This is a genomic window from Bradyrhizobium vignae (genome assembly GCF_900324035.1).
Lineage (GTDB): Bacteria > Pseudomonadota > Alphaproteobacteria > Rhizobiales > Xanthobacteraceae > Bradyrhizobium > Bradyrhizobium vignae.
In genome coordinates this window covers 7855318-8084091 of sequence record NZ_LS398110.1, presented here as the reverse complement: position 1 = coordinate 8084091, position 228774 = coordinate 7855318, and the positions used below count along the sequence as shown (strand labels likewise).

The 228774-nt window shown below is 64.5% G+C and carries 201 protein-coding genes, 1 tRNA gene, 1 pseudogene and 1 riboswitch (2 of these 204 cut by a window edge); of the genes and pseudogenes, 110 read left to right on the top strand and 93 right to left on the bottom strand.

Annotated elements, in window-relative coordinates; genetic code table 11:
• The 3 genes from BRAD3257_RS38850 to BRAD3257_RS38840 form a co-directional block, all read right to left on the bottom strand.
• On the bottom strand, nucleotides 1-7 hold the 5' portion of the coding sequence (locus BRAD3257_RS38850; protein ID WP_162500525.1) for an ABC transporter substrate-binding protein. 1220 nt of this gene lie to the left of the window's left edge; only the first 7 of its 1227 coding nucleotides appear in the window; it begins with the start codon at nucleotides 5-7; the stop codon falls past the left edge of the window.
• Nucleotides 8-207: 200 nt separating this feature from the next.
• Nucleotides 208-1434, bottom strand: coding sequence for an ABC transporter substrate-binding protein (locus tag BRAD3257_RS38845; protein WP_122406238.1), 1227 nt, complete (start codon nucleotides 1432-1434; stop codon nucleotides 208-210).
• A 134-nt stretch (nucleotides 1435-1568) separates the two neighbouring features.
• Complete coding sequence (locus tag BRAD3257_RS38840; protein WP_244608060.1) at nucleotides 1569-1925, bottom strand: DUF1304 domain-containing protein; 357 nt, start codon at nucleotides 1923-1925, stop codon at nucleotides 1569-1571.
• Between the two features lie 99 nt (nucleotides 1926-2024).
• Here BRAD3257_RS38840 and BRAD3257_RS38835 point away from each other — a divergent pair, with 99 nt between their 5' ends.
• Entirely contained in the window at nucleotides 2025-2555 is a 531-nt protein-coding gene (locus tag BRAD3257_RS38835) for a methylated-DNA--[protein]-cysteine S-methyltransferase (RefSeq protein ID WP_122406997.1), read from the top strand.
• Nucleotides 2556-2668: 113 nt separating this feature from the next.
• Here BRAD3257_RS38835 and BRAD3257_RS38830 read toward each other — a convergent pair whose 3' ends face one another.
• A complete protein-coding gene (locus BRAD3257_RS38830) occupies nucleotides 2669-5458 on the bottom strand; it encodes a [protein-PII] uridylyltransferase (RefSeq protein WP_122406237.1) in 2790 nt (929 codons plus the stop codon).
• 186 nt (nucleotides 5459-5644) lie between these two features.
• Between BRAD3257_RS38830 and BRAD3257_RS38825 the strand changes: the two genes are divergently transcribed.
• The 5 genes from BRAD3257_RS38825 to BRAD3257_RS38805 all read left to right on the top strand — a co-directional run bounded on the left by BRAD3257_RS38825 (nucleotide 5645) and on the right by BRAD3257_RS38805 (nucleotide 10052).
• On the top strand, nucleotides 5645-6616 hold the full coding sequence (locus BRAD3257_RS38825; protein WP_162500524.1) for an aliphatic sulfonate ABC transporter substrate-binding protein: 972 nt from the start codon (nucleotides 5645-5647) through the stop codon (nucleotides 6614-6616).
• A 225-nt stretch (nucleotides 6617-6841) separates the two neighbouring features.
• Entirely contained in the window at nucleotides 6842-7687 is an 846-nt protein-coding gene (locus BRAD3257_RS38820) for an ABC transporter permease (protein WP_122406235.1), read from the top strand.
• A gap of 4 nt (nucleotides 7688-7691) precedes the next feature.
• On the top strand, nucleotides 7692-8477 hold the full coding sequence (locus BRAD3257_RS38815) for an ABC transporter ATP-binding protein (RefSeq protein ID WP_122406234.1): 786 nt from the start codon (nucleotides 7692-7694) through the stop codon (nucleotides 8475-8477).
• Between the two features lie 54 nt (nucleotides 8478-8531).
• On the top strand, nucleotides 8532-9041 hold the full coding sequence (locus tag BRAD3257_RS38810; RefSeq protein WP_122406233.1) for an OsmC family protein: 510 nt from the start codon (nucleotides 8532-8534) through the stop codon (nucleotides 9039-9041).
• A gap of 204 nt (nucleotides 9042-9245) precedes the next feature.
• On the top strand, nucleotides 9246-10052 hold the full coding sequence (locus BRAD3257_RS38805) for a hypothetical protein (protein WP_122406232.1): 807 nt from the start codon (nucleotides 9246-9248) through the stop codon (nucleotides 10050-10052).
• A gap of 84 nt (nucleotides 10053-10136) precedes the next feature.
• Here the strand turns inward: BRAD3257_RS38805 and mutS are convergent, their stop codons facing one another.
• Nucleotides 10137-12875 (bottom strand): DNA mismatch repair protein MutS, encoded by a 2739-nt coding sequence (gene mutS / locus BRAD3257_RS38800; RefSeq protein WP_122406231.1) that lies wholly within the window; start codon nucleotides 12873-12875, stop codon nucleotides 10137-10139.
• Nucleotides 12876-13090: 215 nt separating this feature from the next.
• Between mutS and pcaF the strand changes: the two genes are divergently transcribed.
• From pcaF to BRAD3257_RS38770, 6 genes and pseudogenes are all read left to right on the top strand, one after another.
• The gene (pcaF, locus tag BRAD3257_RS38795; protein ID WP_122406230.1) at nucleotides 13091-14299 is read left to right on the top strand and encodes a 3-oxoadipyl-CoA thiolase; all 1209 of its coding nucleotides are present in this window, start codon (nucleotides 13091-13093) and stop codon (nucleotides 14297-14299) included.
• Nucleotides 14300-14428: 129 nt separating this feature from the next.
• Nucleotides 14429-15322, top strand: coding sequence for a dioxygenase family protein (locus tag BRAD3257_RS38790; RefSeq protein WP_122406229.1), 894 nt, complete (start codon nucleotides 14429-14431; stop codon nucleotides 15320-15322).
• A 122-nt stretch (nucleotides 15323-15444) separates the two neighbouring features.
• A complete protein-coding gene (gene pcaH, locus BRAD3257_RS38785; RefSeq protein WP_122406228.1) occupies nucleotides 15445-16146 on the top strand; it encodes a protocatechuate 3,4-dioxygenase subunit beta in 702 nt (233 codons plus the stop codon).
• Nucleotides 16147-16749, top strand: a complete 603-nt coding sequence (gene pcaG, locus BRAD3257_RS38780) for a protocatechuate 3,4-dioxygenase subunit alpha (RefSeq protein WP_122406227.1) — start codon at nucleotides 16147-16149, stop codon at nucleotides 16747-16749.
• 276 nt (nucleotides 16750-17025) lie between these two features.
• Nucleotides 17026-17199, top strand: a pseudogene (locus BRAD3257_RS38775) (methyl-accepting chemotaxis protein); the annotation flags it as partial.
• A gap of 139 nt (nucleotides 17200-17338) precedes the next feature.
• Entirely contained in the window at nucleotides 17339-18403 is a 1065-nt protein-coding gene (locus BRAD3257_RS38770) for a phosphotransferase (protein ID WP_122406226.1), read from the top strand.
• A 127-nt stretch (nucleotides 18404-18530) separates the two neighbouring features.
• Here BRAD3257_RS38770 and BRAD3257_RS38760 read toward each other — a convergent pair whose 3' ends face one another.
• The 3 genes from BRAD3257_RS38760 to BRAD3257_RS38750 are packed head-to-tail and all read right to left on the bottom strand — an operon-like array spanning nucleotide 18531 to nucleotide 21738.
• The gene (locus BRAD3257_RS38760; RefSeq protein WP_122406224.1) at nucleotides 18531-20087 is read right to left on the bottom strand and encodes an MDR family MFS transporter; all 1557 of its coding nucleotides are present in this window, start codon (nucleotides 20085-20087) and stop codon (nucleotides 18531-18533) included.
• 12 nt (nucleotides 20088-20099) lie between these two features.
• Entirely contained in the window at nucleotides 20100-21263 is a 1164-nt protein-coding gene (locus BRAD3257_RS38755; RefSeq protein WP_122406223.1) for an HlyD family secretion protein, read from the bottom strand.
• Nucleotides 21256-21738, bottom strand: a complete 483-nt coding sequence (locus tag BRAD3257_RS38750; RefSeq protein ID WP_122406222.1) for a MarR family winged helix-turn-helix transcriptional regulator — start codon at nucleotides 21736-21738, stop codon at nucleotides 21256-21258. Before BRAD3257_RS38750 ends, BRAD3257_RS38755 begins: the two co-directional genes overlap by 8 nt.
• Before the next feature lie 156 nt (nucleotides 21739-21894).
• Between BRAD3257_RS38750 and BRAD3257_RS38745 the strand changes: the two genes are divergently transcribed.
• The 7 genes from BRAD3257_RS38745 to BRAD3257_RS38715 all read left to right on the top strand — a co-directional run bounded on the left by BRAD3257_RS38745 (nucleotide 21895) and on the right by BRAD3257_RS38715 (nucleotide 28790).
• Nucleotides 21895-22389 carry a Fur family transcriptional regulator gene (locus tag BRAD3257_RS38745; RefSeq protein WP_122406221.1) on the top strand — a complete coding sequence of 165 codons (495 nt, stop codon included), beginning with the start codon at nucleotides 21895-21897 and terminating at the stop codon, nucleotides 22387-22389.
• A gap of 199 nt (nucleotides 22390-22588) precedes the next feature.
• A complete protein-coding gene (locus tag BRAD3257_RS38740) occupies nucleotides 22589-23542 on the top strand; it encodes a DMT family transporter (protein WP_122406220.1) in 954 nt (317 codons plus the stop codon).
• 12 nt (nucleotides 23543-23554) lie between these two features.
• Nucleotides 23555-24838, top strand: coding sequence for a flavodoxin-dependent (E)-4-hydroxy-3-methylbut-2-enyl-diphosphate synthase (gene ispG, locus BRAD3257_RS38735; RefSeq protein ID WP_122406219.1), 1284 nt, complete (start codon nucleotides 23555-23557; stop codon nucleotides 24836-24838).
• A 146-nt stretch (nucleotides 24839-24984) separates the two neighbouring features.
• A complete protein-coding gene (locus tag BRAD3257_RS38730) occupies nucleotides 24985-25881 on the top strand; it encodes a TauD/TfdA dioxygenase family protein (protein ID WP_122406218.1) in 897 nt (298 codons plus the stop codon).
• A gap of 205 nt (nucleotides 25882-26086) precedes the next feature.
• Nucleotides 26087-27688 (top strand): toll/interleukin-1 receptor domain-containing protein, encoded by a 1602-nt coding sequence (locus BRAD3257_RS38725; RefSeq protein ID WP_122406217.1) that lies wholly within the window; start codon nucleotides 26087-26089, stop codon nucleotides 27686-27688.
• A 112-nt stretch (nucleotides 27689-27800) separates the two neighbouring features.
• Nucleotides 27801-27974, top strand: coding sequence for a Rieske (2Fe-2S) protein (locus BRAD3257_RS38720; protein WP_244607842.1), 174 nt, complete (start codon nucleotides 27801-27803; stop codon nucleotides 27972-27974).
• Between the two features lie 3 nt (nucleotides 27975-27977).
• Nucleotides 27978-28790, top strand: a complete 813-nt coding sequence (locus BRAD3257_RS38715) for an N-acetylmuramoyl-L-alanine amidase (RefSeq protein ID WP_162500523.1) — start codon at nucleotides 27978-27980, stop codon at nucleotides 28788-28790.
• A gap of 38 nt (nucleotides 28791-28828) precedes the next feature.
• Here the strand turns inward: BRAD3257_RS38715 and BRAD3257_RS38710 are convergent, their stop codons facing one another.
• From BRAD3257_RS38710 to BRAD3257_RS38700, 3 genes are all read right to left on the bottom strand, one after another.
• Nucleotides 28829-30436, bottom strand: a complete 1608-nt coding sequence (locus tag BRAD3257_RS38710; RefSeq protein WP_162500522.1) for a Na+/H+ antiporter — start codon at nucleotides 30434-30436, stop codon at nucleotides 28829-28831.
• A 34-nt stretch (nucleotides 30437-30470) separates the two neighbouring features.
• Nucleotides 30471-31340, bottom strand: coding sequence for a class A beta-lactamase (gene bla / locus BRAD3257_RS38705; protein ID WP_122406215.1), 870 nt, complete (start codon nucleotides 31338-31340; stop codon nucleotides 30471-30473).
• A gap of 130 nt (nucleotides 31341-31470) precedes the next feature.
• Nucleotides 31471-31845, bottom strand: coding sequence for a nuclear transport factor 2 family protein (locus BRAD3257_RS38700; RefSeq protein WP_122406214.1), 375 nt, complete (start codon nucleotides 31843-31845; stop codon nucleotides 31471-31473).
• 95 nt (nucleotides 31846-31940) lie between these two features.
• On the opposite strand from BRAD3257_RS38700, the gene BRAD3257_RS38695 reads away from it, so the two are divergent.
• Nucleotides 31941-32369: a GFA family protein gene (locus BRAD3257_RS38695; RefSeq protein ID WP_122406213.1), complete on the top strand. Its 429-nt coding sequence runs from the start codon at nucleotides 31941-31943 to the stop codon at nucleotides 32367-32369.
• Nucleotides 32370-32552: 183 nt separating this feature from the next.
• On the top strand, nucleotides 32553-34379 hold the full coding sequence (locus BRAD3257_RS38690) for a caspase family protein (RefSeq protein ID WP_122406212.1): 1827 nt from the start codon (nucleotides 32553-32555) through the stop codon (nucleotides 34377-34379).
• Between the two features lie 45 nt (nucleotides 34380-34424).
• Here BRAD3257_RS38690 and BRAD3257_RS38685 read toward each other — a convergent pair whose 3' ends face one another.
• Both BRAD3257_RS38685 and BRAD3257_RS38680 read right to left on the bottom strand, forming a co-directional pair.
• Nucleotides 34425-35114, bottom strand: a complete 690-nt coding sequence (locus tag BRAD3257_RS38685; protein ID WP_122406211.1) for a DUF1345 domain-containing protein — start codon at nucleotides 35112-35114, stop codon at nucleotides 34425-34427.
• A gap of 131 nt (nucleotides 35115-35245) precedes the next feature.
• Nucleotides 35246-36169, bottom strand: coding sequence for a polyprenyl synthetase family protein (locus BRAD3257_RS38680; protein WP_122406210.1), 924 nt, complete (start codon nucleotides 36167-36169; stop codon nucleotides 35246-35248).
• A 161-nt stretch (nucleotides 36170-36330) separates the two neighbouring features.
• Between BRAD3257_RS38680 and mtgA the strand changes: the two genes are divergently transcribed.
• The 3 genes from mtgA (at nucleotide 36331) to BRAD3257_RS38665 (ending at nucleotide 38141) form a co-directional block, all read left to right on the top strand.
• Nucleotides 36331-37005 (top strand): monofunctional biosynthetic peptidoglycan transglycosylase, encoded by a 675-nt coding sequence (gene mtgA / locus BRAD3257_RS38675; protein WP_122406209.1) that lies wholly within the window; start codon nucleotides 36331-36333, stop codon nucleotides 37003-37005.
• A 169-nt stretch (nucleotides 37006-37174) separates the two neighbouring features.
• Nucleotides 37175-37357 (top strand): 50S ribosomal protein L32, encoded by a 183-nt coding sequence (rpmF, locus tag BRAD3257_RS38670; protein WP_007598106.1) that lies wholly within the window; start codon nucleotides 37175-37177, stop codon nucleotides 37355-37357.
• A gap of 139 nt (nucleotides 37358-37496) precedes the next feature.
• Nucleotides 37497-38141 (top strand): hypothetical protein, encoded by a 645-nt coding sequence (locus tag BRAD3257_RS38665; protein ID WP_162500521.1) that lies wholly within the window; start codon nucleotides 37497-37499, stop codon nucleotides 38139-38141.
• On the opposite strand, the gene BRAD3257_RS38660 is transcribed toward BRAD3257_RS38665, so the two are convergent.
• Complete coding sequence (locus tag BRAD3257_RS38660; RefSeq protein WP_162500520.1) at nucleotides 38142-38402, bottom strand: hypothetical protein; 261 nt, start codon at nucleotides 38400-38402, stop codon at nucleotides 38142-38144.
• 221 nt (nucleotides 38403-38623) lie between these two features.
• Here BRAD3257_RS38660 and BRAD3257_RS38655 point away from each other — a divergent pair, with 221 nt between their 5' ends.
• Nucleotides 38624-40318, top strand: coding sequence for a bifunctional diguanylate cyclase/phosphodiesterase (locus BRAD3257_RS38655; protein WP_122406206.1), 1695 nt, complete (start codon nucleotides 38624-38626; stop codon nucleotides 40316-40318).
• 108 nt (nucleotides 40319-40426) lie between these two features.
• On the opposite strand, the gene BRAD3257_RS38650 is transcribed toward BRAD3257_RS38655, so the two are convergent.
• The 7 genes from BRAD3257_RS38650 to BRAD3257_RS38620 form a co-directional block, all read right to left on the bottom strand.
• Nucleotides 40427-41935 (bottom strand): tripartite tricarboxylate transporter permease, encoded by a 1509-nt coding sequence (locus BRAD3257_RS38650; protein ID WP_122406205.1) that lies wholly within the window; start codon nucleotides 41933-41935, stop codon nucleotides 40427-40429.
• Between the two features lie 4 nt (nucleotides 41936-41939).
• Entirely contained in the window at nucleotides 41940-42425 is a 486-nt protein-coding gene (locus tag BRAD3257_RS38645) for a tripartite tricarboxylate transporter TctB family protein (protein WP_122406204.1), read from the bottom strand.
• A gap of 154 nt (nucleotides 42426-42579) precedes the next feature.
• Entirely contained in the window at nucleotides 42580-43557 is a 978-nt protein-coding gene (locus BRAD3257_RS38640) for a tripartite tricarboxylate transporter substrate binding protein (protein ID WP_122406203.1), read from the bottom strand.
• Nucleotides 43558-43761: 204 nt separating this feature from the next.
• Nucleotides 43762-46629, bottom strand: a complete 2868-nt coding sequence (locus BRAD3257_RS38635) for a PAS-domain containing protein (RefSeq protein ID WP_122406202.1) — start codon at nucleotides 46627-46629, stop codon at nucleotides 43762-43764.
• 210 nt (nucleotides 46630-46839) lie between these two features.
• Nucleotides 46840-47715: an acyl-CoA acyltransferase gene (locus BRAD3257_RS38630; RefSeq protein WP_122406201.1), complete on the bottom strand. Its 876-nt coding sequence runs from the start codon at nucleotides 47713-47715 to the stop codon at nucleotides 46840-46842.
• A 41-nt stretch (nucleotides 47716-47756) separates the two neighbouring features.
• Nucleotides 47757-48737 (bottom strand): amino acid--[acyl-carrier-protein] ligase, encoded by a 981-nt coding sequence (locus BRAD3257_RS38625; protein WP_122406200.1) that lies wholly within the window; start codon nucleotides 48735-48737, stop codon nucleotides 47757-47759.
• Between the two features lie 57 nt (nucleotides 48738-48794).
• Complete coding sequence (locus BRAD3257_RS38620) at nucleotides 48795-50012, bottom strand: acyl-CoA dehydrogenase family protein (protein WP_122406199.1); 1218 nt, start codon at nucleotides 50010-50012, stop codon at nucleotides 48795-48797.
• A 359-nt stretch (nucleotides 50013-50371) separates the two neighbouring features.
• Here BRAD3257_RS38620 and BRAD3257_RS38615 point away from each other — a divergent pair, with 359 nt between their 5' ends.
• From BRAD3257_RS38615 to mtnA, 3 genes are all read left to right on the top strand, one after another.
• The gene (locus BRAD3257_RS38615) at nucleotides 50372-50644 is read left to right on the top strand and encodes a phosphopantetheine-binding protein (protein ID WP_122406198.1); all 273 of its coding nucleotides are present in this window, start codon (nucleotides 50372-50374) and stop codon (nucleotides 50642-50644) included.
• Nucleotides 50645-50782: 138 nt separating this feature from the next.
• On the top strand, nucleotides 50783-51658 hold the full coding sequence (locus tag BRAD3257_RS38610) for an S-methyl-5'-thioadenosine phosphorylase (protein ID WP_122406197.1): 876 nt from the start codon (nucleotides 50783-50785) through the stop codon (nucleotides 51656-51658).
• 18 nt (nucleotides 51659-51676) lie between these two features.
• On the top strand, nucleotides 51677-52783 hold the full coding sequence (gene mtnA, locus BRAD3257_RS38605) for an S-methyl-5-thioribose-1-phosphate isomerase (RefSeq protein ID WP_122406196.1): 1107 nt from the start codon (nucleotides 51677-51679) through the stop codon (nucleotides 52781-52783).
• A gap of 120 nt (nucleotides 52784-52903) precedes the next feature.
• On the opposite strand, the gene BRAD3257_RS38600 is transcribed toward mtnA, so the two are convergent.
• Nucleotides 52904-53539, bottom strand: coding sequence for an HAD-IA family hydrolase (locus BRAD3257_RS38600; RefSeq protein ID WP_162500519.1), 636 nt, complete (start codon nucleotides 53537-53539; stop codon nucleotides 52904-52906).
• A 110-nt stretch (nucleotides 53540-53649) separates the two neighbouring features.
• Here BRAD3257_RS38600 and BRAD3257_RS38595 point away from each other — a divergent pair, with 110 nt between their 5' ends.
• On the top strand, nucleotides 53650-54408 hold the full coding sequence (locus BRAD3257_RS38595; protein ID WP_162500518.1) for a S1 family peptidase: 759 nt from the start codon (nucleotides 53650-53652) through the stop codon (nucleotides 54406-54408).
• A 125-nt stretch (nucleotides 54409-54533) separates the two neighbouring features.
• The gene (locus tag BRAD3257_RS38590) at nucleotides 54534-56036 is read left to right on the top strand and encodes a flavin-containing monooxygenase (protein ID WP_162500517.1); all 1503 of its coding nucleotides are present in this window, start codon (nucleotides 54534-54536) and stop codon (nucleotides 56034-56036) included.
• 129 nt (nucleotides 56037-56165) lie between these two features.
• Here the strand turns inward: BRAD3257_RS38590 and BRAD3257_RS38585 are convergent, their stop codons facing one another.
• Nucleotides 56166-57092: a response regulator transcription factor gene (locus BRAD3257_RS38585; protein ID WP_162500516.1), complete on the bottom strand. Its 927-nt coding sequence runs from the start codon at nucleotides 57090-57092 to the stop codon at nucleotides 56166-56168.
• Nucleotides 57076-60447, bottom strand: coding sequence for a hybrid sensor histidine kinase/response regulator (locus tag BRAD3257_RS38580; protein WP_122406192.1), 3372 nt, complete (start codon nucleotides 60445-60447; stop codon nucleotides 57076-57078). The genes BRAD3257_RS38585 and BRAD3257_RS38580 overlap by 17 nt, the downstream gene beginning before the upstream one ends.
• Before the next feature lie 169 nt (nucleotides 60448-60616).
• Between BRAD3257_RS38580 and urtA the strand changes: the two genes are divergently transcribed.
• From urtA to BRAD3257_RS38540, 8 genes are all read left to right on the top strand, one after another.
• Nucleotides 60617-61876: an urea ABC transporter substrate-binding protein gene (gene urtA, locus BRAD3257_RS38575; protein WP_122406191.1), complete on the top strand. Its 1260-nt coding sequence runs from the start codon at nucleotides 60617-60619 to the stop codon at nucleotides 61874-61876.
• A gap of 131 nt (nucleotides 61877-62007) precedes the next feature.
• Nucleotides 62008-62934 carry an urea ABC transporter permease subunit UrtB gene (gene urtB / locus BRAD3257_RS38570; protein ID WP_122406190.1) on the top strand — a complete coding sequence of 309 codons (927 nt, stop codon included), beginning with the start codon at nucleotides 62008-62010 and terminating at the stop codon, nucleotides 62932-62934.
• A 13-nt stretch (nucleotides 62935-62947) separates the two neighbouring features.
• A complete protein-coding gene (gene urtC / locus BRAD3257_RS38565; protein ID WP_162500515.1) occupies nucleotides 62948-64090 on the top strand; it encodes an urea ABC transporter permease subunit UrtC in 1143 nt (380 codons plus the stop codon).
• Nucleotides 64091-64101: 11 nt separating this feature from the next.
• Entirely contained in the window at nucleotides 64102-64857 is a 756-nt protein-coding gene (gene urtD / locus BRAD3257_RS38560) for an urea ABC transporter ATP-binding protein UrtD (protein ID WP_027575221.1), read from the top strand.
• Between the two features lie 233 nt (nucleotides 64858-65090).
• Complete coding sequence (gene urtE, locus BRAD3257_RS38555; protein ID WP_122406189.1) at nucleotides 65091-65780, top strand: urea ABC transporter ATP-binding subunit UrtE; 690 nt, start codon at nucleotides 65091-65093, stop codon at nucleotides 65778-65780.
• 29 nt (nucleotides 65781-65809) lie between these two features.
• Nucleotides 65810-67039 carry a formamidase gene (fmdA, locus tag BRAD3257_RS38550; RefSeq protein ID WP_024336981.1) on the top strand — a complete coding sequence of 410 codons (1230 nt, stop codon included), beginning with the start codon at nucleotides 65810-65812 and terminating at the stop codon, nucleotides 67037-67039.
• A gap of 104 nt (nucleotides 67040-67143) precedes the next feature.
• The gene (locus tag BRAD3257_RS38545; protein WP_122406188.1) at nucleotides 67144-67521 is read left to right on the top strand and encodes an FmdB family zinc ribbon protein; all 378 of its coding nucleotides are present in this window, start codon (nucleotides 67144-67146) and stop codon (nucleotides 67519-67521) included.
• 39 nt (nucleotides 67522-67560) lie between these two features.
• On the top strand, nucleotides 67561-68601 hold the full coding sequence (locus BRAD3257_RS38540; RefSeq protein WP_122406187.1) for an aliphatic amidase: 1041 nt from the start codon (nucleotides 67561-67563) through the stop codon (nucleotides 68599-68601).
• Between the two features lie 66 nt (nucleotides 68602-68667).
• Here BRAD3257_RS38540 and BRAD3257_RS38535 read toward each other — a convergent pair whose 3' ends face one another.
• The 4 genes from BRAD3257_RS38535 to BRAD3257_RS38520 form a co-directional block, all read right to left on the bottom strand.
• A complete protein-coding gene (locus BRAD3257_RS38535; protein WP_122406186.1) occupies nucleotides 68668-69498 on the bottom strand; it encodes an MlaD family protein in 831 nt (276 codons plus the stop codon).
• Between the two features lie 181 nt (nucleotides 69499-69679).
• Entirely contained in the window at nucleotides 69680-71896 is a 2217-nt protein-coding gene (locus BRAD3257_RS38530; RefSeq protein ID WP_122406185.1) for an acetate--CoA ligase family protein, read from the bottom strand.
• Nucleotides 71897-72036: 140 nt separating this feature from the next.
• Nucleotides 72037-72606: a class GN sortase gene (locus BRAD3257_RS38525; RefSeq protein ID WP_122406184.1), complete on the bottom strand. Its 570-nt coding sequence runs from the start codon at nucleotides 72604-72606 to the stop codon at nucleotides 72037-72039.
• Nucleotides 72607-72735: 129 nt separating this feature from the next.
• The gene (locus BRAD3257_RS38520) at nucleotides 72736-75000 is read right to left on the bottom strand and encodes a marine proteobacterial sortase target protein (RefSeq protein WP_122406183.1); all 2265 of its coding nucleotides are present in this window, start codon (nucleotides 74998-75000) and stop codon (nucleotides 72736-72738) included.
• Between the two features lie 187 nt (nucleotides 75001-75187).
• Between BRAD3257_RS38520 and BRAD3257_RS38515 the strand changes: the two genes are divergently transcribed.
• Nucleotides 75188-75949, top strand: a complete 762-nt coding sequence (locus tag BRAD3257_RS38515) for a helix-turn-helix transcriptional regulator (RefSeq protein WP_162500514.1) — start codon at nucleotides 75188-75190, stop codon at nucleotides 75947-75949.
• Nucleotides 75950-76133: 184 nt separating this feature from the next.
• Here the strand turns inward: BRAD3257_RS38515 and BRAD3257_RS38510 are convergent, their stop codons facing one another.
• Nucleotides 76134-77357, bottom strand: a complete 1224-nt coding sequence (locus BRAD3257_RS38510; protein WP_122406181.1) for an ABC transporter substrate-binding protein — start codon at nucleotides 77355-77357, stop codon at nucleotides 76134-76136.
• A 72-nt stretch (nucleotides 77358-77429) separates the two neighbouring features.
• Nucleotides 77430-78980: an acyl-CoA synthetase gene (locus tag BRAD3257_RS38505; RefSeq protein ID WP_162500513.1), complete on the bottom strand. Its 1551-nt coding sequence runs from the start codon at nucleotides 78978-78980 to the stop codon at nucleotides 77430-77432.
• A gap of 268 nt (nucleotides 78981-79248) precedes the next feature.
• On the opposite strand from BRAD3257_RS38505, the gene BRAD3257_RS38500 reads away from it, so the two are divergent.
• The 7 genes from BRAD3257_RS38500 (at nucleotide 79249) to BRAD3257_RS38470 (ending at nucleotide 88121) form a co-directional block, all read left to right on the top strand.
• Complete coding sequence (locus BRAD3257_RS38500) at nucleotides 79249-80385, top strand: acyl-CoA dehydrogenase family protein (protein WP_122406179.1); 1137 nt, start codon at nucleotides 79249-79251, stop codon at nucleotides 80383-80385.
• 140 nt (nucleotides 80386-80525) lie between these two features.
• Nucleotides 80526-81689, top strand: a complete 1164-nt coding sequence (locus tag BRAD3257_RS38495; RefSeq protein WP_122406178.1) for an acyl-CoA dehydrogenase family protein — start codon at nucleotides 80526-80528, stop codon at nucleotides 81687-81689.
• Complete coding sequence (locus BRAD3257_RS38490; protein WP_122406177.1) at nucleotides 81689-82342, top strand: glutathione S-transferase family protein; 654 nt, start codon at nucleotides 81689-81691, stop codon at nucleotides 82340-82342. Before BRAD3257_RS38495 ends, BRAD3257_RS38490 begins: the two co-directional genes overlap by 1 nt.
• Nucleotides 82343-82550: 208 nt before the next feature.
• Nucleotides 82551-83351 carry an AraC family transcriptional regulator gene (locus tag BRAD3257_RS38485; RefSeq protein ID WP_122406176.1) on the top strand — a complete coding sequence of 267 codons (801 nt, stop codon included), beginning with the start codon at nucleotides 82551-82553 and terminating at the stop codon, nucleotides 83349-83351.
• 199 nt (nucleotides 83352-83550) lie between these two features.
• On the top strand, nucleotides 83551-84417 hold the full coding sequence (locus tag BRAD3257_RS38480) for a beta-keto acid cleavage family enzyme (RefSeq protein ID WP_122406175.1): 867 nt from the start codon (nucleotides 83551-83553) through the stop codon (nucleotides 84415-84417).
• Nucleotides 84418-84531: 114 nt separating this feature from the next.
• Nucleotides 84532-86148: an acyl-CoA carboxylase subunit beta gene (locus tag BRAD3257_RS38475; RefSeq protein WP_122406174.1), complete on the top strand. Its 1617-nt coding sequence runs from the start codon at nucleotides 84532-84534 to the stop codon at nucleotides 86146-86148.
• Nucleotides 86145-88121: an acetyl-CoA carboxylase biotin carboxylase subunit gene (locus tag BRAD3257_RS38470; RefSeq protein WP_122406173.1), complete on the top strand. Its 1977-nt coding sequence runs from the start codon at nucleotides 86145-86147 to the stop codon at nucleotides 88119-88121. Before BRAD3257_RS38475 ends, BRAD3257_RS38470 begins: the two co-directional genes overlap by 4 nt.
• 149 nt (nucleotides 88122-88270) lie before the next feature.
• Here BRAD3257_RS38470 and BRAD3257_RS38465 read toward each other — a convergent pair whose 3' ends face one another.
• From BRAD3257_RS38465 to BRAD3257_RS38435, 7 genes are all read right to left on the bottom strand, one after another.
• Nucleotides 88271-89257: an ABC transporter ATP-binding protein gene (locus BRAD3257_RS38465; protein WP_122406172.1), complete on the bottom strand. Its 987-nt coding sequence runs from the start codon at nucleotides 89255-89257 to the stop codon at nucleotides 88271-88273.
• Nucleotides 89254-90261 carry an ABC transporter ATP-binding protein gene (locus BRAD3257_RS38460; RefSeq protein WP_122406171.1) on the bottom strand — a complete coding sequence of 336 codons (1008 nt, stop codon included), beginning with the start codon at nucleotides 90259-90261 and terminating at the stop codon, nucleotides 89254-89256. The genes BRAD3257_RS38465 and BRAD3257_RS38460 overlap by 4 nt, the downstream gene beginning before the upstream one ends.
• Nucleotides 90261-91154, bottom strand: a complete 894-nt coding sequence (locus tag BRAD3257_RS38455; protein WP_122406170.1) for an ABC transporter permease — start codon at nucleotides 91152-91154, stop codon at nucleotides 90261-90263. The genes BRAD3257_RS38460 and BRAD3257_RS38455 overlap by 1 nt, the downstream gene beginning before the upstream one ends.
• A gap of 9 nt (nucleotides 91155-91163) precedes the next feature.
• The gene (locus tag BRAD3257_RS38450) at nucleotides 91164-92111 is read right to left on the bottom strand and encodes an ABC transporter permease (protein WP_122406169.1); all 948 of its coding nucleotides are present in this window, start codon (nucleotides 92109-92111) and stop codon (nucleotides 91164-91166) included.
• Between the two features lie 38 nt (nucleotides 92112-92149).
• Nucleotides 92150-93748 carry an ABC transporter substrate-binding protein gene (locus BRAD3257_RS38445; RefSeq protein WP_122406993.1) on the bottom strand — a complete coding sequence of 533 codons (1599 nt, stop codon included), beginning with the start codon at nucleotides 93746-93748 and terminating at the stop codon, nucleotides 92150-92152.
• 196 nt (nucleotides 93749-93944) lie between these two features.
• Nucleotides 93945-95579 (bottom strand): AMP-binding protein, encoded by a 1635-nt coding sequence (locus tag BRAD3257_RS38440; RefSeq protein WP_162500512.1) that lies wholly within the window; start codon nucleotides 95577-95579, stop codon nucleotides 93945-93947.
• Nucleotides 95580-95596: 17 nt separating this feature from the next.
• Nucleotides 95597-96751, bottom strand: a complete 1155-nt coding sequence (locus BRAD3257_RS38435) for an iron-containing alcohol dehydrogenase (protein ID WP_122406168.1) — start codon at nucleotides 96749-96751, stop codon at nucleotides 95597-95599.
• Nucleotides 96752-97063: 312 nt separating this feature from the next.
• On the opposite strand from BRAD3257_RS38435, the gene BRAD3257_RS38430 reads away from it, so the two are divergent.
• From BRAD3257_RS38430 to BRAD3257_RS38420, 3 genes are all read left to right on the top strand, one after another.
• Complete coding sequence (locus BRAD3257_RS38430; protein ID WP_162500511.1) at nucleotides 97064-98263, top strand: efflux RND transporter periplasmic adaptor subunit; 1200 nt, start codon at nucleotides 97064-97066, stop codon at nucleotides 98261-98263.
• Entirely contained in the window at nucleotides 98260-101418 is a 3159-nt protein-coding gene (locus tag BRAD3257_RS38425; RefSeq protein WP_122406166.1) for an efflux RND transporter permease subunit, read from the top strand. The genes BRAD3257_RS38430 and BRAD3257_RS38425 overlap by 4 nt, the downstream gene beginning before the upstream one ends.
• Nucleotides 101419-101728: 310 nt before the next feature.
• Nucleotides 101729-102919 (top strand): ABC transporter substrate-binding protein, encoded by a 1191-nt coding sequence (locus BRAD3257_RS38420; protein WP_122406165.1) that lies wholly within the window; start codon nucleotides 101729-101731, stop codon nucleotides 102917-102919.
• Nucleotides 102920-103071: 152 nt separating this feature from the next.
• On the opposite strand, the gene BRAD3257_RS38415 is transcribed toward BRAD3257_RS38420, so the two are convergent.
• The 4 genes from BRAD3257_RS38415 to BRAD3257_RS38400 are packed head-to-tail and all read right to left on the bottom strand — an operon-like array spanning nucleotide 103072 to nucleotide 107673.
• Nucleotides 103072-103461 (bottom strand): MAPEG family protein, encoded by a 390-nt coding sequence (locus BRAD3257_RS38415; RefSeq protein ID WP_122406164.1) that lies wholly within the window; start codon nucleotides 103459-103461, stop codon nucleotides 103072-103074.
• A 27-nt stretch (nucleotides 103462-103488) separates the two neighbouring features.
• Nucleotides 103489-104571: a lipocalin-like domain-containing protein gene (locus tag BRAD3257_RS38410; RefSeq protein ID WP_122406163.1), complete on the bottom strand. Its 1083-nt coding sequence runs from the start codon at nucleotides 104569-104571 to the stop codon at nucleotides 103489-103491.
• A complete protein-coding gene (locus BRAD3257_RS38405) occupies nucleotides 104561-107023 on the bottom strand; it encodes an ABC transporter permease (protein WP_122406162.1) in 2463 nt (820 codons plus the stop codon). The genes BRAD3257_RS38410 and BRAD3257_RS38405 overlap by 11 nt, the downstream gene beginning before the upstream one ends.
• A complete protein-coding gene (locus tag BRAD3257_RS38400; RefSeq protein ID WP_122406161.1) occupies nucleotides 107020-107673 on the bottom strand; it encodes an ABC transporter ATP-binding protein in 654 nt (217 codons plus the stop codon). Before BRAD3257_RS38400 ends, BRAD3257_RS38405 begins: the two co-directional genes overlap by 4 nt.
• A 144-nt stretch (nucleotides 107674-107817) precedes the next feature.
• On the opposite strand from BRAD3257_RS38400, the gene BRAD3257_RS38395 reads away from it, so the two are divergent.
• Entirely contained in the window at nucleotides 107818-109143 is a 1326-nt protein-coding gene (locus tag BRAD3257_RS38395; RefSeq protein ID WP_122406160.1) for an MFS transporter, read from the top strand.
• A 55-nt stretch (nucleotides 109144-109198) separates the two neighbouring features.
• Here the strand turns inward: BRAD3257_RS38395 and BRAD3257_RS38390 are convergent, their stop codons facing one another.
• The 11 genes from BRAD3257_RS38390 to soxX all read right to left on the bottom strand — a co-directional run bounded on the left by BRAD3257_RS38390 (nucleotide 109199) and on the right by soxX (nucleotide 118497).
• Complete coding sequence (locus BRAD3257_RS38390; RefSeq protein WP_122406159.1) at nucleotides 109199-110914, bottom strand: N-acyl-D-amino-acid deacylase family protein; 1716 nt, start codon at nucleotides 110912-110914, stop codon at nucleotides 109199-109201.
• A gap of 108 nt (nucleotides 110915-111022) precedes the next feature.
• On the bottom strand, nucleotides 111023-112237 hold the full coding sequence (locus tag BRAD3257_RS38385) for an MFS transporter (RefSeq protein WP_122406158.1): 1215 nt from the start codon (nucleotides 112235-112237) through the stop codon (nucleotides 111023-111025).
• Between the two features lie 131 nt (nucleotides 112238-112368).
• Nucleotides 112369-112539, bottom strand: coding sequence for a hypothetical protein (locus tag BRAD3257_RS40505; protein ID WP_174221617.1), 171 nt, complete (start codon nucleotides 112537-112539; stop codon nucleotides 112369-112371).
• Between the two features lie 88 nt (nucleotides 112540-112627).
• The gene (locus tag BRAD3257_RS38375; RefSeq protein ID WP_122406156.1) at nucleotides 112628-113665 is read right to left on the bottom strand and encodes an MBL fold metallo-hydrolase; all 1038 of its coding nucleotides are present in this window, start codon (nucleotides 113663-113665) and stop codon (nucleotides 112628-112630) included.
• A gap of 210 nt (nucleotides 113666-113875) precedes the next feature.
• A complete protein-coding gene (locus BRAD3257_RS38370) occupies nucleotides 113876-114328 on the bottom strand; it encodes a DsrE family protein (RefSeq protein WP_122406155.1) in 453 nt (150 codons plus the stop codon).
• The gene (gene soxB, locus BRAD3257_RS38365; RefSeq protein ID WP_122406154.1) at nucleotides 114325-116076 is read right to left on the bottom strand and encodes a thiosulfohydrolase SoxB; all 1752 of its coding nucleotides are present in this window, start codon (nucleotides 116074-116076) and stop codon (nucleotides 114325-114327) included. Before soxB ends, BRAD3257_RS38370 begins: the two co-directional genes overlap by 4 nt.
• Nucleotides 116077-116130: 54 nt before the next feature.
• A complete protein-coding gene (locus BRAD3257_RS38360; RefSeq protein ID WP_122406153.1) occupies nucleotides 116131-116436 on the bottom strand; it encodes a hypothetical protein in 306 nt (101 codons plus the stop codon).
• Complete coding sequence (gene soxA, locus BRAD3257_RS38355) at nucleotides 116433-117296, bottom strand: sulfur oxidation c-type cytochrome SoxA (RefSeq protein ID WP_162500510.1); 864 nt, start codon at nucleotides 117294-117296, stop codon at nucleotides 116433-116435. The genes BRAD3257_RS38360 and soxA overlap by 4 nt, the downstream gene beginning before the upstream one ends.
• Nucleotides 117296-117607 (bottom strand): thiosulfate oxidation carrier complex protein SoxZ, encoded by a 312-nt coding sequence (soxZ, locus tag BRAD3257_RS38350; RefSeq protein WP_122406151.1) that lies wholly within the window; start codon nucleotides 117605-117607, stop codon nucleotides 117296-117298. Before soxZ ends, soxA begins: the two co-directional genes overlap by 1 nt.
• A gap of 15 nt (nucleotides 117608-117622) precedes the next feature.
• Entirely contained in the window at nucleotides 117623-118114 is a 492-nt protein-coding gene (gene soxY / locus BRAD3257_RS38345) for a thiosulfate oxidation carrier protein SoxY (protein WP_122406150.1), read from the bottom strand.
• Nucleotides 118115-118140: 26 nt separating this feature from the next.
• Nucleotides 118141-118497 carry a sulfur oxidation c-type cytochrome SoxX gene (soxX, locus tag BRAD3257_RS38340; RefSeq protein ID WP_122406149.1) on the bottom strand — a complete coding sequence of 119 codons (357 nt, stop codon included), beginning with the start codon at nucleotides 118495-118497 and terminating at the stop codon, nucleotides 118141-118143.
• A gap of 227 nt (nucleotides 118498-118724) precedes the next feature.
• Between soxX and BRAD3257_RS38335 the strand changes: the two genes are divergently transcribed.
• On the top strand, nucleotides 118725-119396 hold the full coding sequence (locus BRAD3257_RS38335; RefSeq protein ID WP_122406148.1) for a DUF938 domain-containing protein: 672 nt from the start codon (nucleotides 118725-118727) through the stop codon (nucleotides 119394-119396).
• A 213-nt stretch (nucleotides 119397-119609) separates the two neighbouring features.
• Here the strand turns inward: BRAD3257_RS38335 and BRAD3257_RS38330 are convergent, their stop codons facing one another.
• Complete coding sequence (locus BRAD3257_RS38330) at nucleotides 119610-121679, bottom strand: prolyl oligopeptidase family serine peptidase (RefSeq protein ID WP_162500509.1); 2070 nt, start codon at nucleotides 121677-121679, stop codon at nucleotides 119610-119612.
• 185 nt (nucleotides 121680-121864) lie between these two features.
• On the opposite strand from BRAD3257_RS38330, the gene BRAD3257_RS38325 reads away from it, so the two are divergent.
• Nucleotides 121865-123112: an MFS transporter gene (locus tag BRAD3257_RS38325; RefSeq protein ID WP_162500508.1), complete on the top strand. Its 1248-nt coding sequence runs from the start codon at nucleotides 121865-121867 to the stop codon at nucleotides 123110-123112.
• Nucleotides 123113-123236: 124 nt separating this feature from the next.
• A complete protein-coding gene (locus tag BRAD3257_RS38320; protein ID WP_122406145.1) occupies nucleotides 123237-124472 on the top strand; it encodes an MFS transporter in 1236 nt (411 codons plus the stop codon).
• A gap of 129 nt (nucleotides 124473-124601) precedes the next feature.
• Here the strand turns inward: BRAD3257_RS38320 and BRAD3257_RS38315 are convergent, their stop codons facing one another.
• Both BRAD3257_RS38315 and BRAD3257_RS38310 read right to left on the bottom strand, forming a co-directional pair.
• Nucleotides 124602-125096: a VOC family protein gene (locus tag BRAD3257_RS38315; RefSeq protein ID WP_122406144.1), complete on the bottom strand. Its 495-nt coding sequence runs from the start codon at nucleotides 125094-125096 to the stop codon at nucleotides 124602-124604.
• Nucleotides 125097-125184: 88 nt separating this feature from the next.
• Entirely contained in the window at nucleotides 125185-125730 is a 546-nt protein-coding gene (locus BRAD3257_RS38310) for a carboxymuconolactone decarboxylase family protein (protein WP_122406143.1), read from the bottom strand.
• Nucleotides 125731-125867: 137 nt separating this feature from the next.
• On the opposite strand from BRAD3257_RS38310, the gene BRAD3257_RS38305 reads away from it, so the two are divergent.
• Nucleotides 125868-127067 (top strand): acyl-CoA dehydrogenase family protein, encoded by a 1200-nt coding sequence (locus BRAD3257_RS38305; protein WP_162500507.1) that lies wholly within the window; start codon nucleotides 125868-125870, stop codon nucleotides 127065-127067.
• Between the two features lie 151 nt (nucleotides 127068-127218).
• On the top strand, nucleotides 127219-128358 hold the full coding sequence (locus BRAD3257_RS38300; RefSeq protein WP_122406141.1) for an acyl-CoA dehydrogenase family protein: 1140 nt from the start codon (nucleotides 127219-127221) through the stop codon (nucleotides 128356-128358).
• A gap of 200 nt (nucleotides 128359-128558) precedes the next feature.
• Here BRAD3257_RS38300 and BRAD3257_RS38295 read toward each other — a convergent pair whose 3' ends face one another.
• The 10 genes from BRAD3257_RS38295 to BRAD3257_RS38240 form a co-directional block, all read right to left on the bottom strand.
• Nucleotides 128559-129596: an amino acid ABC transporter substrate-binding protein gene (locus tag BRAD3257_RS38295; protein ID WP_122406992.1), complete on the bottom strand. Its 1038-nt coding sequence runs from the start codon at nucleotides 129594-129596 to the stop codon at nucleotides 128559-128561.
• 85 nt (nucleotides 129597-129681) lie between these two features.
• The gene (locus tag BRAD3257_RS38290) at nucleotides 129682-130275 is read right to left on the bottom strand and encodes a L,D-transpeptidase (RefSeq protein WP_122406140.1); all 594 of its coding nucleotides are present in this window, start codon (nucleotides 130273-130275) and stop codon (nucleotides 129682-129684) included.
• A gap of 409 nt (nucleotides 130276-130684) precedes the next feature.
• Nucleotides 130685-131659 carry a hypothetical protein gene (locus BRAD3257_RS38280; RefSeq protein WP_162500506.1) on the bottom strand — a complete coding sequence of 325 codons (975 nt, stop codon included), beginning with the start codon at nucleotides 131657-131659 and terminating at the stop codon, nucleotides 130685-130687.
• A 103-nt stretch (nucleotides 131660-131762) separates the two neighbouring features.
• Nucleotides 131763-132326, bottom strand: a complete 564-nt coding sequence (locus tag BRAD3257_RS38275) for a thioredoxin family protein (RefSeq protein ID WP_122406138.1) — start codon at nucleotides 132324-132326, stop codon at nucleotides 131763-131765.
• A gap of 30 nt (nucleotides 132327-132356) precedes the next feature.
• The gene (locus BRAD3257_RS38270) at nucleotides 132357-133055 is read right to left on the bottom strand and encodes a cytochrome c biogenesis CcdA family protein (protein ID WP_122406137.1); all 699 of its coding nucleotides are present in this window, start codon (nucleotides 133053-133055) and stop codon (nucleotides 132357-132359) included.
• Nucleotides 133056-133461: 406 nt separating this feature from the next.
• The gene (locus tag BRAD3257_RS38260; protein WP_122406135.1) at nucleotides 133462-134073 is read right to left on the bottom strand and encodes a sigma-70 family RNA polymerase sigma factor; all 612 of its coding nucleotides are present in this window, start codon (nucleotides 134071-134073) and stop codon (nucleotides 133462-133464) included.
• A gap of 491 nt (nucleotides 134074-134564) precedes the next feature.
• Nucleotides 134565-135302 (bottom strand): response regulator, encoded by a 738-nt coding sequence (locus BRAD3257_RS38255; RefSeq protein ID WP_122406134.1) that lies wholly within the window; start codon nucleotides 135300-135302, stop codon nucleotides 134565-134567.
• Between the two features lie 24 nt (nucleotides 135303-135326).
• Nucleotides 135327-137072: an ATP-binding response regulator gene (locus tag BRAD3257_RS38250; protein WP_122406133.1), complete on the bottom strand. Its 1746-nt coding sequence runs from the start codon at nucleotides 137070-137072 to the stop codon at nucleotides 135327-135329.
• Entirely contained in the window at nucleotides 137042-139120 is a 2079-nt protein-coding gene (locus BRAD3257_RS38245) for a sensor histidine kinase (RefSeq protein WP_244607841.1), read from the bottom strand. The genes BRAD3257_RS38250 and BRAD3257_RS38245 overlap by 31 nt, the downstream gene beginning before the upstream one ends.
• Before the next feature lie 6 nt (nucleotides 139121-139126).
• Complete coding sequence (locus BRAD3257_RS38240) at nucleotides 139127-140122, bottom strand: TRAP transporter substrate-binding protein (RefSeq protein WP_122406132.1); 996 nt, start codon at nucleotides 140120-140122, stop codon at nucleotides 139127-139129.
• Nucleotides 140123-140323: 201 nt separating this feature from the next.
• Here BRAD3257_RS38240 and ugpB point away from each other — a divergent pair, with 201 nt between their 5' ends.
• The 10 genes from ugpB (at nucleotide 140324) to BRAD3257_RS38190 (ending at nucleotide 151311) form a co-directional block, all read left to right on the top strand.
• Nucleotides 140324-141649: a sn-glycerol-3-phosphate ABC transporter substrate-binding protein UgpB gene (gene ugpB, locus BRAD3257_RS38235; protein ID WP_162500505.1), complete on the top strand. Its 1326-nt coding sequence runs from the start codon at nucleotides 140324-140326 to the stop codon at nucleotides 141647-141649.
• 97 nt (nucleotides 141650-141746) lie between these two features.
• The gene (locus BRAD3257_RS38230) at nucleotides 141747-142694 is read left to right on the top strand and encodes an aminoglycoside phosphotransferase family protein (protein WP_122406131.1); all 948 of its coding nucleotides are present in this window, start codon (nucleotides 141747-141749) and stop codon (nucleotides 142692-142694) included.
• 378 nt (nucleotides 142695-143072) lie between these two features.
• The gene (locus BRAD3257_RS38225) at nucleotides 143073-144695 is read left to right on the top strand and encodes an ABC transporter substrate-binding protein (RefSeq protein ID WP_122406130.1); all 1623 of its coding nucleotides are present in this window, start codon (nucleotides 143073-143075) and stop codon (nucleotides 144693-144695) included.
• A gap of 98 nt (nucleotides 144696-144793) precedes the next feature.
• On the top strand, nucleotides 144794-145807 hold the full coding sequence (locus BRAD3257_RS38220; protein ID WP_122406129.1) for an ABC transporter permease: 1014 nt from the start codon (nucleotides 144794-144796) through the stop codon (nucleotides 145805-145807).
• Between the two features lie 3 nt (nucleotides 145808-145810).
• Nucleotides 145811-146710, top strand: coding sequence for an ABC transporter permease (locus tag BRAD3257_RS38215; protein WP_122406128.1), 900 nt, complete (start codon nucleotides 145811-145813; stop codon nucleotides 146708-146710).
• 106 nt (nucleotides 146711-146816) lie between these two features.
• A complete protein-coding gene (locus BRAD3257_RS38210) occupies nucleotides 146817-148583 on the top strand; it encodes a dipeptide ABC transporter ATP-binding protein (RefSeq protein ID WP_122406127.1) in 1767 nt (588 codons plus the stop codon).
• Between the two features lie 19 nt (nucleotides 148584-148602).
• Complete coding sequence (locus BRAD3257_RS38205) at nucleotides 148603-148782, top strand: DUF4089 domain-containing protein (RefSeq protein WP_162500504.1); 180 nt, start codon at nucleotides 148603-148605, stop codon at nucleotides 148780-148782.
• Nucleotides 148783-148789: 7 nt separating this feature from the next.
• On the top strand, nucleotides 148790-150184 hold the full coding sequence (locus BRAD3257_RS38200; RefSeq protein WP_174221616.1) for an AtzE family amidohydrolase: 1395 nt from the start codon (nucleotides 148790-148792) through the stop codon (nucleotides 150182-150184).
• Between the two features lie 12 nt (nucleotides 150185-150196).
• Entirely contained in the window at nucleotides 150197-150592 is a 396-nt protein-coding gene (gene hpxZ / locus BRAD3257_RS38195) for an oxalurate catabolism protein HpxZ (protein WP_122406125.1), read from the top strand.
• Nucleotides 150589-151311 carry a GntR family transcriptional regulator gene (locus BRAD3257_RS38190; RefSeq protein ID WP_122406124.1) on the top strand — a complete coding sequence of 241 codons (723 nt, stop codon included), beginning with the start codon at nucleotides 150589-150591 and terminating at the stop codon, nucleotides 151309-151311. The genes hpxZ and BRAD3257_RS38190 overlap by 4 nt, the downstream gene beginning before the upstream one ends.
• Nucleotides 151312-151541: 230 nt before the next feature.
• On the opposite strand, the gene BRAD3257_RS38185 is transcribed toward BRAD3257_RS38190, so the two are convergent.
• From BRAD3257_RS38185 to BRAD3257_RS38175, 3 genes are all read right to left on the bottom strand, one after another.
• The gene (locus BRAD3257_RS38185; RefSeq protein ID WP_122400484.1) at nucleotides 151542-152513 is read right to left on the bottom strand and encodes an IS110 family RNA-guided transposase; all 972 of its coding nucleotides are present in this window, start codon (nucleotides 152511-152513) and stop codon (nucleotides 151542-151544) included.
• Between the two features lie 304 nt (nucleotides 152514-152817).
• Nucleotides 152818-154623, bottom strand: coding sequence for an allophanate hydrolase (atzF, locus tag BRAD3257_RS38180; protein WP_122406123.1), 1806 nt, complete (start codon nucleotides 154621-154623; stop codon nucleotides 152818-152820).
• A 189-nt stretch (nucleotides 154624-154812) separates the two neighbouring features.
• Nucleotides 154813-155319 (bottom strand): MarR family winged helix-turn-helix transcriptional regulator, encoded by a 507-nt coding sequence (locus BRAD3257_RS38175; protein ID WP_122406122.1) that lies wholly within the window; start codon nucleotides 155317-155319, stop codon nucleotides 154813-154815.
• Nucleotides 155320-155457: 138 nt separating this feature from the next.
• On the opposite strand from BRAD3257_RS38175, the gene BRAD3257_RS38170 reads away from it, so the two are divergent.
• Nucleotides 155458-157314 carry a feruloyl-CoA synthase gene (locus tag BRAD3257_RS38170; protein WP_122406121.1) on the top strand — a complete coding sequence of 619 codons (1857 nt, stop codon included), beginning with the start codon at nucleotides 155458-155460 and terminating at the stop codon, nucleotides 157312-157314.
• A 367-nt stretch (nucleotides 157315-157681) separates the two neighbouring features.
• On the opposite strand, the gene BRAD3257_RS38165 is transcribed toward BRAD3257_RS38170, so the two are convergent.
• Nucleotides 157682-158188, bottom strand: coding sequence for a MarR family winged helix-turn-helix transcriptional regulator (locus BRAD3257_RS38165; RefSeq protein ID WP_122406120.1), 507 nt, complete (start codon nucleotides 158186-158188; stop codon nucleotides 157682-157684).
• Nucleotides 158189-158271: 83 nt separating this feature from the next.
• Between BRAD3257_RS38165 and BRAD3257_RS38160 the strand changes: the two genes are divergently transcribed.
• Genes BRAD3257_RS38160 through BRAD3257_RS38150 form a run of 3 tightly spaced genes read left to right on the top strand, consistent with a single transcriptional unit; the run spans nucleotide 158272 to nucleotide 161086 of the window.
• Nucleotides 158272-159480, top strand: a complete 1209-nt coding sequence (locus BRAD3257_RS38160; protein WP_122406119.1) for a cytochrome P450 — start codon at nucleotides 158272-158274, stop codon at nucleotides 159478-159480.
• 12 nt (nucleotides 159481-159492) lie between these two features.
• Nucleotides 159493-159816, top strand: a complete 324-nt coding sequence (locus BRAD3257_RS38155) for a 2Fe-2S iron-sulfur cluster-binding protein (protein WP_122406118.1) — start codon at nucleotides 159493-159495, stop codon at nucleotides 159814-159816.
• A 58-nt stretch (nucleotides 159817-159874) separates the two neighbouring features.
• A complete protein-coding gene (locus BRAD3257_RS38150; protein ID WP_122406987.1) occupies nucleotides 159875-161086 on the top strand; it encodes an ABC transporter substrate-binding protein in 1212 nt (403 codons plus the stop codon).
• A gap of 63 nt (nucleotides 161087-161149) precedes the next feature.
• Here the strand turns inward: BRAD3257_RS38150 and BRAD3257_RS38145 are convergent, their stop codons facing one another.
• The gene (locus tag BRAD3257_RS38145) at nucleotides 161150-162412 is read right to left on the bottom strand and encodes an NAD(P)/FAD-dependent oxidoreductase (RefSeq protein ID WP_122406117.1); all 1263 of its coding nucleotides are present in this window, start codon (nucleotides 162410-162412) and stop codon (nucleotides 161150-161152) included.
• A gap of 320 nt (nucleotides 162413-162732) precedes the next feature.
• Here BRAD3257_RS38145 and BRAD3257_RS38140 point away from each other — a divergent pair, with 320 nt between their 5' ends.
• On the top strand, nucleotides 162733-163905 hold the full coding sequence (locus BRAD3257_RS38140; RefSeq protein WP_122406116.1) for an ABC transporter substrate-binding protein: 1173 nt from the start codon (nucleotides 162733-162735) through the stop codon (nucleotides 163903-163905).
• 197 nt (nucleotides 163906-164102) lie between these two features.
• Entirely contained in the window at nucleotides 164103-165266 is a 1164-nt protein-coding gene (locus tag BRAD3257_RS38135) for an IS110 family RNA-guided transposase (RefSeq protein ID WP_122406986.1), read from the top strand.
• A gap of 647 nt (nucleotides 165267-165913) precedes the next feature.
• Here BRAD3257_RS38135 and BRAD3257_RS38130 read toward each other — a convergent pair.
• The 8 genes from BRAD3257_RS38130 to BRAD3257_RS38095 all read right to left on the bottom strand — a co-directional run bounded on the left by BRAD3257_RS38130 (nucleotide 165914) and on the right by BRAD3257_RS38095 (nucleotide 174513).
• Nucleotides 165914-167785: a bifunctional sugar phosphate isomerase/epimerase/4-hydroxyphenylpyruvate dioxygenase family protein gene (locus tag BRAD3257_RS38130; protein WP_122406115.1), complete on the bottom strand. Its 1872-nt coding sequence runs from the start codon at nucleotides 167783-167785 to the stop codon at nucleotides 165914-165916.
• The gene (locus BRAD3257_RS38125) at nucleotides 167782-168519 is read right to left on the bottom strand and encodes an ABC transporter ATP-binding protein (RefSeq protein ID WP_122406114.1); all 738 of its coding nucleotides are present in this window, start codon (nucleotides 168517-168519) and stop codon (nucleotides 167782-167784) included. The genes BRAD3257_RS38130 and BRAD3257_RS38125 overlap by 4 nt, the downstream gene beginning before the upstream one ends.
• Before the next feature lie 9 nt (nucleotides 168520-168528).
• Nucleotides 168529-169272 (bottom strand): ABC transporter ATP-binding protein, encoded by a 744-nt coding sequence (locus BRAD3257_RS38120; protein ID WP_122406113.1) that lies wholly within the window; start codon nucleotides 169270-169272, stop codon nucleotides 168529-168531.
• The gene (locus BRAD3257_RS38115; RefSeq protein ID WP_122406112.1) at nucleotides 169269-170267 is read right to left on the bottom strand and encodes a branched-chain amino acid ABC transporter permease; all 999 of its coding nucleotides are present in this window, start codon (nucleotides 170265-170267) and stop codon (nucleotides 169269-169271) included. The genes BRAD3257_RS38120 and BRAD3257_RS38115 overlap by 4 nt, the downstream gene beginning before the upstream one ends.
• Nucleotides 170264-171139: a branched-chain amino acid ABC transporter permease gene (locus BRAD3257_RS38110; protein ID WP_122406111.1), complete on the bottom strand. Its 876-nt coding sequence runs from the start codon at nucleotides 171137-171139 to the stop codon at nucleotides 170264-170266. Before BRAD3257_RS38110 ends, BRAD3257_RS38115 begins: the two co-directional genes overlap by 4 nt.
• A 238-nt stretch (nucleotides 171140-171377) precedes the next feature.
• The gene (locus BRAD3257_RS38105) at nucleotides 171378-172508 is read right to left on the bottom strand and encodes an ABC transporter substrate-binding protein (RefSeq protein ID WP_122406110.1); all 1131 of its coding nucleotides are present in this window, start codon (nucleotides 172506-172508) and stop codon (nucleotides 171378-171380) included.
• Between the two features lie 55 nt (nucleotides 172509-172563).
• On the bottom strand, nucleotides 172564-173442 hold the full coding sequence (locus BRAD3257_RS38100) for a shikimate dehydrogenase (RefSeq protein ID WP_122406109.1): 879 nt from the start codon (nucleotides 173440-173442) through the stop codon (nucleotides 172564-172566).
• Nucleotides 173443-173574: 132 nt separating this feature from the next.
• Nucleotides 173575-174513: a LysR family transcriptional regulator gene (locus BRAD3257_RS38095; RefSeq protein WP_122406985.1), complete on the bottom strand. Its 939-nt coding sequence runs from the start codon at nucleotides 174511-174513 to the stop codon at nucleotides 173575-173577.
• Between the two features lie 223 nt (nucleotides 174514-174736).
• Here BRAD3257_RS38095 and BRAD3257_RS38090 point away from each other — a divergent pair, with 223 nt between their 5' ends.
• Entirely contained in the window at nucleotides 174737-175819 is a 1083-nt protein-coding gene (locus BRAD3257_RS38090) for an ISAs1 family transposase (RefSeq protein WP_122406031.1), read from the top strand.
• Between the two features lie 303 nt (nucleotides 175820-176122).
• On the opposite strand, the gene BRAD3257_RS40500 is transcribed toward BRAD3257_RS38090, so the two are convergent.
• The gene (locus tag BRAD3257_RS40500; RefSeq protein ID WP_122406108.1) at nucleotides 176123-176299 is read right to left on the bottom strand and encodes a hypothetical protein; all 177 of its coding nucleotides are present in this window, start codon (nucleotides 176297-176299) and stop codon (nucleotides 176123-176125) included.
• Between the two features lie 173 nt (nucleotides 176300-176472).
• On the opposite strand from BRAD3257_RS40500, the gene BRAD3257_RS38080 reads away from it, so the two are divergent.
• The 7 genes from BRAD3257_RS38080 to BRAD3257_RS38050 all read left to right on the top strand — a co-directional run bounded on the left by BRAD3257_RS38080 (nucleotide 176473) and on the right by BRAD3257_RS38050 (nucleotide 181907).
• Entirely contained in the window at nucleotides 176473-177210 is a 738-nt protein-coding gene (locus BRAD3257_RS38080; RefSeq protein ID WP_122406107.1) for a helix-turn-helix transcriptional regulator, read from the top strand.
• Nucleotides 177211-177295: 85 nt separating this feature from the next.
• A complete protein-coding gene (locus BRAD3257_RS38075; RefSeq protein ID WP_162500502.1) occupies nucleotides 177296-177952 on the top strand; it encodes an acyl-homoserine-lactone synthase in 657 nt (218 codons plus the stop codon).
• Between the two features lies 1 nt (nucleotide 177953).
• The gene (locus BRAD3257_RS38070) at nucleotides 177954-178172 is read left to right on the top strand and encodes a hypothetical protein (protein WP_122406105.1); all 219 of its coding nucleotides are present in this window, start codon (nucleotides 177954-177956) and stop codon (nucleotides 178170-178172) included.
• 393 nt (nucleotides 178173-178565) lie between these two features.
• The gene (locus BRAD3257_RS38065; RefSeq protein ID WP_122406104.1) at nucleotides 178566-179483 is read left to right on the top strand and encodes a branched-chain amino acid ABC transporter permease; all 918 of its coding nucleotides are present in this window, start codon (nucleotides 178566-178568) and stop codon (nucleotides 179481-179483) included.
• Between the two features lie 13 nt (nucleotides 179484-179496).
• On the top strand, nucleotides 179497-180441 hold the full coding sequence (locus BRAD3257_RS38060) for a branched-chain amino acid ABC transporter permease (RefSeq protein WP_122406103.1): 945 nt from the start codon (nucleotides 179497-179499) through the stop codon (nucleotides 180439-180441).
• Nucleotides 180434-181201: an ABC transporter ATP-binding protein gene (locus BRAD3257_RS38055; RefSeq protein WP_122406102.1), complete on the top strand. Its 768-nt coding sequence runs from the start codon at nucleotides 180434-180436 to the stop codon at nucleotides 181199-181201. Before BRAD3257_RS38060 ends, BRAD3257_RS38055 begins: the two co-directional genes overlap by 8 nt.
• Nucleotides 181194-181907 (top strand): ABC transporter ATP-binding protein, encoded by a 714-nt coding sequence (locus BRAD3257_RS38050; protein WP_122406101.1) that lies wholly within the window; start codon nucleotides 181194-181196, stop codon nucleotides 181905-181907. Before BRAD3257_RS38055 ends, BRAD3257_RS38050 begins: the two co-directional genes overlap by 8 nt.
• Nucleotides 181908-182337: 430 nt before the next feature.
• Here BRAD3257_RS38050 and BRAD3257_RS38045 read toward each other — a convergent pair whose 3' ends face one another.
• Nucleotides 182338-183774, bottom strand: a complete 1437-nt coding sequence (locus BRAD3257_RS38045) for a glutamine synthetase family protein (RefSeq protein WP_122406100.1) — start codon at nucleotides 183772-183774, stop codon at nucleotides 182338-182340.
• 145 nt (nucleotides 183775-183919) lie between these two features.
• On the bottom strand, nucleotides 183920-185278 hold the full coding sequence (locus BRAD3257_RS38040; protein ID WP_122406099.1) for an aromatic ring-hydroxylating dioxygenase subunit alpha: 1359 nt from the start codon (nucleotides 185276-185278) through the stop codon (nucleotides 183920-183922).
• 109 nt (nucleotides 185279-185387) lie between these two features.
• Between BRAD3257_RS38040 and BRAD3257_RS38035 the strand changes: the two genes are divergently transcribed.
• Together BRAD3257_RS38035 and BRAD3257_RS38030 are read left to right on the top strand one after the other, a co-directional pair.
• Nucleotides 185388-186173, top strand: a complete 786-nt coding sequence (locus tag BRAD3257_RS38035) for an IclR family transcriptional regulator domain-containing protein (RefSeq protein ID WP_122406098.1) — start codon at nucleotides 185388-185390, stop codon at nucleotides 186171-186173.
• Nucleotides 186174-186237: 64 nt separating this feature from the next.
• Complete coding sequence (locus BRAD3257_RS38030) at nucleotides 186238-186570, top strand: PRC-barrel domain-containing protein (protein ID WP_122406097.1); 333 nt, start codon at nucleotides 186238-186240, stop codon at nucleotides 186568-186570.
• Nucleotides 186571-186736: 166 nt separating this feature from the next.
• Here the strand turns inward: BRAD3257_RS38030 and BRAD3257_RS38025 are convergent, their stop codons facing one another.
• A complete protein-coding gene (locus BRAD3257_RS38025; RefSeq protein ID WP_122406096.1) occupies nucleotides 186737-187132 on the bottom strand; it encodes a group II truncated hemoglobin in 396 nt (131 codons plus the stop codon).
• 2 nt (nucleotides 187133-187134) lie between these two features.
• On the bottom strand, nucleotides 187135-188043 hold the full coding sequence (locus tag BRAD3257_RS38020; RefSeq protein ID WP_122406984.1) for a helix-turn-helix transcriptional regulator: 909 nt from the start codon (nucleotides 188041-188043) through the stop codon (nucleotides 187135-187137).
• A gap of 213 nt (nucleotides 188044-188256) precedes the next feature.
• Between BRAD3257_RS38020 and BRAD3257_RS38015 the strand changes: the two genes are divergently transcribed.
• From BRAD3257_RS38015 to boxB, 4 genes are all read left to right on the top strand, one after another.
• On the top strand, nucleotides 188257-189798 hold the full coding sequence (locus BRAD3257_RS38015) for a benzoate-CoA ligase family protein (protein ID WP_122406983.1): 1542 nt from the start codon (nucleotides 188257-188259) through the stop codon (nucleotides 189796-189798).
• A 256-nt stretch (nucleotides 189799-190054) separates the two neighbouring features.
• Nucleotides 190055-190867, top strand: a complete 813-nt coding sequence (locus tag BRAD3257_RS38010) for an alpha/beta fold hydrolase (RefSeq protein ID WP_122406095.1) — start codon at nucleotides 190055-190057, stop codon at nucleotides 190865-190867.
• A gap of 137 nt (nucleotides 190868-191004) precedes the next feature.
• Entirely contained in the window at nucleotides 191005-192693 is a 1689-nt protein-coding gene (boxC, locus tag BRAD3257_RS38005) for a 2,3-epoxybenzoyl-CoA dihydrolase (RefSeq protein ID WP_122406094.1), read from the top strand.
• A gap of 151 nt (nucleotides 192694-192844) precedes the next feature.
• The gene (gene boxB, locus BRAD3257_RS38000; protein ID WP_122406093.1) at nucleotides 192845-194296 is read left to right on the top strand and encodes a benzoyl-CoA 2,3-epoxidase subunit BoxB; all 1452 of its coding nucleotides are present in this window, start codon (nucleotides 192845-192847) and stop codon (nucleotides 194294-194296) included.
• A gap of 181 nt (nucleotides 194297-194477) precedes the next feature.
• Here the strand turns inward: boxB and BRAD3257_RS37990 are convergent, their stop codons facing one another.
• Both BRAD3257_RS37990 and BRAD3257_RS37985 read right to left on the bottom strand, forming a co-directional pair.
• Nucleotides 194478-195278, bottom strand: a complete 801-nt coding sequence (locus BRAD3257_RS37990; protein WP_122406092.1) for an SDR family NAD(P)-dependent oxidoreductase — start codon at nucleotides 195276-195278, stop codon at nucleotides 194478-194480.
• A gap of 182 nt (nucleotides 195279-195460) precedes the next feature.
• A complete protein-coding gene (locus BRAD3257_RS37985; RefSeq protein ID WP_122406091.1) occupies nucleotides 195461-196519 on the bottom strand; it encodes a polysaccharide deacetylase family protein in 1059 nt (352 codons plus the stop codon).
• A 165-nt stretch (nucleotides 196520-196684) separates the two neighbouring features.
• Between BRAD3257_RS37985 and BRAD3257_RS37980 the strand changes: the two genes are divergently transcribed.
• From BRAD3257_RS37980 to BRAD3257_RS37930, 11 genes are all read left to right on the top strand, one after another.
• Nucleotides 196685-198079: an OmpA family protein gene (locus tag BRAD3257_RS37980; protein WP_122406090.1), complete on the top strand. Its 1395-nt coding sequence runs from the start codon at nucleotides 196685-196687 to the stop codon at nucleotides 198077-198079.
• Nucleotides 198080-198081: 2 nt separating this feature from the next.
• Nucleotides 198082-198384 carry a hypothetical protein gene (locus tag BRAD3257_RS37975; RefSeq protein ID WP_162500501.1) on the top strand — a complete coding sequence of 101 codons (303 nt, stop codon included), beginning with the start codon at nucleotides 198082-198084 and terminating at the stop codon, nucleotides 198382-198384.
• A 399-nt stretch (nucleotides 198385-198783) separates the two neighbouring features.
• Complete coding sequence (locus BRAD3257_RS37970; protein ID WP_122406088.1) at nucleotides 198784-199839, top strand: lysylphosphatidylglycerol synthase domain-containing protein; 1056 nt, start codon at nucleotides 198784-198786, stop codon at nucleotides 199837-199839.
• Between the two features lie 46 nt (nucleotides 199840-199885).
• Complete coding sequence (locus tag BRAD3257_RS37965; RefSeq protein ID WP_122406087.1) at nucleotides 199886-201184, top strand: ATP-binding protein; 1299 nt, start codon at nucleotides 199886-199888, stop codon at nucleotides 201182-201184.
• 144 nt (nucleotides 201185-201328) lie between these two features.
• Entirely contained in the window at nucleotides 201329-202342 is a 1014-nt protein-coding gene (gene pstS, locus BRAD3257_RS37960) for a phosphate ABC transporter substrate-binding protein PstS (protein WP_122406982.1), read from the top strand.
• Nucleotides 202343-202510: 168 nt separating this feature from the next.
• The gene (gene pstC, locus BRAD3257_RS37955; RefSeq protein ID WP_162500662.1) at nucleotides 202511-203500 is read left to right on the top strand and encodes a phosphate ABC transporter permease subunit PstC; all 990 of its coding nucleotides are present in this window, start codon (nucleotides 202511-202513) and stop codon (nucleotides 203498-203500) included.
• Nucleotide 203501: 1 nt separating this feature from the next.
• Nucleotides 203502-204347, top strand: coding sequence for a phosphate ABC transporter permease PstA (gene pstA, locus BRAD3257_RS37950; protein ID WP_122406085.1), 846 nt, complete (start codon nucleotides 203502-203504; stop codon nucleotides 204345-204347).
• Nucleotides 204344-205165 carry a phosphate ABC transporter ATP-binding protein PstB gene (pstB, locus tag BRAD3257_RS37945; protein ID WP_122406084.1) on the top strand — a complete coding sequence of 274 codons (822 nt, stop codon included), beginning with the start codon at nucleotides 204344-204346 and terminating at the stop codon, nucleotides 205163-205165. The genes pstA and pstB overlap by 4 nt, the downstream gene beginning before the upstream one ends.
• Nucleotides 205166-205176: 11 nt before the next feature.
• Nucleotides 205177-205893 carry a phosphate signaling complex protein PhoU gene (phoU, locus tag BRAD3257_RS37940; RefSeq protein WP_122406083.1) on the top strand — a complete coding sequence of 239 codons (717 nt, stop codon included), beginning with the start codon at nucleotides 205177-205179 and terminating at the stop codon, nucleotides 205891-205893.
• A 15-nt stretch (nucleotides 205894-205908) separates the two neighbouring features.
• The gene (phoB, locus tag BRAD3257_RS37935; protein ID WP_008143479.1) at nucleotides 205909-206616 is read left to right on the top strand and encodes a phosphate regulon transcriptional regulator PhoB; all 708 of its coding nucleotides are present in this window, start codon (nucleotides 205909-205911) and stop codon (nucleotides 206614-206616) included.
• Nucleotides 206617-206953: 337 nt separating this feature from the next.
• Nucleotides 206954-207896 (top strand): IS630 family transposase gene (locus tag BRAD3257_RS37930; RefSeq protein ID WP_122400712.1). Its coding sequence is split into 2 segments (ribosomal slippage): nucleotides 206954-207289 and nucleotides 207291-207896, totalling 942 coding nucleotides; the frame shifts between segments, so codons are not numbered across the junction.
• A 26-nt stretch (nucleotides 207897-207922) separates the two neighbouring features.
• Here BRAD3257_RS37930 and BRAD3257_RS37925 read toward each other — a convergent pair.
• Nucleotides 207923-208435 (bottom strand): GcrA family cell cycle regulator, encoded by a 513-nt coding sequence (locus tag BRAD3257_RS37925; RefSeq protein WP_122406082.1) that lies wholly within the window; start codon nucleotides 208433-208435, stop codon nucleotides 207923-207925.
• A 461-nt stretch (nucleotides 208436-208896) separates the two neighbouring features.
• Here BRAD3257_RS37925 and BRAD3257_RS37920 point away from each other — a divergent pair, with 461 nt between their 5' ends.
• The 3 genes from BRAD3257_RS37920 (at nucleotide 208897) to BRAD3257_RS37910 (ending at nucleotide 212284) form a co-directional block, all read left to right on the top strand.
• The gene (locus tag BRAD3257_RS37920; protein ID WP_122406081.1) at nucleotides 208897-210105 is read left to right on the top strand and encodes an aspartate aminotransferase family protein; all 1209 of its coding nucleotides are present in this window, start codon (nucleotides 208897-208899) and stop codon (nucleotides 210103-210105) included.
• A complete protein-coding gene (gene argF / locus BRAD3257_RS37915) occupies nucleotides 210105-211028 on the top strand; it encodes an ornithine carbamoyltransferase (protein WP_122406080.1) in 924 nt (307 codons plus the stop codon). The genes BRAD3257_RS37920 and argF overlap by 1 nt, the downstream gene beginning before the upstream one ends.
• Nucleotides 211029-211276: 248 nt before the next feature.
• Nucleotides 211277-212284: an Hsp33 family molecular chaperone gene (locus tag BRAD3257_RS37910; RefSeq protein WP_122406079.1), complete on the top strand. Its 1008-nt coding sequence runs from the start codon at nucleotides 211277-211279 to the stop codon at nucleotides 212282-212284.
• Between the two features lie 773 nt (nucleotides 212285-213057).
• Here the strand turns inward: BRAD3257_RS37910 and BRAD3257_RS37900 are convergent.
• Nucleotides 213058-214158, bottom strand: coding sequence for an IS4 family transposase (locus tag BRAD3257_RS37900; protein WP_122402675.1), 1101 nt, complete (start codon nucleotides 214156-214158; stop codon nucleotides 213058-213060).
• A gap of 260 nt (nucleotides 214159-214418) precedes the next feature.
• On the opposite strand from BRAD3257_RS37900, the gene BRAD3257_RS37895 reads away from it, so the two are divergent.
• Nucleotides 214419-215381 (top strand): IS110 family RNA-guided transposase, encoded by a 963-nt coding sequence (locus BRAD3257_RS37895; protein ID WP_244607735.1) that lies wholly within the window; start codon nucleotides 214419-214421, stop codon nucleotides 215379-215381.
• 553 nt (nucleotides 215382-215934) lie between these two features.
• Here the strand turns inward: BRAD3257_RS37895 and apaG are convergent.
• Complete coding sequence (apaG, locus tag BRAD3257_RS37885; RefSeq protein WP_025033430.1) at nucleotides 215935-216327, bottom strand: Co2+/Mg2+ efflux protein ApaG; 393 nt, start codon at nucleotides 216325-216327, stop codon at nucleotides 215935-215937.
• Between the two features lie 196 nt (nucleotides 216328-216523).
• Here apaG and BRAD3257_RS37880 point away from each other — a divergent pair, with 196 nt between their 5' ends.
• The 3 genes from BRAD3257_RS37880 to BRAD3257_RS37870 are packed head-to-tail and all read left to right on the top strand — an operon-like array spanning nucleotide 216524 to nucleotide 219564.
• Entirely contained in the window at nucleotides 216524-217780 is a 1257-nt protein-coding gene (locus BRAD3257_RS37880; protein ID WP_122406076.1) for an OpgC domain-containing protein, read from the top strand.
• Nucleotides 217780-218559, top strand: a complete 780-nt coding sequence (locus tag BRAD3257_RS37875) for an SGNH/GDSL hydrolase family protein (protein ID WP_122406075.1) — start codon at nucleotides 217780-217782, stop codon at nucleotides 218557-218559. The genes BRAD3257_RS37880 and BRAD3257_RS37875 overlap by 1 nt, the downstream gene beginning before the upstream one ends.
• 12 nt (nucleotides 218560-218571) lie before the next feature.
• Complete coding sequence (locus BRAD3257_RS37870; protein ID WP_122406074.1) at nucleotides 218572-219564, top strand: SGNH/GDSL hydrolase family protein; 993 nt, start codon at nucleotides 218572-218574, stop codon at nucleotides 219562-219564.
• 115 nt (nucleotides 219565-219679) lie between these two features.
• Here BRAD3257_RS37870 and BRAD3257_RS37865 read toward each other — a convergent pair whose 3' ends face one another.
• Nucleotides 219680-220867, bottom strand: coding sequence for an O-succinylhomoserine sulfhydrylase (locus BRAD3257_RS37865; RefSeq protein ID WP_162500500.1), 1188 nt, complete (start codon nucleotides 220865-220867; stop codon nucleotides 219680-219682).
• Between the two features lie 73 nt (nucleotides 220868-220940).
• Nucleotides 220941-221020: riboswitch (SAM riboswitch) on the bottom strand.
• An 80-nt stretch (nucleotides 221021-221100) separates the two neighbouring features.
• On the opposite strand from BRAD3257_RS37865, the gene BRAD3257_RS37860 reads away from it, so the two are divergent.
• The 3 genes from BRAD3257_RS37860 (at nucleotide 221101) to BRAD3257_RS37850 (ending at nucleotide 224491) form a co-directional block, all read left to right on the top strand.
• Complete coding sequence (locus BRAD3257_RS37860) at nucleotides 221101-222237, top strand: 2'-deoxycytidine 5'-triphosphate deaminase (RefSeq protein WP_122406072.1); 1137 nt, start codon at nucleotides 221101-221103, stop codon at nucleotides 222235-222237.
• Nucleotides 222238-222340: 103 nt separating this feature from the next.
• The gene (locus BRAD3257_RS37855) at nucleotides 222341-222754 is read left to right on the top strand and encodes a PAS domain-containing protein (RefSeq protein ID WP_122406071.1); all 414 of its coding nucleotides are present in this window, start codon (nucleotides 222341-222343) and stop codon (nucleotides 222752-222754) included.
• Nucleotides 222755-223048: 294 nt separating this feature from the next.
• Nucleotides 223049-224491, top strand: coding sequence for an MATE family efflux transporter (locus tag BRAD3257_RS37850; protein WP_122406981.1), 1443 nt, complete (start codon nucleotides 223049-223051; stop codon nucleotides 224489-224491).
• Between the two features lie 21 nt (nucleotides 224492-224512).
• On the opposite strand, the gene BRAD3257_RS37845 is transcribed toward BRAD3257_RS37850, so the two are convergent.
• Entirely contained in the window at nucleotides 224513-224914 is a 402-nt protein-coding gene (locus tag BRAD3257_RS37845; RefSeq protein ID WP_122406070.1) for an SRPBCC family protein, read from the bottom strand.
• A 102-nt stretch (nucleotides 224915-225016) separates the two neighbouring features.
• Here BRAD3257_RS37845 and BRAD3257_RS37840 point away from each other — a divergent pair, with 102 nt between their 5' ends.
• Nucleotides 225017-225628 carry a helix-turn-helix domain-containing protein gene (locus BRAD3257_RS37840; protein ID WP_145987102.1) on the top strand — a complete coding sequence of 204 codons (612 nt, stop codon included), beginning with the start codon at nucleotides 225017-225019 and terminating at the stop codon, nucleotides 225626-225628.
• 2 nt (nucleotides 225629-225630) lie between these two features.
• The gene (locus BRAD3257_RS37835) at nucleotides 225631-226005 is read left to right on the top strand and encodes an integrase core domain-containing protein (RefSeq protein ID WP_122406068.1); all 375 of its coding nucleotides are present in this window, start codon (nucleotides 225631-225633) and stop codon (nucleotides 226003-226005) included.
• Between the two features lie 112 nt (nucleotides 226006-226117).
• Here BRAD3257_RS37835 and BRAD3257_RS37830 read toward each other — a convergent pair whose 3' ends face one another.
• Genes BRAD3257_RS37830 through BRAD3257_RS37820 form a run of 3 tightly spaced genes read right to left on the bottom strand, consistent with a single transcriptional unit; the run spans nucleotide 226118 to nucleotide 227961 of the window.
• Nucleotides 226118-226477, bottom strand: a complete 360-nt coding sequence (locus BRAD3257_RS37830) for a VOC family protein (protein ID WP_162500498.1) — start codon at nucleotides 226475-226477, stop codon at nucleotides 226118-226120.
• Between the two features lie 56 nt (nucleotides 226478-226533).
• Entirely contained in the window at nucleotides 226534-227373 is an 840-nt protein-coding gene (locus tag BRAD3257_RS37825) for a helix-turn-helix transcriptional regulator (protein ID WP_122406066.1), read from the bottom strand.
• Between the two features lie 9 nt (nucleotides 227374-227382).
• Complete coding sequence (locus BRAD3257_RS37820) at nucleotides 227383-227961, bottom strand: methylated-DNA--[protein]-cysteine S-methyltransferase (RefSeq protein WP_122406065.1); 579 nt, start codon at nucleotides 227959-227961, stop codon at nucleotides 227383-227385.
• 176 nt (nucleotides 227962-228137) lie between these two features.
• Here BRAD3257_RS37820 and BRAD3257_RS37815 point away from each other — a divergent pair.
• Nucleotides 228138-228211: transfer RNA gene (locus BRAD3257_RS37815), tRNA-Gly, on the top strand.
• 174 nt (nucleotides 228212-228385) lie between these two features.
• A protein-coding gene (locus BRAD3257_RS37810) for a helix-turn-helix domain-containing protein (protein WP_122406064.1) crosses the window boundary here: on the top strand, nucleotides 228386-228774 show its 5' portion. The gene runs 193 nt beyond the window's last position; the window shows 389 of its 582 coding nt (coding positions 1-389); it begins with the start codon at nucleotides 228386-228388; its stop codon lies beyond the right edge, outside the window.

The window sequence follows — 228774 nt, the reverse complement described above, 5'->3', positions numbered from 1 at the left end:
TCCTCATTCGCAATTTCCTCCGTTTGTTATTGCAGATGGTCTGGCGGGCGCACTGCGCCTTCGATGCCATCGCTGAGCGCGAGTGTGGCGGAGGAGCTGTTGCGACGCAAGGCGGGGTGCGCTCGTCCTTTGTAGGGTGAGTCGGACGGGCGGATGCGCGGAGCGCATCTGCTCGGGCTAACTCACCCTACGAGATCGGTTCTCGGCCTAACCCGACGGGCCCGTGTCCTCGATGATCGGCCCGAACAGCTCCCAGCGTTCGCCGTTGAACTTCATCATCTGCATCTGCTTGTTGACGCGATAGTCGTTCGCCCCGGTTGTGATCTTGATGCCCGGCAGCGCCAGGCTCGGTACGAAGCCCTTGATGTTGGCGGCCTGCTTCATGACGTTCTCGCGCGTCAAATCGTCGCCGCATTGCTTCAAGACCTGCACCAATAGCTCCGCGACCGAATAGGCGTAGGTGTTGACGGTGTTGAGCTTGTCACCCTCCGGGAAATACTTGTCCATGAAGGCGAAGAAAGCCCTGACGCCCGGATCGTCCTTCCACTGGGGATCGCCGGGATCCTTGCCGTAGTTCGTCGAGATGATGCCCTTGGAAATGTCGAGGCCGGCCGGCTTCAGCGTCGCCGACACCGGGCTCGCGTTGATGTCGAGGATGTGCACGGGTGTCCAGCCGAGATCGGCGAGTTTCTTGATCGCCTGCGCCGCGAATTTCGGCGTCGAGGCATCATAGAACAGGTCGACGCCCATCGACCTCAGCTTGACCACCTGCGAGTCGACGGTCGGGTCGGTGACCTCGTAGGAGACCTCGCCGACGATCATGCTGGCGGCCTTGTCGCCGAGGCCGCTCTTGAGACCGGCCAGATAGTCGCGGCCCATGTCGTCGTTCTGGTAGAGCACGCCGATCTTGGCGTTGGGATGATTGGCGAGAATGTATTTTGCGTAGATGCGTCCCTCGGACACGTAGTTCGGATTGTAAGCGATGGTCCATGGATAATTCTGCGGATCGTTGAAGCGCGCCGCGCCGGTCGAGGCCAGGAGCTGCGGCACCTTCTTGCCGTTGAGATATTTCTGCACGGCCGCGTTCGCGGCAGTGCCGATCAGCTGGAACGTGAACAGCACCTCGTCGCCTTCGACCAGCTTGCGCACCTGCTCCACCGTCTTCGGCGGCGAATAGGCGTCGTCATACTGGATCAAATTGATCTTGCGGCCGTTGATGCCGCCCTGATCATTGATCATCTTGAAGTAAGCGGCCTGGGTCTTGCCGATATTGGCATAGACGGAATAGGGGCCGGAGAACGGCACGGTCTGGCCGATCCTGATCTCGGTGTCGCTTGCGCCGGTGTCGTATTTCTTCTGGGCGAGGGCGTGGCTGGTCGAGACCGCGAAGGCGAGCGCCGCTGTGGCAGCTATGAAGGCTCTGCGATTGTTCATGTTGGGTTGTTCCTCCTGACGGAATTTTCGGCCGACGGTCTTTCTCCGTTGATCGCAACGGTCGCCATCGCTGCCGAAGATTGTGGAGGAAGGTTCGCCGCCGCGCAAGGATCGCGCCGCTGCGCCGTAGCGTCTCAGGCGAGAAACAGTGCAATCAGCGCGATCGCCGCCGGCAGCGCCTGAACGATCAGTATCCGCGTGCTGACGGTCGCCGCGCCATAGGCGCCGGCCACGATCACGCAGAGCAGGAAGAATACCTTGATCTGGAACGCGAAGACCGGGTTGCCATGGAGCAGACCCCAGACCAGGCCGGCAGTGAGGAAGCCGTTATAGAGACCCTGATTGGCGGCCAGCACCTTCGTGATCGCGGCCTTGTCAGGCGTATTGCGAAACACTTTCAGGCCCAGCGGCTTGTCCCAGAGAAACATCTCCAGGACCAGGAAGAAGACGTGCAGCGCCGCGACCAGCGCCACCAGGACATTGGCGATCAGGATCAAGGTGAGCTTCCCCAAAGCATCAGCTTTCGGGTGGACGTCAGCACGGCCGGCATGGCAAGTGCGATGGAAGTGTTTCGACGCAATGGTGTGGCAATGGCCGCTCGACCAACCAAGACATCTGCAAGCTTCGGTCTCGACCGCTTGACGACGCCGATCGGGATCGCGCTGCTCGTCACCGATGCTGCTGGTGTCTTGCGCGCGCTCGACTGGGAGGATTACGAGCACCGCATGCGCGGGCTGTTGCGCCTGCATTACGGCGCGGTGGATCTGAGTGATCACGCTGCGCCTGCGGGTATGCGGACGGCGTTGTCTGGATATTTCGAAGGCGAACTCGGTCAGCTCTCGAAGATCGCGTGGCGCACCGCCGGCACGCCATTCCAGCAAAAGGTCTGGACCGCGCTCGCGCAAATCCCCGCTGGCACAACGCTGAGCTACGGTGCACTCGCCGCAAAGATCGGCACGCCCAAAGCGATTCGTGCCGTCGGCCATGCCAACGGCTCCAATCCGATCAGCGTGGTGCTGCCCTGCCATCGCCTGATCGGTGCAGATGGCTCGCTGGTGAAGTATGGCGGCGGGCTGGCGCGCAAGCGCTGGCTGCTGCGGCATGAGGGGGTGGAGGCTTAGGACCCTGTCGTTCCGGGGGGCCCAGCGGGGCGAATCCGGAACCTCGAGATTCTCAGGTGCGCAATTGCGCACCATAGTTCGATGCTCGGCATCGCCCCGGAATGACGAGCGCTTCACGCCGCCGGCTGCACCGCCTTGTCGCCGGCCATCACATGGGTCAGCGCGCTCTTGATCGCAGCCTGCCGCGTCGGCGCGTTGATCTGCGCGCCCAGGAGGTCCGTGACGTAGAACACGTCGCGGGCGCGCTCGCCGAAGGTCGCGACATGCGCCGAGGCGATGTTGAGATTGAGCTTGGAGATCGCGGTGGTCAGCTCGTAGAGCAGGCCGGGCCGGTCGAGGCCGGAGACCTCGATCACGGTGTAGCGATCGGACCATTGGTTGTTGATCGTCACTTCCGGCTCGATCACGAAGGGCCTTGCCTTGCTGCGCACGGTGCGCCGCGCCACGGCTTCGGGCAGGCGCAGCTTGCCTTCCAGCACGTCCTCGATCATCTCGCCGATGCGCGTGGCGCGCCGTCCCTCGTCCTCGTCGCGGTCGTATTCCCTGGAGATCGAGATCGTGTCGAGCGCGCGGCCGTCGGTCGTGGTGTAGATCTGGGCGTCCACGATGTTGGCGCCGGCCGAGGCACAGGCGCCCGCGATGATCGACAGCAGCCAGGGATGGTCGGCTGCGAAGATCGTCAGTTCGGTGACGCCGCGCACCTCGTCGAAGCCGACGTTGATCGCGAGCTTGTGGCCGGCCTGCTCGCTGGAGCGGACGAACCGGGCATGGCGTATCTTGCGCGGCAGTTCGACCTTGAGCCAGTAGGCCGGATAGTGCCGGCTGATATAGGCATCGAGCTCGTCGGCGGGCCATTCGGCGAAGGCCATGCGGAACTCGGCGTAGGCGGCAGCGAGACGCTTTCCGCGATCGACCTCCGAGAAGCCGCCGGTGAGCACCGGCTCGGTTTCATAATAGAGCGAGCGCAGCAGCTGCGCCTTCCAGCCGTTCCAGACGCCGGGACCGACGCCGCGGATGTCGGCCGTGGTCAGGATGGTCAGCAGCTTCATCTGTTCGACCGACTGCACCACGGCGGCGAAATTCTCGATCGTCTTGCGGTCGGAGAGGTCGCGCGACTGCGCGACCGTGGACATCGTCAAATGCTCTTCGATCAGCCATGCCACGAGCTCGGTATCGGCTTGGCTGAAGCCGAGCCGCGGGCAGAGCCGCCGCGCCACCTTGGCGCCGGCGATGGAGTGATCCTCCGGCCGGCCCTTGGCGACGTCGTGCAGCAGCGTTGCGATGTAGATCACGGGCCGGTGCTCGGGCCGGGTCTTGCGCATGAGGTCGCTGGCGAGCGCGAACTCCTCGATGCCGCCGCGCTCGATGTCCTGCAGGAAGCCGATGCAGCGGATCAGGTGCTCGTCGACGGTGTAGTGATGATACATGTTGAACTGCATCATCGAGACGATCTTGCCGAAGGCGCGGATGAAATGCCCGAGCACGCCGGTCTCGTTCATCCGCCGCAGCACGATCTCCGCATTCTCGGAGGTCAGGATCTCCATGAACAGCCGGTTGGCCTCGGGATTTTCGCGCAAGCCCGCGTTGATCAGGCCGAGCGAGCGCGTCACGTCGCGCATCGCATCCGGGTGGAAGGCGAGGTTGTTCTTCTGCGCGAGGCGGAAGATGCGGATCAGATTGACCGGATCGTGCTTGAAGACGTCGGGTGCGGCGACGTTGATGCGGTTGTTGTCGACGATGAAGTCGTCGCTGTCAGGGACACGCCGCTTCACCGCGGTCGGTCGCAACCGCGCCATCATCCGGCTCAGCACGGGGGCGGGCTTGGCCTGCTGGTCCTCGAGCTTGGCGCAAAGGATGGCGGTGAGATTGCCGACTTCCTTGGCGACCAGGAAGTAGTGCTTCATGAATCGCTCGACGTCCTGCATGCCGGGATGCGAGGTGTAGCCGAGCCGCACCGCGATCTCTCGCTGGAGGTCGAAGGAGAGGCGCTCTTCGGCGCGGTTGCAGTAGAAATGCAGATTGCAGCGGACCGACCAGAGGAAATCGGCGCAGCGGCGGAAGCTGCGATATTCCTGCGCGTCGAACACGCCGCGCCCGACCAGCTCGTGGGTATCGCGCACGCGATAGACGTATTTGGCGATCCAGAACAGCGTGTGCAGGTCGCGCAAGGCCCCCTTGCCGTCCTTGACGTTGGGCTCGACCAGGTAGCGCGACTGGCCGCCGCGGCGGTGCCGCTCCTCGCGCTCGGCAAGCTTTGCGGTGACGAATTCCGACGCGGTGCCCTGCACCACTTCCTTGTCGAAGCGCTCGACCAGCTCGTCATAGAGCGGCTTGTCGCCGGTGAGGAAGCGCGTCTCCAGGATCGCAGTGCGGATCGTCATGTCGCCGCGCGCCTGCCGGATCGATTCGTCGACCGAACGGGTGGCGTGACCGACCTTCAAACCCATGTCCCAGAGGCAATAGAGAATGGCTTCGGCGACCTGCTCGCCCCAGGCGGTCTGCTTGTAGGGCAGGATGAAGAGCAGATCGATGTCCGATTCCGGCGCCATCAGGCCGCGGCCATAGCCGCCGGTCGCCACCACCGCCATGCGCTCGGCGCCGCTCGGGATCGGCGAGCGGTAGAGATGACGGGTCGCAGCCGAATACAGGATGCGGATGATCTCGTCCTGCACGTGGCACAGCCGTTCGGCGCAGCGGCGACCGTGACGGTCCTTCAAGAGGATCGCCTGGGCTGCGGCGCGCGCCGCAATCAGCTCGGCCTTGAGCAATTGCGCCATCGCCGTGCGGAACGCGTCCTCGCGGCCCTCATGTTTTTCGGCGAGCGCATCGACCGCGGCGGTGATCCGCGCGGTGTCGAAGCGGTCATCCGTCTCTGGCTTCTTTTCAATCGCGACGCTGTCCATGTCTCACCCGATATAAGAGGCGAGAGGCGCTGTCACCCGCCATTCTCTGGCATAGGCGTTCCATGCTGGAAAGCCGCGGGTTTGCGCAAACCTGTTCTCGGGCCGCGCGCTTGCAGGGGCGGATTTTCTCGTTGACCTCTAGCTATAACTCATTGAAAAACAATGAAGTTTCTCAGGAGGCCGAGCATGGCTGGGATTGCACGACGTATTCTTCTGGCGGGAGCTGTGGCGCTCGCATTGACTCCCGCGGCCAAGGCGGCGGACCCGACCAAGGAGATCCGCATCGACTGGGCGACCTACAATCCGGTGTCGCTGGTCCTGAAGCAGAAGGGGCTCCTGGAGAAAGAGTTCGCCAAGGACGGTATCACGGTCACCTGGGTGCAGTCGGCCGGCTCCAACAAGGCGCTTGAGTTCCTCAACGCCGGCTCGATCGACTTCGGCTCGACCGCCGGCTCGGCGGCGCTGGTCGCCCGCATCAACGGCAACCCGATCAAGTCGATCTATGTCTACTCGCGCCCTGAGTGGACCGCGTTGGTGACCGGCAAGGACTCCAAGATCGCCGGCGTCGCCGACCTCAAGGGCAAGCGCGTCGCCGTGACCCGCGGCACCGATCCGCACATCTTCCTGGTGCGCGCGCTGTTAGGAGCGGGCCTCACTGAGAAGGAGATTACCCCGGTGCTGCTCCAGCATGCCGACGGCAAGACCGCGCTGATCCGTGGCGACGTCGATGCCTGGGCCGGGCTCGATCCCATGATGGCGCAGGCGGAGGTCGAGGAAGGCGCAAAACTGTTCTATCGCAAGGCCGACGCCAACACCTGGGGCATCCTCAATGTGCGCGAGCAGTTCTTGAAGGACTATCCCGACATTGCGCGCCGCGTCCTCGCGGTCTACGAGGAGGCGCGCAAATATTCGCTGGCGAATTACGACGAGCTGAAGAAGATCTTCATCGCGGTCACGAAACTGCCCGAGGCTGTCGTCGACAAGCAGCTCAAGGAGCGCACCGAGCTGACCCACAGCCGCATCGGTGCGCCGCAACGCGAATCGATTCTCGCCGCCGGCCTCGCTCTCCAGCAAGCCGGTGTCGTCGATGCCAAGCTCGACGTGAAGGCGACGCTGGACGCCCTGATCGACGACCAGGTCCCGCTGCCGACGAATTGATGTCGTAACCCTCCCCCTTGTGGGCCCCTTGGGGGGAGGGTGGCTTCGCAAAGCGAAGCCGGGTGAGGGGTATCTATCCTCACGATCAGTGTTGCGAGTGGAGAGAACCCCTCATCCGGCGCGTCGCGCCACCTTCCCCACAAGGGGCCACAGAAGGAAGAGAGCAGCAGTAGCCGCGGCAATAGTAGTGTTGCATTCCCCGACCAGACGCGGTTCCTACCGGCCATGATCTCCGACGCGCCAGTTCTGCAACAAACTTCTGATAGAGCCGCGAGTGCTGCCGCGCCGTCGCTTCTGTCGCGTTGTGCGCGGCCGATGCTGGGCGTGCTGCTGCCGCTGACGCTCGCGCTCGGCTGGGAGCTCGTGGTCTGGTCCGGCTGGTCGAACGGGCGCCTGGTGCCGCCGCCCTCTCGCATCTTCACCACCATCACCGAGCTTGCCCGCTCCGGCGAGCTGGTTCACCACATCGCCGCGACGCTGTGGCGCGTCTCGCGCGGCTTCGCCTTCGGCGTGGTCGCGGGCACGCTGCTGGGCGCCATCTCCGGCTATTGGTCGCTGGCGCGGCGGCTGCTCGATCCGACCGTGCAGGCGCTGCGCGCGATCCCGTCGCTGGCCTGGGTGCCGCTGTTCATCCTCTGGCTCGGTATCTTCGAGACCTCGAAGGTCGCGCTGATCGCGATCGGCGTGTTCTTCCCGGTCTATCTCGGCGTGATGGGCGCCATCCTCTCGGTCGATCGCAAGATCGTCGAGGTCGGACGCGTCTTTCGCCTCTCCGGGTTCGCCATGATCCGCCGCATCCTGTTGCCCGCGGTGCTGCCAGCCTATGTCGTCTCGCTGCGCATCGGTCTTGGCCTCGGCTGGATGTTCGTGGTCGCGGCCGAATTGATCGGCGCCTCCGAAGGCCTCGGCTATCTCCTGCTCGACGGCCAGCAGCTCGGCAAGCCCGCGCAGATCCTGGCCGCGATCGTGATCTTCGCCATCCTCGGCAAGCTCACCGACTGGCTGATCGAGCTTGCCGCCGCGCCGTTCCTGCGCTGGCAGGACGCCTTCGGGCGGGCAAAGGGAGCTTGAGACGATGCTCGTGCTCGACCGGGTCAGCAAGACCTATCCCAACGGTGTTGAGGCGCTGGCGCGCTTCTCGGCCGAGATCAGGCTAGGCGAGATCATCGCCATCATCGGCGGCTCCGGCTGCGGCAAGTCGACATTGCTGCGCGCCATCGCCGGTCTCGATCGTGCCAGCTCGGGCGGGGTGACGCTCGATGACGAAGCGATCAGTTCGCCCCATGCCAAGATCGGCATCATCTTCCAGGAGCCGCGTCTGCTGCCTTGGCTCAGCGTCGGCGACAATATCGGCTTCGGCCTTGCCGATCTGCCTGCGATCGAGCGGCGCGAGAAGGTGGCGCGCGCCCTCGAGCGCGTCGGGCTCACCGAGAAGGCGCAGGCCTGGCCGCGCGAGCTCTCCGGCGGTCAGGCGCAGCGGGTTGCGATCGCGCGGGCGCTCGTGCCGCAGCCGGAGGTGCTGCTGCTCGACGAGCCGTTCTCCGCACTCGATGCCTTCACCCGCAGGGATCTCCAGGATCATTTGCTCGACCTCTGGGCGGATACGCGGCCGACGCTCATCCTCGTCACCCATGACGTAGACGAGGCCGTGGTGCTGGCCGATCGCGTGCTGGTGATGCGGCCGCGGCCGGGCCGGCTGTTCGATCAGATCGAGATCAGTCTCGGCCGGCCACGCGATCGCAATTCTCCGCTATTCGAGAATTTCAAGCGCAGCGTCCTGACATCACTCGACCGTTCGCTGGACCGCAACGTGCCCGACCGGGACGCAACCCAGGGTCCCGGTCAGGCCATGTGGTGGTGACAATCTCGCCCCGAGCCGGTACATCGAAAGGCGATTTTCCGGGAGAGAACAACAATGGACGCCGCCGAACTGCGCCAGATGCAGGCTCCGCTCAAGGAGCGCTACAAGGCCGATCCGAAGGCCGCGCTGATCACGTTGAAGGCCAAGGGTTCCACCGATGGCGAAGGCATCGCCTGCAAGGTCGAGACCGGCCGCGCCATCGCGATGGCTGGCCTGCACCCCGCCACCGGCGGCTCCGGCCTCGAGCTCTGCTCCGGCGACATGCTGCTGGAGGCGCTGGTTGCCTGCGCCGGCGTCACGCTGAAGTCGGTCGCGACGGCTGTCGAGGTGCCGCTCAAAACAGGTAACGTCTATGCCGAGGGCGATCTCGATTTCCGCGGCACGCTCGGCGTCGACAAGGAGACCCCGGTCGGCTTCGCCGAGATCCGCCTCCGCTTCGAGGTCGACACATCAGCGCCGCAGGACAAGCTCGATCTCCTGCTCAAGCTCACCGAGCGCTATTGCGTGGTCTACCAGACCATCAAGAACGGCCCGAAGGTCTCGGTCTCGATGCAGCGGATGTGACTGCCCACCTCTCCCATAGGGAGAGGTCGCGCCCACCGGGTCGCGCCGAAGGCGCCCGATGGCAGGCTCCGGCGCGGGTGAGGGGCTGCGCTCCCTCGTGGGACCAGAGGCCCTCACCCGATTTGCTGCGCAAATCGACCTCTCCCTCCGGGAGAGGTGAACCGAGCCCGCGGAAAATTCCTCAACAATAATATCCCGCGCTAAATGTCCTTCGACCTCCATTTCATCCTCTTCCTGCTCCTGCGCATGGCGATTGCGGCGGCGTTCGTCGTGACGGCGTCGATTATCACGGAGCGCTCGGGACCGGTGATCGGTGCGCTGATCGCGACCCTGCCGGTTTCGGCGGGTCCCTCCTACGTATTTCTTGCGATCGACCATGACGCCGCCTTCATCGCGCAGGGTGCACTGGCGAGCCTGCCGGTCAACGCGGCGACGATCTTCATGTGCCTCACCTATGTCGTGTTGTCACAGCGGCACAATCTCGTGGTGAGTTGTGGAAGCGCCATCGCAGTGTGGATCGTGCTTGCCTCGATCATTCGCCAGTTCGACTGGTCGCTCACTGCGGGCCTCGCCGCCAATCTGATCGCATTCGGCCTCTGCATTCCGCTGCTCGCAGGCTATCGCCATGCGAAGATGCCGCTGGTGACGCGCCGCTGGTACGATATCCCGATGCGGGCTGCGCTGGTCGCGATCCTGGTCGCGATCGTGGTCTCGACCTCCGGCTGGGTCGGTCCACGCATCAGCGGCATCATCGCGCTGTATCCGGTAGTGTTCTCCAGCATCATGCTGATCCTGCATCCGCGCATCGGCGGTCCGCCGACCGCCGCAGTGCTTGCCAACTCCGCCTGGGGTCTGCTCGGCTTCGGCATGGCGGTTGCGGTGCTGCATCTCGGCGCGGCCAATTTCGGCTCCGCGATCGGCCTCAGCCTGGGGCTTGCCACCTGCATCGTTTGGAATTTGACGCTGTGGTGGAATGGGCGAAGGAAGCGGATGGCGGCGACGACTTCGTAGGTTGGGCAAAGGCGCGCTCTTGGCGCGTCGTGCCCACCATCTCTTGCGTGGGCACGCTTCGCTTTTGCCCACCCTATGGCACCGTCACTGCTTCGGCAGTTTCGCCTTCAGCGCATAAAGCGCGTCGAGCGCCTCGCGCGGGGACATCTCGTCGGGGTGCAGCGCCTTCACGGCTTCCATCAGCAGCTCGGTTTCGCTCGGCGGCGCGGCCTCGGTGGCGGCGCGCGAGGGCACCGCGAACAGCGGCAGGTCGTCCACGAGGGCTCGCGCGGTCTGGCCGCGGTCCTGCGCCTCCAACTTGGACAGAACGGATTTGGCGCGCGTGATCACCGCGGGTGGCAGGCCGGCGAGTTTCGCCACCTGGATGCCGTAGGAGCGATCGGCCGAGCCCGGCAGCACCTCGTGCAGAAACACCACATTGCCCTGCCACTCCTTCACGCGCACCGTCGCATTGAACATGCGCGGCAGCTTGGCCGAGAGCGCGGTGAGCTCGTGATAGTGCGTTGCGAACAACGTGCGGCAGCGGTTGCTTTCATGCAGATGCTCGATCGCGGCCCAGGCGATCGAAAGGCCGTCGAAGGTCGCGGTGCCGCGGCCGATCTCGTCCAGGATGACGAGTGAGCGCTCGCCGGCCTGATTGAGGATCGCCGCGGTCTCGACCATCTCCACCATGAAGGTGGAGCGGCCACGGGCAAGATCGTCGGCGGCGCCGACGCGCGAGAACAGGCGGTCGACGATGCCGATCCGCGCACGCGTGGCCGGCACGAAGCTGCCGATCTGAGCCATCAAGGCGATCAGCGCGTTCTGGCGCAGGAAAGTCGATTTACCCGCCATGTTGGGACCGGTGAGCAGCCAGAGCTGGCCGGATTGTTGTGCGGGCGCCGGCGACAGGTCGCAGGCATTGGCGATGAACGGCTCGCCGTTGCGCTTCAGGGCCTGCTCGACCACGGGATGGCGGCCGGCCTCGATCGCGAAGGCGAGGGAGCCGTCGACTTCGGGCCGGACGTAGTTCTCGTCGACCGCCAGCTTGGCCAGCGACGTCGCGACGTCGAGCAGCGCAAAACCTTGCGCCGCCGCGCGCAGATCGTCGCTGATCGCGAGGGCCTTCGCGCAGAGCCTTTCGAAGATCTCGAGCTCGAGGTTGAGCGCGCGATCGCCGGCATTGGCGATCTTGGCTTCGATCTCGCCGAGCTCGGAGGTGGTGAAGCGCACCTGTCCTGCCAGCGTCTGGCGGTGGATGAAGGTCGCATTCAGCGGCGCTGACATCAGCTTGTCGCCGTGCTGTGCGGTGACCTCGACGAAATAGCCGAGCACGTTGTTGTGACGGATCTTGAGACCCTTCACGCCGGTATCGTCGGCGTAGCGGGCCTGCATCGAGGCGACGACGAGGCGCGAGGCGTCGCGCAGATTTCGCGCCTCGTCGAGCGCGGGCTCATAGCCCTGGCGCACGAAGCCGCCGTCGCGCTTGATCAGCGGCAACTGCTCATCGAGCGCTGCCGCGAACTCGGCTGCCAGCGCGCGCGATGGTCGCTTCAGCGCCGCCATCACCGCTGCGACCTCCTGCGGTGGCTGATCCAGTTCGGCGAGCCGCGCCAGCGCCTGGTCGGCGGCCAAGATGCCGTCGCGGATGCCGGCGAGGTCGCGCGGTCCGCCGCGGCCGACCGAGAGTCGGGCAAGCGCGCGCGACATGTCGGGCGCGCCCCGCAAAATGCTGCGGATGTCCTCGCGCGCCGCAGAATCGGCAACGAAGACGCTGACCGCATCGAGCCGGCGAGCGATCGCCGGTGCATCCGTCAGCGGTGCCGCGAGCCGCTGCGCGAGCAGGCGCGAACCCGCAGAGGTGACAGTGCAGTCGATGGCGTCGAGCAGTGACCCGCGGCGTTCGCCGGCGAGCGTCCGCGTCAGCTCGAGATTGGCGCGGGTGGCCGGATCGATCGCCATGGTCGCGTCCGAGGCCTCGCGCGCGGGCGGCGACAGCGGCGGATGCTTGCCGACCTGGGTGCGGTCGACATAGGTGACGGCGGCGGCCGCGGCGGTGGCCTCCAAGCGGGTGAGCTGCGCCAGCCCATCCATGGTCGCGACCGCAAAGTAGTCGCAGAGCCGCTTTTCGGCGGTGGCGCCGTCGAAGACGTCGCGGGTCAGCGGCGTCACCGCCGGCAGCTCGCGCAAGGTCTGGCCGAGCTCGCTGTCATTATAGAGTGCGTCAGTGACGATCGCCTCGTTGGGGTTGATGCGCGCCAGCGTCGCCGCGAGCTCTCCGCCTGAAACCTCGGTCACCATGAATTCGGCGGTCGAGATGTCGATCCAGGCGAGGCCGAAGCGGTCGCCACCGGCGGACGAACGCGCGCGCGCGATCGCGAGCAGGTAATTGTTGGCGCGCGCATCCAGCAGCGTGTCCTCGGTCAGCGTGCCCGGCGTGACCAGCCGCACCACGCCGCGGCGCACCACGCTCTTGTTGCCGCGTGCTTTTGCTGCGGCGGGATCCTCGGTCTGCTCGCACACCGCGACGCGGTGGCCGGCGCTGATGAGACGATGCAGATAATCCTCGGAGCGCTCCACCGGGACGCCACACATCGGGATGTCAGCGCCCTGGTGCTTGCCGCGCTTGGTCAGCACGATGCCGAGCGTCCTGGAGGCGATCTCGGCGTCCTCGAAGAACAGCTCGTAAAAGTCGCCCATCCGGTAGAACAGCAGGAGGCCCTGATGCGCCGCCTTGATCTCGAGATACTGTTCCATCATCGGCGTCACGCGCGCGGCGGCTTCCGCCTGGGGCGCTGGCGTGGGTTCGGGTTCTGGGGCGGAGATGGGCTGTTGCAACGTCATGGGCGGCGCAACCTACAAAATTTCGCCTCCTGCTCCTATCGCTTTGGCCGGGCAGGGGAGGTTTTCCACGTTGTCCGCACCGCGGCATGCGTTGCGGACCGCAGCCCCCTGCAAATCGCACGCGAAACCGTCAATTGACCTGCCGCGGGCGCCCTCCTAAAACTCCGTCGACATTGAAGAATTTGGCCGGACCGCGGCAGCCAGGGAGAACAACGATGCGTGACGTCTTTATCTGCGATGCGGTGCGGACCCCGATCGGCCGCTTCGGCGGCTCGCTCGCCAAGGTGCGCGCCGATGATCTCGCCGCAGCCCCGATCAAGGCGCTGATGGCCAAGCATCCGAATCTCGATTGGGCGCAGGTGGATGAAGTCTTCTTCGGCTGCGCCAATCAGGCCGGCGAGGACAACCGCAACGTCGCGCGTATGGCGCTGCTGCTGGCAGGTCTTCCGGACTCGGTTCCCGGTCAGACCCTGAACCGGCTCTGCGCCTCCGGCCTCGATGCCGTCGGTGCCGCGGGCCGCGCCATTCGCGCCGGCGAGATCGAACTTGCGATTGCCGGCGGCGTCGAGTCGATGACCCGCGCGCCTTTCGTGATGGGCAAGGCGCAGGAGGCCTTCTCGCGCTCGGCCGAGATCTTCGATACCACGATCGGCTGGCGCTTCATCAATCCGCTGCTCAAGGCGCAGTACGGCGTCGACGCGATGCCGGAGACCGGCGAGAACGTCGCCGAGGAATTCCAGGTTTCGCGCGCCGACCAGGATGCCTTCGCCATCCGCTCGCAGCAGCGTGCCGGCGCCGCGATTGCGGCGGGTTATTTCGCGGAAGAGATCACGCCCATCACGATTCCTGGCGGCAAAGCCGGTCCGATCACGGTCGACAAGGACGAACATCCTCGCCCAGAGACCACGCTTGAAGGTCTCGCCAAGTTGAAGCCGATCGTTCGCAATCCCGGCACAGTCACCGCCGGCAACGCCTCCGGCGTCAATGACGGCGCCGCTGCGATGATCCTGGCTTCGGAAGCTGCGGTGAAGAAGCACGGCCTCACGCCGCGGGCGCGCATCCTCGGCCTGGCCTCTGCCGGCGTGCCGCCGCGCATCATGGGCATTGGTCCCGTGCCGGCGACCCGGAAGTTGATGGAGCGTCTCGGCAAGAAGATCGGCGATTTCGACCTGATCGAGCTAAACGAAGCTTTCGCCTCGCAGGGCATCGCGTGCCTGCGCCAGCTTGGCGTCAAGGAGGATGCCGATTTCGTCAATCCGCATGGCGGCGCCATCGCGCTCGGCCATCCGCTCGGCATGAGCGGCGCCCGGCTCGCGCTCACCGCCGTGCACGGCATGGAGAAGCGCGGCGGCAAGCTCGCGCTCGCAACCATGTGCGTCGGCGTCGGCCAGGGTGTGGCCGTTGCGATCGAAAAGCTGAATTGACGGTCCACGCAGTGGACCGTCATCCCGGGGCGGTGCACTTGCACCGAACCCGGGATCTCGAGATTCCGGGTTCGATGCTCCGCATCGCCCCGGAATGACGGCGTTTTTTGTCGCTTCAAGGACCGTCCCATGATCATCGAGCGCGAGCAGGACGTCACGGCCGCAGCCTTGGCGGTGATGGAGCGGACATCCGATCCGCGGCTGCGCCAGATCATGGTCTCTCTGGTCAAGCATTTGCACGCCTTCGTACGCGACGTGCGCCTGACCGAGAAGGAATTCCGCGATGCCACGGCGATCGTGGCCGAGCTCGGCAAGCTGACCACCGACACGCACAACGAAGTCGTGCTGATGGCGGGGTCGCTCGGCGTCTCCTCGCTGGTGTGCCTGCTCAACAATGGCGATCAGGGCAATACGGAGACCGATCAATCATTGCTCGGGCCGTTCTGGCGGTTGAATTCGCCCCGGGTCGAGAATGGCGGATCGATCGTGCGCTCGGAGACACCGGGGGCCACGCTGTTCGTCAGCGGGCGCGTCGTCGACAGGGACGGCGAGCCCGTCGCCGGGGCCGAGGTCGATGTCTGGCATGCTTCGCCGGTCGGCCTTTACGAGAACCAGGACCCCGAGCAGGCCGACATGAACCTGCGCGGCAAGTTCACGACTGATTCCGACGGGTGCTTCGCCTTCCGCTCGGTGATGATGGTCGGCTATCCCATCCCGACTGATGGCGTGGTCGGCCGTCTGCTCGAGGCGCAGGGCCGCCACCCCTATCGTCCCGCCCATCTGCACGCCCTGATCTTCAAGCCAGGATTCAAGGTGCTGGTCTCGCAGGTCTACGACCCTGCCGATCCCCATATCGACAGCGACGTGCAATTCGGCGTGACACAGGCGCTGATCGGCAAATTCGTGCGCCACGCGACGCCGCATCCGACTGCGAAGGACGTCTCCGTGCCCTGGTATTCGCTCGACCATACCTACCGGCTCGAGGCCGGGGAGGCCGTGCTTCCGCGCGCGCCGATCAGGTAAGAGCCGCCGGCTGCAGGCGCGGGAACGCCGCCAAACCGGCTTCCCCAAATTAGTTATATCCTATAATGATTGGCGGAAGCGTTGACCGGCCAGACGTAAAATGGCCGGGGAGGAGTTCGCCAATGACATTCGTCTATCCCACGGACAGCAACAAGGCGCATCCGCTGCCGCTGTCGCCCGACTACAAGAGCTCGATCAAGCGGGCGCCGAACAAGCCCTTGATCCCGATGCGCCACACGTTGTCGGAGCTGACCGGCCCGGTCTACGGCCACGAGACCGTGCGCGAGGGCGACAACGATCTTACCACCCAACACAGTGGCGAGCCGATCGGCGAGCGCATCATCGTGCATGGCCACGTGCGAGATGAGGACGGCCGCGGCGTGCCGAACTCGTTGATCGAGATCTGGCAAGCCAATTCCTGCGGCCGCTATATTCATGTTCGCGATCAGCATCCCGCGCCGCTCGATCCGAATTTCACCGGCGCGGGCCGCACCGTGAGCGATGCTTCCGGCTATTATCGCTTCGTCACCATCAAGCCCGGCGCCTATCCCTGGGGCAATCACCACAATGCGTGGCGGCCCGCGCATATCCATCTCTCGGTGTTCGGCTATTCCTTCGTCACGCGCCTCGTGACGCAGATGTATTTCCCGAACGATCCCTTGTTCCCGTTCGACCCGATCTTCAATTCGGTGCCGGACGAGAAGGCGCGGGCGCGGATGGTCTCGTCTTTCGATCTCGAGAACACGAAGCCCGAATGGGCGCTGTGCTACCGCTTTGACATCGTGCTGCGCGGCAAGAACGCCACCCCCATGGAGAACCACTAAGTGCAACAGTCTGTGAAATCCGACGGGATCACCCCATCGCAGACGGTCGGTCCGTTCTTCAAATACGGCCTGACGCCGAACGGCGAGTACGCCTGGAACGACGCATTCACCAACTCGACGCTGACCCCGGACGTCTCAGGCGACCGCATCCGCATCGAGGGTCGGGTATTCGATGGCGATGGCGTTGCCGTGCCGGATGCCATGCTGGAAATCTGGCAGGCGGACGCGCAAGGCCGCTTCTCCGACCCGCAGGACAAGCGTGCGCTGCCGAACGCGAGCTTCCGCGGCTTTGCCCGCTGCGGCACCGACAAGGACGGCAACTATTCCTTCGAGACCATCAAGCCCGGCGCGGTGCCGGACCCCGACGGCAAACCGCAGGCGCCGCACATTCTGCTTGCGGTGTTCGGTCGCGGCATGCTGCGGCATCTCTACACCCGCATCTATTTCAGCGACGAGGCCGGCAACGCCGCCGATCCCGTGCTGGCGCTGGTTCCGGCCGACCGTCGCGCGACGCTGACCGCGGTGCGTGAGCCCGGCAAGCCGGTCTACCGGCTCGACCTGCACCTTCAGGGCGACGACGAAACGGTGTTCTTCGACGTGTAAAGAATGCGTGCCGGCTGTATCCGCAGCCGGCATGCTCTCCTCATCCAGCGCAATTGAGCTGCTTGCTGCCTTTGCATCAGGCCGAAACGCCCTTCTTCGTGCTGTGTGTCAACTCTCACTGACTCAAATCCGGTCGTCTCGCCACATAGCTCTCTGGATTTCCGGCACGCAATTTCCGCGTGCAGCGTCCTGTGTTTACCGCAGTCGTTTAGGGTCTGCTGTACTCGACCTGCGTCACCGGATTGTTCCATGAAAATTCGTCTTTCGCTTTCTTCGGCGATTATTGCATTCGGCGAACCAGACCAGCTGGCGGCCCACGGTGAACGCCTGGCCCAGCTCCGCAAGGATTACGACGAGCGCAAGGCGTTCTGGGTCTCCTCCAGCCTCTCGGCCGATCTCAAGACCGCGCTGGTGTCGAAGTCCGATGCGGAGGTGCAGAAATTCTGGAAGGCGACCGAACAGCTGCGATCGGTCGTCGTGCGGACCGTGCGCGACTCGGCCGCGGCAGCCTGAGCCCGGCGGCAAATCGGCCGCTGGTGCCCGGGAGCGTGATCGTGCAGTATGGCGCGGGACAAGGGCATCGTGGTTCATGACATCTCCACAATTGCCGGCGGTCGTTGAGCCCGCCCGACTGACGGCCGCGCTGCGCAGGGCCGGCGTGCTGGACGCCGGCGCGGTCCGCGAAGTGAAGGTGTTGCATCAGCACGACACCGTCGTGTCGCATATCATCCGTCTCGGCTTGCGCTATGTCGGCGAATCCGCCGGCGCCCCGCAGTCGCTGATTCTGAAGACCGCAAATGCAGCGTTCGCCGAGAAGCTTGCCAATGGCGGCCGGCGGGAGGTGGAATACTACACGCAACTGACGCCAAGCATGCCGCCGGGACTGGTGCCCCGCTGCTTCGACGGACATTTCGACGAAGACAGTCTCACTTGGCATCTTCTGCTCGAGGACCTCACCGACAGCCATGCCATCGCAATGGCTTGGCCGGTGCCGCCATCGCGCGAGCAGACGTTCGCCATCGTCACCACGCTCGCGCGCTGGCATGCAGCCTGGTGGGACCATCCGAGCCTCGGCGGTGCGGTCGGTACCTGGGCGAGCACGGAGGACAGCGCGCAACGCATGGAGACGTTTGCGGGCCATTATGACCGTTTTGCCGATCTTCTTGGTGATCGCCTCAGCGAGGAGCGGCGGATCCTCTACCGTCGCCTGATCGATCAGTCGGACCGGCTGTCCCAGCGTTACCATTCACGCCGACACGTCAGCATCACGCATGGCGACGCCCACACCTGGAATTTCCTGCTGCCGCGCGCGGGCGTCGCCGATACCGTGCGCATCTTCGATTTCGATCTTTGGAGCATCAACGTTCCGACCCACGACCTCGCCCATATGATGGCCGTGCATTGGTATCCGGAACGCCGGCAGGCGCTCGAACGCCCGCTGCTCAATCTCTACCACGACACGTTGATGGAAAGCGGCATCAGCGGCTACACGCGCGGCGCGCTCGATCGCGACTACCGCTGGGCGGTGCTCTGGCAAATCACGAAGCCAATCTGGCAGTGGAGCATCAACATCCCGCCGGTGATCTGGTGGAACAATCTGGAGCGGGTGATGATGGCGGTGGAGGATTTGGGGTGTGAGGAGTTGTTGGGGTAGGCGGCGCCACAAGCTCGACGTCGTCGCCCGGCTTGACGGGGCGACCCAGTATTCCAGAGACGTTCCTGTGATACGGAGAAGCCGCGGCGTACTGGATGCCCCGATCGCCGGGGCATGACACCTGTCGCTACTCCATTACCGCGTGTTCCGGCCCCGCCGCCTGCTTGCGCAGCGTGGCCTTGGTGGAGCCGATCAGTAGAGCGAGCGGGATGGTGCAGAGGATGAAGACCATCACGAGCTGGTAGTCGTGCGAGAAGGCGATGATCTGCGCCTGCACGCTGACCATCCGGTCCGCCAGGGCGCGGCCGGCGTCGGTGGACAGATTGATCAGGCCGCTGACGCTGGGCATCTGCAGCGCGTGGTTGAACGGGTTGACGTGCTCGGAGAGGATCGCATAGCTCCGCCGCGTCCCCTGCGTCAGCTCGGCGATGACGACGGAAATGCCGACCGAACTTGCGACGTTGCGCATCAGGGTCAGCATGGCGGTGCCGTCGGTGCGCAGCTCGTTCGACAAGGTCAGGAACGCTACGGTCGAGAGCGGCACGAAGACGAGGCCGAAGCCAAAACCCTGGATGACGCTGACCGTGACGATCTCCGGCACCTGGGTCAGATCGGTCCAGCCGGTCATCTGGTACAGCGAGCCCGCGGTCAGCGTCAGGCCGGTGATGATCAATGTGCGCGCTTCGAAATAGCGCATCATCCGGCCGACCAGCATCATGGCGAAGAAGGTGCCGAAACCGCGGCTCGCCAGCAGCAGGCCGGCGGTGATGATGGGATAGCCGATCACGTTCTGCATGTAGGGCGAGGCCAGCGCCATGGTCGAGAACAGCACGAGGCCCATCACGATCATGAACACGCAGCCGGTGACGAAGTTGCGATCCCGAAACAGCGCAAAGCGGATGAACGGCGTCGAGGTCGTGAAGGAGTGGGCGAGGAAGAAATAGAAGGCGACGGCCGCGACGATGAATTCCGCGACGATCTCGTTCGATTCGAGCCACCCCAGCTGCTCGCCGCGATCCAGCGCGAGCTGCAGCGCGCCGATCGCGATCGCCAATGCGGCGAAGCCGAACCAGTCGAATTTGAGGCTGAGATCTTTCCGGGTCTCGTCCATGAAGACGATCAGACCAAGCACGGTGATGGCGCCGAACGGCAGGTTGACGAAGAACACCCAGTGCCAGGAATAGGTCTCGGTGAGCCAGGCGCCGAGGGAGGGGCCCATGATCGGGCCCATCATCACGCCCATGCCCCAGATCGACATCGCCTTGGCACGTTCCTGGAGCGTGTAATAATCAAGCATGACCGACTGCGACAGCGGCACCAGGGCGGCGCCGAACACGCCTTGCAGCAGGCGGAACAGCACCATCTGGTTGATGTCTTGCGCCAGACCGCACAGCACCGATGCCATGGTGAAGCCGGCCGAGCAGATGATGAAGATGCGCTTGCGGCCGAAGCGGTTGGCGATCCAGCCCACCGGCGCCGTCATGATCGCCGCGGCGACGATGTAGGAGGTCAGCACCCAATTGATCTGATCCTGCGAGGCCGAGAGGGTGCCCTGCATGTAGGGCAGCGCGACGTTGGCGATGGTGGTGTCCAGCGCCTGCATGATGGTCGCGGTCATGGCGCAGATCGTCACCATGTTCCGGCGCAGGCCGGGGACCATCAGGTTGGCGTTGGGGCCGGACATCGTGGCGGATCCTTAGTCTTTGTCCTGGCCCGCTGTCGCCGACAGGCCGAGCAGGCCGGCGAGCGAGCGCCGATGGCCGGTGTCGATGGTGGCGTAGACGCTCATGCCGGCTTTGAGCTTCCGCACATATTTGTCGGTCTCGTCGAAATAGATGCGGATCGGGACGCGCTGCACCACCTTGACGAAATTGCCGGTGGCATTTTGCGGCGGCAGGATCGCGAATTGCGCGCCGGTGCCGGGCGAGAGCGAGCCGATCTTGCCCTTGAAGACGTGGTTCGGGAACGCATCGACCTCGAGCGTGACGGGCTGGCCTTCGGTGACATAGGTAAGGTCACTCTCCTTCGGATTGGCGTCGACCCAGGGATGGGCGACGTCGATGATGGAGAACACCGGCGTGCCGGCGGCGACGAAACGGCCGAGCTGGATCTGTTCCACCTGCGTCGCCACGCCATCCATCGCCGCGCGCAGCACGGTGTGTTCGAGATTGCGCTGGGCATCTTCGAGCTTGGCCTTGGCCTGGACGTAAGGCGGGAATTGCTCCAGGGGCAGCTTGGGATCGCCGAGCAATTGCGTCTTGGCGTTGGAGAGCTGCTGCTTGATGAACTGCGCCTGCGCGCCCGCGGTGACCAGCGCGTTGGATGCGTTGTCGAGGTCGAGCTGCGAGCCGTAATTGTTCTTCACCAGCGCCTGCTTGCGCTCGACGTCGCGCTGCTTCAGGTCGACGCCCTGCTGGGCGAGGTCGAGCATGTCACCGTAGATCTTGATGTTGGCGACGAGGTTGTCATAGGTCGTGCGGGCCTGGGCGAGCTGCGCCTTGGCCTCGTCCACCGCGAGGCGGAACGGCACGGGATCGATCTCGAACAGCTCGTCGCCCTGCTTGACGGCCTGACCTTCCTTCACGACGACTTTCAGGATCTTGCCGGAAATATCGGGAGTTACCAGCACCTTCTGGGCGCCGACATAGGCATCGTCAGTCCCGACATAGCGGCCGCCATGCAGATAGAAAGTGAGGCCGCCGATGGCGGCGATGAGAGGCAGCACGACCAGAAGCAGGAAACGGCGATAGCGGCGCAGGCCCGCCACCAAGCGGCGGCGCGGATCGGTGCCGGCCTTCTTGGTCGGCTTGCCGCTGTCAGCCTTCTGCTCGGGCTGGAATTTGAGGACCTGATCAGCCATAGCGCTGCTCCTTACGCGCTTGTTCCGCCCCAGAGGCCTGGATCGCGTTTCGCACGTTTTCCTTGATCGTTTCGAGTTGGACGAGAAGGCGGTGAGCGTCCGCCGGGTTGATGCCGTCAAGCGCGTTCGCGGTCAGCTCCGATTTCAGGCCGCTCATCCTGCCGAGCAGCTGCCGCCCGGCCTTCTTCAGGTAGAGACGTTTGACGCGGCGGTCCGAGGCGTCGCTGCGGCGCTCGATCCAGTCGCTGTCGCAGAGCTTGTCGATCAGGCGTGTCAGCGTGATCGGCTGCACCTCGAGCAGCTCGGCGAGTTCCGATTGCTTCATGCCCTCGCTGCGCTCGACCTTGGCCAGCACCGCCCATTGCGCGCGGGTGATGCCGAAGCGCGAGGCCTCCTTATCGGCATAGACGCGCAGCAGGCGGTAAAGCTCGGCGAGCGTAAACAGGAAGTTCTGGTCCACGGACCCGCGGCTCATAAGCTTGGCCTCCAATAAGCTTGTATATAATAAGCAAGCTTATGATTATTTCATGGCGGGTCAGCGAGACGCTGTCCCGCGGGATAAGCATGGCTGACAGCCGATGGGTCGGTCGCGCTTTGGGTTCCACCGCCGAAATGCTAGAAGGTAGGCCAGATGACCCTCGCGAAGCCGGCCTTTCCCGCGCCCGACCACGATCACGGCCGCTGCACGGCGGACGCGTTGGCGCATGCCGAGGAGGTTTGCGCGCAGCGTGCGCAGAAATTCACGCCAATCCGCCGCCAAGTGCTGAGGGCGCTGCTCTCCAGCCACCGTCCGCTCGGCGCCTATGAGGTGATCGACGAACTCGCCAAGTCGATGCCGCGGCCGGCGCCGATCACGGTCTATCGTGCACTCGATTTCCTGATGGCCAACGGCCTCGTGCACCGCATCGAGAGTCGCAATGCCTATCTGGCCTGTGCCGCCCATGATCATGACGCGACCTCGGCGGTGGCGTTCCTGATCTGTGAGCGCTGCGGCCTGGTCGGCGAGATCCCCTCGGCGTCCTTCGCCAAGGACCTCAATGCGGCCGCGCGCAGCTCGGGTTTCGTACCAAAGCTGTCTGTGGTGGAGATCACGGGCGTCTGCACGCATTGTCAGAAAGTCTCTTAGAACGATGGAATTAGGTCGAGCCATCCCAAAGGGAGAGGTCGCGCCGAAGGCGCGGGTGAGGGGCTTCGCTCTCTCACGGGGCCCGCGCCCCCTCACCCGATTTGCTTCGCAAATCGACCTCTCCCCGACGGGGAGAGGTAAAGAGCCCGCGGCCTATCGAATTTAGCAACAACGGCGCAAAGCCGGATCTCAGGAAGAAATGTCCGCACCTCAAGCCATACCGCCTGCCGGCCGTCCTCTCAGTGCCGGCGCCATCGCCCTGATGCTCATGCTGTGCCTGACCTGGGGGTTCAACCAGATCGCGGTGAAGCTGGTGCTGCCCGACATTCCGCCGATGCTCCAGGCCACCATCCGCTCGATGGGCGCGCTGCCGGTGCTGTTCATCATCGGCACGCTGCGCGGCGTGAAATTCTTCGAGCGTGACGGGACGTGGAGGGCCGGCCTGATCGCCGGGCTGATGTTCGGCATCGAATTCGTGCTGATCTTCCAGGGACTGCGTCTCACCTCTGCTTCGCGTGCAGTGGTGTTCCTCTACACCGCCCCGTTCTTCGTCGCGCTCGGCTCGTACCAGGTGCTGGGAGAGCGGCTCGGCGGCTCGCAATGGCTGGGCTTGGCCATCAGCTTTGCCGGCGTGGCGCTGGCGATCGGCGTGCCGCAGCCCAATGTCGATTCGCATGTTCTGCTCGGCGATCTCATGGTCGTCGGCGGCGCCGCGCTGTGGGCGGCGACGACGCTGGTTGCCAAGGGCACGCGGTTGCGCTTCGCCGCGCCCGAGAAGGCGCTGGGCTATCAGGTCGCCACCTCGATCCCGATTCTGGGGATGGCGGCCTGGCTGTTCGGCGAATCCATCACGCACATGCCGGCGCCGTTGTCGCTCGGCCTGATGGCGTTCCAGGCAATCTGGGTGGTGGGAACCACGTTCACGCTTTGGTTCGCGCTGGTGAAGGCCTATTCGGCCAGCAAATTGTCCGCTTTTACCTTCATCACCCCTTTGTTTGGCGTGGTGGGTAGCTATTTCATCATGCACGACACCCTGAGCCTGACATTCGGGGCCGCCGCGGTCCTTGTAATTGCAGGGCTTTTTCTGGTTAACCGTCCGAGCCAAACGGCTGCGGCGCCGCGTGATGCATTGCTGAACGTCACCAAAACCTGATATTTGGACCTCATGAACAAGCTCGAAAACTCTCTCGATTCCGACATCGCGGGCCCCGCGCCCCGGCACAAGACCACCCAGGTGAAGGTGGGTAACGTCGCCGTGGGCGGCGGCGCGCCGATCGTCGTGCAGTCGATGACCAACACCGACACCGCCGATGTCGACAGCACCATCGCCCAGGTCGCAGCGCTCGCGCGCGCCGGCTCCGAAATGGTCCGCATCACCGTGGACCGCGAGGAAGCCGCGGCCGCCGTTCCGCACATCCGTGACGGCCTCGCCAAGCGCGGCATCACGACGCCGCTGATCGGCGACTTCCATTATATCGGCCACAAGCTGCTTGCGGCCTATCCGGCCTGCGCCGAGGCGCTGGCCAAATACCGCATCAATCCCGGCAATGTCGGCTTCAAGGACAAGCGCGACACCCAGTTCGCCGACATCATCGAGATCGCGAACAAGAACAACAAGCCGGTGCGGATCGGCGCCAATTGGGGCTCGCTCGACCAGGAGCTTTTGACCAAGCTGATGGACGAGAACGCAGCATCACCCAATCCGCGCGACGTCCGCGCGGTGACGCGCGAGGCCATGGTTCAGTCGGCGCTGCTGTCGGCCGCGCGCGCCGAAGAGCTCGGCATGCCCAAGGACCGCATCATCCTCTCGGCAAAAGTCTCGGCGGTGCAGGATCTGATCGCGGTCTACCAGGATCTTGCGGCGCGTTCGGACTACGCCATCCATCTCGGTCTCACCGAAGCCGGCATGGGCTCGAAGGGCATCGTGGCGTCTTCGGCCGCGCTCGGCATCCTCTTGCAGCAGGGCATCGGCGACACCATCCGCATCTCGCTGACGCCCGAGCCCGGCGGCGACCGTACCCGCGAGGTGCAGGTCGCCCAGGAGCTGTTGCAGACCATGGGCTTCCGCACCTTCGTGCCGCTGGTTGCAGCCTGCCCCGGCTGCGGCCGCACCACCTCGACCACGTTCCAGGAGCTGGCGCGCTCGATCCAGGATTTCATCCGCGACGAGATGCCGACCTGGAAGACGAAATATCCTGGCGTGGAAGAGCTCAACGTCGCGGTGATGGGCTGCATCGTCAACGGCCCCGGCGAATCCAAGCATGCCAATATCGGCATCTCGCTGCCCGGCACCGGCGAAGCCCCGGCCGCGCCCGTCTTCGTCGACGGCAAGAAGTTCCGCACGCTGCGCGGGCCGACCATCTCCGCCGACTTCAAGGCGCTGGTGATCGACTATATCGACCAGCGCTACGGCCAGGGCGCCAAGGTGCCGGTGACGGCGGCGGAGTAGGTGTGTTTCGATATCGAAGCGTAGGGCGGGTTAGCGTAGCGTAACCCGCCTTATTTTTTGCGCGCGCGAAGTGGCGGGTTACGCTTCGCTAACCCGCCCTACATTGTTACGATGCCTCCCAATCAACAACGATCGGGAGACACGCCATGAGCTCACTCGCCGGCAAGCAGGGCCCGCGCTATCGCCACACCGCAGAAGACGGCGCCCCATACGAGACGATCCAGGTCGAAAAGCTCACCCCCATCATCGGCGCGGAAATCTCCGGCGTCGATATCGGCAAGCTCGTCGATGCTGACACCCGCTCCAACCGGCAGATGGACGAGATCCACCGTGCGCTCGCCGAAAACCTCGTGATCTTCTTCCGCGACCAGCACATCACGCCGCAGCAGCACCTTGCCTTCGGCCGCAAGTTCGGCGAGTTGCATTTCCATCCCGCCGCGCCGCACGAGGACGAAGATCCGGCGCTCATGAGGATCTACGCCGACAAGGACTCGCCGCGCGCCAATGGCGAGGGCTGGCACTCCGACGTGTCCTGCGATCTCGAGCCGCCGATGGGCTCGATCCTCTACATCAAGCAGTGCCCGCCGCGCGGCGGCGACACGCTGTTTGCCAACATGTATGCAGCCTATGAGGCGCTGTCGGACCGCATGAAAGCCTATCTCGACGGGCTCACCGCGCTGCACGATGGCGAGCCGATCTATCGCGGGCTCTATGCGAATTACGGCGTCGCCGACCGTCCCTCCTATCCGCATGCCGAGCATCCCGTGGTGCGCACGCATCCCGTCACCGGCAGGAAAGCGCTCTATGTCAACCGCGGCTTCACCCGGCACATCAACGGCATCCCGCGCGACGAGAGCGATGCGATGCTCGCCTATCTCTACCAGCACGCCGAAAATCCGCTGTTCCAGTGCCGCTTCCGCTGGACCGAGAATGCCATCGCCTTCTGGGACAACCGCTGCACCCAGCACCGCGCGATGTGGGACTACTGGCCGCACACGCGATCAGGGACGCGCGTGACGGTGAAGGGGGAGCGGCCGGTCTAGACTCCAGCTCCACAAGTTATGCCCGTCAGCGCTCACAAGCAGGGCCCTGTGTGCTGAAGGTCTGGCATGCCCTCGCGCACGATCCGATAAACTTGCCGTTCTGTGAACCAGCTTACATTGCCTCGGCAGGCTGATCGCCTAGGCTCGCGCGTGGAAATGGAGAATTGCGCATCGGATCACAACCTTAAGTATTCGGGAGCATCACATGGCCAAGGCGGGCAAGCAAAAGTCGACGACGGCCGGCAAACGCAGGTCGGCGAATTCCGACCGCACCCGGCGGGCAAAGGCCGCCCGACCCGAGCAGATCTCGGTCTTCATCAGCTATGTCAGTGAAGACCGGGAGCTGGCCGCGAGCTTCGAGGCTGAGCTACTGCAATTGTTTGCCGTCGCTGCGTCACTTCCTCCGGTCAAGGTGTTCCGCGACGTCGGGAGCATCGGAAAGGGGTCGGACTATCGTACCGTGATCACCAACGCATTGGATGAGGCTGACATTCTCCTGGTGATCCTGACGGACAGGCTCAAACCGAGCTTCGCGTTTCCGGGCTTCGAGGTCGGCTATTTCGCGAGGTCGCTCGAGGAGCGTCCGAAGATCCACGGCAACATCCCCCGAAGAATTCTTCCGATTTCAATTGGTGCGGCGAACCAAACCACGCTCGATTATCTCCAGGCGATCAAGATCGACGAGAATCACATATTCACGGTGCCGGGCATGAGCGCGGCCGAGCCATCGCCAAATCCCGTTTTCGCGCTGCTGGCGGATATCTCGGCGACGGCGGATGCCGTGCTCGGGAGGCACGGTGGCGCAAGTGGCGGTGTCAGCAAGCAGGATGAGCTCTGGCGGCAGAAGCTCGTCTCGTCTGCCGCAAGGCTGTACAGCTGCATTCAGGTGTATCTGGAATCGCGCGTCTCCTCGGAAACCTATCCGGAGCGGAAGATCATCCTCCACAGTGACGCGCCTCCGATGATCGGGCCGGACGGAGTGGATCTGTCGAAGTTCAAGATCGAGATGGTCGGAAATTCCTTCCAGGTCTTTGGGTTCCCGGAGGAAAAGAATCGCTTTTTCGACTGGAATGCGTTCATCAACAGAATGCCGGCCGAGATGAGCGGAACATGGGCCGAAGGCATCAGGACGCTGGCTACCAACGCGCTCCAGCGCGGCGACGAGAACTATCTTGTCGTCGCGACGTCCAAGGGTGACGATGCATATCGGCTATTCGTGTCCCGGGTCGTGACCTATGTGAGCAAGAAGACCGAAATCCACATCTACATCGTCAAGATGATCGTCCGGCACTATGGCGATCCTCTGACGTCTCGCCTTCTGAGTGCCATCAACATCGGCCTCGAGTTCAGATTCCTCTTCCTGGAGAGGAGCAGCCAATACAGGCCGGCCAGGTTCGATTTCCCGCTGGCGCCGGATACGTCCAAGGAGATGGATGCCTGGAAGTCAGCCGTGACGCAGTTGCTCAGCCACATGAACATGATCCTGCGGGAAGCTCAGGATCAGCACCTCATGGACGCGGATGTTCTCGACAAGATCTGGGGTGTTGGCGGCGGCCCACGCGTGCGCCAGATGATGGCCGCATGGGAGAGCGCGCGAACCAAGCTCTTCGTGGCAGCCCAGCAATTGCTGGCGTCCAACGCATCGGACTTCCCGGACACACAGGAGCCGTTCAGGATCGCGCTGCGCGAACTTCAGGCCACCACGGAGTCCATGAACCGGGAGTACACGTTGCGCGCTCTCCAGGCCATTGCGGAAGAAGTCGAACAGCTTCCTCCGCAGACGCAATCTCCGCCGCGTGCCGCCTAGGGACGGGCGAGCCGCACGAGCTGACTCGTCTTGCAATGAGGCGGTGCCACAGCGTTGACGCGTGGTCAGGTCTGCGCCAATCTTCCCGAAAACGAAATCGGGAGGATCCACCATGTTCCGCGCCGAGGACAACGAATTCCTCGCCGAGTCCGGCCCCGGAACGGCAATGGGCGAACTGTTGCGCCGCTTCTGGATTCCCGTGCTGCTGTCCGGCGAGCTCCCGGAGCCCGACGGCGAGCCGAAGAAGATCGTGCTCGGTCGCCCCAGGATCGCAGCAGCGGAGTAGCGCTTGGGGCGGTTGCGGAGCATCATCGTCGGGTTGGTCGCATTGATCTTGCTGTCGCCGCTTGCGACTGTTGGCAGCAGCGAGGCCGTTGCCGCGCGAAAGGCTGCGAGACCCAAGCCCAAGCAGCTGTCACCGGCCAAATGTGAGATGCCTAAATTTCGGATCGTCGTGGATGTCGGGCACACCCCGGACTCCTACGGCGCACTGAGCGCGCGCAATGATCCGGAGTTCGGCTTCAACTTCCGCCTCGCCAGACTGATCACAGCGAAGCTCAAGTCTGAAGGCTTTGCCGAAACCCGCCTGCTCGTCACGGACGGCAAGGCACGGCCGAGCCTGTTCAAGCGCATCAGTGCCGCGAACCAAGGCCGCACCGATCTGTTCCTGTCGGTCCATCATGATTCGGTGCCGGACAAGCTGCTCGAAACCTGGGAGTTCGACGGCGCAAAGAGCTATTTCAGCGATCGTTTTTCGGGTCATTCGCTGTTCGTGTCGCAGCAGAATCCGCACTTCGCCAGCAGCCTGATGCTGGCCCGGATGATCGGCAAGCAGCTGAAGGAGCAGGGCCTGCACTATGCCAGCCAATACACCCTGCCGGTGATGGGCCGCTATCGCCACCAGCTGCTCGACAAGGATGTCGGCGTCTATCGCTATGACGGGCTCGTCGTGCTGTCGCGGACGCGGAGCGCCGCCGTGCTGCTCGAGGCCGGCTCGATCGTCAATCGCGATGAGGAAATGGAGATGAACTCGCCGGAGCGGCAGGAGGTCGTCGCGGGAGCCGTCGCGGCTGCAATGAGGGAGTTTTGCGAGAGGCGGTAGTTGGCTCGGCCGGTCCAGCAGCCGCAATGAGAAGGAAGCTACAGCGGCCCGCCTCGATATTCGCGGTTCGCCAGACTCGCCTCCTCCAGATCCAGATCGCGTTCGATCCGCCGCCGCGTCTCGTCGGTGATCTGGCCGTCGCGCAGGAGGTTGTGGATGAATTTCCTTTCGGCGGCGATCAGGTCGCGGGTCAGCGCGGTGCCGGCGGCTGAAACGTCGTGGTGGTTGGGATCGAGCGAGTCCGGGAGCTGGCTGACGCGGATTTCGTGTCGTGCGCGCAGCAGCCGCATCACTTCTTCGGACACTTCCTTTTGCGCGGTCAGCGCGTCGAGTGATTCCAGAGCGGCCTCGAGCGCCTGGCGGCGGGCGGCGATCTCGGCTTCGTGCGCAGCGGCATGCTCGTGGCGGCCGGCTTCGGCGACACCGAGCCAGCGCACGACCGGCGGCAGCGTCAGGCCGACGCCGATCAGCGTAACGAAGATGACACCGAAGGCGACGAACAGGATCAGGTCGCGAGACGGAAAGGCCTCGCCGCCGGGCAGCGTGAACGGCAGCGCCAGCGCGGCAGCCAGCGACACGGCGCCACGCACGCCGGTGAAGGCGAGCACGAACGGCCATTGCCATGGCGGCGACGGGTCGCGCGTACGCAGCGATTTGGAGAGCATCCGCGGCAGATAGGTCGCGGGATAAAGCCAGGCGAAGCGCGCGATCACGACGATGACCAGGACCACCGCAGTCGCGATGAGAATGTCATCGAGCGGGAAGGCTTTTGATTTCTCGTACAGCGTGCGCATCTGGAAGCCGGTGAGCAGGAACAGCATTCCCTCGATCAGGTAGATCACGAGATCCCAGAAGAAGATGCCCTGCAGGCGCGTCGCCGACGAGATCAGCAACGGCCCGTTCCAGCTCACATAGAGGCCGCAGGCGACGGTCGCGATCACGCCGGAGCCGCCGACGTGCTCGGGCAGCCAGTAGGAGACGTAGGGTGTGATCAGCGACAGCGTCAGCTCGACCTGCGGATCCCCGGACCATTTGCGGAATCGCAAGGAGAGCCAGCCGACGCCGATACCGAAGGCGATCTCGCTCGCGACGATCAGGAGGAACTCGCCGGCCGCGAGCGGCAGTGAGAAATTCCCGACCATGATCGCCGCGAGCGCGAAGCGGTAGAGGATCAGCGCAGTGGCGTCATTGGCCAGTCCTTCACCCTCCAGGATGACCAGGAGCCGGCGTGGCATGTTGAGCCGGCGCGCGATCGCGAGCGGCGCCACCACGTCGGGTGGCGCAACGATGGCTCCGAGCAGGAACCCGATGGGCCAGGGCAGGCCGATCACATAATGCGTGGCGGCCGCCACCATCGCGGTGGTGAAGATCACCGCGCCGACCGCGAGCAGCACGATCGGACGCAGATTGTTCTTGAACTCGCGCCAGCTCATGGCGACGCTCGCCGAGTAGATCAGCGGCGGCAGCACCATGAGGAGCACGAGCTCTGGTGGCAATTCCACCGTGGGCATGCCCGGCACGAAGGCGAGGCCGACGCCGGACAGCATCAGCAGAATGGCAGGCGCGATGTTGATGCGGCGCGCGGCAAGTGCGGTGCCTGCCAGCACGGCGAGCAAGATGAGAAAAGTCTGAAACTTCGCTTCCATGATGGTCTGTCTTGACCCGGAAGCGGCCGTACCGTCAATGCGCGGCTGACGCCAGCCGGTCGGTCACCATCCTGCCGATTTGCGCAAACACGCCGGCGATCTTCGCCGGGGTCGGCGTGCCGCCCTGGACGTAGGCCGTGATCAGGACCGGCGTGTCGGGCTTCGGCCAGGCCACCGCGATGTCGCCAGCTGCGTCCTTGCCATTGTAGCCGGTCTTGTCGCCGATCTTCCAGCCTGCGGGCAGGCCGCCGCGCAGCCGGTTCGCGCCGGTCTTGCAGTTCACCATCCATTCGGTGAGCTGAACGCGGGATTGCGCCGACAAGGCTTCGCCCAGCACCAGCCGGCGCAGATTGTTCGCCATCGCCGCCGGCGTCGTGGTGTCCTGGGGATTGCCGGGCGGAGAGCGGTTGAGCTCGGGCTCGTCGTGGTCGAGCCGCGAGGTGGTGTCGCCGAGCGACCGCCAGAATCCAGTCAGCGCGGCGGGGCCGCCGATCCGCGCCAGCAGCAGATTGGCGCAGGTGTTGTCGCTGAGCTCGACGATGGCCTTGCACATCTCGCCGACCGACATCTTGCCGGCTGCGAGGTTTTCCCTCGCCACCGGTGCGTATTCCAGCAGATCCGCCTGACCGTAAGGGATCATGGCCGCGAGTTGCTCCTCGCCGCGATCGACCCGCCCCAGCACGAAGGCCGCCAGCGAAGCCTTGAATGTCGAACACATCACGAACCGCTCGTCGGCGCGCCAGGCAAGCTTTTTGCCGTTCACCAGATTTTCCGCATAGAGCCCAACCCGCCCGCCGCTTTCACGTTCATAGGTTTCGAGCTCTGGCGGCGCCTCCGCGGCAAGCGCGGGAGAAGCGGCCATGCAGCAGAGTGAGACGAGCAGGGAACGGCGGTCGAGAGGCATGGGAGGCTATCAGGCAGTGGAGCTGGGGCGGGGTGGGATTCAACGCACGGTTCATCGAACCGTCATTGCAATGACGGAGAATCGAGAACGAGTGCGCCAGATTTCAGGCAGCGAAGCGCCGAGAGACCCCTCACTCCCTCAGGTCGTACCGATACGATTTCGATACGATCTGCCAGCCGTCGGCGAGCTTCATCGCCACCAGATAGTCAGTGAAGTAGCGCGGCGGCAGCTGGCAGCGCACCTTGATGAAGGCGGTCTTTTCGTCCGAACGGTCGATGGTGACGATAAAGTCCTCGCGCGGCTTGCCTTCGGCTTTGGCCGAGGCGCGCTTGCGCACGCGGTCGAGCCAGTCGGGCACTGTCAGAACCTGGAGCTCGCCCTTCTCGACCCAGCGCAGATCGGCGGAGGGATGGAAGATGGCGCCGAGCTTTTCGGCGTCTCCCTCATAGAGTCCGTCAAAGTAGGATTGCACGACGGATTCGACGCTCGACCGGTCCTGGCTCATGGGTCATTCCTCTGCATGATGGCTTGGGGCGAACTTAGTCGTAGACATCAAAATGCGCTATGGGTGTCTCTCGCCAATTGCGCAAGGACGCTGGAATGATCGGATCAGAGAATTCGAATGCTCGTATCCTCGCCGGCGAATGCTATTGCCGCGCCGTGCGCTTCGAGGTGGCGGACGCGTTCTCCTATGCGATGAACTGCCACTGCTCGAACTGCCGTCGCACCACCGGCGCCGCGTTCAAGCCGTTCGCCGGCATCGCGCACGACAAGCTCCGCATCGTCCGCGGCTGGGACCGGCGGATGATTTTCGGCGACGATACCACCCATGACGCCCATTGTGCCCGCTGCGGCTCACTGCTCTATTCCCGGGTACGGGAAGGACAATGGGTCCATGTCGCCATGGGAACCCTGGTCGATGCCCCCTCGATCCGGCCGAGCGCCCATATTTTTGTGGGATCGAAGGCGCCCTGGCACGAGATTACGGACAATCTGCCGCAATATCGGGAGCACATCGGGGTTGTCTGACGGAACCGGTCCGCGCGACCATTCGGCGGCGAACCGCGACAGCGCTGGCGCGACAAACATATTGGGCTCATCCGGCCTGTCGTCGGCGTCCCCTTCGTGACCTCCATCACAAGCGCGGGCGATGGATGTTGCTAAAGCGGCCCCAAAGGGCCCGAACGGCCCGGAACCATCGGAAGTCGTGTCATGCGCAGTTTGCTCAGACTTTGTCCGCTTTTCGTCGTCCTCGGCATCCTGTTCGGCGCCGGGCCCGCTTTCGCCGGAAAACGCGTCGCGCTGGTGCTCGCCAACTCGGCCTATCAGCACGCGCCCTCGCTCGCCAATCCCGTCAATGATGGGGCGGTGATGGCGAAGACGCTGAAGGAGGCCGGCTTCGACGTCGTCGAATCCTGGCACGATCTGTCGGCGCTGGACACGCGGCGCGTGCTGCGCGACTTCGCCGACGCGACCCGCGATGCCGATATCGCCGTGGTCTATTACGCTGGCCACGGCATCGAGGTCGAGGGCTCGAACTATCTGATCCCGGTGGATGCCAAGCTCGAGCGCGACACCGACGTCTACGACGAAGCGCTCTCGCTCGACCGTGTCCTGGTCGCGGTCGAGCCTGCAAAGCAGCTTCGTCTGGTGATCCTGGATGCCTGCCGCGACAATCCGTTCGGCAAGCAGATGAAGCGCACGATTGCCTCGCGCGGCATCGGCCGTGGCCTCGCCCGGATCGAGCCGACCAACTCCAACACGCTGATTGCCTATTCGGCCAAGGCCGGTTTCACGGCGCAGGACGGCAACGGTGCCAACAGCCCGTTCACGATCGCACTGTCGAAGCATCTGACGACGCCGGGCCTCGACGTCCGCCGCGCCTTCGGCTTCGTGCGTGACGACGTGCTCAAATCGACCGGCAACAAGCAGGAGCCGTTCGTCTACGGTTCGCTCGGCGGCGAGGACGTGCCGCTGGTACCGGTCAAGGTGACAGCCGTAGCGCCGGCATCGCCTGTGGCGAATCCCCAGGCTGATGTCCGCCGCGACTACGAGCTCGCGCTCCAGGTCGGCAACAGGGCGGCCTTGGAAGCCTTCGTCGCCCAGCACCCCGACGGCTTCTATGCGAACCTCGCCAAGCTCCAGATCGACAAGATCCAGGCCGAGCAGGCCCATGCGGCGGCGATCGAATTGGCGAAGCAGGCCGAGGCCGAACGCGATCGTCTCGCTGTGCTCGGCGCGCAGAAGGAGGCGTTGGCCAAGGCTGCGGCCGACGCCAAGGCCGCCGAACAAGTGCAGCTTGCAGCGCAGAGGGCCAAGGAACAGGCGCAACAGCAGGCCGCCGCCGCCGAGCAGCAGCGCGTCGATCTCGCCGCCGCCGTGCCGAGCACCCCGCCTACCGGCACGGCGAGCCCGGTCGGCACCAGCGTCGCCTCGCTGACCCCGGCGACCGCGCCGGCCGATCTCAACCGCTCGGTGCAGACCGAGCTCGGTCGCGTCGGGTGTTTCTCCGGGCAGGCCGACGGTAATTGGAATGCGTCCTCGCAGCGATCGCTGTCACAGTTCAACCGCTATGCCGGCACCAAGCTCGACGTGAAGGTGGCAAGCACCGACGCGCTCGATGCAGTCAAGTCAAGACCGTCGCGCGTCTGTCCGCTGGTCTGCGAGCGCGGCTTCAAGGCCGATGGCGACAAATGCACGAAAATCGTCTGCCGCGAAGGCTATGTGGTCAACGACGACAATGAGTGCGAGAAGCAGCGTGCAGCCAAGCCGGCCAAGCCTGCGACGGCCAAGCGCGACGACGGCGATGGACGTCCTGCACGACAGCGTCGTCAGGCCGGAGGTGCGGCTGCTGGAGCTGCGGGCGGTTATGGTGCCGCTGCTGGCATCGCTGCTGCCGCTGGTGCAGGCCGCGCCGCCGGTGGCGGGCAGGTCTTCTGCAATAGCGCGGGCTGTCGCCCCGTCAGCCGCGGTTGCCATCTGGAATATCGCGGTGGCGGTGGCCCCGGCAACGATGCGAATGCAGAAGTGTGCCGTTGAAGGCCGTGCTGATCGAGATCGTCGTTCCTGGTGGCTGAGAGGACGTCAGCTCGCAATCGCGCTCGCCGCGATGTTCACCGTCAGGGCCAACAGCGCCGTATTGTAGATGAACGACACGATCCCGTGCGCTGTGGCCGTGCGGCGGATCGTCTTGTCGGTGATGCCGACGTCGGAGACCTGCGCGGTCATGCCGATCACGAAGGAGAAATAGACGAAATCCCAGTAGTCGGCGTGGTCCTCCTTGTCGCCGCTCGGAAACTGAAGGCCACCTGCCGTACCGTGCCGATAATAATCATGCGCGTAATGCAGTGCGAAGATCGTGTGCACGGCCGCCCACGACAGCGCGATGGTGGTGATCGCGATCGTCAGCTCGAGAACGCCGCGATGCGGCGTGCCGAGCTCGGAGACGATCGCCGCGATGCTGGCGAAGGCGCCGGTCGCCGTCACCAGCAGGATCACGAAGCGGCCGTCGTCCTGCATCGCGGCGGCGCGGCGGATGTGCTGATGGTCATTGCACAGCATCATCGCATAGACCAGCACGAGATAGACAGTGATCAGCGCATCCCAGCCGAATAGGAGCCGTGTCACCAGTCGGTATGACCCCGGCAGCAGCAGGCAGACCAGAATGCCGGCCGCGAGCGCGGTGAAGGTCCGCGGCCGCGCATAGATGAGCCGCATCGGCCGCGACATCTTGCCGAAGCGGACGAGGACGGGATCTTCCTTGTCAGTGGCCATGACGGTGACGGCTCTCTCACGGTTGCCGCGACGGCAGTCTGCTCCCTCGCCCGATGTTCAAGCTGCGCTTGAAGATCGACCTCTCCCCGCAAGCGGCCGCAAGCGGGGAGAGGTGGAGATCGCGCGCAACGTCAATTCTTCCGTTCGGCGACGAAGCGCGCCGCGGCCTGCAACACGGCGGCGCGGTCGCCGAAGATCGACACGGCGCTGTCGGCGCGCGCGAGCAGATCGCGCACGCGCTGCTTGGCACCTTCGATGCCGAGCTGGGTGACGAAGGTGGTCTTGCCGAGCGCCGCGTCCTGGCCCGAGGGCTTGCCGAGTGCGGCCGCATCGCCTTCCACGTCGAGCAGATCGTCGGCGATCTGGAAGGCTTCCCCGAGCGCGCGGCCGTAATCGTCGAGCGCCTGATATTCTTTCTGCGAGGCTTGGCCGAGGATCGCGCCGGCGATGCAGCCGTAGCGCAGGAGCGCACCGGTCTTCATCTGCTGAACGCGGGCCACATCGATCGGCTCGTTGCCGCCAAAGCGGCCTTCGCCAGCGAGATCGAGGATCTGGCCGCCGACCATGCCGCCGATGCCGGCGCAGCGCGCCAGCGCGCGCGTCAGCAACAGCCGCACATTGGCATCGCGATGGACCTCGTCGCGCGTGATGATGTCGAAGGCGAGCGTCAGGAGGCCGTCGCCGGCGAGGATCGCGGTGGCGTCATCGGTCTTCTTGTGCAGGGTGGGTCGGCCGCGACGGAGGTCCGAATTGTCCATCGCCGGCAGATCGTCATGGATCAGCGAATAGCAGTGGATGCATTCGAGCGCCGCGCCGGCGAGCAGGGCCGCCTCGCGCGGCACGCCGAACACGGCCGCGCTCTCGACCACCAGGAATGGCCGCAGGCGCTTGCCGCCATTGAGGCTCGAGTAGCGCATTGCGTCCATCAGTCGCTTGGGCCGGGCGATCTCGTCGTGCAGGATGTCGTCCGACAGCAGGCGAGCGAGCAAGGCCTCGGTGTCATCAGCGGTCTTGTCCAGACGCTTGGCGAAATCGGACGGGGACGTGCCGGTCATCAAGAAGGGCTCCAGAACTAAAATTCGGCCGGACAATCCTTTATGCGCCTGCCCCAGTCAATCGTTTGGAAGGCCTAAAAAGTGCTGGAAAAGGCCCAGATTATCACAGACTTAATGGTCCAGCCCGTGGCCGCGGTTCGGTTTGCACCGGAAAGGTCGATTTGCGCATCGTCAAAATCCTGCTGGTAGCGATCGCGGTCGTGGTTCTCGCGCCTTATGTGATCGCGCCGTTTTACCGCGCCGGCCACCCTGTTTCGACGCTGATGGCCTGGCGCAGCCTGCGGGGCGCGCCGATGCAGCGGCAGTGGATCGATCTGGCTGATATGTCGCCGTATCTGCCGCGCGCGGTGGTGGCGGCCGAGGACGCCCATTTCTGCAAGCATCACGGCATCGATTGGGGCGCGCTGCGCGAGGCGATCGACGACGCGAGGGAGGACGGCACCGCCTTCCGGGGCGCCTCCACCATCACCCAACAGGTGGCGAAAAACCTGTTCCTGTGGCAGGGGCGCGATTTCATCCGCAAGGGGCTCGAATTCCCGCTGGCCCTGTGGATCGATCTCGTCCTGCCCAAGCCGCGGATTCTCGAGATTTACCTCAACATCGCCGAGCTCGGCCCGCAGGGGCAGTTTGGGGTGGAGGCGGCCAGCGCCTATGCCTTCGGCAAATCGGCCGAAGACCTCTCCCCCCGGGAGGCCGCACTTCTGGCGTCGATCCTGCCGAATCCGGTCAAACGCAGCGCCCGGATTCCCGGTCCAGGCGTGCGGCGACTGGCGGCCACCTATATGGCGCGAGGGCAGGCGAGCTCGCTGGCGACCTGTTGGCGCGAAAATCGCTGATTTTGGGACCGTTCCGGGCGTATTTTCCAGCCCAAGAGCCTAGCTTTACGGCCAGCCTTCCTCTATAAGCGCGGCCTTGATCGGCATTCAGCTCGCCTCGTATTGCGGGTGCTGAGCCGTCCCTTCGCGGACGATGCCCTGATGACACCAATCCCTAGAGGATATTGAAATGGCCGTTCCGAGAAGAAAAACCTCGCCGTCGCGCCGTGGCATGCGCCGCTCGGCAGACGCCATCAAGAAGCCGACCTATGTGGAAGACAAGGACTCCGGTGAGCTCCGTCGTCCGCACCATCTCGACCTCAAGACCGGCATGTACAAGGGCCGCCAGGTCCTGAAGAAGAAAGAGTCCTGAAGCCAGGACCTTTCCTCAGGCGAGAGATTGGACCCGCCTGGTTTCGGCCAACCCATGAGATACGGTGACGGCGGCGGAGCAAATGCTTCGCCGCTGCATTGTTCTGTCCGGATATCTTGATCGAGAAGGCATCTCGCCGATGGTCGGTTTCCCGCTGCTCCTGATTCCGCTCGCGGTCTACAACATCATCGCCTTCCTGATGCCCAGCGTGTCCTTCTCGGATGTGCTGTTCAAGGTGCCGATGATCACGGGCGAGAGCTGGCCGGTCACGCTTGCCGATCTCCTGCTCGCGCTCGGCGTGGTGCTGCTGCTGCTCGAGGTGGTCAAGGGCGCGCGACCGGGCTCGAAATTCCTGATGGATCATTTGCTGTCGCTGATCATCTTCGGCGCGGCCGCAGCCGAATTCGTGATGTGGCCGAAATTCGGCAACTCCACCTTTTTCCTGCTGGTGCTGCTGGCGATGGCCGACTTCCTCGGCGGCATTGCCCAGCGCACGCGCCGCCGCGTCACCTATGTCGCCGAGACCACGGTGCCGGCACCACGCAAGGCCAAGCGCAAGGCCGAAGCACCGGCGGATGATGCGGAGGCCGCCTCCAAGTTCGAGCCGGTGATTGCGCCGCAGCCCGCGCCGCCCGCCCCCTCGGCGCAATCCGTCGCCGAATCCGTGCTGATGGATCATCCTGCGCCAAAGCCGGTGCAGGGCGCCCCCTCGCCGGAAATTCCCTCGCCGCATCTTCAGCCGGGCAACGGCACGCCGTCCTCGCCGGATACACCGCCGCGCTGATCAAGCCACCTGCCGCGTTCGCGCGGCGACGCTTCCCAGTGGCTGCTTGCTGCCATAGGCCGTCCGCGCATCCTCGGAAGAGGCGCGGCGGAGCCGGCTGGTCTGGGGCAGATATTCCGCATTGGCGATGAGCTGAGTAACGAAACTCGGATCGGGACGCGGCAGCGGCGCCTTGTGAACCCACTGCAACGTCGGCATCAGCGGCACCAGGGCCGTGCCTGTGCCGTTGTCCGCCGTGTCCAATCGATCCGTACTCAACATCGCAATCACCGTCGATCCGGCAAGCTTGTCGCGTTTCGGGACGCGGGTGCCGGTGCGAGTCCTGTACTCGCAAGGCCTATGCCGACCGGGCCGGTTTGGTTCCCGGCGCTTCGGAAACGTGGTTTCCAAATTGTTTATCAACTTTGCTTAGGGTCGGGGACGAATCTGGTTCTATTCTGGGCCGGTTCAGGACTTCTCCACTGTCCCAAAACGAGGCGATTTTGACTCCTGCATTGCCGCAAGCCTCCGACATCCTGGCCGTGCTCGGTCAGGCGGTGTTCGCCTGGGACATCACAAGCGATGCCATCGTCTGGGGTGAGCAGGTCGCCGCCATCTTTCCCGGCATCCCCGCCGAGCGGCTCGCGACCGGCGCCGAATTCGCCAAGCTGATCGAGCCCGCGCAAACGCTGCGGACCGCAGCTCTGGCGCAAACCTCCGCCGTGCATGGGGCCGATGGCACGCCCTATCGCGTCGAGTATGGCGTGCGCATGAGCGCCGGCGATCCCGTCATCTGGATCGAGGAGACCGGCCGCTGGTTCGCTGGTCCCGACGGCCGTCCCGTGCGCGCGATCGGCTCCGTCCGCATCAACAATGAACGTCACGCCCGCGACGAGGAGCTGACGAGGCTGGCGCGTCTCGACCCGCTGACCGGCGAGCTCAACCGCTCGCATCTGATCGCGGCGCTCGCCGAGACAATTGAGGAGACCACCCGCTTCCGCTCGACCGCGGCCTTCATGCTGGTCGGCATCGATCATCTCGCCCGCGTCAACGATGCCTTCGGCTTCGACGTTGCCGATGCCGTGATCCTCGACATTGCCAAGCGCATTCGCTCGCGCCTGCGCGGCGGCGACGTGCTCGGGCGCTTCTCCGGCAACAAGTTCGGCCTGATCCTGAAGAACTGCACCGTCGACGACATGAACGTCGCCGCGGAGCGCTTCCTCGCCGGCATCCGCGACGAGGTGGTGCCGACGAAATCCGGCCCGGTCTCGGTCACCGCCTCGATCGGCGCGGTCAGCCTGCCGCGCTATGCCCGCAATACCGACGAGGCCGTCAACCGCGCCCATGAAACGCTGGATGCCGCCAAGCGCCGTCGCGCAGGATCGTTCGCGGCGTGGCGTCCGGATCCGGCGCGCGACGCACAGCGCCGCGTCAACATCCGCGTTACCGACGAGATCGTCACCGCGCTCAACGAACGCCGCATCAGGCTCGCCTATGAGCCCGTGGTCTCGGCCGCCTCGCGCGAACGCGCATTCCACGAATGCCTGGTACGGATGGACCAGGGCGATGGCCAGGTGCTGCTTGCGCCGGACATCGTGCCGGTCGCCGAGCGGCTCGGCCTGATCCGCCTTGTCGATCACCGCGTGCTCGAGCTCGTGGTCGCCGAGCTTGCGGCCGCGCCCGACGTTTGTCTCAGCCTCAACATCTCGCCGGATACCACCATGGATCCGGATTGGTGGGCGGGGATCGAATCGCTGATGCAGGCGCATCCCGGTGTTGCCGAGCGGCTGATCGTCGAGATCACCGAGACGGTCGCAATCCAGGACATCGACGACGTTCGCGCTTTCGTCAGCCGCCTCAAGCATTTTGGCAGCCGCATCGCCATCGACGATTTCGGCGCCGGCTACACCTCGTTCCGCAATTTGCGCAAGCTCGGCGTGGATATCGTGAAGATCGACGGCGCCTTCGTGCAGAACATCACCCATTCCGCCGACGACCGCGCCTTCGTGCAGACCCTGATCGACCTCGCCCGGCGCCTCGACATCAAGACCGTCGCCGAATGGGTGCAGGACGAAGAGGCCGCAAGCATGCTGGGCGACTGGGGCTGCGACTACATCCAGGGCCGCCTGATCGGGCTTGCCTCGTCCGAGCGGCCGTGGGGTGTGGCGTCGGAGAACGCGCTCCCTGCGGCGGGTTGAGGTGCCGTGGGGTGGGCAAAGGCGGCGCACTTGCGCCGTGCCCACCAGCTCTCCAACAATGCGGCGCCAAGGGTGGGCACGCTTCGCTTTGCCTACCTTGCGAAAACTTCAGGCCCCCTCATCCAGCGCCACCAGCTCGCGCTTCTTGCGCAGTGACGGCAGCAGCGGAGCGATCAGCAGCACCAGCGCGAGCACGAGACACGCGCCCGAGATCGGGCGCTGCACGAAGGTCCAGAGATCGCCCTGCGACAGGATCAGCGACTTGCGCAGATTGTTCTCCATCATCGGTCCCAGCACGAAGGCCAGCACCAGCGGTGCGGGCTCGTAGCCGAGCTTGCGCATGAAATAGCCGATGATCCCGAACGCGATCATCACATAGACGTCGAACACGTTGTTGCTCGAGCAGTAGACGCCCAGGATCGTGAACAGGATGATCAAGGGGAACAGGATGTTGTAGGGCAGCTTGAGCAACTGCACCCACATGCCGATCATCGGCAGATTCAGGATCAGCAGCATGACGTTGCCGATATACATGCTGGCGACGATGCCCCAGAACAGGCCGGGGTTTTGCGTGATCAGCAGCGGTCCCGGCTGTAGCCCGTGAATGACGAAGGCCCCGAGCAGCAGCGCCATCACCACGTTCGGCGGGATGCCGAGCGTCATCAGCGGAATGAACGCGCCGCCCGCCGCGGCGTTGTTCGCCGACTCCGGCCCCGCAACGCCTTCGATCGCGCCATGGCCGAAACGCTCGGGCGTCTTCGACAGCCGCTTCTCCAGCGCGTAGGATGCAAATGAGGCCACCACTGCGCCGCCACCCGGCAGGATGCCGAGGAAAAAGCCGAGGATCGTGCCGCGGCCGACCGGGCCTGCGCTCACCTTCCAATCCTCTTTGTTGGGCAGGAGGCGGGTGATCTTGGTGTTGATGATGTCTCGCTTGATGGCCTGCTCGGTGTTGAGAAGAACTTCGGCGATGCCGAACAGGCCCATCACGACGGGCACGAGGCCGACGCCGTCGATCAGCTCCATGCGGCCGAAGGTCAGCCGCGGCTGCGCGGTGATGCTGTCGAGCCCTATCAGCCCGAGCACGACGCCGATGCACGCCATCAGCAGCGCCTTCGGCATCGAACCCTGGGTGAGAAAGGTGAGCACGACGAGGCCGAGCACCATCAGGCTGAAATATTCGGCCGGGCCGAAGGCGATGGCGATGCTGGCAAGCTTCGGGGCCACCAGCATCAGGGCGACCAGCGCGAAGGTGCCGGCGACGAACGAGCCGAAAGCGGAGATGCCGAGTGCCGGTCCCGCGCGGCCCTGTTTCGCCATCTGGTGGCCGTCGATGCAGGTGACGACGGAGGCGGCCTCGCCGGGGATGTTGACCAGGATCGAGGTGGTCGAGCCGCCATACATCGAACCGTAATAGATGCCGGCCATCATGATGATGCCGGATTCCGGCGTTCCCGACAGCGTCACGGGCAGCAGCAGCGACATCGCCGAGATCGGGCCGATGCCCGGCAGCACGCCGACCAGCGTGCCGATGAAGACGCCGATGAAGCAGTAGAGCAGGTTGACCGGCAGCAGCGCGACGCCGAATCCATGTGCCACATTGACGAGCGTATCCATAGGGTCAACCGATCCCGAACAGGCCCGAGGGCAATTGGATCAACAGCAGCCGCTTGAGCACCCACCACATGCCTGATGGCACCAGCACGGCGATTGGAATCGCCAGAGCCCAGCGCACTGGATCGATCAGCCGCAACAGCAGCAGCATCAGCGGGATCGACGACAGCAGAAATCCCAGCGGCTCCAGCGCGAAGGAGAATGCGGTGAGGCAGGCGATGAGGAGAAGCGGCTTGCTCCAGCGCACATTCTCCCAGCGCGCGGCCAGCGTCGGCCCGCCCTCGGTGATCGCCGAGACGACGATGGCGGCTGCGAACACGCACATCAGGATGCCCGTGTAGAACAGCACGTAGCCGGAGCCGGGATCGTTGATGGTGCCGAGCTTGAGCCTCAAGCCCGACCAGATCACGAAGCCGCCGAGTGCGAGCCCGATCAGCCCGCCCCAGAGTTCGGAGTTGCTGAGGCGGAGCTTGACGTTGGTTGGGTCGTTCATCGCGATCCTCTCGTGTCCCGGACGCAGCGCAGCGCAAAGGGGTGCGCTGCAGAGCCGGGGCCCATGAGCGTGGACGAAAAGCTGGGTCCCGGCTTTGCGGTGCACCGCTGAAGAAGCGCTGCACCGCGTCCGGGGGTACGCAGGTGGCTTAGCTCTACTTCTTCGCGAGCCCGAGCGTCTCGATCACCTTGCGCTCGGACTCCGTGACCTCGGCGACGAACTTCTTGTAGTCGTCGGTGTTCTTGTAGTTCGGGACCATGTCGTATTTGGCGAGCGTTGCCACGACCGCCGGATCCTCGATCGCCCTCCTGAACGCATCGTGCAGCTTGGCGACGATCTTGGGATCCATGCCTTTCGGACCTGCGATGCCGAACGGGGAATCATAGACCATGGGATAGCCCAGCTCCTTCAGTGTCGGCACATCAGGATAGTTCGGCGAGCGTGAGCCGGTCCACACCATCAGGAGCCGCAGCTTGCCGGCGTCGACCAGCGGCCGCCATCCCGTGGAATCAGCCTGAAGCATGGTGTGCTGTCCCAGCACTGCGGCGTTGGTTTCCGCGCCGCCCTTGAAAGGGACTTGCGTCAGCTTGATGCCGGACAGCGCGGCGATCTGCTCCATGCCGATATGCAGCGACGTGCCGGCGCCCGGCGTGGCGTAGGTCACCTTGCCCGGGTTCGCCTTTGCAAACTCCACCACGTCCTTCCAGCTCTTGAACTGCGACTCCGCGCTGGTCGTCACACCGAAGGTGTAGCCGGTGAGATGGACGATATAGGTGAAATCCTTCGCCGGATCCCACGACACCTCCTGCATCAGGGGGAGGCGGAACACCGTGATCGGGATCTGCGAGATGGTATAGCCGTCCGGCTTCGCCGCCGCGGCCATCGTCGCCGGTCCGACCGTGCCGCCGCCGCCGGCTTTGTTGTCGATCACGATCGGTTGCCCTAGCACCTTCGAGGCGCTGTCGGCGATCGCTCGCATCGAGATGTCGGTCGATCCGCCGGCCGGCCAAGGCACGATCAGCGTGATCGGCTTGGTTGGGTAGTCCTGCGCACTGACGGCAGTGGTGAGCAATGCGCCCATGACGGCGTGCAGCGCGGCAAATGCGATCGTCTTCAACCCGTATCCCGACATCGAAACGCCTCCCTCGCGGCGGCCTCTTTGGGACCGCCGTCTCTCGTTCTTGTGAGATGATTGTTTCTGAAATCGAGTGAGAAGAAAAGCGCATTGCGCGGACCGCGTGCGGCGGTCGGCCGGGTAACACCGGCAAAGCCGCTACATGCGACAATTCGTCGTTTGGCCGCGTGCCGAGGGACGGAATTTGACGCGCCTAAGCCGTCAGGCCACGCGCCGCACCATGTTCAGCGTCTCGATGGTGCGGCCCACCTCCGATGCGAGGCACGGCTTGCCGAAATAATATCCTTGAACGGCGGTGCAGCCGCATTCGCGGACGAAATCGAGTTGCTCCTCGGTCTCCACCCCCTCGGCCGTGGTCTCGACGCCGAGCACGGAGCCGAGGCTTGCGATCGTTCTGACGATGGCGACGCTCTCCGGGCTTTCGCCGAGCGTGCCAACGAAGGACCGATCGATCTTGATGCGATCGAACGGAAACTTGCGCAAGTAGCTCAGCGAGGAATAGCCGACCCCGAAATCGTCGAGACTGACGCGCACGCCGAGGGCGCGGAGCTGATGCAGGATGTCGATCGTCGCCTCGCTGTCGTCGAGCAGCGCCGTCTCCGTGACCTCGAGCTCGAGCCGCTGCGGCGGCAGGCCGGCTTCCGCAAGTGCGCTCGCGACCATCGCCACCAGCCCGCGGGAGCGGAACTGCACCGGAGACAGGTTCACCGCGACGGTGACGCCGGGCCAGGCCGCGGCGGCCGCGCAGGCCGTGCGCAGCACCCATTCGCCGATCGGAACGATCAGCCCGTTCTCCTCCGCGAGCGGGATGAACTCGGCCGGAGAGACGAAGCCGCGCGAGGGATGCTTCCAGCGCAGCAGTGCCTCGAAGCCGGTGAGCTCGGAGGAATCGAGCCGCATCTGCGGTTGGAACACCAGGTGGAATTCATGTCCTTCGAGCGCGCCGGCCAGATCCTGCTCCAGTGCGTGCCGGCTGCGCGCCTCTTCCTCCATCTCGGGCTCGAACAGCTGATAGGCTCCGCGCCCCTTGGCCTTGGCTTGGTACAGCGCGAGATCGGCGCATTTCATCAACTCGTCGGCATCGAGCCCGTGGTCGGGTGCAATCGCGATGCCGACGGAGACGCCGACATGGATCGGCTGGCTTTCCAGCGGCGGGGGATGACCGATGATGTCGACCAGGCGATGGGCGAGCTCCTCAGCCGATTGCGGTTGCGGCCCACGCTGGAGCACGGCGAATTCGTCACCGCCGAGCCGCGCGACGGTGTCGTGTTCGCCGACATTCTCCTTGAGGCGCGCCGCGACCCAGCGCAGCAGGCGATCGCCTGCGGCGTGGCCGAGGCGGTCGTTGACGGTCTTGAAATTGTCCAGGTCGAAGCACAGCACGGCCATGGCGCCGCCGGCGATCGCAACCTGGTTCAGTCCCTCGCCCATCTTCTCGTGAAACAGCGTGCGGTTGGGCAGGTCGGTGAGCGAATCGTGCCGCGCCATGTGCGCCACCCGGGCCTGGGCCTTGTGACGCTCGGTGACGTCCTCGTAGGTGACGACCCAGCCGCCATGCTCCATCCGCTTGTGATTGAGCTTGATGATGCGGCCGTCGCTCAAATGGCGGTGCAGCGTGTGCTCGCCCTCGCGCAGCCTCTCGACATAGTCGGCATAGAGCTTGGCGCCGGTCGTGCTCGGATGATTGCCGAGCTCGCAGCTGTGCTCCATGATCTCCCGCATCGAGACGCCGGGCTTCACCATCTCCGGCGACAGTCCGTACATCTCGATATAACGGCGATTGCAGACGATCACGCGCAGGCTCGCATCGAGCATGCACAGGCCCTGGCTCATGTTGTTCAGTGCGGCATCGAAGCGGCGATATTGTTCGCGCAGCTGCTCGATCGCACGCTCGCGCTCGGTAATGTCCTCATAGGTGGCGACGAAGCCGCCCTCGGGGAGCGCGCAATAGCGGACCGAGATCACGGTGCCGTTGGACATGTGCCGGCGGATCGGCGAGGCGTCCCGCTTTTCGATCCTGCTCCTGGCGACTTCCACCAGCTGCTGCGGAGTGCATTCGGAAGAGAATGCGCCGCTCCCCATCGAGCGCTCGATCAGCTCGGAGAGGTGTGTGCCGGGCCTGGTCTCGTCCAGCGACAGAAGGTAGATCTTGCGGTAGGTGGTGTTGCAGACGCGAAGGCGCATGTCGCTGTCGAAGAAGGCGAGCCCGTGCGCCATGTTCTCCAGCGCCGCGTCGAGCATGACATTCTGCTGCCGCAGCGTCTCCTCGTATTGCAGGCGCTCGGTGACGTCTTCGTGCACCGTCACCCAGCCGCCGTCGGGCAGGAACCGGGAGACGGCCTGCACCATTCGTCCGTCATAGCGCATCACCAGCAGCGTTTTCGCCCGCCGCGTGCGTACGTCCTCCAGCCTGGCGTCATGGAATTTATCGGGTGAGGTGCCTGGCAGATTGCCGCGCGAGATCCAGTGCTCGATCACCGCAGAATGCGAGGCCCCCGGCTTCACGATTCCGGGATCGAGGTTATAGAGCCGCAGGACGCGATCGTTGCAGACGACGACGCGACTTTCAGCGTCATACATGATGAGGCCGTGCGACATGTTGGCGAGCGCGTGCTGGCTGCGCTCGGTCTGGACGCGCAATTCCGCCTCGAGTCGGGCGAGGCGAGTGACATCGTCGCAGATCGTCATCCAGCCGCCGCCGGGAAGCGGCTTGAGCGCGAGTGCCATGACGAGGCCGCTGGCAAGCCGCTGCTCGGTGCGGAACGGCTTGCCCGCGGAGATCTGGTCAATCCGCGCCGAGTACAGCGCGTCGAGCTCGTCCGCCGGGAAGTTGCCGCGCGAGGCGCTATGCGCAAGCACCTCACGATAGCTGGTGCCGATCCGCACGATCTCGGCCGACATGTCGAACAGGCTGAGGTAGCGCTGGTTCACCAGCACGATCCGGTTGTCGGCATCATAGACGCAGACGCCCTGCTCCATGTGGTCGAGCGCAAGCTGGCTCAGCGCGACCAGGGCCTCCGGGCCCTGCTCGCTGCGTGCACCAGGCTCGTTGTCGCGGGTCGACATCATGGGGTCGGCGGGACCTCGGCAGGCAAAAGACTTAACGCAACCTATTCCGGCCACCGAGGGTAGCGAAGAGCCCGGAAAATTCCCTTAATCGCAGTAGTTTATGGAGGGTGACTGACGCTGGAGAGCGTGTCCTCATTGCAGAGGTCCCTGCGAGAGTCGGCCGAGAGGGCGCAACATATCAGGTGTCCGGCGTATGGGCTGAGCGTTCCTCTACGGCCCGTACAACACGAGCTCCGTGTCCGTGAGATCGCCGAGCTGTGGCCGATGCGGGCCCTTGAAGTATTTGCGGCCGCGCCGCTCGGTATGAATGCCGACGAGGCCGGGAATCGGCTCATTGGAATCGACGGCCACCGAAATCTTGCCGAGCCGCAGCAGCAACCGGCCGATGCGGCCGGCGCATTCGGCATATTCGGCGGCACTCCGGCAATAGATCAGCTTCATCGCCGGCGGTGCGATGAAACCGCGGCGCATCCGCACCGGTTGCAGGATGAAGGGGAACGTTCCCTTCGGCGTGCGGCAGACGAGGCTGAGGCAATTGTAGCGCGCATGCCGCGTCAGGAGCTCGGTCTCCATTTCCGAAAGCCCCTCGATCTCCTTGGCATGCGGCGCGATGACCTCGATCTCGCTCCAGCGTGGCGCACGCGCCAGCGCAGGGACCGAGAAGAATATGCCGCGGCAATAGGCGCGAAAGCCCTGCGTCTCGATGATCGGCCAGGTCCATGGCGCCGGACTGATGTTGAAATAAGTGACGTCCTTGTGCCGCTGGGCGATCTTGGTCAGCAGCGGGGCGTAGTTGCGATAGGCCGGGTCGACATACCAGCTCGACAAATTGCACCGGATGGCGGTCTCTTCGCCGATCTTTCGCGCGGTATAGATCAAGAGCAGCACGCCGACCGGCGTGCCGTCGTCGTCGAGCATGTAGCCAAAGCGCGGATAACCGTCCGGCACGGGTCGGAAGGCCTGCCGGCGCAGGCCCTGAATCCAGTATTCGCGTGAGCGGCCGACGAAGCCGCGCGTCAGCAAGTCCGCGACCTTGTCGACGTCGGACTCGGTGATTTCGCGGCATCGAACCTTGGTATGGATCACGCTCGTCTTGCCCGTAGAAATGGTCGGCCTCGTGAGTTGCGTTAGCGCCAGCCTTCGCCGTGGGCGCCTGCCGCAACATGCGGCTGCAGGCCCAGGACGTCCCGTACCTTGGCGGGCCAGGCTGAAAGATCGGTGCCGTGGGTGTGGAACATGGCGACGGCGAGGCGATCCATGCCGAAGGCAACGCAGCCGGTATGGGCCGGCTCGCCATTGGCGTCCTGGATTCCCCAGGTCGTGCCGAAATGCTCGCGATGATAGTTGAAGCTCATGCAGGCAGTCGGCTGTTCCTCCGAGCGCAGCGGAATGAGGAGCTCGAACTTGAGCTGTTGCTGCTTCTGGCTCACCGCCTTCATCTGGCCGACCCGGCCGAAGAACGGATCGCTGGCATAGTCGACGCGGAAGGTGAGGCCGAGGTCGCGGGCGATGGCCTGCGCGCGCACCATCCAGCGCTCGCGGAAATCGGCGACGTCGTCGGGCGTGCCGATGCAGACATATTCGCGCATCCGGAACGATTGCAGCCGGTCGAGATGTTTCGACGGCTCACGGCGGAAGCAGTCGGCGGCGACGTCGAAGCGCAGGCCGCCCTTCGGCAATTGGCCACGGCTCGCCGCGATCGGGTAGACGGGATAGCAGGCGGCCGGAGACAGCACGAGGTCGGCGGGCGACAGTGACGTCGTCCAGTCGCCGCCGGCATCGAAGCGGCTGACCGCGGCGTTGATCTCGCGCTCGGTGCCATGCAGGCCGCAGACGCAGCCGAGCAGGTTCGGGAAGCTCTTGAGATAGCCGGATTTTTCCAGCTGCGCGCGGCTCATCACCGGCGGGAAGCGCATCACTTCGGTACCGGCTTCGCGATGGCTGGTGATCAACCCGGCGAGCTTCTCGACGACGCCCTCATAGAGCGCGGTGCGGGCATAGACGCCATCGGCGCCCATGCGGTGGAACAGCTTGTCGGCGAGATGATCGAGCGGATCGATCACTTGCGGCGCAGTATCGGGCGAATTGGGGAGGACGGCAATATTCATGGGGTCGATGTCCTGCTATCTCGAAATTGTGCTTGTTGGTCTGGTCGCGAAGGCACGTCAGTCATGAAGACTCGATGGCACCCCGCTCATCAGCGTCGAGGTGGCGGCGTTGGCCAGAATGCGGTCGTTGTTGATCATGATCGGCGACGACAGCACGTCGCGGAGGTGCCGGCCCATGGTGAACTCGCCGTCGTTGCGGTAGCCGGAAAGGCCCGCGGTGCGCATAGCATGCATCACGGTCTCGACCGCGAGCTCGGAGGCCTGCACCTTCAGCAGCGTGATGGAGGACTGGAAGTCGAGCGAGCCGAGCGCCCGCTCGTCATGCTCGGCGCTGGCGAAGGCGTCGATGTTGGCGGCAATCAGCGCGCGCAGCTTGGCCAGCGACATCTTGGCGGCGGTGAAATGCGCCGCGGCCGGGGGCATCTGGCCGCCGGAAGAGCGCGCAGCCTTACGGATGAAAGCCTGCGCGCGGGTCACGGCCGCAGCGGCGATGCCGGCCCAGGCCGACGACCAGCACAGATGCGCGAACGGCGTCATGGTCTGGGCGTGGATCTTGTCATAGGATTCCGGAAAGACGCGGTCGGCGGGGCAGTCGACCCTCAGTTCGAACCCGGTCGAGCAGGTGCCGCGCATGCCGAGCGTTTCCCAGCCGAGCGTCCGCTTCAGCGAATAGTCGTCCTTGGCGAGCGCCAGCAGCACCTGGTCGGAGGCGGCGGCATCGGTGGCGCGGCGGGCGATGGTGACGAGGCCGTCGGCTTCGGCACCATAGGAGATCACGGTGGCGTCGCGCACGAGCGAGACGGTGTCGCCGGCATGGTCGACCGCGGCAGCGCTGGCGCGGATGTTGCCGCCATTCTGGCCCTCGGTAGTGGAAGAGGCGAGCAGCCACTGGTCGCGGGCGACCCGGCGCATCATGGTCTCCATCCAGGGAATGCCATGGCCGTGCCTGACGACGCAGGCGACCTTGGTCTGGTGCATCGCGTAGATCATCGCCGTCGAAGCGCAGGCGCGCCCGAGCGTGTAGCAGATGTCGGTGACGTCATAGATCGAGGCGCCGAAGCCGCCGAACTCGACCGGAACCATCACGCCGAGCAGCTTTTGCTCGCGTGCGACGTCGAAAGCCTTGTGCGGGAAGCGGGCGTCGCGATCGACCCCGTCTGCGTCGGCTGCGGCCGCTGCGGCGGTCCGCGCGGCACGCTCGATCAGGGAGGGACCCTGCTCGAGAAATCCGGTCTGCATCTCGTCGACAGTGAGGACTGCTTCACGCACGTTCATACTCGTCCGCCTCCGGTTTGCCGTTCGAGATCGCCGGCATCATTCGCGATGCCGCTTGAAGCGATCCTCCGGCCATCTTTGCTTGTGAGACGAGGCTACGGATTTAATTCAAATTCGTCGATGAAATAGAGGGTAAACAAAACCCAATTCCGAACGAACAGTTAAGGTCCGGTTGTTTGCATCACCCGATTTTCCAGCATCGTGTTAGGATTCCGGAAGAAGCCTGAATTTCGGACAATCTGAGTCATCGTTTACTAAGAAGCGCGAAGTATTGCTGCCGCCCATTGCAGGACCGGCAGACCGTGCCCATCGTGGCCGGCAGTCCGATCCGCCTCCGATAGACAGATGGGAATTTGCCGATGCAGGCCTCCGATACCGATTTGCGCAACCGCATCATCAAGCTGGTGAAGGGCATTCTCGAACAGAACTCGCTTACCGCTGACGTCACGCCACAGGCGAAGCTCGTCGATATCGGCCTGACCTCGATGGACATGGTCAATCTGATGCTCGGCGTCGAGGCGGAGTTCGATTTCACCATCCCGCAGTCCGAGATCACGCCGGAGAATTTCCAGTCGGTCGAGACGCTGGAGCGGATGGTCGCGACCCAGCTGCAGCCGGCAACGGCGGCTTAAGTCGAGCGCACGGCTCCTTCCACGGCGTCGTCCGCGCTCCTCACGCGACCGCCGTCACCCCTCCACCCCCGTTCCAAATCCGCCGCAAAACTGGCATAGCTTAACCATGTCACATTTGGTGGACAGGGTGGAGCAGGCATGACGCGGGCGGTATTGGGTATCATCGGGGGCTCGGGCATCTACGACCTGCCGGGCCTCGAGGGTGCTCGCGAAGAGGTGATCAAGAGCCCTTGGGGCGAGCCCTCTGCGCCCCTGCGGCGTGGCTCCATCGCCGGCCTGCCGGTGGTGTTCCTGCCGCGGCATGACAGGGGTCACCGGCTCTCGCCCTCCGACATCAACTACCGTGCCAACATCGACGTGCTGAAGCGCGCCGGCGTCACGGACTTGATCTCGCTGTCGGCCTGCGGCTCCTTCAAAGAGGAACTTCCGCCGGGCACCTTCGTTCTCGTCGACCAGTTCGTCGACCGCACCCACAAGCGCGAGAGCTCGTTCTTCGGCCGAGGCTGCGTCGCGCATGTGTCGATGGCGCATCCGGTCTCGCCGCGGCTGCGCATCCATCTTGCCGCGGCGGCTGAGGCCGAGGGCATCGCGATCGCGCGCGGCGGCACCTATGTCTGCATGGAAGGGCCGCAATTCTCCACTTACGCGGAAAGCATGACCTACAAGACGCTCGGCTATTCCGTGATCGGCATGACCAACATGCCCGAGGCGAAGCTCGCGCGTGAGGCGGAGATTTGTTACGCCACCGTTGCAATGGTGACGGATTTCGACTGCTGGCATCCCGATCATGACGCCGTCACCGTTCAGGACATCATCCGCGTGCTGAACTCGAACGCCGACAAGGCGAAGGCGCTGGTGGCGCGGCTAGCCAAGGATTTCCCGCGCGAGCACGAGTCGTGCCCGATCGGTTCGGACCGCGCGCTCGACACCGCGCTGATCACGGCGCCCGAGGCGCGCGATCCCGAGCTTCTGAAGAAGCTCGACGCCGTGGCAGGACGCGTGCTGCGGGCGTGATACGAAAGGCAGAATGCCATGAAGGTCGACGGCAAGCATTTCCGCAGCATCTGGCGCGAGCGTGACGGCTGGTCGGTCGGTGCGATCGACCAGCGCCGGCTGCCGCATGAATTCGTCATTGCGAGGCTGACGGCGTGTGAAGACGCGGCAGTTGCCATTCGTGACATGCTGGTGCGCGGCGCGCCGCTGATCGGCGCCACCGCCGCTTACGGCATGGCGCTCGCCATGCGCGAGGATGCCTCGGACGAGGGCCTGAAGCGCGCTTATGACACGCTCGTCGTGGCGCGGCCGACCGCGATCAATCTGAAATGGGCCCTGGACGAGATGCGCGCGGCGCTCGCGCCGATCGATCCGGTGGAACGGGCGGAAGCGGCCTATGCGCGCGCCGACGAGATCGTCGAGCAGGACGTCGAGATCAACCGTGGCATCGCCGACAACGGTCTGAAGTTGATCGAGGCGATCGCGGCGAAGAAGCCGGGCGAAGTGGTCAACGTGCTGACCCATTGCAACGCCGGCTGGCTCGCCACCGTCGATTGGGGCACGGCGACGGCGCCGATCTATCTTGCACATGAGCGCGGCATCAAGGTCCATGTCTGGGTCGACGAGACCCGGCCGCGCAACCAGGGCGCCTCGCTCACGGCCTGGGAGCTCGGCCATCACGGCGTGCCGCACACGGTGATCCCGGACAATACCGGCGGACACCTGATGCAGCACGGTATGGTCGATCTCGCCATCGTCGGCACCGACCGCGTCGCCGCCAATGGCGACGTCTGCAACAAGATCGGCACCTATCTCAAGGCGCTTGCCGCGCATGACAATGGCGTGCCCTTCTACGTCGCGCTGCCGTCGCCGACGATCGACTTCGCCGTCCATGACGGCATCCGTGACATTCCGATCGAGCAGCGCAGTGGCGTTGAAGTCACCGACATGACCGGCCGCACCGCAGACGGAAGGCTGGAGACGGTACGCATCGTGCCGGAGAACTCGCCGGTCGCGAATTACGCCTTCGACGTGACCCCGGCGCGGCTTGTCACCGGCCTGATTACCGAGCGCGGTGTGCTGAAGCCGGATCGTGACTCGCTGGCCGCAGCGTTCCCGGAGCGGATCGCGGCTGCGGCCGAGTAGATTTGGTTGGTCGATATCTCGCCACCGCCGTCATCGCGAGCGTAGCGAAGCAATCCAGAATCTTTCCGCGGAGACAGCCTGGATTGCTTCGCTGCGCTCGCAGTGACGGAGTATGACGCGCTATCTCAGCTTCAGCCCCGTCGCCTTCTCGAGATCCGCGATCGCCTGCGCCCCACTCGTTACCTTGATCGTCGTCATGCCCATTTCGCGCGCTGGCTTCAAATTCACGCCGAGATCGTCGAGATAGACGCAATTGTTCGGATCGACCTTCAGCGTCTCGACCATCATCCGGTAGATGCGCGGGTCAGGCTTGCGTAGGCCGATCTTGGCGGATTCGATGACGTGGTCGAACAGCACCATCACCTCGGCGATGCAAAGTGAGCGTCCGGTCATGCTGCCGATTGCGTTAGCCGGCAAATTGTTGGTGATGCAGCCGGTCTTGAATTGTGCCTTGATCCGCTTCAACGCCTCGACCATCTCCGGCCGCAGATCGCCCTGGAGCAGCGGCAGCACGTCGCGTCCGCGCACTTCTGCGCCAAGCGCGCGGGACTCCTCGGCGAACAAGTGATCGAAGGTTTCGATATCGACCTCGGCCCGCTCGAACCTGGCCCAGGCGTTCTCCTGGTGATTGGCTGCGTTCGTGCGCCGGATGATGTCGGCGGGCAGGCCACGTTCGGTCTCGAACCGCGTGAACGCCTCGAATGGTGAGCTCGTCAGCACGCCGCCAAAATCAAAGACCACAGCCTCGATCGCCAATGTCCTGCCCTCGTCAATTCCTTTCCAAGAGGGCTAGCATGCGTTATCGGCAAGAGCCAGTCCGAAGCTGTCCCCCTCCTCACCGGATGCTGACGCCAAAGCGTGTTCCCATGAAGAAGCTTGCCACGTTCATCACAGCGGCGCTGCTGCTCGCCACACCCGCCCACGCCATCGTCGGTGGCGGCACGCCGCAAGCCGACGGCATTGCGCGCGCCATCGTTACCATCGTCGGCTCGCGTGGCAATTTCTGCACCGGCAGCCTGATCGCGCCAAAAGTAGTGTTGACGGTGGCCCACTGCGTGCAGCCCGGCGCGGACTACAAGATCGTCGAGCGTAGCGCCGATGGTCAGCCGCAATTGCTGAATGTCCGTACCGTCGCGATCCATCCGAATTTCAACATGCAGGCGATGCAGGCGCATCGCGCCACCGCCGACGTGGCGCTGCTGCAACTGGATATTCCACTCAAGGGAAAATCCACGGTGACCGTCGGCATGCCCGCGATTCCAATCCAGGTCGGCAGCCGCTTCGTGATCGCCGGTATTGGCGTCACGGTGCGGGGCGACGGCAAGAGCGGCGGCACGACGCGCGTTGCCGGCCTCGTTACGACCGGCCAGCCCGGCACGCTCCAGATTCGCCTGGTCGATCCCGTAACCAACGGTGTTCGCGACGGAATTGGCGCCTGCACCGGCGATTCCGGCGGCCCCGTGTTCGAGGACAAGCCGAATGGTCCCGTGCTCGTCGGTCTCATCAGCTGGTCGACAGGGCCGAACGGCGCCGCAGGTTGCGGCGGATTGACCGGCGTGACGCCGCTGACGCTCTATCGCGACTGGATTTTGCAGACCGCGCGGAGCTGGGGTGCGGCGCTGTGATTTGACCTCGACTTGATCTATGTCATTTTGAAGCGGAAGCGCGATGGGCGACCATGCCCGTCGCGGAGGAAACGCGTCGCCCGATCAAGGGCGGCCACAAAAACAAGCAAGGCTTAGAAGCAACAATGAATGTCGCTGTTCGCAGTCACGCCACCACCAAGCAGGCCTCGGAACATTTCGACGTGCTGATCGTCGGCGCCGGCATCTCCGGCATCGGCAGCGCCTATCATATCGAAAAGCAGCTGCCGGGTACGAGCTACGTCATTCTCGAAACGCAGGCGACGTTCGGCGGCACCTGGAGCACGCATCGCTATCCCGGCATCCGCTCGGACAGCGACCTCCACACCTTCGGCTACAGCTTCAAGCCCTGGGTCGGCCCGCCCATCGCGACCGCCGAGGAGATTCTCTCCTACATGAAAGAGGTGATCGACGACAACGATATCGCCCGTCACATCCGCTACAAGCACAAGATCAATTCCGCGAGCTGGTCGAGCGAGCAGAATCTCTGGACCATCGAGGCGACGACCACCGATACGGGCGAGGCAAAGACCTTTACCGCAAACTTCCTCTGGATGTGCCAGGGCTATTACCGCCATTCGGAGGGCTATACGCCGGAATGGAAGGGAATGGACCGCTTCAAGGGTCGCATCGTCCATCCCCAGACCTGGCCGGATGATATCGATCTCGCGGGCAAGAACGTGGTTGTGATCGGCTCGGGCGCGACCGCGGCGACGCTGGTGCCGAACATCGCGGACAGTTGCGCGCACGTCACCATGCTGCAGCGCTCGCCGACCTATTTCCGCCTTGGCCGCAACGCCATCGAGATCGCGGAAGAGCTGCGCCGGCTTCAGGTTGACGAAACCTGGATCCATGAGATCGTGCGGCGGAAGATCTTGTTCGAGCAGGATGCGTTCACGAAGCTCTGCGTGTCCAAGCCTGAGCAGGTCAAGAAGGAGCTGATCGGCCAGATCAGCGCAGTCCTCGGTCCCGACTACGACGTCGAGACCCACTTCACGCCAAGATACCGGCCGTGGCGGCAGCGCATCGCCTTCGTGCCGGATGCCGATCTGTTCAAGGGCATCGCCAGCGGCAAGGCTTCGGTCGTGACCGACGAGATCGAATGCTTCGTCGAGAACGGCGTCCAGCTCAAATCGGGCAAGCTGCTGGAGGCCGATATCATCATCACCGCGACCGGCTTCAATCTTGCCGCGCTCGGCGACATCGCCTTCGAGATCGACGGCAAGCCGCTTGCCTTCGGCGACACCGTCACCTATCGCGGCATGATGTTCACGGGCGTGCCGAACATGGTCTGGGTGTTCGGCTACTTCCGCGCCAGCTGGACGCTGCGCGTCGACCTCGTCGCCGATTTCGTCTGTCGGCTGCTCGGACACATGAAGGCCAAGGGCAAGAAGAAGGTCGAGGTGAGGCTGCGTCCCGAAGACCACAACATGCCGATCCTGCCCTGGATCGATCCGGAAAACTTCAACCCCGGCTACATGATGCGCAACATGAACCTGCTGCCCAAGCGCGGCGACAAGCCGGAATGGCAGCACAGCCAGGATTACTGGACCGAGAAGGACGAGATCCCGAAGACGGACCTGGATGATAAGGCGTTTGTTTACGGGTGAGGTCGTTCGTAGGCGTGGGGTGAGGGCGGCGACGCTAACCCCACACCCAACTGTCGTCCCGGGGCGCGAAGCGAGCCCGGGCGACACCGTTTACTGGGGTAGCGACGTTCCAACTCAGTCGCAGCACACTCACGAATTCCGTCGCGTCGCATTCGCGGCAATCGCCGCAGCCGCGGTCCGGTTCTCCACGCCGAGCTTGGAGTAGATCTGCTCCAGATGCTTGTCGACCGTGCGCGGGCTGAGGCCCAAGATTTGCGCGATGTCGCGGTTGGTCTTGCCCTTGCTGAGCCAGGCCAGCACCTCTCCCTCCCGCGTGGTGAGGCCGAGCTCGCTGGTGAATTCGGGTGGCAGCGCGGTGCCGGACTCCCTGGAGAGCCGCAGCAGGAACTCGTTCGGCGCGGTCTCGCCCATGTAGAAGAGCCGAAGTTGCGGATTGTCGGGCAAGGAAGCTCCTTGAGACTTCGAGCTGCCCTTGGCTTTGGCCTGCTCCAGCCATTGCAGCAGCGATGGCGGCAGGATGAAGTCCTCGGCCTGTGCGCCCTGATGATCCGACAGCAGCTTCTGCGCCTGCGGCGTCGCCCAGAGCACGGTGCCCTGGCGATTGACGGCGAACAGGAAGCGGCCGGAGACGTCGAGTGCGGCGCGCGCGCTCTGGGTCAGCCGGGCATTGCCGAGATGGACGCGGATGCGCGCCAGCATCTCCTCGATCACGATCGGCTTGGTCACGTAGTCGACGCCGCCGGCTTCCAGTCCACGAACGATGTGCTCGGTCTCCGCAAGACCTGTCATGAAGATCACGGGGACGTTGGCGAGACCCGCATCGCGCTTGAGCCGGCGGCAGGTCTCGAAGCCGTCGATGCCCGGCATCACGGCATCGAGCAGCACGATGTCGGGCGTGATCTGATCGATGATGCGCATCGCCGCGGCGCCGTCGAGCGCCACCATCACCGTCATGCCGGCGCCGTCGAGCGCGTCGGTGAGCAGCCGCAGCGTCTCCGGGGAATCATCGACAACGAGCGCGACGTCGCGCTTCTTTGGTTCAATGCTCATAAGCATGCAACGTCTTCAATGTAGCCATGTACTGGTCGAGATCGAAGCGATCGACCAGCGACCGCATCTGCGCGACGAAGTCGGCATGTTCAGGATGCTCGCTGCCGATCTCGTCCAGCTTCAACTGGATGCCCTTGACGTAGCCGATCTGGCCTAGCCCGATCAGCGCCTCGATGTGCCGCAGCGGCGGCTTTGATCCGGTCTCGGGATGCCAGAACGGCACCGCGACCTCGTCCGAATCGTATTGCCATTCGAGCTTCAGGAGCTGGCGGATCGTCTCCAGCAGCCGCGGGATGTCGATCGGCTTCATCAGGTAGCCGTCATGGAAGGGTTGTGCAAGTGGCGCACCGTGGGCCTCGATCGCGCTTGCCGAGACCATCAGGATGCGCGCTTGGTGATGTCCGTTCGCGCGCAGGGCCTCGGCGACAGCCCAGCCGTCCATGGCAGGCATCGAGATATCGAGCAGGAATAGATCGGGCCGGCAATGCTGTGCCAGCGCCAGGCAGCCCGCGCCGTCGGGTGCGCTTAGCAGGATGAAGCCGAGCGGTGTCAGCACCTCGCGCAGGAGGTCGCGATGCACGGGATCATCGTCGGTGACGAGGATGGTCTTGCGCGCGCCGTGATAGCCGGAGACCGGCGCCTCCACCGGCGCGATGCGCTGGGGATTGGCGACCTCCGAGAGCAGGATCTTGACCTTGAACGTTGAGCCGGTGCCGACCGTGCTCGTGACCTTGATATCGCCGCCCATCACGCCGGCAAGGAGGCGACTGATGGTCAGGCCGAGGCCGGTGCCGGTCTGCGGCTGCGCGACGCCGAGCGCGCCGCGTTCGAACGGCGCGAAGATGCGCTCGAGATCGTCGCCTTGGATGCCGGGGCCGGTGTCGATCACCTCGAACTCGGCAACGGGGCTGCGATAGTGCACGACGAACTGCACGCTGCCGGTCTGGGTGAATTTTATGGCATTGGAAAGCAAATTGATCAGCACCTGGCGCAGCCGCTTCTCGTCGGCATAGACGACGACCGGCAGACGCGCCGGCCGCCTGAACACGAAGTCGATGCCTTTGGCGGCAGCCTGGAGGCGGAACATGCCGACGAGCTGGTCCAGGAATTCGCTCAAGCGCACCTCGTCGCGCGACAGATACAGCCGCCCCGCCTCGATCTTGGAGATGTCCAGGATACCGTCGATCAGGCCGGACAGGTGATCGGCGCTGCGGCGGACGACGCGGACCTGGTCGCGCGGCTTCGGGCCCAGCGTCGTATCCTGCTCGAGCAGCTGGGCATAGCCGCTGATCGCATTCAGCGGCGAGCGCAGCTCGTGGCTCAGACCCACCACGTAGCGGCTCTTGGCCAGATTGGCGGATTCGGCGACCTCCTTGGCACGCTGCAGTTCGGCGTCGGTGCGCTTGTGCGCGTCGATCTCCTGGATCAGCAGCGCAGTCTGACGCCGCGTCTCGGCCTCGGCGGCGCGGCGGCTCTGCTGCGCCAGCACGAACAGCCAGGCCACCACGCCGATGATGATGCTGAGCGAGAAGAATACCTTCCACAGCACGTTCGAGACCAGCATGTTTTCACCATGCACGCTGGCCGAGGTCTGGAGATAGATCAGTCCGAGCACCAGCGCGACGAGGCCGGCGGAGACCACGAAGACGCCGATATAGTGGCCGAACTGCGAGTTGATCCGCGCATAGATCGGCTGCGGCAGAATTCTGCCGAGTGCGTCGGCGAACTGCACTTGCGCACGCCCGTGTGGCTTGCAGAGATCGTGGCAGCGGGCGTCGAGCGAGCAGCACAGCGAGCAGATCGGGCCGGCATAGGCGGGGCAGGAGGTGGTGTCTTCAGGCTCGAAGCTGTGCTCGCAGATACAGCACTGGATCGCCTCGATATTGGCCCAGCTTCTCTTCGGTTTGCGCGCGATATAGAATTTTCCGTCCGTCAGCCAGGCGATCACAGGCGCGGTGACGAAGGCGACCGTGAGCGCGACGAAGGCGGCGAGCGCCTTCATGGTCGGGCCGAACAGGCCGTAGAACGCCGCGATCGAGACGATGATCGCGAGCGTCATCGCGCCGACACCGACCGGATTGATGTCGTAGAGATGCGCCCGCTTGAATTCCATCTGCGGCGGACGCAGGCCGAGCGGCTTGTTGACCACGAGGTCCGACACCAGCGCGCCAACCCAGGCGATCGCGACGTTGGAGTAGAGCGCCAGCGTCTGCTCCAGCGCCTTGTAGACGCCGATCTCCATCAGAAGCAGCGCCACCATCACGTTGAACACCAGCCAGACCACGCGGCCGGGATGGCTATGGGTCAGGCGCGAGAAAAAATTCGACCAGGCGATCGAACCCGCATAGGCGTTGGTGACGTTGATCTTGATCTGCGACAGGATCACGAAGATGCCGGTCAGGGCCAGTACGAGGTCCGGCTCGGACAGCACGTAGCGAAAGGCGACGAGATACATATGCGCGGGCTCGGCGGCCTCTTCGGCCGGCACGCCATGGCTCAGTGCAAAGAACGCGAGGAACGAGCCGGCCAGGAGCTTCAGCGCGCCGAGCACGATCCAGCCCGGCCCCGCGCTCATCAGCGCGATCCACCACGATGCCCTGGAGGCGCGGCGGTCGCGCGGCAGAAACCTGAGGAAATCGACCTGCTCGCCGATCTGCGCCACCAGCGAGAACACCACGGAGGATGCCACGCCGAACAGCAACAGGTCGAAATGCCCGTTGAGGTCGCCGTGTTCACCGGAAAACTTGCGCCATTCCGTGAACGAGTGGGGATTGGCCCAGGCGATCGCGACAAAGGGCAGGATGTGCAGGATGATCCAGAGCGGCTGCGTCCAGAGCTGGAAGCGGCTGATCAGTGTGATGCCGTAGGTTACGAGCGGGATGATCGCCACCGCGCTGATGAGATAGCCGATCGGGCGCGGAATGCCCAAGCACATCTCCAGTGCGGTCGCCAGGATCACCGCCTCCACCGCGAAGAAGATGAAGGTGAAGGACGCGTAGATCAGCGACGTCACGGTCGAGCCGATATAGCCGAAGCCGGCGCCACGGGTGAGGAGGTCGATGTCGATGCCGCATTTGGCGGCATGATAGGCAATCGGCACGCCGCAGCAGAAGATGATGGCGGAGACGACGAGGATCGCGGCCGCGGCGTTGGTGACGCCGTAATTCAGCGTAATGGTGCCGCCGATCGCCTCCAGCACCAGGAAGGAGATCGCGCCGATTGCGGTGTTGGCGACGCGGGCGGCAGACCACCGCCGCGCGCTCTTGGCGGTGAAGCGCAGCGCGTAGTCTTCCAGCGTCTGGTTGGCGACCCATTGGTTGTACTGGCGCCTGACGCGGTCTATTCGCTGCCGCCCTGCCACCTAACCCTACTCCCGATACGGACCCGGACCCCTCGCAAATTCCGTACCAAAAGCCTACGTCGGCATTTTGCGGTGCAGTATACGCGATCTTGCGTATGCTTGGGCTGCATAAATTCGAGCCATCCTCACGGGCACCAATCGCGTGTTCTCGAACAAAAGTGGGGTGCTCATGTCAGACGAAGCAAACAAGGGCCTGTTGTCGCCGCTGCGGCGCAAATTGTTGATGGGAATGGCGGCCGTGCCGGCCATCACGATGCTGCCGCGGGCGTCCTTTGCGCAGGCGCCGGCGACCTCGGCGGTCAACACCACGGGTCTGGCAGTTACCGACACCGAAGTGACGGTTGGCATCCTGCATTCGGCGACCGGCACCATGGCGATCTCCGAGACCGGCTCGATCCAGGCCGAAAAGCTCGCGATCGAGCAGATCAACGCGGCGGGCGGCGTGCTCGGCCGCAAGATCAAGTTCATCCAGGAGGACGGCGCATCGGACTGGCCGACTTTCGCCGAGAAGGCGAAGAAGCTGCTTGTGAACGACAAGGTTGCGGCGATCATGGGCTGCTGGACCTCGGCCTCCCGCAAGGCGGTGCTGCCGGTGGTCGAGCAGTATAACGGCATGCTCTACTACCCGACCTTCTACGAAGGCCTCGAGCAATCTAAGAACGTGATCTACACCGGCCAGGAAGCGACCCAGCAGATTCTCGCCGGCCTGAACTGGATCGCCAAGGAGAAGGGTGCCAAGTCGTTCTTCTTCATCGGCTCGGACTACATCTGGCCGCGCACCTCCAACAAGATCGCCCGCAAGCACGTCGAGAATGTGCTCAAGGGCAAGGTCGTCGGCGAGGAATACTATGCGCTCGGCTCGACCCAGTTCAACTCGGTCATCAACAAGATCAAGCTGACCAAGCCCGACGTGATCTTCACCGACGTCGTCGGCGGCTCCAACGTCGCCTTCTACAAGCAGCTCAAGGCGGCCGGCGTCGATCTCGCCAAGCAGCCGCTGCTCACGATCTCGGTGACCGAGGATGAGATCGACGGCATCGGCGGTGAGAACATCGCGGGCGCCTATGCCTGCATGAAGTACTTCCAGTCCCTCGACAATCCCAACAACAAGGCTTTCGTGTCGGCGTTCAAGAAGATGTGGGGCGAGAAGACCGTGATCGGAGACGTCACCCAGGCTGCCTATCTCGGCCCATGGCTGTGGAAGCTGACGGTCGAGAAGGCCGGCTCCTTCGACGTCGACAAGATCGCCGCTGCCTCGCCGGGCGTCGAGTTCAAGGGAGCTCCGGAAGGCTACGTGCGCGTCCACGAGAATCATCACCTCTGGTCGAAGACCCGGGTGGGACGCGCCAAGCTCGATGGCCAGTTCGAGCTGATCTACGAGACCGCCGATCTCGTCGAGCCGGATCCGTTCCCCAAGGGCTATCAGTAAGAGCCGCGGCGTTCCCCGCACTTTCCCCCAAGGCAAAACCGCTCCCTGGCGTGGACCGCAAGTCCATGCCTAAAGCCCCCGCGTCGCGAATCTGCCCGCGACGCGGGACCCTTTCCCGACGGAGGACATAGATGTTCGGCGACTATTCGATTGGCGACCTCGGCTCGATCTTCGTCATGCAGGGGTTTGCCGGACTGATCCTGTTCTCCGTCTACGTTCTGATGGCGCTCGGGCTCGCGATCATCTTCGGCCAGATGGGCGTCATCAACATGGCCCACGGCGAGTTCATGATCCTCGGGGCCTACGTCACCTGGATGACGTCAAATCTCTTCCAGACCTATTTGCCGAGTCTGTTCAGTGGTTACTTCTTCCTCGCCATGATCCTCGCTTTTCTCGCCTCCGGTGCGTTGGGGATGGTGGTGGAATGGGTGCTGATACGGCACCTCTACAAGCGCCCGCTCGACACGCTGCTCGCGACCTGGGGCCTCAGCCTGATGCTGCAGCAGGCCTATCGCTCCGTTTTCGGCGCGCGCGAGGTGGGTGTCGAGCTGCCGCAATGGATGCTCGGCTCGCTGCACGTGACCGACAGCATCGAGGTGCCGATCAACGGCGTCTTCGTGATGGGGCTCACGGTGCTGATCACCATCTCCGTCGCCTACGTTCTCTACATGTCGCGCTGGGGCCGCCAGGTGCGCGCGGTCGTGCAGAACCGCGTCATGGCTGGCGCAGTCGGCATCAACACCGAGAAGGTCGATCGCTTCACGTTCGGCCTCGGCTGCGGCATCGCGGGCGTCGCCGGCAGCGCCTTCACCATGATCGGCTCGACCGGGCCGACGTCGGGGCAGCTCTACATCGTCGATACGTTCCTGGTCGTCGTGTTCGGCGGCGCGGCGAGCCTGCTCGGCACCATCGCTTCGGCCTTCTCGATCTCGCAGACGCAATCCACCCTCGAGTTCTTCATGTCGGGCTCGATGGCCAAGGTGCTGACGCTGCTCGCGGTCGTCGGCATCCTGATGCTGCGCCCGCAGGGTCTCTTCGCCCTCAAGGTCCGGAAATAACGAGAGGCAAGTCATGATCATCAACTCACGCTTCTTCAACCGATCCGAGCTCATGGGCTTCATTGCCTTGGCCGCCGTGTTGTTCGTGATCCTGCCGCTGACGCTGGACGTGTTCCGCCTCAACCTGGTCGCGAAATACCTGACCTACGCCTTTGTCGCGATCGGTCTCGTGCTGTGCTGGGGATATGGCGGCATCTTGAGCCTGGGGCAGGGCGTGTTCTTCGGCCTCGGCGGCTATTGCATGGCGATGTTCCTCAAGCTCGAGGCCTCGAGCGTCGAGAACACCAAGATCCAGTCGACGCCCGGCATTCCCGATTTCATGGACTGGAATCAGATCACGGCGCTGCCGTTCTTCTGGCAGCCGTTTCACAGCCTGACCTTCACCATCCTCGCCATCATCTTGGTGCCCGGCCTGTTCGCCCTGATCATCGGCACCGCGATGTTCAAGCGCCGCGTCGGCGGCACCTATTTCGCGATCATCACCCAGGCCGTCGCCGCCATCCTCACCATCCTGATCGTGGGTCAACAGGGCTATACCGGCGGCATCAACGGCATGACCGATCTGCGCACGCTCAAGGGCTGGGACATCCGGCCCGACCACGCCAAGATCATCCTGTACTTCGTCGAGGTGGTGCTGCTGTTCGCCTGCATCGGCATCGCGCAATTCATCCGCCTGACCAAGCTCGGCCGCATTCTGGTGGCGATGCGCGAACAGGAGGACCGCGTCCGCTTCTCCGGCTACAGCGTCGCCAATTTCAAGATCTTTGCCTTCTGCATGGCCGCGATCTTCGCCGCGATCGGCGGCGCCATGTTCGCGCTCAATGTCGGCTTCATGTCGCCGTCCTTCGTCGGCATCGTGCCATCGATCGAGATGGTGATCTACACCGCCGTCGGCGGGCGGATGTCGATCTTCGGCGCGATCTGGGGCGCCATCCTGGTGAATTTCGCCAAGACCAGCCTGTCGGAATCTTTTCCGCAACTCTGGCTGTTCGGCCTCGGCGCGCTGTTCATCGCCGTCGTTCTCGCCTTCCCGAACGGTCTGTCCGGGCTCTGGGCCGATTACGTGCAGCCGCGCATCGATCAGCTGTTCGCCTCGCGCAGGGCGAAGGCGGGCTGGAACGACAACTCCGTCGCCGACGGCGCGCCGGCAGAGTGAGGAGGTAGATCATGCTCATCGGTCATCAGCCCAAGGAATTCCTGCTCGCGGTTTCCGGACTGACCGTCTCGTTCGACGGCTTCAAGGCAGTCAACGATCTCTCCTTCTACGTCGAGGAGAACGAGATCCGCGTCATCATCGGTCCCAACGGCGCGGGCAAGACCACTGTGCTTGACCTGATCTGCGGCAAGACCAAGGCAACGTCGGGTTCAATTCAGTTTCGTGGCAAGGAGCTCACGAAAATGAGGGAAAACGAGATCGTGCAGACCGGTGTCGGGCGCAAGTTCCAGACGCCGTCGGTGTTCGAGGACCTCACCGTTTTCGAGAATCTCGAGATCTCGTTTCCGCGCGGCCGCACCGTGTTCGGCTCGCTGACCTTTCAGCGTGATCAGCTGGTGAAGGACCGGGTCGAAGAGGTCGCGGAGATGATCTTCCTGAAGGACAAGCTCAATACCTATGCCGACGAGCTCAGCCATGGCCAGAAGCAGTGGCTCGAGATCGGCATGCTGCTGATCCAGGATCCGGACCTGTTGATGCTCGACGAGCCCGTCGCCGGCATGAGCGTGTCCGAACGCGCCAAGACAGCCGAGCTGCTCAACCGCATCATCAAGAATCGCTCGGTGCTGGTGATCGAGCACGACATGAAATTCGTCGAAGACATCGCGCACAAGGTCACCGTGCTGCACCAGGGCCAGATCCTCTCGGAGGGGACGATGGAGAAGGTGAAGAACGATCCCAAGGTCGTTGAAGTCTATCTGGGACACTGACGATGGCGAGTAAGGGGCAAGCACGCGCGGTCCACCCCTCCCATAGGGAGAGGTCGAATGGCGCAGCCATTCGGGTGAGGGGCTTCGCTCCCTCGATGGACCTGCGCCCCCTCACCCGGCGCTGCGCCAAAGCCGAAGCTTCGCTTCGGCGTTTTGAAGCATGGCCGCGAAGAGCGGCCTATGCCTCTCCCCGCCGGGCAGAGGTGAAGAAGCACCGAGTCTAGGAGCCAACGATGCTGGCAATTTCAGATCTTCACGTCGCTTACGGCCAGAGCGAGGTGCTGCACGGGCTCAACGTCAAGGTCGCGCCGAACGAGATCGTCGCGATCATGGGCCGCAACGGCATGGGCAAGACCACGCTGATGAAATCGCTGATGGGCATCCTGCCGGCCAAAAGCGGTTCGGTGACCATGGACGGCGCCGAGCTCGGCGGTCTCAAGAGCTACGAGCGCGTCGCCAAGGGCCTCGCCTATGTGCCGCAGGGTCGCATGATCTTCTCCACCATGACGGTGAAGGAGAACATCGAGACCGGCCTCGTCGTCTGCGGCGGCTCCGAGGTGCCAAGCGACATCTACGAATTGTTTCCGGTGCTGCTGGAGATGAAGGGCCGCCGCGGCGGCAATCTCTCCGGCGGCCAGCAGCAGCAGCTCGCGATCGCGCGCGCGCTTGCGACCAAGCCGAAGGTGCTGCTGCTGGATGAACCGACAGAGGGCATCCAGCCGTCGATCATCAAGGAGATGGCGCGCACGCTCAAGCGCATCCGCGACGAGAAGGGGCTCTCGATCGTGGTGTCCGAGCAGGTCCTGAGCTTCGCGCTCGATATCGCCGACCGCGTGCTGGTGATCGAGAACGGCGAGATCGTGCGCGACGATCCGTGCGACGCCGTCGATGCCGCGCAGGTCTCGAAATATCTGTCCGTCTAACCAACCGCAAGTAGAAGGGGAGCATCTCGATGCCAGAGACACTGATCAAGGTCGATCTCACCAAATCGGCCTATGAAAACGACATGGTGCACAACCGCTGGCACCCCGACATTCCGATCGTGGCCTGGGTCAATCCCGGCGACGACTTCATCATCGAGACCTATGACTGGACCGGCGGCTTCATCAAGAACAACGATTCCGCCGACGACGTGCGCGACATCGACCTGTCGATCGTGCACTTCCTCTCCGGCCCGATCGGCGTCAAGGGCGCCGAGCCCGGCGATCTCCTCGTCGTCGACCTGCTCGACGTCGGCCCGCTCAAGGAGAGCCTTTGGGGCTTCAACGGCTTCTTCTCCAAGCAGAACGGCGGCGGATTCCTCACCGACCACTTCCCGCTGGCGCAGAAGTCGATCTGGGACATCAAGGGCCTCTACACCTCCTCGCGCCATGTGCCAGGCGTGAATTTTGCTGGCCTGATCCATCCCGGCCTGATCGGCTGTCTGCCCGATCCGAAGATGCTTGAGACCTGGAACAAGCGCGAGGCCGAGCTGATCTCGACCAATCCGACCCGCGTGCCCGGTTTGGCTAACCCGCCGTTCGCGGCGACCGCCCATGGCGGCCGTGCCAAGGGTGACGTCAAGGCCAAGATCGGAGCGGAAGGTGCGCGCACTGTGCCGCCGCGCGAGCATGGCGGCAATTGCGACATCAAGGATCTCTCCCGCGGTTCGAAGATCTATTTCCCGGTCTACGTGCCCGGCGCAGGTCTTTCGATGGGCGACCTGCACTTCAGCCAGGGCGACGGCGAGATCACCTTCTGCGGCGCCATCGAGATGGCCGGCTGGCTGCACCTGAAGGTCGAGGTGATCAAGGACGGCATGTCGAAATACGGCATCAAGAACCCGATCTTCAAGCCGTCGCCGATCACGCCCAACTACAAGGACTATCTGATCTTCGAAGGCATCTCGGTGGATGAAGCCGGCAAGCAGCATTATCTCGACGTCCACATCGCCTACCGCCAGGCCTGTCTCAACGCGATCGAATACCTGAAGAAGTTCGGCTACTCCGGCGCCCAGGCCTATTCGATCCTCGGCACCGCGCCGTGCCAGGGCCACATCTCCGGCGTGGTCGACGTGCCCAACGCCTGCGCCACGCTATGGCTGCCGACCGAGATCTTCGACTTCGACGTGATGCCGTCGGCGGCCGGACCCATCAAGCACATCACTGGCGACATCCAGATGCCGATCTCGCCGGACAAATGATGCCGCGCTCCCTCTCCCCGTTCTTGCGGGGAGAGGGTCGGGATGAGGGCTGCCTTCGCATGAGCGCAGCAGCGAGCTCCGTTGAACACGTTAGGGATGATGCGATGCCCGTCTATGAATATCTCTGCGACGACTGCGGACCTTTCAAGGACCTCCGCCCGATGGCGGAATGCGATGATCCGCAAAGTTGCCCGCATTGCGAGAGCATGGCCCCGCGGGTGATCCTGACGGCGCCGAACTTCTTCTGCATGCCCGCGGAGAAGCGCAAGGCGCATGCCGTCAACGAGCGCAGCACGCACGCACCGCAGACGCTGGCGCAATACAAGGCCTCGCACGGACCCGGCTGCGGCTGCTGCTCGTCGGGCAAGACGGTGAAGGACAAGAGCTCGACGGACAGGAAAAAGCCGGCGCGGCTGATGACCAAGACCAGGAGCGGCGCCAAGGGCTTTCCGACCGCGCGGCCCTGGATGATCAGCCACTAACCCCACGCCTCACGCCAATAAAAGACAGGAGCGCTGAACATGCTTCACGGCGACATTTCCAGCAGCAACGACACGGTCGGTGTCGCGGTGGTCAACTACAAGATGCCGCGCCTGCACACCAAGGCCGAGGTGCTCGATAACGCCCACAAGATCGCCGACATGATCGTCGGCATGAAGGCCGGCCTGCCCGGCATGGATCTCGTGATCTTTCCGGAATATTCCACGCAAGGGATCATGTACGACTCCAAGGAGATGTACGAGACCGCGTCCGTGGTGCCGGGCGAGGAAACCGCGATCTTCGCCGAGGCCTGCCGCAAGGCCAAGGTGTGGGGCGTATTCTCGCTCACCGGCGAGCGCCACGAGGAGCATCCGCACAAGGCGCCCTACAACACCCTGATCCTGATGAACGACAAGGGCGAGATCGTGCAGAAGTACCGCAAGATCATGCCCTGGGTGCCGATCGAAGGCTGGTATCCCGGCAATTGCACCTATGTCTCCGAGGGTCCGAAAGGCCTCAAGGTCAGCCTGATCATCTGCGACGATGGCAATTATCCGGAGATCTGGCGCGACTGCGCCATGAAGGGCGCCGAGCTGATCGTGCGCTGCCAGGGCTATATGTATCCGGCCAAGGAGCAGCAGGTCATGATCTCGAAGGCGATGGCGTGGGCCAACAACGTCTATGTCGCGGTCGCCAATGCTGCCGGCTTCGACGGCGTCTATTCCTATTTCGGCCACTCCGCGATCATCGGCTTCGACGGTCGTACGCTCGGCGAGTGCGGCGAGGAGGATTATGGCATCCAGTACGCCCAGCTGTCGAAACATCTGATCCGCGACGCGCGCCGCAACGGCCAGTCGCAAAACCATCTCTACAAGCTGGTCCACCGCGGCTACACCGGCATGATCAATTCCGGCGACAGCCCGCGCGGTGTCGCGGCGTGCCCGTATGACTTCTACAAGAATTGGATTAGGGATCCCGAAGGCACGCGGGACATGGTCGAGGCGATGACCCGCTCGACGCCGGGGACGGACGAGTGCCCGATCGAAGGCATCCCGAATGGAGCGTCCCCGAGCAATTACTGAGTCAGTGCTGGTGCACGTCACCCGCTCGTGACGCCGGCAAGGAACTCGTGCACCACGTGTCGGAGATTACCGCTTCTGCTCCGTGGGTCTGCGCGGTGGGCGCGGGGCCGTAGTAGCTGCCGGCACGCCGCTCATCTTGTTGGCAGCCTCGCTGACGTCGAGCAGCGAGCGGCGGATGTCTTCGAGGTAGGTCGCCGACTTCTTCTTCATGGTGCCGGCAAGCTCGTGCAGCTCCTTGATTCTCTCGAACAGCTCGTCGGCCTTGCCGTCGACGAAGCCCGGCACCACGCCCTCGATCCTTGCGACCGCCTTGTCGAATCCCGCAAAGGCGCTGTCGACCTTGGCCATGACCGAATCGATCTGAGCACCCTTGCTCCTGAGATCGGCGGTGGTGGTCTCGAACGTACGCAGGCCCTCCTTGATCGCGGGGGCGTTGTTCACGATGGCACGGTCGACGCTGTGCAGGGTTTCGACGATGGATTCGGCATCGCTGAGATCGGCGGTCAGCACGGGGATGCCGTCTGCGTCGAGCGGCACCGGCGGCGCAGAGGGGGCGCCGCCGATCAGTGAGATGGCAGCAATGCCGGTGAGGCCCTGGAACTCGATGCCTGCCACGGTGTCCTTGCGGATCGGCGCGGTGTTGTCGAGCGCGACGAGCGCCACGATCCTGCGGGGATTATCCAGCTTGATCGACAGGATCTGGCCGGCGGGCACGCCGTCGAAATTGACCGGCCCACCGCGGCGCAGTCCGCTGGCGGAGCCGCCTTCGAACACCACGCGCAACTGGCTGCGGCTCTGGATCGTGCGCCATTTCTGCACGCCGAGCAGGCCGCCGAACGCCACGGCGATCGCCGCCAGCGTCGCCGTTCCGATCACAAGATTGCTCGCGCGTGCCATGCGGGAGCGATTCTACGGCCAAACCGGGGAAGTTGGAAGGAGCCCGCAATGGTACATCGGGCGGGTTAACGACTTGTCCGCCGAAGCGCGAGGAGCGAAGCCGAAATCGTGATCCGCTAACGCCGCGTGTGTGGATGGACCTGATTGGCGGATCACGCTGCCGCTAACCCGACCGCCCCCTTCAATGCCCGGCCGCGCGTCTTGCCGCGGCGTTGTTGAGCACGATCAGCGCATCGACCGCGACGCCCGTCCTGGTGTTGATCAGGAACGGGTTGATGTCGACCGAGGCGATCCGGTCGCCGGCATCCGCGATCAAATTGGACAGCCCGACCAGCGCCTTCACCGCCGACGCCTCATGCAAAGCCGGCCTGCCGCGATAGCCGCGCATCTTGATCCCGGCCTTGGTGCGGCCGATCAGCAGCCGCGCCTCGGCCTCATCCAGCGGCGCGCCGGCGAGCGCGACGTCCTTCATCAGCTCGATGTCGATGCCACCGGTGCCGAACAGCACCACCGGCCCCATCTCGGCATCGAGCGAAGCGCCGACCACGAGCTCGAGCTCGGCCTTGACCTGCTGTGCGATCAGGATGCCATCGAGTTTCGGCTTGCCCTTCAGCTTCTTGACCCGTGCGGTGATGTCGGCGAACGCCTTCTTCACCTCGGCCGCGCTGTTGAGATCCAGCACCACACCGCCGATGTCGGACTTGTGCAGGATCTCTGCGCTGACGACCTTTGCCACGACCGGAAATCCGATCTGCGTGGCAATCGTCGCGGCTTCCGCCGCGGTTTGTGCGATCGCCTCCTTCGAGATCGGGATGCCATAGGCCTTCAGCAGCTTCTTCGAGGCGACCTCGTCGAGTGCGGCGCCAGTCGCCGATCTCAATGCCTTCTCCAGCACGGCACGCGCGGCGGGTTTAGAGCTGGAGACGATGTCGGGCACCTCCTTGCGCAGCTTCGCGTAATCGAGCAGCGACTTGATCGCGGTCACCGCGCGGTCCATGCCCTGCATGACCGCAAGATGGGGCAGGGATTTGCGCAGGCTCTTGGTGAATTCGGTGAAGCCGATCGACATCGCACTGACATAGATCACGGGCTTTGCGGCCCGGCTCGCCATCTCGTTGACGATGCGCAAATTCCGCTCGCGCAGCTCGTGCGGCACCTTCGGCAGCTCGGCATCGATGATGACGATGTCGATATCGGGATCGTCGATCATCAGCTTGATCGATTTCATGTAGACGGAGGGATCGACGACGGCGGCAAAGCCGGCGTCGAGCGGATTGCCGACGATCGAGCCCGGCCCGAGCATTTTTGCCAGCTCCGAGCTGACATGCGGGCTTAGCGGCGCGAAGTTCAGGCCTTCCTTGTAGAAGGCGTCGATCAGCATGCCGCGTTTGCCGCCGGACAGCGTCACGGCCGCGAGCCGGTCACCTTTCGGCACGGCAGAATGAACGAAACATTCGGTGGTCTCGATCAGCTCGTCGAGGCCCCTAACCCGGATCACGCCTTCGCGTGTGGCGATCGCGTCGAACGTCTCGATCGAGCCCGCCAGCGCGCCGGTATGGGCCATCGCCGCGGCGCGGCCACCCTCTGATGCCCCGAGCTTGAGCGCGATCACGGGCTTGCTGGCGGCGCGCGCCGCCTTGCAGGCATCGCGGAACGCCCTGGTGTTGCGCACGCCTTCGAGGTAGACCACGATCACCCTGATGCTCGGATCCTCGGCGAAATAGCGCATGAGGTCGGGCGTCTCGAGTCCGGCCTCGTTGCCTGTCGTCACCATGTAGCCGACCCCGACGCCGCGATCCTCCAGCGCCTGGCGGATCGCCATGACGATGGCGCCGGATTGGCCTGCGATCGCCACCGCGCCTTGCTCCATGGTGACGATGCGGTCGTCGATATTGGTGAAGAGCTTCTCGCCGGCGCTCAAGTTGCCGAGGCAGTTCGGGCCGGTGACGGCGAGGCCCGTCTCGCGGATCGCGGCCTGCAATTCGGCGGCGAGCCTCTGGCTTTCGTCATCCTGCAGCTCGCTGAAGCCTGAGGTGACGATGGTGGCCGAGCGCGCGCCCGCCGCGGCGGCATCGCGGACCACCTGCACCGCGAAGCGCGCCGGCACCAGCACCAGGACGTGGTCGGGCTTTTCCGGAAGGCTCGCGAAATCCTTGTAGCAGGTAACGCCCCAGATGATCTCGCGTTTGGCGTTGACCGGATAGAGCCCGCCCTCGAAGCCGTATTTGACCAGATTGTTCCAGATGCGCTCGGCATAATTGCCGGGCTTATCGGTCGCGCCCACCAACACGATGTTGTGCGGGTGCAGCATTGCGTGGATTCCCTTGACGATGTCGCTGGCATCTGGCGGCGGAGACCATACGCGCGACGCGGACGCAGCAGACACACGGGCTTCCATGGCGTGACCTCACCTGTTGTTGTTCTTTGGTGGCGCGTCACTCTGTTCTATGGCGAGTCCTTCGGAGTGGCAACCGTGTGGCTGGTATGCCGTGTGGTGGAATGAAGTGCGCATCGGTGTGTGTCAGTCCGATCGGCGATCTATCTGTCGGCTCCAATCAATGTCGCATGCAGGACGTAGCGTTCGGGACCAGAGGTCACGGCGTCGAACGGCCAGCAGGTCGCTAGGACAAGCCCGAAACCTTGTGCCGCGGCGTCGATACCCGATGCATCGAAGCGGACCACGGCCGACGAATCCGCGCGATAGCGAAAATGTCGACCGTCGCTGCGCGTGACATCGATGACGTCACCCATGGCAACATTCCGCAGGAAGCGGAAATGAGTGTCGCGATGCGCGGCATAGACAGCAGTTCCGCGTTCGCCAGCATCAGCCGTGTGCTGGACATGGCCGGGCCCGAAAGCAAGCGCCTGTCCGCTCGCGCCTTCCAGCACGATGGCGCTGGCGCCGATCCGCTTGACCTCGATCCGCGCCACCGGCCAGGTGTCGGCCCACGACCATGGCTTCACCGCCTGGCCCGTCGCAATGCTCCTGTCGAATGCCTGCTCCAGCAACACCTGCGCCAACCACGCCTTGGCATGGATATAGGCGCCGTCGCCGAACAGGATGAGGCCGATCAGCGCCAATAGCAGGGGAGAGATGAGGCGGGGCATTGTGTTTCGTCTCCCGTCATTGCTTCGTCGCTTCGCTCCTCGCAATGACGATCAAAAAAGGCGCGCGCGGCCGTTGTACGGGACGGGCAGCCGCGCGCGCTAACAGAGGAGTTCGGGGATGCTCCTCTCTCAAGCGGCGTCGGTGAGCAAGGACCGGCGCCGTTTGAACACGAACAGGGTCAGGGCGAGCACGATCAGGATCAGGCCTGCAATCATCTTCAGCTCGGCCGAGGTTGCAGTCTTGGGCAGGCGGATCGCATCGGGTGCGGCGGGTGTCGGCCGTCGTGCCGCCGGCTGATCGCGCGCATCGGCATGACGTTCGCGCAGCTGCGTCGGCGTCGGATGCGGCCGTTCGCCGAACACTTTCTCGAAGTCCCAGCCGGCCGGAAGATTGATCGGCAGGTCGCTGAGCTTGAGCGGTTCGCCCTCAGGACGGCTCGGTGTCTTGTCGACCGCGACGAGGCTGGTCAGTCGCGTGACGATCTGATGATCGAGCGCCAGCGCCAGGATCGCCTTGTCGGCTTCCTCTGGCGTCATCTCGCGCAAGGTGCGCGCCACTTCGGCATCGCTGATCTTGCGCTTGGCCCAGAGCTTTGACAGGCCCTTGCCCTCGGCGGCGTTTTGCAGCGGCAGCGTCACCGACCACGGAGGGTCGCCGACGCGGCCCTTGATCTCGAGCGAGCCCGCGAGCTTGTCGAGCCTGGCCGCCAGCACCAAGGGCTCGTCGCGATAGACGTCCGGAATGATCGCCGGGGTGACGTCGGCTTTGGTGTCGGAGAATTTTGCGCTGAGACCGGTCACCGCCGGATTTTCCAGCTTGGCGAAGAGGCCGCGCATGCGCTCCTCCACCTGCTCGACGGAGCCGATATGGGTGAAGGCACCGCGGCCGAGCTCGGCGGCACGGGTCATCAGATAGGTGTTGGGCGCCGACCCGATGCCGACCATGAACACGCGCGAGCGACCGCGCATCGTCGTGATCGCATCGAATAGTTGCTGTTCGTTGCCGATCGCGCCGTCGGTCAGGAACACGACCTGGCGAACCATATTGGTATCGCCGAGCTCGTCGGTCAGCGCCGCGCGCATCGCCGGCACCATCTCGGTGCCGCCGCGCGCCTGCAACGCGCCGACGAACGAGGTCGCCTCGCCGACATGGCTGGCATCCGCCGGCACGGAGGCCGGAAACAGCACGTCCATGGTGTCGTCGAAGCGGATCACGTTGAACCGATCATTCGGCTGCAGGCGGCCGAGCGCATAGAGCAGGCTCGCCTTCGCCTCGACGATGGAGGTGCCACCCATCGAACCGGAATTGTCGATCACGAACACGACCTCGCGCGGCAGCGGCTTCTGCGTCGCCTGCTCGGCGCTCGGCGGGGTGACGAAGGCGAGCACGTAGTCGGCATCGCCGACATGCTCGCGGAACAGGCCGACCGACGGTGCCTTGTTCGCGGCCGGCTTCCAGGTCAGCTCGAAATCGCGGTCGGCGGGGACAGCGCCATCAGCAAGCGTGACGATGCGCGTCGTGTTGTCCGGGCTCTCGATCTTAACGTTATGATAGTGGCTCTTGACCTCGCCGACCGCAAAGCCGGCGTTCAGGCGCACCGTGATGCTGGTCGGGTTGACCGGCGCGTTCCTGGCAGGATCCAGCACCGGCGGCGAGATGCGGTCGCGATCCGGCACGGGATCCGATGTCGTCGCGCCCCAGCCCGAGCCGTCCTTGCGGAAGTCGACGCTCTGCACGATCGGCGCCGGATTGTAGCGCGGAGCGACCAACAGCGGCAGGCGCAGCGAATACTCATTGCCGGATTGATGCACCGGCTCCTGATATTCGATCTGCACCAGCACGGTCTCGCCGGGGCCGATATTGGCGACCGAGTTGGTGAAGATGTTGGGCCGCTCCTGCTCGGTCAGCGCGGCCTTCCGGCCGGCGCGGCGCGCCTCCTCGTAGATCACGCGCGCCTGCTGCCGCTCCTTGATGTCGCCGACGATGACGCGGTCGCCGACCACCATCTTCAGCGTGTCGACGGCGCCATCGGTCGCGAGCGGATAGACGTAGGTGGCTTCGACCCAATCCTTGGTCGGGTTGCGAAACACCTGGGTGACGCGCGCGCGCAGCGTCGGGCCCGATACCGTGATATCGATGTCCGTGCCAAGGCGGATCGCCTCGGCATAGGCGCCGTCTTCCTTCAGCAGCAGGCTGCCGGATCTGGCGTCGCCGGGCTGGAGCAGGCCGGCCTGTTCGGTCGTTGCCGACCAGCTCGTCCCGAAGCTCACCAGCAGCGCCAGGACGGCGACCAGCATCACTGCGATGCTCTGTGCGAGAAGGAACAGTCCGACCTTGATGAGCCGGCTCAACAGGGGGTGTTCGTCGCTCTCCGCCGTGTCGTAGGTGTCCATTTGGCTTGCTCCCGAAGCGTGTTTGCTGGTTCTCAACATCCGCCGGCAGGGCACCTTTTCGCGAGCAGAATGATCGGCAATGTTCCGCCGCGGCCGGCCCGGACTTGCTTCCGCCGGGGCGGCCATGTGCGGTTTTGTGCTGGTTTGTCCGCCCTGCTAGGATGGGACTCTCAGGGCAGGGTTGACGATGCAGACGCAGGCCGACAAGCAGCTTTCAGACGAGCAGAGCCGCGAGATCGCGGAAACCATTCGCGAGGAGCTGGCCAGACGCCGGATCTCCCGGCAGGCGCTGGCGGAGCAGGCCAAGCTTAGTCTGTCGACGCTGGAGAAAGTTTTAGGCGGCCGCCGGCCGTTCACGCTGGCAACGACGGTCCGTCTGGAGCAAGCGCTGGGCGTGTCCTTGCGCAAGAACGCCGTCGTCGTGACGCCTCCCGCCGAAAACGATGTCGCGCCCGACAGCCTCGGCTCCTATGCGCATCGCGCCGTCACCTGGCTCGAGGACGTCTACGTCACCCTGCGGCCCTCCTTCGGCGACAAGGATGCGATCTTCGCCTATCGCACCGAGATCGTCTGGGAGCCGAAGGTCTCGTCGCTGGTCTTCCGCGAGGGCGATCGGACCGATGCCGCCTATGAGCACACCGGCGAGGTCGCCGTGCCCCATCAGTCCGGCTTCATCTACCTCGTCATCATCAAGCACGGCCAGCATCGCGTGATCACGGTGTCGCGCCCGACGGTTTCCGGCGAGATGTACGGCATCATCTCGACGCTCCGCGCCGGCCCCGGCTCGCAGCTGACGCCGATCGCTGCACCCATCGCCTATGTACCGATCAGGAACGTTGCGAAGCCGTCCCTCGGGCGGGTCGCGTCCGGCGATGCCAACTATGAGCTGTACCGAAAGCACCTGCGCCGCACGGTGGATGAGCCGTTCGCGCTGTTCCTGCCGGCATAACCTCGCCTCGACCTCGTTCCCTTGAAAAGATAGCGGCCTTTTCGGCCGCTATCTGGCAGGGGGCGTATTCAACCGGTCCGGACTAAAGCGCGATGAGATTTGGATGAATCGTCATCGCGCTTTAGCTTGTTGTTTACGCATGATCTTTTCCGGAAAACCGCTTCGCACTTTTCCGGATCATGCTTTAGCCTCCGATTTCGGCGCTGATGATGTCGCCGAATAGCTCCCATTGACCAGCCTTGAACCGGATCATCTTGAGCTGCTCGATCGGTGCGAAGTCGTTGGCGCTGGTATTGATCTTGATGCCCGGGATGAGCGTATCGGGCGCAAAGTCCTTCAGGCTCGCGGCCTGCTTCATCACGTTCTCCCGCGTCAGATTGTCCCCGCACTGCTTCAAGGTCTGCACCAGGGTCTGAGCAGCGGCATAGCCGTAGACGAGATTGGTGTCGGAGACGTTGGCGCCCGGCATGTACTTGTCGATGAAGGCGAGGAATTTCTTCATGCCTTCATCATCCTTCCATTGCGGGTCTGATGCTTCCTTCAGATAGGTCGCCGACAGCACGCCTTCCGACGCGTCGAGCCCCGCGGGTTTCATCACCGCGCCGATCGAGATCGACACGTCGGTCATCACGTGCATCGGCTTCCATTCGAGCTCGGCGATCTTCTTGATCGCCTGTGCCGCGAATTTCGGCGTCGAGATGTTGACGAACACGTTGGCGCCGGTGCCCTTCAGCTTGACGATGTGGGAATCGATCGAGGGCTCGGTGGTCTCATAGCTCTCCTCCGCCACGATCAGCGAAGATGCCTTCTCGCCAAAGATCTCCTTGATGCCGGCGACGTAGTCCTTGCCGAAATCGTCGTTGGCATAAAAGATGGCGACCTTGGCATCCGGCTTCGCCTGCAGGATATATTTCGCGAAGATCCGCGCCTCGACCCGATAGCTCGGCTGGAAGCCCATGGTCCAGGGAAAGTTCTTCGGGTCGTTCCATTTGCTGGCGCCGGTGGCGAGGAAGAGCTGCGGCACCTTCTTGGCATTCTGATATTTCTGCACGGCGGTCTGGGTCGGCGTGCCCAGCGCGTTGAACACCAGGAACACCTCGTCACTCTCGATCAGCTTGCGGACCTGCTCCACGGTCTTGGGCGGCGAATAGCCGTCATCGTAGGAGACCCAGTTGATCTTGCGGCCGTTGATGCCGCCCTGGTCGTTGATCATCTTGAAATAAGCTTCCTCGGTCTTGCCGATGACGCCGTAGGCGGAAGCAGGGCCCGAATAGGCCTCGACATTGCCGATCTTGATCTCGGTGTCGCTGGCACCGGTGTCGTACTTCTTCTGCGCAGAGGCGCTCTGAACCGAGAGCAAGGTCAGAGCCGTCGCCGCGGCGAGTAAGGCGATTTTCTTGTTCTTCATGGAAATACCTTCGCTTTTGTGGGGTGGGGCAGGCACTTCAAAAAAGAAAAGCGCTCGTGAGGGGCGCTTCTTTCAGGCGTTGGCGACTTTCTTGTCGACTTCGGAAGTCACCGAGAACTGCTTGCGCAAGGTCGGCTTGTGGATCTTGCCGGTGGCGTTGCGCGGCAGCGCATCGACGAAGCGGATCTGGCGCGGGCATTTGAAGCGCGCCAGATTGGCCGCACAATGCGCAAAGACGTCGGCCTCGGTCAGCTTCTGGCCGGGCTTGAGCGCGACGATCGCAAGGCCCACCTCGCCCCATTGCACGTCGGGAATGCCGATCACGGCGGCTTCCGCGATCGCGGTGAGCTGGTGCAGGACGTTCTCGACCTCAGCCGGATAGACGTTCTCGCCGCCCGAGATGTACATGTCCTTCCAGCGGTCGACGATGTAGTAAAAACCCTCATCGTCGACGCGCGTGGCATCGCCCGTATGCAGCCAGCCATCGGTGAAGGATGTCTTGTTCGCCTCCGGCCTGTTCCAGTAGCCCGGCGTGATGTTCGGCCCCCGAACCCAGAGCTCGCCAAGCTCGCCGACATCGGCGTCGCTGCCATCGGGGCGGACGACGCGCACCTCGGTGTGCAGTACCGGCTTGCCGGCGGACCCGGCCTTGCGCGCCGCATCCTCTCGGTCGAGCACCAGCACGGCCGGCGAGGTCTCGGTCATGCCATAGCCCTGCTGCAGCGCGACGCCGCGTGCCTCCCAGACTTTCAACAACGGCACCGGCATCGGTGCGCCGCCGACACCGCCGACGATAAGCCGGCTGAGATCGGTGGTCGCGAAGGCCGGATGCTGCGCCATGAACTGATAGATCGCGGGCACGCCGAAGAACACGTTGATGCCCTGCGCGGGATCGTTGATCAGGCCGAGCGCCGTGCCGGGATCGAATGCGCGCATGATCATCACGGTCCCGCCTGCGTGCAGCACCGGATTGGTGTAGCAATTCAGGCCGCCGGTGTGGAACAACGGCAGCACGGTGAGCAGCACCGAGGACGGACCGATGCAGGCGGGGCCGCCGAGATTGACGCAATTCCAGAAGGTCATGCCATGGGTGATGGTCGCGCCCTTCGGATGTCCGGTCGTGCCCGAGGTGTACATGATGGTCGAGATATCATCGAGCGTGACCTCCTCGGCGCGGCCCAGCGGCTTTGCGGCGGCGATACCGGCCTCATAGGTGCCGCCCGGACCAAGCAGCAGGTTCGTCGTAACCCCGCAAAGCTTCGCCACGCTCTGCGCGGTCTCGGCCAGATCAATATCGTGGATCATCACCTTCGGCGCGCAATCGCCGGTGATGAACTGAAGCTCGGGAACGGTGAGGCGGGTGTTCAGCGGCACGAAGATGGCACCCAACCGGCCACAGGCGAACTGCACCTCCAGCGTATCGGTCGTGTTTAACGCCAGCACTGCGACGCGATCGCCGCGCGAGACGTTGAGCGTGTGGCGCAGGAACGAGGCGAGGCGCGAGACACGGGCATCCAGCTGCGAATAGGTGAAGCGTCGCTCGCTCGCGAGATCGATGAGCGCGACCTTGTTCGGCGCGCGGCGTCCATGATGGGCGATCCAGTCGTAGTAACGAATGGCCAAGAATTCCTCCCTCGGGCGGTCTTGTGCGCCCTCTTTTCTTTGTTGCCCATGCACCATGCCCGGCGTGGCCCTGGGGGCCAGCCGGAGTCTGTGCAGCAACTTTTTTGCGCCAGAGTTGGCCTGCGAGCGGCGAAAATCGTCTTGCGTTGAGTGGCTAGGTTGCTGCCTTGCCCGGAGCGCCGGCTCCAGTCAGCCACTCCGCGCAAGTGAGCTGCCAAGGTTCCGGCCATGGTTGTCGGGACGATTCCCTCCACTAGGCACCTGTGCGATGAAGAGTCCGTTCTATACCGCCGAGCATGACGCCTTCCGCGGCGTCATGCGCCGCTTCGTCGAGAAGGAGATCACGCCCTTCGCCCACGAGTGGGACGAGGCCGGCGAATTCCCGCGCGCGCTCTACCACAAAGCGGCCGAGATCGGTCTGTTGGGGCTCGGATTTCCCGAGGAATACGGCGGGATCGCCGCCGACCAGTTCATGAAGATCGTGGCCAGCCAAGAGCTGGCGCAAGCCGGCGCCGGCGGTATCAGCGCCAGCTTGATGAGTCATACGATTGGATCGCCGCCGATCGCGCGTGCGGCGCGGCCCGAGGTGAAGGCACGTGTGCTGCCGCAGGTGCTGTCAGGCGAGAAGATCTCCGCGCTTGCGATCACCGAGCCGGGCGGCGGCTCGGACGTTGCAAACCTCCGGACGCGGGCGCGCCGCGACGGCGATCACTACGTCGTGAGCGGCGAGAAGACGTTCATCACCTCCGGGATGCGCGCCGATTACCTGACTGTTGCCGTGCGCACCGGCGGCGAGGGCGCCGGCGGCGTCAGCCTGCTCCTGATCGAGGGCGACACGCCCGGCCTGTCGCGGACGAAGCTGAAGAAGATGGGCTGGTGGGCCTCCGACACCGCGACCTTGCATTTCGACGAATGCCGCGTACCGGCCGAGAACCTGATCGGCGAGGAGGGGCACGGCTTCAAGATCATCATGCAGAATTTCAACAGCGAGCGCATGGGCATGGCGGCGAGCTGCACCGCCTTCGCACGTGTCTGCCTCGACGAGGCGATCGCCTATGCCAAGGAGCGCAACACCTTCGGCAAGCCGCTCGCGCAGCACCAGGTCATCAGGCACAAGATCGTCGACATGGCGCAGAAGGTCGCGGCTTCCCAAGCGATGCTGGAAATGCTGGCCTGGCGGCTCGAGCAGGGCGAAAGCCCGGTCGCCGAAATCTGCATGATGAAGAACCAGGCGACGCAGACCATGGCGTTCTGCGCCTCCGAGGCCGTGCAGATCTTCGGCGGCGCCGGCTTCATGCGCGGCATCAAGGCCGAGCGCATCTACCGCGAGGTCAAGGTCAACGCCATCGGCGGCGGCACCGAGGAGATCATGAAGGATCTGGCGTCAAGGCAGATGGGGTTATGACGCTCACCGTCATTCCGGGGCGACGCGAAGCGTCGAACTATGGTGCGCTCTTGCGCACCTGCGAATCTCGATCTTGTAGGACCTAATCTCTGGATTCCGGGTTCGCGCTTCGCGCGCCCCGGAATGACAAAGGGAAAAGAATGCTATTCGGCGCCGACCACGACGACATCCGCCGTTCCCTGCAAAAATTCATCGCGAACGAGATCAATCCTCATGTCGACGAATGGGAGAAGGCCGACATCTTCCCGGCGCACGAGCTGTTCAAGAAGATGGGTAGCCTCGGCTTCCTCGGCCTGAACAAGCCGGTCGAGTTCGGCGGTTCCGGCCTCGACTACTCCTACGCGCTGATGATGGCCGAGGAGCTCGGCGCCATCACCTGCGGCGGTGTGCCGATGGCGATCGGGGTGCAGACCGATATGGCGACGCCCGCGCTGGCGCGGTTCGGCTCGGACGAGGTGCGGCGCGAGTTTCTGGCGCCGTCGATCTCGGGCGATTTCGTCGCCTGCATCGGCGTTTCCGAGCCGGGCGCCGGCTCCGATGTCGCCTCGATCAAGACTCAGGCGCGTTCCGACGGCGACGATTACGTCATCAATGGCGGCAAGATGTGGATCACCAACGGCACGCAGGCCGACTGGATCTGCCTGCTCGCCAACACCGGCGACGGGCCGGTTCACCGCAACAAGTCTCTGATCTGCGTCCCCATGAAGAGCAAGGGCGTCACTGTCGCGCGAAAGCTCGACAAGATGGGCATGCGCTCGTCCGACACCGCGCAGATCTTCTTCGATAATGTCCGCGTGCCCAAGCGCAACCGGATCGGTGAGGAGGGCAAAGGCTTCACCTACCAGATGATCCAGTTCCAGGAGGAGCGGCTCTGGGGTGCCGCGGCCTGCCTGAAGGCGCACGAATACATCATCGATCAGACCATAGAGTACACCCGCAATCGCCAGGCTTTCGGCAAGTCGATCCTCGACAACCAGGTCGTCCATTTCAAGCTTGCGGAGATGCAGACCGAGGTCGAGCTGCTGCGCGCGCTGATCTATCGCGCGGGCGAGCAGCTGGTCGCGGGCGAGGACGTGACGCGGCTCGCGACCATGGCCAAGCTGAAGGCTGGCCGGCTCGGCCGCGAGCTCACCGACGCCTGCTTGCAATATTGGGGCGGAATGGGCTTTACCAACGAGACGCCGGTCAGCCGCGCCTATCGCGACAGCCGCCTGACCTCGATCGGCGGTGGTGCCGACGAGGTCATGCTGATGGTCCTGTGCAAGATGATGGGCACGCTGCCCGGCAGCAAAGGAAGTGCTTGATGATCACACTCTACCACTGCGACGCCGCGCGCTCGTTCCGCCCGCTCTGGATGCTGGAGGAGATGGGGCTGCCCTATGAATTGAAGATGCTGCCGTTCCCGCCGCGGGTGTTCGCCAAGGATTATCTTGCGCTCAATCCGCTCGGGACCATCCCCTTCCTGATCGACGGCGAGACGCGGATGACCGAATCCTCCGGCATCTGCCATTATCTCGGCATCACATACGGCCCGACGCCGCTGATGGTGGGACCGGAAGATCCCGCCTATGGCACGTTCCTGAACTGGATGTATTTCAGCGACGCCACGTTAACCTTCCCGCAAACGCTGGTGCTCAGATACACCCAACTCGAACCGGAGGAGCGCCGCAACCCGCAGGTCGCCACCGATTACGCAAAATGGTTCCTGGGCAGACTGCGCGCGGTCGAGGCCGCCACGGCCAATGCCGAAAACTTGTGCGCGGGCCGCTTCACTGCCGCTGACATTGTCATCGGTTATGCGCTGCGCCTCGCCGACAGCATCGGTCTCGCCAAGGATTTTGGGCCAAATGTCGCGGCCTATTGGGCGCGCCTGCAGCAGCGCGACGGCTTCAGGCGCGCGGTTGCTGCTGAGCAAAAGGCCGGAAACGAGCAGAATGTTGCACCACGCGTGCGTTGAGATTGTCGTTCCGGGGCGATGCGAAGCATCGAACTCCGGTGCGCCGTTGCGCCTGAGAATCCTCGAGGTTCCGGGTTCGGTCCAATGGACCGCCCCGGAACGACGGCGCTGTTTCCATGACAGCGCTATCCTATCGTGACAGCGCCCAAATTTCCGCTAAGGTGACCTCCGTCCGCAGCGGCCAGAGAGCCGCGCGAGGAGGACCCCAATGGAAGATAAAGGTCGCGAATCCGACCATCTGATGCTGATCACGCCGGAGCGGGTATTCTATGCCGGCCTACTGGGCCGCCCCCGCAAGAGGACGCCTGGCTGCTGCCACGTCTATGTGGCGGTGAAGGGCAATCTGCACCTGACGATCGACGACGTCCTCTCCACCGGCGAACTGCTCGTCACCCTGCCGAACCAGCGGCATTCCATTGCCAGCGACTACCGCACCGTGATCAGCGTGACCCTCGAGCCGGAAAGCATGCCGGATGGCGTGATCGAGGCTTTGGCCGCACGGCTGACCGGACCCGATCGGGCCGGCTATGCCCGCAAGATCCTTGCCGCCTACGCGTTGCTGCGCCGGCGCCGCTATGGCGACATCACCACCGCCGAATTCGACGAGATGTGCTTTGGCGAAGCGTTGCCGCGCCGCGTGCTCGATCCGCGTGTGATGCGCGCCGTCGCCCGCATCGAGCGCTTCTCCGGCGAGCCGGTGACGGCGGATACCTGCGCAGCCGAAGCAGGCCTCTCCGCCTCGCGCTTCCTGCATCTGTTCAAGGAGGAGACCGGCATCTCGTTCCGCTCGTTCCGTGCCTGGAAGCGTGCGCGGCATCTGCTGCACTTCGCCAACCAGGACCTCAACCTCGCCCATCTCGCGCAGGACATCGGCTATCCCGACAGCACCCATTTCAGCCATTCGATCCGCCGCTTCTACGGCCTGAAGCCGCGCGCGATCTTCGTCGGCTCGCGCGACCTCGCGATCTACCGCAGCACCGAGACGGTGCGGATGGCGGAGGCAAGCTAGCGCTGCTCTCGTAGGATGGGCAAAGCGGAAGCATGCCCATCATCTTTTCCAAACACCGAAATGTGGTGGGCACGGCGCAAGAGCGCCTTTGCCCGCCCTGCGAGTCCTCGTTTTTTCCAGCTTCTCCGCGCAAGAAGCCGCATGTCGCGCGTCACATGATCGCAACCGTTGAATTCCCAACGTGCGAGACACTTTTGGCATGAGCGACAAGGCCGTCATCACCTGCGCGCTGAACGGCGTGCTCACCGATCCGAAGCAGCACAACGTGCCCGTGACGCCCGAACAGATGGCGCGCGAGGCCAAGGCTGCCTTCGAGGCCGGCGCGTCCATCATGCATATCCATCTGCGCCAGCAGGCGCCGGGCAAGGGACATCTGCCGTCCTGGGAGGTCGCGGTCAGCAAGGAGATTCAGCATGCGATCCGCGAGGCCTGTCCCGGCGTCATCATCAACCACACCTCGGGCGTATCAGGGCCGAACTACTCCGGCGCGCTCGACTGTATCCGTGAGACAAAACCGGAGATCGCCGCCTGCAACGCCGGTTCGCTGAACTATCTGAAGGTGAAGGCCGACAACACCTGGGCCTGGCCGCCGATGATGTTCGACAACGCGGTCGAGAAGGTGAAGGACTATCTCGACGTCATGAACGCGGTCGGGACCATCCCCGAGTTCGAATGTTTCGACGTTGGTATTGTCCGCTGTGTCGGCATGTACACCCAGGTCGGCATGTACAAGGGCCCGCTCGAATATAATTTCGTGATGGGTGTGGCGTCCGGTATGCCTGCCGATCCCGAGTTGCTGCCGATCCTGATCAAGCTGAAGCACCCCGAGGCGCATTGGCAGGTCACCGCCATCGGCCGCGAAGAGATCTGGCCGCTGCATCAGCGCTGCGCCGAGCTCGGCGGTCACTTGCGCACCGGGCTGGAAGACACCTTCTATCTCGCCGACGGCAAGAAGGTGACGTCGAACGGTCAGCTCATCGAAGCGGTCGCCGCCTGTGCGCGGCGCGCCGGCCGCGATATCGCCAGCCCGGCCGAGGCGCGGAAGATCTTTGGGACGAACAGGTAGGTATCGCCTCACCCGTCATTGCGAGCGAAGCGAAGCAATCCAGAATCTCTCCGTGGAAATAGTCTGGATTTGCTTCGTCGCTTCGCTCCTCGCAATGACGAGCAGGATAGAGTCATGTCCATTCTCGAAAACACCATTTCCCCCGGCGGCGCCGCCTACCTCGCCAACCGCGACGGCATGCTTGCGCTGATCGACCGCATGCGCGCGCTGGAACAGCGCACTCGGGCCGCATCGGCTGCAGCGAAGGACCGCTTCCACAAGCGCGGCCAGTTGCTGCCGCGCGAGCGCGTCGCGCTGGTGCTCGATCCCGGTGCGCCCTTCATCGAGCTGTCGACGCTCGCCGGCTACATGTTCGACGTGCCGGATCCCAACAAGAGCGTGCCCGGCGGCGGCGTCATCGCCGGCATCGGCTTCGTCTCGGGCATCCGCTGCATGGTCAGCGCCAGTGATTCCGGCATCGACGCCGGCGCGCTGCAGCCTTACGGCCTCGACAAGACACTGCGGGTGCAGGAGCTCGCGCTGGAGAACAAGCTGCCTTATGTCCAGCTCGTCGAAAGTGCCGGCGCCAATCTGCTGCGCTACCGCGTCGAGGATTTTGTCCGCGGCGGCAACATCTTTCGCAATCTGGCACGGCTGTCGGCGGCAGGGCTGCCGGTCGTCACCGTCACGCACGGCTCCTCCACCGCGGGCGGTGCCTATCAGACCGGCCTATCCGATTACATCGTCATGGTGCGTGGCCGTACCCGCGCCTTCCTTGCCGGGCCACCGCTGCTGAAAGCCGCGACCGGCGAGATCGCGACCGAGGAGGAGCTCGGCGGCGCCGAGATGCATACGCAAATCTCCGGCCTCGGCGATTATCTCGCCGAGGACGACCGCGATGCCTTGCGCATTGCCCGCGAGATCATGGCGGCGATGGAATGGGAGCGGCCGGGCAGGGCGGCTCCAGAGTTCAAGCCGCCGCGCTACGATCAGGACGAGCTGCTCGGCATCATGCCGATGGACCACAAGCGGCCGGTCGACATGAAGCAGGTGATCGCCCGCATCGTCGACGATTCCGATTTCACTGAGATGGCGCCGAATTATGGCCCGGCTACGGTCTGCGGCCACGCCCGCATCGAGGGGCAGGCGATCGGCATCATCACCAACAACGGGCCGCTCGATCCCGCCGGTGCCAACAAGGCGACGCATTTCATCCAGGCCTGCTGCCAGACCCGCACGCCGCTGCTCTATCTCAACAACACCACCGGCTACATGGTGGGCAGATCTTATGAAGAAGCCGGCATGATCAAGCACGGCTCGAAGATGATCCAGGCCGTGACCTCGGCGACGGTGCCGCAGGTCACCATCTATTGCGGCGCCTCGTTCGGCGCCGGCAATTACGGCATGTGCGGCCGCGGCTTCCATCCGCGCTTCTGCTTTTCCTGGCCCAATGCCAAGACCGCAGTGATGGGCGGCGAGCAGGCCGCCGAAACCATGGCGATCGTGACGGAAGCCGCCGCAGCCCGGCGCGGCAAGCCGATCGAAAAGGACAGGCTCGACGCCATGAAGGCCGAGATCATCGGCGTGTTCGACGGCCAGATGGACGTGTTCTCGACCAGCGCGCGCGTGCTCGACGACGGTGTGATCGATCCGCGCGATACCCGCGCGGTATTGTCGGAGGTGCTCGCGGTCTGCCGCGAAGGCGACGCACGCACGCCCCAGCGCATGCAATTCTCGGTGGCCCGCCCATGAGGAACGGATCAGTGCTGCACCGCCCGTTCTTCAAGGTTTTGGTCGCCAATCGCGGCGAGATCGCATTGCGCGTGATGCGCAGTGCGCGGCGCTTGGGCTTGAGCGTCGTCGCGGTCTACTCGGATGCCGATCGCGATGCCCTCCACGTGCACCAGGCCGACCAGGCCGTGCGCATCGGTGAAGCCTTGCCGGTGCAATCCTATCTCAACATCCCCGCGATCATTGCCGCGGCGAAGGCGAGCGGCGCCGATGCCGTTCACCCCGGCTACGGCTTCCTCGCCGAGAACGAGGAGTTCGCGCGCGCCTGCAAGGATGCCGGCCTCGTCTTCATCGGCCCTTCGCCGCAGGCGATCGAGGCGATGGGCAACAAGGCCGGCGCCAAGGAGATCATGAAGAAGGCCGGCGTACCTATCGTCCCCGGCTATCAGGGCACTGAGCAGGGCGACGAAGTCATGCTCGCGGAAGCCGGAAAGATCGGCTTCCCTGTGATGATCAAGGCGGTCGCGGGTGGCGGCGGCCGCGGCATGCGGCTAGTCACCGATGCGGCCTCGTTTCCCGATGCGCTGCGCAGTGCGCGTTCCGAGGCGAAGGCGGCGTTCGGCGATCCCACCGTGATCCTCGAACGCGCCATCCAGAATCCCCGGCACATCGAGATCCAGGTGTTCGGCGACAGCCACGGCAACGCGATCCATCTCGGCGAGCGCGACTGCTCGGTGCAGCGTCGCCACCAGAAGCTGATCGAGGAGGCGCCGTCTCCCGCCGTCACGCCCGAGCTGCGCGCGAAGATGGGCGAGGTCGCTGTCGCCGCGGTGAAGGCGTTGCGCTACGAGGGCGCCGGCACGCTGGAGTTTCTGCTCGATGCACGCGGCGAGTTCTATTTCATGGAGATGAATACGCGCCTGCAGGTCGAGCATCCCGTGACCGAGGCGATCACCCGGCTCGATCTCGTCGAACTGCAGCTGCGCATCGCGCGCGGCGAGCCGTTACCCGTGAAGCAGCAGGACATCCGCTTCGAAGGCCATGCCATCGAGGTCCGCCTCTGCTCGGAAGATGCCGCGCAAGATTTCATGCCGCAGTCCGGCCGCATGGCGCGCTGGCAGGTGCCCGACGGTATCCGTGTCGAGCACGCGCTGCAATCGGGCTCGGAGATTCCACCGTTCTACGATTCCATGATCGCCAAGGTGATCAGCCACGGCACCACGCGCGAGGAGGCGAGGGGGCGGCTGATCGTCGGCCTGGAGCAGCTCACCGCGTTTGGCGTGACCACCAACCAGGCGTTCCTGATGTCCTGCCTGCGTCATCCCGGCTTCGCCAAAGGCGAGGCGACGACGGCCTTCATCAGTGCGCATCGCGACGAGCTGCTGACAGCGCGCGCGAACGCGGCATTCGACGTGGCGCTGGCGGGCCTGCTGCTCTACGTCACCAACCCACGCGCGCCGTCGTGGCAGGGCGGGCGGAGTCTCGCGGCCACCTTTCCGCTGCCGGCGAAAATCGAGATCGCCGGCGAGAGATACGAGCTCGAAGTCACGCGCGAGCGCGATGGCAGCTACAGTGTCGTCGTCGATGGACGTCAGGACAGGTTCGAGATCGATCAGCTCTATCCCGATTCCATCCGCTTCCGCCACGACGGCGTGATGGACAGCGCAAAAGTTCTGCGCGATGGCGATCGCCTCTACGTCCAGCACCGCGGCATCCCGCTGGCGATCACCGATCTCACCCTCGCCGCGCCGAAGGCGGCCGCAGCCAATGGCGGCGATGGCAAGGTCCGCGCGGCCATGAACGGCCGCGTCGTCGCCGTGCTGGTCAAGCCCGGCGACCGCGTCACCGCGGGCCAGCCGGTGTTGACGCTGGAAGCGATGAAGATGGAGCACGTCCACAAGGCCGGCATCGACGGCGTCGTCGCCGCGATCGACGTCACCGAGGGTGAGCAGGTGACCACGGGCAGGATCGTGGTGGAGATCGAGGCGGGCTGATGCCAAGCTCGTCATTGCGAGCGTAGCGAAGCAATCCAGAATCCCTCCGCGGTAACGGTCTGGATTTGCTTCGCTGCGCTCACAATGACGATGGGGCGAGATGCTGCCTCAAACTCCGCTCTGACAAGGGGCGGGGGACGACAGTGGAGCTATTGGCTCCGACCCGTCCCCTCGTTCAGCAAGCACGCCACCTGGTGCCCGTCGCCCGCGTCGACCAGCGCCGGCCGCTCCGTCTTGCACCGCTCCATCGCAAACCGGCAGCGGGTGTGAAACGCGCAGCCGGAGGGCGGGTTGACCGGGCTGGGCACATCGCCATCGACCAGCGGCGTGAGCTTTTTCGCTAGCGGGTTGGCGATCGGCACCGAGGCGAGCAGGGCCTGCGTGTAGGGATGCCTGGGATTGCGGAACAGCTCGTCCTTGTCGGCGATCTCGACGATGCGGCCGAGATACATCACGGCGACGCGGTGGCTGATATGCGCCACCACGGCAAGATCGTGCGCAATGAAGAGATAGGAGAAACCGTGTTGGCGCTGCAGGTCGATCAGGAGATTGATCACCTGCGCCTGGATCGAGACGTCGAGCGCGGAGACCGGCTCGTCGCAGACGATCAGGCGCGGCTCGAGCGCGAGCGCGCGTGCGATGCAGATGCGCTGGCGCTGGCCGCCCGAAAACTGATGCGGGAAATTGCGCATCTGGTCGGGCCGCAGGCCCACTTGCTCGAACAGTTTCGCGACCCGTGTCTCCAGCTCCTTGCCGCTCGCAAGCCCGTGCACGGCCAGCGGCTCCCCGACGATATCGCCTGCGGTCATGCGCGGATTGAGCGAGGCGAACGGGTCCTGGAACACGATCTGCATCGAGCGGCGATGCGGACGCAGCGCGGTCTTCGATAGATGGGTGATGTCCTCGCCGTCGAGGCGGATCTGGCCAGAGGTCGGCTCGACCAGCCGCAGCACGCTGCGCGCCACCGTGGACTTGCCGCAGCCGGATTCGCCGACGAGACCCAGCGTCTCGCCGATTCCAAGCGCGAACGAGACGCCGTCGACGGCATGCACGGTGCCGACTTGCCGCCGCAGCACGCCGGCGCGCACGGGGTAGTGCTTCTTGAGATCGGTGACTTCGAGCAGCGTCGCGGTCATGCCACCTCCGCGACTTCTTCCGCGCGCCAGCAGGCGGCGAGATGGCCGCCACCCCAGTCCGCCAGCGGCGGATATTCGGCCTCGCAACGTTTGATGGCGAGCTTGCAGCGCGGCGCGAAGGCGCAGCCCTTCGGCAGCCGCACGAGCGATGGCACCGTGCCGGGAATTTCGTTCAGCCGCGCCTGCGCAGGGACACCGGAGGCGGGGACGGCCGGGATCGAGGCCATCAGCCCGCGCGTATAGGGATGCTTCGGCGAGGCAAACAGCGCTTCGACGCTGGCCTCCTCAACCTTTCGCCCGGCATACATCACGACCACGCGCTGCGCGGTCTGCGCAACGACGCCGAGATCGTGCGTGATCAGCACGAGGCCGGTGCCGAGCTCCTTCTGGAGGTCGAGCATCAGCGCCAGGATCTGCGCCTGGATGGTGACGTCGAGCGCGGTGGTCGGCTCGTCCGCGATCAGCAGCGCCGGCCGGCACGCCAGCGCCATCGCGATCATCGCCCTCTGGCGCATCCCGCCGGAGAGCTGGTGCGGATACTCCCGCGCGCGCCGCGCCGGCTCGGGGATGCGCACCAGCCGCAGCATCTCGACCGCGATGTTCTGGGCCTCTTTCGCCGAGATGTTCCGGTGCAGCCGCACGGCTTCGACGATCTGGTCGCCGATCCGCATCACCGGATTGAGCGAGGTCATCGGCTCCTGGAAGATCATGGAGATGCGGTTGCCCCTGACCCTGCGCATCTGCGTTTCATCCAGCGCCAGCAGGTCGGTGCCTTCGAGCGAGACGGAGCCTCCGACGATGCGGCCGGGCGGATCGGGCACGAGCCGCATCAGCGAGAGCGCGGTCACGCTCTTGCCGCAGCCGGACTCGCCGACGATCGCCAGCGTCTCGCCGCGCTTCACGCTGAAGGAGAGATCGTCGACGGCCTTGAAGAGGCCGGAGTTGGTGAAGAACACCGTCTTCAGGTTCTTCACCTCGAGCACGAGATCGGATTTGTCCGCCATCAGCCGCGCTGCCTCGGATCCAGGATGTCGCGCAGGGCATCACCGAACAGATTGGCGCCGAATACGGCGAGGCTGATCGCGATGCCTGGGAAGATCACGAGCCACGGCGCGGTGCGGACATATTCGGCGGCGGATTCGGAGAGCATGCGCCCCCATGACGGATAGGGTTCGGGAATGCCGAGGCCCAGGAAGGACAGCGAGGCTTCGGTGAGGATGGTCGAGCCGAGCTGCGCCGTCGCCAGCACGATCAGCGGCGCCAGCGTGTTCGGCAGCACGTGGCGCAGCGCGATCCGCATCTCGCTCATCCCGATCGACTTTGCGGCTTCGACGAAGGGCTGCTCGCGCAGCGCCAGCGTGTTGGCGCGGATGACGCGCGCGACCGTCGGGATCAGCGGAATGGCGATGGCGATGATCACATTGGGCAGCGAGGGGCCGAGCGCCGCCGTCATGACCAGGGCCAGCACCAGCAGCGGCAGAGCCTGGAGAACGTCGGAGACGCGCTGGAACACGAGATCGACCCAGCCCGAGAGATAGCCCGAGGTGAGGCCGACGATCACGCCGATGGTGCCGCCGAGCGCGGTCGAACCGAGCCCGACCGCGAGCGAGATCCGCGCGCCGTGAATGATGCGGCTGAACACGTCGCGGCCGAAGGAATCGGTGCCCATCCAGTGCGCCAGGCTCGGGCGGGCCAGCGCGCGGGCCGAATCGACCGTCAGGGGATCGTAGCGTGCGATGAAGTCGGCGAAGATTGCCGTCAGCACGAACACCGTCATGATAACGAGCCCGGCCGCGCCCAGCACATGCCGCTGCGCCATGAACAGCACGCGCCGCCAGCCGCCGGTTGCATGCGCGCCGGCCCGCCTCAGTTCGAGATCATAGTCGATCGCGGCCAAGCTGATCTCCTATTCCGAGTACCGGATCCGCGGGTCGAACACCGCATAGAGCATGTCGACGGTGAAGTTCGCGAACACCACCACGACGGCGATGAACATCACGAGGTTCTGCACGATCGGATAATCGCGCCAGCGGATCGCCTCCACCAGGAATCGCGCGACACCGGGGATATTGAACACGGTCTCGGTGACGATCAGGCCGCCGATCAGGAACGCCGCCTCGATGCCGATCACGGTGATCACGGGCAGGATCGCGTTCTTGAGCGCGTGGTGATAGTTCACGGCCGCATCGGAGGCGCCCTTGGCGCGCGCGGTGCGGATATAGTCCTGCCGCAGCACCTCCAGCATCGAGGAGCGCGTGATGCGCATGGTCAGCGCCGCGCTGCGGAAGCCGACGGCGGCGGCCGGCACGGCATAGGTCGCGAACGCCTCGAGCCAGGTCTTCGGATTCGGGTTGAAGATCGGCATCTGGCCGAACATCGCCACCGACGCGGTGAGGATCAGAAGGCCGAGCCAGAACGAGGGCAGCGACAAGCCGCTGAGGCTGACGACGCGCAGCGCGTAGTCGAGCTTTGTGCCCTGCTTCACGGCACTGATGACGCCGAGCGGAATGCCGATGGATGCCGAGAACAGCAGCGCCAGCCCGGCGAGCCGCGCGGTGATCGGGATCCGTGGCAGGATCTCCTGAAGCGCCGGCTTTTCGGAGACATAGGAGTAGCCGAGATCGCCGCGCAGCAAGCCGCCGATCCAGTGCAGATACTGCGCAACCAATGGCTGGTCGATGCCGAGCTGTTTCTCGAGCTCGGCCTTGTCGGCCGGATCGACATAGCCGGCGGCGGCGAACAGGATATCGACGATGTTGCCGGGCACAATGCGCAGCAGGAAGAAGATGACGACCGAGATCCCGAACAGGGTCACGAGCATCAGGAACAGGCGCCGCACCAGATAGGCAAACATCACGTGCCTCCGTCGAGCCGCTGATCTTTAGCCTGACGCTACTTGTCGAGCCACACATCCTCGTAGCGGAAGCCGTTGTAGGAGCTGTTCGACATGATCGTGACGCCCTTGACATAGGGCTGCCAGCAGGTGCCGGCCCGTGCATGGAAGATGATCGGGCGGGCGACATCCTCCTGCAGCTTCTTGTCGATATCCCACACCAGTGGCTTGCGCTTGCTGACGTCGGTCTCTTGCGACTGCACGTCGAACAGCTTCTCGATCTCCTTGTTGCAGTAATTGGTGTAGTTCCGTTCCGAGCCGCAGGAATAGTTCTCGTAGAACGATTGGTCGGGATCGTCGACGGAACTGCCGGTCAGATTGAGGCCGAGCATGTAGTCCTTGCGCGCGACTTTCGGAAACCAGTTTGCGGTTTCCACGACATCGAGCTCGCCGTCGATATAGATGCTCTTGAGCTGGTCGATCAGGATCACCGCGGGGTCGCGATATTCCGCGAGATTGCGCGTCGAGACCTTCACCGCGAGATGCTTGTCCGGACCGTAGCCCGCCTTCTGCATCAGTTTCTTGGCTTCCTCGCGGTTCGCGTTGACGTCGGGCCCATAGCCCGGAATGGTCTGGAGCTTGTCCTTGGGCATGCCCCAGATGCCCTGCGGTGGCGGCAGCATGGTGCCGCCGATGTCGGCCTGGCCCTCGAACAGAATGTCGACGAACGCCTTGCGGTCGAGCGCAAGCGCCATCGCCCGGCGGATATCGATGTTGTCGAACGGAGGCGAGGTCGAATTGACGATGATGTTGGTGGAAACGTTGGTTGGCTCGACGACGCAGGTCGCGTTCGGCGCCTGCGACTTGATGTCCTTCAGCAGCGGGATCGTGATGTGCGTCGGAAAGGTCATGTCGAACTTGCCGGCGACGAAAGCGAGGATCGCGGTCGAGCGGTTCGAGATGATCGTGTACTCGATGCCGTCGAGATAAGGCAGGCCCTTCTTCCAGTAGTCCGGATTTCGCGTCAGCTTGATCGATTCATTGGCCTTGAACTCGACGAATTTGAACGGTCCGGTTCCGATCGGATGAGTGCGCATCTCCGCCGGCGAGACGTGACAGGGGTAGATCGGCGTGTAACCGGACGCGAGCATCGCCAGCAGCGAGGGTTGCGGCCGCTTCAGGTCGAAGGAAATCTCGAAATCGCCGCTCGTGGTGACCTCGTTGACTTCGCTGTACCAGGCCTTGCGCGGATTCTGCCGCAGCTTCTGCTGCGATTTGCCCATCAGGAGATCGAAGGTGCATTTAACGTCGGCCGACGTGAATGGCTTGCCGTCATGCCATTTCACGCCCTGGCGCAGTTTGAACGTCAGCTTCCTGTTGTCGCTGCTCCAGGACCAGCTTTCGGCGAGCTCCGGCCGGAGCGTATCAGGACTGTTCTGCGCGATGTGCTGATCGTAGATGACGAGGTTGTTGAACACGCCCATGAACGGCACGTTGACCGAGTAGGTCGCGCCCTCGAGGATGGATGCGTTGGCCGGACTGTCGCGGTGATACATCCGCAGGATACCGCCCTGCTTGGGCTCGCCGGCGCGCGTGGCGGTCGAGGCCGTCAGCACAGATAGCGCCGCCATTGCGGCGAGCGCCCACACGCTCCGCATGCTCATCCTCCCTGGACCTCGGCCTTTTGCGACCTGTTTGTCAGACGATAGCGAGGCAGATGGAGCGAGGCAACGGGCAAGGCTCTTTGCGGCCTTGGCAATTTGGATGACGTAAGGCCGCAGGCTTCTTCACACTTTCACAATGTGCGAGTGCAGGTGCGAAGTAGCGGTTCCCGCGCTGACGTTATGTGCAGTCCTATCCCCATGCTCCGCCGTCCTCCCGGATCGGCGCGCGCTTGAGGCGCGCTTCTCCGGGACGACAGTGGAGCTTGCGGCGCCCCTCACACGATCCGCGACGCCTTGTTCCCCAGTACCGGTCCCTGAGCAGCCGCTTGTACAGCTTGCCCGTCGGCAGCCGCGGCAGTTCCTTCTCGAAATCGACTGAGCGCGGCACCTTCTGTCGCGACAACGATTTTGCACAGAACGCGATCAGCTCTTCGGCGAGAGCCGGCCCCGGCACCACGCCCGGCATCGGCTGCACCACCGCCTTCACCTCTTCGCCGAGATCGGCATTGGGCACGCCGAACACCGCGGCGTCGGCGACCTTCGCGTGGGTGATCAGCAGGTTCTCGCATTCCTGCGGATAGATGTTCACCCCGCCGGAGATGATCATGAAGGTCGCGCGATCGGTGAGGTAGAGGAAGCCGCCCTTGTCGACATAGCCGACGTCGCCGACCGTGCTCATGCTGCCGTCGGCCGAGCGCGCCTCCCTGGTTTTCTCGGGATCGTTGAAATATTCGAACGGCGAGGCGGTCTTGAACCAGACCTGGCCCGGGGTGCCGACCGGGCACTCCCGCATGTTCTCGTCGAGAATGTGGAGGTCGCCGAGCAGCACCTTGCCGACGGTGCCGCGATGAGCGAGCCATTCCTCGCTGTTGCAGGCGGTGAAGCCGAGGCCTTCGGTGGCGCCGTAATATTCGTGGATGATCGGTCCCCACCATTTGATCATGTCGTCCTTGACCAGGGCCGGGCAGGGCGCCGCGGCGTGGATCGCGATCTCCAGCGAGGACAGGTCGTAGCGGCCACGCACCTCCGCCGGCAACTTCAGCATGCGCGAGAACATCGTCGGCACCAGCTGCGTGTGGGTGATGCCCCATTGCTCGACGAGCTGGAGGTAACGTTCTGGATCGAAACTCTCCATGACGATGACGGTCCCGCCCATGCGGATCGTGAGGTTCACGGCGGCCTGCGGCGCGGAGTGATAGAGCGGCGCCGGCGACAGATAGACCATGCCCTCGCGGTAGTGCCAAAGCTTGGTCAGAAAATCGAACAGCGGCAGATTGTGCTTCGGCGGCTCTTCCGGAAGGGGCCGTAAAATGCCCTTCGGCCGTCCGGTTGTACCGGATGAATAGAGCATGGCGGTACCGAGCCATTCATCCGCGATCGGTGTTGTCGGCATGTCCGCGGTCACGTCCGCAAGTCCGACGATACGTTCGCTCTCGCCCGGACCATCGGCGACGATGCAGAGCTTGACGTCGGGGCAGGCCTGAATCGCCTCGCGCGCGATGGCGAGCTTGGCCAGCGACGTGATCAAAATCTTCGACTGGCTGTTGACGAGGAGATAGGCGAGCTCGCTCGGCGTCAGGAAGGAGTTGATGCAGGTGTAGTAGAGCCCGGAGCGCTCACCCGCGCCGCAGGCCTCCAGGTAGCGCGAATTGTTCTCCATGAAGATCGAGTAGTGATCGAGCCGCTTCAAGCCGTGCTTGCGGAACAGATGCGCCAGGCGATTGCTGCGTGCCTCGAGCTCGCGATAGGTGACGGTCTCGCCCGTCGCCGCCATGATGAATGCGGGCTGCAGCGGGCGCAGGCGGGCGTGGCGACCAGTGTACATCTATCCTCCGGCTTGGATCATGCGGCGAGAAGCAGGATTTCTTTGATGTCGGCGGGACCTGTGATCTTGCGCGGGTTGCGCGGAATCCAGTTCGTTCGCATGGCCTGTTCGGCGATTGTCTCGAAATGCTCCGGCAAGACGCGCATCTCGGCGAGGCTGCGCGGCATGCCGAGTGAGCGGATGAAGGCATCGAGCACGTCGGCGGCATCGCGGCCGGGATAGCCCATCGCGGCGGCGACGATCACCTGGCGCTCGGCATTGTCGCGCGCGTTCCAGCGCATCACCGCCGGCAGCATGATGCAGGAGGTGTAGCCGTGCGGCACGCCGAAGGCGGCCCCCAGCACGTAGCCGATACCGTGGCTCGCACCCATCGGCACACCCGCTGCGAGCGCGCCCATCGACAGCCAGGTTCCGATCTGCGCATCCATGCGGGCGTCGAGATCGGCAGGGTCCGCCTTCACCCGCGGCAGTGCATCGGCGAGCATGGCAAGGCCCTTGACCGATTGCGCGTCGGCATAAGGGTGGGTCTCGCGCGAGCAGATCGCTTCGACGCAATGGTCGACGGCGCGGATGCCGGTCGACAGGAACAGCCATTCCGGCGTGTGCACGGTGATGCGTGGGTCGAGGATGGTCGCGCGCGGCACCATGAGCGGATGCCGCAGCATCTGCTTCACGTTGCTGCTGCGGTCGGTGACGCCGGCAATCGATGAGAACTCGCCGCCGGCGATGGTGGTCGGCACGCTGATCTGGCGCACTGTCGGCGCGTTCATCTCGGGTGCGACGCCCTTGTGCACGCGGATTCGTTCGATGCCGTCGATGTCGTCAATGTCGTTGGCAAGACAGAGCTGCACCGCCTTGGCGCCGTCGGTGATCGAGCCGCCGCCGACGGTGACGATCAGGTCGGCGCCCGCCTCGCGCGCTGCATTGGTTGCCGCGATCACCGCCTCGCGCGGCGTGTGCGCCGGCATGGCGTCGAACAGGCCGGCACAGCGCTCGCCGAGCGCGTCCTTGATTTTCGTGATCTCGCCGGTCTGACGGTTCAGCGTCCCTGAGACCATCAGGAAGGCGCGGCGGGTTCCCAGCCGGTCCATCTGCGCGACGATCGCGCCGGCCGCAGGATGGCCGAACACGACCTCTTCGATCGCGCCAAAAACGACACGTCCCTGGTGCACGCCCGTCCTCCCCGGACAATTCGTCTTGTTTTGTAAGGGACAGTCTAGCCGAGCCCGCCGCGTCCGTCATGCGCGAACACGCTGGCGGCTCCTTCTCTCTCTCCCCGCACGCGGCCGCACGCGGGGAGAGGCGAAGAATGCTGCGCGTGCGCGACCACCCCTTCCTCTGTCAACCCACCATCCGGCCAGGGCATCTGGCCGGGCATTGCGCGTGCAGTGGTCTTGAAGAGTTCATCTTTGCCACCCATGTTGTGGCCCCCGCAGGTGGAGGCGTACCCTGCTTTTTCCGCGGCTTTTATGCGAGGACCTGGGATGAGCGGACCGGACGGAAGCGAGCAGTTTGTCAAAAAGCACGATTTCGTTCAGCTCAGCGCCATTGCCGGGCTTCTCACCGCATCCTTCGCCCTCGCCGGCTGCGACAAGCCGGCATCGCAGGCAGCTGCCCCGCCGCCTCCGCCGGTGACGGTGGCCCAGCCTGTCAAGCGCACCGTCACCGATTGGGACGAGTTCACCGGGCGCTTCGAGGCGGTCGAGGAGGTGCAGGTGCGCCCGCGCGTCGGCGGGTTCGTCAATTCCGTCGAATTCCAGGACGGCGCCATCGTGCGTCAGGGCGACCTGCTCTACGTAATCGACCCGCGTCCGTTCGAGGCGGTGGCCGCGCAGGCGGACGGCCAGCTCTCCGACGCGCGCGCCAAGGTAGAGCTTGCCAAGCGCGAGCTCGATCGCGGCCTCAACCTGGTGCAGACCAGCGCGGTCTCCGAGCAGGTCGTCGACCAGCGCCGCCAGGCCTTGCAAGCCGCGCACGCTGCCGAAGTGCAGGCCGAAGGTGCGCTGAAGGCCGCCAAGCTCAACATCGAGTTCACGCATGTGACCGCGCCGCTCACCGGCCGCGTCAGTCGCCATCTCGTCAGCCCGGGCAATCTCGTGCAGGGTAGCGACAACGGCGCCTCGACACTGCTGACCTCGATCGTGACGCTCGATCCAATCTACATCTATTTCGACATGGATGAAGCGACCTACATCAAATACAGCAAGCTGTGGTTCGAAGGTAGGCGCCCGAGTTCGCGCGACACCGCGAACCCGGTGCAGGTGACGCTCGCCGGCGAGACCAAGCCCTCGCATGAAGGCACCATCAACTTCCTCGACAACCGCCTCGATGTCTCCACCGGCACGCTGCGCAGCCGCGCCGTCATCAAGAACACCGATCTGTCGATCCTGCCGGGTCAGTTCGGCCGCGTCCGCCTGATCGGCAGCGCGCCCTACGAGGCGTTGCTGATCCCCGATGTCGCTGTTGCAACCGACCAGTCCCGCAAGATGGTGTTCGTGGTCAAGCCTGATGACACGGTGGAAGCGCGCCCCGTGGTGCTGGGACCGCTCGACGACGGCCTGCGCGTGATCCGCGAAGGGCTGAAGGCTGATGACCGCGTCATCGTCAACGGCATCCAGCGCGCCCGCGTCGGCGCCAAGGTCGCTCCCCAGACCGCGCAAGCTCCGGCCGGTGGCAAGTCATGAATCTCGGCCGCCTCTCCATCAACCAGCCCATTTTGGCGATGGTGCTGTCGATCGTGCTCTTGATCGTCGGCGCGCTCGCCTACACGACGCTGCCGGTCTCCGAATATCCGCAAGTGGTGCCGCCGACCGTCGTCGTCACCACGCAATATCCCGGCGCCTCGGCGCAGACCGTGTCCGATACCGTCGCCGCTCCCATCGAGCAGGAGATCAACGGTGTCGAGGACATGCTGTATCTCTACAGCCAGGCGACCTCGAACGGCCAGCTCACCATCACCGTCACCTTCAAGCTCGGCACCGACCTCGACAAGGCGCAGGTGTTGGTGCAGAACCGTGTCGCGATCGCGCAGCCGCGACTGCCCGAGGAGGTCCAGCGCAACGGCGTCACCACGCGCAAGAACTCGCCCGACATCCTGATGGTCGTATTCATGCTGTCGCCCGACGACACGTTCGACCAGCTCTACATCTCCAATTATGCGCTGCTCCAGGTTCGCGACCAGCTTTTGCGCATCGACGGTGTCGGCGACATCCAGATCTTCGGCGCGCGCGATTATTCGATGCGGCTGTGGCTCGACCCTGATCGAATCGCAAATCTCGGCCTGACCTCGACCGAGGTGCTGGCGGCCATCCGCGCCCAGAACGTGCAGATTGCGGGCGGACAGATCGCCGAACCGCCTATCGTTGACCGCGCCTTCCAGCCGAACCTCGTCTTCACGGGACGGCTGAAGGACCAGAAGCAGTTCGAGGACATCCTGATCAAGGCCGGTTCCGACGGGCGAACGGTGCGGCTGCGCGACGTCGCACGCATCGAGCTCGGCGCGCTGGCCTATTCCACCAACAGCTTCCTGCTGCGCAAATCGGCGGTCGCCATGCTGGTGACGCAGCGGCCCGGGTCGAATGCGCTCGCGACGGCGAAGCACATCTCCGACACCATGACGAAGCTGAAGGAGAGCTTCCCGAAGGGTCTCGACTACAATATCGGCTACAATCCGACCGAGTTCATCGCCCAGTCGGTTCATGAGCTGATCAAGACGATCTACGAGGCGATGCTGCTCGTGGTCGTCGTGGTGCTGGTGTTCCTGCAGGGATGGCGGCCCGCGATCATTCCGATCATCGCGATCCCGGTCTCGCTGGTCGGCACCTTCGCGGTGATGGCGGCGCTTGGATTCTCCATCAACAATCTGACCCTGTTCGGCCTCGTGCTCGCGGTCGGCATTGTGGTCGACGACGCCATCGTGGTGGTCGAGAATGTCGAACGCCATCTCGAGCACGGCCTGAGCCGGCGCGATGCGGCGCTGAAGACCATGGAGGAGGTCGGCGGCGCGCTGGTTTCGATCGCGCTGGTGCTGTGCGCGGTGTTCGTCCCGACCGCGTTCCTCGGCGGCATCTCAGGGCAGTTCTTCCAGCAGTTCGCCGTCACCATTGCTGTTGCGACCGCGATCTCCTGCTTCTGCTCGCTGACGTTGTCACCGGCGCTGGCCTCGCAGATCCTCACCCCGCACGAAGAGAAGCGGCCGCCGGCTGCCTGGAACGTCATCGCGCGGGCATGGGGCGCCTTCACCGGCCTGTTCAACCGCGTGTTCGACCGGCTCTCGCATGGCTATGCCGGCCTCGCCAATTTCGTGATCCGGCATTCGGTGGTGATGCTCCTGATCTATGTCGTGCTGATCGGCAGCGCCGGCTGGCTGATCGTGACCACGCCGCAGGGCTTCATCCCGGCGCAGGACCGCGGCTACGTCATCGTATCGGTGCAATTGCCGGGCGCGGCCTCGCTGGCGCGCACCACGGAAATCGTGCGCGAGATCGAGCGCATCTCACTGGATACGCCCGGCATCGTCCGCGTCGCTGCCTTCGCCGGCTTCTCCGGCGCCACGCGTACGCAGGCCGGCAATGCGGCGGCTCTGTTCCCGGTGTTCGATGAGCCGGAGGTGCGGCTGAAGAAGGGGCTGTCCGCGAACGCCATCACGGCCGAGCTGCGCAAGCGTCTGTCCGCGATCCAAGGTGCATTCATCATCGTGATTCCGCCGCCGGCCGTGCCCGGCATCGGCACCGGCGGCGGCTTCACCATCCGCGTTCAGGACCGCCAGGGTCGAGGGCCGGAAATGCTCGCAGCCGCGACCGACGAGCTGGTTGCTGCCGCGCGCAAGGCGCCGACCCTGACCTCGGTGTTCTCGCCGTTCACGGCGAACACGCCGCAGCTCTTCGTCGACATCGATCGCACCAAGGCGCAGAAGCTGGGCGTGCCCATCGCCAACATCAACGACACCATCCAGACCTATTTCGGATCGACCTATGTCAACGACTTCAACCTGTTCGGCCGCACCTATCACGTCACCGCGCAGGCCGATTTCCCGTTCCGAAAGGAACCGAGTGACCTTGCGCGCCTGCGCACGCGCAATGCTTCCGGCGACATGGTGATGCTCGGCAGCGTGGTCGAGTTCAAGGACGTCTCTGGTCCCGACCGCGTCGCGCGCTACAATCTCTATGCGGCGTCCGAGCTCCAGGGTGAGCCGGCGCCGGGCGTAAGCTCGACCACCGCGCTCAATACCATCAAGAAGCTCGCCGACGACACCCTGCCGAGCGGCTTCACCTTCGAATGGACGGACCTGTCCTATCAGCAGGTCACTGGCGGAAATGCCGGTCTCTACGTCTTTCCGATCTGCGTGCTGTTCGTCTATCTCGTGCTCGCCGCGCAATATGGCAGCTGGACGCTGCCGTTCGCGGTGATCCTGATCGTGCCGATGTGCCTGCTCGCCGCCACCATCGGCGTGCGTATCATGGGCCAGGACGTCAACATCCTCACCCAGATCGGTTTCGTCGTGCTGGTGGGATTGGCGGCAAAGAACGCGATCCTGATCGTCGAATTTGCGCGCGACATCGAGCTCGAAGGCAAGCCGCGGCTTGAGGCGGTGATCGAAGCCTGCCGCCTGCGCTTGCGGCCGATCCTGATGACCTCCTTCGCCTTCATCCTCGGCGTGCTGCCGCTGGTGATCTCGACCGGCTCCGGCTCGGAGATGCGGCAGGCCGTGGGCGTTGCCGTGTTCTTCGGCATGCTCGGCGTCACCCTGTTCGGGCTTCTGTTCACGCCGATCTTCTATGTCGTGGTGCGGAACCTGGCGGAAGGACGGCGCGACAAGAAGCCGGAGGTGGTAGCCTGACGTCGGCCTTTAACCAATGGTGCATCCTCGATCACGGTGTCGTCCCGGACAAGCGCGAGCGCATATCCGGGACCCATACCCCCAGGGAGTGGTTGTGGGCGCGAGGCGGTAACCACGAGTCTTCGTCAAACTGGATCCTGTGGCTATGGGTCCTGGATCAGCGCTCCGCTTCGTTGCGCTTGTCCGGGACGACATCGATTTTGCGGCGCGCCCTTCATACTAACGACCAACATGCAATGGATGGGCAGGCGTGGGGTTCTTCACTACTATCCGCGCGATTTCACAACAGAAGACTGTCGGGAGATAACATATGAAATCAGCACTTTTGGCGGCCGCTGCGTCTGCCTTGTTGTTGGCGGTGCCGGCCTCCGCGCAAGGCGTCAAGATCGGCATCCTCAATGACCAGTCCGGCGTCTACGCCGATTACGGCGGAAAATGGTCGGTCGAAGCGGCCAAGATGGCGATCGAGGACTTCGGCGGCGAGGTGCTCGGCCATAAGATCGAGCTCGTCACCGCCGACCACCAGAACAAGCCGGATCTGGCGACCTCGATCGCGCGTCGCTGGTACGACGTCGAGAACGTCGACATGATCACGGAGCTGACGACTTCATCGGTCGCGCTTGCGATCCACGAGCTCTCCAAGGAAAAGAAGAAGATCGACATCGTCGTCGGCGCCGCGACCTCGCGGCTGACGGGCGATGCCTGCCAGCCCTACGGCTTCCACTGGGCCTATGACACCCGCGCGCTCGCGGTCGGCACCGGTGGTGCGCTGACGAAAGCCGGCGGCGACACCTGGTTCTTCCTCACCGCCGACTACGCCTTCGGTTATGCGCTGGAGAAGGACACCAGCGAGATCGTCACCGCCAACGGCGGCAAGGTGCTCGGCTCGGTGCGCGTGCCGCTCAATTCGTCGGACTTCTCCTCGTTCCTGCTGCAGGCGCAGAGCTCGAAGGCGAAGATCGTGGGCCTTGCCAATGCCGGCCTCGACACCACCAACTCGATCAAGCAGGCGTCCGAGTTCGGCATCGTCTCCGGCGGCCAGAAGCTCGCGGGCCTGTTGATGACGCTCGCCGAGGTCAACGGCCTCGGGCTTCAGGCCGCGCAAGGCCTGGTGCTGACCGAAGGCTATTACTGGGATCTCAACGACAAGGCCCGCAATCTCGGCGAACGCTTCTTCAAGCGCACCGGGCGGATGCCGAGCATGATCCACGCCGGCACCTATTCGGCGACACTGAGCTACCTGAAGGCCGTCAAGGCCGCCGGCACCAAGGATCCGGATGCCGTCGCCAAGAAGCTGAAGGAGCTTCCGGTCGACGACGACTTTGCGCAGGGCGGCAAGGTGCTCGAGAACGGCCGCATGGTCCACGACATGTATCTGTTCGAGGTCAAGAAGCCCTCGGAATCGAAGAAGCCCTGGGATTACTACAAGCTGCTGGCCACCGTCCCCGGCGACAAGGCCTTCTTCACCGCGAAGGAAAGCGGCTGCCCGCTGACGAAGTGAAGCTCTCGTGTCCCGGACGCGCAGCAGCGCAAGACGCTGCTGCGCAGAGCCGGGACCCACGCCTTTCCGGCCATGGAGGCCTGACTGGGTCCCGGTTCAGCGGCGCAGCGTTGCACGCTGCACCGGGACATGAGCACGCGCGATGCCGTGCTTCACTTCACCAGCCGCAACACCACCGCCCCGATCGCCCCAACCCATAGCGTAATGGCAGCAAGCGCCTGGATCGCAAAGCCCGGGCCGCGTTTTGCGGCGGCCTGCGAATAGCCGATGAAATAGATGACGCGACCGACGATCCAGACCGCGCCGAGTCCGGCTGCGATGGCGTCGCTGATGTAGATCGCGAACAGCCAGAGCGCGGGCAGGAGAATGGGCATCCATTCCAACGTGTTCATCTGGATGCGGAAGGCCCGTTCGAAATCCGGATGGCCCGACATCGCCGGTACCTTGACGCCGGTCTTGTCGCGCGAGCGCGAGACGTTGATGGCGGTGAAGAAATAAAACGCGATCGCCAGCAGGGTGACGAGGGCGGTGAGATGATACATCGCTGGTTCCTTCGAGGAGATCGCGCCTCAATATCCGGTCAGCTCGAGATAGCCAACGCCGTCATGTGTCCCGGCAAGGCTGATCGGTCCTTCCCAGTATGAAAATCCGGTCCCCATCCAGGCCCCGGGATTGAGCGGCTTGCAAAGGATCGAGAATGATCGCGAGGGAATTGCGATCTGCCATTCCACCGGCAACTTGCGTCCAGCAACGTCCGCGGTGGCCTTCGGCATCATCTGGATGTCGCCGCCCGCGATCATCTGCGTGTTGCCGCCGGCGCTGATCCAGTTGCCGAACGGATAATTCTTGCCGTCCTTCTGCCGCAGCCGGTACAGCATCAGCTTGTCGCCGGATGAAAGATGCAGCGAGAGCCAGTCCCAGCCGGTCTGGTCGGCATCGAGCGGCTGGCTGCTCCATTCCCTGTCCATCCAGGCCTGGCCCGAGACATCGACCGCCTTGTCGTCGATGGTGAGCGTGCCGCGCGCGCGATAGAACGGCTGGCTGTAATAGTAGGACGCCTGCCCGAGCTCCGACTTGCGGCTGTAGCCGCCATCCCCCTGCAACACCACTGGGCGCTCGGCTTCGAGCGTCAGCGCATAGCTGAAATCGGTGCCGGAGGCCCTCAGCGTCGACGGCGCCAAGGTGCGATCGTCGGTGCGCTCGAGACTCTTCATCTCCCAATCGTCGATCCAGGCATCGAACGGTTTGGCCGTCACGCCGGCCTGCCCGACGCCGCCGCGTGAAAATGTTTCGGCGAAGCGGTGAGTGTCGGCGCGTGTCACCGCGGCATGCGCCATCCACACCTGTTGATTGGCCCAGCCTTCGCGTTGCGGGCCCGGCTGCGCCGCCTGGCGGAACAGCGTCCATTGCAGACCACAGGCGGCGCCGCTGCTGTCTGTGAGGTTGGCCGTGAGATACCACCACTCGATGCGAAACTCCGGATGCGGCCCGTGATCGGCGGGGAAGGTGAATGTCCTTCCCGGCGTCACCTTCGCGAAGCCGTCGGCGGTCTCGCCGAGTCCGGCATAGCCTTGCGCGCCTGCGCGGCGCGCGAGAGCGAGGGCGGCAATGCCGCCGGCGAATGTACGCCGCGAGATTGCTTCAGCGCTCATTGGCAAACACCTTGACGAGATTCGCCGGCTGCATCCGCGCCAGCCGCACCATGGGCAGCAGCGCCGCAAACAGCGAGGCCAGCAGCGCGACCGCGACCAGCTCGATCAGCTGCAGTGGAAACACATGGAACGGCAGCCGCCAGCCAAATGCTTTCACGTTCACGATTTCGATCAGGCACCACGCCACCAAGAGGCCGAGCGGCACGGCCAGCACCGCCGTGAACAGCGCGACCGACAGCGTCTGGGTCAACTCGATCGCGGCCAAGCGCGGCCGCGTCAGGCCGATCGCCCACAGCGGCGCGAGCTGCGGCAGGCGGGAATTCGCCAGCGTCAAAAGGCTGGTGAGCAGCGCGATGCCGGCGACGCCGAGCGTGAACGCGTTCAGCGCCGACGTCACCGCAAAGGTGCGGTTGAAGATGCGGATCGATTCCGCCCTCACCGTCGCCTGGTCGGCGACGCTGCGATCGTCGAGCGCGAACTCCTTCTGCAGGGCCGCGATCAGGGCGGGGATGTTCTCCTTCGCGACGATGAGGCCGATCCGCGTCTGCGGCGTCTGCGGGAACTGCCGGATAAGTGCGGCGACATTCACCGTGAGCTGCCCCTTGGGGTTGCCGTAATCGGCATAGATGCCGACGATGTCGAGCTCCCAGCTCCCGCCCGGCGCCGGCACCTCGACGACGTCACCGATCCGCACATTCAGCCGGCGGCTCAATTGCTCGCTGATGAAGGCGGCATTGCCGGGCACCAGCTGCGTCCAGGCGCGCGGCGCGGTTTCCAAGAGGGGCCAGCGCTCGCGATACAGCGCGTGATCGGGCAGGCCAAGCAACTCCACCGATTGGCCCTGGATTTGCGCCTCGGCGCGTCCGCCCGAGAGGATCGCCTGCACATCGCTGCGATCCTTCAGCCAATTGCGGATCGCGACGGCTTGCGCATTGTCGGACGCGCTGATGTAGACGTCGGCGGCGAGCCGCCCGTTGAGCCAGCCGATGAAGGTGCGGCTGAACGTCTCCACCATAGTGGACACCCCGACATTGACCGCGAGCGCGAGCAGCAGCGCCATCAGCGCGAGCGACAATCCGGAAAGCTGTTGCCGGCTGTCGGCCCAGAACCACAGCGCAAGCGGGCCTCGCGCAACGCGCTGGCCGGCGAGCAGGATGATGTCGAGGAAGGCCGGCAGGATCAGCGCCGCACCCAACATCAGCGCCGCAAGCACGCCGAACCCTGCGATCAGCGACTGTCCGTAGTGGAGCAGCAGCAGTGCGACCGCGAACACGGCGCAGGCCGCACAGCTCTGCAGGACCAGCCAGCGGCGTTGCCGCTGTTGCCAGGCGCGCGGCTGCGCGGTCGCCAGCACCGGCATCCTGATCGCCTTGATCAGGCTGGTGGCGGCCGCAACAAGTGCGCCGGCAACGCTGATGCCGATGCCGGCAACCCACCATTCGGGTCGCAGGCTGAGCTGTCCCGGAATCCGTGCGCCATAGAGCCCGCGCAGCGAGGCGGCGACATCGGGCAACAATGCGGCTGCGATGACATAGCCGCAAACGAGCCCGATCAGGCCTGCGACCAGCGCCAGTGCCACCAGCTCGATCACCAGCACCGTGTTGACCAGCCGCGCCGAGGCGCCGCAGGCCCGCAAGGTCCGCAGCATCGGCAACCGCTGCTCGAAGGCGAGGCCGACGGCCGAGTTGACGATGAACAGGCCGACGAAGAACGACAGCAGGCCGAACGCCGTCAGATTGAGATGGAAGCTGTCGGTGAGACGCTCCAGCTCCGTCTCGGCGGTCGGCTCGATCAACTGCAACCGCTCGCCAACGAGGCTCGCGAGCGGCGCCGGCTTGCCTTTCGGCTTGCCGATCAGCAGCCGCGATATCTGGTCCGGCTTGTTCAGCAATCGCTGTGCCACGCCGATATCGACCACCAGCACGTCGGGCGCGAGCTGCGGCTGTACGCGTAGCGGCGGCAGCTTTGCGCCGCTGCTGATCGGCGGTGACGCGCCTTCGGTTTCCCGCAAGTCGCTCAACGTCTCCCGTGCCACCAAGGTCTGGCCGGGCGGTGCCACAAAGCTGCTCAGATCCGAGGCGCCGAGGCGCGGCGCGTTGCCGACAGCGACCGGCAGCGTCACCGGCTCGATCCCGAGCAGCCGCACCGAGCGTCCGTTGATCTGGATCCTGCCCTCCAGCGCCGGTGACACCGGCCACCCGGCGCGGCGCAGCTTTACGAACAGCTCTTGCGGAAAGGTTGCCGCATTGGGAGCGACCAGCATCGCGGTGCGCACGCCGCCGAACGTCGCCGCCGCGCGGTCATAGGCGCTGCGGGCCTGCTGGTTGATGGCCTGCACGCCGCTCCACAGCGCGGTCGCCGCGGTCAGTCCGATCAGCAGAGTCGCGAACTGCATCCCGTGCCGCCGCCAATGGCTCAGGAGCACCGCCAGCACCCACAGCGCGCGCCTCATGCGATTCGTCCTGCATGCAAGGTGAGATGACGGTCGAGCGTCGCGGCCAGATGCAGGCTGTGCGTCACCATCAGGAAGCCGCAGCCGGTGCGCGCCACGAGGTCGCGCGTCAACGCCAGCACGTCCTCGGCGGTGGCTTCATCGAGGTTGCCGGTCGGCTCGTCCGCCAGCAGCAGCGAGGGCTTTGTCGCCAGCGCCCGGCCGATCGCGACCCGCTGCTGCTGGCCGCCTGATATTTGCTCTGGATAGCGTTTGAGCAGGCTGCCGAGTCCGAGCCGCTCGACAAGCTCCTTGGTCCAGGCTGCATCGTGCCGCCCGGCGATCCGCGCCTGGAAGGCGAGATTGTCCGCCACCGAGAGGCTCGGGATCAGGTTGAATTGCTGAAAAACCAGGCCGATGCGGTCGCGCCGCAAGCTGGCACGTCCCGCATCCGACAGCTTGGTGACCTCGATCTCCTCCAGCCGGATCGTGCCGCCATCGGCGGCATCGAGTCCCGCGATCAGGTGCAACAAGGTGCTCTTGCCGCTGCCGGACTCGCCGGTCAGCGCGACGCGTTCGCCAGCCTTGAGGTCGAGATCGACGCCGCGCAGCACATGGACCGGCTCGCCGGCCGCGGAGAAGGTCTTGGAAAGATTTCGGATGCTCAGCACAATGAATGGCGCCGGACGGAATTAACGGAATTGCTGCGTAGCACACCTGCCGGGGAAATGCTGGTTGCGTTGGTCTCGAAGCCGTTGTTAGCTTCCAAGATGGCCAAATCAAAAAAAGTGCCAAAAAGACATACGGGGAGATTCATGAGCGCTCAGGGAACGCCGGCGGCGGCGGGCAAGACGACAAGGACGCCAAAGGGCGCCTGGACCATCACCTTTCTCCTGTTCCTCTTCATGCTGGTGAACTTCGCCGACAAGATCGTCGTTGGTCTTGCCGGCGTGCCGATCATGACTGATCTGAAGCTCACGCCCGAGCAATTCGGCCTGCTCGGCTCCTCCTTCTTCTTCTTGTTCTCGATCGCCGCCATCGTGGTCGGCTTCATCGTCAACAAGGTGCCGACGCGCTGGGTGCTGTTGTCGCTCGCGGTGGTCTGGGCGCTGGCGCAATTTCCGATGGTCGGCACCGTCTCGTTCACCACGCTCCTGATCTGCCGCATCGTGCTGGGCGCCGGCGAAGGCCCGGCCTTCTCGGTCGCCGCGCACGCGATCTACAAATGGTTCCCCGACGAGAAGCGCACGCTGCCCACCGCGATCCTGTCGCAGGGTTCGGCGTTCGGCGTCATCCTCGCGGTGCCGGCGCTGAACTGGATCATCGTCAACCATTCCTGGCACTATGCCTTCGGCGCGCTCGGTGTGGTCGGCCTGATCTGGGTTGCGGCCTGGCTCGCGCTCGGCAAGGAAGGGCCGCTGGAGGACACGCAAACCTCGGCCGTGACCGAACCGAAGATCCCCTATTTGCAGCTGCTCACCTCGCGCACCTTCATCGGATGCGTCGCCGCAACCTTCGGCGCCTATTGGGCGCTGTCGCTCGGCCTGACCTGGTTCACGCCGTTCATCGTCAAGGGGCTCGGCTTCTCGCAGAGCCAGGCTGGCTTCATATCGATCCTGCCCTGGGTGTTCGGCGCCACCATCGTCATTCTCACCGGCTGGATCTCGCAGGTGATGATGGCGCGCGGTTACAACACCCGCGTGGCGCGCGGCGTTCTCGGCTCGGTGCCGCTGGTGATCGGCGGGCTCATCCTGGCGATGATGCCGCATGTCCAGGGCGCGGGCCTCCAGATCGCGCTGCTCGTGGTCGGCTCGGGCCTGTGCGGGGCGATCTATGTGGTCTGCCCGCCCATGCTCGGCGAGTTCACCCCGACGTCGCAGCGCGGCGCGATTCTCGCGATCTACGGTGCGCTCTATACGCTTGCCGGCATCATCGCCCCGGCCGTGATGGGGACGGTGATCCAGCGTGCCGGCAGCACGATCGACGGCTACATGACCGGCTTCACCATCAATGCCGTGATCATGGTCTGCTCCGGTCTGCTCGGTCTTCTGCTGCTCTGGCCGAACACCGAGCGCGCCAGGCTGACGCGCGCCGCCGCTGCGCAGGCCAACGCGCTGAAGGGCGCGGTATCGCCGACGTAATAGCAGGTGCTGTTTTTTTACCCTCCCCCTCCAGGGAGGGTAGCGGCAGCCACCGCTACTGCACCCCCTGCGCGCCCCGGATCAACTTGCCCGGCCGGCGCCCGGTGGCCTTGCCGTGTCGCCGCGTCACCACGCCCGACACAATGGTCGCCTCATAGCCGTCGACATCCTGCAACAGCCGCCGCCCGCCCACCGGCAGGTCGTAATGCACCTTCGGCGGATGCAGATGCAGGCGGTCGTAGTCGATCACGTTGACGTCAGCTTTATAGCCCGGAGCAATAAGTCCGCGATCGGCGAGGCCGACCGACAACGCGGTCTTGCGCGACTGCGCCGCGACCACGAACGGGATCGTGAGCTTCTCGCCGCGCTTGCGGTCGCGCGTCCAGTGCGTCAGCAGATAAGTCGGAAAGCTCGCATCGCAGATGATGCCGCAATGCGCGCCGCCGTCGGACAGACCCGGCACCGATTGCGGGTCGAGCAGCATCTCGCGCGTCGCGTCGAGATTGCCGTCGGAATAGTTGAGGAAGGGCACGTAGAGCATGCCGCGCCCTTCGTCCGACAGCATCGCGTCATAGGCTAGCTCCTCCGGCTGACGCCCCTGTTTGCGCGCCTGCGGTCCCAGCGCGTTCTCCGGCGGCTGCTCGTAGTCGGGGGGATCGCCGAGCAGGAACATCTTGTCGTAGTTGGGCCGGAAGAACAGCGGATCGTCGGTCGCGGTCGCCGTCTCGCCCAGGATCGCCTTGCGCACATCCGGCTGGCGCAGCCGCGCCAAACGCTCCTGCAGCGGCAGATGCGCGATCGCCTTGTAGCTCGGATGGGTCTGGAACGGATTGCGCGACAGCTCGAGCCCGAGCAGCAGGCCGACCGGGCGTGCCGCGATCTGCGCGGTGATGGAGAGGCCGCGCTTGGCCGCGGCATTGATCTCATCCAGCGTCTGGCGCCAGCGCTGCGGCGCCTTGTCGTTCTGCGTGATCGAGAATGAGATCGGGCACTTGGTGACGTCCGCCACCCGCAGCATCATCGGCAGGTCCTCGTGGATGGTGGAGAGGTCGAGCACGAACTGCAGCACGCTGCGCCCCTGCCGATGCATCGCGCCGGCAATCGCGGCGAGCTCGTCCTCGCCGGCCTTCAGCGTCGGCGTAAAGTCGCCGGTCGATGTGCGGTGGTTGAGCGTGCGCGAGGTCGAGAATCCGAGCGCGCCCGAGCGCACCGCCTCGCCCGCGAGCTTCGCCATCGCCGCATTGTCCTCCGCGGTCGAGGGATCCCGGCGCGCGCCGCGCTCGCCCATGACATAGACCCGCAGCGCGGCATGCGGCAGCTGCGCGCCGACGTCGATGTCGAAATCGCGCTTGGCGAGCCAGTCCATGTAGTCCGGAAAGCTCTCCCACGCCCAGGGAATGCCGGCGCTCAGCACCGGCTCCGGAATGTCCTCGACGCCCTCCATGAGCTGGATCAGGCGGGTGTGGTCATCAGGCTTGCACGGCGCAAAGCCGACGCCGCAATTGCCCATGATCGCGGTGGTGACGCCGTTCTGCGAAGACGGCGTGAGGTCCTGGCTCCAGGTGACCTGGCCGTCGTAGTGGGTGTGCACGTCGACGAAGCCCGGCGTCACGAGCTTTCCGCGTGCATCGATCTCTTCGCGGCCCTTGGCGGAAATCTTCCCGACCTCGCTGATTCTCCCGCCGCTGATGGCGACGTCAGCCTCGAACAACTCGCCGCCGTGGCCATCCGCGACGGTGCCGCCGCGGATCACGAGATCAGCATTGCTCATGATGTTTCTTCCCGTCTTGTCGTTTGTTGTTTTCGAAATTCTCTCCACTCGTCGTCCCGGACAAGCGCGCCCTCAGGCGCGCGCCGATCCCGTAACCAGCCGCTTTCGCTACTCACGAACCGCCTTCGCCGGCTTCCGTTCCGTGAACGGCGACAGCACCACCGTCGCCACCATGAAAATCACGGACGCCCCGAACACCCAGTGCGGCGCGCTTTGATCCATGATCCAGCCGAACAGCAGCGGGCTGACGATGCCGCCGAGATTGAATCCGGTCGAGACGATGCCGAAGGCGCGGCCCGCGGCGCCCGCGGGCGCCGCATTGCGCACCAGCATGTCGCGCGACGGCGCGATCACGCCGGAGAGGAAGCCTGCGATTGCCATCGTGGCAGTCAGGGCCCAGCCCGGCAGCGTCACCAGCGCGATTAGCAGCACGATGGCCGCATTCGCGGCAAAGCAGGCCGCCGCGACATAGCCGTGACGTTCGGTGTGATCGGCGAGAAAGCCGCCGGCGAGCACGCCCGCGGCACTGGCGGCGAGGAACGCGGTCAGTGCGACATTGGCGATCGAATAAGACGTGCCGTATCCGCTCATCAGCGCCACCACGCCGAAATTGTTGATGCCGGCGACCGACAGGCTGAGCAGCATGAACAGCGCGGTCAGCGTGATCAGCGCCGGCGTGATCACCGCCTGCTTCGGCGCGCTCTCGCCACCCGGCTTTGTCTTGTGCGCGCCGGCCTCGGGAATGCCCATGGCGATCAGCAGCACCGCCACCACGATGGCGATCGCGCCCGACGCGACCAGCGCGCCGACGCCGCCCCACAGCGTGACCAGCGCGGCGACGATCGCCGGCGTCACCGCGCCACCGAGATAGCCGGCAAAGGTGTGCACCGAGAAGGCGCGCCCCATCCGCGCCTCGTCCATGTGCTCGGCCAGAATGGCGTAATCGGCGGGATGATAGACGCTGTTGGCGAGGCCCAGCAGCACGGCGCAGGCGATCAGCGCGGCGTAGCTGAGGTGCAAGCCGAGCAGGATCAGCGCGCAGCCGCCGAGGGTCAGCCCGATCAGCAAGATCTTGCGCGCGCCAAAATGGTCGACGAGATAGCCCGTCGGCGCCTGAGTCAGGCCCGAAACGACGGCGAGCGCGGTCAGCGAGAAGCCGAGCTCGACATAGCCGACGCCGAGCTTCTCCTTCAGGAACGGAAACAGCATCGGCAGGACCAGCAAATGAAAATGGCTGACCCAGTGCGCGATCGAGATTCCGGTCAGCGTGCGCAGCGCACTGTCCGCCTTGCCTTGCTGCGGTGCGGCGAGAACGTCGACCATTGCAGTTCCGTTTCACTCCCGATGGACGCGCAAACTATCGGGGAGGGCGGTTATTTGTCCATGAACGCAGGCGCATGGCAGGTAGTGCTGGCGGGGGAGTGAGGGGCGTCGGTGGAGTGTGGCGCTATCCCTCACAACGGCTCGTCGTCAGGGCCATATCGATCGCGCTTTGGCGTTGCGATGTCGCCGTCTTCGTATTCGTCGTCGTCGTTCTCGCGCCGGCGCGAGGGCTTCTTTGCCTTGTCTTGCGCCTGCTTCGGCGGCGCGCTCGGCTTGGCGGTCGTATTCCCGGTCTTGGCCATGGCTGGTCCCGGATGGTGATGCTGCATCCGAATCTATCCGCCAGATATGTGCGGTTGCTGACTTAACTCAAGGCCCGCGACGAGGCCGTCACTGCACCACCGGCCCGCCCGCCTTCTTCCAGGCATCGATGCCGCCGGCGATATGGGCGGTGTTGAGAAGTCCCGCTTCCTTCGCAGCCGCCACCGCCATCGCCGAGCGTTCGCCGAAGGCGCAGAAGAACACCACGCGGCGTCCCGTCGCGGCCGCGACCTCGCGCAGCATGCCGCCGGGCTTCAGGCTCTCCTCGACCGACGGGTAGGGCGTGTGCAGCGCACCTTCGAGCATGCCGTGCTTCAGCCGCTCGTTGGTCTCGCGCAAGTCCACCAGCAGGATGTCGGGCCGGCCGAGGCTGCGGATCGCCTCGATTGCGCTGAGCGCGCGGCCCTCCTTCTCCAGCTCCTCCTGATGCAGGCCGACATGCATGTTGGCGGGGACCGCCACGTCCATCATCTTCGGATTGGGCAGCTTCAGGTTCGCCATCAGCTCGATATATTCGTCGACCGAACGCACCTGGAGCCGCGGGTTGTAGCGCTTCTCCTCGCCGATGGTGGAGACGGTGTCGCCCTTGTAGTCATGCGCGGGGAACACCATCGTCTCGTCCGGCAGCTTGAGCAGGCGGTTGAAGATAGAATCATATTGGGCGCGCGACGAGCCGTTCTGGAAATCGGTGCGGCCGGTGCCGCGGATCAGCAGCGTATCGCCGGTGAAGACGCGGTCGCCCATCAGATATGAGTAGGAATCGTCGGTGTGGCCCGGCGTGTACATCACGTCGAGCGACAGGCCCTCGATCGTCAGCTTGTCGCCGTCGGCCACCCGCATCGCCACCACGTCGGCCTTGGTCTGGTCGCCCATCACTGTCATGCAATGGGTGCGATCGCGCAGCTCGCCGAGGCCGGTGACGTGGTCGGCATGCAGATGGGTGTCGACCGCCTTGACCAGCTTGAGGTCGAGCTCGCGCAGCAATTGGCAGTAGCGGTCGACCTTCTCCAGCACAGGATCGAGAATGAGCGCCTCGCCGCCGGGGCGGCTGGCGAGGAGATAGCTATAGGTGCCTGAAACGCTGTCGAAGAGCTGGCGGAAGATCATGGCAGAGACCCCGGCGTGGAACTGGTTTCCAAAGATTCTACTACGCTCCGGGTCGGAAAGAGAAGTAATTCACTGCACTGGCGGTAATAATGGAAGATTGCTATCGCAGGGCCTAGCCCGTCATTCCGCGGCGGCTCGCAGAGCCGAACCCGGCATCTCGAGATTCCGGGTTCGATGCTTCGCATCGCCCCGGAATGGACAGGTAGGGACCTACGGCCGCACCACCGTATACCCATTCTCCGCCAGGAACAGGATCTGCCCAACCCCGACCTGCACCGGCGTGGCCGCTTGGATGAACTCCGGCCGCTTGCCCGTCTCCCGCGCGATCGTATCCACCGTGTTGAGGCAGATGTCGAAGCGCACGCCCTGTGCGATCAGGCTCTCGACCTGCTTGCGCCGCTCACTGCCGGCAAGAAGCAGGTCGATGCCGGGACCGAATGCCACCACCTCGATCGCGATCTTGTCGGGATCGTAGGCCTTGAGCAGATTGTTGGCGACGCTCAGCACCAGCGCCTGCTTCTTCGCATCGCCGTCGGAGAGTTGCAGCACGACCTTGTGCTCGGCGAACGGCTTGTCCTGGAGCGGGATCTGTTGCGCAAGAGCGGGCGGGGTCCAGACGAGCAGTGCCAGCATCATTGCGGATAAGAGCTGCGACCGCATCATCCCTGTCCTGCAATGCCTGGATTGCCCTCGACGCCTTTCAAGGTCACACCGGAGCCGAGTCGCTCCTGCAACATCCGCCCCGAGCGCAGATATTTGCCGAGGACGTCCCACACCGGGGCGCCTTGCTGGCCATTGACCGACGCCCAGCCCGCGACCTTGTAGCGGTGGCCGGCGCTGAGCGCCCTGCCGTCGCCAAGCTTCAGCTCCGAGATGCGGCTACCGATCGCAGCGTCCGGTGTGCAGGTGTAGCTGAGCCCGCCGGCGCGCACCATGTCGCCGCCCTGCTGGTAATAGGGATCGGCGTTGAAGAGGTTGTCGCAGACGTCTTCCAGCATGTCCTTGATCTGAGCCCCCGTCATATCCTGCACATAGGTCTCGGGGTAGGTGATCGCGGTCTCCGCCAGCACATCCTCCATGGTCAGCGCCTGGCCCGACAGCGCGGTGACGCCCCAGCGGAAGCCCGGCGACAGCGCGATCTCGGCATCGAGCTCGGTGCGCAGCGCGGCGCAGATCAGTTCGTCCATGGGTCCGGAGAAATTACCGCGGCGGTAGAGCAGGCGATCGGGCGTTGCGATCTTCTCCGACCAGTCGCTCACATGCGGCGCCCGCAGCCGGCCGATCAGCTCGGCCATTCCAGGATCGGGCTTCAGCAACTCGGAATAGACAGGCAGCAGATGATAGTGGATGTCGCTGACCTTGCCCTTGTCGAGTGCAAGATCGAGCACGGCCAAAAATTTCCCGTTGGAGCCGGCATTGGTGACGAGCGTGGTGCCGGCCGCATTCTTCACCGCAATCGGCTGCGGCACGGCATCATGGGTGTGGCCGCCGAGGATGACGTCGATGCCGGTGACGCGGCTCGCGAGCTTGAGGTCGACATCCATGCCGTTGTGCGACAGCAGAATGACGGCGTCGACCTTGTCGGTGCCGCGCAAGGCATCGACATGCTTCTGCAACTCCTCCTCGCGGATGCCGAAGCTCCAGTCCGGCGTGAATCTCTTGGGATGCGCGATCGGAACGTAGGGGAAGGCTTGGCCGACGATCGCGACGCGATGCCCGCCGATTTCCTTGATCATCGAAGGCTTGAACACGCGTCCCGTGGCCTTGTCGAAGGCGGGGGCGTCGTTGAACGCGGCTTCCTCGGTCAGGAACACGTTCTGCGCCAGAAATTCGCCCTTGAAGCGCTCGAGATTGTCGCGCAGCGCCTGCTCGCCATAGGTGAATTCCCAATGCCCGGTCATCGCCTCGATGCCGAGCAGATTGGCGACCTCGACCATGTCGCGGCCCTGCATCAGGTTGGCGAGGCCCGTGCCCTGCCAGAGATCGCCGCCGTCGACGAGCATCGAACGCTTCTCGCCGACATCGGCGCGCAAGCGATCGACCAGCGTCTTCAGATGGGCGAAGCCGCCGAGCTTGCCGAACCGGCCTGCGGACTTTTCGAACTCGATGCAGGTGAAGGCATAGGCATCCGCGCTGTCGGGCCGGATGCCGAACCGCTCCAGGAAGGCGCGGCCGACCAGATGCGGCGGCCGTCCCGCCATCTCGCCGATGCCGATATTGACGCTGGGCTCGCGGAAATAGACCGGATTGAGCTGCGCATGCGTGTCGGTGAGGTGCAGGATCCGCGCATTGCCGAACCGCTCGACGTCGTAGATGCTGGCGGCTTCAGTGCCACGGGCCAGCCGGGGCAGGCCGAGCGTTGCGGCCGCAAGGCCTGCACTCTTCAAGAAGTCGCGGCGGCGGATCGCCATTCAGAAATTCTCCGCGCCTCTCGTGATCGCTGGATTGTTCCACTCGGGAGCAGTCTAGCGGATTTCCATCGCCTTCCAGGCTTCTTTTTCGGTCTTCGCCTGGAAGATCGAGGCCTGCGCCAGCGCCTCGGCCTCCTTGGCTGCGGCGACAGCACGGTCGAAATCGCCGCCGTCGGCAGCCTTCTTCGCTGCCGCCAGCGCAGAGACGGTCACGGTCCACTGATTGCGCAAGCCGGCCGCCTCCTTGGAGGCGGCTTCGGCGGCGGCATAGGCCGCCTTGTAATCCGCCTCATCTGCCGCGCGCGCGGATGGCGCAAGGCTGAGCGCGAGCAGCATGGCGAGAGCAAGTGACCGCTTCATGGCCGTGCTCCCGGGCCTGAGATCGGCAATCCGTTGGCGACGTAGGACAGAAAATATTCGACGTCGCGATATTCATCCGATTGCGGCTCCAGCGGAACCGCGCGGGTCTGACTGTTGCAGGTGACGAAGCGGCGGCTGGTGGTGCCCATGCCGCTCCATTCCGAGCGGTAGATCGGCATCGCGTTGAGGATGCCGAGCGCCGGTGCCAGGGTCTCGGCGCGGATACGTTCGCCCGGGCTCTGCACATGGCAGCTCGCGCATGAGAAATTCATCTGGCCGCGCCGCGTGTAGAAATAGCGCTTGCCGTTCTCGAACGCGGCAAGGGCACGCGGATCATCGGGTATCTTGATGTCCATCGGTTTGCCGCGCGAAGTGTACGCCATATAGGCGGTGAGCGAGGCCATCTCGTCCTTGACGTAGGAATAGGGTGCCTCGCCATTGGCTTCGCGGCAGCGGTTGAGCGCGAGCTCGAGCGTGATGACCTTGCCTTCCTTGGTGTCGAAGTACGGATAATTCTGGCGGATGCCGATGCCGCCGTTCGGGAAGCAGTCGGCGTAGGTCTTGCCGTTCTTGAACGGGGTCGAGAACATCTCCTTGCCGGCATCGAGCGCGAACTCGTAAGGCGGGAATTCTTCCTTCTCCTGCCACTGCCGCTTCATGTCCTCGTTCATCGAATAAGGACCGTTGACGAAATCCTCGTGCTTCACGTCCGGAAACTTCTGGAAGAAGAAGTTCTGGAACGCCTTGGCGTCGGCGACGGGGTCGACCTTGTCGGCCGCGACGACGCGCGTTGCGGCGAAAGCAAGCGCCGCGAGTGCGACGAATGCCGAGCCGAGCAGAATCGTAGCGCGCTGTTTCATCACGCGATCTTCGCGGTGGTCGTGTCGGAGCCACCCTTGTTGTCGGTCCAGGAGATCTTGAGCTCGTCGCCCTTCTTGGCGCCCTTGAAGCTGAACTTGACGTAGGGGTCCTTGGAAACCGCAGTGCCCCAATTGGCGACGAAGACGTCCTTGCCGTTACACTCGAACTTCAGCTCCTGGATGAAATGCGCAGGGATCAGCTCGCCCTTGGAATCCTTGACCAGGCCCGTGTCCATGGGGTGCTGGATCAGCGCCTGCACCTCGATGATGTCGCCGTTGGACGTTGCGCGTACGCGAATGCTTGATGCCATGTCGAACTGCCTCGCTTAACCGCCGCAACCGCCGACGGTGACCTTGACCTCTTTGGTCGCGCTGTAGAGCTTGCCGTCGGCTTCCACGATCGCCACCAATTTGGTGGTCCTGGCCATCTTCAGCCGGTTGGCGACGGCAGGGATCGTGCCATCGGGAATCTTGTAACTTGCCGCGAGCGCGAACGGGTTCTCGGCCACGAAGAAGGAGATCGAGGTCACCTTGTCCAGCGTCGTCGTCACCGAGATCGGCACGACGCCGCCGTTCTCGGCGATCTCGGGCGCATCCAGCTTGACCTTGTCCGACGGTGTGGCGGTCTTGCCGTAGAGCACCTTGATCGCGTCCGCCTCGCTCTTCTGCCTGAAGGCCTCTTCCGGATATTTGTCGTTCGCCGCCGCACGCGCGGGCGCGGCGCCGAACGGCAGATTGCCGAGGCCGAGCAGCGCGACGGAGGCTGCGCCCTGAAGGATCAGGCGCCGCGTCGGATGAGGGCCGGTGGTCGTGGTCATCTCAAATCTCCTGGGCTGCCGGCCCGTTACAGGGTCTGCAGGAAATCAACGATTGCGTTGATTTCCTGTTCGGTCAAAATCCGGTTCCGGCCGAACGGCGGCATCATGGTTTGCGGATTGCGCTTGGTCTCGTCGAAGATGATCGCAGCCAGCTCGTTGCGATCGGGGTATTTGGCCTTGATGTCCTTCAGCTCCGGCCCGATCGTTCCGGGCAGGTCGCCGCCCTTGATGACGTGACAGGTCAGGCAATTGCCCTTGCCGCGGTCGAAAGCGAGTTTCTGGCCCTCAGTCACGGTGGATTGCGCCCCCGCCGGGGGCACGGCCGCGCCGGCGAGGAGGGCCAGCGCAACAAGCAGGGCGGGCTTGCAAGGAAAGACGGTCAAGGCTTCGTCCCGAGCGTTATGTCGATGATCTCGTTTGCGGAATTGTTCAAAAGCACAAAGGGCATCGCCTGACAATCAAGACTATGCAGGCGGCAAAATGGGATTAATATCCCCCGCATTGCAACCGTTGAGATAGTTCATTCATCACATCGGCTGGGATTGGCAAATTATTCTCGGGCGTTTGCCCCTAGGGCCGTGTTCTGTTTCACATTTTCTGGGGACGTCATTTGGCTGAATACGTCGTTGAATTTGGCAGGGACGGCGGACGGGTCGAGCCGGATGGCCGGCTCGATGCGCCGGCTTTCCATCGCAATCACGAACCGATCTGGGCGGCGCTGGAAAAACATCTTGCCGGCACGACCGGCGACGTTGTGGAACTCGGCAGTGGAACCGGCCAGCACGTGGTTCATTTCGCCCGCCACACACCCGGCCTGATCTGGTGGCCGAGCGACCTCAACCAGCGCCACCTCAAGAGCATCGAAGCCTGGCGCGTGCATGCGGGCCTGCCGAACATACGCTCACCCCTGCGGATCGACCTCACCGATCCCGACTGGTGCCCGGAGATGAAAAGCGGGCAGGGACCGACCAGCCTCGCAGCCGTGTTCTGCGCCAATGTCATCCACATCGCGCCCTGGGCCGTGGCCGAAGGCCTGTTCGCCGGCGCCGGCCGCTATCTGCGCCCCGACGGCAAGCTGTTCCTCTACGGCCCCTTCAAGCGCGACGGCAAGCACACTGCGATCAGCAATGCGGTGTTCGACACCTCCTTGCGCGAAGGCAATCCCGACTGGGGCGTGCGCGACATCAGCGACGTCGAGAAGTTGGCGAAGGCGGTGGCCCTTCGCCTGGTCGAGACGATCGAGATGCCCGCGAACAATCTGACGCTGGTGTTTTCGCGCTAAGCCGCGACGGCGGTGCGCTCCCTCCCCCGCTCGCTCGCGGGTGAGGGCGGAGGAAAGGGTGACTCCGCGACGGGATACTCCCTAGAGCAGAAAACCCTCACCCGCCCTGCGGGGACGATGCTTCGCATCGCCCGAGCACGCCGATCTGTTCCGCAAACCAATCGGGAGAGGTGCACGGCCCGCTGGAATTGCGTCGGTCAAATCAAGAGGCTGTCACGCCGCGCCATCCCTCCATCCGATCCTCTCCTTCAAGAACCGGAAGCCGAGCACCTCGAAGCTCGCGCGCTCCTTGTTGTCCTTGCCGTAGCCGTGGCCGCCGGCTGCCGGCTCGTAGAACCAGGCCTCATAGCCCATCGCCTGGAGCTTTGCCGCCATCTTGCGGGCATGGCCGGGATGAACGCGGTCATCGCGACGCGTTGTGGCGATCAGGATCGGCGGATAGGCCTGGCCGGCCTTCACGTTGTGATAGGCCGAGTAGGTCTTCAGCCATTCCCACTCCTCCGCCTTGTCGGGATCGCCATATTCCGCGATCCAGCTCGCGCCGGCGAGCAACTTCGTGTAGCGGCGCATGTCGATCAGCGGGATGGTGCAGAACAGCGCGCCGAAGCGCTCAGGGTACCGCACCAGCATGTTGGTGATGAGGATGCCGCCGTTGGATCCGCCCTGCGCGGCGATGCGCTTCGCACTCGTCACGCCGCGGCGCACGAGATCGGCAGCCACGGCCGCGAAATCATCGTGCGAGAGCCTCTTGCCGGCGAGCCGGCCGGCATCGTGCCAGCGCGTGCCGAACTCGCCGCCGCCGCGCAGATTCGCCTGCACCGTCGTGCCGCCGCGCTCCAGCCATAGCCTGCCGAGCGAAGCGTTGTAATACGGCTTCACGGCAAGTCCGAAGCCGCCATAGGCGCTCATATAGACCGGCGCATCGCCGGTCTCCGCAGCGGGGCCGGTCTGGACATAGGGAATGCGCTCGCCGTCGATCGAGATCGCCTCGTGCTGCGTCACCACGAGACCGTCGGCATTGAATGTCTTCGGCGCCTGCTTCAGCACAACAGGGCTTGCGACGCCGCGTTCGAGCAGCAGCAGCGCGGGCGGCGTGAGCGGGTCCTGCACATTGGCGAGCAGGTCGCCGTTGCTCTCGGATGCATGCCGATCGAGCGGCCAGACATCGACGACGCCGATCTCGGGCAGACCGGGAAGCGTCTCGCGGCTCCAGCCCGCAGCCGATGGCGTGCAGATCTCGAAGCACGGCTTGAGCTCGTCGAGAATAGATAGCACCAGCTTGCCGGCGGCCCAGAACAAGCCTTGTAGCGCGCGCCGCGGTGCGGGCTCGAACAGCACCGCGAAATCGCGACTGCCGGCCAGGAAGGCCGAGAGCGAGATGCCGAGCACGGTGTCGGTGGCATAGGTCCGGCCTCCGATGGTCCAGTCCTTGCGCAGCTTCATCGCGAACCAGTCGCGATGCGCCTGCATCCAGATCCCGGTCGGCAGATCGAGCTTCGTCATGTTACCGGCCGCATCGCGCAGCCATATGCCATAGTTGAAGAAGTCGATCTGGTCGACGATCCACACCCGTGGCGCCGCACCGGTGTCGTCGGCTACACCGGAGATCGCCATGTGATCAGCGGTGGTCTCGATGATCACCTCGGCCTGATCGACCGGCTGACCTCGCCGCCACAGGCGGACGGTCCGAGAGTATCCCGAGCTCGTCGCCATGCTCTCGCCATGGGCGCTCGACAGCAGCAGCGTGTCGGCATCGAGCCAATCGACGCCGCCCTTCGCTTCCGGCAGTGCAAAGCCGTTCGTCACGAAACTCTTCGTGGTGAGGTCGAACTCCCGCAAGGTAACGGCGTCACTGCCGCCGCGCGACAGGCTGAGGATCGCCCGCGAGCTTCCCGGCATCGTGACGATGGAGCTCAGCAGCCAGTCTTCACCTTCGCTTCTCGCGAGCTGGTCGATGTCCAGCATGGTGTCCCATGCCGGATCGGCTTTGCGAAATTCCGCCAGCGAAGTCCGCCGCCACAGGCCGCGTGGGTTGGCGGCATCCTTCCAGAGATTGTGCAGATCGGAGCCGCGCCGGCTGACATAGGGGATGTTGTCGGGACGATCATAGATCGCGGCGAGAATGTCGCGGTCGCGCGCGAAGGCCGCTCCGCCGAATGCGGCGAGCGTGAGTTGATTCTGCCGCTCGACGAAATCGAGCGCCTGTCTGCCTTCGATCTCTTCCAGCCACAGCCAGGGATCGTCGTCGGGAGCGCTGAGCGTGGGCCTGTCGTCGACGGTCATGAACGAAACTCCAACAAGTCGCCGCGGATAGGATTTGATCGAGCGCAAGCCGTCAAGAGCGCGGTCCGCTATCATCCCACCGATTGCGTCAGCGGCATGGCCCGCGTCCGTTTGCGCCGGTTGCCCGCCCTTGCGCGTCCCTCCATAGTGCCGGGAATCAACAGAGCCCTTGGGCGGAAATGCCGATGCTTGATGTGACCGCTGCCGACGAGATTGCCGACGACGCGCGCGTGCGCAGCAATGTGGTGCGCCTTGCCGCGGCGCAGGCGCTGACCGGCGCCAACTCGGCCGTGATCTTCGCCACCGGCGCGATCGTCGGCGCCACGCTCGCCCCGGACATCTCGTTCGCGACCGTGCCGATCTCGATGTATGTGGTCGGGCTTGCCGCCGGCACGCTGCCGACCGGCGCGATCTCGCGCCGCTTCGGCCGCCGCGTGGCCTTCGTCATCGGCACGGGCCTCGGCACGCTCACGGGCCTTGCCGGCTCGTTCGCCATCCTGCACGGCTCCTTCGCGCTGTTTTGCCTCGCGACCTTCCTCGGCGGCCTCTACGGTGCCGTGGCGCAGTCCTATCGCTTCGCCGCCGCCGATGGCGCCAGCGCGGCCTACCGCCCCAAGGCAGTGTCCTGGGTGATGGCCGGCGGCGTGTTCGCCGGCGTGCTTGGTCCGCAGCTCGTGCAATGGACCATGGACGTCTGGCAGCCCTATCTGTTCGCCTTCAGCTTCCTGGTGCAGGCCGCGGTGGCGCTGGTCGCCACGGGCATCGTCGCCGGCGTCGATATGCCAAAACCCGGGCCGGCCGATCTGCATGGCGGGCGGCCGCTGCTCACGATCGTGAGCCAGCCGCGCTTCGTCGCGGCGGCGCTGTGCGGCGTCATCTGCTATCCCATGATGAATCTGGTGATGACCTCGGCGCCGCTCGCCATGAAGCTGTGCGGCTTGTCCGTCTCCGATTCCAATTTCGGCATTCAATGGCACATCGTCGCCATGTACGGGCCGAGCTTCTTCACCGGTGCGCTGATCGCCCGCTTCGGTGCGCCTGTGATCGTTGCCGCCGGCCTGCTGCTGGAAGCCGGCGCCGCCGGCATCGGCCTCTCCGGCCTCACTGCGATGCATTTCTGGGCGACGCTGATCGTGCTCGGCATCGGGTGGAATTTCTCCTTCATCGGCGCCTCCGCGCTGGTGCTGGAGACGCATCGGCCGCAGGAGCGCAACAAGGTGCAGGCCTTCAACGATTTCCTGGTGTTCGGCATGATGGCGATCGGCTCGTTCTCTTCGGGCCAGCTGCTCGCCAATTACGGCTGGTCGGCGGTGAACATGGTGGTGTTCCCGCCGGTCGTGCTCGGGCTTATCGTGCTCTCGCTGGTCTCCTGGGCCCGCCGCCGCAAGGCGCGGTTGGACGCAGCCATGGGTGAGTTTCCGGATGCGGTGTGAACTGGCAGGAGGTTGTCAGCAGCGCCGATGGTTCGAGCTGCGTCGAAGTGATTTTCTGAAGCGAGCTATTAATTGATGCGTCATGGCCGGCTTGTCCCGGTCATCCACGTCGTGGGCGCCGCGCATGCTCGACAATTCTCAACAGCCTCAAACCGATGAATCCTCCCTCCGCTACGAAGGCTGGCGCATCGTCGCCGTGTGCTTCCTGCTCGCGACCTTCGGCTGGGGGCTCGGCTTCTACGGCCAGAGCGTCTACGTCGCCGAGCTCCAGCGCGCCCGCGGCTGGCCGACCTCGCTGATCTCCGCAGGGACGACGTTCTTCTATCTGTTCGGCGCGCTGCTGGTGGTGTTCGTCGGCGAAGCCGTGCGGAAATACGGCCCGCGCCTCTGCCTGATTGCCGGCACGCTGGCGATGGCGGCGGCTGCGGTTGCGATCGGCGCGGTGCGCGAGACCTGGCAGCTGTACCTCGCCAATGCCGTGCTCGCCTTCGGCTGGGCCGGCACCAGTCTCGCCATGATCACCAACACGATCAGCCTGTGGTTCGACGACAAGCGCGGCATGGCGATCAGCCTGGCGCTGAACGGCGCCAGTTTTGGCGGCATCGCCGGCGTGCCCTTGCTGGTGAGCTTGATCGGTCATCTCGGTTTCGCCCGCGCGATGTATGCCGCCGCTGCCGCCATGCTGGTGCTGCTCGTGCCGGTGATCCTGCTCGCCGTTGGTTCGCCGCCGGGCCATCATGGCGGGCTCGCGGCAGGGAAGGAGAGGCCGCAGTCTTCGACGGAGATCCGCAAGGCTGCGCTGCGCGACATCAGCTTCCTCACCGTCACGATCGCCTTTGCGCTGGTGCTGTTCGCGCAAGTCGGCTTCATCGTGCACCTGATCTCGTTCCTCGATCCCGTGATCGGCCGCGAGTGCGCTGCGGTTGCACTAGCCGTGCTGACCGCGATGGCGGTGGTCGGCCGCGTGCTGTTCTCGCTGGTGATCGACCGCCTCAACCAGCGCCTTGCCTCGGCGCTGTCGTTCCTGAGTCAGGCGGCGGCGCTGTGCGCCGTCATCAACCTGCACAATGATTATGTGCTGATCGCCGCCTGCGCGGTGTTCGGCTTCTCCGTCGGCAATCTCATCACGCTGCCATCGCTGATCGTGCAGCAGGAGTTCGACACCGCCTCGTTCGGCGTGCTGATCAGCCTCAACACCGCGATCAACCAGGTCACCTACGCCTTCGGCCCCGGCGTGGTCGGAGCCTTGCGTGATTGGTCCGGTGGCTACACGCTGCCGTTCTATCTCTGCTTCGTGCTGGAGGTGGCGGCTGCGGCGCTGATCTTGGTGCGGGGTAAGCCGAGAGCGAAGCTCACGTAGGGCGCGACGGCCGTTCAACAATCTCCGTCATTGCGAGGAGCCCTGGCGACGAAGCAATCCAGGCCGTCTCAGCGGGGACAGTCTGGATTGCTTCGCCGCGCTCGCAATGACGCGTGGAGGGAGCGCAGGTCACCCCTCTCGCTGCCTCAACAAATCCTCCACATCCAGCCGCTTGGTGACCATCGCGAGCTTCCCATCCGGCCCGAACGGCCATTGCTCCCTGGGCTTGTCCCAATACAGCTCCACCCCGTTCTGATCCGGATCGCGCAAGTACAGCGCCTCGCTGACGCCGTGGTCGCTGGCGCCGTCCAGCGCAATGCCGGCCGTCAGCACCCGGTGCAGCGCATCCGCCAGCGCAGGCCGGGTCGGATAGAGAATCGCGGTGTGATAGAGCCCCGTCGTGCCCGGCGGTGGCGGCGAGCCGCCCTTGCTCTCCCAGGTGTTGAGCCCGATGTGATGATGATAGCCGCCCGCCGAGATGAAGGCCGCGCCGGAGCCCATGCGCTGCATCAGCTCGAAGCCGAGCACGCCGCAATAGAAGCCGAGCGCGCGATCGAGGTCGGCGACCTTGAGATGAACGTGGCCGATCCTGGTGCCGGCATGGATGGCTTGGTTCTGCGGCATGTGAATGCTCCGTTGAAAACATGCACATAAGGCGGGCTCCTAGATGGTGCTACCGCCGATCCCGAAACCCAGCGTTTCCGGATCAGAACTAAGCCAGCTCCGACACCTCACCGTCGGGCAGGCCGAACTCGAACGTGTTCAGCGTCATCGACACCAGCGTGTAATAGCCGCACAGCCCGATCACCTCGACGACGCCGCGCTCGCCGAGCAGCTTCACCGCCGCGTCGTAGAGTCCCTTCTCGACGCCGTGCCCCTCATGCAGCGACTTCGCGACGTCGTAGATCATCTGTCCCTGGGGATCGTCGAAATCAGGCGTGCGGCGGTCGCGGATGGCGTCGATGATGTCGGGGTTCAGCCCGCCCGCGAGCGCGAGGCGCTTGTGCGCGTACCATTCGTAATGCGCGGTCCAGTGCCGCGCCGTCACCAGGATCGCGATCTCCGAAAGCTTGGCGGGGAAGATCGTGTCGAAGCGCAGCACCTCGCCCAGCCGCGTGGCGTGACGGGCCATCTCCGGACTGTTGAGCCAGGCCATCATCGGCGCCGGCGGCTTGCCGCGCTTGCCGGCAATCGACTCGTCATAGGTCTGCCGCTGGCTCTCGTTCATTTCGCCAGGCGAAAGAAGCTTCAGGCGCATTGTCGTTTCCTCTTTGTTTTCAAGCCGCCATGCCCTCGACTATAGCGGAATGCACGCCTGCGGAAGTGGTTGAATTCCACGGTGCGATGGCCCAGAGTCGCGCACAACAAGTCGATTTTTGAGTGATGGAAACGACCATGAGCGAAACTGAATCCGCCGAACTCGAACGATTCCGCAACGAGACGCGCGCCTGGCTGGAAGCCAACTGCCCGCCGGAGATGCGCAAGCCTGCCACGTCGGATGCCGACGTGTTCTGGGGCGGGCGCAATGCAAAATTCTCGTCCGAGCCGCAGCGCATCTGGTTCGAGCGCATGCGCGACAAGGGCTGGACCGTGCCTGACTGGCCGAAGGAGTACGGCGGCGGTGGCCTCAGTGCCGCCGAGCACAAGGTGCTGCGCGCCGAGATGGCGCGGATCGGTGCCCGCCCGCCGCTGTCGAGCTTCGGCATCTGGATGCTCGGGCCGGCGCTGCTGAAATATGGCAACGACGCGCAGAAGAAGGAGCACCTGCCGAAGATTGCCGCGGGCGAGATCCGCTGGTGCCAGGGCTATTCCGAGCCGAATGCCGGCTCCGATCTCGCCTCGCTCCAGACCCGGGCCGAGAGCGACGGCGACGACTTCATCATCAACGGGCAGAAGATCTGGACGTCCTATGCCAACTACGCCGACTGGATCTTCTGCCTGGTCCGCACCGATCCCACGGCCAAGAAGCACGACGGCATCAGCTTCATCCTGTTCGACATGACCTCGAAGGGCGTCTCGACCAAGCCGATCCTGTTGATCTCCGGCTACTCGCCGTTCTGCGAGACCTTCTTCGACAATGTCCGCGTGCCGAAGTCGCACGTGGTCGGCACAGTCAACCGCGGCTGGGACGTCGCGAAATATCTGCTCCAGCACGAGCGCGCGATGATCTCAGGCATGGGCGAGCGCGGCGTCGGGCGGCCGCTCGGCCAGATCGCGGCCGACTCGGTCGGCACCGATGGCCAAGGCAGGCTCGACGACGCCATGCTGCGCGGCCAGATCGCGCGCTTCGATGTCGATGAGGCCGCGCTCGCGGCCTGCGCCGAGCGCGCGGTCGATCTCGCCAAGGCCGGGCAGGCGCATCCGGCGTTCTCCTCGGCGATGAAATATTACGGCACCGAGCTCAACAAGCGCCGCTACGAGATCCTGATGTCGGCCGGCGGCGTCGATGCGCTGGAATGGGAGAGCGAGCGCTCCAAGCAGGGCGCGCGCCCGCGCGCCTGGCTGCGCACCAAGGCCAACTCGATCGAAGGCGGCACGTCCGAGGTCATGCTCGGCATCGTCGCCAAGCGCATCCTGGATCTGCCGGGGGCCTAATTCCACCGTCGTTCCGGAGCGGTCCGCAGGACCGAACCCGGAACCTCGAGATTCTCCGGAGCGCAATTGCGCTCCGTGGTTCGCGTCCTCGACCCGACCCGGAACGACAGCAACAGTTACACATTCCGCCAAACGCTAGAGAACTTTGCACATGGCCCTCGTCCTCACCGAAGAACAATCGATGCTCCGCGACAGCGCGCGCGCGCTCATCAGCGACAAGGCGCCGGTGTCGCATCTGCGCCACTTGCGCGACAGCAAGGACCCCATCGGGTTCTCCAAGGAGTTTTGGCACTCCTTCGCCGAGATGGGTTTTGCCGGCCTGCTGGTGCCGGAAGAATTCGGCGGCAGCGGCCTCGGCTATGTCGAAGCCGGCGTCGTGATGGAGGAGATCGGCCGCACCCTGATGCCGTCGCCCTTCCTCGCCACCAGCGTGGTCGCGGCCTCGGCGCTCAATCGCGGCGGCAATGCCGCGCAGAAATCGGAATATCTGCCGAAGATCGCCAGCGGCTCGCTGCTCGCGACGCTCGCGATCGACGAGGGCGCCAAGCATCGCCCGCTCCAGACCAGCCTTCAGGCCGTGCGCGCCGGCAACGGCTTCAAGCTCTCGGGCGCCAAGGCCCTGGTGGTCGATGGCCATGTCGCCGACCTCCTCATCGTCGCCGCGCGCACCGCGGGTAGCGCCGGCGAGCGCGAAGGGTTGACGCTGTTCCTGGTCGATCCCAAGGCCAAAGGCGTCGCGATCGAGCGCACCATCATGGTCGATGCGCACAACGCGGCGCGGATCGAATTCGCCAATGTCGAGGTCAATGCCGACAGCGTGCTCGGCGAGATCGATCAGGGCTCGGCCCTGCTCGATGGCGTGCTCGATATCGGCCGTGGCGCGGTCGCCTCCGAGATGGTCGGCCTCAGCGATGAAGTATTTCACCGCACCGTCGAGTACCTCAAGAGCCGAAAGCAGTTTGGCAAGCTGATCGGCGAATTCCAGGCGCTGCAGCACCGAGCCGCCGAACTCTATGTCGACATCGAGATCACCCGCGCCGCGGTGATGAAGGCACTGCAGGCATTGGACGCCGACGTTGCGAAAGCCACTTCAGCCGTCGCCGTGGCAAAAGCCCGCGCCGGCACCACCGCAACGCGCGCGGTGCAGGAAGGGGTGCAGATGCACGGCGGCATGGGCATGACCGACCAGTTCGACATCGGCTTCTTCATGAAGCGCGCACGGGTGTGCGAGGAACTGTTCGGCGATGCGAACTACCACACCGAGCAGCTGGCGCGCGCGCGGGGGTATTGAGACAGTCGGATGTGAGGCGCGAGCGCGTGCGTGCCTCACGTGCAGGTGGTGGATAGCGCTTGCCCTGAGCCGTCATGGCCGGGCTTGTCCCGGCCATCCACGTTCTTTGGTGCCTCGGAAACGTGGATGCCCGGGACGAGCCCGGGCATGACGATTGAGAGGCCAGCCTTCGCTCGCAATGACAGTGGCGAGTCCGCCCCTTACCTCATCGGCGGTGCGTACTGCACCCCGCCCGCATTCCAAAGCTGGTTCATGCCGCGCGGGATCTTCAGCTTGGACTTCTCGCCGATATTGCGCTCGTACATCTCGCCGTAATTGCCGACATGACGGATGATGCGCGCGGCCCAGTCCTTGGTGAGGCCGAGCTGCTCGCCGTAATTGCCCTCGGTGCCGACCAGGCGCATCACTTCCGGCTTCTTCGACTTCAGGGCCTCGTCGATGTTCTCCGAGGTGACCCCGAGTTCCTCGGCGTTGATCATCGCATACAGCGTCCACTTCACGATCATCATCCAATCGTCGTCACGCTGGCGCACGACGGGGGCGAGCGGCTCCTTCGAGATCATGTCCGGCAGGATCATGTGCTCGCCGGGCTTGGACAGGTTCAGCCTGAGCGCGTAGAGCTGCGAGACGTCGGCGCTGAACGTGTCGCACTTGCCGGTGTCGTAGGCCTTCACCACGTCGGCGAGGCTTTCGAGCTTCACCTCTTCGTACTTCATGTTGTTGGCGCGGAAGTAATCGGCAACGTTGAGTGCGGTCGTGGTGCCGGCCTGCACGCAGACCTTGCTGCCGCTCAGATCCAGCGACGTCTCCTTGTTGCGCGAGCGGGGCAGCATGAAGCCCGCGCCGTCGTAATAGGCGACGGCGGGGAAGTAGAGGTCGTAGTCGAGCTCGCGCGCCATGCTCCAGGTCGAGTTGCGCGAGAGGATGTCCACCTTCCGGCTCTGCAATTCCTTGAAGCGCTCGCTGGCGTCGAGCGGAATGAACTTCGCCTTGCCCGGGTCGTTGAAGATCGCCGCGGCGACCGCGCGGCAGAAATCGACGTCGAAGCCGGTCCAGTTGCCCTTGTCGTCGGGGATCGAGAAGCCCGGCAGGCCCTTGTTGACGCCGCACAGCACCTCGCCGCGGCGAACAGTCCGCTTCAGGGTGCGGGTGTCGTAGAATTCATAGATGATGGCGACGACGCCGACCAGCACGGCGACCGCGAGCCCGATCAGCAGGCCGCCTCGAAAAGTGCGCATGATGTCTCTCTCGAAATAATCGGGAAAAGGAAATTGGATGAGGGGGTGGAGCATGACCGGCGCGATCATGCTCGAACCGTAGCCCTTAAAGCTCGGGCTTCTGCCGGATCACGACCTTGGTCCCGACAGGGACGCGATCGTAGAGGTCGGCGACGTCGTTGTTGACGAGACGGAAGCAGCCCGAGGACACCTTGGTGCCGATCGTGTCTGGACGGTTGGTGCCGTGGATGCGGTAGACCGTAGTGCCCAGATACATGGCGCGGGCGCCCAGCGGATTGCCGGGACCACCGGCCATGAAGCGCGGCAAATAGGGCTGGCGCTGGATCATCTCCGGCGGCGGCGTCCAGTCCGGCCACTCCTTCTTGTTGGTGATGGTCACCAGCCCTTGCCACTGAAAGCCATCGCGGCCGACGCCGATGCCATAGCGGATCGCGCGCCCGCCGGGCTGCACCAGATAGAGGTGCCGTTCGGCGGTCGAGACGATGATGGTGCCCGGTGCTTCCGTGGTGCGGAAGTAGACCACCTGCTTCTGCCATTCCGGATCAAGCTGGTAGGAATCGTCCGCGATCAGGCCCGGCTCGTCGCCGTGGTCCGGCTGCTGGGCGAAGGCGTGCGGCGTGGACAGGACCAGTCCGATCGCAGCCATGAAAATCCCGGTCAGGCGACGAAAATCCGTCATTTCAAGCTCTCCCCGCTGCCACAGTGCAGATCATTCGGAACCATCAAACCTGAGGGGCAAGTTCATGGCAAGTTGATGACGCGCTGTCCTGCCATGTCGCGAGAATGGTTTGGTTTTTTGACGGGGCCGGAGCAATGCCACAAACGGGGGATGGCGCGAAAAGCAGTGCCCCCGGTATCCGCGCCGGGTGGGGCAGCCGAAATGCATTCGCAGATGCCGTCACCCGGACTTCCACGTTCTTCGTGCGGCGGGTCAAGGCGTGGATGGCCGGGACGAGCCCGGCCATGACGATGCCGAGGCAGTCGGCCCTAAAGCGCAATGAGATTTGGATGAATCGTCATCGCGCTTTAGCTTGTTGTTTACGCATGATCTTTCCGGAAAACCGCTTCGCACTTTTCCGGATCATGCTTTAGATCTTATTGCTCTCCGCCGCGATCCCCAGCCGCCGCACGATCTCCGTTCCCACAGCGCGGGCCTCGACCCGGGAGCCGATCCGCGGGCTGCGAAACCGCCGTCCTGAGCGCAGGCGGATCGTCACGATGCAATGTTCGTCCTCGGACCGCCCGCGGCGCTCCACGGTGATCGTCTTCACGTCATGCCCCTCGATATGGTCTGCGCGCGGCGTGCCGTCGCCCCACAGGCGTTCGACGCGGATGTCGCCCTCGCGGATGATCCAGAACGCGCCAGTGACGAGGTTGGCGTAGCGATGCACGGCGAACGCCGCAATCACGCCGAGCGGCAGCAGCAGGATATCGACATGGGTGGGCGGCCATCCGCGCCAGAGCTTGTAGGCGTAGGGCACGGCGGACAACGCGACGGCGACCAGCGACACGATCCTGATGTCGCGTGCGGAAAACGCCTCCAGCGGCTCGCCGAGATGCATCTCGGGATTGCTGGCATCGAGCGGATTGACGGGCTCCTCGACATTGGGAACCTCGAACTGCGCGGCGATCCGGGCGACGGTGTCGCGAACATGGGTGACGTCGGCGATCGGCGGAGACGTCAGGCGTTCTCCGGAGGCCAGCGTGAAGACGAGTTGAAAGCGGGCCTTCACTCTCTTGCTGCCGGGGACCTGCAACCCCGTGATGTCGTCTTTGGCCACGATGCGCGTGCGCAGCTTTCCGAACGGACTTTGCCGCCCGATCAGGATCTCGTTCGGCGTGATGATCCACACCACGGCCGGCGCCAGCATGATGCCGACGACGAATCCCGCGCCGACCAGGAGCGCGACCACCGAGATGAAGATCTCCAGAATGTCCTGGGTGAACAGGCCCGGCGTGAAGCAGAGTGCGACGGCGACCGCAAAGCCGGACATGACCAGCCGCTGCGCGATCGAAGAGCCTTCACGAAGGCGAATGTCGCTATGGCTGGGCGTGTCGTCCATTGCTGGCGGCTGATTGCGTCGCTTGCGAAACTCCACGGACGGGTCCGTGGAGTCAAGCAACAAGGGCGACAACTGAAACCCGCCGCGCGCTGGCCGTGCGGCGTCAGCTATTGACGTTCAGCAGCCGTGCCACGGTGCGGTCGATCTGCTCATAGCTGCCTTCGCCGGCGTGCTGGAACACGATCTTGCCGCCCTGGTCGATGATGTATTGTGCCGGCCAGTATTGGTTGCGATAGGCGTTCCAGGTCCTGGAATCGTTGTCCTGCGCCACCGGATAGGTGATGCCGTGGCGCTTCAGCGCGGCCTGCACGTTGGCGGCCGAGCGCTCGAACGGGAATTCCGGCGTGTGCACGCCGACCACGACGAGGCCCTTGTCCTTGTACTTGGCATAGAGGTCGGTGACGTGCGGCAGCGTGTTGACGCAGTTGACGCAGCCATAGGTCCAGAAGTCGACCAGGACGACCTTGCCGCGGAGATCGGCGATGCTGAGCGGCTTCGAGTTGAACCAGTTGCTGATGCCGGTGAAGTCGGGCGCGGTCTGTTGGCTCGCGGCAGCGGTGACCATGGGTGTGGCACGCGCAGCCTCGTCGCAGATGCCGGGGATGACGGCGCCGGTGACGGTGATGCCGATCAATGCGGCGCCTACGGCGAGCAGTTTGACAGTCATGGACGAGTCCTCCGGTGAAAATGAGGGTGATCACAAGCCGATCTGGCCGGTGGGATAGAAGCCGGTGAGCCACGCCACGATCAGCGTGTCGTACTGGAAATAGGCCGCAACGGCGAAGCCGATCACGACGATTCCGAAGCCCTGTTGCAGCTGTGGCGAGATCCGCGCGAGGCTGCGCACGCGCGTCGTCGCGGCCTGTCCGCCATAGGCGATTGCCAGCATCGGGATCGCCGCGCCGATGGCGTAGGCAACCAGCAGCGTGCCGGCCCAGGCAACATCCTTCGACGTCGCCACCAGCGTCAGGATCGAGCCGAGCACCGGCCCGGCGCAGGGTGTCCAGACCAGACCCAGCGTGGTGCCGAGCACGAGCCCGCCGAACGCGCCCTCGCGCTGCGCGCCGCTCGAACTGCCGAGAGCGAGCCAGCCATTGAGCCGGATCGACAGCCATTCGAACGGCGCGGGCCACAGCATCAACAGGCCGAAGCCGAGCAGCAGGATGGATCCGGCTTCGCGCAGCACGTTCGGATCGAAATCGAACAGGTGCGTGATCGCGCCGAGCAGCAGTGCGACTGCGGAGAAGGAAATGACGAAGCCGAGCGCGATCATCGCCGGTCGCAGATGTCCCGCGCGCCCGATCGAGGCGCCGAGCAGGATCGGCAGCACCGGCAATGTGCAGGGCGCGGCGATGGTGAGGATGCCGGCGAGGACAGCGAAGATCAGTGCGAGCATGAGGCACTCGTGGATGAGGTCACGAGGGCAGTTCGTCCGTCGCGCGTCGATCGTTACGCCGCGTCACGGCTTCGTGACGGGGGCGGAATTTGCCGAGGCCGTCATGTCCGGCCTATCCCGGGCATCCAAGTTCTTTGTCGCGCAGGAAGGCGTGGATGGCCGGGTCAAGCCCGGCCATGACGATGCGGACGCGTCCGGGCGCCCCAAAATACAAAACGACCCGGACGGGGCATCGTCCGGGTCGTTGGAGGTCTTGGGAGGTTTAACGAAACCGTATGCGAGCTTTATAGGGGGAAAGTTTTTCCGCCTGATGTTGTCGTTTGTTTCAATTGTTTCGTCGGCGGTAACGTTTCCGTGTCCCGGTAGAACCCAAACTATGGTCCTATCCCGTTGAAATATCTGAACTTCAGGCCGCGAAGCGATCGACGCCGGCGCCCTTGAGCAAGTCGGCCAGTTGCTTGCGGGCGTAGAACATCCGCGTCTTCACCGTGCTCTGGGGGATGCCGATGATCTGGCCGACCTCCTCCACCGACTTCTCGTGGTAGTAGACGAGATTGATGATCTCCCGATGCGCGGGCGACAGCTTCTGCACGCAGGCGCGCAGGATGGCGCTGGTGTCGCTGCGATCGAGCGAGGTCTCGGGCGTATCGTGATCGTCGGGAATCTGGCGCACGTCTTCCTGGTCGATGTCCTCGAAGCGGCGCTGGCGCATCGCGGTCAGCGCCTTGAAGCGGGCGATCGAGAGCAGCCAGGTCGACACCTGCGAGCGGCCCTGGAATTGGCCGGCGGTCCGCCACACGTCCAAAAACACCTGGCTAACCAGGTCTTCCGCCGTGGTGGCGTCGCGCACGATGCGCAGGATGAAGCGGTACACCCGCACATTATGCCGGCAATAAAGCATGTGCATGGCGGTACGGTTGCCGTCGGCGATGCTTTCGAGGAGCATGTCGTCCGAAGTCGCCTGAGCGGCAATGATGCTCTGGCTGGCCTGGGCGTTGATGGCGATGACGTTCCGCATGGACTTGGCTCCCCGTACCGCCGCAACCGAGCGGCGTTTCCTTCGGTGAAAGTGTTAATGAGCCAACGTTTCGGGACGTCTGCACGAAAAGCGGAAAATGGTTTCGTGCGCCGCCAATTTGTTTCGTCGCAAATGGGTCGACGAAACATTCGGGGCAAAAAGTCGTGGAATTTCAATATACGGGAAATACGGGGCGGGGGTTTTGATGCGAGCGCAGGCGCCGGGAACGTATTTCGGAGGATTGCGTTTGGTGGCGCGGCACCCATGCCGTGCTCGCGGAGGGGAAGCGCCGGTCCAGGGCGTTTGATCGGGTCAAAGCGGCACCGTGCGGGCGGTGGGTCTGCTGCCTGAAATGCCTGATGGAGCGTGGCGCCGATGCCATTTGCTCCGTCATTGCGAGCGCAGCGAAGCAAATCCAGAGCCTTTCCGCGGACGGACTCTGGATTGCTTTGCTGCGCTCGCAATGACGATCTGGAGGCGGCGGTGCCGCCCTACGCCTTCTCGCCCTGGGGAGAGAACAGATAGCCGCCGCCGCGGATGGTGCGAATCACGGCCGGTTTTGCCGGATCTGGCTCGATCTTGCGGCGGATTCGCATGATGCGCAGATCCACCGCGCGGTCGAAGGCTTCGGCGTCGCGCGCATTGGCGAGCTCCAACAGGCGCTCGCGCGACAGCACGCGCTTCGGATTGGCCGCGAACACCTTGAGCAGCCCGAATTCGGACGCCGTCAGCGGATGCTCGTTGCCCTCGTCGTCGCGCAAGGCCTGCGCTTCGAGATCGAGCCATTTGGTGCCGAAGCGAACCAGCTGGTCCTTGTCCGACTTCGCCGCCGACGCGTCGGGCGCTGCTGCCTTGGCCGGCCCGCTCCGCCGCAGCACCGAACGGATGCGCGCCATCAGCTCGCGCAGCTCGCACGGCTTTGCCACGTAATCGTCGGCGCCGAGTTCGAGCCCGACGACGCGGTCGATCGGGCTCGCGGTCGCCGTCAGCATGATGACAGGCACGTTGTTGCGGCTCTTGAGGTCGCGAATGATCGAGAGCCCGTCTTCCTCGGGCATGTTGAGATCGAGCACGACGAGATCGGGCATGCTGCCCTGGATCGCAGCACGCAAGCTCTTGCCGCCGTCGCACAGCGTCACGGTGAAGCCGTGCATCTTGAGGTAATCGCCGACCATCTCCCGGGCCGGGGCCTCGTCGTCGACGATCATGATGTGCTGGCTTTGGGTCATGTCACTAAAATCTTGGCGCTCAAATCATGGCATTTCTGTCGCGGGCAGCGTGATGGTGAATGTCGAGCCCTGGCCGGGGCCGTCGCTGTCTGCGGTCACCTCGCCGCCATGCATGTCGATGATACGCTTTACAATCGACAACCCAAGCCCTGTCGAGCTCTCGCCGCCGGTCGGTTTTGCAGAGAGCCGCTGGAACCGGCCGAACAGGCGGCCAAGATCTTCCGGCGACAGGCCGGCACCCTCGTCGCTGACGCGGACGATGGTGTCGCTGCCCTCGTGAGTGACGGCCACGTCGATCTTGCCGCCGATCGGCGAGTATTTGATGGCGTTGCTGATGAGATTGTCGATCGCCTCGCGGATGCGGTCGGTGTCGCACATGGTGACGATGTTGGGCGGCGCAGTGACGCTGATCGCCTGCTGCTTGTTGAACGCCAGCGGCTGGTTGGCCTCGGCGACCTCCTTGACCAGCGCCGCGACGTCGACCGGCTCGCGGCGGATGGTGATGTCGAAGGCATCGGCCATCGCATCCGAGATCAGGTGATCGACCATCGTGGTCAGCCGCTTGGTGGCGTCGCGGATGTGGTCGACCTGGGCGACCACGCCGCCCATCGATGCGCCGGTCGAGATCAGCTCCTTCAGCATCTCGGTGCGGCCGAGGATGACGCCGAGCGGGTTCTTCAGGTCGTGCGCGACGGTGCCCAGAATCTCGTTCTTGAAGCCGTTGGCGCGTTGCAGCCGCAGCCATTGCGCCGAGAGGCGGCGGTTGGCCTGCATCAGCGCGCGGGTGCGCTGGGCGACGCGGTCTTCGAGCTGGGTGTTGGCGTCCTGGAGCTGCTGGTAGAGGATCACGTTGTCGAAGGCAATCGAGAGCCGGCTGGAGAAGATCTCGACCAGCGAGCGGTCTGTCTCGGACAATTCGCGCTCGGCCTGCAGCAGCACCACGACCTCGCGGCCGGATCCGGTGCGCAGATAGATCACGCTGCGGTGGTCGGCGAATTCGTTCTTGCGGCGCTGGAACGCGGCCTCCACCATCTCGCGCAGTTCGGGGTCGAGCGCCTTCGAGGATGTGGTGCCGATGAAGCGGCTGTAGCAGCCGCTGCCGGCGAGCACCGAGAGCTCCGGATCGGCGCCGCCATTGTCGCGCAGGACCAGGATGCCGGCGCAGTCGACGTTGAGCAGCGAAGCGAGCTGGGTCAGCACGCCCTCGGCGAGCCGCTGCATCGACTTGAAGTCGTACAGCGTCGAGGCGGCGTCGATGATGATCTCCAGGCCGCGCCGCGTCTGCACCATGCGCTCGAGCTGCTGATAGGAGCGTAGCGCCGCGGTCAGTGAGGTGAACAGCTTGTCGGCGGTGAGCTCGGTCTTGGCCTTGTAGTCGTTGATGTCGTACTGCACGATGACGCGCCGCTCCGGCGCCTGGCCGGGCTGGCCGGTGCGCAGGATGATGCGCACGGTTTCGTTCCGGATCTCGTTGCGGATGAACTCGACCAGCTCGAGGCCGGCGACGTCGGTCTCCATGATGACGTCGAGCAGCACGGCGGCGATGTCGCTGTGCTCGGCCATCAGCTTGCGGCCTTCCGCCGCGGAATAGGCCGACAGGATCTCCAGGCTCTGGCCGTTGAGGCTGTAATCCGAGAGAGCAAAACGCGTGCCGTCATGCACGGCCGGATCGTCGTCGATGACGGCGATCTTCCATTTTCGGGCGTTGCTGTCCTCCGACGCGGTACCGGTGTCGTCGATCAGGTGGAGGACATCGTCCTGTTCGGCCATTGAGAAGTCCCGTCACTTTCTGTGCTTTGCGCGCCGCCCTTGGCGATGCGGGGCATGATAATGCGAAAAGTCGTGCCTTGTCCCAGCTTGGATTCCAGCATCATGCGGCCGCCGAGCTGCTGGGTCACGAGGTTATAGACGATGTGCAGGCCAAGTCCCGTGCCGCCTTCATTGCGCCGGGTGGTAAAGAAAGGGTCAAAGGCCTGGCGCTGCACGTCGGGGGTCATGCCGGCCCCGTCGTCGGCGAAGCTGATCTCGATGTCCTCGGTCCCGCGCGGCCGCGCCGAGATCGCGATCGTACCGGCGCGTCCATCGGCGAAGGCGTGGTTGGCGGCGTTGAGGAACAGGTTGGTCAGGATCTGGCCGTAGGAGCCGGGATAGCCGTCGAGCAGCAGCCCCTCGGGCACGTCGACCTCCAGCGTGATCGGTGAGCGCTTCAGCACCGGGCGCAGGCTGGCGATGATCTGATCGGTGGCTTCGCTCAAGCTGAATTGCCGGCGCTCGGCATGGGAACGGTCGACGGCAACCTGCTTGAACGACTGGATCAGCTCGCCGGCACGCTGCAGGTTGGCGACGAGCTGCTGCGAGGCATCGCGCGAGGACTGCACGAACTCTTCGAGCTGAGAGCGGCGCAGGCCGCCCTCGCCCTTGAGCTGGGCTTCGAAAATCTCGGTGCGGCGGGCAAAGCTCGACGCCACGGTCAGGCTGATGCCGATCGGGTTGTTGACCTCGTGGGCAACGCCGGCGACGAGTCCGCCGAGCGCGGCGAGCCGCTCTGCATCGATCAAATTCTGCTGTGCGGTATTGAGCTCGAGCAGCGCACTCTCGGCCTTCTCCTTCGAGGCGCGCAGCTCGTCCTCGGTCTGGCGCTTGGCGATCGCGTTCTCGCGGAACACCTCCACCGCGCGTGCCATGGCACCGACCTCGTCCCGTGCATTGGTGCCCTGCACCTCGCGGCCGAGGTCGCCGAGCGTGATCGCGCGCATCGCCGTCATGATCTGCTGCAGCGGCAGGCGGATCGACAAGGCAATCAGAACGCCGGCGGTGAGGATGATGCCGAGGAAGATGATCGCGATCGACAGCACCCGGCGGGAAATGTCGGCCAGCGTGCGGTCGAAGGTCTCCTGCGCCTTCTGCTCGCGCCGGCGCATCTTGCTCGAGAGGTCGTCGATGGCGCCGATCGCCTCGGCCTGGCTGGCGTCGATGGTGTTGCGCAGGAGCTCGGTGCGGCTCGCAAGCTGCTCGGAGAGCTTTGCGAAGCCCTCGCGCAGGGACGCGGTGCGCGCCGCGAGCTTTTGCAGCGCCATGCGCTGGAGGTCGTTGTCGGCGAGATCGATCATGACGGGGATGGTCTTCTCGATCGTCTCGGTGTTGCGGCGCGCGTCGTCGGCGGCGCCCGATGACTGCGACAGATAATAGGAATTGGCCGCCACCAGCATCGCGGTGAAGGCCTCGCGGGACTTGCCGAGCGAGGGCCAGATCAGCGCGTCGCGATGGCCGGTGGCGCCTTCGATGATGGAGTAGAGGCCCGCCATGTCCCTGGCCGGGCCCTGCACCTGCTCCTCATAGGTTTTCGCGATGGTCGCCTGCACGCTGCGCAGCTCGCCGAAGCCGTTGAGGAAGCGGTCGGTGGTGCGCTCGAGCTCCTCGACCGAGCCCGACAGCATCGGGTCCTTGGCGGCGCGGCCCGTCAGCGTGCCCAGCACCGCCTCGCGCAACAGCAGGATCTCGGCGAACAGATCCGGGCTCGGCTGGTTGATGTAGCGGTGGATCAGGTTCTGCAGCCGCCCGGTCTCGCTTTCGAGCAGCGCCAGGATGCGATCGGATTCGCGCACCTGGCGCACGTCGTCCCAGGCCGAGCCGAGCACCTGCGCGCCGTTCCAGATCATCGCGACCAGCACCACCACGACGGCGGAGTTCAGCGCCGCGATCGACAGGATGCGCCAGCGGATCGGCACCGCCCGCAGCACGCCGACGAGGCGCGCGCGCAGCTGCCCGATCGGGCCGGGCGGCCTGTCCGCGTGTTCCTGATGTCCAAGCGCAGCCAACAGGCCTCACTCCACCTTGCGAATGCGTTCGATCAGCGCGGCCGCCGCCGGATCGCGCGCGGCCTTGGCATAGATCGGAGCCATCGCCTCCTCGAATGGCTTGCGGTCGATATCCCTGATGATGGTCACCCCGGCGCCCTGTGCCTTGCGCTGCGACTGCTCCTCGAGGTCGCGCCACTTCTCGCGCATGAACCGGCTGGAGCGCTGCGCGGCCTCCTTGAAGATGGTCTGCTCCTCCGTCGAAAGGCTCTTCCAGGCCTTCAGCGAGATCACCAGCACCTCGGGGCTCATCGTGTGCTCGGTGAGCGTGTAGTAGCCGGCATGCCTGTAATGATCCGTCGTCACGAAGGATGGCCAGTTGTTCTCGGCGCCGTCGATCAGATGGTTGGCAAGCCCGGTGAGCACCTGCCCGTAGGGCATCTCGACCGGTTCGGCGCCAAGCGAGCGGATCATCTGGCTCATCAACTCCGACTGCTGCACCCGGATCCGCAGGCCCCGCAGGTCGGTGATGCCCCGGACCGGGCGGACGCCGTTGTAGATCGACCGCGCACCCGAATCGTAGAATGCGAGCCCGACGAAGCCGTAGGGCTCGAAGCTGCCGAGGATCTCGTTGCCAATAGGCCCGTCCAGCACCTCCCGCATGTGCTCGATGGACCGGAACAGGAACGGCATGGCGAGCACGTTCATCGCCGGGACGAAATTGCCGATCAGCGCCACGTTGGTCCGGTTGAGGTCGATCGCGCCGGCCCGGGTCTGCTCGATGGTCTCCTTTTCCTCGCCGAGCTGACGGGAGTGGAACACCTTGATCTCGTGCCGGCCCTTGGTGCGCTCGGCGATCAGCGCGCCCATGTAGCGCAGCGCCTGGACGGTCGGGTAGTCCTCGGCCTGGGTATCGGCGGCGCGAAATTCGCGCGCAACGGCGTCCGTCGCCCAGGCGACGAGCAGAAGCGCGACGAAGATCACCCCGGTCCGCGAGAGTTCGGCACGGCTCAGCACTGGCACACTCAACCCCTCAGAGATGGAGTCTATGGCGGAAGGAAAAGGTTCAATACAATCTAGCAGATGGTCAAGGGAAGGCCATCCCGCCGGGGGGCCACGGCTCGATTGTGCGGCGCGGTCGGCGCTCATTCCCGGTTGAAACCGCAGAGGCCGCGCCTTAAGCAGGGCAGCCGCCTTTCGTCGTGCGACACGGGAAAAGCCATCGTGACGTCAGCATCGCGCCTTTTGAAGGTCCTCGCCGCCGTCGCGGCTCTCTCGCTGGCCGCCCCGGTGCGCGCCGCCACCGACATCGCGTTGTGGCACGCCATGTCCGGCGAGCTCGGCCGGCAACTGGACAAGCTCGCCGCCGACTTCAACGCCTCGCAGTCCGATTACCGCATCGTGCCTGCTTACAAGGGCAACTACACCGAGACGGTGACGGCCGCGATCTTCGCCTTCCGCTCGCGCAGCCAGCCTGCGATCGTCCAGGTCAACGAGGTCGCCACCGCGACCATGACTGCGGCCAAGGGCGCGGTCTATCCCGTGTTCCGCCTGATGCGGGACCAGGGCGAGCCGTTCTCGCTGGGTGATTACCTGCCCGCGGTCTCCGGCTATTACACCGATGCGGGCGGCAATCTGTTGTCCTTCCCGTTCAATTCCTCGACGCCGATCCTCTATTACAACAAGTCCATGTTCCGCGACGCCGGCCTCGATCCGGAGGCGCCGCCGAAGACCTGGCCGGAATTGGGAGCGGCCGCGAAGCGCCTGCGCGATCGCGGTGCGCCTTGCGGCTTCACCACGTCCTGGCCATCGTGGATTCACGTCGAGAATTTCTCCGCCTTCCACAATCTGCCCGTGGCGACGCGGGCGAACGGCTTTGCCGGGCTGGACGCGGAATTGACCATCAACAATCCGCCTCTCGTGCATCACATCGCGGCGCTCGCCGAGTGGCAGAAGACGAAGCTGTTCGACTATAGCGGGCGCGGACAGGCGGCCGAGCCGCGTTTCCAGAACGGCGAATGCGGCATCTTCATCGGCTCCTCGGCGACGCGCGCCGACATCAAGGCGAACTCGAAATTCGAGATCGGCTACGGCATGATGCCGTATTGGCCTGATGTGAAGGGCGCGCCGCAGAACTCGATCATCGGTGGCGCCACGCTGTGGGTGCTGCGCGATCGTCCGCGCGAGGAATACAAGGGCGTGGCGCGATTCTTCGCTTATCTGTCGCAACCCGGCGTGCAGGCCGCCTGGCACCAGAACACCGGCTATCTACCTGTGACCCGCGCTGCCTTCGAGCTGACTCGCGCTCAAGGATTCTACGAGCGCAATCCGGGCTCGGCGATCTCGTTCGAGCAGATCACGCTCAATCCGCCGACGGAGAACTCCAAGGGCACCCGGCTCGGCTCCTTCGTCCTGATCCGCGGCGCGATCGAGGACGAACTCGAGCAGGCCTTCGCCGGCCACAAGAGCGCCCAAGCCGCGCTGGATTCCGCCGTCGAGCGCGGCAATAAGCTCTTGCGCCAGTTCGAGCGCGCGAGTCCGGAACGGTAGCTATGACCTGAGAAGCGAAGCTTGGCATTGGCGCAGGATCTTTCCATCGCGTCATGGCCGGGCTTGTCCCCGCCATCTCAAACGCATCAAGCTCGCAATGTCGATGACTCTCCCTCACTTCGCCGACGCGGAAAGCTTTCGCGCCTTTCGTTCCCCTTCTTCACGATGGCTGCCAATCGCGCTCGACATCGCGCGCAGCCACGAGCTCGATGCCGGCTCGCCGCATGCGTTCGCGACCGGCACCAATCTCGTGGTCGGGCTCGCTGACAAGCTGATCCTGAAAATCTTTCCGCCGCTGCTCCGTGCGCAATTCCTCTCCGAGCGCGTCTCGCTGACGCAGCTCGCCGGCCGGCTGTCCCTGCCGATCCCTGAGATCGTCGCCGAAGGGACGCGCGACGGCTGGCCGTACCTCATCATCACGCGCCTTGCCGGCACGCTCGGCTCGGAGGTGTGGCCTTCACTGCCGGAAGATCAGAAGGAACGCCTGCTGCGCCAGATCGGCGAGACCATCGCCGCCGTGCAGCGTGCCCCGCTTGGGGAGCTCGCGCATATCGAGCCGCGCTGGGACGCGTTCATGCGCACCCAGATGCAGGGCTGCCGCGCGCGGCACACCCGTCTCGGCCTCGCACCAAAATTCCTCGCCGGCCTCGACGACCTCCTGCGCGATGCCGCAAAGCTCATTCCGATGGATGCACCGCCGGTGATCCTGATCGGCGAATACATCCCGGAGAATTTCCTGCTCGCCTGCAATGACGGTCAATGGTCGCTCAAAGGCCTGTTCGATTTCGGCGACGTGCTCGCAGGATGGCGCGACTACGACTTGCTCGGCCCCAGCGCCTTCATGGCGGCGGGCCGTCCGGGCCGGGTGAAGAGCCTGCTCGAAGGCTTCGGCTACGCGAAGCTGGATTTCGAGTTGAAGCGCCGCCTGATGGCCCTGATGCTGCTGCACCGCGCCAGCGACCTGAACGCGCACATCTGTATCGCGGGCTGGCAGGACAAAGCCAACGACCTGGCCGAGCTTCAGGACCTGATCTGGCCGGGGTGAGCGCTCCGTCATTGTGAGCGCAGCGAAGCAAATCCAGATCGTCTCCTCGGAAAGATTCTGGATTTGCTTCGTCCCAAGGGCTCCTCGCAATGGCGAGTTTGGGTGCGCGAGCCCGGATCCAGTCGAGGCTGCGGCCCGCGGCATGAAATGTGTGCGGAGGTGGCGACAAATCGGGCCCTTGACTTCGTCTGCTTATTTTATGGTCAAAATCATTTCTTTGTATGCAAAGAGTGGGGCTCCTCAAAACTGCCCAGTGGGCCGAATTCGGACAATCCCATTACAGATCAAACGTTTAGGTGCGATGTAAGCTTCCGTTAAGCTCTGGCACGAACCTTGCGAATCCGGTTCCAACCAAAAACGTTGCGTTGGAGCGATTTCATGAAGCGCCGCGATTTCCTCAAGTCCGTTTCCGGATTGGCCGCTGGCGCGGCGCTTCCGGCCGTGCCGTCAGTGATCTCCTCCGCCTATGCCGATGCCCGCTCGGAGACGCTGCTGATCGTCTCGGAAGGCGGCCCCAACAATCTCGACATCCACGGCGTCGGCACCAACGTGCCCGGCTATGAGGTGTCCTGGAATTGCTACGACCGCCTGATCAGCCACGAGATGAAGAGCGGCCCAGGCGGCGTGCCCTATTACGACCGCGACAAGTTCAAGGGCGAACTGGCCGAAGAGTTCAGGATCGACGACATGTCGGTCACCTTCAAGCTGCGCAACAACGCCAAATTCCACGACGGCACGCCCGTCACCGCCAAGGACGTGAAGTGGTCGCTCGACCGCGCCGTCAGCGTCGGCGGCTTCCCGACCTTCCAGATGAGCGCGGGCTCTCTCACGAAGCCGGAGCAGTTCGTCGTCATCGACGACCATACCGTACGCGTCGACTTCCTGAAGAAGGACAAGCTCACCATTCCCGACCTCGCCGTCATCGTGCCCTGCATCGTCAACTCCGAGCTGGTGAAGAAGAATGCCAGCGAGAAGGATCCCTGGGGTCTGGAATTCACCAAGCAGCAGACCGCGGGCTCCGGCGCCTACAAGGTCACGAAATGGACCGCCGGCACCGAAGTGATCATGGAGCGCAACGACGACTGGGTGTGCGGTCCGCTGCCGAAGATCAAGCGCGTGATCTGGCGCATGGTGCCGCAGGCCGGCAACCGCCGTGCGCTCTTGGAGCGCGGCGACGCCGACATTTCCTACGAACTGCCGAACAAGGATTTTCAGGAGATGAAGGCGAACGGCAAGCTCAACGTCGTCTCGCTGCCGTTCTCCAACGGCATCCAGTATATCGGCATGAACGTCACCAAGCCGCCGTTCGATAATCCAAAAGTCCGCCAGGCGGTCGCCTACGCGCTGCCCTATCAGAAGATCATGGACGCGGTGATGTTTGGCCTCGCCAACCCGATGTTCGGTGCGCCCAAGGACAAGCCCACCGAGGTCGCCTGGCCGCAGCCGCACAAGTACAACACCGACATGGACAAGGCGAAGGCGCTGCTGGCCGAGGCCGGCTACGCCAACGGCTTCGAGACCACGATCTCGTTCGACCTGAATTTTGCGGGCGTCAACGAGCCGCTCTGCGTGCTGGTGCAGGAGAGCCTTGCGCAGATCGGCATCAAGGCCACCATCAACAAGGTGCCCGGTGCCAACTGGCGCACCGAGCTCAACAAGAAGGAGATGCCGCTCTTCACCAACGTGTTCTCGGGCTGGCTCGATTATCCCGAGTACTTCTTCTACTGGTGCTATCACGGCAACAATTCCGTCTTCAACACCATGAGCTACAAGTCGGCGGAGATGGACAAGTTCATCGACGGCGCACGCACCGCCGCCGCCACCGGCGACAAGGCGGCCTATGATGCCGACGTGAAGGGCTTCATCGATCTCGCCTACACCGACGTTCCGCGCATCCCGCTGTACCAACCCTTCGTCAACGTCGCCATGCAGAAGAACGTCAGTGGTTACCAGTATTGGTTCCACCGGAGACTGGATTATCGCGCGCTGGCGAAGGGGTGAGAGGACATGCTCGCGCGCAACATGGCCGCGATGCTAGCCGTATTTCGGAGTGAGGCGGAGCGCGCCGCACGATCTCATTTCCTCGCTGGGAGGTCGTCATGCTGACCATGATCGGCAAGCGCCTGATGTTCGCGATTCCCTCCTTGATCGGCGTCGTCATCGTCACCTTCCTGCTGACGCGTGCGCTGCCCGGTGATCCCGCCGCCTATTTCGCCGGTCCCGCCGCGACCAAGGAAGCGGTCGAGCAGATCCGCAAGAAGCTAGGCCTCGACAAGCCGCTGATCGAGCAGTTCTTCCGCTATACCAACGACCTCGCCCATGGCGATTTCGGCAACTCGCTGACCACGGGCCAGCCGGTCGCCACCGAGATCCGCAACCGCCTGCCGGCCTCCGCCGAGCTGACGCTGCTCGGCCTCATCGTCTCCATTGCGATAGCCATCCCGCTCGGCGTGCTGGCGGCGACACGACCGGGATCATGGATTGACCATCTCTGTCGTGTCACGACGACGGCCGGCGTGTCGCTGCCGGTGTTCTTCACCGGCCTCGTGCTGGTCTATGTCTTCTATTTCCGGCTCGGCTGGTCGCCGGCGCCGCTCGGCCGCCTCGACGTGTTCTACAGCGCGCCGCCGACGGTGACGGGCTTCTATCTGATCGACACTTTGCTGGCCCGCGATGTCGAGGCGTTCCGCTCGGCGCTGAGCCAGCTCATCCTGCCGGCGACGACGCTCGCGATCTTCTCGCTGGCGCCGATCGCGCGCATGACCCGCGCCTCGATGCTGGCGGTGCTCGCATCCGAATTCGTCCGCACGGCGCGCGCGAGCGGCCTGTCGCCGGCAACCGTCATCGTCACCTACGCCTTCCGCAACGCCATGCTCCCGGTGATCACTACGCTCAGCATGGTGTTCTCGTTCCTGCTCGGCGCCAACGTGCTGGTGGAGAAGGTGTTCGCCTGGCCCGGCATCGGCTCCTACGCCGTGGAAGCGCTGATCTCGTCGGACTTCGCGCCGGTACAGGGTTTCGTGCTGACCATGGCGGTCATGTACGTGCTGCTCAATCTCGTCATCGACATCCTGTACGGCGTGATCGATCCGCGCGTGCGGCTGGAGGGCTAAACCATGAGCTCCGTTGCGCCTGCTGTTGAACCCGTGGGTCCCGCACGAACGTCGGGGTTTGCCGCCGTCCTCGAACAAACCCGCTACGTCCTGGGCGAGAACAAGGTCACCGGCTTCGCCTTCGCGCTACTGATCCTGATCCTCACCGCCGCGATCTTCGGTCCCTATGTCGTGCCGTACGATCCGCTCGCGTCCGATACTGCTGCGGCGCTGAAGCCGCCATCGGCCGCGCACTGGTTCGGCACCGACCAATTGGGCCGCGATATTTTCAGCCGAGTCATCGTGGCGACACGGCTCGACACGTTCATCGCGATCGCCTCCGTCGCGCTGGTGTTCCTGATGGGCGGCCTTGCCGGCATCGCGGCCGGCTATTTCGGCGGCTGGACCGATCGCATCGTCGGCCGCATCGCCGACACCATCATGGCCTTCCCGCTGTTCGTGCTCGCCATGGGCATCGTCGCCGCGCTCGGCAACACCGTGCAGAACATCATCCTGGCGACCGCGATCGTCAACTTCCCGCTCTATGCCCGCGTCGCGCGCGCCGAAGCCAATGTCCGCCGCAACGCCGGCTTCGTGCAGGCCGCGCGTCTCTCCGGCAACGGCGAGCTCCGCATCCTGCTGGTGCATATTCTGCCGAACATCATGCCGATCATGATCGTGCAGATGTCGCTGACCATGGGCTACGCCATCCTCAATGCCGCTGGCCTCTCCTTCATCGGCCTCGGCGTCCGCCCGCCGACCGCCGAATGGGGCATCATGGTCGCCGAAGGCGCCGGCTTCATGGTCTCAGGCGAATGGTGGATCGCGCTCTTCCCCGGCCTTGCCCTGATGATCGCCGTGTTCTGCTTCAACCTTCTCGGCGACGGCCTGCGCGACATCGTCGACCCCCAGCGGAGGACGTGATGGTTGCTCCACGTCCAAAATCCTCATTAAAATTCCCTAACGATTTCAATGGAGTGTCTACTGTGCATGGGGTTGTTTTCGACCTTTTGAGTGTCGCGAGCCGCCCATGACCGCCCAGCCCCTGCTCGACGTCCGGGACCTCACGGTCGAATTCACCACCCGCCGCGGCATCGTCAAGGCGGTGCAGCACGTCAACATCTCCGTCGCCAAGGGCGAGACGCTGGCCATCGTCGGCGAGTCCGGCTCCGGCAAGTCGGTGACCTCCTACGCTGTGATGCGCATCCTCGATCGCGCCGGCAAGATCGCCGAGGGCTCGGTGATGTTCTCCGGCATCGACGTCAAGGCCGCGACCGAGAACCAGATGCGCGATTTGCGCGGCCGCGAAGTCTCGATGATCTTCCAGAACCCCCGCGCGGCACTGAACCCGATCCGCAAAGTCGGCGACCAGATCGAGGACGTCTTGCGCACTCATGTGCAGCAGGCCCAGGTTGCCGATCACGGCGAGAAGGCCATCGAGGCGCTGGAGCAAGTCAAGATCGCCCGCCCGCGCGAGCGCTACCATGCCTATCCGTTCGAACTGTCGGGAGGCATGTGCCAGCGCGTCGTCATCGCCCTCGCGCTCGCCTGCAACCCGCAGCTGCTGATCGCGGACGAGCCGACGACGGGGCTCGATGTCACCACCCAGAAGGCGGTGATGGACCTGATCGTCGAGCTGACCAAACGCCGCGCGATGTCGACCATCCTGATCACCCACGATCTCGGCCTCGCCGCCGCCTATTGCGACCGCGTCGTGGTGATGGAGAAGGGCCGCGTCGTCGAGACCGCCAAGGCCGCCGACATCTTTGCGAACCCGCAGCACCCCTATACAAAAAGGTTGATGCGCGCGACGCCGCGGCTCGGGGTGTCCTTGCGGGATCTGCTGCCGGAAGAGGAGGGCACGGCCGTCGTGGCCGGGCTTGACCCGGCCATCCATCACACGTCGCAAGATTCATCTCAGTCGATGGACCCCCGGGTCAGCCCCGGGAGCGACGAGACAAAGCCGCTCCTCGTCATCGAAAAGCTCGTCAAGGAGTATCCCCGCCAGGGCGCGACCGCCGTGCTCGGAAAGCTGTTCGGCCGCAAGCCGCCGGTGGAGCCGGAGGTATTCCGCGCCGTCGACGGCATCAGCTTCGCGATCGGGCATGGCGAAAGCGTCGGCCTCGTCGGCGAATCCGGCTGCGGCAAATCGACCACGTCGATGATGGTGATGCGCCTCCTGGACCAGACCTCCGGCCTGATCCAGTTCGACGGCGAGGACATCTCCGCCATCGCGCCATCAGCCTTCGCCCGGCTGCCGCAGCGCAGCCGGATCCAGATGGTGTTCCAGGATCCCACCGACAGCCTCAACCCGCGATTCACCGCCGCGCGCGCCATCGCCGATCCGATCATGCAGCTCGGCGACATCAAGGGCCGCGACGCGCTGCGTGCCCGCTGCGAGGAGCTCGCCACCATGGTCGGCCTGCCGCACAATCTGCTCGATCGGTTTCCGCACCAATTGTCCGGCGGCCAGAAGGCCCGCGTCGGCATCGCCCGCGCCATTGCCCTGCATCCGAAGCTCGTCATCCTGGACGAGCCGACGGCGGCGCTGGACGTCTCGGTGCAGGCCGTGGTGCTCAATCTGCTGCAGGACCTCAAGGCGCGGCTAGGTATGAGCTATCTGTTCGTCTCTCATGATTTGAATGTGGTGCGCTTGTTGTGCGATCGTGTCATTGTCATGCGGACGGGACGGATCGTCGAGGAGGGCTCTTCCGAGCAGGTGCTCAGCGATCCCAAGGACGACTACACCAAGGAGCTGCTGACGGCGATCCCGCATCCGCCGTTGCCGGCGCACTGAGAGACTGTTTGGGAGCGTGATGGCCGAACCCCTGGACGACTATATCGACGCCGTATCGAAAGCGCTGGCGCTGCCGGTCGAGGAGGCCTTCAGACCCGCGGTGCGCGCCAATCTCGAAGTCTCGCTGCGGCTTGCCCGCCTCGTCGATGAATTCACGCTGCCGGACGAGACCGAGCCGGCGCCGATCTTCACCGCCTGATGCCGCCATGACCGCCAAGCCAGAGATGAATGCTGCCGACATCGCGAAAGCGGTGGCCGGCGGCCAATTGTCCGCGCTCGCCGCCACCGAAGCCGCGCTCGCGCGCATCAAGCAGCACGACGGCATTCTCAATTCCTTCACCGACGTCACCGCCGAACGTGCCCGTGCGAAAGCGCGCGCGATCGACGCGGACATCGCCTCGGCCAAGCAAGTCGGCCCGCTCGCCGGCGTGCCCTTCGCGGTGAAGAACCTGTTCGACGTAGCCGGTCTGCCAACGCGCGCCGGCTCGAAGATCAACCGCGACCTCGCGCCGGCTAAGCGCGACGCCACGCTGATCGAACGAATGGAGGCGGCCGGCGCTGTCCTGGTCGGCGCGCTCAACATGGGCGAATACGCCTACGACTTCACCGGCGAGAACATCCACGACGGCCCCTCGCGCAATCCGCATGACACCACACGGATGAGCGGCGGCTCGTCGGGCGGCTCGGGCAGCGCCGTCGGCGGCGCGCTGGTGCCGATCGCGCTCGGCTCCGACACCAATGGCTCGATCCGCGTGCCCTCGTCCTTCTGCGGCATCTTCGGCCTGAAACCGACCTATGGCCGGCTGTCGCGGGCACGCTCGTTTCCGTTCGTGGCGAGCCTCGATCATCTCGGCCCGTTCGCGCGCTGTGTCGCCGACCTCGCGCTCGCCTATGACGTGATGCAGGGGCCGGACGCCGACGACGGCGCCTGCACCACGCGCGGCGTCGAGCCGGTCACGGCGCTGCTCGGCCAGCCCATTTCGGGCCTGCGCGTCGCTATCGCCGGCGGACATTTCCAGAAGAACGTGTTTCCGGAAGCCGTCGAAGCCGTCAGCCGTGTCGCCAAGGCGCTTGGCGCAACGCAAGTGGTCGATATCCCCGAAGCTTCCCGCGCCCGTGCCGCCGCCTATGTCATCACCACCACCGAAGGCGCTTCGCTGCATCTCGATCGGCTGCGCCAGCGCCCGAACGATTTCGATCCGGCCGTGCGCGACCGGCTGATCGCGGGCGCCATGGTGCCGGCAGCGCTGGTCGACCGCGCGCAAAAATTCCGCCGCTGGTATCGCGCGCAGCTCGCCGAGATCTTTGCGTCGGTCGACGTGCTGATTGCGCCCGCAACGCCCTGCACCCCGCCGAAACTCGGACAGGTGAACTTCAATCTCGACGGCGTCGAGTTGCCGGTGCGCGCCAATATCGGCATCCACACCCAGCCGATCTCCTTCATCGGCCTGCCCGTGGTGGCCGTGCCGGTGCCGCTCGAGCCGCTGCCGATCGGCGTGCAGATCATCGCCGCCCCCTGGCGCGAGGACATCGCGCTGCGCGTCGCGCACGCATTGGAAAAGATGGGCGTCGTCGCTGCGCCCGCGCCAAGGGGACTTTGAGAGGATTCTGAGATGGAGATCGATCTCCCCGAGGTGATCGCGGAAGTCAAAGCCGCGTTCGAGCGCTATGAGCAGGCCCTCGTCAGCAACGACGTCGCCGTGCTCGGCGAGCTGTTCCGCAACGACCCGCGCACCTTGCGCTACGGCATGGGCGAGAACCTCTATGGCTATGAGGCGATCTCCGGCTTCCGCGCCGCGCGCTCGCCGGTCGGGCTCAATCGTCGCACGGCAAAGACGGTGATCACGAGCTACGGCCGCGACACGGCCGTGGCGTCCACCTTGTTCTATCGCGACACGGCGCCCGGCAAGGTCGGCCGGCAGATGCAGACGTGGATACGTTTCCCGGAGGGCTGGCGCGTCGTCGCCGCTCATGTCAGCATCATCGACGAGCCGAAAGAGACCGTATGACGCTTGACGATTTTCCGCAGGGGACACTGCCGGGCGAGCCGGTGGTGCCCCGCGTCGACCGTCCCTCGCCGTCGGTGCAGAAGGTCACGCGCGCCGAGGAGCTGCGTCTTCAGCTTGCGGACGAGATCGTGCGCGGAACCCTGGCACCCGGTGCGCCGCTGGACGAGACCGACATCGCGCGGCGCTTCAGCGTTTCGCGCACCCCAGTGCGCGAGGCGCTGCGCCAATTGGTCGCGAGCGGCCTGGTCGAGGCGCGGCCGCATCGCGGCGCGGTGGTGGCGCAGCCGTCGATCGAGCGGCTGAAGAGCATGTTCGAGGCGATGGCCGAGCTCGAGGCGCTGTGCGCCGGCCTTGCCGCCGAGCGCATGTCCCCTGCCGAGCGGCATGCGCTCGAGGCCGTCCACGAAGAGCTGCGGCTCTTGAGCTACGCCGGCAATCCCGAGCGCTTTCACGAGGTCAACGAGCGCTTCCACAACACGATCTATTCCGGCTCGCAGAACGGCTACATCGCCGAGATCACGCTGGCGACGCGCGTGCGCGTGCAGCCGTTCCGCCGCGCCCAGTTCCGCAATCTCGGCCGTCTCGCCAAATCGCAGGCCGAGCACGACCGCGTCGTCGTCGCCATCATGCGCGGCGACAAGCAGGGCGCCGCGGCCGCGATGCGCGCGCATATCGAGCTGGTGCGCGGGGAGTACGAGATCTACGCGGTGTCGGTGTAGCCGGACCCGCGTCCCGGACGCGGTGCAGTGCCGTAGCAACCATTAGATTCGCCCGATCGCTGAGGGTAGCATGACGCCGTGCTTGCGGCCGTCAAGGCGTGGCCTGGCGGCAGCGGAGATGGAGTTGAGGCCAGGGCGACGGCCAGCCTTTGACGGCCGCGGCGCGCGGCGTCTTTGTGACGGCAGGTCGGGACGAAGAAACGGTGCTTCGGCCGAACAAAGAAACGCCATCAGGTAGCCGGAGCCCTCGCGATCTCGGGCGGTTTTGTCTGCCAAGGCGTGCCGCGGGCGACCACTGTGTTGGCGAAGATTAATAGCTTTCTGGCGCAAGCGATCAATGCGCGCTTGTGTTCCTTGCCTGCTCCCATCAGCCTTCCATAGAGCGTGATGAGCTGCGGATTCCAGCGAAATGACGCCGGCAGCGCCGCAGTAAAGAGCGCACGTCGCAGCCGTTCACGCCCGCCGGCGATGTGACGAACGCCGGTGCGATCGCCGCTGTCGTCATCGTAAGGGGCAATGCCAGCCAGCGCGGCCGCTTGCTCGCGCGTGATCTGACCGATCTCGGGCATCCGCACCAGAATGACCATGGCGGTCTTTAGCCCGATACCATCGATGCTGTTGATCAAGTCGAGCCGCTCGGCAAGATCGCGATGCTCACGGATTGCGGCGGCCAGTGCCTTCAGTTCGACCTTCTCGCGCTTGGCCAGGCGAGCGATATCCTCCTTCCACAGCTTCTGGAGCCGCATATTGCGGCAGCTCTCGATCCGGTTCTTCAGCCGAGCAATGTCCTCGGTGATCTGGTCGATCATCGTCAGGTGCTCGGCAAATGGCAGCAAGCGGGGATCCGGAGCTGCGTGGATCTTCTTGACCGCGGCGGTGCAGGCCGCAATCAGCGCGGCATCGATCTTGTCGTTCTTGGCGCGCTGCAGCTGGAACACGGCATAAGCGCGCACCTGGGCCGGCTGAAATACGACGACCACAAACCGCTGGCGCCGCAACTCGGCGACGACAGCCTGCTCATAGCCGCCGCTCGCCTCGATCCCGACCCGTTTGACCTTGTGGCGCTGCAACCATTCCACCAGCACTTTATAGCCATCCGGCGTGTTATCGGCCTGAAGCCGCTCCAAACTGCCATCAAGTGCCACATCGAGCTTACGTTTACCGGTATCGATCCCGGCACAGATCGTGATACGCTTGGCCATCTTCGTCGACCCTCCCTTGTGTGTGCGAACCTAAAGTTCGTTCAACCATCCGGGTCCCGATGAAGTACCGATCGCGATCCTGCTACGAAAGGCAGCCCTCAAGGCTTCGGTCGGCATCGATCCGATCGATCGGCAGCCCAGCTCGGGCGGCCACCCGAGCTGGGCCATTCCTCACGGAACGAGGCCATTCTAGTCCGGTGCGCTAAAACAAGGGTGGGCAAAGGCGCAACGCGCCGTGCCCACCATCTCTCTGGGATCGCATCAGCAATGGTGGGCACGCTTCGCTTTGCCCACCCCACAGGACTCACCCTCTCGCGGCTTCCGCCATATACTTCCGCCATCCCCCATATGCGGTGATATCCCGCGCCTCGCCCAGCACTTCCGGCTCGACGAGAAAGCCCTTCACGCTGCGGCCATCGGCAAGCCGGATCGTGCCGACCGCCATCGGTGCGGGAATCGCGTTGACGAACTTGCCGAACGCCGCCGCAGACAGTGACCAGATCTCCAGCTCGATCGACGCACCTTTGCCGGCTGCGACGCGCAGCAGGCCCGGCTTCGGCGGCGTGGTGTTGAGCGCATAGAGTTTGTAGTCCGGCGCGGTCTTTGTCGCCTCCATCAGCTTCCCGCTCAACGCCTTCAACTCGCCGTTCAGCGCCATGCCGGACAGATGCGCCCCGACCACCGCGATCGGAATCTCGTCGATGCGTTCGGCGGGCAGCGGCGCGAGCGCGGGCTGCGCGACGCCCTTTGCGCCAACTGCCAGTTTCGTATCCGCATGGAACACGCGGCCGATGCTAGCCAGCATCGCATCGTGTCCGGCGGGCGCGAGCAGCGTGATGCCGAACGGAATGCCATCACTGCGCATCGCAGCCGGCACGGCGAGACCGCAGAGATCGAGCAGGTTGACGAAATTGGTGTAGGTGCCGAGCCGGCTGTTGAGCTCGATCGGATTGGCGAGCACCTGCGCGGTGGTGTAGGCCGTCGGCGCCGTCGGCAGCACCAGCGCGTCGATGTTCGCAAACGTGCGCTCGGCAATCTTGCGCAGCCCTTGCAGGCGATAGAGCGCGGAGAAGGTCTCCGCCGCCGTCAGTCGCGCGCCGGCCGCCGTGATCTCGCGGGTGACGGGGTGGATCGCATCGGGTGCGGAAGCGAGCAGGTCTTTGATCACGAGATAGCGCTCGGCGACCCACGGCCCCTCATAGAGCAGCCGCGCCGTCTCGTAGAACGGCTCGAGGTCGAACTCGACCAGCACCGCGCCAAGCGCGGTCCAGCGCTTCAGCGCATCGCCGTAAGCGGCTTCCGCCTTCTTGTCTCCGAAGAAGATCAGCTGCCCGTTGCGCGGCACGCCGAGGCGCAAATTGGCGGGGAATTGCGTGAGCGGGCCCAGCGGCCGCTCGCGCGAGAATGGATCGGCCCGGTCCGGGCCGGCCATCACCGACAGTGCGAGCGCGGCATCGTCCACCGTCAGTGCGAACACCGAAATGCAATCGAGCGTGCGGCAGGCCGGCACCAGGCCAGCGGTCGAGATCATGCCGAGGCTCGGCTTCAGCCCGACGATGTTGTTGAGCATCGCCGGCACGCGGCCAGAGCCGGCGGTGTCGGTGCCGAGCGACAGCGGTACGAGCCCGGCGCCGACGGCGGTGGCCGAGCCCGAGCTCGACCCGCCGGGAATCAGATCCTCGCGGATCGAATTCCGGGGAATGCCGTAGGGCGAACGGCCGCCGACGAGGCCGGTCGCGAACTGGTCGAGATTGGTCTTGCCGATGATGATGGCGCCTGCGGCGCGCAGGCGCTCCACCGCAGTCGAATCGTGTGCCGGCGTGTAGGAGAAAGCCGGGCAGGCTGCAGTCGTGGGAAAGCCCAGCGCGTCGATATTGTCCTTCACCGCGACCGGCACGCCGTAGAGCGGCAGGCTGGCCGCGTCCTTCGTGGCGAGCTTTTCGGCCTCCGTGATCGCATCCTTCTCGTCGCGCAGGCTGATGAACACGGCGGGATCGTTGTGGTCGCGGATGCGCTGATAGGTCCGCGCGATCGTCTGTGCCGGCGTAAGCGTCCCCGCGCGATGCGCGGCCACAATCGCGGCGATCGTTTCAGGCTGCTGAGCCCCCATGGCGTCCAACTCCGGCATTTCGTCTTCGCCTGGAGTGAAGCAAGCGATGTGCCATTGTGTACATTATCCGGGCAGGGCGATTGCTCCGGATATTATCGTGCGATCAGTGGCTTGGGGAATATTTCGGCAGGCGCATGGGCCGTCGCATCGGCGACCTGTGACGTGCATCTGCCCAAATCATGGGCGACATCAGGTGAAGCCGGCGAGGATCCGGAGCAGGTGCGCCCGGTTCTCCTTGCCGATCTTCGCCTCGACGTGCCGCTCGTGCTCGGCCGCGAGCCGCTTGAACTTCGTCAGCGCCGTCTCGCCCTGCGCGGTCAGATGCAAGGCATGGGAGCGCCGGTCCTCCTTCGATTTGATCCGCTTCACCAGCTTGCGCTGCTCGAGGCTGTCGAGCAGATGCACCAGCCGGGCGCGCTCGATGCCGAGGCGCTTTGCCACCGCCATCTGTGACAAGCCCGGATTGGCGCCGATCACCGTCAGCACCGAATATTGCGTCGGCCTGATGTCGACCTCGCCGAGCGTCTTGATGAAGTCCTGAAAGATCCAGATCTGGAAGCGTCGCACCGCATAGCCGGCGTGCCCGACCAGTGAGTCGAGGCCAATGTCGCCGGCGGCCTCGCGAGGCGCTGCGCCGTTGCCGGCGCGCCTGCGCGGGGAGGGGCGGGTGTCGGCCCGGGCTGCATTGGCTGTCACGTCGGTGTCTCCTGTCGCGCAATCCTAATGCCTCGAAGCGCCGAGAGGAAGAATGTTGTTGACGACAACAATTGCCGTGCCCAACATTATGGCCAAAGCGGCCCGAAACGAGGCTGCGGCCCGCCGCGGAGGAAACACATGACAGTTGCCCCAGATGGTGACGTTGCAGGCCTGTTCGCAACGCCAAGGACCGTCGCAGAGCTTTGCGCCGACGGCAGCATCGTGCTGCGATCGCCGGATCCGTTGCGCGCTGCTGCGCGCTGCGTGGGCGATTGGCTGGAGCAATGGGCGCGGCAAACGCCGGATGCGATCTTCCTGGCCGAGCGCGGCAGCGTCGAAGCGCCCTGGACCACCGTCACCTATGCGCAGGCGCTGCGGAACGTGCGCGCCGCCGCGTCCTGGATCCTCGCGCAGGGCCTCAGCGCCGAGCGGCCGCTCGCGATCCTCTCCGACAACAGCATCGACCATGCGCTGCTCGCGCTCGCCGCTCAGCATGTCGGCGTGCCCTCGGCCGCGATCTCACCGGCCTATTCGCTGATGTCGAAAGATTTTGACAAGCTCAAGAGCATGATCGCGCTGCTCGAGCCGGGCGCGATCTACGTCTCGGCGACCAAGCCGTTCGCGGCAGCGCTGGCAGCCATCAAGCCGCTGCACCAAGCGCAGATCATCAGCGGCAATGCTGCTGATGCCGACGCGCTGGCCTTCCGCACCGTTGCCGCAACGCCCGAGACGCCTGCCGTTGCAACAGCCTTCGCCGCGGTGACGCCTGATACGATCGCAAAATTCCTGTTCACCTCAGGCTCGACCGGCACGCCCAAGGCGGTCATCAACACCCAGCGCATGCTGACCTCCAGCCAGCAAGCCAAGGCGCAGACCTGGACCTTCCTCGAAGAGAGCCGCGGCAATCTCGTCATTCTCGACTGGCTGCCCTGGAGCCACACCTTCGGTGCCAACCACAATTTCAACCTCGTGCTGCGCAATGGCGGCTCGCTCTATATCGACGGCGGCAAGCCTGCGCCCGGTCTGTTCGCGACGTCACTTGCGAACCTCAGAAGCGTGATGCCGACGGTCTATTTCAACGTGCCGCGCGGATTCGACATGCTGATCGCGGCGCTGCGCAGCGACGAGGAATTGCGCCGCCGCTTCTTCGGCGAGGTGAAATTCGCCTTCTACGCCGGCGCCGCGCTGCCGCAGAATCTGTGGGATGCGCTCGAAGAGCTCTCGCTCAAGACTGTCGGCCGCACGCTGCCGATGGTCTCGGCCTGGGGCTCGACGGAGACCTCCCCGCTCGCCACCGATTGCCATTTCCTCGCCGAGCGGTCCGGCAATATCGGCGTGCCAATTCCCGGCACCGAACTGAAGCTCGTTAGGTCAGGCGACAAGCTGGAGGTGCGCGTGCGCGGCCCCAATGTCACGCCGGGCTATTGGAAGGCGCCGGAACTGACCAGGCAGGCCTTCGACGAAGAGGGTTTCTATCTGATCGGCGATGCGGTGAAGCTCGCGGATAGCGCGCGGCCGGAGCGCGGCCTGTTCTTCGACGGTCGCGTCGCCGAGGACTTCAAGCTCAATTCCGGCACCTGGGTCAGCGTCGGCACTCTCCGCGTTGCCGGGATCGCCGCGCTGGCGCCACTCGCGCAGGACATCGTCGTGTCGGGCCACGGCGGCGATGAGGTGCGCTTCCTGGTGTTCCCGAACGTCGCGGCCTGCCGCGCGCATGCCGGGCTGCCCGAGACGGCTGATGTGAACGAAGTGTTGGCGCACGACAAGGTCAGGGGTGCGATCGCGCAGGGTCTGGCGCGGCTGAAACAGCAGAGTGGCAACTCCTCCGGCCACGCCACGCGCGCGCTGCTGCTCGCGGAGCCGCCCTCGGTCGATGGCGGCGAGATCACCGACAAGGGCTACATCAACCAGCGCGCCGTGCTGACGCGGCGTGCGGAGGCGTTGGCGCGGTTGAACGATGATGCGTCGGGGGAATGGATCGGCCGCGCCGGCTAATGCAGTTGCCGCGCATACGCCCCGGACGCAGCGCAGCACGCAATGATGCGCTGCTGAGCCGGGGCCCATTCTTTGCGGGCGTCGCTAAATCTGGATCCCGGCTTTGTGTCGCGTCATCGCGCCGCGTCCGGGACACGAGAGCGAGACGCTGAGCCCACCGAACTAAGCCAGCCATCCTGTCGTAATATCTGCCGAATCTTTTGTTGCCTAAGCAACTAATTTATGCGAACCGTTCCAGGGGCGGACGACGGCAGACGAACTGCCGCGGCCGATCTCGGAGGAAACAATGTTCGGCAGGATTGGTGCCGCGAACATACGTGGGCGCATGCCTGAAAGTGCCGGCACGACGCAGCCTCGGCGCTGCGTGTCAGGTGTGGCTGCTGTCCGTCACCGCGCCGAGATTCTCGTGCAGCCGGCGCAGCAGGTCGATCAGAACCTCGCGCTCGTCCTTGCTGAGGCAGGACAGCAGCCGCCGCTCGCGCTCGAGCGCGGCGACGATCACCTTGTCATGGGTGGCGCGGCCTTTCGCCGTCAGCGCGATCGAATGGGTGCGGCCGTCGTTCGGATCGGTGCGGATCGACACCAGTCCGCGTTTCTCGAGGCCGGCCAGTGTCCGGCTCACCGGCCCCTTGTCGAAACCGATGACGTGGCAGATGCGCGAGGCGGGAATGCCCGGCTCGAGCGCCAGCAGCGACATGATCCGCCATTCCGTGACGTTGACGCCGAACTGCTTCTGATAGAACGCGGTCGCGCTGTTCGAGAGCTTGTTGGCGATGAAGGTGATGAACGCGGGCACGTAACGCTCGAGGTCGAGCGTCGGCCCCGCATCACTGGGGGCGAGCTTTTGGCGAACTCTGGTCGAGGACGGCGGCATATCGGTTTTCTGACTCGCGGCGGGCCCGAAGACCTAAGGGCATGCGCCGCCCTTTCACAAGGTCAAAATGAGGGAGGTCTTTCATGACCGCATCCGGCTCCGTTGGATCAGGTGTCCCGCATCTCGACGTCGACCCCTTCGACATGAAGTTTTTCGCCGACCCCTATCCCACCCATGAGCTGCTGCGGGAAGCCGGCCCGGTGGTCTATCTCGACAAATGGAAGGTGTACGGCGTTGCGCGCTATGCCGAGGTCCATGCCGTCTTGAACGATCCCGCAACCTTCTGCTCCAGCCGCGGCGTCGGGCTGTCCGATTTCAAGAAGGAGACGCCATGGCGGCCGCCGAGCCTGATTCTGGAAGCCGATCCGCCCGCGCACACCCGCACCCGCGCCGTGCTGTCGAAAGTGCTGTCACCGACAGTGATGAAGCAGGTGCGCGACCGGTTTGCCGCGGCGGCGGAGGAGCGGGTGGATGCGCTGATCGAAAAAAGCAGCTTTGATGCGATCACCGATCTCGCCGAGGCCTACCCGCTGTCGATCTTTCCGGATGCACTTGGCCTGAAGCCCGAAGGCCGCGAGCATCTCATTCCCTATGCGAGCGTCGTGTTCAACGCGTTCGGTCCGCCGAACCGGCTCCGCCAGGAGGCAATCGAACGCTCGACGCCGCACCAGGCCTATGTCGCCGAGCAGTGCCAGCGCGAGAACCTTGCGCCCGGTGGCTTCGGCGCCTGCATCCATGCGCAGGTCGACGAGGGCGCCATCACCGCGACCGAGGCACCGCTATTGGTGCGCTCGCTGCTCTCGGCCGGTCTCGACACCACCGTCAACGGCATCGGGGCCGCGGTCTATTGCCTCGCGCGCTTTCCCGATCAATGGCAGCGCCTGCGCAATGATCTCTCGCTGGCGCGCGGCGCCTTCGAGGAGGCCGTGCGGTTCGAGAGCCCGGTGCAGACCTTCTTCCGCACCACGACGCGCGAGGTCGAGCTGTCAGGCGCGAGGATCGGCGAGGGCGAGAAAGTGCTGATGTTCCTCGCCGCGGCCAATCGCGATCCCAGGCGCTGGGACAGGCCCGACAGCTACGACATCACCCGCCGCGCCTCCGGCCATGTCGGGTTCGGCTCGGGCATTCACATGTGCGTCGGCCAGCTCGTGGCACGCCTTGAAGGCGAGGTGATGCTGACGGCGCTGGCGCGCCGCATCGCGAAGATCGAGATCACGGGCGAGCCGAAGCGCCGCTTCAACAACACGCTGCGTGGGCTCGACAGCCTGCCTGTCACCATCACCCCGGCCTGACGAGGAGCTTTGATGCCCGCCATCACCTTCATCCATCCCGACGGCAAGTCCATCCGCATCGAGACCGTAGGCGGCGAGAGCGCCATGCAGGCCGCGACCCGTCACGGCCTCGACGGCATCCTGGCCGAATGCGGCGGCAACGCCATGTGTGCGACCTGCCACGTCTATGTCGACGAGGCCTGGCTCGTGCGCCTGCCTGCAATGGCTGACGATGAGGATGCGCTGCTCGACGGCACCGCCGCCGAGCGGCTGCCGAACAGCCGGCTGTCCTGCCAGATCGACATCACGCCCGAGCTCGACGGGCTGGTGCTGAGGATGCCGGAGCGGCAGGTCTGAATCTCGGAACGTGCCGGCAACGACCGGCGCGACAATACATCAAACAGGGGAGGGAATGATGAAGCATCTGAAGTTGACTCTCGCGCTGGCTGCGAGCCTGGCGACCGGCGCGGCGAATGCCGAGATCTCGGACAACGTGGTGCGCATCGGCGTGCTCAACGATATCTCCGGCATCTTCCAGGACACCAACGGCATGGGCTCGGTCGAGGCCGCGCGCATGGCGGCGGAGGATTTCAACGGCGGGGCTAAGGGCATCAAGGTCGAGATCGTCTATGCCGACCACCAGAACAAGGCCGATGTCGGCAATGCCATCGCGCGCAAATGGCTCGACATCGAGGGCGTCGATGCCATCGTCGACGTGCCGAACTCGGCCGTCGGGCTCTCCATCAACGCGCTGTTGCGCGACAGCCGCATGACGTTCCTGGCGTCCTCGACGGCGAGCTCGGATCTCACCGGCAAGGCCTGTTCGCCGAACACCATCCAATGGGTCAACGATGCCTGGGCGACCGGCAACACCACGGCGGCCGCCATGATGTCGCGAGGCGGCAAGGAGTGGTATTTCCTCACGGTCGACTACGCCCTCGGCAAGGGTATCGAGGCGGAGGCGCAGAAATACATCGAAGGACACGGCGGCAAGGTGCTCGGCTCGTCAAAACATCCGCTCGGCACCTCCGACTTCGCGTCCTTCCTGTTGCAGGCGCAGAGCTCGAAGGCGCAGGTGATCGGATTGGCCAATGCCGGCGGCGACACCATCAACGCGGTGAAGCAGGCCGCCGAGTTCGGGCTCCAGCAGAGCGGGCAGAAGCTCGTGGCCTTCCTGCTCTTCATCAACGACATCCACGGCATGGGCATCAAGGTCGCGCAAGGCCTCCAGCTGATGGAAGCCTTCTACTGGGACATGAACGACGACACGCGCGCGTTTGCGAAACGCTTCGCAGCCCGCGCCGGCATGAACGGCAAGATGCCGAGCGGCAATCAGGCCGGCGTCTACGCCTCCACGCTCGCTTATCTCAATGCCGTCGCCGCCACCGGCAGCGACAACGCCAAGAATGTCGTGCCCGAGATGAAGAAGTTCAAAGGCAAGGACAAGCTGTTCGGCGACACCACGATCCGCCAGGACGGCCGCGTCGTGCATCCGATGTACCTGTTCGAGGTGAAGAAGCCGGAAGAGTCGAAATATCCGTACGATTATTACAAGCTGGTCTCGACCATTCCGGCGGACCAGGCGTTCCGTCCGCTGGCGGAGGGCGGGTGCGAGCTGGTGAAGTGAATGTAGCCAGGAGCGCGATCTTCCTTCATCCTCCCCCTCCTGGGAAGGGTAGGAGAAACGTCCCTACACCACCTTGCTAGATCCCTGCGTGATCAGCCGCGCCGCGCGCTGATCGCGCGCGTAGATCCAGAGCCAGCTGAGGGCGACGCTGAGGCGGTGGCGGAGGCCGATCAGGAAGTAGATGTGGGCGATGCCCCAGATCCACCACGCGATGGTGCCGCGCAATTTGATCTTGCCGAAGTCGATCACCGCGAGCCGCTTGCCGATCTGCGCGAGGCTGCCGGCGTGCTTGTAGCGGAACGGGCCCGCCGATGTGCCGCGCAGCCGCGCCTTGATGGTCTCGGCGACATGACGGCCCTGCTGCTTGGCCGCCGGCGCGATACCCGGCACCGGCTTGCCGTCCCAGGCGTTGATGGTGACGGTATCGCCGATCGCAAAGATCTCGGGATGGCCGGGAATGCTGAGGTCGGGCTCCACCAGCACGCGCCCGGCGCGATCGCTGTCTGCGCCCAGCCATTCGGCCGCGGGCGAGGCGCGCACGCCGGCGGCCCAGATCCGTGTCTTTGCCTCGAGCAGCTTGCCGCCGAACACGACGCCTTCACGATTGATCTCGGTGACGGCCTGGCCGAGCACGACCTCGACGCCGATCTTTTCCAGCGAGGCCTGCGCGTAAGCCGAGAGGTCGTCGGGAAAGCCGGCGAGCACACGCGGGCCGGCTTCGATCAGAACGACGCGTGCCTTCGTCGTGTCGATGTTGCGGAAATCGGCAGGCAAAGTGTGGTGCGCCATTTCGGCGATGGTGCCGGCGAGCTCGACCCCGGTCGGGCCGGCGCCGACGATGACGAAGGTCAGCCGCGCCGCGCGCCGCTTCGGATCGGTCTCGCGCTCGGCGCGCTCGAATGCCACCAGGATGTGCCGGCGCAGCGTGGTCGCATCCTCCAGCGTCTTCAGGCCAGGCGCCCATACCTCCCACTCGTCATGGCCGAAATAGGCGTGCCGCGCGCCGGTGGCGAGCACCAGCGTGTCATAGGGTACCTCGCTGCCATCGTCGATCAGAACGCGGCGCCGCTCGGCATCGACGCCGCTCACCGTCGCGAACAGCGTCGTCACCTCGCGCCGGTCGCGCATGAGATGGCGGATCGGCCAGGCGATCTCGCTGGTCGCGAGCGATGCGGTCGCGACCTGGTAGAGCAGCGGCTGGAACAGATGATGATTGCGGCGGTCGATCAGCGTGATCTCGACCGGTGCGCCCGCAAGGCGGTAGGTCGTCTCCAGCCCGCCGAAGCCGGCGCCGACGATGACAACGCGGTGGGGAGTGGCGGCCATGATGCACCTCGAATCTCGCTGCTGCTCACCTGCATTTAAGTGCGGATCGGGCGTCGTGGTCCAATAGTCGTCATCAATCGTCGCATAGGCCTGATGTATCGATCTGGCGCGAAAAAGCGCCGCAGCCTCCGGGCCGGCCTTGGGCGGCCTTGGCCGAAGTGAGTAGAATTATATTTCTTGCCATCGCAGATTAGGGCGAAATATGGTGCAGGAGCCGCCGCTGAGCCGTTGGCGGCTCGATGGATTTTGCGTTCAATAGAGACAGGCCCGGGGCGGCGATCACCCCGTTTCCGGGACCGATAATAAGGAGGGGAGTGGTTATGAGAAGGGCATTTTGGCTGGCGGGCGCAGCGGCGCTGGTGCTGGCAAATCAGGCGTTCGCCGGCGACACTATCAAGATCGGTTTCGTCTCGACCTTCAGCGGCCCGACCGCCGTGATCGGCAACGACATGCGCAACTCCTTCGAGCTCGCGCTCGACCATCTCGGCCGCAAGATGGACGGCAAGCCGGTCGAGGTGATCTACGAGGATGACGGGCAGAAGCCCGACGTCGGCAAGCAGAAAACCGAGAAGCTGGTGCAGTCCGACAAGGTCGACTTCATCGTCGGCTATATCTGGTCGAACGTGTTGTTGGCCTCGCTCAAGACCGCGGTCGATTCGAAGACCTTCCTGATCTCGGCCAATGCCGGTCCGTCGCAGCTCGCGGGCGAGCTGTGCTCGCCTTACGTGTTCTCGACCTCCTGGCAGAACGACCAGACCCCGCAGGCGGTCGGCACTTATATGAACCAGAAGGGCGTCAAGTCGGTGTTCCTGATCGGCCCGAACTACGCCGCCGGCAAGGACATGCTGGCCGGCGTCAAGAGCACCTTCAAAGGTCAGGTCGTGGGTGAGGAATACACGGTGTGGCCGAGCCAGCTCGATTTCTCCGCCGAGCTCTCCAAGGCGCGCGCCTCCGGAGCCGAGTCGATCTTCGTATTCTACCCCGGTGCCGCCGGCGTGCAATTCCTCAATCAATATGCGCAGGCCGGGCTGAAGAGCACGATGCCACTCTACACCGCCTTCACCATCGACGAGCTCTCGCTGCCGCTCCAGAAGGAGAACGCACTCGGGGTGCCCGGCGCGCAGCAATGGGTCAACGACCTCCCCAACGAGCAGAACAAGCGCTTCGTCGCCGACTACCGCAAGAAGTACACCGGACTGCGTCCGACCTTCTACGGCGCGCAGTCCTATGACGCTGCGAACCTGATCAACAGCGCCGTCGTTGCCGTGAAGGGCGACACCTCAAAGAAGGACGAGATGAGGGCCGAGATGGAGAAGGTGAACTTCAAGTCGGTGCGCGGCTCATTCAAATACGGCAACAACCACATCCCGATCCAGAATTTCTATCTGCAGGACGTGGTCAAGGATTCCGAGGGCCAGCTCGCGCTGAAGACCGTCGCCACCATCGTGGAGAACGACCAGGATCGCTTCCACGACAAGTGCAAGATGAAGTGAGCTGACGCTTCTTCCTCTCTCCGCTTGCGGGGAGAGGGCTGGGGTGAGCGGAGTCTCCGCGGGGACCGAGTCGGTCGGAGTCCTCGACAGTTCAACATGGTCATTGCGAGCGCAGCGAAGATTCCATGGGGAGTGGATAGCGACCAGGTCTGAGGCCAGACTGAGGGTTGCTGAATCCATTCAACCTGGAGACGACGATGTTGCTCGATCATCCTTCCGACGGACTGGCCGCTATCCGCACGCAGTTTGGCGCAATTTTTGTGTCATTGGAACTGAGCCGTTCGACATGGCTGGTCACTTCGCTGTCGCCCTGCAAGGGCGAGAAGATGTCCAAACGCAGCATGAAGGCCGGCGAGCTTTCGGAACTGTTGAAGCTGTTTGCGGAGCTGAAGCGCAAGGCGCAGGCGCGAACGGGTGAGAGCTATCCGCTCATCACGATCCAGGAGGCGGGGCTGGACGGGTTCTGGCTTCACCGCGCCCTGCAGCAGGAAGGCATCGAGAGCCACGTAGTCGATCCGGCCTCGATTGCGACGCCGCGCCGGCGCCGGCGGGCCAAGACGGACCGGCTGGATGGCGAGACGCTGTTGCGGACGCTGCTGGCCTACAAGCGCGGCGAGGTACGGGTCTGCGCCATGGTCGTTGCGCCCTCTCCGGCAGAGGAGGACCGCCGTAGGCTGTGCCGCGAGCGAGAGACCTTGATCGCGGAGCGGATCGAGCATGTGAACCGGATCAAGGGTCTTCTGTTCGCGCAAGGGATCTTCGACTACGCGCCGCTGCGGCGAGACCGGCGGAAGCGGCTGGAGGCCTTGCGGACGGGCGACGGGCGCGCCTTGCTGGCGCATCTGAAGGCGCAGATCAGCCGCGAACTCGACCGGCTCGAACTGCTGCTCGACCAGATCACGGCGGTGGAGCGCGAGCAGGATGCGTTGCTGGCCGCGAGCAAGGCGGCGGGGGAGAAGACCGTATCGAACCCGGTGGCAATGCTGCTCGAACTGAAGAGCCTGGGCCCGAACTTCACGGCCGTTCTCTGGTCGGAGGCCTTTTACCGGCAGTTCGCCAACCGCCGCCAGATTGCATCCTATGCCGGCCTTGCAGCCACGCCATGGCGCAGTGGCGGCATCGAGCGCGAGCAAGGCGTGTCGAAGGCTGGCAATCCGCGCCTGAGAACCACGATGATCCAGCTCGCCTGGCTCTGGGTACGCCACCAGCCTCAATCGGCTTTGACCCAGTGGTTCAAGGTGCACAGCCAACGCGGCCGCAAGCGCGCGATCGTGGCGCTCGCGCGCAAGCTGCTCGTGGCCCTCTGGAAGTACGTGACCGCGGGCGTGGTGATCGAGGGAGCCGAGATAAAGGCCGCCTGACACCACGCTCCTCAGCCTCAAAGCCAATCCGCCGAGATTGATCAGCCTCGGCCGATCCGGGTGGACGAACCGATGGATTGCATGGCTTCAAACGCCGTAACGAAGAATGGTCTCGTCCTCTCGAGCCTGCCCGCCGCAAGCGGAATGTTGGTGCAGCCGCCGCCGCGCGGCGACCGAATGTGAGTTTGATCTGGCAAGCAAACCAGATTGCAACAACCGGCTCGACCCTTGGATCGCCTGACGAAAAGGAGTTATCCGCCCGCTGCCCCGACTGCCAAAGCCTGATGGCGTGCTCGCTCGAGTCAAGGCCAAGTCGCTTCGCGACGGCCCTACGGGCCGACCTTGACTCGATCTGCGCTCGCCATCCTACGTGCTCCACGGTCGGGACGAAGAGCTGGCCTGCAATCGAACAAAGAGCTGAACAAACCGCCTTGACACACCAAATCCCCATGTGAGCAATCCAGAGTCTTTCCGCGGAGGGATTCTGGATTGCTTCGCTGCGCTCGCAATGACGTGCTGAGAGACCGTCGTTCCAGCGGATATCCGTCTCGCCGAAGCTCCCCCTCACCCGGAATTCAAGCTGCGCTCGAATTCCGGCCTCTCCCCGCAAGCGGGGAGAGGGAAGAGCCTGCAAGGGCAGAGGGTCATCATACCCGCGGCATGCTGGCGGGCCGCACCTCGCGCGCCTGCGCTGCGAGCCTGATGCCGGCGTTGGCTGCGCCAAAACCCTGATAATTCCTGCGCTCGACGATCTCGAAGAAGAACCGCTCGTCGAAAATGTGGGTGTAGACCTGGAAGAACTCGCCGTCGCCCTCGCGGTCGTAGAGGATGTGGTTGGCGCGCAGCTGCGCCATCAGTTCGGGCGCGAGGTCGTATTTGGCTTCGATATCGTCGTAGTAGTTGTCAGGAATATCCAGGAAGTCCGCGCCGCGTTGGCGCATCGCGGCGACGGTGGCAAAAATGTCTTGGCACGAGAAGGCGACGTGCTGCACGCCCGAGCCGAAGAACTCGGAGATGAAGCGCGCCGGCAGCGTGCGGTTGGCGGAGGAGCCGTTGAGCACGAAGCGCAGGCTCTGGTCGGCGTTGATGATGGCCTGGCTCTGTACGAGCCCCCTGGGGTCGGCGAGCTCCATCTGCGGCAGGCGTTTCAGGTCGAGGATTCCGGTGTAGAACAGCCGCCAGGACAGCATCTCATCGTAAGGCATCGATTGCGCGATGTGATCGACCGCCAGCAGTGCGTCACCACTGGCATCGCTCGTCACAGGCTCGAAATCGGTGTCCCAGTTCTTGCCGGCCTGATCGAGGAAGTAGAGCAGGCTGCCGCCGACGCCATGGATCGCGGGAATCTCCAGCTCGCCTGGTCCGACCGGCTGGTAGAAGGTGCGCGCCTTCAGTGCTTCGGCGCGCTGCATGGCGCGGCCGGCATTGTCGACGTCGAGCGCGATGGCGCAGACGCCGGGACCGTGCGTGACGTAGTGAGAATGCGCAAAACCGTCGGTCTCGCAATTGATGACGAGCTCGACCTTGCCCTGCGACCAGCGCTCTACCGCTTTGCTGCGATGCTGGCCGGTCTTGCGGAAGCCGAGCTGCGAAAACAGGCGGGCAAGCTCGCCGGCCTTGGTCTCGTTGAGGGCGAACTCGACGAAGCCGGTGCCGCGGCTCTTCGCCTTCGGTGCCAGCGGCTCGCGGCCAAGCTTCGGCCAATCCGGTGCGAGCTGGTCCTCCAGCAGGATCAGCGAGCGCAGACCGTCGACCGCGGTCTGTGCCGCCGACCCGGCGCGGAACTGGTCGTTGAAGATTTCCAGCGACAGTGGCCCGGCATAGCCGGTCGCCGCGATCGCGGCCATGAACTCGCCGACCGGCAGGTCACCCTGGCCGGGGAAGGAGCGGAAGTGTCGGCTCCACGACAGGATGTCAAGCTCGAGCTTCGGTGCGTCGGCAAGCTGCACCAGAATGATCTTGTCACCGGGAATCGAGGCCATCGCACGGGTCGGAAAGCCAGGGGCCAGCGCATGAAAGCTGTCGAGGATGATGCCGATCGCGGGATGATCGGCGCGCCGCACGATCTCCCAGGCATCGCGATAGTCGTTGACGTGGCGCCCCCAGGCCAGCGCTTCGTAGCCGACGCGCAAACCCCGCTTGGCCGCACGCTCGCCGAGCTCGCGAAAATCTTCCGCGGCGCGGTCGATGCCGCCGAGCGAGCTGGGGGAGACATTGGAACAGATCAGCAGCAGGTCGGTGCCGAGCTCCTGCATCAGGTCGAACTTGCGCTCGGCACGGGCGAAGTTGCGCGCACGCTGTGGCTCCGGCATGCCTTCGAAGTCGCGAAACGGCTGGAAGGCGCAGATCTCGAGGTTGAGGTCGCGGCAGAGCTTTGCGATGTCGCGCGGACCCGCGCCGAAGGACAGCAGATCGTTCTCGAAGATCTCGACCGTGTCGAAACCTGCGGCCGCAATGGCGCGGAGCTTCTCGTCGAGGCTGCCTGAGAGGGAGACGGTGGCGATCGAGCGTTTGTTCATGCTGCATTGTCCTCCATGGCACCCCCGAGAAAGAGTTGCCCGATGCGGGGATCGTTCAGGATGCGCTCCGCCTTGTCGGCCATGCGGGTCTGGCCGAGTTCGAGCACGATGCCGATGTCGGAGATCTCCAGCGCTGAACGCGCGTTCTGCTCGATCATCAGGATGGTGACGCCGCGGTCGCGCAAGCTCTTGAGGATGCCAAAAGTCTGCTGCACCATCAGCGGCGACAGGCCGATCGAAGGCTCGTCGATCAGCACGAGCTTTGGCTCGAGCAGCAGCGAGCGCGCGATCTCGAGCTGCTTCTGCTCGCCGCCTGACAGCGTGGAGGCCTGCTGTGCCGACTTGCGGCGCAGCGCGGGAAACAGGTCGAGCGCCTTCTCGATCCGCTGGGGCAGATCCAGCCCCTTCTCGGCAGCGACGCCGCCGAGCTCGATATTGTGGCGCACCGACAGCTCGGGAAAGATGTTGCGGCCCTGCGGCACGTAGCAGATGCCGGCATTGAGCAGGGCGCGCTGGCTCAGATTGGTGACGTCGCGGCCTGCAAAGCTGATCTTGCCTTCGCGCAGCTTCAGGAGGCCGAAGATTGCTTTGAATACGGTCGATTTGCCGGCGCCGTTCGGGCCGATGATCGTTGTGATCGTGGCTGGAGGAACGGCGAAGGTGGTGCCGTTCAAGATCGTCATCTTGCCGTAGCCGCCGACGAGATTGCGGACCGAGAGGATCGGGTCGCTCATCACTCGCTCCTAATGTCCGAGATAGGCTTCGATCACGGCGGGGTTCCTGCGAACCTCCTCGGGCCGGCCCATCGCCAGCACCTTGCCTTCCGCCATCACCATCACGCGCGAGCACAGCGACATCACGAACTCCATGTTGTGCTCGATCACGACGAAGGTGGCATTCTTCTCGCGGTTGATCGCGACCAGACGCTCCTTCAGGTCAGCCAGCATCGATGGGTTGACGCCGCCGGCGGGCTCGTCGAGCAGCACCAGGCGAGGCCCGCCCATGAAGGCCATGGCGGCGTCGAGCAGCTTCTGCTGGCCATAGGAGAGGCCGCCGGCAGGCTCGTCGGCGAGATGGTCGAGCTTGAAGAAGCCGATCATCTGGTTGGCGGCGTCAGTCAGTCCGGCGTCGGAGCGGCCGACCAGGCGCGAGGCCATGTTGCCCTGGTGCTCCTGTCCGGCGAGGATCAGGTTCTCGCGCACCGAGAGCTTTGGGAACACCTGCAACAGCTGGAAGGTGCGGCTGACCCCGAGCTTGTTGAGCTCGGAGGGACGCAATCCCGTGACCAGCTTGCCATCGAGCTTCACCTCGCCGCCCGATGGCGTGAGCTGGCCGAGGATGCAATTGAACAGCGTGGACTTGCCGCAGCCGTTCGGACCGATCAGGCCGAGGATCTCGCCCTCGCGGACATCGAACGAGACGCCGTTGACTGCGTGGATGCCGCCAAAGCTCTTCTTGACGTCGGTGACTTCGAGGACCGCACTCATTGCACCGTCTCCAGGCGGGATTTTGCGACGGCGCGCAGCGCCGACGCCGCCTTGGTGCGGCGTTCGGCGAGATAGCGGTCGAGGATTCCCAGAATGCCGGTCGGGGACCAGATCAGCAGCAGCATCACGGCCACCGCGTAGAGCATCAGGTAATAACCTTCCGTGAAGCGCAGCCATTCCGGCAGCAGCACCGCGATCATCGCCCCCAGGAACGGACCGAAATAGAAGCCCGCGCCCCCGACGATCACCATCATCAACAGATCAAGCGAGAGCGACAGGTTGAAGGGAACGGGGTCGATATATTGCGTCAGCGGCGCGTAGAGCGCGCCGGCGACGCCGCCGAGCGCCGAGCCGATCGCGAACGCCATCAGCGTATAGCGGCGCGTGTCGACACCGAGCGATTGTGCGCGCAGCGGATTTTCGCGCAGCGCCATGAAGGCGCGCCCCCACGGCGAGCGGATCAGCCACCAAACCGCGAGCGACACGATCGCGAGCGAGCCGAGGCAGACATAATAGAACGGCAGCGGCTTGTTGGTCGCGAGCCCGAGGATGTGCGGACGCGGAATGTTGGAGATGCCGTAGATGCCGCCGGTGAGCCAGCTCTCGTTGCGGAACACCAGGAAAGCGAGGGTAGAGAAGGCCAGTGTGACGAAGGCGAGATAGTGGTGCTGCACGCGCAGCGCGGGATAGCCGAGCACCCAGCCGATCGCGAAGCTCAAGGCAATCGCAACCAGGATCGCGGCCGGCAGCGGCCAGCCATGCGTCGTCATGATCGCGGCGGCATAGGCGCCGATGCCGACGAACGCTCCCTGGGCCAGCGAGACCTGGCCGGCATAGCCCAGCGTGAGGTTGAGGCCCATCGCGGCGATGCTCATCACCGCCCACTGGCTCAGGATGAACAGGCCGTAGCGGTTGAAGTTCATGGGGACGATGATCAACGCGGCGATGACGGCAAGGCCGAGCGCGATCTTCAACGGTTTGGCGAAGCCGCTCATACCGTGCGCTCCTCGGCGCGGCCGAGCAAGCCCTGCGGCCGGAACAGGATCACGGCGATCAGGAAGATCATCGGCACGGCGGCACGGTACTGCGTCGAGACATAGGTCGCCGCGAGATTGTCGAGCACGCCGATCAGAAGGCCGCCGGCGATCGCGCCGCGTACCTGGTTGAAGCCGCCGACGATCGCCGCAATGAAGGCCGCCTGGCCCAGCACCTCACCGGACGAGAACTTTGCAAGGTAGATCGGTGTGATCAGCAGCGAGGCCAGCGCCACCAGGAAGGCGTTGATCAGGAAGGTCAACAGGATCATGCGCTCGACCGGCACGCCGATGATGCGCGCCACCGTCGGGTTCTGTGCCGCCGCTTGCATCTGATGCCCGAGCGAGGTGCGGTTCAGCAAGGTGGTCAGGCCCAGGACGGCGAGAATGGCGACAACGAGCACGCCGAGGCTCTGCAGCGAGACGGCGTGACCGAGGATGGAGATGTCGCCGGTCGGCACGATCGAGGGAAACGGCGAAGCCTCGGCGCTGAAGAACTGCTTCACCGCTTCCTTGATCCCGATCGCGAGCGCCATGGTCGCAATCGCCAGCGGCAGCACGCCGTGGCGCATCATCGGATCGACCAGCAGCAGCTTGAAGGCGAGGCCGAGCAGGATCATCGACAGGAGGATGCCGAGGATGATCGCGAGCCAGAACGGCGCGCCGACATGCATCGCGGCCAGCATCAGGAACGCCGGCAGCATCACGAACTCGCCTTGCGCGAAATTGATGGTCTGCGAGGTCTGCCACAGCAGCGTGAACCCGACCGCGACCAGCGCATAGATCGCGCCGGTGGCTAACCCTGCGACCAGTAGATCGAATAGGTTGGACATTTTCCCCTCTCTCCACTCCCTCGCTCCGCTCTTCCTTCTCCCTCTCCCCGTTCTTACCGGGAGAGGGCAGGGGTGAGGGGTCTCTCTCCGCGAATTCAATTGTCACCGTGACTGCGGCAGCACCCCTTACTCCACCCTCTCCCGGCGAAGAGCGGGGAAAGGGAGAGGAGAGATCTCTCCCCGCATCCGCCTTCGTGAAGCTTCGGCGAGACAGGCGCGGGGAGAGGCGAAGATTCCCTCACTTCAACTTCGGCAGCACCTGCTTCACGACCTGCTTGCCTTCGACCACCTCCACCAAGAAGCTCTGGCGATCGATGTCGCCGTTCTGGTCGAAGGTGACGTCCATCAGGATGCCCGGCTCGTCCGCGGGCTTGATGGTGAGGCCGTGCAACGTGTCGGCAAACTTCTTCGGGTCGACCTTGCCCATCTTCTCGGTGGTGGCCTTCACCATGTAGACGGCGAGGTAGCCCTTCAGGCCGTTATGATCGGGGACGTAATTGTACTTCTTGGAGAACCTCTCGCGGAACGCCTTGACCAGATCGACCGGCGCATCCGTGGTGAGGCCGACATGGCCACGCGCGCCGTTGGCCGCATCGCCGGCGAGCTCGATCACCTTCTGGCCGATCAGCGTGGTCTCGCCCATCAGCGGCGCGGTGACGCCCTGGCGCTTCAGCTCTTTGAGGATGCGCGCGCTCTCTTCCTCGTTGAGATAGACGAAGACGGCGTCTGGGTTCGCAGCCTTGATCTTGCCGACATCGGCGGCGAAGTCGGCCTGACCCGCCTCGGTGGAGAGGTCGGCGACGACCTTGGAGCCGAGCCGATCGAGCTCCTTGACCACGACGTCGCGGCCGCCGCGGCCGAAATCGTTGTTGACCCAGACCACCGCGACCGTCTTCGCCTTCATCTCGTCGTGGATGTACTTTGCGACCTTCGGCATCGAGGATTGCTGGCCGAACGAGGTGCGGAACAGGAACTTGTTGCCGGCTTGCGTCAGCTCGGCGGCTTCACCGCCCATGATCTGCGCGATGCCCGCCTCGGCCGCAAGCGGCGCGGTCACCTTCACCGAGCCGGAATAGCCGGGCCCGAGCAGCACATAGGGCTCGGCGTCGAGGGCCTTCTGCACCTGGGCGCGGGCGACGCCCGGGTTGGATTGCGAGTCGGCGTGGGTCACCTCCAGCTTGCGGCCGAGCACGCCGCCCTTGGCGTTGATCTCCTCGATCGCGAGGTCGATGCCGTTCTTCCAATTGGTGCCGACGGTGGCGCCGCCGCCGGAGAGTTCGGCGACGTCGGCGAGCTTGATCGCCTGAGCAAGGGCGCTCGTTGCCGTCATGGCGGTGAGCAGCGCGCCCACCAATAGCGTTGATTTCATCGTCCTCTCCTCCCGTTTCAAATCTCGCGAGCAGCCTTGTGCCGGCCGCTTCGCCTCAAGCTGCCTGATAGGCCGCGCTGCGCGCAGCCATTGCGGCATCAAAAGCTTCTCCCATGACATCGGTGGATGGGACAAGGCCGGTGAACAGTTCGAATGCGTCGGCGGCCTGATAGATCGCAAGCTCGCGCCCGGTCATGATCCGGGCGCCTTTCTCTCGCGCCGCGGCCAGCAGCGGCGTGATCAGCGGCGAATAGACGGCGTCCGCGACCCACAGGTCCGGCCTGAGCAGTGCCGCCGGCACCGGCATGTCACGGCTCGGCAACATGCCGACTGGCGTGCCGTTGACGAGACCGGTTGCGCCATCGAGCGCATCCTCGACGCTTCCAGCCACCCTCGCGCCGCTCTGTCTGGCAAGCAGCGAGGCGAGTTTCTCCGCGCGTGCCGGCTCGCTGTCGAAAATGCGGATGTCGGCCACTTTCAGGCTCGCGAGCGCAAAGGCGATCGCCTTGCCGACGCCGCCGGCGCCGATCACGGCGACGGCGTTGCCGGACGGGGCCAGCAACGGCGCCACGGCCCGCGCAAAGCCGGTGGTGTCGGTGTTGTGCCCGGTCAGCCGGCCATCCCTGACCACGACGGTGTTGACCGCCCCCATGCTGGCCGCGCCCGGCGCCAGCGCGTCGAGCAGCGGGACCACTGCTTCCTTGTAAGGGTAAGTGACGTTGACGCCGGCAAAGCCGAGCCGCCTTACGCCTTCGAGCATCAGGCGCAGCTCGGCCGCGTCGGCGCCGGCGACCTCGATGAGCTGGTAATGGCCGCGCAGGCCAAGCGCCTCGGCGGCGCGCTCGTGCATGGCGGGGGACGCGGAATGCGCGATCGGGGCGCCGATCAGGCCTGTGAGAAGCTTCTTGCTGGCGGCGTATCCGCGCTTCGACATGGTTCCCTATCGTCTCGTTGGGAGCGTCCGGTCCCGGCCATTAGCGGGGAAACCTGCGCAATTCCAGCTGCGACGATAGTCTTTCCCCCGCCTAACACAATTACCCTTTTATCCGACAAACCGAACATGATGTTATTTCTTTCGCCCGCGTGCCAGGGTGCCCTTGCCATTGCCACGGGACGGCTCGACCGCGCGCATCTCGGTGCGCAGGGCTTCGATGAAGTACTCCGCATGCAGCGACAGCGGCGTGCCGCGCTTGACTGCGATGTAGGTGTCGAACCGCGTCGGCTCGGTGATCTTCAGAAGCTCGATCCCGGGATAGCCGCCATGGGCGACCGTGAACTGGTCGATGATGGCGATGCCGAGCCCCGCCTTCACCAGCGCGCAGACCGTGGTGCCGAAGCGCGCACGGATGGTGATGTTGTAGTCGAGCCGGTTGCGCGCGAAGATCTCGGCCATGATCCGGCCGTAAGGGTCGTTGGGATCGATGCCGATCAGCGGATAGCGGGTGATCTCGGCGGCGGAAACCTGCTTGCGGCCGGCGAGCTCGTGACCCGCCGGCACGATGCAATAGAGCTCGCCCGAGGCAAGCGGCATGAAGTCGAGCCCGGAATGCTCCAGCCGGTAGCTCATCGCCACGCACTCGCCGCGGCCGAGCATCAGGTAGTCGATGGCCTCCTCGAGCTTGAGGATGTTGATGTCGATGCCGAGATCGGGATAGCGGCGGCGGACACGCTCGATGGCGCGCGGCACCATTACCTGTGAGATGCTCGGCACCGAGCCGATGCGCAGCTCCGAGAGGCCGCCGCGGCCGATCTTGGAGATGATCTCGGAGAGGTCGTCGACCTTCTTATAGACGCCGTTGATCTGCTCGAAGATGTTCTCGGCTTCCGGCGTCGGGAAGTAGCGCCCGTTCTGGCGCTGAAAGAAGCGGATGCCGAGCGACCGCTCGGTGTATTTGACGAGGCGGCTGATCCCGGGCGCCGAGACGTTGAGCAGCTTTGCCGCACCGCCGATGGTGCCCGTCACCATCACGGCACGGATCACTTCAACCTGGCGCAGCGTCATCATGGCGTTGAAATGTCCCTGGCATCGACAAGAGATCGTGGCGGCGATCATCTCACGAGAAATGCGATGTCATCCAGCGGCAAGTGTGTGCGATGTGGACGGAGGCTGGCGGGCTGCCCTACCCTCCCCTGGAGGGTAGGGGAATCGCATATGGTGCTGGCAGGGTGTTGCCAAGCGGTTGGAACTGGATTCTTTGGGTGTCTCTCGATTCCAGAGGGAGACCTGAATGCGCAAGCTCAAGCGCCTGTTTCGATCGCTCAAGGACCCGCGCGCCAGCAACACCCGACATGATCTTGTGGAGATCCTCGTCATCGCCTTGGCGGCGACGCTGGCTGGCGCCAAGACCTGCACCGAGTTCGAGTTCTTTGGCCAAGGCCGCGAGGAGCTGTTGCGGCGCTTCCTGGAGCTCAGGCACGGCATTCCGAGCCACGATACGTTCAGCAATGTCTTCCGTGCGCTGGACCCGAAGGGGCTGGAAGCGGTTTTGCGCAAGTTCAGCAAGAGCTTCGGCATCAAGGGGGTGGTCAGCATCGACGGCAAGGCGCTGCGCGGGGCCTACACGCGGGGCCGGCAGGCCACGCCGCTGCATATGGTCAATGTCTGGGCCGCAGGCACTCGCATGGCGCTGGCTCAGAGAAAGGCTCCCAACCGCAACGAGGTTGCCGGGGCTCTCGAAGTTCTCGCGCTGCTCGATCTGGACGGGGCTCTTGTCACCGCCGATGCCTTGCATTGCCGGCCCGACACCGCGCAGGCCATCCGCGACCGGAAGGGGCACTACGTGTTGGCCATCAAGAGTAACCGTGGCCGGCTCTTCAAGGCCGCCAAGACGTTGGTCGATACAGCCCGAAAGCCCGCGCGAGCGAGTCAACGAAGAGCCACTGCCCACGGTCGCGCCGAGCGCCGGCAGGCCATCGTCGCGCCGGCTCCTCAGTTGGCGAAGCAATACGACTTCCCCGCTATCGCCGCAGTCGGTCGCATCGACAGCTGGCGCGCAAACTCTGGCAAGACCGCCAAGCATACGGTCCGATACTTCCTCGCCTCGCGCCTGCTGTCGGCCAAAAAGCTGCTCGAGGTCGTGCGTGCCCACTGGAGCATCGAGAACAACCTGCACTGGGTTCTCGACGTTCTGTTCGACGAAGATGCCTGCCGCAGCCGCAAAGATCACGCCGCCGAAAATCTCGCCCTCATCCGCAAGCTGGCCATCAATACCCTGCAGGCAACGCCCGGTCCTGCCCGCATCAGCCACAAAATGCTCCAAGCCAGATGGAATAATGACTTCCTTCTCTCCGCCCTCGCCCATATGCGATAGCCCTACCCTGGAGGGGGAGGGTCGATCGCGCGCAGCGCGAGCGGGGTGGGGTGATCTCTCCACTCGGGCACTGTTCGTCGCGGAGGGACCGTCACCCCACCCCGTCTCATATTTCGCTGCGCTCAATATGAGCCGACCCTCCCCCTCCAGGGACCCTCCAGGGGAGGGTAAGAGCGACGCTGACTCGTGGCTGACGATGGCGGAGTAATTTCCCGGTCAAAGCGTTTCGACCGAAATCCGCGCGTTCAGATGGAGAGGCGTCCTCCTGGCGCGATCTGTTGCTCTTTCTGTTGCAACGGCGCTCTAGCTCGCCGGCCCTTCCGGCAACACGCTCTCGGCTAGCTCCGCGCGCTCGCTTTGCAGCACCTCGCGCGCAAACTCGATGATCTTCTGCTTGTTGGCCGTTTCGCGGACGGCGAAAAACACGCGGTTCAATTCCAGGCCGAGCACGCTGTTGAGGGCGATGTCCTCGTCTTCCATGGTGGTTTTCCCGCTTCGGACGCGTTCAGGTGTAACTGGACCTCACTTCCTCCACAAGTAGATTAAATCTTCGCAGCAGACGGAACACCGGCAAACTACGGAGCAGCGAAATTGGGGCAGCCCCCAAATACATGTACATGCTATATGGGAGGCCAGGGTCAGGAAACGCACTGATGTCTGCCGCAGATGCCGTGGATTATGGCCGGGAGGCGCTCGACTTCATCGAGGGGCTTAGCGCCTACACGAAGATTCCGGACGCCGTGGATGCGCTCTCGACCGCCTTCGCTCGGTACGGCTTCGAACACATCATCGTAACGGGCCTGCCCAATCCCGATCAGCGCTTCTCCCAGATGGTGCTCGCCAAGAAGTGGCCGGCGGAGTGGTTCAGCCTCTACACCCAAAGGAGCTACGATCGCGTCGATCCCGTGATCCGCAAATGCCGGCAGACGGTGAACCCTTTCGAGTGGTCTGAAGCGCCGTATGATCCGGAGCTAGAGCCGGGCGCGGTGGAGGTGATGCGGCGCGCCGCCGATTTCCGCATGTCGCGCGGCTTCGTGGTGCCGATCCACGGCTTGACCGGTTATGAGGCCGGCGTCTCGCTCGGTGGCGTCCATCTCGATCTCAACGCCCGCAGCAAGCCGGCGCTGCATCTGATCGCGATGTACGGCTTTGATCACATTCGCCGTCTGCTTGATCCGGCGCCGCATCCGTCGACCCGGCTCACCCCCCGCGAGCGCGAGGTGCTCGCCTGGGCCTCCCAAGGCAAGTCCGCCTGGGAGATCGGCGAGATCCTCAACATCACGCAACGCACGGCGGAAGAGCACCTTGCAACTGCCGCGCGCAAGCTCGGCGCCGTCAACCGGACGCATGCGGTCGCAATCGCGATCCGCCACAGAATCATCACTCCTTGAAATCGTCGCCTACTGGGAAATTTCCCAATAGTCGGCTTTGCCTTTTTCGTTGAGGCTTCCCCCATTTCGAGCCATGGGGGAGTTCATGATTCATGTGATTTCTGCCGTCAATCGGCACCTCTACGAGGGTGTCCTGGAACAGCATTTTCGGGTCCGTCACGAGATCTTTGTCGAGGAGCGGAATTGGGAGGCACTGCGCAAGCCCGACGGTCGCGAGATCGATACCTACGACAATGAGGACGCGGTCTACCTTCTGGCTCTCGAAAGTGGCCGGGTGCTCGGCGGCTCCCGCCTGTATCCGACCACCAAGCCGACGATGATGGGCGAGGTCTTCCCGCATCTCGCCGCGGTGCGCGGTTGCCCATCGGACCCGCTGGTCTGGGAGTGGTCGCGCTTCTTCGTTTCGCGCGAGCGCCGCGACGGCGTGTTCAATCTGCAATTGATGGCGGCAGCGCAGGAGTTCTGTCTCGATCAGGGCCTCGAGCGGCTCTGTCTCGTCATGGAGACCTGGTGGCTACCGCGCTTCCATGACATCGGATTCGTCGTGACGCCGCTGGGATTACCGGCGCTGGTCGAGAATTCCTGGACCATGGCCGCAACGATCGATATTCGGCAGGAGTCGCTTGATATCGTGCGTGACCGTATCGGGATGACGAGCGTCGTCCAGCAGGACGGTCCGCGTATCGACTGCATCGCCCGTGCCAACCTCTGCGGCTGCGCCGCGCAACGAAAGAGCGCCTGAGATGTCGAACATGATGCGGGACAGCCAGATCATGGCGCAAACGAAGGACGAGAACCTCTGCTACATGTCCGACATGGCGCTCGAGCTGGCGCAGATGGCGGACGATTCTGGATTGGCGACGCTCGCCTATCTGTTCCGGATGGCAGCGCTGGAGGCCTCGACGGCCAACAGCGTGCTCGCCGAGCCCGACGACCTCCCCCGGCAGATGACGTCGCACTAAAGCATGATCCGGAAAAGTGCGAAGCGGTTTTCCGGAAAGATCATGCGTAAACAACAAGCTAAAGCGCGATGACGATTCATCCAAATCTCATCGCGCGTTAGACTTCCCTGCCTTCCGACGAACTTGCACCCTCTCTTCGGTCCGCCGGCGAGAGGGTGTTGGTTTGGGTGCGGCAGGTTGCCCCAGCCGGCACGGCAGCATTCTTGCGCGATCGATTTCGATCGCATGCGTCGGCATGCAACAAAGTGCATGTTTGGTGTCGAATCGCTCTTGCCTCGGAACGATACTGCCATTACCCATTTTTCGGCCTTGAAGAGGCAGGGGGAGCTCTTTCACTGATGGCGACCGTGTTCGAACATCGGCGCGACGCTACGCGCGCCTGAAAGAGTCTTGATGCTGCTCGTCGTCGAACAGTTCTTGAACGGATTGCAGTTCGGCCTGCTGCTGTTCCTGCTCGCCGCGGGCCTGACGCTGGTGTTCGGGATCATGGATCTCGTCAACCTCGCGCACGGCTCGCTCTACATGATGGGCGCGTACTTTGCCGCGACCTTTGCGGCCTGGACCGGCAGCTTCGTGCTCGGCGCGCTGATGGCGTTAGGGGCTACGCTGGTACTCGGTATCGTGCTGGAGGTGACGGCGCTGCGGCATCTTTATGGCCGCGATCATCTCGACCATGTGCTCGCAACCTTCGGCCTGATCCTGTTCTTCAACGAGGCCGTGCGGCTGATCTGGGGCCCGGCAGGCCTGGCGCTGCCTTTGCCCGCCTGGCTCACGGTGCCGGTGCCGATCCTGCCCGGCATTCACTATCCGGCCTATCGCCTCGCCATCATCGTGGTGGCGCTGCTGGTTGCGCTGCTGCTCTATCTCGGCGTGATGCGTACCCGCATCGGCATGCTGATCCGTGCCGGCGCCTCCAACCGCGAGATGATCGGCGCGCTCGGCATCAACATCAAGTTGCTCTACACGCTGGTGTTCGGCTTGGGGGCTGCGCTCGCGGGCCTCGCCGGCCTGATGCAGGCGCCGATCCTCACCGTGCAGATCGGCATGGGTGAGAACATCCTGATCCTCGCCTTCGTCATCATCGTGATCGGCGGCATCGGCTCGATCCGCGGCGCGTTCCTCGCCGCGATCTTCGTCGGCATGATCGACACGCTCGGCCGTGCCTTCCTGCCGAACTTGTTGCGCCAGGTGCTGAGCGGCGCCGCCGCCTCCACCGCCGCGCCGGCGCTGTCCTCCATGCTGATCTATCTCTTGATGGCGATCGTGCTGGTGGTGCGGCCGGAGGGGCTGTTTCCGGCCCATCGCAGATGAAGAGCTTGCGTCGATGAAAGGTCTGAGCGTGAGCAAGGCCGTCACGGCCCTGATGCTGGCGGGCCTCGTGCTGCTGCCGCTCTATTCGTCTCTGTCCGGCAACATCTTCATCCTGACGCTGTTCACCCGCATCGTCATCCTGGCGCTGGCGGCGGCGAGCCTCAACCTCATCATGGGCTTTGGCGGCATGATGAGCTTTGGTCATGCCGCCTATCTCGGCATCGGCGGCTACGCCGTCGGCATGCTTGCGCAGGAAGGCGTGGGTTCCGGCTTCATTCAGTTTCCGGTGGCGCTCGCGGCCTCCGCGATCTATGCGCTCGTGATCGGCGCGCTCTCTTTGCGCACCCGCGGCGTCTATTTCATCATGATCACGCTCGCCTTCGCGCAGATGGCCTATTACGTCGCCTCGGGGCTGGCGCGCTACGGTGGTGATGACGGCCTGACCATCTACAAGCGCAGCGACTTCTCGGGGCTGATCGACCTGTCGAACCGCACGCAGTTCTATTATCTCTGCCTCGCCTGCCTGTTCGGCGTCATCTTCCTGATCTGGCGCATCGTCAATTCGCGCTTCGGCCTCGTCGTGCAGGGCCTGCGCTCCAACGAGCAGCGCATGCAGGCGATCGGCTTTCCGGCCAAGCGCTACCAGCTGGTCTGCTTCGTCATATCAGGCACGATGTGCGGCCTTGCCGGCGCGCTGCTCGCCAACAACACCGATTTCGTCAGCCCGGCCGTGATGTACTGGACGCGTTCCGGCGACCTCATGGTGATGGTGATCCTGGGCGGCATGGGCACGCTGTTCGGCCCTGTGATGGGCGCGGTGGTCTATCTGCTGCTGGAAGAGTTCCTGTCGCAGATCACCGAATATTGGGCGCTGATCATGGGTCCGCTGTTGCTGCTCATCGTTCTGTTCGGCCGCGGCGGCATCATGGGCGTGCTCGGGAGGGCTGGCCGTGGCTGAACCCCTGCTCCGCGTCGAAAAGCTGGTGCGCCGCTTCGGCGGCATCATCGCGACCGACAACGTCTCGCTCGACGTCGCCAGCGGCGAGCTGCATGCCATCATCGGTCCGAACGGCGCCGGCAAGACCACGCTAATCAGCCAGCTCACCGGGCATCTCGCGCCGCATTCCGGCAGCGTCTCGCTGGCCGGGCGCGACATCACCTATTTGCCAGCCTATCGCCGCTGCGCGCTCGGCCTTGCGCGCTCGTTCCAGATCACTTCGCTGCTGCTCGACTTCACCGCCGCGGACAATGTCGCGCTCGCGGCGCAGGCGCATGCCGGCACCTCGTTCCGCTTCTTCGCCAACGCGCGCAAGGAGACGGGCCTGCGCGATGCCGCCCATGCCGCGCTCGACCGCGTCGGTCTCGCCCATCGCGCCGATGTGCTGGTGTCGAAGCTCAGCCATGGCGAGCGGCGCCAGATCGAGCTTGCGGTCGCGCTCGCCAGTAAGCCGAAATTGCTACTGCTCGACGAGCCCATGGCCGGCCTCGGCGTCACCGAATCCCAAGGCATGGTCAAACTGCTCCAGGAGCTGCGCAAAGAAGTCTCGATCGTGCTGGTCGAGCACGACATGCCGGCGGTGTTCGCGCTCGCCGACCGCATCTCGGTGCTGGTCTATGGCCGCGTCATCGCCTCCGGCGATCCGGCCGCGATCCGCCAGAACGAGGACGTCAAGCGCGCCTATCTCGGCGATCAGCATGTGGTGACGCATCATGGCTGACACGCTGCTCGAGATCGACGGCATCGAGACCTGCTACGGCCTCTCCCAGGTGCTGTTCGGCCTGTCGCTGTCGATCAAGCCGGGCGAGATGGTCTCGCTGATGGGCCGCAACGGCATGGGCAAGACCACGACCATCCGCTCCATCATGGGACTGACCCCGGCACGCGCCGGGACCATTCGCTTCGCGGGCGCCGAAGTGCGGCAGCTTCCGTCCTACAGAATTGCCAAGCTCGGCGTCGGCCTCGTTCCCGAGGGACGTCAGATCTTCCCGAACCTCACCGTGCGCGAAAACCTCGTCGCCGCCGCGGCTGATCGTTTCGGCAGCAGCAATCCCTGGACGCTCGCCGCGATCTACGTGCTGTTCCCGCGTCTGGCCGAACGCGCCGCCAACATGGGCAACCAGCTTTCCGGCGGCGAGCAGCAGATGCTCGCGATCGGCCGCGCGCTGATGACCAACCCGAAGCTTCTGATTCTGGACGAAGCGACCGAGGGCCTCGCGCCCCTGATCCGCGAGGAGATCTGGAATTGCCTGTCGCTGCTCAAGAACCGGGGACAGTCGATCCTGGTCGTCGACAAGAACGTCGACCATCTCGCCCGCATCTGCGATCGCCACTACATCATCGAGCGCGGCAGAACCGTATGGAGCGGCACATCGAACGAGCTGATGGCGGCGCCGGATTTGCAGCACAAATATCTGGGGATTTGAGGCGCCGCTCTCTCCCCGTCATTGCGAGCGCAGCGAAGCAATCCAGATTGCCGCTGCGGAAAGATTCTGGATTGCTTCGCTTCGCTCGCAATGACACAGGAAAGGGCGGTGCGCCCTTGCCAACAAATCCCGTGGCGGTGCAGCTCGTGGATCACGCGAGCCTCGATCGACGCACTCAGTGGCGGCTAACGCGCCAGCCGATGCGTGCCGATCTCGATCAGGGTGGACCGGCATGACAGGCGATAGATCAGGCTGAACAATTGATCCCACATGATCGAACTCCGCTGTTGATCATGGAGCGGCAGTCTAGGCACGGTGTCTTTCCGCCGTTTTTCGAGGGAGACGGAAAATGGCTTCGTCGGACCGCTGCGGGATGTCGTCGGAACAGGGGAGACGAAGTCGTCTCACGGAAGCGTGAGGCGGATCGTCCTCAAAACATCTCGAAATATTCGCGATGCTCCCAGTCGGTCACTTCAGACAGGAAGCGATCGATCTCGGCGTTCTTGATGTGGGCGTAGTAGTCGACGAATTCAGCCCCGAGCTTCTCGCGGAAGAACGGGTCGTCCTTCAGCGCGGCGACTGCATCGCGCAAGCTTTTCGGCAATGGCGGCGCTTTGGTCTCGTAGGGCGTGTCGGCCGAGGGGCCGGGATCGAGCTTGCGGTCGACGCCGTCGAGGCCTGAGAGAATCTGCGAGGCCATGTAGAGATAGGGATTGGCGGCGGGCTCGCCGATGCGGTTCTCCAGGCGCGTTGCGGCATCGCCGGCGCCTCCGAGCACGCGGATCATCACGCCGCGATTGTCGCGGCCCCAGATCGCGCGGTCCGGGGCCAGCGAATAGGACCGATAGCGCTTGTAGCCGTTGATGGTCGGGGTCGTGAACACGGTCGATGCGCGCGCGTGGTCGAGCAGGCCGGCGAGATAGGCCCGGCCGAACGCGCTGAGCGGCTCGCCCTCCGCATTCGCCATGAATTGGTTCTCGCCGCTCGTGCGCGAGACGATCGACTGATGCAGGTGCCAGCCGCTGGCGAACACGTTCGGCAGTTTTGGGCGGCACATGAAGGTGGCGTGATAGCCATGGCGTCGCGCGATCTGCTTCACGGCAGAGCGGAACAGCACCATGTTGTCGGCGGGCTCCAGCCCTTTCCTCGGCTGGAAGGTGAACTCGCACTGGCTGGGTCCGAACTCGACCTCGACCGAGCGCAAGGGCAGCTCAAGCGCGACGATGTCACGCCGCAAGATCTCCAGCACCGGCTCCATCTGATCGAAGCGCTGCTCGGTGAGATATTGATAGCCGTGGCTGAGCAGGCTCACCGATGGCGGTGTGCCCGGCTGGCCGGCATCCTCCGCGCGCATGTGCGGATCGTCGAGCCTGAAGATGTGAAATTCCACTTCGAGGCCCGCGATGAAGTCGTAACCACGCGTGCCGAGCTCATCGAGCACGCTCTTGTAGAGCCGGCGGGTTGCGAACGGCACTGGGCGGCCGTCGTTGAAATAGAGGTCGCACAGCACCCAGCCCGTCGCCGGGGCCCATGGCAGCACGCGAAACGTGGTGGGATCGGCGACCATCAGCACATCGGCCGCGCCCTCCATCTCCTTCATGCCGAAGCCGCCGCCTGACGTGAACACCGGAAACACCGTGCGGTGCGAGGTGTCCTTGGCGAGCATCGTCGTGGTGATGGAGCAGCCGCTTTCGAGCGAGGCGATCGCCTCGGCGGCGACGACGGTCTTGCCGCGCAAAATGCCGTGCTGGTCGGGGAAGGCGAGGCGGATGACCTCGAGGTTCTTTTCCTCGGCGATACGGCGCATGCGCGTTGCCGCATCTTTCTGCTCATCCGACCACAGCGCATGGCGCGCGACGAAAGTCACTTTGCTACTCCTTCAGTCGTGAGGCTCGAAGCATGCGCCACATTCTCCGTCATTGCGAGGAGCTCTTGCGACGAAGCAATCCAGCAATGCGCCGGCGGTGACAGACTGGATTGCTTCGCTTGGCTCGCAATGACGGGAATAGACGTCACTCCGCCGCCGTCAGCCGATGCACCTTGCCTTCGATCTCCTTCGGCACCGGCGCCGTCCAGGGCGCGCCGCGGCGGCGCTTGACGTCGACTTCCATCCAGTAGGTCTCCCAGCCCCGCGTCGGCCCGATGCCGTCCATCGTCGCCGGTCCCTGGATGCTGCGTGCGTTGGCCTCGTCCAGGAACAGCATCGGCTTCTCGCCGTTCTGGACCTTCTCGATCTCCTGCCGCAGCAGGCGGCGGTACTGCACGATCGCCTTGTCGGACTGTCCGAGATGCTCCTTGGTGCGGTCCTGAATCGCGCCCATCGATTCCACCGCCCATTGGTCGTGCACGTTGATGTCGTTGCCCATGCCGGTATAGGTCGCGGTCTGCTGCTCGTGCGGATCGAAACCGTAATCGTTGCTGCGGTTCTTGCGCGATTTGTAGTCGGGCAGCTCATAGAGCTCGAGCCGCTGGTCGCGCATTTTCTTCTCGTCGACCGGGTTCGTGTAGCTGGTGAAGATCGCGTACCAGTAGCAGTTCTCGTCATCGACGGGCACGTGCCACTGCGTGATCGTCATCTCCGTGCTCATGGGGATGACGAAGCCGTGCGGGAACAGCTGGTTGGTGACGCGCACATGCGTCCGTTCCGCGTCGATCTCGCGCAGCGCGATCAGCCGCAGGCCATATTCGGTGTGCTCGACATTGATGATCGGGCGGTCGTATTCGCGCAGGATCTTCGTCATCGGCAGGTCGGAGCCGGCCGAGGCGCCGCGGAATTGCTTGCCGTAGGCGGTCGAGGTGTCCTCGTCCTCGAAGAAGCGGTGCAGGTAGGAGGCGTGGGCGGGATCGATGCCGACCTCCAGCGCCTGCAGCCAGTTGCAGGCCATGTGCCCCTTGAACGCGAACGTATGGCTGCCCGGCGCGATGAAGCAGTCGATCTCCGGGAATGCGGGCGGCGCACTCTCGCCGAGATAAGCCCAGAGGATGCCGCTCTTCTCCACCACGGGATAGGAGCGCTGGCGGATGTTCTGGCAGAGTTTTGAATCCTTCGGCTCGGCCGGCGTCTCGATGCACTGGCCGGTGGCGTCGAATAGCCAGCCATGGAAAGCACAGCGCAGGCCGCCATGCTCCAAACGCCCGAAGGCGAGGTCGGCGCCGCGATGCGCGCAGTGGCGGTCGATCAGCCCATAGCGTCCGCTCTCGTCGCGAAACAGCACCAGGTTCTCGCCGAGCAGCCTGACGGGACGGATCGGCCGCGCGCCTTCCAGCTCATCCACCAGCGCCGCCGGCTGCCAGTAGCTCCGCATCAGCTTGCCGCAGGGGTCCTTCGGCCCGGTGCGGGTGATCAGGTCGTTCTGCTCCTGGCTCATCATGGCGCGTGCATCCTTGTGGAGGCGATTGTTCGCCTATTGAACGAATGGGCGAATTATGCCATGCCTTGGAGCGGCAGCAAGCACTATTTTGCAGGATTGTCCCGAAGCCATGCCCAAGCTGAAGCGCAGCGAGAGCGACGAGCGCGCGACGGACTTCGTCGAGGCCCTCGATCGCGGCCTGCGGCTGCTGCAGTGCTTCGGCACCACGGCCGGCCCGATGACGCTGAGCGATCTCGCCCGCGCCGCCGATCTGCCGCGCGCCACCGCACGGCGCATGCTGTTCACGCTTCAGCGCGGCGGTTACGTCTCCGGCGATGGCAAGTTGTTCTCGCTGACCCCGCATGTGCTGACGTTGGCCGCATCATATTTGCGCTCGAGCCAGATCATTGCCGTACTTCAACCCGTGCTCGACCGCATCGCGACCGCGGCGCAGGAAATCTCCTCGCTGGCGGTGCTCGATGGTGACGATGTCGTGTTCATCGCCCGCGGCGGCCCGACGCGGGTGTTCTCGGGCGGATTGGAGATCGGCTATCGCCTGCCGGCCTTCTGCACCTCGGTCGGCCGCGCCATGCTGGGGCAGTTCGGCGATACCGATCTCGCCGCGCGCCTGAATGCGATGAAGCGCGAGGCGCTGACGCCGCAGACGGTGACCGACCCGAAGGTGCTGCTCGCGCGCATCACGGCCGACCGCGCGCAGGGTTATTCGCTGGTCGACCGCGAGGCCGAGCCGCATTTCCGCTCGATCTCGGTCCCCGTCCGCCGCTACGACGGCGTGATCGTCGCGGCCATCAACATGGGCGCGCATGTCGATCGCGTGCCGGCGCAGGAACTGATCGACCGCTTCCTGCCGCTGTTGCGCGAAGGCGCCGAGGCCGTGCGCTCGCAGCTTCTGTAGTTCCTCCCTCGCCTCGAAACCGGTGCTATAATCGTCGCCAGCACAAGAGAACAGGGAGGAGCCCATGCACCATACCATGGTTCCCAGTGATCGCGTGGAGCACGTTGCCGTCTACGGACGCGACGGCACGAAGCTCGGCACGATCGAACGGCTGATGCTCGACAAGATGAGCGGAATGGTCGCCTATGCCGTGATCAAGACCGGCGGGCTGCTCGGCACCCATCATCATTATCCGCTGCAGTGGAGCGCGCTGAAATACGATCCGGGACGGCAGGCGTTCCAGATCGACTCGACGCTGGAGGAGCTCAGCAGCGGCCCGTGCGAGTTCGACGGCGAGGCGTTCGACTGGGGCGACCGCTCGCGGCCGTATCCGCATCCGCATTACTGGTCGGTCTAAAGCGCGATGAGATTTGGATGAATCGTCATCGCGCTTTAGCTTGTTGTTTACGCATGATCTTTCCGGAAAACCGCTTCGCACTTTTCCGGATCATGCTTTAGCGGCGTCGCGAAGCGATACCCGGGAAGCTAAGACCCCGGACGTCGCTTCGCTCACCCAGGCTACGTCACGGCCGGTTGCGCATCCAATCGGCAAGACCGGACAGCGCCTGATCGAGATCCCGCCGCGCCGCGCTGTCTGTCACCGCTTCTTCCAGCGCGCCGCGCATGCAGAGCATCCACGCGTCGCGCTCGGCATCGCCGATGGCGAAACCGAAATGGCGCTGGCGCAGCCGCGGATGGCCCTTCTCGACGGAGTAAAGCCGCGGGCCGCCTGTCCATTCGGTGAGATAGCGTTTCAGCACGTCCCTGATCAGGCCGAGATCGGCCGCATGCATGGCGCGGATCACCTGCGCCTCCGGCAGCGTGTCCATGCGGTCGTAGAAGCGGTCGACCAGACGATCGATCGTGGCGCTGCCGCCGATCCGCTCGAACATGGAAATTGTGATGTCAGTGTCGGTCATCCCTACAGCGCCACACTGCGCAGCCCGAAGCTGCGGGCTTCGTTCTGCAGCACCGGCCGCACCGCATCGATCAGCCTTGCTGCGGCGTCATCCACCGACAATCCTGCCGTATCCACCACCGCGGTTGCGCGCGAATAGAGCGGCTCGCGGCTGAGCAGGATGTTGCGCAGCTCCGCCATCGCCGAGCGATCATCCGCCATCGGGCGCAGGTCGCCCTGGCGGCGCACGCGCGCCATGTGCTCTTGGGGCTCGGCCTTCAGCCAGATCGTGTAGAACGAGGTCAGGACCTGGTCGAAGGTCAAAGGCTCCGAGACGATGCCGCCGCCGGTCGCCAGCACCATCAGCTCGTTGCGCGCGAGCAGCTGCTGCAGCGCCGCCTGCTCCATGCGGCGAAAGCCTTCCTGGCCGTAGAGCGCGATGATCTCGGCGACCGAGAGCCCGTTCTGCTGCTCGACCTCCTTGTTGAGCTCGACGAAGCTCCAGCCGATCTTCTTCGCCAGCATCCTGCCGAGTGTGGACTTGCCGGCGCCACGCAAGCCGATCAGCGCGATGCCGCAGAATGGCGCGCGCCGCGGCGCGGAGGCGCTGCCCCCGGTGAGCAGATCTTTGGCCTGCGCGATCTGGCTGGGGGTCGCCTTGCGCAGGAGGTCGCGAAACATCTGCCAGTCCGGCGTCGGATCGGCGCTCGGCAGCAGGTCTTCGAGGTGTGCGCCCATCGCGTCGGAGACGCGGCGCAGCAGCACGATGGAGACGTTGCCCTTGCCGCTTTCGAGCTGCGCAATGTAGCGCTCCGAAATCCCAGATACCTTGGCGAGCACTTTGCGCGACATGCCGCGCAGTGCGCGCATGGTGCGTACGCGCTGGCCGAGCTGTTCGAGGAAGCGGGATTCGGCGTCGGGACTTTCGGTCATGAGATCTTGCATTGGATCGGCATCGTTGTCCCTCAGAAAAATTGCGGTCCGTCGACCTCAAGCACCATGAACCAATGCTTGCGATGCTCCGGAGGCCTTCTTTACAGGTGTCCTGCGGCGCGTTTTAATGAAACATAGTGCCTGCTGGCATTGACAGCAAGCCGTCGTGATGTCTTTCTATGAATTATAATTCTAAATTCGGGGGAGATGTCCGTGAGCGAGGGATCCTATAACGCGGTGACCTGGCTGCTCGACCGAAACGTCGAGGAGGGCCGCGGCAGCAAGCTTGCCTTCGACGACACCGTCTCGCGGCTCACCTATGGCGAGCTCCAGCAACAAACCCGGCGCGCCGCCAACATGCTGCGCCGGCTCGGCGTCCGCCGCGAGGAGCGCGTGGCGATGATCATGCTCGATACGGTCGATTTCCCGATCGTGTTCCTGGGCGCGATCCGCGCCGGCATCGTGCCGGTGCCGCTCAACACGCTGCTGACCGCGGACCAATACGCCTACATCCTCGCCGACTGCCGCGCGCGGGTGCTGTTCGTGTCCGAAGCGCTCTATCCCGTCATCAAGGACGTGGTCGGCCGCATGCCCGATCTCGAGTATGTCGTGGTCTCCGGCGCCAAGCAGAACGGCCACAAGCAGCTCGCCGAGGAGCTCTCAGGCGAGAGCGATCAGTTCACCACCGCCGCGACGCATGCGGACGAACCGGCTTTCTGGCTGTACTCGTCCGGCTCGACCGGCATGCCCAAGGGCGTGCGCCATCTGCATTCGAATTTGCAGGCGACGGCGGACACCTATGCGAAACAGGTGCTCGGCATCCGCGAAAGCGACGTGTGTCTCTCCGCGGCAAAACTGTTCTTCGCCTATGGCCTCGGCAATGCCCTGACCTTCCCGATGTCGGTCGGCGCCAGCGTGATCCTCAACAGCGAGCGGCCGACGCCGGCGCGCATGTTCGACCTGATGAACCGCTACAACCCGTCGATCTTCTACGGCGTGCCAACCCTGTTCGCGGCCATGCTCAACGACGAGACCGTGAAGGCCGAGCGTGGCGGCAAGGCCCTGCGCATCTGCACCTCCGCCGGCGAGGCGCTGCCGGAATCCGTCGGCATCAGCTGGAAGGCGCGCTTCGGCGTCGATATCCTCGACGGCGTCGGCTCGACCGAGCTGCTGCACATCTTCCTGTCGAATGCGCCCGGCGACATCAAATACGGCACGTCAGGTAAGCCGGTGCCGGGCTATGCAGTGCGGCTCGTCAACGAGGCCGGCCAGGACGTCGCCGACGGCGAGGTCGGCGAATTGCTGGTCGATGCGCCTTCCGCTGGCGAGGGTTATTGGAATCAGCGCCACAAGAGCCGCCGCACATTTGAAGGGCCGTGGACCCGCACCGGCGACAAATATGTTCGTGACGCGGATGGCCGCTACACCTTCTGCGGCCGCGCCGACGACATGTTCAAGGTCTCCGGCATCTGGGTCTCGCCTTTCGAGGTCGAGAGCGCGCTGATCACGCATCCGGCGGTGCTGGAAGCGGCCGTCGTGCCTGAGGCCGATCCGGAAGGCCTGTTGAAGCCGAAGGCCTTCGTCGTGCTGCGACCGGGCGCAACGACGACGGACTTGCAGGAGATGCTCAAGGAGCACGTCAAGCAGAAGATCGGTCCGTGGAAATATCCGCGCTGGATCGAAGTGGTGGACTCGCTGCCGAAGACCGCGACCGGAAAGATCCAGCGATTCAAGCTGCGGGAAGGGGCACATTGAGTGAGTTGGCGGCGAACGCGCTCGCTTACCCTCCCCTGGAGGGGTCCGGGACGAGCGTAGCTCGCCCGTGGGTCGGCACGCGATCGAGCGTAGCGAGACGCGTGACGGGGTGGGGTGATCTCTCAACGGGCACCGCACCCGCGGAGAGGCTGTCACCCCACCCCGCTTCACATCTCGCTGCGCTCGCTGTGAATCGACCCTCCCCCTCCAGGGGAGGGTGGGCATCTCGGTATTGGCTAGGAATGGGAATTGGACCATGACCAACCTCACCCCCACCGGCTTCCTCAGTATCGATGGCGCCAGCCTCGAATACAAATGGCTTGCGCCGCAATCGTCTGACGCCCCCACCATCGTCATGCTGCATGAAGGCCTCGGGTCGGCAGGCCTCTGGGGCGATTTCCCGGAGAAGCTGCAGCAGGCGACCGGCGCTGGCATCTTCGTTTACTCACGCGCCGGTTACGGGCAGTCCAGTCCGGTCGCGTTGCCGCGGCCGCTCGATTACATGCAGCGCGAGGCGCTGGACGTGCTGCCGAAGCTGCTCGATGCGATCGGGTTCAAGCGTGGCCTCCTGCTCGGCCATTCCGACGGTGCTTCGATCGCCACCATCTATGCCGGGGCGCATCAGGATCATCGCCTGAGCGGTCTGGTGCTGATCGCTCCGCATTTCATCGTCGAGGACATCTCGATCAAATCCATTGCCGCGATCAAGACGACGTTCGAGACCACGGATCTCAAGACAAAGCTGGCGCGCTGGCACAAGGACGTCGACAACGCCTTCTACGGCTGGAACGGCGCCTGGCTCGATCCAAAATTCCGCGATTGGGATATCTCCGAATATCTCGCCTATATCCGCGTGCCCATCATGGTCGTGCAGGGCGTCGACGACCAATACGGGACCTTGCGCCAAGCCGAGATCGCGCAGGAGGAATGTTATTGCCCGGTCGACCTGACGATCATTGCGGGCGCAGCGCATTCCCCGCATCGCGAGGTGCCGGGGCCCACGCTCGACGCGATCGCGCAGTTCGCAAGGGCGGCCTTGCGGGATGATCCGGGACTTCAGGCGGCGTGAAGCGCATCTGGGGGTGTCGCGTCAGATGAAGCAAAGTGCATATAAGGCCTAGATTCGGTCTAGACTTGTCCGATAAGATGCATTATTGTGCATCTAACGCTCAAACCAAAACCCATAATCAAGCTCAGGGATGACCAATGGCCGGGGAAGATCGGCGCCTCGCAGGCGGCGCGACGTTCATCGATTTCCAGACCGAACCGTCCCGCTACAAGCACTGGAAGCTCACGGTCGATGGCGACGTCGCGACGCTGACCATGGACGTCGACGAAAATGGCGGCCTGTTCGAGGGCTACCTGCTCAAGCTCAATTCCTACGACCTCGGCGTCGACATCGAGCTTGCGGACGCGATCCAGCGCCTGCGCTTCGAGCATCCCGGGGTGAAGGTCGTCATCATGCGCTCGGCCAAGAACCGCGTGTTCTGTGCCGGCGCCAACATCCGCATGCTCGCGGGCTCGACGCACGCCCACAAGGTCAACTTCTGCAAGTTCACCAACGAGACCCGTAACGGCATGGAAGACTCCTCGGAGAATTCCGGCCAGCGCTTCATCACGGTGGTGAACGGCTCGGCCGCCGGCGGCGGCTATGAGCTGGCGCTTGCGACCGACCACATCATCCTCGCCGATGACGGCTCGTCGGCTGTCGCGCTGCCCGAAGTGCCGCTGCTCGCGGTGCTGCCCGGCACCGGCGGCCTCACTCGCGTGGTCGACAAGCGCAAGGTGCGCCGCGACCACGCCGATGTCTTCTGCACCATCGAGGAAGGCGTGAAAGGCAAGCGCGCCGTGCAGTGGCGCCTCGTCGACGAGATCGCGCCGAACTCGAAGCTGGAAGCCAGGATCGCCGAGCGCGCCAGGGAATTTGCGGCCGCTTCGAAACGCACCGGCAGCGGCAAGGGCATTGCGCTGACGCCGCTCAAGCGCATCATCGACGACAACAGCATCCGTTACGGCTTCGTCACCGTCGACATCGATCGCACTGCTCGCATCGCGACCATCTCGATCAAGGCACCGGAGACCGCGCCGCCGGCCGACATCGACGCCATGATGGCGCAGGGGGCTTCGTTCTGGCCGCTCCAGGTCGCGCGCGAGCTCGATGACGCGATTCTGCATCTGCGCATCAACGAGCTCGAGATCGCCATGCTGGTGTTCAAGAGCCATGGCGACCGCGCCCATGTGCTCGCTTGCGATGCCTTCCTCGAAGCCAACAAGGCGCACTGGCTGGTCAACGAGATCAGGCACTACTGGAAGCGCGTGCTGAAGCGCATCGACGTCACCTCGCGTACGCTGGTGACGCTGGTCGAGCCCGGCTCCTGCTTTGCCGGCACGCTCGCCGAGCTCGTCTTCGCCGCCGACCGCTCCTACATGCTGATCGGCACGCGCCAGGGCGACAACCGCCCGCCGCCGTCGATCGAGCTCTCGGCGATGAACTTCGGTCCCTATCCGATGAGCCATGGGCTGACGCGGCTTCAATCACGCTTCCAGGCCGATCCGTCCGATGTGGAGCGCGCGGAAGCAACGCTCGGCACCGCGCTCGACGCCGAGCAGGCGGAAGAGCTCGGCCTCGTCACCTTCGCGCTCGACGACATCGACTGGGATGACGAGGTCCGCGTCTTCCTCGAGGAGCGCGCCAGCTTCTCGCCCGACAGTCTCACCGGCATGGAAGCGAGCCTCCGCTTCGTCGGTCCCGAGACGATGGAATCGAAAATCTTCGCGCGCCTCACCGCCTGGCAGAACTGGATCTTCCAGCGCCCCAACGCGGTCGGCGAGGAAGGCGCGCTGCGCCGCTACGGCAGCGGGCAGAAGCCGAAATTCGATATGACGCGGGTTTGATGACTTTCACTGCGTCATGGCCGGGCAGAAGCGCGAAGCGCGTCTTTGCACAAATGTCCCGGCCATCCACGTCCTTGGCTCAAAGAAGCAAGAACGTGGATGCCCGGCACAAGGCCGGGCATGACGGGAAGAGATCGCAAGGAGCACGGCCATGAACATGAACATCATGAACGTCGACTACTCGACCAAGATTCCCAACAACGTGAACCTCGCCGAAGACCGCCAGGTGCTCAAGGCGCTGGAAGGCTGGCATCCCGGTTACATGGACTGGTGGAGCGACATGGGCCCTGAGGGCTTCCAGGAATCGCTGGTCTATTTGCGCACGGCCTATTCGGTCGATCCGCGCGGCTGGGCCAAGTTCGACTACGTGCGCATGCCCGAATATCGCTGGGGCATTCTCCTTGCTCCGCAGGAAGAGAATCGCGTCGTTCCGTTCGGCGAGCATTATGGCGAGCCGGCCTGGCAGGAAGTCCCGGGCGAGCATCGCGCCATGCTGCGCCGCCTGATCGTGATCCAGGGCGACACCGAGCCCGCCTCCGTCGAGCAGCAGCGCCATCTCGGCAAGACAGCGCCCTCGCTCTACGACATGCGCAATTTGTTCCAGGTCAATGTCGAGGAAGGCCGCCATCTCTGGGCGATGGTCTACCTGCTGCAAAAGTATTTCGGCCGCGACGGACGTGAAGAAGCCGATGATCTGCTGCGCCGCCGCTCGGGCGATGCCGATGCGCCGCGCATGCTGGGCGCCTTCAACGAGGCGACGCCGGACTGGCTGTCCTTCTTCATGTTCACCTATTTCACCGACCGCGATGGCAAGATGCAGCTGCACTCGCTGGCGCAGTCGGGCTTCGATCCCTTGTCGCGCACCTGCCGCTTCATGCTGACGGAAGAGGCGCATCACATGTTCGTCGGCGAGACCGGCATCACCCGCGTCGTGCAGCGCACCTGCGATGCGATGAAGCAAGCCGGCATCAGCGATCCCACCGACATCGCCAAGGTGCGCGCGCTCGGCGTGATCGATCTGCCGACCATCCAGAAGAAGCTGAACCTGCACTACACGCTGTCGCTCGACCTGTTCGGCTCGGAGGTCTCGACCAACGCGGCCAACGCCTTCAACGCCGGCATCAAGGGCCGCTATCACGAGACCCAGATCGACGACGATCACCAGCTCAAGAATTCCACCTATCCGGTGCTCAAGCTGATCAACGGCGAGGCCAAGCTGGTCGACGAGCCGGCGCTGACCGCGCTCAACATGCGCCTGCGCGACGATTACACCCAGGATTGCATCAAGGGCATGCTGCGCTGGAACAAGGTGATCTCGACCGCGGGCTACGACTTCAAGCTGACGCTGCCCAACGTCGCCTTCCATCGCCACATCGGCGAGTTCAAAGACGTGCACGCGACGCCCGACGGCATCTTGATCGACGAGGCCACCTGGGCGAAGCGTCGGGATGAATGGCTGCCCTCGGCGAGCGACGGCGACTTCATCACCTCGCTGATGCAGCCCGTCACCGAGATCGGCCAGTTCGCCTCCTGGATCTCGCCGCCCAAGGTCGGCATCGACAACAAGCCCGGCGATTTCGAGTACGTGAAGATCGAGTCGTAACGGCTGCTCGCGAGGCGCGTCCGTCGCACCATACGAAGACTGTCATCACCCGCGAAAGCGGGTGATCCAGTACTCCGCGGCAGCAGTGATTGAGCCGATAGGCCGCGGCGTACTGGATGCCCCGCCTTCGCGGGGCATGACAGAGTGTGTAAGGCGCGGCCTTTGCCGAAGTCCTTCCCGCCTACCCTGCGATCTCCAGCCCTGCGTTCGCGTACACCACTCCGCCGTCGACCGCGATGGTGTTGCCGACCACATAATCGCCGGCGCGCGAGGCGAGATAGATCGCGACGCCGGCCATGTCCTCGTCGCTGCCGATCCGCCGCGCCGGAATGCGCTTTGCGACCTCGTCGGCATGGTCGCGCGCGGCGCGGTTCATGTCGGACTTGAACGCGCCCGGCGCGATCGCGGTGACGTTGATGTTGTCCTTGATCAGCTTCGTCGCCATGCGCCGAGTCAGATGGATCACGGCCGCCTTGCTGGCAGCGTAGGAATACGTCTCGCTCGGATTGACGAAGATGCCATCGACGGAGGCGATGTTGATCACCTTCGCCGGCCGCTCCGCGCTCGCGGCCGCGCGGAGCGGCTTCGCCAGCGCCTTGGTCAGGAAGAACAGCGACTTGACGTTGAGGTCCATGACCTTGTCCCAGCCGCTTTCGGGGAATTCGTCGAACTCCGCGCCCCAGGCGGCGCCGGCATTGTTGACGAGAATGTCGAGCTTCGGCTCCAGCCTGATGATTTCGCCGGCGAGCCTGTTGCAGCCTTCGACGGTGGAGATGTCGATCGGCAGCGCGATGCATTCGCCGTCATATTGCGCGGTGAGCTCTTGCGCGGTCGCCTCGCACGGGCCGGCCTTGCGCGCGGTGATGTAGACCTTTGCCGCGCCGGCGCTGAGGAATCCCGCCGCGATCATCTTGCCGATGCCGCGCGAGCCGCCGGTCACCAGCGCGACACGGCCTTTGAGCGAGAACAGATCGTTGAACATGGTACCTCCCTTGGTTGGCGCTCGTTGTGAGCGGGGCCGGGAGGGGAGTCAAGGAAGGGCCGCCAACTCCGCCCTCATCCCGAAGGAGCGCGTCAGCGCGTCTCGAAGGATGCGGGCGGCCCATCCTTCGAGACGCGCTCCTTCGGAGCGCCCTCAGGATGAGGTCTGACTATGCGGACGAATCAAGCCGCCGCGATCCGGCGAAAGCCATTCCACATCGCGGTCGCGGCGCCCGAGGTCAGCACCGGCAGGATCCGCGTGTCCTGGTAGTTGCCATTGAGTGAGACGCGGGGCAGCGCGGTCATGTGGCCGGCATTCTCCGCGAACAGCATGCCGGGCCGCGTCGTCACCGCGGTCTTGAAGCCGGCGGATGCGGCAAGGGCGAATTCGCGCGTCCCCGCGGCGTCGCGGTCGCCATAGGGATAAGCGAGATGCAACACGGGGCGCTCCAGCGCCTGCTCGATCCGCGCGCGGCTCACGGCCATCTCCTGCGCGGCGATGTCTTCCGCCTGCTTGGCGAGGTTGCAATGGCTGACGCTATGCGCGCCGATCGTGACCAGCGGATCGGCGGCAAATGTCTTCACCTCGGCCCAGGACAGGCACAGGCTGCGGCACAGCGCTGCCATGTCGACGTCGTATGTCGTGCACAGCGCCCCGATCTCGCGCGCCAGGTCGTGCTCGCCCGGCAGCGCACGCAGCCAGTCGTGCAGGCGGTCGAACGCCGCCTGCTTCGCCGCAATCGTCGTCGCATCGAGCCGCAGCGCGGAATGGCCGATTTTGACCTCGATCTGCTCGGCTTTGGCGATCACGGCCTCCAGTGCTGTCCACCACAATCGTCCGGTGCCCTCGGCAAAATCGCTCGCGACATAGACCGCCAGCGGCGCGTCAAATTCGCGCAGCACCGGCAATGCGTAGTCCAGATTGTCGCGATAGCCGTCGTCGAGGGTGAAGGCGGCGAAGCGGCGGTCGAACCGGCCCTGCACCAGCCGCTCATGCAGTTCGTCCATGCTGACGATGTCGATGTCGCGCGAGCGCAAATGGCGCAGCGTCGCACGGAGGAATTCGGGGGTGACTTCGAGATGCCTGTTCGGCTGGAACGCGGCCTCACGGGCCGGCCGCACATGGTGCAGCATGAATATGGCGCCGACGCCGGACAAAAGCGGGCGCAGCAGGTGGTGTGCCCCGCTGAAATAGAGTGCTCCCAGCCCGGCCCGGATGACGTTGTTACGCAATTGTTTCATGACCGGCTGGGGGGACTCTGGCATTCCGGTTTCAACTTACGGAAGAACCCTTGAAGAAAAAGTTATTCCGATTGTCCGGCCGGGGCCTTCGGTACGGCGCCATTTCCGGTTTGACAGCCTGCCAAGGGTTTGTTTTGTCTCCGTTTCCAGAGTTCGGGTCGTCGAATGCAGAAGCTTTTCAGTTGGGCCAGCAAATGGTGGCCGGGGCTGATCCCCCTGGCCGTCATGTGGGGATTTGCGGCCTGGAATAATACCTTACCGGTCGAGGCCGATCTTTCGGCCCGCAGTTCGGCTGCGCTGAAGGATACCGTTCTGGACAAGACCCGGATCGCGGTCGATGGCCGCGACGTCAGCCTTGCCGCGGATGCCTTTTCCGAGGAGGGGCGCCGCGACGCCGTGATGGCGGTCGAAATCGTCCCGGGCGTGCGGCTGGTCGACGACCGGACGCGCCTTGTTCCCGAGGCCAAGCCCTTCGTCTGGAACGCCGAGCGCGACGTGGTGCGGGTGACGCTGTCGGGCTCCGCGCCCTTGCCGTCGATGAAGGCGCGGCTGACCGAGGCTGCCCGCAAGGAGGTCGGCGGCGTCGAGGTGGCCGACCAGATGGGGCTGGCCCGCGGCGCGCCGCCTCGGTTCGAGGCCGCCGCGATGCTGTTGCTGGATCAGATCGGCAAGCTCAAGGACGGCAAGATCACGATCACGGACACCAAGGTCAATCTGTCGGGCATGGCGCGCGAGCTCGGCGGCCGCGAATCGATCGCAGCGGCGCTGAAGAACCTGCCGGAGGGTTTTTCGATTGCCGCCAACGAGATCAAGGCGCCGCCCTATATCTTCCAGGCCTACAAGGATCCGGTGGCAGCGACGGTGACGCTGACCGGCTACGTTCCCGACAACAACGTCCACGCGGCGATCGCCACCAGCGCGTCGCGAAAGTTCTTCACCGAGAAGGTCGTCGACAATCTCAAGGCCAGCATCGGCGCACCCGGCGCCTTCAGCACGGCAGTCGTCGCAGCGCTCGGCGCGCTGTCGCGGCTGTCGACCGGCACGCTCGTCGTCTCCGACCGCGAGGTGAAGCTGTCGGGCGATGCGCTTTACGAAGGAGCCGCCAACGACATCCGCGCAGGCCTCGGCAAGGACTTCCCGAAAAACTGGCAGTACAAGCCGGAGATCACCGTGAAGCCGGCGGCAGGCCCCGTCGACGGCACCGTGTGCCAGCAATTGTTCTCGGAACTCCTGACCAAGGGCAAGATCCGCTTCGCGACCAAGCGCGCGGAGATCGATCCTGACTCGGCCGGCATCCTCGATCGTCTCATCGAGACCGCGCTGCGCTGCCCCACCACCAATATCGAGGTCGTCGGACACACCGACGCCGACGGCGGGGACTCCTTCAACCAGGCGCTCTCGGAAAAGCGCGCGCAGGCGGTGATCGATTATCTGGTCAAGGCCGGCCTGCCCGCCAGCCGCTTCACCGCGGTCGGCCATGGCAGCACGCAGCCCGTCGCCGGCAACGACACCGATGAAGGCAAGGCGCAGAACCGCCGCATCGAATTTCTGGTGAGGTGACGATGCCTTATCTCGTCTCGTTCCATCTGGGCTGGCTGATCGGCTCGCTGCTGCTGGGCTTTTGCATGGGCTGGATCTCGGTGGTCCAGCGCGGCAACGGCACCTCGAAGGTGACGGCGCGCTGGCTCGCGGCGCTGGTTGCGGGCCTGGTCGCTGCCTCATTCACCCATGTGGTCCCCGGCCGTTTCGGCTACTGGCTCGATCTCGGGCTGGTCTTGTTCGCCTGCTACCTCGTCGGCTGCACCATCGGCGCCTGGTTGCGCGACCGGGTGGTCTCGCGCACCGTGCCGCCGGCCACTCCGTGATGTTGCCGTGCACCCTGACGTGACCAGCCGCCTCGATCATCCTCTTCAGCGGGCGGGCGTGCCCCATAGATTGACGTCGGCTTAACTCGTGACGGAACATTGCGCGGCCGAAATCATCAAAACTTCATGGCGTCTGCGCAAGATTGCCATGGAGATTCGCGTCGAGCCTTGCCGCCGAAAGCGCCAAGCCGTGCCCCAGGAGCCGTAACCCTGCCTAAAATATTGAAGGCACGTGTTTTTGTTCGAATTGGCGAATTCCACTTCGCCCGAAAACGCGCTAGTGGAGGGGGAGGGGGCATGCGCGATGCCGGAGCCGGCGGTGAAGGGCCGCCGCGTGCCTGTGCGTCGTTTGCCTGTTCGCCGGCCGTCCTGGCCGCTGAAGCGTTGTTCGAGGTCTAGATGCTGGAACCCATACGCAGGGCGATGACGTTTCTGCGCCAGAAGCAAATCCTGCATAAGCTTGGAGTTGTGATCAGCATCGCGGTCATCGGTATCGCTTGCTATGTGCTCTATCACATGCTGAGGGGCATCGATTTCAACGAGGTCCTCGAGGCGATCAAGAGCACCGAGCCGAGGCAGATCGCGATGGCGGCGCTGTTCGTCGCCGCGGGCTATTTCACCCTGACTTTCTACGACCTGTTCGCGGTGCGCGCGATCGGCCATGCCCATGTGCCCTATCGCATCAACGCGCTCGCGGCCTTCACCAGCTATTCGATCGGCCACAATGTCGGCGCGTCCGTCTTCACCGGCGGCGCGGTGCGCTACCGCATCTATTCGGCCTATGGGCTGAACGCGATCGACGTCGCAAAAATCTGCTTCCTCGCCGGCCTGACCTTCTGGCTGGGCAATGCCGCCGTGCTCGGCCTCGGCATCTCCTACCATCCGGAGGCCGCCGCCTCGATCGACCAGCTGCCGCCCTGGCTGAACCGGACGCTGGCGCTGATGATCATCGTCGCCCTGGTCGGGTACGTGGTCTGGGTCTGGACCCAGCCGCGGGTGGTCGGCCGCGGCCCGTGGACCGTGGTGCTGCCGGGCGGGCCGCTGACGCTGCTCCAGATCGTGATCGGCATCGTCGATCTCGGTTTCTGCGCGCTGGCGATGTACGTGCTGGTCCCGGACGAGCCCAATCTCGGTTTCGTCGTGGTCGCGGTGATCTTCGTCTCGGCGACCCTGCTCGGCTTCGCCAGCCATTCGCCCGGCGGCCTCGGCGTGTTCGATGCCGCCATGCTGGTCGGCCTCTGGCAGATGGACCGGGAGGAGCTGCTCGGCGGCATGCTGTTGTTCCGCGTCCTCTATTATCTGTCTCCCTTCGTCTTATCTGTAATCTTGCTGACGTTTCGAGAAGTTATCATCGGCGCGCGATCGAAGCGCCTGCAACAGGCGGCGCTCAAGCTGGACCCCGGCCCGGCGCCTGAAGCCGCCTATGTGAGAGAGCGCAGCGACAGCGGCGCCTGAACGGTGCCAAGTCCTTAGGACAAGTCCTCCAGGAGAAGCCCGTCCCGTGGCGATCGATGCCCCATCTTCTCCCTCCGCCCAGCCCTGGTCCGATCGGCTGCGGCACTCGACCATCATCCTGATCGCCGCGGCGCTGGCGCTGTCCGTCGTGGTCTCGCTCGGCGAATTGTCGGCGCTGCACGCCGCAATCGTGTTCCTCTGCATCGCGGCGGCTGCCCTGATCCCGTGGCGGCTGCACGATCCTGCCGCTTCCCGCGACGACGTCAGCCGCATCAACCCGGTCGAGAGCGCGGCGGTGGCCGCCGTGGTCGCCGGCATGCCCGATCCGGCGGTGCTGCTCGACCGCGCCGGCCGCGTCATCCACCTCAACGCCGCCGCCGCCCAGCTCGCGCCGGCGCTGCGCCGGAACGAGCTCGCCCAGTTCGCGCTGCGCTCGCCGGAGATCATCACGGCGCTGCGCGAGGCGATCGCGACCACGGAGCCGCGGCGCGCGACCTATCTCGACCATGTTCCGGTCGATCGATGGATGGAGCTCATGATCACGCCGGTGCCGGTGCCGACCAGCTTCGGGGGCGCCGACAAGTGCATGCTGATGACCTTCCACGATCAGACGCCGCTGCGCCGGGTCGAGGAAATGCGCGCCGACTTCGTCGCCAATGCCAGCCACGAGCTGCGCACGCCGCTAGCCGCGCTGTCGGGCTTCATCGACACCCTGCAGGGCCAGGCCAAGGACGATCCGAAGGCGCGGGAACGCTTCCTCGGCATCATGCACAACCAGGCCACCCGCATGGCGCGCCTGATCGACGATCTCCTGTCGTTGTCGCGGGTCGAGTTGTCGGCCCATGTCCGCCCCGACACCCTGGTCGATCTCGTGCCGATCATCCGCCAGGTCGCCGACGGGCTCGAGCCACTGGCACGTGAGCGCCAGGTCGAGGTCGAGATCCATCTGCCGGAGCCGCCGGTGATGATCGCGGGCGACCGCGAGGAGCTACTCCGCCTGTTCGAGAACCTGATCGAGAACGCGCTCAAATACGGGGCCTCGGGCGGACGCGTCATCGTGTCGCTGACATCAAGCGCGGCCGCTGACGGAGGTCAGGAAATCCGCGTCATGGTCCGCGATTTCGGCCCGGGCATTGCGCCGGAGCACCTGCCGCGGTTGACCGAGCGCTTCTACCGGGTCGACGTCGGCGACAGCCGCTCGCAAGGCGGCACCGGGCTCGGATTATCGCTGGTGAAACATATTCTTAACCGCCACCGCGGCCGGCTTCTGATCGAAAGCGTGCCTAGGCAGGGCGCCACTTTCACGGCCTGTTTTCCCCAGGCGAGGACTTCGGTGCAGGCCTGAAATTCTAGCGATTTCAATCGCTTGATTGTGTCATCCAACTGTCACGAAACCTTCGTAAAAGCACAGCCGACCGTTCCTAAAGGGGCGGTGCGGGGAGCGCGATCGGGCGCGGATGGCGCTTCGCTCCCCTGTATGGAGACCAGCATGAATTTCCTCAAAACGATCGTCGCTGCCGGCTTGGTCGCCGCATCGACGACGGCAGCCTTTGCGGCCGATATCACCGGTGCCGGCGCGACGTTCCCGTTCCCGATCTATTCGAAATGGGCTGACGCCTACAAAAAAGAGACCGGCAACGGTCTGAACTACCAGTCGATCGGCTCGGGCGGCGGCATCAAGCAGATCCAGGCCAAGACCGTGACCTTCGGCGCCAGCGACGCGCCGCTCAAGGCCGAGCAGCTCGAGAAGGACGGCCTCGTCCAGTGGCCGATGGTGATGGGCGCCATCGTTCCCGTCGTCAACATCGAGGGCGTGAAGCCCGGCGAGATGGTGTTCGATGGCGAGATCCTGGCCAATATCTATCTCGGCAAGATCACCAAGTGGGACGACGCCGCGATCAAGAAGCTCAATCCGAACGTGAAGCTGCCGTCGGAGCCGATCACCGTGGTCCGCCGCTCGGACGGCTCGGGCACCACCTTCAACTTCACCAACTATCTCTCCAAGGCCAGCGCGGACTGGAAGAGTAAGGTCGGCGAGGGCACCGCGGTCGAGTGGCCGGTCGGCGTCGGCGCCAAGGGCAACGAAGGCGTGTCGGGCAACATCAGCCAGACCAAGAACTCGATCGGTTATGTCGAGTATGCCTATGCCAAGCAGAACAAGCTGACCTACACCGGTCTCGTCAACAAGGCCGGCAAGCCGGTGCAGCCGACCGTCGAAGCCTTCCAGGCGGCCGCCTCCAACGCCGACTGGGCCAAGGCGCCCGGCTACTACGTCATCCTGACCGATCAGCCCGGCGACAAGTCCTGGCCGATCACCGCAGCGACCTTCATCCTCATGCACAAGGAAGCCACCGACAAGGCGGCCTCGCAGGAAGCCATCAAGTTCTTCCGCTGGGCCTTCAAGAACGGCGGCAAGGCGGCCGAGGAGCTCGACTACATCCCGATGCCGGACAGCGTCGTCCAGCTGATCGAGAAGACCTGGGCTGCCGAGATCAAGAGCTGAGGCTCTCCTCTCGCGTCCCGGACGCGGTGCAGCACGCAAGTGCTGCTCCGCAGAGCCGGGACCCACAAGAACTGGGCCCTGGACGCGGCGCGGCACTTCGCACCGCGTCCGGGGCACGAGACCCAATAAAACGTGTATTCTTTGGTACAGGGGATCGGCGTGGCAGAGATGGCCGTTCAGAGCGATGTAATCGACGACGCCGGACCGTATGACCGCGCCAAGGCCTTGAGCGCGTTCAAGCTCGGCGACGTCACCTTCTACTGGATCACGCGGTTGTCCGCCATCTCGGTGCTGCTGATCCTCGGCGGCATCATCATCTCGCTGATCGTCGGTGCGTTCCCGGCGATGAAGGAATACGGCATCTCCTTCCTGTGGACGCAGCGCTGGGCGCCGTCGGCCGATCCGCCCGTGCTCGGCGCGCTCGGGCCGATGTACGGTACGCTCGTCACCTCCTTCATCGCGATGCTGATCGCGATTCCCGTCGGTCTCGGCATTGCCATCTTCCTCACCGAGCTCTGCCCGCAATGGCTGCGCCGCCCGATCGGCATGGCGGTCGAGCTGCTCGCCGGCATTCCCTCGATCATCTACGGCATGTGGGGCTTCTTCGTGCTGGGCCCGTTCCTGGCCAACACCTTCCAGCCCTTCATGATCCGGGTGTTCGACGGTGTTCCCGTGCTGGGCGCGATCTTCGCAGGTCCTCCGTCCTATCTCAGCCTGTTCAACGCCGCGCTGATCCTCGCCATCATGGTGCTGCCTTTCATCACCTCGATCTCGGTCGACGTGTTCAAGACTGTGCCGCCGGTCTTGAAGGAAGCCGCCTATGGCGTCGGCTGCACCACCTGGGAAGTCGTCCGCAGCGTGGTGATCCCCTACACCCGCGTCGGCATCATCGGCGGCGTCATGCTGGCGCTGGGCCGCGCGCTCGGCGAGACCATGGCGGTGACCTTCATCATCGGCAACTCGTTCCGCATCTCCTCGTCGATCTTCGCCCCGGGCACCACGATCTCGGCAGCGATCGCCTCCGAGTTCGCCGAGAGCGACGGCCTGCATCAGTCCGGCCTGATCCTGCTCGGCCTGCTCCTGTTCGTGCTGACGTTCTTCGTGCTCGCGGCCGCGCGGTTGATGCTGCTGCGTCTGGAACAGAAGGCGGGGAAGTGACATGAGCCCGATTTACGCACGCCGCCGCCGCAAGGACATCATCATCCGCGGGCTCTGCATCGGCGCCGCCGCCTTCGGCGTCACCTGGCTCGCGCTGATCCTGATCACGCTGCTCTACAACGGCCTGTCCGGCCTGAATCTTCAGGTCTTCACCGAGAATACGCCGCCGCCGGGCTCGACCGAGGGTGGCCTGCTCAACGCCATCGTCGGCTCGCTGATCATGACCGTGCTCGGCGTCGGCATCGGCGCGCCGCTCGGCCTGTTCGCCGGCACCTATCTTGCCGAATACGGCCGCAACGACAAGCTGACCTCGGTGATCCGCTTCATCAACGACATCCTCTTGTCGGCGCCCTCGATCATCATCGGCCTGTTCATCTACGGCGCGGTGGTGGTGCCGATGCGCGGCTTCTCGGCGATCGCAGGCAGCCTCGCGCTCGCCGTCATCGTGATTCCGGTCGTGGTGCGCACCACGGAAGACATGTTGCTGCTGGTGCCGAACCCGCTGCGCGAAGCCGCCAGCGCACTGGGCCTGCCGCGCTCGCTGGTGATCAAGCGGATCGCCTATCGCGCCGCGCGCTCCGGCCTCATCACCGGCGTGCTGCTCGCCACGGCCCGCGTCGCCGGCGAGACCGCGCCGCTGTTGTTCACTGCGCTGTCGAACCAGTTCTTCAGCCTTGGCCTGAACAAGACGATGGCCAACCTGCCGGTCACCATCAACAACTTCGTGCAGAGCCCCTACGCCTACTGGAAGCAGCTCGCCTGGAGCGGCGCGCTGCTGATCACCCTGACCGTGCTTGCCCTGAACATTGGCGCGCGCATCATCGGCGCCGAGAGGACTGCAAAATGAGTGAAATGTCTGTTTCCGTGAGCGCGCCGACCGTTCATCCCGGCTCGCAGCTGCTGCCCGAGGCGCCCGCCAAGGTCACCGCGCGCAACCTGAATTTCTACTACGGCGAGCACCACGCGCTGAAGAACATCAACCTGGCGCTCGGCACCAACCGTGTCACGGCGTTCATCGGCCCGTCTGGGTGCGGCAAGTCGACCCTGCTGCGCATCTTCAACAGGATGTACGATCTCTATCCGGGCCAGCGCGCCACCGGCCAGCTGCTGCTCGACCACACCAACATCCTCGACCCCAAGCTGGATCTCAACCTGCTGCGGGCGCGGGTCGGCATGGTGTTCCAGAAGCCGACACCGTTCCCGATGACGATCTATGAGAACATCGCCTTCGGCATTCGTCTGTATGAGAAGATCTCGAAGTCTGAGATGGATGACCGCGTCGAGAAGGCGCTGCGCGGCGGCGCGCTGTGGAACGAGGTCAAGGACAAGCTCAATGCCTCCGGCCTGTCGCTCTCCGGCGGCCAGCAGCAGCGCCTCTGCATCGCCCGCACCGTCGCAGTGCGGCCCGAGGTGATCCTGTTCGACGAGCCCTGCTCGGCGCTCGACCCGATCTCGACCGCCAAGGTCGAGGAGCTGATCCAGGAACTGTCCGAGAACTACACGATCGCGATCGTCACCCACAACATGCAGCAGGCGGCGCGCGTCTCCGACAAGACGGCCTTCATGTATCTCGGCGAGTTGATCGAGTTCGACGACACCAGCAAGATATTCACGTCGCCGAGCGACCGGCGCACGCAGGATTACATTACCGGCCGGTTCGGCTGAGGAGACGGAACATGGGTTCTGAACATACCGCAAAGGCCTTCGACACCGACCTCCAGGAGCTCACCCGCCTGGTCGCCGAGATGGGCGGCATCGCCGAGCGCATGATCGTCGATTCCGTCGACGCGCTGATCCGCCGCGACGTCACGCTCGGGCAGCGCGTCGTCACCACCGATGCCGAGCTCGACGCGCTGCAGAAACGCATCGAGGAGCGTGCCGTGCTCACCATCGCCCGCCGCCAGCCGATGGCGGTGGATCTGCGCGAGATCGTCGGCGCCATGCGCGTCGCGACCGATCTGGAGCGCATCGGCGACCTCGCCAAGAACATGGGCAAGCGCGTCGCCGCGCTGGAGACGGATTTCCATCCGCTCAAGCTGTTCCGCGGCCTGGAACACATGACCGATCTCGTGCAGCAGCAGGTCAAGTCGGTGCTGGACGCCTATGCCGCGCACGATCTGCCGGCGGCGATGGCGGTGTGGAAGGGCGACGAGGAGGTCGACGCCATCTGCACCTCGCTGTTCCGCGAACTCCTCACCTATATGATGGAGGACCCGCGCAACATCTCGTTCTGCATCCACCTGATGTTCTGCGCCAAGAACATCGAGCGGATCGGCGATCACGCCACCAACATCGCCGAGACCGTGTTCTACATGATCGAGGGCCAGGCGATCACCGACAAGCGGCCGAAGGGCGACATGACGACCTTCGCCACGACGGTGCCGAATACCTAAGGGAGCGACGACAACATGGGCGCACGCATTATGGTGGTTGAGGACGAGGAAGCTCTCACCGAGCTTCTCCGCTACAACCTCGAAGGCGACGGCTATGACGTCGAGACGGTGATGCGCGGCGATGACGCCGACACCCGCCTCAAGGAGCACATTCCCGATCTGATCGTGCTCGACTGGATGCTGCCGGGCCTGTCAGGCATCGAGCTGTGCCGGCGGCTTCGTACCCGTCCCGAGACCAAGCAGCTGCCGATCATCATGCTCACCGCGCGCGGCGAGGAGAGCGAGCGGGTGCGTGGACTTGCGACCGGTGCCGACGACTACATCGTCAAGCCGTTCTCGGTGCCGGAGCTGCTCGCGCGCGTGAAGGGCCTCTTGCGGCGCGCGAGCCCCGAGCGGCTCGCGACCGTGCTCGCCTATGGCGATATCGAGCTCGATCGCGACAAGCGCCGCGTGGCGCGTTCGGGCCGGCCGATCGATCTCGGCCCGACCGAATATCGCCTCTTGGAGTTCTTCCTGGAGCATCCCGGCCGCGTGTTCTCGCGCGAGCAGCTGCTCGACAGTGTCTGGGGCCGCGACATCTACATCGACGAGCGCACCGTCGACGTCCATATCGGCCGCCTGCGCAAGCTGCTCAATCTCGGCCGCGAGCAGGACCCGATCCGCACCGTTCGCGGCGCCGGCTATGCGCTGGACGATCGTTTCGCGAAGGCAGAGCAGACGTAGGGTTTGCTGGCGTTGCTTTAGCGGGCTGCTGCCATAGCCTCAGTGTCGTCCCGGACAAGCGCGCGCAGATTCGGGACCCATAACGACAGGACGTGATTGTTTTGCGAAAGGGTAACTCGGAGTCCCCGTAACCACGTCTTGCGGTGGCTATTGGTCCCGGATCTGCGCGCGCTTGTGGCGCGCTTGCCGGGACGACTTCGGGTATGTTGAGCCGTCAGCGTGTGACGGCGCCGTCGTTGCAATCAGCTAGAGCATGTTGTTTTTGGCTGGAATCGGGATTCCCACCGGGAGCGATTTCTGATTCAACATCCATGCTGGAGGGCGGAGGCCGGCATGGATGACGCGACCCTATTCGGAAGACATCCGGGAACGGGCTTTGGCGCGAGCTGACGCGGGAGAAACAGTTCGTTCGATTGCCGAGGCGCTCCAGATCAGCGCCTCCTGCGTGACGAAGTGGAAGAATCTGAGACGGGATACCGGAGGCCTGTCACCTGGCCAAATCGGCGGCCACAAGAAGCGGGTTCTGTCGGATGCCAACGCCGACTGGCTGCGCAAACGCATTCGCTCGGGGCCATTCACTTTGCGCAAGCTGACGCAGGAACTGGCTGCACGCGGGATCAAGACAGACGTGCGGGCGGTGTGGACTTTTGTTCACACCGAAGGGCTCAGCTTCAAAAAAAACGATTCTACCAGCCGAGCAGGATCGTCCCGACGTCGCCCGTAAGCGGACCCGCTGGAAAGCACATCAAGGCAGGATCGACGTCGCGCGGTTGGTGTTTATCGACGAGACGTGGATCAAAACCAATATGGCACCACTGCGCGGCTGGGGGCATTGCGGGCAGCGCCTCCAAGCCTCTGCACCTTTCGGCCATTGGAAGACAATGACCTTCATCGCGGCGCTGCGTCACGATCGGATCAGCGCGCCTTGGGTGATTGATGGTCCCATCAATGGTGAGCTCTTCACGCTGTACGTCGAGAAGGTGTTGGCACCCACCCTCGCACCGGGTGAGATCGTCGTTCTCGACAATCTTGGCAGCCACAAGGGCAAAGCGGCTCGCCAAGCCATCCGCGCCAGAGGCGCCCACCGCATCTTCTTGCCGCCCTACAGCCCGGACCTCAATCCGATCGAGCAGGTCTTCGCCAAACTCAAACATCTCATGCGAGCTGCCGAGCCCCGTGACGTGGAGGCAACCTGGAGAAAGGTTGGTGAACTCCTCGATCTCTTCTCCAAGGAGGAGTGCACCAACTACTTCAAAAACTCAGGCTATGTTTCCGTATAAAAACATCATGCTCTAGATCAACAAACTCACCGCGTGCCCGGCTTCGCCGGCGCGCGGCGGCGATCCGCTGTGGGTTGATAGGCCACGCGCGAATGCTGTGCGCAGTAGGGCAGGCCGGAGAGCGCCTTGCCGCCGCAGAAGAAGAAATCCGGGCTCGAGGGATCGCCGACCGGCCAGTGGCAGGTCGCCTCGTTCAATTCCAGCAGCGACAGCCGCTGGCTCATCGGCACCACGTTGTCGTAGGTGACAGGTTCGGCCTCCACCTCGACCTCGAAGGCCTGCGCCAGCGCGGTGTTGCCGCGTGCGACGGGGCGGGTCACCCGCATCATGTGCTGCGCGGGCCGTGCCTTGCGCGGCCGGGGCGCTGCCGATGAAGGGCTCTTGGCGCGGCCGGACAGACCGAGCCGATGCACTTTGCCGATCACGGCATTGCGGGTCACATTGCCGAGCTCCGCCGCGATCTGGCTGGCCGAAAGTCCGGCCTCCCAGAGCTTTTTCAGCTGCTCGACGCGATCATCGGACCAGGTCAAAACCGTCATTGCACCCTTTCCCTCGCTGCGCGCCTGCCAACCTCTGGCCTTCGCAGCGAATGCCTAAAGCCTTGAAAAACCCGTGCCGCCCGAATCCCTTAAGGCTCGCCGGGCGCGCTCAAGGACGCCCGAACGTTTACGCCGGTACATGAGGACTCTTGGGATCAGAACCGCTGCACGAGATGTCGTATCTGACAGTCCAAACGCTACAATATGGCGTGACTCCCGCGCAAGAGTCCGCCGACTCGCTTCCACATGTTCCGTGGTGAAAACCCCGCAAAATCGGCACCGCAAGACTACGGATTCAGCGTTTCGCGAGGCTTTCCGGGCGGCATTGACACCCGTCTTGCCAGGCATAAGATAGTCTCACGTGCCGCCCTTAAAAGGCGGCACGTTTCGTTTTCCGGGGCCGGTTGATGGTGCGTTGCGCAATGCACGTCTCACACCGTCCGCAACATTCAAGTGACGTCATGACTGACAGCGCCGCGCCGCATTTGCTTCCCGTTTTCGCCAGGGCCGACCTCGGTTTCGAGCGCGGCGAAGGCTGCTGGCTGATCGCGGCCAATGGCGACCGCTATCTCGATTTCACCTCGGGCGTGGCGGTGAATGCGCTCGGCCATGTCCATCCCGCGCTGGTCAAGGCGTTGCAGGAGCAGGCGACGAAGCTCTGGCACATGTCGAACCTGTTCCAGAGCCCGGACGGCGAGAAGCTCGCGGCGCGTCTGTGCAAGGAAAGCTTCGCGGACTTCGTGTTCTTCTGCAATTCCGGCGCCGAGGCACTGGAAGGCGTGATCAAGCTGGTGCGCCATCATCACTTCTCCGAGGGACATCCGGATCGCTACCGCATCATCACCTTCGAGGGCGCCTTCCACGGCCGCACGCTGGCGACGCTCGCCGCCACCGGATCTGCAAAATATCTCGAGGGCTTCGGTCCGCCGATGGACGGGTTCGACCAAGTGCCACATGGCGACCTCGACGCCGTGAGGAAGGCGATCGGCCCGCACACCGCCGGCATCCTGATCGAGCCGATCCAGGGCGAGGGTGGCGTTCGTTCTGCGCCTCCCGGCTTCCTGAAGGCGCTGCGCGAGCTCTGCAACGAGCACGGCATATTGCTCGCCTTCGATGAGGTGCAGACCGGCATGGGCCGCACCGGCGATCTCTTCGCCTATCGGCGCACCGGCGTCACGCCCGACGTGATGTCGCTCGCCAAGGCGCTCGGCGGCGGCTTCCCGATCGGCGCGGTGCTGGCGACCGCGGAGGCGGCCGCTGGCATGGGGCCCGGCTCGCACGGCTCGACCTTCGGCGGCAATCCGCTCGCGATCTCGGCTGCGAACGCCGTGCTCGACGTCATGCTCAAGCCCGGCTTCTTCGACCACGTGCAGAAGATGTCGCTGCTGCTCAAGCAGAAGCTCGCCTCCGTGATCGACCGTCATCCCGATGTCGTCAGCGAGGTGCGTGGCGAGGGCCTCCTGATCGGCATCAAGGCCGTGGTGCCCTCGGGCGATCTCGTCGCGGCGCTGCGCGGCCAAAAACTGCTCACGGTCGGGGCTGGCGACAATGTCGTGCGCTTCCTGCCACCCTTGATCGTCACCGAGGCGGAGATCGAGGACAGCGTCGGACGGTTGGAGCGCGCCTGCGCTGCGATCTCGTCCAGTCAGACCAAGCGGGTGGCAAGTTGATGAGCAAGTCGCCGAAGCACTTTCTGGATATCAACGAGCTGCCGCTGTCGGAGCTCAAGAGCATGCTCGCCGCCTCTTCCGCCATGAAGGCGAAGCAGAAGGCGCATCAGCCGGTGAGACCGCTCGAAGGCAAGACGCTGGCGATGATTTTCGAGCGTCCCTCGACCCGCACCCGCGTCTCGTTCGACGTCGGCATGCGCCAGCTCGGCGGCGAGGCGATCATGCTCACCGGCGCCGAGATGCAGCTCGGCCGCGGCGAGACCATCGCCGACACCGCGCGCGTGCTGTCGCGCTATGTCGACGCCATCATGATCCGCATCCTCAATCACGATGCGCTGCTGGAGCTTGCGGCCAACGCCACCGTGCCCGTCATCAACGGCCTGACGCGGCGCTCGCATCCGTGCCAGGTGATGGCCGACCTCATGACTTATGAGGAGCATCGCGGCCCGATCGAGGGCAAGACCGTGGCCTGGACCGGCGACGACAACAACGTGCTGGCGTCCTGGGCCCATGCCGCCGAGCGTTTCAAATTCCAGCTCAACGTCGCAACGCCTCCGGAGCTCGCGCCGAAAAAGGCGATGCGCGACTGGATCAAGGCGACTGGCGCGCCGATCGTGCTCGGCAACGATCCGGAAGCCGCGGTGCGCGGCGCCGATTGCGTCGTCACCGACACCTGGGTGTCGATGGGCGACAAGGAGGGTGAGCACCGCCACAACGTTCTCAAGCCCTACCAGGTCAATGCCAAGCTGATGTCGCTCGCCAAGCCCGACGCGCTGTTCATGCACTGCCTGCCCGCCCATCGCGGCGAGGAGGTCACCGACGAGGTGATCGATGGCCCGCAATCGGTCGTGTTCGACGAGGCCGAAAACCGCCTGCACGCCCAGAAAGGCATTCTGGCCTGGTGCTTCGACGCGGTGAAGTAGCGGGGGTTGGCGTTTCGCCGGCCGCAAATACTATTCGTCGTCCCGGACAAGCGCAGCGCCCGACGACGCGCAGCGTTGTCTAGAGCGGAGCCCCGATCCGCGAGGACTCGGAGTTCTCGGCTCGCGCTATCATCCAATCCTGTGGTTATGGATGCCGGATCTGCGCTTGCGCTTGCCCGGGACGACACTGAGTTTGGGGCTCTTCACCCCCCTTCCATTTCCCACTCTCTGACCCCAGATAAAGCGCCATGGTTTCCCAATCCCCTGACATGAAAACCGGGCCTGAAGGCCCGGTTCGCGCACCATCGGCGGTTCCAATCGACGACGCCGTGCTGCCTTACGAGGTCGACGCGCTCGACGTGCGCGGGCGCCTGGTGCGGCTTGGTCCGACGCTGGACGACATTCTCACCAAGCACGACTATCCGGCGCCGGTCGGCAAGCTGCTCGGCGAGGCCATCGTGCTGACGACGCTGCTCGGCTCGGCGCTCAAATTCGAGGGCCGCTTCATTCTTCAGGCCCAGACCGACGGCCCGGTGTCGTTCCTGGTGGTGGACTACAAGTCGCCGGACCATCTGCGCGCCTATGCCCGCTTCGATGCCTCGCGCTTGGGCACGGCGAAGGATTCCGGCGCGCTGCTCGGCCGCGGCCATCTCGCCATGACCATCGACCAGGGCCCCGACATGAGTCGTTACCAGGGGTTGGTCGCGCTCGACGGCGGCAGCCTCGAAGACGCTGCCCACGAATATTTCCTGCGTTCCGAGCAGATCCCGACGCGCGTGCGTCTCGCGGTCGGCGAGGAGTGGCGCAGTAGCGACGGCGGCAAGCATCGCTGGCGCGCCGGCGGCATGCTGATGCAGTTTCTGCCCAAGGCGCCGGAGCGCGCACGTCAGGCCGATCTGCATCCCGGCGATGCGCCCGAAGGCACCGAGGCGCACAGCGTCACTGAGGACGACGCTTGGGTCGAGGCGCGCTCGCTGATCGAGACCGTCGAGGACGTCGAGCTGATCGATCCCGAGCTCTCGGGCGAGCGGCTGCTGTTCCGCCTCTTCCACGAGCGCGGCGTGCGCGTGTTCAATCCGCAGGTTCTCGATGCGCGGTGCTCCTGCTCGCGCGATGCTGTCGCCTCGATGCTCAAGAGCTTCTCGCCCGACGACCGCGCCGCCATGGTCAAGGACGACAAGGTCGTCGTCACCTGCGAGTTCTGCTCGTCGGTGTACCAGTTCACGCCGCACGAGGCGGGCGTGGGGGGCGCGTAGACGGCGTCCGTAGCCCGTAGCCTGTGTCGCCCTCTGTCAATCCCGTCACGCAAAGATATTCCGCTTTACCGAAATTCGGAATTGGCGTATGTATCGCCCATCCCGGCTCATTCTCGAGGGGCGATCATGAGGTCGTCATTGTCGCGAGCCGGGCTTGCGGTGGACGCAGCAGCGTCGTGTACGAGATGTCAAGGGCAGGGCGGATTGCTCTCCGTGAGCCCGAGGCTTCGTGCGGACGAGCGGCGCTGTCAGGTTCGTCGCGTCAGCATTTCGGTGGCAACGTGCACAACGCCGTCGAACCCTGTGGCGCCAACGAACCGTGCGTACGGCAAAACCGTGTGGTCCTGGCCGTCGTTGCTACGGTCAAGCTCTTGCGGAGGCGGCAGTCGCGTCAACCGGCGCGGTGCTGGTGAATTCCGCGAGCGCGAGGGAGGCCAGAAGGAATTCGGCTCCCAGGAGAGCGCGGCATAAGCCGTCCGACCATCGCGCAGGGAAGGCCGAGTGATTGGCTCCACCTGTATGCTGCTGTGCGGTCTTTTTGCGCGATCCTTTCGCGCAGCAGACCGCGGGTGCGAGGTCAGCACCCGGTCTTCCCCATAGGCGTTAAGGTAGCGCGAGCATCGATTGATACGGACGTTTTCGAGGAGGCTCGCGCAGGTGCCGCCCAAGCGCTCGCTTTCTGCGGCGAAAGCAACGGATGGTTGGTTGTGGAATGATCGCTTGTAGCAAGGATGCAACGAGTTGTTGCAAAACACGCCAAGCGCCAGGTGCCGTCAGGCGGCCTGCGTCCAGCGGGGAGAGTCCTCGAAGTCGCGGGCAAGCGGCTCGAGCAGCAGGATGATCAAGAGGTGTGCCAGCAAGTAGGGCTTGGCGGAGCGCGGATCGGTTCCAGGTGGCGTCTTGAGACCAATCAGACTCTTCAGTCGCTTGAAGCCAAGTTCGATGCGCCATCGCAGTCGATAGAGCGCGAGTACATCCTTGGTGGAGAACTCGTCCCGCGCGAGCGACGTGACCAGAATGACCCAATCCGCGGCTTCCAGAGTTTCTTTGGAGATGACGCGGTTTTCGTCTTGTGCGTCGCGCCGGGCTTTACGGCGCGAAGCCGCGACTGCACCGGCGGGCTTCTTGACTGCGACCAGACGCATAGCCAGAGGCGCACCGTCCTTGCGTTTGATCCAAATCCTCCGATCGATCAGTCCGTGCGCCTTCGCCGCACGCAATTGGGCCATCAGATCGAACGCAAGGCCTTTGGCATCAAGCCAACGTGCGTTCTTCCAGCCCGCTCGGATCAAAACGTCTGCCCCGGCGTCGCGCACAGCGGCGATGCGGTCAGGTTGTAGATAAGCGCGGTCAGCAATGCGGATCTCGTTCTTGACCACCGGTATCCGGTCAAACGTTTCGCCTTCTTGCTGATCTGTCAGCTCGAAGTGACCAAAGCGCTCATATGGCAGATCGAATGCACTATGAACGCGCCAAAGCTCACTGTTCCTGCGCGCAGCCGGTCCTGCCTGAGGCACTGTCGTCGCATCGATAATGCGGATCAGGCGGCCTCGGCTCGCTTTCGGGGCTGCCGCAGCGAGCAAGCCCTCCACCAGCACTGCAAACCAATCGCCACATTGACGCAGGCGATAGAACAACGCCACGCTGCTGAGGTCGGCAAGGCCAACAGAAGCGGCCCACGCGGCTGTCGATCTCAACCCTCTTTCACCCAGACAATAGGCCAGCATCAGCCGAAGTAACGACACCGCATCTGGAATTTGGCGCCGCCGCACGAAAGCCTTCGTCTGGCGCGCACTTATTTCAAGCTGCGCAGCCCCGCCGAGCTGCGTAACCACTCTCGTCCAGTCCTCGTTCAGAAGCGATTCGTCTGCCATCCCGCCTTGGAATCACGTGTGATTCCAACACTCAAGAACAAACTTAACGCCTATGCCGGTCTTCCCTGCGCCCTTGTGTCCCCGAAATCTGCCAGAATGTGGCAACGGGCGGTTGGATCAGAACCGCCCGTTGCCGGAACTGAGCCCGTTGCGCCCAAAGGCGACAGAGCCTGCTAAAGAGCAAGGGACAGCTCCGGTGTCTTCCTGAACCCGAACAGTTGCAAGGGCTGCGAGCCCGTACCAGGCAAGGAAGGGAGTGGATGATGACACAAGACGATCTGGTTGTCGTCGGCATCGATGTCGCTAAAGACAAGATTGATGCGTGCATTCGGACCGTAACGGAGCGGAAGACTTGCCCAACAACCGCGGCGGGGCGACGGAGCTTGATTGCATGGCTTCGCAAGCATCAGGTCGGCAAGGCAGTGATGGAGGCAAGCGGCGGCTACGAGCGGGTATGGGCCAAGGCGTTGCGCCAAGCAGGGCTGGAAGTACGGATCGTCGATCCCAAACGGGTTCGCCACTTTGCGGAATCGGCGGGACGCCTTGCGAAAAATGACAAGATCGACGCGGAGATGATCTCCTGGTTCGCCGAGACATTCGGCGAGGCTCCCAGCCAAGTCGACAATCCCGCTCACGAGGAGATGAAGGCACTGGTGAAGGGACGCCAAGGCCTGCTTGACGTCAGGGCTCGCCTGGAAATGCAGAAGGAGCATGAGGCGCCGGCCCTTGTTCAGAAGGCTCGCGCGCGTCTTCTTAAGAAGCTGGCTGACGAAATCGCCGCGCTCGAGACCGCGATCGCGGCGACGATCAAGACAACGCCGGACTTTGCCAAACGCGCCGAGATCATCCAGAGCGTACCAGGCTTTGCTGAGGGGACCGCAATGGCGCTGCTTGGAGGACTACCGGAGCTGGGGCAGGTGAGCGACGAAGTTGCCGCCGCGTTGATGGGCGTTGCTCCTTATGACGATGATAGCGGCAAACGTCGAGGTGAACGCTGCATCAAGGGTGGCCGCCGCTGGGTGCGAAATGCCCTCTACATGCCCTGTGTCGGTGCCGCAACGCTGAACAATCCGGTGTTCAAGGCCTTCTACGAACGGCTGATTGCCAAGGGCAAGCCGCCAAAGGTCGCGATCGTCGCCTGCATGCGCAAGCTGATCATCATCCTCAACACCATGATCGCGCGCGGCGAGACGTGGGATCCGAAGAAATACAGGGTGGCCTGACGAGCGCGCCTATCTCGCGCTCGGACCTCGGCCGAGCGCATGCAAAGCCAACAGACCGGTGAGCGGACGGGGTCAAGGCCGTCAGCCGCCGCAGGCGGGGGCGCGCCAGCGCCAGCCTTGAGGCCGGCCGATCGCCGGGCTACTTCGCCACAGTTGCTCTTGGCTTTCAGAGGGTGGAGCGATCAAGCAAAGCTCGGGCGAATTGCGCCGCGAGGACGCGAAGGCATGTCTGCAGCCACGCACACGCTGTCACCTCACACTCCGTCATTGCGAGCGCAGCGAAGCAATCCAGAATCTTTCCGCGGCGGGATTCAGGATTGCTTCGTCGCAAGGGCTCCTCGCAATGACGAGGAGGGGAGAGCGTGTACCACACGCCTCTCGCGTGCCCCGGACGCAGCGCAGCGTGCCCGGCAATGCAAAGTATCGTCCGGAGTGATGCGCTGCAGAGCCGGGGCTCATGTCGCCGCACCGCGCCCTGTTGCCCGGGGTCCCGGCTCGGCGCCGCAGCGCTTCCGCGCGACAGCCTGTCCGGGACGAGGTGAACGATGCGCCGTTAATTCAAAACCCGCTTGCTGTCCGGGCTGTCCAGCGAGAATGTCGGCACGTCGATCTCGAACCGCTCGCCGGTTTCGCTGACCATCTGGTAGCGGCCGGTCATGAAGCCCGAGGCGGTCGAGAGCGGCACGCCGGAGGTGTATTCGAAGCGCTCGCCGGGGGCCAGGATCGGCTGCTCGCCGACCACGCCCTCGCCCTTCACCTCCTGCTGGCGGCCGGAGGCATCGGTGATGATCCAGTGCCGCGTCTTGAGCTGCACGGTCTCCTCGCCCGAATTGGTGATGACGATGGTATAGGACCAGAAGTAGCGCGAGCGGTCGGCCGACGACTGCTCCGGAACAAAGTTCGGCTCGACGGTCACTTCGATCTGGCGGGTCACGGCGCGGTACATGGCTGCCATCATACCGAAATCCGGCCGGGGAACCAAACGCCGCGGGTGGCTTTGGCGACATCGTCCCGCCAGAATTCGAGGGGAAGGACGCTCCCAAGCGAGACACCCTTATGTGATCCGGCCGCTTTGCGAGACGACAGCCGGACCATTAAACTCCTTCAACGTCGCGATTTGCGGAAGGGTTGTTAGGCCCCCGATGACCATTGCCGACCAAGTGACGGGATCGACGATCTCGGGAACCGCGGAAGTCAAACCCGCAGAGGCCAAGCCGCGCGCCGCCGCGCCGGCCATCACGCTGCCCGCCGTCGGCGAGCGCGAGCTCCGGCTCGATCTGTTCCGCGGCCTCGCGCTGTGGCTGATCTTCATCGACCATCTGCCGACGAGCCTGCTCACCTGGTTTACCATCCGCAATTACGGCTTCAGCGACGCCACCGAGATCTTCATCTTCATCTCGGGCTATACCGCGGCCTTCGTCTACGGCAGGGCGATGTTGGAGGGCGGATTCGTCATCGCCACCGCGCGCATCCTGCGCCGGGTCTGGCAGATCTATGTCGCCCACGTCTTCCTGTTCACGATCTTCCTCGCCGAAATCTCCTACGTGGCGACCAGATTCGAGAACCCCCTCTACACCGAAGAGATGGGCATCATGGACTTCCTCAAGCAGCCCGACGTCACCATCGTGCAGGCGCTGCTCTTGCGCTTCCGCCCCGTCAACATGGACGTGCTGCCGCTTTATATCGTGCTGATGCTGGCGCTACCCTTGATCCTGTGGTCGATGAAGTGGAAGCCAGACGTCACGCTCGGCCTCTCGGTGGTGCTCTATGCCGTGACGTGGGAATACGACCTCTACTTCTCGGCCTATCCGAACGGCTTCTGGGCCTTCAATCCCCTGGCATGGCAATTGCTCTTCGTCTTCGGTGCATGGTGCGCGCTCGGAGGTGCGCGCCGCATGTCGCGTATCCTGGCCTCGCCGGTGACCATGTGGATCTCGATCGCCTATCTCGTCGCGGCGTTCTACGTGACGCTGACCTGGTACGTGCCGCAGCTCTCACAGTTCATGCCGAAGCGGATCGAGCAGTGGATGTATCCGATCGACAAGACCGACCTCGACGTGCTGCGCTTCACGCATTTCCTGGCGCTCGCCGCGCTCACCGTGCGCTTCCTGCCCCGGGATTGGCCGGGCTTGAAATCGCGCTGGCTGCGACCATTGATTCTATGTGGTCAGCATTCCCTCGAGATCTTCTGTCTCGGGGTGTTCCTGGCCTTCGCCGGCCATTTTATTCTCGCCGAAGTCTCCGGCGGCGCAGCCATGCATGCGCTGATTAGTCTCTCCGGGATCCTGATCATGTGGGGCGTGGCCTGGGTGATTTCGTGGTACAAGCGCGTGGCTGACAAGAGCGGTGCGAAAACCAAAAACGCCGTCGGCAACGCCGATCTGGCGGGAGGGGGCTGATGAAGGCGAAGGTTCTCCTGAGCCTGATCCTGCTATGCGGTGGCCTCGCCGCGCCTGTGGCGCGTGCGGGCGATGCTGCGCCTGTCGCTTCCCATGCGCCCGCAGCCTGCGAATTGCCGCCCTATCTGCTGACCAGCGAAAGCCAGCTGCCCAAGGTTGCCGACGCCGTCAAGGCCGGCAAGCCGCTCGACATCCTGGTCATCGGCAGCCGCTCGACCACGATTCCGTCGTCGGAGAGCAGCTCATACCCGGCGCGCATGGAGGCGATCCTGAAGGAGAAGCTGCCACCGTCCGAGGTCGTGCACGTCTCCGTAGAAATACAGAGCAAGAAGACGGCAGAGGAGACCGCCTCCACCTTCGTTAAGCTGCTGGAAGCAAGAAAGCCTACTTTGGTGATCTGGCAGACCGGGACCGTGGATGCTATTCGATCCATCGATCCCGATGAATTTCGTAGCGCGGTGACCGACGGGGTTGTTGCGCTGCAAAAGACAGGGGCTGACGTCGTCTTGATGAATTTGCAGTACAGCCCGCGCACCGAAACCATGATCTCGGCGCAGCCTTTTCTCGATAACATGCGCGTGGTGGCGCAGGAGCACGACATCCCGCTGTTCGATCGTTTCGCGATCATGCGGCAGTGGAATGATCAGGGCCAGTTCGACCTGTTCAGCCCATCCCACGGGCCTGAGCTGGCGAAGCAGGTCCATGATTGCCTTGGCCGGGCGTTGGCACAATTCGTGATCGACGCCGCTCATCTGGAGCCGGCCCAGCAGCAGAATTGAGGTCTAGCGTTAATGAGTTCTCTCCGCCCTTTTTGCCTGACGTCATGGCTGGCCGCGCCCGCAGCCGCAGTGCTGTTGTTGCTGACGCCGGCCTCGCAGTCACGTGCACAATCGCAGTCCGCACAGGCGACACCCGCACCCGCGCAGCCGGCTGATCCCGCGTCCGCTTCGCCTTCCCAGACCACCGTCGCCGCAAGGTCGTCCGAGCAGCGCGGGGTCACGTCGCGCGCCATCGACAAGGTGAAGGAGGTCGCAAAGTCTGCCGCCGACATCTTCAGCCGCGTGCCCTGCCTGCCGCCGAAGGGCGGCTCGAAGGCCATGGGCTCGCTGCCGCATGTCGCAAGCAAGCTCGTCGCCGGCCAGCCCGTCGTCATCGTCGCGTTCGGCTCGTCGTCGACCGCGGGATTCGGCGCGAGCTCGCCGGAATTCAATTATCCGAATCGTCTCGCCGCGCAGCTGCGCCGGCATTATCCGACCGCCGACATCACCGTCGTCAATGCCGGCGTCGGTGGCGAGGATGCACCCGAGATGATGAAACGCCTGCAGACGCAGGTGATCGACGTGCATCCGGATCTGGTGATCTGGCAGGTCGGCACCAACGCCGTGCTGCGCAATCTCGATCCCGCCGAGACCGCGAAGATAGTCGAGGACGGCATCAGCCGCATTCAGGCCGCCGGTGGCGCCGACATCGTGCTGGTCGATCCGCAATATTCGCCGGCCATCAACCAGCGTAAGGAGAGCGCCGGCAAGATGGTGAAGCTGCTCGGCAAGGTCGCCGAGCTCCGTCACGTCGGCATCTTCCCGCGCTTCGAGGTGATGCGCGACTGGCACGAGAACCAATCGATCCCGGTCGAGAGCTTCGTGATCGCCGACGGCCTGCACATGAACGATTGGGGCTACGCCTGCTTCGCCCAGCTGCTCGGCGATGACATCATTCGTTCGGTCGGCCAGATCAGGATCGGTGTGAACGTGCCCGCGGACGTGAGGACGTACCGGCCGATGTAGGCACGCTGCCGTAGGCTGGGCAAAGGCGCACCGCGCCGTGCCCACCATCTCGTCATTGTAGTCGAGAATGGTGGGCACGCTTCGCTTTGCCAATCCTACGAGACCTTCGCTTCCCTCACGCCTTCTCCAGCGCCGCCGTCAAATCCTCGATCAGATCGTCCGCATGCTCCAGCCCCGCGGAGAAGCGGATGAAACCCTCGCTGATGCCGAGCGCGGCGCGGTCTTCCGGCTTCAGGCGTTGATGCGTCGTGGTCGCCGGATGCGTGACGAGGCTCTTGGCATCGCCGAGATTGTTGGAGATCTTCGCAAGCTTCAGCTCGTTGAGCACGCGGAATGCGGCCTGCTTGCCGCCCTTGACCTCGAAGCCGACCAGCGTCGAGCCGCCGCGCATCTGCTTCCTCACCAGCGCCGCCTGCGGATGATCGGCGCGGCCGGGATAGACCAGCCGCGAGATCTTGGGATGGCTTGCCAGCACCTCGGCGATACGCGCCGCCGTGTCGGTCTGCGCGCGCACGCGCACGCCCAGCGTCTCCAGGCCCTTGAGCAGGACCCAGGCGTTGAACGGCGAGATCGAGGGGCCGGTCTGGCGCATGAAATTGTGGATGTGCTCGGCGATGAAGGCTTCCGAGGACAGGATGATGCCGCCGAGGCACCGGCCCTGGCCGTCGATATGCTTGGTCGCGGAATAGACGACGACGTCGGCTCCCAGCGCGAGCGGGCTCTGCCAGATCGGGGTCGCGAACACGTTGTCGACCACGAGCCGCGCGCCGCCCTTGTGCGCGATCTCGGCGATCGCGGGAATGTCGAGCACGTCCAGCGTCGGGTTGGTCGGGCTCTCCAGGAAGAACGTCTTGGTGTTGGGCTTCAATGCGCGCTGCCACTGGTCGAGATCGAGCCCGTCGACCAGCGTGGTCTCGATGCCGTAGCGCGGCAACAGGTCCTGGATGACATAAAGGCACGAGCCGAACAGGGCGCGCGAAGCGACCACGTGATCGCCGGCCTTCAGTGGCGCCAGGATCGCGGTCGTCACCGCCGCCATGCCGGTCGCCGCCGAACGCGCGGCCTCGGCGCCTTCGAGCTCGATCATGCGACGCTCGAACATCGCGATGGTCGGGTTGGAGTAGCGCGAATAGATGAAGCCGGGATCCTCGCCCTTGAACCGCGCCTCGCACTCCTCCGCGCTGGCGTAGACATAGCCTTGCGTCAGGAACAGCGCCTCCGACGTCTCGCCATATTGCGAGCGCAGCGTCCCGGAATGGACCAGGCGGGTTTCGGGGCGGTAGTTGGCAGGCGACTTCGACATAGGGTCCTCCGACATGACCATTGGGCGAAAATGGTCATAAAAAAACCGGCCTGGATATCTCCACTGGCCGGGATCACAGAGGTCCCCGGCCTGTTTAGCGATTTATTTAACGTGGCTGCAAGCCGGCCGGCTCAAATCACCACGGGATAAGTGATGCTCATATTCCGCAATCCCCTTTCCGTCAAGGCGTCCATCGGCTAGCCGTAAAAGGCTGGTATGTCCCGCATTTCGGGATGCGTTTGACCCCTGATGAGGACCCCCGGTTGACGTTCACGGTCGCCGCCGACGCCAACGGTATCCTGCCCGACCGCATGATCGCGGCGATGGCGGAAGAAGGCCTCATCCTGCCCGCATACGACTTCGTGGAGAGCCAGATCCAGCCGGCGAGCCTCGATCTGCGCCTTGGCGACATCGCCTATCGCGTTCGCGCCAGCTTCCTGCCGGGGCCCGGCGCCACGGTCGCGGAGCGTATCGACGAGTTGAAGCTGCACGAGTTCAGCCTCGCTGACGGCGCGGTGCTGGAGACCAACTGCGTCTACATCGTGCCGCTGCTCGAAAGCCTCGCGCTGCCGCCCGAGATCGTCGCGGCTGCGAACCCGAAGAGCTCGACCGGCCGGCTCGACGTCTTCACCCGCGTGATTGCCGATGGCACCCGCCGCTTCGACATGATCGGGGCCGGCTATCACGGTCCGCTCTACGCCGAGATCAGCCCGAAGACGTTTCCGGTGCTGGTGCGCGAGGGCTCGCGCCTCTCCCAAGTCCGCTTCCGCACCGGTGACGCCATCCTCAATGCCGACGAGCTCGACGCGTTGCATGCGGCCGAGCGCCTTGTCGACATCGACGACGCCGATCTCTCGGGCGGCGTTGCGGTCTCGGTGGATCTGTCCGGCGAGAAGGCAAATGGCTTCGTCGGCTACCGCGCCAAGCGCCACACCGGCGTCGTCGACGTCGACCGTCGCTCCGGCTATGCGGTGGAAGATTTCTGGGAGCCGATCTCGGCCCGCCCCGATGGCAGCCTGATCCTCGATCCCGGCGAGTTCTACATCCTCGCTTCCAAGGAAGCCGTGCAGGTGCCGCCCGACTACGCCGCGGAGATGGTGCCGTTCGATCCCTTGGTCGGCGAATTCCGCGTGCACTATGCCGGATTCTTCGATCCCGGCTTCGGCTATGCCGGTGCGGGCGGGCTAGGAGCGCGCGCCGTGCTGGAAGTGCGCTCGCGCGAGGTGCCGTTCATCCTCGAGCACGGCCAGATCGTCGGCCGCCTCGTCTACGAGAAGATGCTGGCGCGTCCCGACGCGATGTACGGCCAGCGCATCGGTTCGAACTACCAGGCGCAGGGGCTCAAACTATCGAAGCATTTTCGGGTGTAGCCCGATCCTGTAGTCCGGGCGAGCGCAAGCGCGTTCCGAGAAGGCCTCACTTGTGGCGCGATCCCGGATTAGCTTCGCTCCATCAGGGCTATAAGGTCTCGGCATGACCGATCCATCCCAACTCGACGCAAACATCCTCAACGACGTCGCGGACGCGCTGATCTATTCCGATCGCTCCGGCACGATCACGCGCTGGAATCGCGCATCGACCGCCCTGTTCGGCTTCTCCGCCGATGAAGCGCTCGGCCAGAACCTCGATCTGATCATTCCCGAACATCTGCGCGCGGCGCACTGGAAAGGCTTCGAGGCCGCGCTCGCGAGCGGGACGATGAAGCTTGCGGGCAAACCGACGCTGACCCGCGCGCTGCACAAGAGCGGGGGCAAGCTCTACATCGAGATGACCTTCGCGCTGGTGCGGGACACTGATGGCACAGTGCGGGGATCGGTCGCCATGGCACGCGATGTCACCGAACGCGTCGAGAGCGAGCGGGCCGCCAGGCTTGCGCAAAATTCGTGATGCGGAATTGCCGGGCCGCCGTGGCAGGGCACCCTGCATAGCCGTCACCGATTGCGCGGACAGAGCCTCACCCCTCCCTCTCCCCGTAAGCCCCGTAAGAACGGGGAGAGGGAGACGAGAGAGCCGAATTCCATTCATCGAAATGCGCTCCCGCAAGGCACGCCTGCGCCCTGCGCAGGAGGAATCGGCAATCGCCGTGCTAACAAGCCCCTGCCGCGCCCTGCGCGCGAAGAAATTGATTGGCACACCTGTTCATTGCCGCGCCGCAAATGGCGCTCGCGCCCGGGAGAGGACATGTCCGACATCGCCGAGATTCCGGTCGATGATCACGAGCGCCCGTTGCCGCCGCCTCCGCGGCAGGTCAAGAGCGCGCTGACCGACGGGCCGATCCTGCGCACGCTGCTCTCCCTCGCCTGGCCGAACGTGATCGGCCTGTCGGCCGGCATCTGCGTGGTGATTGCCGAGACCTCCTACGTGGGCCGGCTCGGCGTCGAGGCGCTGGCGGCGATGGCGCTGGTGTTTCCGACAGTGATCCTGACCATGACCATGTCCGGCGGCGCGATGGGCGGCGCTGTGGCGTCCGCCATCGCACGTGCGCTCGGCGCCGGCGACCGTGAGCGTGCCGGCACGCTCGCCGTGCATGCGATGCTGATCGGCATCAGCTTCGGTCTCGTCTTCATGCTGGGCATGCTGATCTTCGGGCCCAGGCTGCTCGAAATGCTCGGCGGCCGCGGCAATGTGCTGGCGCATGCGATCGCCTACACGCAGGTGTTTTTCGGCGGCGCTGTGCTGCCCTGGCTGCTCAACACCATGGCGGGCATCTTGCGCGGCACCGGCAACATGAAGCTGCCGTCGTTCCTGATCCTCAACTCCGCGGCCTGGCAGATCGTGCTCGGCGGCACGCTCGGCCTCGGGCTTGGCCCGGTGCCGCAGCTCGGCATGCGCGGCGTCGCGGCCGGCGCGCTGATTGCCTACACCATGAACATCTGCATCATGGGCTGGTACCTGTTCTCCGGCCGCGCGCGGGTCGCGCCGAAGCTTCGAGGCCTTCGTATCCAACGGGCGATGTTCTTCGACATCCTGAAGGTCGGCGCCATCGCCTGCTTCTCGCCGCTGCAATCGGTGCTGACGATCTCGATCTTCACCCACATGCTGGCGAAGTTCGGCACCGCGATCCTCGCCGGTTACGGCATCGGCGCGCGGCTCGAATTCCTGCTGACCTCGATCGCTTTCTCGTTCGGCATCGCCTGTGTGCCGATGGTCGGCATGGCGATCGGCGCCGGCCGCATCGCGCGGGCCCGGCGCATCGCTTGGACCGCCAGTGCTGCCGCTTTCGCCGCGGTCGGCGCGCCGGCGTGCCTCGTTGCGATCTTCCCAGATCTCTGGGTCAACATCTTCACCGACAGCGTGGCCGTGCGCGCGGCAAGCCATCAATATCTCTCGACGGTCGGGCCGTTCTACGCGTTTTTTGGCCTTGCCACGACAATGTATTTCTCCTCGCAAGGCGCGGCCAAGGTGATCGGGCCGGTGCTGGCGCAGACGGCACGGCTGATCTACATCGCAGGCGTCGGCTGGTGGCTGTCGACGCACGACGCTAGCGTGCAAAGCTTTTTCTGGCTGGCCGCGAGCTCGATGGTCGTGCTCGGCCTGCTGTCGTGCTCCAGCGTGGTGCTGACGCGCTGGGGGCCACGCGCGACCAAAGCTGCGATCAGGCCGGCGCTTTCGGCTGCCGACTAGCGCTGTGACGGCGATGGGGGGCTAGGCCGCCGCAGCTGGAAATGCCCTTTGCATGGCGGCCACGGCCTCCTTCGTCTGCCCCTGAACGTAAGGCGCGAGCTCGTTCGGCAGCATGTCGATGATCCAGACGAGGCGGCACCTCGCTTCGCCGTCGGCAATGACCTGCACCGAGGCGCTGTAATGCTTCAGCCGCTCGTTGTTGATCGCATAGACGAGACGCTGCCGCGCATCGTCGCAATCGACCAGCACCTCGCGCGCCACGGAGCCGTTGGCAAAGGTGACGATGCGCGCATCGCCGTCGAGCGTGCAGGCCGTAACGAAGCCCGGCACCAGCCGGTGATGCAGCGCGCCGAAATCGCGCACCGCGTCCCAGACGTCGCGCGCGGAGGCGGGGAGGGGAATGTCGTTGTGGATGGAGACCATGAAAGCGTCCTTGATTTCGAAAGGTCGTTGCCGCAAACACCGTCATTGCTGTGCATGTTCAATAATTCGCTGATTGGATCGCTCCAGCGGAGGAACGATCCGATGCGAGACAACAGCTATGACCGAACGGTTGAACGCAACTATCTGCAGAAGTGGCGTTTTCTGATTTCGGAGTATGAGGCGGTGAAGGCTGGCCGATCGCCGCTGTTCAAGCGGGTCGGCGACTTCTACCGGCACCACGGGACCTGCTCGCAGACGTTCCGCAAGTATTACAATCGCTATCTGCAGAGCGGCGAGGACGCGGATCTGCTGCCGCGGCGGCGCGGCCCGAAGTGGCGGGAACGGCGCGAGCCGGAAGGGATCGAGGCGGAGATCGTCGCCCATCGCAAGCGGGGGATGAACCGTTATGAGATTCATGCCGTCTTGCGCGAAACGCGCGACACGGTACCTTCGCCGATCACGATCTACCGGGTGCTGAAGCGCCACCGCCTGAACCGCCGCACGCCGGCGATGCGCGAGGAGAAACGCCGTATTATCAAGGACAAGCTCGGGGAGCTGGGCCACGTCGATCTGCATCAATTGCCGCGCGATATGTTCCTCGCGCCACCCCCGGTCACGGCCTACATCATCAGCCTGATCGACAGCTGCTCGCGTCTGGCCTGGGCCGAGGTCCTGACATCCAAGAAGGCGCTGCCGGTCATGTTCAAGACCTGAAGATGATCAACACCCTCAACGTCACCTATGGGCTCGTCTTCCAGGAAATCCTGTCCGACAACGGCGCCGAGTTCGCCGCCCGCACCAAGCCGGCCGAGCATCCATTCGAGGCCATGCTGCTCGAGCTCGGCATCAAGCACCGCTACACCAGGCCCTATCGGCCGCAGACCAACGGCAAGGTCGAACGCTTCTGGCGTACCCTCGATGACGACGTCATCGAGGGTACGACCTTCGACAACCTGGACCACTTCGCCAATGAACTGTTCGAGTACCTCGTCTACTACAACAACCACAGACCCCATCAGGCCTTGGCAGGACAAACTCCCAAGGCTTTCGCCGCTTCCAAGACCACCGCAATCCAATCAGCGAATTATTGAACATCGACAATTGCGAGCACAGCGAAAGCAATCCAGTGATATTTCCGCAGAGACAGTCTGGATTTGCTTCGTCGCAAGAGCTCCTCGCAATGACGAAGCAATTGGCTAGAGCTCACACACAAACCGCCTCGACATTATTTCCGTCGGGATCGATCAAAAACGCCGCATAGTAGGTCGGGCCATAATCCCTGCGCGGCCCGGCGCCGCCATTGTCTCGGCCGCCGCTCTTCAGCCCCTCGCTGTGGAACGCCTTGACCGCGTCGTGGTCCTTGGCGCGAAACGCGATATGCGCACCATCGGCCTTCCGTCCCTTGTTCAGGTGCAGCCACAGCGCTGGCTCGCCCTTCGGTCCGAACCCGGCATAGCCGTCGCCACTGGAACAGACGACATAACCGAGCGGCGCCAGCACTGCGGTGTAGAAGCGCGTGGCGGCGTCGAGGTCGGCAACGCGCAATCCGATGTGGTCGTACATGATCATCTCCATTGTAGAAGCGTGCCGCGAATGGCACGCGCCGGAGACGACCCTAGTCAGTTGAGGGCAAGCTGCTCTTGGAGAATCTTGCGCTCCCCCTTCGAGGCCTGCCGGAACTTGGTTGGCGACACGCCGGCGGCGCGATGGAAGGTGCGGACGAAATTGGAGAGATCGCCGAAGCCGACGTCATAGGCGATGTCGGTGACGGCGGTGTCGTCGTCGGCAAGCTTGCGCGCGGCGTGCCGCAACCGCGAGCGCACCAGATATTGATGCGGGGTGACGCCGAGCACGCTCGAGAACAGCCGCAGGAAATGAAACGGGCTGAGGCCGGCCTGCTTTGCTGCCTGTTCGAGGTCGAGCTCGGCATGCGAGTTGTCGTCGATCCACAGCGCGGCCTCCACCGCGCGGCGGCGGTCACGCGCAGTCGGCGTGGCCGGCTTGCGGGCCTTGCCGGAGACCACGTCGACAAAACGGCCGGCGAGGATCTGGCCGATCTCGTCGAGGCCGAGGTCGCTGTTGCCATCTGCTGCCGTCTGGGCCAGCTCGCCCAGCACCATCAGTTCGGGCAGCGGCGGTGTCGCGCCGATCTGCCAGGTCTCGCGCCGTCCCCCAAGGGCATCGACCAGGTCCTCGCTGAAGAAGAAGCCGAGGCAGACGTCGCCGCTGACATGCTCATGCGTGCAGGTGTATTCCTCGCCGGGCGCGCCGATCAGCAACGAGCCCGCCACCAGCTCGAAGAAGCCGGCGCGGCAATGGCAGCCGAAGCTGCCAGAGCGCACATAGGCTATGGAATGGCCGGTGCGGCATTCCGCAAACGGCGTGTCGTCCGGTCCCGCATCGCAGCGAAACTCGGAGACCGTCATCGATGGCGTCGTCAGCAGCGCGGTCGCGTCCATCCCGCCTATCTAGGTAGCAGCGCGCGGCGGAGCAACCGGCAGCAGCACCTCGAACAGCGTCTTGCTGGCGACGGGATGGGCGCCTTCGAGCGCCAGCAGCCGTCGCTTGGAGATCACGCCGCCATAGGGCGAGAGCCTGCCGGTGTAATTGCCGGCCTCCAGCACCCGGTGGCAAGGCACGATCAGCATGAAGGGATTACTCGCGATCGCCTGCGCCACCGAGTGCGCCGCGCCGGAGGCGCCCAGCGCCTTGGCCACCTCGTGATAGGTACGCGTCTCTCCGCGTGGAATGGTGCAGGCGAACTCGTAGACCCGCCGGTTGAAGCCGGGCAGCCCGCCGGCATCCAGGCTGACGTCGGAGAAATCAGGATCACTGCCGCGCAGCAGGCCTTTGATGCCCTCGATCGCAAGCTCGGCGTTCTCGGACGGGCGCTGCTCGCGCGCCTCGGGATGGACCTGGAAGATCCGGCGGCGTGTGTCGATCTCCCGCGCCTCCGGCAATTGCACGGCGACCACGCCGCTGCTGCTCCAAATGATGCCGCAGCGCCCCAGCGCCGTGTCGAATATCGCGTACGCGCGCCCCACCATGCACACGCCCCACTCAGTGCACGTTTTCTCCCCCGACAGATCAAATCATAACACCGCCACAATGCGGCGCACCTGGAATCTTACCAGGACGTTAACAACCGTCCGGGCGGACGCGCCAAACCGCTTGGCGGGAGGCGCCGTCTCGGCTAATCAGGAGCGGCGCAAGGCGCGCATCCGCGGGCGTAGTTCAATGGTAGAACGGCAGCTTCCCAAGCTGCATACGAGGGTTCGATTCCCTTCGCCCGCTCCAATGTTTCACCGACCGTGATCTCGAGCCGGGCCCGATTGCTTCGGATTTCGCCCGCAGCTGCGAGATTCCAATATATTAGCCCCCCATTTGCCGGCGTTCGACCTTTCACGCGCTAAGCTCCGTCGTCTTCGCGCGTACGGTCCTGGCGCCGGGGCGTTATGCGAAGAGGAGGTCATGGACCAGCAGAAACTCGACCGCGCGATCGGTCGGCGCCTGAAGACGCTGCGGACGCAGGCGGGGATGACCCTGAACGAACTCGCGGGCCGCTCCGGCGTGAGCCGGGCCATGATCGGGCGGGTGGAGCGGGCGCAGAGCAGTGCGACGGCGGCGCTGCTCGGAAGGCTCTGCGCCGCGCTCGACGTGTCGCTGAGCGATGTCGTCGCGCTGGCCGAGAAGCCACCGGAGCGGCTGGTGCGGTTCGCCGACCAGCCGCACTGGCGCGATCCCGAGAGCGGCTATCGCAGGCGGCATGCCTCGCCGACCGATGCGGCAAGCGGCATCGAGATCATCGTCGTCGACCTGCCGGCTGGCGCGCGGGTGCCGTACAGCCCCTGGGGCCGCAA

Coding starts and splice junctions, on each gene's coding strand:
- BRAD3257_RS38845 (WP_122406238.1), bottom strand. CDS start 1,434: ATGAACAATCGCAGAGCCTTCATAGCTGCCACAGCGGCGCTCGCCTTC.
- BRAD3257_RS38835 (WP_122406997.1), top strand. CDS start 2,025: ATGGCCGCTCGACCAACCAAGACATCTGCAAGCTTCGGTCTCGACCGC.
- BRAD3257_RS38830 (WP_122406237.1), bottom strand. CDS start 5,458: ATGGACAGCGTCGCGATTGAAAAGAAGCCAGAGACGGATGACCGCTTC.
- BRAD3257_RS38825 (WP_162500524.1), top strand. CDS start 5,645: ATGGCTGGGATTGCACGACGTATTCTTCTGGCGGGAGCTGTGGCGCTC.
- BRAD3257_RS38820 (WP_122406235.1), top strand. CDS start 6,842: ATGATCTCCGACGCGCCAGTTCTGCAACAAACTTCTGATAGAGCCGCG.
- BRAD3257_RS38815 (WP_122406234.1), top strand. CDS start 7,692: ATGCTCGTGCTCGACCGGGTCAGCAAGACCTATCCCAACGGTGTTGAG.
- BRAD3257_RS38810 (WP_122406233.1), top strand. CDS start 8,532: ATGGACGCCGCCGAACTGCGCCAGATGCAGGCTCCGCTCAAGGAGCGC.
- BRAD3257_RS38805 (WP_122406232.1), top strand. CDS start 9,246: ATGTCCTTCGACCTCCATTTCATCCTCTTCCTGCTCCTGCGCATGGCG.
- mutS (WP_122406231.1), bottom strand. CDS start 12,875: ATGACGTTGCAACAGCCCATCTCCGCCCCAGAACCCGAACCCACGCCA.
- pcaF (WP_122406230.1), top strand. CDS start 13,091: ATGCGTGACGTCTTTATCTGCGATGCGGTGCGGACCCCGATCGGCCGC.
- BRAD3257_RS38790 (WP_122406229.1), top strand. CDS start 14,429: ATGATCATCGAGCGCGAGCAGGACGTCACGGCCGCAGCCTTGGCGGTG.
- pcaH (WP_122406228.1), top strand. CDS start 15,445: ATGACATTCGTCTATCCCACGGACAGCAACAAGGCGCATCCGCTGCCG.
- BRAD3257_RS38770 (WP_122406226.1), top strand. CDS start 17,339: ATGACATCTCCACAATTGCCGGCGGTCGTTGAGCCCGCCCGACTGACG.
- BRAD3257_RS38760 (WP_122406224.1), bottom strand. CDS start 20,087: ATGTCCGGCCCCAACGCCAACCTGATGGTCCCCGGCCTGCGCCGGAAC.
- BRAD3257_RS38755 (WP_122406223.1), bottom strand. CDS start 21,263: ATGGCTGATCAGGTCCTCAAATTCCAGCCCGAGCAGAAGGCTGACAGC.
- BRAD3257_RS38750 (WP_122406222.1), bottom strand. CDS start 21,738: ATGAGCCGCGGGTCCGTGGACCAGAACTTCCTGTTTACGCTCGCCGAG.
- BRAD3257_RS38745 (WP_122406221.1), top strand. CDS start 21,895: ATGACCCTCGCGAAGCCGGCCTTTCCCGCGCCCGACCACGATCACGGC.
- BRAD3257_RS38740 (WP_122406220.1), top strand. CDS start 22,589: ATGTCCGCACCTCAAGCCATACCGCCTGCCGGCCGTCCTCTCAGTGCC.
- ispG (WP_122406219.1), top strand. CDS start 23,555: ATGAACAAGCTCGAAAACTCTCTCGATTCCGACATCGCGGGCCCCGCG.
- BRAD3257_RS38730 (WP_122406218.1), top strand. CDS start 24,985: ATGAGCTCACTCGCCGGCAAGCAGGGCCCGCGCTATCGCCACACCGCA.
- BRAD3257_RS38725 (WP_122406217.1), top strand. CDS start 26,087: ATGGCCAAGGCGGGCAAGCAAAAGTCGACGACGGCCGGCAAACGCAGG.
- BRAD3257_RS38720 (WP_244607842.1), top strand. CDS start 27,801: ATGTTCCGCGCCGAGGACAACGAATTCCTCGCCGAGTCCGGCCCCGGA.
- BRAD3257_RS38710 (WP_162500522.1), bottom strand. CDS start 30,436: ATGGAAGCGAAGTTTCAGACTTTTCTCATCTTGCTCGCCGTGCTGGCA.
- bla (WP_122406215.1), bottom strand. CDS start 31,340: ATGCCTCTCGACCGCCGTTCCCTGCTCGTCTCACTCTGCTGCATGGCC.
- BRAD3257_RS38700 (WP_122406214.1), bottom strand. CDS start 31,845: ATGAGCCAGGACCGGTCGAGCGTCGAATCCGTCGTGCAATCCTACTTT.
- BRAD3257_RS38695 (WP_122406213.1), top strand. CDS start 31,941: ATGATCGGATCAGAGAATTCGAATGCTCGTATCCTCGCCGGCGAATGC.
- BRAD3257_RS38690 (WP_122406212.1), top strand. CDS start 32,553: ATGCGCAGTTTGCTCAGACTTTGTCCGCTTTTCGTCGTCCTCGGCATC.
- BRAD3257_RS38685 (WP_122406211.1), bottom strand. CDS start 35,114: ATGGCCACTGACAAGGAAGATCCCGTCCTCGTCCGCTTCGGCAAGATG.
- BRAD3257_RS38680 (WP_122406210.1), bottom strand. CDS start 36,169: ATGACCGGCACGTCCCCGTCCGATTTCGCCAAGCGTCTGGACAAGACC.
- rpmF (WP_007598106.1), top strand. CDS start 37,175: ATGGCCGTTCCGAGAAGAAAAACCTCGCCGTCGCGCCGTGGCATGCGC.
- BRAD3257_RS38665 (WP_162500521.1), top strand. CDS start 37,497: ATGGTCGGTTTCCCGCTGCTCCTGATTCCGCTCGCGGTCTACAACATC.
- BRAD3257_RS38660 (WP_162500520.1), bottom strand. CDS start 38,402: ATGTTGAGTACGGATCGATTGGACACGGCGGACAACGGCACAGGCACG.
- BRAD3257_RS38650 (WP_122406205.1), bottom strand. CDS start 41,935: ATGGATACGCTCGTCAATGTGGCACATGGATTCGGCGTCGCGCTGCTG.
- BRAD3257_RS38645 (WP_122406204.1), bottom strand. CDS start 42,425: ATGAACGACCCAACCAACGTCAAGCTCCGCCTCAGCAACTCCGAACTC.
- BRAD3257_RS38640 (WP_122406203.1), bottom strand. CDS start 43,557: ATGTCGGGATACGGGTTGAAGACGATCGCATTTGCCGCGCTGCACGCC.
- BRAD3257_RS38635 (WP_122406202.1), bottom strand. CDS start 46,629: ATGATGTCGACCCGCGACAACGAGCCTGGTGCACGCAGCGAGCAGGGC.
- BRAD3257_RS38625 (WP_122406200.1), bottom strand. CDS start 48,737: ATGAATATTGCCGTCCTCCCCAATTCGCCCGATACTGCGCCGCAAGTG.
- BRAD3257_RS38620 (WP_122406199.1), bottom strand. CDS start 50,012: ATGAACGTGCGTGAAGCAGTCCTCACTGTCGACGAGATGCAGACCGGA.
- BRAD3257_RS38615 (WP_122406198.1), top strand. CDS start 50,372: ATGCAGGCCTCCGATACCGATTTGCGCAACCGCATCATCAAGCTGGTG.
- BRAD3257_RS38610 (WP_122406197.1), top strand. CDS start 50,783: ATGACGCGGGCGGTATTGGGTATCATCGGGGGCTCGGGCATCTACGAC.
- mtnA (WP_122406196.1), top strand. CDS start 51,677: ATGAAGGTCGACGGCAAGCATTTCCGCAGCATCTGGCGCGAGCGTGAC.
- BRAD3257_RS38595 (WP_162500518.1), top strand. CDS start 53,650: ATGAAGAAGCTTGCCACGTTCATCACAGCGGCGCTGCTGCTCGCCACA.
- BRAD3257_RS38590 (WP_162500517.1), top strand. CDS start 54,534: ATGAATGTCGCTGTTCGCAGTCACGCCACCACCAAGCAGGCCTCGGAA.
- BRAD3257_RS38585 (WP_162500516.1), bottom strand. CDS start 57,092: ATGCTTATGAGCATTGAACCAAAGAAGCGCGACGTCGCGCTCGTTGTC.
- urtA (WP_122406191.1), top strand. CDS start 60,617: ATGTCAGACGAAGCAAACAAGGGCCTGTTGTCGCCGCTGCGGCGCAAA.
- urtB (WP_122406190.1), top strand. CDS start 62,008: ATGTTCGGCGACTATTCGATTGGCGACCTCGGCTCGATCTTCGTCATG.
- urtC (WP_162500515.1), top strand. CDS start 62,948: ATGATCATCAACTCACGCTTCTTCAACCGATCCGAGCTCATGGGCTTC.
- urtD (WP_027575221.1), top strand. CDS start 64,102: ATGCTCATCGGTCATCAGCCCAAGGAATTCCTGCTCGCGGTTTCCGGA.
- urtE (WP_122406189.1), top strand. CDS start 65,091: ATGCTGGCAATTTCAGATCTTCACGTCGCTTACGGCCAGAGCGAGGTG.
- fmdA (WP_024336981.1), top strand. CDS start 65,810: ATGCCAGAGACACTGATCAAGGTCGATCTCACCAAATCGGCCTATGAA.
- BRAD3257_RS38545 (WP_122406188.1), top strand. CDS start 67,144: ATGCCCGTCTATGAATATCTCTGCGACGACTGCGGACCTTTCAAGGAC.
- BRAD3257_RS38540 (WP_122406187.1), top strand. CDS start 67,561: ATGCTTCACGGCGACATTTCCAGCAGCAACGACACGGTCGGTGTCGCG.
- BRAD3257_RS38535 (WP_122406186.1), bottom strand. CDS start 69,498: ATGGCACGCGCGAGCAATCTTGTGATCGGAACGGCGACGCTGGCGGCG.
- BRAD3257_RS38530 (WP_122406185.1), bottom strand. CDS start 71,896: ATGGAAGCCCGTGTGTCTGCTGCGTCCGCGTCGCGCGTATGGTCTCCG.
- BRAD3257_RS38525 (WP_122406184.1), bottom strand. CDS start 72,606: ATGCCCCGCCTCATCTCTCCCCTGCTATTGGCGCTGATCGGCCTCATC.
- BRAD3257_RS38520 (WP_122406183.1), bottom strand. CDS start 75,000: ATGGACACCTACGACACGGCGGAGAGCGACGAACACCCCCTGTTGAGC.
- BRAD3257_RS38515 (WP_162500514.1), top strand. CDS start 75,188: ATGCAGACGCAGGCCGACAAGCAGCTTTCAGACGAGCAGAGCCGCGAG.
- BRAD3257_RS38510 (WP_122406181.1), bottom strand. CDS start 77,357: ATGAAGAACAAGAAAATCGCCTTACTCGCCGCGGCGACGGCTCTGACC.
- BRAD3257_RS38500 (WP_122406179.1), top strand. CDS start 79,249: ATGAAGAGTCCGTTCTATACCGCCGAGCATGACGCCTTCCGCGGCGTC.
- BRAD3257_RS38495 (WP_122406178.1), top strand. CDS start 80,526: ATGCTATTCGGCGCCGACCACGACGACATCCGCCGTTCCCTGCAAAAA.
- BRAD3257_RS38490 (WP_122406177.1), top strand. CDS start 81,689: ATGATCACACTCTACCACTGCGACGCCGCGCGCTCGTTCCGCCCGCTC.
- BRAD3257_RS38485 (WP_122406176.1), top strand. CDS start 82,551: ATGGAAGATAAAGGTCGCGAATCCGACCATCTGATGCTGATCACGCCG.
- BRAD3257_RS38480 (WP_122406175.1), top strand. CDS start 83,551: ATGAGCGACAAGGCCGTCATCACCTGCGCGCTGAACGGCGTGCTCACC.
- BRAD3257_RS38475 (WP_122406174.1), top strand. CDS start 84,532: ATGTCCATTCTCGAAAACACCATTTCCCCCGGCGGCGCCGCCTACCTC.
- BRAD3257_RS38470 (WP_122406173.1), top strand. CDS start 86,145: ATGAGGAACGGATCAGTGCTGCACCGCCCGTTCTTCAAGGTTTTGGTC.
- BRAD3257_RS38465 (WP_122406172.1), bottom strand. CDS start 89,257: ATGACCGCGACGCTGCTCGAAGTCACCGATCTCAAGAAGCACTACCCC.
- BRAD3257_RS38460 (WP_122406171.1), bottom strand. CDS start 90,261: ATGGCGGACAAATCCGATCTCGTGCTCGAGGTGAAGAACCTGAAGACG.
- BRAD3257_RS38450 (WP_122406169.1), bottom strand. CDS start 92,111: ATGTTTGCCTATCTGGTGCGGCGCCTGTTCCTGATGCTCGTGACCCTG.
- BRAD3257_RS38445 (WP_122406993.1), bottom strand. CDS start 93,748: ATGCGGAGCGTGTGGGCGCTCGCCGCAATGGCGGCGCTATCTGTGCTG.
- BRAD3257_RS38440 (WP_162500512.1), bottom strand. CDS start 95,579: ATGTACACTGGTCGCCACGCCCGCCTGCGCCCGCTGCAGCCCGCATTC.
- BRAD3257_RS38430 (WP_162500511.1), top strand. CDS start 97,064: ATGAGCGGACCGGACGGAAGCGAGCAGTTTGTCAAAAAGCACGATTTC.
- BRAD3257_RS38425 (WP_122406166.1), top strand. CDS start 98,260: ATGAATCTCGGCCGCCTCTCCATCAACCAGCCCATTTTGGCGATGGTG.
- BRAD3257_RS38420 (WP_122406165.1), top strand. CDS start 101,729: ATGAAATCAGCACTTTTGGCGGCCGCTGCGTCTGCCTTGTTGTTGGCG.
- BRAD3257_RS38415 (WP_122406164.1), bottom strand. CDS start 103,461: ATGTATCATCTCACCGCCCTCGTCACCCTGCTGGCGATCGCGTTTTAT.
- BRAD3257_RS38410 (WP_122406163.1), bottom strand. CDS start 104,571: ATGAGCGCTGAAGCAATCTCGCGGCGTACATTCGCCGGCGGCATTGCC.
- BRAD3257_RS38405 (WP_122406162.1), bottom strand. CDS start 107,023: ATGAGGCGCGCGCTGTGGGTGCTGGCGGTGCTCCTGAGCCATTGGCGG.
- BRAD3257_RS38395 (WP_122406160.1), top strand. CDS start 107,818: ATGAGCGCTCAGGGAACGCCGGCGGCGGCGGGCAAGACGACAAGGACG.
- BRAD3257_RS38390 (WP_122406159.1), bottom strand. CDS start 110,914: ATGAGCAATGCTGATCTCGTGATCCGCGGCGGCACCGTCGCGGATGGC.
- BRAD3257_RS38385 (WP_122406158.1), bottom strand. CDS start 112,237: ATGGTCGACGTTCTCGCCGCACCGCAGCAAGGCAAGGCGGACAGTGCG.
- BRAD3257_RS40505 (WP_174221617.1), bottom strand. CDS start 112,539: ATGGCCAAGACCGGGAATACGACCGCCAAGCCGAGCGCGCCGCCGAAG.
- BRAD3257_RS38375 (WP_122406156.1), bottom strand. CDS start 113,665: ATGATCTTCCGCCAGCTCTTCGACAGCGTTTCAGGCACCTATAGCTAT.
- BRAD3257_RS38370 (WP_122406155.1), bottom strand. CDS start 114,328: ATGATGCGGTCGCAGCTCTTATCCGCAATGATGCTGGCACTGCTCGTC.
- soxB (WP_122406154.1), bottom strand. CDS start 116,076: ATGGCGATCCGCCGCCGCGACTTCTTGAAGAGTGCAGGCCTTGCGGCC.
- BRAD3257_RS38360 (WP_122406153.1), bottom strand. CDS start 116,436: ATGAAGCGGTCACTTGCTCTCGCCATGCTGCTCGCGCTCAGCCTTGCG.
- soxA (WP_162500510.1), bottom strand. CDS start 117,296: ATGAAACAGCGCGCTACGATTCTGCTCGGCTCGGCATTCGTCGCACTC.
- soxZ (WP_122406151.1), bottom strand. CDS start 117,607: ATGGCATCAAGCATTCGCGTACGCGCAACGTCCAACGGCGACATCATC.
- soxY (WP_122406150.1), bottom strand. CDS start 118,114: ATGACCACGACCACCGGCCCTCATCCGACGCGGCGCCTGATCCTTCAG.
- BRAD3257_RS38330 (WP_162500509.1), bottom strand. CDS start 121,679: ATGACCGTCGACGACAGGCCCACGCTCAGCGCTCCCGACGACGATCCC.
- BRAD3257_RS38325 (WP_162500508.1), top strand. CDS start 121,865: ATGCTTGATGTGACCGCTGCCGACGAGATTGCCGACGACGCGCGCGTG.
- BRAD3257_RS38320 (WP_122406145.1), top strand. CDS start 123,237: ATGCTCGACAATTCTCAACAGCCTCAAACCGATGAATCCTCCCTCCGC.
- BRAD3257_RS38315 (WP_122406144.1), bottom strand. CDS start 125,096: ATGCCGCAGAACCAAGCCATCCATGCCGGCACCAGGATCGGCCACGTT.
- BRAD3257_RS38310 (WP_122406143.1), bottom strand. CDS start 125,730: ATGCGCCTGAAGCTTCTTTCGCCTGGCGAAATGAACGAGAGCCAGCGG.
- BRAD3257_RS38305 (WP_162500507.1), top strand. CDS start 125,868: ATGAGCGAAACTGAATCCGCCGAACTCGAACGATTCCGCAACGAGACG.
- BRAD3257_RS38300 (WP_122406141.1), top strand. CDS start 127,219: ATGGCCCTCGTCCTCACCGAAGAACAATCGATGCTCCGCGACAGCGCG.
- BRAD3257_RS38295 (WP_122406992.1), bottom strand. CDS start 129,596: ATGCGCACTTTTCGAGGCGGCCTGCTGATCGGGCTCGCGGTCGCCGTG.
- BRAD3257_RS38290 (WP_122406140.1), bottom strand. CDS start 130,275: ATGACGGATTTTCGTCGCCTGACCGGGATTTTCATGGCTGCGATCGGA.
- BRAD3257_RS38280 (WP_162500506.1), bottom strand. CDS start 131,659: ATGGACGACACGCCCAGCCATAGCGACATTCGCCTTCGTGAAGGCTCT.
- BRAD3257_RS38275 (WP_122406138.1), bottom strand. CDS start 132,326: ATGACTGTCAAACTGCTCGCCGTAGGCGCCGCATTGATCGGCATCACC.
- BRAD3257_RS38270 (WP_122406137.1), bottom strand. CDS start 133,055: ATGCTCGCACTGATCTTCGCTGTCCTCGCCGGCATCCTCACCATCGCC.
- BRAD3257_RS38260 (WP_122406135.1), bottom strand. CDS start 134,073: ATGCGGAACGTCATCGCCATCAACGCCCAGGCCAGCCAGAGCATCATT.
- BRAD3257_RS38255 (WP_122406134.1), bottom strand. CDS start 135,302: ATGACCCAAAGCCAGCACATCATGATCGTCGACGACGAGGCCCCGGCC.
- BRAD3257_RS38250 (WP_122406133.1), bottom strand. CDS start 137,072: ATGGCCGAACAGGACGATGTCCTCCACCTGATCGACGACACCGGTACC.
- BRAD3257_RS38230 (WP_122406131.1), top strand. CDS start 141,747: ATGTCGATGACTCTCCCTCACTTCGCCGACGCGGAAAGCTTTCGCGCC.
- BRAD3257_RS38225 (WP_122406130.1), top strand. CDS start 143,073: ATGAAGCGCCGCGATTTCCTCAAGTCCGTTTCCGGATTGGCCGCTGGC.
- BRAD3257_RS38220 (WP_122406129.1), top strand. CDS start 144,794: ATGCTGACCATGATCGGCAAGCGCCTGATGTTCGCGATTCCCTCCTTG.
- BRAD3257_RS38215 (WP_122406128.1), top strand. CDS start 145,811: ATGAGCTCCGTTGCGCCTGCTGTTGAACCCGTGGGTCCCGCACGAACG.
- BRAD3257_RS38210 (WP_122406127.1), top strand. CDS start 146,817: ATGACCGCCCAGCCCCTGCTCGACGTCCGGGACCTCACGGTCGAATTC.
- BRAD3257_RS38205 (WP_162500504.1), top strand. CDS start 148,603: ATGGCCGAACCCCTGGACGACTATATCGACGCCGTATCGAAAGCGCTG.
- BRAD3257_RS38200 (WP_174221616.1), top strand. CDS start 148,790: ATGACCGCCAAGCCAGAGATGAATGCTGCCGACATCGCGAAAGCGGTG.
- hpxZ (WP_122406125.1), top strand. CDS start 150,197: ATGGAGATCGATCTCCCCGAGGTGATCGCGGAAGTCAAAGCCGCGTTC.
- BRAD3257_RS38190 (WP_122406124.1), top strand. CDS start 150,589: ATGACGCTTGACGATTTTCCGCAGGGGACACTGCCGGGCGAGCCGGTG.
- BRAD3257_RS38185 (WP_122400484.1), bottom strand. CDS start 152,513: ATGGCCAAGCGTATCACGATCTGTGCCGGGATCGATACCGGTAAACGT.
- atzF (WP_122406123.1), bottom strand. CDS start 154,623: ATGGGGGCTCAGCAGCCTGAAACGATCGCCGCGATTGTGGCCGCGCAT.
- BRAD3257_RS38170 (WP_122406121.1), top strand. CDS start 155,458: ATGACAGTTGCCCCAGATGGTGACGTTGCAGGCCTGTTCGCAACGCCA.
- BRAD3257_RS38165 (WP_122406120.1), bottom strand. CDS start 158,188: ATGCCGCCGTCCTCGACCAGAGTTCGCCAAAAGCTCGCCCCCAGTGAT.
- BRAD3257_RS38160 (WP_122406119.1), top strand. CDS start 158,272: ATGACCGCATCCGGCTCCGTTGGATCAGGTGTCCCGCATCTCGACGTC.
- BRAD3257_RS38155 (WP_122406118.1), top strand. CDS start 159,493: ATGCCCGCCATCACCTTCATCCATCCCGACGGCAAGTCCATCCGCATC.
- BRAD3257_RS38150 (WP_122406987.1), top strand. CDS start 159,875: ATGAAGCATCTGAAGTTGACTCTCGCGCTGGCTGCGAGCCTGGCGACC.
- BRAD3257_RS38145 (WP_122406117.1), bottom strand. CDS start 162,412: ATGGCCGCCACTCCCCACCGCGTTGTCATCGTCGGCGCCGGCTTCGGC.
- BRAD3257_RS38140 (WP_122406116.1), top strand. CDS start 162,733: ATGAGAAGGGCATTTTGGCTGGCGGGCGCAGCGGCGCTGGTGCTGGCA.
- BRAD3257_RS38135 (WP_122406986.1), top strand. CDS start 164,103: ATGTTGCTCGATCATCCTTCCGACGGACTGGCCGCTATCCGCACGCAG.
- BRAD3257_RS38130 (WP_122406115.1), bottom strand. CDS start 167,785: ATGAACAAACGCTCGATCGCCACCGTCTCCCTCTCAGGCAGCCTCGAC.
- BRAD3257_RS38125 (WP_122406114.1), bottom strand. CDS start 168,519: ATGAGCGACCCGATCCTCTCGGTCCGCAATCTCGTCGGCGGCTACGGC.
- BRAD3257_RS38120 (WP_122406113.1), bottom strand. CDS start 169,272: ATGAGTGCGGTCCTCGAAGTCACCGACGTCAAGAAGAGCTTTGGCGGC.
- BRAD3257_RS38115 (WP_122406112.1), bottom strand. CDS start 170,267: ATGAGCGGCTTCGCCAAACCGTTGAAGATCGCGCTCGGCCTTGCCGTC.
- BRAD3257_RS38110 (WP_122406111.1), bottom strand. CDS start 171,139: ATGTCCAACCTATTCGATCTACTGGTCGCAGGGTTAGCCACCGGCGCG.
- BRAD3257_RS38105 (WP_122406110.1), bottom strand. CDS start 172,508: ATGAAATCAACGCTATTGGTGGGCGCGCTGCTCACCGCCATGACGGCA.
- BRAD3257_RS38100 (WP_122406109.1), bottom strand. CDS start 173,442: ATGTCGAAGCGCGGATACGCCGCCAGCAAGAAGCTTCTCACAGGCCTG.
- BRAD3257_RS38095 (WP_122406985.1), bottom strand. CDS start 174,513: ATGATGACGCTGCGCCAGGTTGAAGTGATCCGTGCCGTGATGGTGACG.
- BRAD3257_RS38090 (WP_122406031.1), top strand. CDS start 174,737: ATGCGCAAGCTCAAGCGCCTGTTTCGATCGCTCAAGGACCCGCGCGCC.
- BRAD3257_RS40500 (WP_122406108.1), bottom strand. CDS start 176,299: ATGGAAGACGAGGACATCGCCCTCAACAGCGTGCTCGGCCTGGAATTG.
- BRAD3257_RS38080 (WP_122406107.1), top strand. CDS start 176,473: ATGTCTGCCGCAGATGCCGTGGATTATGGCCGGGAGGCGCTCGACTTC.
- BRAD3257_RS38075 (WP_162500502.1), top strand. CDS start 177,296: ATGATTCATGTGATTTCTGCCGTCAATCGGCACCTCTACGAGGGTGTC.
- BRAD3257_RS38070 (WP_122406105.1), top strand. CDS start 177,954: ATGTCGAACATGATGCGGGACAGCCAGATCATGGCGCAAACGAAGGAC.
- BRAD3257_RS38065 (WP_122406104.1), top strand. CDS start 178,566: ATGCTGCTCGTCGTCGAACAGTTCTTGAACGGATTGCAGTTCGGCCTG.
- BRAD3257_RS38060 (WP_122406103.1), top strand. CDS start 179,497: ATGAAAGGTCTGAGCGTGAGCAAGGCCGTCACGGCCCTGATGCTGGCG.
- BRAD3257_RS38050 (WP_122406101.1), top strand. CDS start 181,194: ATGGCTGACACGCTGCTCGAGATCGACGGCATCGAGACCTGCTACGGC.
- BRAD3257_RS38040 (WP_122406099.1), bottom strand. CDS start 185,278: ATGATGAGCCAGGAGCAGAACGACCTGATCACCCGCACCGGGCCGAAG.
- BRAD3257_RS38035 (WP_122406098.1), top strand. CDS start 185,388: ATGCCCAAGCTGAAGCGCAGCGAGAGCGACGAGCGCGCGACGGACTTC.
- BRAD3257_RS38030 (WP_122406097.1), top strand. CDS start 186,238: ATGCACCATACCATGGTTCCCAGTGATCGCGTGGAGCACGTTGCCGTC.
- BRAD3257_RS38025 (WP_122406096.1), bottom strand. CDS start 187,132: ATGACCGACACTGACATCACAATTTCCATGTTCGAGCGGATCGGCGGC.
- BRAD3257_RS38020 (WP_122406984.1), bottom strand. CDS start 188,043: ATGACCGAAAGTCCCGACGCCGAATCCCGCTTCCTCGAACAGCTCGGC.
- BRAD3257_RS38010 (WP_122406095.1), top strand. CDS start 190,055: ATGACCAACCTCACCCCCACCGGCTTCCTCAGTATCGATGGCGCCAGC.
- boxC (WP_122406094.1), top strand. CDS start 191,005: ATGGCCGGGGAAGATCGGCGCCTCGCAGGCGGCGCGACGTTCATCGAT.
- boxB (WP_122406093.1), top strand. CDS start 192,845: ATGAACATGAACATCATGAACGTCGACTACTCGACCAAGATTCCCAAC.
- BRAD3257_RS37990 (WP_122406092.1), bottom strand. CDS start 195,278: ATGTTCAACGATCTGTTCTCGCTCAAAGGCCGTGTCGCGCTGGTGACC.
- BRAD3257_RS37985 (WP_122406091.1), bottom strand. CDS start 196,519: ATGAAACAATTGCGTAACAACGTCATCCGGGCCGGGCTGGGAGCACTC.
- BRAD3257_RS37980 (WP_122406090.1), top strand. CDS start 196,685: ATGCAGAAGCTTTTCAGTTGGGCCAGCAAATGGTGGCCGGGGCTGATC.
- BRAD3257_RS37975 (WP_162500501.1), top strand. CDS start 198,082: ATGCCTTATCTCGTCTCGTTCCATCTGGGCTGGCTGATCGGCTCGCTG.
- BRAD3257_RS37970 (WP_122406088.1), top strand. CDS start 198,784: ATGCTGGAACCCATACGCAGGGCGATGACGTTTCTGCGCCAGAAGCAA.
- pstS (WP_122406982.1), top strand. CDS start 201,329: ATGAATTTCCTCAAAACGATCGTCGCTGCCGGCTTGGTCGCCGCATCG.
- pstC (WP_162500662.1), top strand. CDS start 202,511: ATGGCCGTTCAGAGCGATGTAATCGACGACGCCGGACCGTATGACCGC.
- pstA (WP_122406085.1), top strand. CDS start 203,502: ATGAGCCCGATTTACGCACGCCGCCGCCGCAAGGACATCATCATCCGC.
- pstB (WP_122406084.1), top strand. CDS start 204,344: ATGAGTGAAATGTCTGTTTCCGTGAGCGCGCCGACCGTTCATCCCGGC.
- phoU (WP_122406083.1), top strand. CDS start 205,177: ATGGGTTCTGAACATACCGCAAAGGCCTTCGACACCGACCTCCAGGAG.
- phoB (WP_008143479.1), top strand. CDS start 205,909: ATGGGCGCACGCATTATGGTGGTTGAGGACGAGGAAGCTCTCACCGAG.
- BRAD3257_RS37925 (WP_122406082.1), bottom strand. CDS start 208,435: ATGACGGTTTTGACCTGGTCCGATGATCGCGTCGAGCAGCTGAAAAAG.
- BRAD3257_RS37920 (WP_122406081.1), top strand. CDS start 208,897: ATGACTGACAGCGCCGCGCCGCATTTGCTTCCCGTTTTCGCCAGGGCC.
- argF (WP_122406080.1), top strand. CDS start 210,105: ATGAGCAAGTCGCCGAAGCACTTTCTGGATATCAACGAGCTGCCGCTG.
- BRAD3257_RS37910 (WP_122406079.1), top strand. CDS start 211,277: ATGGTTTCCCAATCCCCTGACATGAAAACCGGGCCTGAAGGCCCGGTT.
- BRAD3257_RS37900 (WP_122402675.1), bottom strand. CDS start 214,158: ATGGCAGACGAATCGCTTCTGAACGAGGACTGGACGAGAGTGGTTACG.
- BRAD3257_RS37895 (WP_244607735.1), top strand. CDS start 214,419: ATGATGACACAAGACGATCTGGTTGTCGTCGGCATCGATGTCGCTAAA.
- apaG (WP_025033430.1), bottom strand. CDS start 216,327: ATGTACCGCGCCGTGACCCGCCAGATCGAAGTGACCGTCGAGCCGAAC.
- BRAD3257_RS37880 (WP_122406076.1), top strand. CDS start 216,524: ATGACCATTGCCGACCAAGTGACGGGATCGACGATCTCGGGAACCGCG.
- BRAD3257_RS37875 (WP_122406075.1), top strand. CDS start 217,780: ATGAAGGCGAAGGTTCTCCTGAGCCTGATCCTGCTATGCGGTGGCCTC.
- BRAD3257_RS37870 (WP_122406074.1), top strand. CDS start 218,572: ATGAGTTCTCTCCGCCCTTTTTGCCTGACGTCATGGCTGGCCGCGCCC.
- BRAD3257_RS37865 (WP_162500500.1), bottom strand. CDS start 220,867: ATGTCGAAGTCGCCTGCCAACTACCGCCCCGAAACCCGCCTGGTCCAT.
- BRAD3257_RS37860 (WP_122406072.1), top strand. CDS start 221,101: ATGCGTTTGACCCCTGATGAGGACCCCCGGTTGACGTTCACGGTCGCC.
- BRAD3257_RS37855 (WP_122406071.1), top strand. CDS start 222,341: ATGACCGATCCATCCCAACTCGACGCAAACATCCTCAACGACGTCGCG.
- BRAD3257_RS37850 (WP_122406981.1), top strand. CDS start 223,049: ATGTCCGACATCGCCGAGATTCCGGTCGATGATCACGAGCGCCCGTTG.
- BRAD3257_RS37845 (WP_122406070.1), bottom strand. CDS start 224,914: ATGGTCTCCATCCACAACGACATTCCCCTCCCCGCCTCCGCGCGCGAC.
- BRAD3257_RS37840 (WP_145987102.1), top strand. CDS start 225,017: ATGCGAGACAACAGCTATGACCGAACGGTTGAACGCAACTATCTGCAG.
- BRAD3257_RS37835 (WP_122406068.1), top strand. CDS start 225,631: ATGATCAACACCCTCAACGTCACCTATGGGCTCGTCTTCCAGGAAATC.
- BRAD3257_RS37830 (WP_162500498.1), bottom strand. CDS start 226,477: ATGTACGACCACATCGGATTGCGCGTTGCCGACCTCGACGCCGCCACG.
- BRAD3257_RS37825 (WP_122406066.1), bottom strand. CDS start 227,373: ATGGACGCGACCGCGCTGCTGACGACGCCATCGATGACGGTCTCCGAG.
- BRAD3257_RS37820 (WP_122406065.1), bottom strand. CDS start 227,961: ATGGTGGGGCGCGCGTACGCGATATTCGACACGGCGCTGGGGCGCTGC.